Source organism: Streptomyces sp. NPDC045956, assembly GCF_056430705.1.
Genome location: NZ_JBWKKZ010000003.1, coordinates 225050 through 454299 on the forward strand (window position 1 = coordinate 225050; position 229250 = coordinate 454299).

General features: G+C 73.6%; 202 protein-coding genes, 1 pseudogene and 3 riboswitches (1 of these 206 cut by a window edge). Of the genes and pseudogenes, 114 read left to right on the forward strand and 89 right to left on the reverse strand.

Annotated elements, in window-relative coordinates; all coding sequences use genetic code 11:
• Positions 1-206: 206 nt before the first annotated feature.
• The 4 genes from AC07FV_RS10020 (at position 207) to AC07FV_RS10035 (ending at position 5138) form a co-directional block, all read left to right on the forward strand.
• Positions 207-1724, forward strand: a complete 1518-nt coding sequence (locus AC07FV_RS10020; protein ID WP_479086039.1) for a cellulose binding domain-containing protein — start codon at positions 207-209, stop codon at positions 1722-1724.
• Between the two features lie 253 nt (positions 1725-1977).
• On the forward strand, positions 1978-3078 hold the full coding sequence (rsgA, locus tag AC07FV_RS10025) for a ribosome small subunit-dependent GTPase A (protein ID WP_479086041.1): 1101 nt from the start codon (positions 1978-1980) through the stop codon (positions 3076-3078).
• 24 nt (positions 3079-3102) lie between these two features.
• Positions 3103-4599, forward strand: coding sequence for a bifunctional transcriptional activator/DNA repair enzyme AdaA (locus AC07FV_RS10030; protein WP_479086042.1), 1497 nt, complete (start codon positions 3103-3105; stop codon positions 4597-4599).
• Positions 4596-5138, forward strand: a complete 543-nt coding sequence (locus AC07FV_RS10035; RefSeq protein ID WP_479086043.1) for a methylated-DNA--[protein]-cysteine S-methyltransferase — start codon at positions 4596-4598, stop codon at positions 5136-5138. The genes AC07FV_RS10030 and AC07FV_RS10035 overlap by 4 nt, the downstream gene beginning before the upstream one ends.
• Here AC07FV_RS10035 and AC07FV_RS10040 read toward each other — a convergent pair.
• Together AC07FV_RS10040 and AC07FV_RS10045 are read right to left on the reverse strand one after the other, a co-directional pair.
• Positions 5101-5583, reverse strand: a complete 483-nt coding sequence (locus AC07FV_RS10040) for a DUF456 domain-containing protein (RefSeq protein WP_479086045.1) — start codon at positions 5581-5583, stop codon at positions 5101-5103. The genes AC07FV_RS10035 and AC07FV_RS10040 overlap by 38 nt on opposite strands.
• A 61-nt stretch (positions 5584-5644) precedes the next feature.
• Positions 5645-6628, reverse strand: coding sequence for a helix-turn-helix domain-containing protein (locus tag AC07FV_RS10045; protein ID WP_479086047.1), 984 nt, complete (start codon positions 6626-6628; stop codon positions 5645-5647).
• A gap of 290 nt (positions 6629-6918) precedes the next feature.
• Here AC07FV_RS10045 and AC07FV_RS10050 point away from each other — a divergent pair, with 290 nt between their 5' ends.
• The 3 genes from AC07FV_RS10050 to AC07FV_RS10060 all read left to right on the forward strand — a co-directional run bounded on the left by AC07FV_RS10050 (position 6919) and on the right by AC07FV_RS10060 (position 11175).
• Positions 6919-8844, forward strand: a complete 1926-nt coding sequence (locus AC07FV_RS10050; RefSeq protein ID WP_479086048.1) for a protein phosphatase 2C domain-containing protein — start codon at positions 6919-6921, stop codon at positions 8842-8844.
• Between the two features lie 28 nt (positions 8845-8872).
• On the forward strand, positions 8873-10615 hold the full coding sequence (locus AC07FV_RS10055) for a pyruvate dehydrogenase (protein WP_479086049.1): 1743 nt from the start codon (positions 8873-8875) through the stop codon (positions 10613-10615).
• A 152-nt stretch (positions 10616-10767) separates the two neighbouring features.
• On the forward strand, positions 10768-11175 hold the full coding sequence (locus AC07FV_RS10060; RefSeq protein ID WP_479086051.1) for an ATP-binding protein: 408 nt from the start codon (positions 10768-10770) through the stop codon (positions 11173-11175).
• A 36-nt stretch (positions 11176-11211) separates the two neighbouring features.
• On the opposite strand, the gene AC07FV_RS10065 is transcribed toward AC07FV_RS10060, so the two are convergent.
• Positions 11212-12264: a DUF2637 domain-containing protein gene (locus tag AC07FV_RS10065; protein ID WP_479086052.1), complete on the reverse strand. Its 1053-nt coding sequence runs from the start codon at positions 12262-12264 to the stop codon at positions 11212-11214.
• Positions 12265-12544: 280 nt separating this feature from the next.
• Complete coding sequence (locus tag AC07FV_RS10070; protein WP_479086054.1) at positions 12545-13390, reverse strand: (2Fe-2S)-binding protein; 846 nt, start codon at positions 13388-13390, stop codon at positions 12545-12547.
• Between the two features lie 167 nt (positions 13391-13557).
• Between AC07FV_RS10070 and AC07FV_RS10075 the strand changes: the two genes are divergently transcribed.
• Positions 13558-14373, forward strand: coding sequence for a GntR family transcriptional regulator (locus tag AC07FV_RS10075; RefSeq protein ID WP_479086056.1), 816 nt, complete (start codon positions 13558-13560; stop codon positions 14371-14373).
• Here the strand turns inward: AC07FV_RS10075 and secD are convergent.
• From secD to AC07FV_RS10095, 4 genes are all read right to left on the reverse strand, one after another.
• On the reverse strand, positions 14370-16709 hold the full coding sequence (gene secD / locus AC07FV_RS10080) for a protein translocase subunit SecD (RefSeq protein ID WP_479086638.1): 2340 nt from the start codon (positions 16707-16709) through the stop codon (positions 14370-14372). The two genes, AC07FV_RS10075 and secD, sit on opposite strands and share 4 nt — an antisense overlap.
• 110 nt (positions 16710-16819) lie before the next feature.
• Positions 16820-17236, reverse strand: a complete 417-nt coding sequence (locus AC07FV_RS10085) for a hypothetical protein (protein ID WP_479086057.1) — start codon at positions 17234-17236, stop codon at positions 16820-16822.
• Between the two features lie 111 nt (positions 17237-17347).
• A complete protein-coding gene (locus AC07FV_RS10090; protein ID WP_479086059.1) occupies positions 17348-18118 on the reverse strand; it encodes a response regulator in 771 nt (256 codons plus the stop codon).
• Between the two features lie 2 nt (positions 18119-18120).
• A complete protein-coding gene (locus AC07FV_RS10095) occupies positions 18121-19074 on the reverse strand; it encodes a HAMP domain-containing sensor histidine kinase (protein WP_479086639.1) in 954 nt (317 codons plus the stop codon).
• A 343-nt stretch (positions 19075-19417) separates the two neighbouring features.
• Between AC07FV_RS10095 and AC07FV_RS10100 the strand changes: the two genes are divergently transcribed.
• The 4 genes from AC07FV_RS10100 (at position 19418) to AC07FV_RS10115 (ending at position 21903) form a co-directional block, all read left to right on the forward strand.
• Complete coding sequence (locus AC07FV_RS10100) at positions 19418-19744, forward strand: TraR/DksA family transcriptional regulator (RefSeq protein ID WP_383639198.1); 327 nt, start codon at positions 19418-19420, stop codon at positions 19742-19744.
• Between the two features lie 46 nt (positions 19745-19790).
• Entirely contained in the window at positions 19791-20162 is a 372-nt protein-coding gene (locus tag AC07FV_RS10105; protein ID WP_479086061.1) for a TraR/DksA family transcriptional regulator, read from the forward strand.
• The gene (locus tag AC07FV_RS10110) at positions 20159-20977 is read left to right on the forward strand and encodes a rod shape-determining protein (RefSeq protein WP_479086063.1); all 819 of its coding nucleotides are present in this window, start codon (positions 20159-20161) and stop codon (positions 20975-20977) included. Before AC07FV_RS10105 ends, AC07FV_RS10110 begins: the two co-directional genes overlap by 4 nt.
• A gap of 281 nt (positions 20978-21258) precedes the next feature.
• A complete protein-coding gene (locus AC07FV_RS10115; RefSeq protein WP_479086065.1) occupies positions 21259-21903 on the forward strand; it encodes an Rv1733c family protein in 645 nt (214 codons plus the stop codon).
• A 6-nt stretch (positions 21904-21909) separates the two neighbouring features.
• Here the strand turns inward: AC07FV_RS10115 and AC07FV_RS10120 are convergent, their stop codons facing one another.
• Both AC07FV_RS10120 and AC07FV_RS10125 read right to left on the reverse strand, forming a co-directional pair.
• The gene (locus AC07FV_RS10120; RefSeq protein ID WP_479086066.1) at positions 21910-22698 is read right to left on the reverse strand and encodes a hypothetical protein; all 789 of its coding nucleotides are present in this window, start codon (positions 22696-22698) and stop codon (positions 21910-21912) included.
• A gap of 163 nt (positions 22699-22861) precedes the next feature.
• Positions 22862-24556, reverse strand: a complete 1695-nt coding sequence (locus tag AC07FV_RS10125; RefSeq protein ID WP_479086067.1) for a PucR family transcriptional regulator — start codon at positions 24554-24556, stop codon at positions 22862-22864.
• Positions 24557-24845: 289 nt separating this feature from the next.
• Here AC07FV_RS10125 and AC07FV_RS10130 point away from each other — a divergent pair, with 289 nt between their 5' ends.
• From AC07FV_RS10130 to AC07FV_RS10150, 5 genes are all read left to right on the forward strand, one after another.
• Positions 24846-25736: an FAD binding domain-containing protein gene (locus AC07FV_RS10130; RefSeq protein WP_391968542.1), complete on the forward strand. Its 891-nt coding sequence runs from the start codon at positions 24846-24848 to the stop codon at positions 25734-25736.
• Positions 25736-26338: a (2Fe-2S)-binding protein gene (locus AC07FV_RS10135; RefSeq protein WP_383639219.1), complete on the forward strand. Its 603-nt coding sequence runs from the start codon at positions 25736-25738 to the stop codon at positions 26336-26338. The genes AC07FV_RS10130 and AC07FV_RS10135 overlap by 1 nt, the downstream gene beginning before the upstream one ends.
• A gap of 2 nt (positions 26339-26340) precedes the next feature.
• Positions 26341-28725, forward strand: a complete 2385-nt coding sequence (locus tag AC07FV_RS10140) for a xanthine dehydrogenase family protein molybdopterin-binding subunit (RefSeq protein WP_479086069.1) — start codon at positions 26341-26343, stop codon at positions 28723-28725.
• 220 nt (positions 28726-28945) lie between these two features.
• The gene (locus tag AC07FV_RS10145; RefSeq protein ID WP_479086071.1) at positions 28946-30403 is read left to right on the forward strand and encodes an NCS2 family permease; all 1458 of its coding nucleotides are present in this window, start codon (positions 28946-28948) and stop codon (positions 30401-30403) included.
• Positions 30404-30454: 51 nt separating this feature from the next.
• The gene (locus AC07FV_RS10150) at positions 30455-31606 is read left to right on the forward strand and encodes an XdhC family protein (RefSeq protein ID WP_479086072.1); all 1152 of its coding nucleotides are present in this window, start codon (positions 30455-30457) and stop codon (positions 31604-31606) included.
• 30 nt (positions 31607-31636) lie between these two features.
• On the opposite strand, the gene AC07FV_RS10155 is transcribed toward AC07FV_RS10150, so the two are convergent.
• The 4 genes from AC07FV_RS10155 to AC07FV_RS10170 form a co-directional block, all read right to left on the reverse strand.
• A complete protein-coding gene (locus AC07FV_RS10155; protein ID WP_479086074.1) occupies positions 31637-32263 on the reverse strand; it encodes a hypothetical protein in 627 nt (208 codons plus the stop codon).
• 288 nt (positions 32264-32551) lie between these two features.
• Complete coding sequence (locus AC07FV_RS10160; protein WP_479086076.1) at positions 32552-33418, reverse strand: endonuclease/exonuclease/phosphatase family protein; 867 nt, start codon at positions 33416-33418, stop codon at positions 32552-32554.
• Positions 33419-33503: 85 nt separating this feature from the next.
• On the reverse strand, positions 33504-33947 hold the full coding sequence (locus AC07FV_RS10165) for an SRPBCC family protein (RefSeq protein ID WP_383639247.1): 444 nt from the start codon (positions 33945-33947) through the stop codon (positions 33504-33506).
• 46 nt (positions 33948-33993) lie between these two features.
• Entirely contained in the window at positions 33994-34818 is an 825-nt protein-coding gene (locus AC07FV_RS10170; RefSeq protein ID WP_479086077.1) for a polysaccharide deacetylase family protein, read from the reverse strand.
• A 128-nt stretch (positions 34819-34946) separates the two neighbouring features.
• Between AC07FV_RS10170 and AC07FV_RS10175 the strand changes: the two genes are divergently transcribed.
• The 12 genes from AC07FV_RS10175 to AC07FV_RS10230 all read left to right on the forward strand — a co-directional run bounded on the left by AC07FV_RS10175 (position 34947) and on the right by AC07FV_RS10230 (position 47834).
• On the forward strand, positions 34947-35939 hold the full coding sequence (locus AC07FV_RS10175; RefSeq protein ID WP_479086078.1) for a UDP-glucuronic acid decarboxylase family protein: 993 nt from the start codon (positions 34947-34949) through the stop codon (positions 35937-35939).
• A 219-nt stretch (positions 35940-36158) separates the two neighbouring features.
• Entirely contained in the window at positions 36159-37793 is a 1635-nt protein-coding gene (locus tag AC07FV_RS10180; RefSeq protein WP_479086079.1) for a carbamoyltransferase family protein, read from the forward strand.
• A complete protein-coding gene (locus tag AC07FV_RS10185; RefSeq protein WP_479086080.1) occupies positions 37790-38824 on the forward strand; it encodes a glycosyltransferase in 1035 nt (344 codons plus the stop codon). Before AC07FV_RS10180 ends, AC07FV_RS10185 begins: the two co-directional genes overlap by 4 nt.
• Positions 38821-39441 (forward strand): D-glycero-alpha-D-manno-heptose-1,7-bisphosphate 7-phosphatase, encoded by a 621-nt coding sequence (locus tag AC07FV_RS10190; RefSeq protein WP_479086082.1) that lies wholly within the window; start codon positions 38821-38823, stop codon positions 39439-39441. Before AC07FV_RS10185 ends, AC07FV_RS10190 begins: the two co-directional genes overlap by 4 nt.
• Positions 39438-40427, forward strand: a complete 990-nt coding sequence (locus tag AC07FV_RS10195; protein WP_479086083.1) for a glycosyltransferase family 9 protein — start codon at positions 39438-39440, stop codon at positions 40425-40427. The genes AC07FV_RS10190 and AC07FV_RS10195 overlap by 4 nt, the downstream gene beginning before the upstream one ends.
• The gene (locus AC07FV_RS10200) at positions 40424-41374 is read left to right on the forward strand and encodes a glycosyltransferase (RefSeq protein WP_479086084.1); all 951 of its coding nucleotides are present in this window, start codon (positions 40424-40426) and stop codon (positions 41372-41374) included. The genes AC07FV_RS10195 and AC07FV_RS10200 overlap by 4 nt, the downstream gene beginning before the upstream one ends.
• A complete protein-coding gene (locus AC07FV_RS10205) occupies positions 41371-42588 on the forward strand; it encodes a glycosyltransferase family 4 protein (protein WP_479086085.1) in 1218 nt (405 codons plus the stop codon). Before AC07FV_RS10200 ends, AC07FV_RS10205 begins: the two co-directional genes overlap by 4 nt.
• Positions 42588-43208 carry a D-sedoheptulose-7-phosphate isomerase gene (locus tag AC07FV_RS10210; RefSeq protein ID WP_479086087.1) on the forward strand — a complete coding sequence of 207 codons (621 nt, stop codon included), beginning with the start codon at positions 42588-42590 and terminating at the stop codon, positions 43206-43208. The genes AC07FV_RS10205 and AC07FV_RS10210 overlap by 1 nt, the downstream gene beginning before the upstream one ends.
• Positions 43201-44571 (forward strand): D-glycero-beta-D-manno-heptose 1-phosphate adenylyltransferase, encoded by a 1371-nt coding sequence (gene rfaE2, locus AC07FV_RS10215; RefSeq protein ID WP_479086088.1) that lies wholly within the window; start codon positions 43201-43203, stop codon positions 44569-44571. The genes AC07FV_RS10210 and rfaE2 overlap by 8 nt, the downstream gene beginning before the upstream one ends.
• 122 nt (positions 44572-44693) lie before the next feature.
• Positions 44694-45662 (forward strand): glycosyltransferase family 9 protein, encoded by a 969-nt coding sequence (locus AC07FV_RS10220; RefSeq protein WP_479086090.1) that lies wholly within the window; start codon positions 44694-44696, stop codon positions 45660-45662.
• The gene (locus tag AC07FV_RS10225) at positions 45659-46648 is read left to right on the forward strand and encodes a glycosyltransferase family 2 protein (RefSeq protein ID WP_479086091.1); all 990 of its coding nucleotides are present in this window, start codon (positions 45659-45661) and stop codon (positions 46646-46648) included. Before AC07FV_RS10220 ends, AC07FV_RS10225 begins: the two co-directional genes overlap by 4 nt.
• A gap of 67 nt (positions 46649-46715) precedes the next feature.
• The gene (locus tag AC07FV_RS10230; protein ID WP_479086093.1) at positions 46716-47834 is read left to right on the forward strand and encodes a winged helix DNA-binding domain-containing protein; all 1119 of its coding nucleotides are present in this window, start codon (positions 46716-46718) and stop codon (positions 47832-47834) included.
• A 91-nt stretch (positions 47835-47925) separates the two neighbouring features.
• On the opposite strand, the gene AC07FV_RS10235 is transcribed toward AC07FV_RS10230, so the two are convergent.
• From AC07FV_RS10235 to AC07FV_RS10245, 3 genes are all read right to left on the reverse strand, one after another.
• Complete coding sequence (locus tag AC07FV_RS10235) at positions 47926-48714, reverse strand: S1 family peptidase (RefSeq protein WP_479086094.1); 789 nt, start codon at positions 48712-48714, stop codon at positions 47926-47928.
• A gap of 239 nt (positions 48715-48953) precedes the next feature.
• Positions 48954-51845 (reverse strand): ATP-binding protein, encoded by a 2892-nt coding sequence (locus AC07FV_RS10240; RefSeq protein WP_479086095.1) that lies wholly within the window; start codon positions 51843-51845, stop codon positions 48954-48956.
• A gap of 158 nt (positions 51846-52003) precedes the next feature.
• Entirely contained in the window at positions 52004-52843 is an 840-nt protein-coding gene (locus AC07FV_RS10245) for a helix-turn-helix transcriptional regulator (protein ID WP_479086096.1), read from the reverse strand.
• A gap of 124 nt (positions 52844-52967) precedes the next feature.
• Here AC07FV_RS10245 and AC07FV_RS10250 point away from each other — a divergent pair, with 124 nt between their 5' ends.
• Both AC07FV_RS10250 and AC07FV_RS10255 read left to right on the forward strand, forming a co-directional pair.
• Positions 52968-54641, forward strand: a complete 1674-nt coding sequence (locus AC07FV_RS10250) for an AMP-binding protein (RefSeq protein WP_479086098.1) — start codon at positions 52968-52970, stop codon at positions 54639-54641.
• Between the two features lie 246 nt (positions 54642-54887).
• A complete protein-coding gene (locus AC07FV_RS10255) occupies positions 54888-55052 on the forward strand; it encodes a hypothetical protein (protein WP_479086099.1) in 165 nt (54 codons plus the stop codon).
• A gap of 155 nt (positions 55053-55207) precedes the next feature.
• On the opposite strand, the gene AC07FV_RS10260 is transcribed toward AC07FV_RS10255, so the two are convergent.
• The 3 genes from AC07FV_RS10260 to AC07FV_RS10270 form a co-directional block, all read right to left on the reverse strand.
• Complete coding sequence (locus AC07FV_RS10260) at positions 55208-56242, reverse strand: hypothetical protein (protein WP_479086100.1); 1035 nt, start codon at positions 56240-56242, stop codon at positions 55208-55210.
• Between the two features lie 31 nt (positions 56243-56273).
• Positions 56274-58244: a DNA/RNA non-specific endonuclease gene (locus tag AC07FV_RS10265; protein ID WP_479086101.1), complete on the reverse strand. Its 1971-nt coding sequence runs from the start codon at positions 58242-58244 to the stop codon at positions 56274-56276.
• 207 nt (positions 58245-58451) lie between these two features.
• Positions 58452-61814: a hypothetical protein gene (locus AC07FV_RS10270; protein ID WP_479086103.1), complete on the reverse strand. Its 3363-nt coding sequence runs from the start codon at positions 61812-61814 to the stop codon at positions 58452-58454.
• Between the two features lie 432 nt (positions 61815-62246).
• Here AC07FV_RS10270 and AC07FV_RS10275 point away from each other — a divergent pair, with 432 nt between their 5' ends.
• Complete coding sequence (locus AC07FV_RS10275; RefSeq protein WP_384692013.1) at positions 62247-62786, forward strand: hypothetical protein; 540 nt, start codon at positions 62247-62249, stop codon at positions 62784-62786.
• A gap of 50 nt (positions 62787-62836) precedes the next feature.
• Positions 62837-65050, forward strand: a complete 2214-nt coding sequence (locus tag AC07FV_RS10280) for a trypsin-like serine protease (RefSeq protein ID WP_479086105.1) — start codon at positions 62837-62839, stop codon at positions 65048-65050.
• An 18-nt stretch (positions 65051-65068) separates the two neighbouring features.
• Here AC07FV_RS10280 and AC07FV_RS10285 read toward each other — a convergent pair whose 3' ends face one another.
• Positions 65069-65746, reverse strand: a complete 678-nt coding sequence (locus AC07FV_RS10285; RefSeq protein ID WP_479086106.1) for a hypothetical protein — start codon at positions 65744-65746, stop codon at positions 65069-65071.
• A gap of 155 nt (positions 65747-65901) precedes the next feature.
• Between AC07FV_RS10285 and gcl the strand changes: the two genes are divergently transcribed.
• Entirely contained in the window at positions 65902-67686 is a 1785-nt protein-coding gene (gcl, locus tag AC07FV_RS10290; protein ID WP_479086108.1) for a glyoxylate carboligase, read from the forward strand.
• A 76-nt stretch (positions 67687-67762) separates the two neighbouring features.
• Here gcl and AC07FV_RS10295 read toward each other — a convergent pair whose 3' ends face one another.
• From AC07FV_RS10295 to AC07FV_RS10315, 5 genes are all read right to left on the reverse strand, one after another.
• Complete coding sequence (locus AC07FV_RS10295) at positions 67763-68404, reverse strand: TIGR04222 domain-containing membrane protein (protein ID WP_479086109.1); 642 nt, start codon at positions 68402-68404, stop codon at positions 67763-67765.
• Between the two features lie 102 nt (positions 68405-68506).
• On the reverse strand, positions 68507-68761 hold the full coding sequence (locus AC07FV_RS10300) for a hypothetical protein (protein ID WP_479086111.1): 255 nt from the start codon (positions 68759-68761) through the stop codon (positions 68507-68509).
• Between the two features lie 465 nt (positions 68762-69226).
• Positions 69227-70705 (reverse strand): catalase, encoded by a 1479-nt coding sequence (locus AC07FV_RS10305; protein ID WP_479086113.1) that lies wholly within the window; start codon positions 70703-70705, stop codon positions 69227-69229.
• A gap of 176 nt (positions 70706-70881) precedes the next feature.
• A complete protein-coding gene (locus tag AC07FV_RS10310; protein ID WP_383639322.1) occupies positions 70882-71772 on the reverse strand; it encodes a 2-hydroxy-3-oxopropionate reductase in 891 nt (296 codons plus the stop codon).
• A gap of 41 nt (positions 71773-71813) precedes the next feature.
• A complete protein-coding gene (locus tag AC07FV_RS10315) occupies positions 71814-72653 on the reverse strand; it encodes a TIM barrel protein (RefSeq protein WP_479086114.1) in 840 nt (279 codons plus the stop codon).
• A 149-nt stretch (positions 72654-72802) separates the two neighbouring features.
• On the opposite strand from AC07FV_RS10315, the gene AC07FV_RS10320 reads away from it, so the two are divergent.
• The 8 genes from AC07FV_RS10320 to AC07FV_RS10355 all read left to right on the forward strand — a co-directional run bounded on the left by AC07FV_RS10320 (position 72803) and on the right by AC07FV_RS10355 (position 80016).
• Positions 72803-73054, forward strand: a complete 252-nt coding sequence (locus tag AC07FV_RS10320) for a YkoF family thiamine-binding protein (RefSeq protein ID WP_479086116.1) — start codon at positions 72803-72805, stop codon at positions 73052-73054.
• On the forward strand, positions 73051-73419 hold the full coding sequence (locus AC07FV_RS10325) for a helix-turn-helix domain-containing protein (RefSeq protein WP_366766382.1): 369 nt from the start codon (positions 73051-73053) through the stop codon (positions 73417-73419). The genes AC07FV_RS10320 and AC07FV_RS10325 overlap by 4 nt, the downstream gene beginning before the upstream one ends.
• Positions 73420-73587: 168 nt before the next feature.
• On the forward strand, positions 73588-74097 hold the full coding sequence (gene uraD / locus AC07FV_RS10330) for a 2-oxo-4-hydroxy-4-carboxy-5-ureidoimidazoline decarboxylase (protein WP_479086117.1): 510 nt from the start codon (positions 73588-73590) through the stop codon (positions 74095-74097).
• 2 nt (positions 74098-74099) lie between these two features.
• Positions 74100-74501: a hydroxyisourate hydrolase gene (gene uraH / locus AC07FV_RS10335; RefSeq protein ID WP_479086119.1), complete on the forward strand. Its 402-nt coding sequence runs from the start codon at positions 74100-74102 to the stop codon at positions 74499-74501.
• 7 nt (positions 74502-74508) lie between these two features.
• Complete coding sequence (gene pucL / locus AC07FV_RS10340) at positions 74509-75444, forward strand: factor-independent urate hydroxylase (RefSeq protein ID WP_479086120.1); 936 nt, start codon at positions 74509-74511, stop codon at positions 75442-75444.
• Positions 75445-75508: 64 nt separating this feature from the next.
• The gene (locus AC07FV_RS10345) at positions 75509-76921 is read left to right on the forward strand and encodes a nucleobase:cation symporter-2 family protein (protein WP_479086121.1); all 1413 of its coding nucleotides are present in this window, start codon (positions 75509-75511) and stop codon (positions 76919-76921) included.
• A 72-nt stretch (positions 76922-76993) separates the two neighbouring features.
• Positions 76994-78382, forward strand: a complete 1389-nt coding sequence (locus tag AC07FV_RS10350; protein WP_479086123.1) for an 8-oxoguanine deaminase — start codon at positions 76994-76996, stop codon at positions 78380-78382.
• Positions 78383-78624: 242 nt separating this feature from the next.
• A complete protein-coding gene (locus AC07FV_RS10355; RefSeq protein WP_479086125.1) occupies positions 78625-80016 on the forward strand; it encodes a nucleobase:cation symporter-2 family protein in 1392 nt (463 codons plus the stop codon).
• 86 nt (positions 80017-80102) lie between these two features.
• On the opposite strand, the gene AC07FV_RS10360 is transcribed toward AC07FV_RS10355, so the two are convergent.
• Positions 80103-81539: an MFS transporter gene (locus AC07FV_RS10360; RefSeq protein WP_479086127.1), complete on the reverse strand. Its 1437-nt coding sequence runs from the start codon at positions 81537-81539 to the stop codon at positions 80103-80105.
• 97 nt (positions 81540-81636) lie between these two features.
• Here AC07FV_RS10360 and AC07FV_RS10365 point away from each other — a divergent pair, with 97 nt between their 5' ends.
• Positions 81637-82038, forward strand: coding sequence for a winged helix-turn-helix transcriptional regulator (locus AC07FV_RS10365; protein ID WP_479086129.1), 402 nt, complete (start codon positions 81637-81639; stop codon positions 82036-82038).
• Between the two features lie 13 nt (positions 82039-82051).
• Here the strand turns inward: AC07FV_RS10365 and AC07FV_RS10370 are convergent, their stop codons facing one another.
• The 4 genes from AC07FV_RS10370 to AC07FV_RS10385 all read right to left on the reverse strand — a co-directional run bounded on the left by AC07FV_RS10370 (position 82052) and on the right by AC07FV_RS10385 (position 85125).
• Positions 82052-82474: an acyl-CoA thioesterase gene (locus AC07FV_RS10370; protein WP_479086131.1), complete on the reverse strand. Its 423-nt coding sequence runs from the start codon at positions 82472-82474 to the stop codon at positions 82052-82054.
• A 63-nt stretch (positions 82475-82537) separates the two neighbouring features.
• Positions 82538-83182 carry a hypothetical protein gene (locus AC07FV_RS10375; RefSeq protein ID WP_479086640.1) on the reverse strand — a complete coding sequence of 215 codons (645 nt, stop codon included), beginning with the start codon at positions 83180-83182 and terminating at the stop codon, positions 82538-82540.
• An 84-nt stretch (positions 83183-83266) separates the two neighbouring features.
• Positions 83267-83866 carry a histidine phosphatase family protein gene (locus AC07FV_RS10380; RefSeq protein ID WP_479086132.1) on the reverse strand — a complete coding sequence of 200 codons (600 nt, stop codon included), beginning with the start codon at positions 83864-83866 and terminating at the stop codon, positions 83267-83269.
• Positions 83867-83916: 50 nt separating this feature from the next.
• Positions 83917-85125 (reverse strand): pyridoxal phosphate-dependent aminotransferase, encoded by a 1209-nt coding sequence (locus AC07FV_RS10385; RefSeq protein ID WP_479086134.1) that lies wholly within the window; start codon positions 85123-85125, stop codon positions 83917-83919.
• 87 nt (positions 85126-85212) lie between these two features.
• On the opposite strand from AC07FV_RS10385, the gene AC07FV_RS10390 reads away from it, so the two are divergent.
• Positions 85213-85854, forward strand: coding sequence for a winged helix-turn-helix transcriptional regulator (locus AC07FV_RS10390; RefSeq protein WP_479086136.1), 642 nt, complete (start codon positions 85213-85215; stop codon positions 85852-85854).
• A 151-nt stretch (positions 85855-86005) separates the two neighbouring features.
• On the opposite strand, the gene AC07FV_RS10395 is transcribed toward AC07FV_RS10390, so the two are convergent.
• From AC07FV_RS10395 to AC07FV_RS10405, 3 genes are all read right to left on the reverse strand, one after another.
• On the reverse strand, positions 86006-86809 hold the full coding sequence (locus AC07FV_RS10395; RefSeq protein ID WP_479086137.1) for a hypothetical protein: 804 nt from the start codon (positions 86807-86809) through the stop codon (positions 86006-86008).
• Positions 86809-88083, reverse strand: a complete 1275-nt coding sequence (locus tag AC07FV_RS10400) for a VWA domain-containing protein (RefSeq protein ID WP_479086139.1) — start codon at positions 88081-88083, stop codon at positions 86809-86811. The genes AC07FV_RS10395 and AC07FV_RS10400 overlap by 1 nt, the downstream gene beginning before the upstream one ends.
• Before the next feature lie 62 nt (positions 88084-88145).
• Positions 88146-89645 (reverse strand): IucA/IucC family protein, encoded by a 1500-nt coding sequence (locus AC07FV_RS10405; RefSeq protein WP_479086141.1) that lies wholly within the window; start codon positions 89643-89645, stop codon positions 88146-88148.
• Positions 89646-89740: 95 nt separating this feature from the next.
• Here AC07FV_RS10405 and AC07FV_RS10410 point away from each other — a divergent pair, with 95 nt between their 5' ends.
• Positions 89741-91276 (forward strand): IucA/IucC family protein, encoded by a 1536-nt coding sequence (locus tag AC07FV_RS10410; protein WP_479086142.1) that lies wholly within the window; start codon positions 89741-89743, stop codon positions 91274-91276.
• Positions 91277-91412: 136 nt separating this feature from the next.
• Positions 91413-92327 carry a HipA family kinase gene (locus AC07FV_RS10415; protein WP_479086143.1) on the forward strand — a complete coding sequence of 305 codons (915 nt, stop codon included), beginning with the start codon at positions 91413-91415 and terminating at the stop codon, positions 92325-92327.
• Positions 92328-92410: 83 nt separating this feature from the next.
• Here AC07FV_RS10415 and aceB read toward each other — a convergent pair whose 3' ends face one another.
• Positions 92411-94033: a malate synthase A gene (aceB, locus tag AC07FV_RS10420; protein WP_383639383.1), complete on the reverse strand. Its 1623-nt coding sequence runs from the start codon at positions 94031-94033 to the stop codon at positions 92411-92413.
• 183 nt (positions 94034-94216) lie between these two features.
• Entirely contained in the window at positions 94217-94816 is a 600-nt protein-coding gene (locus AC07FV_RS10425) for a nucleotidyltransferase family protein (protein WP_479086145.1), read from the reverse strand.
• A 232-nt stretch (positions 94817-95048) separates the two neighbouring features.
• On the opposite strand from AC07FV_RS10425, the gene AC07FV_RS10430 reads away from it, so the two are divergent.
• Entirely contained in the window at positions 95049-95363 is a 315-nt protein-coding gene (locus tag AC07FV_RS10430; protein WP_383639389.1) for a DUF5955 family protein, read from the forward strand.
• Positions 95364-95405: 42 nt separating this feature from the next.
• Here the strand turns inward: AC07FV_RS10430 and allR are convergent, their stop codons facing one another.
• Entirely contained in the window at positions 95406-96209 is an 804-nt protein-coding gene (gene allR, locus AC07FV_RS10435) for an allantoin degradation transcriptional regulator AllR (RefSeq protein ID WP_479086147.1), read from the reverse strand.
• Between the two features lie 243 nt (positions 96210-96452).
• Here allR and allB point away from each other — a divergent pair, with 243 nt between their 5' ends.
• Both allB and alc read left to right on the forward strand, forming a co-directional pair.
• Positions 96453-97790, forward strand: coding sequence for an allantoinase AllB (gene allB / locus AC07FV_RS10440; protein WP_356607189.1), 1338 nt, complete (start codon positions 96453-96455; stop codon positions 97788-97790).
• Between the two features lie 62 nt (positions 97791-97852).
• Positions 97853-98983: an allantoicase gene (alc, locus tag AC07FV_RS10445; RefSeq protein WP_383639396.1), complete on the forward strand. Its 1131-nt coding sequence runs from the start codon at positions 97853-97855 to the stop codon at positions 98981-98983.
• Positions 98984-99059: 76 nt separating this feature from the next.
• Here alc and AC07FV_RS10450 read toward each other — a convergent pair whose 3' ends face one another.
• Positions 99060-99821 carry a 3-oxoacyl-ACP reductase family protein gene (locus AC07FV_RS10450; protein ID WP_479086149.1) on the reverse strand — a complete coding sequence of 254 codons (762 nt, stop codon included), beginning with the start codon at positions 99819-99821 and terminating at the stop codon, positions 99060-99062.
• Between the two features lie 152 nt (positions 99822-99973).
• Between AC07FV_RS10450 and AC07FV_RS10455 the strand changes: the two genes are divergently transcribed.
• On the forward strand, positions 99974-100369 hold the full coding sequence (locus AC07FV_RS10455) for a guanyl-specific ribonuclease (protein WP_479086151.1): 396 nt from the start codon (positions 99974-99976) through the stop codon (positions 100367-100369).
• A gap of 27 nt (positions 100370-100396) precedes the next feature.
• On the opposite strand, the gene AC07FV_RS10460 is transcribed toward AC07FV_RS10455, so the two are convergent.
• Positions 100397-100594, reverse strand: a complete 198-nt coding sequence (locus AC07FV_RS10460) for a hypothetical protein (RefSeq protein WP_356607181.1) — start codon at positions 100592-100594, stop codon at positions 100397-100399.
• 179 nt (positions 100595-100773) lie between these two features.
• Between AC07FV_RS10460 and AC07FV_RS10465 the strand changes: the two genes are divergently transcribed.
• Entirely contained in the window at positions 100774-102024 is a 1251-nt protein-coding gene (locus AC07FV_RS10465) for a sensor histidine kinase (RefSeq protein WP_479086152.1), read from the forward strand.
• A 76-nt stretch (positions 102025-102100) separates the two neighbouring features.
• Positions 102101-102781: a response regulator transcription factor gene (locus AC07FV_RS10470; protein WP_479086154.1), complete on the forward strand. Its 681-nt coding sequence runs from the start codon at positions 102101-102103 to the stop codon at positions 102779-102781.
• A 114-nt stretch (positions 102782-102895) separates the two neighbouring features.
• On the opposite strand, the gene AC07FV_RS10475 is transcribed toward AC07FV_RS10470, so the two are convergent.
• Complete coding sequence (locus tag AC07FV_RS10475; protein WP_479086156.1) at positions 102896-103927, reverse strand: Gfo/Idh/MocA family protein; 1032 nt, start codon at positions 103925-103927, stop codon at positions 102896-102898.
• A gap of 129 nt (positions 103928-104056) precedes the next feature.
• Between AC07FV_RS10475 and AC07FV_RS10480 the strand changes: the two genes are divergently transcribed.
• The 12 genes from AC07FV_RS10480 to AC07FV_RS10535 all read left to right on the forward strand — a co-directional run bounded on the left by AC07FV_RS10480 (position 104057) and on the right by AC07FV_RS10535 (position 119633).
• Complete coding sequence (locus AC07FV_RS10480) at positions 104057-104794, forward strand: myo-inositol degradation transcriptional regulator (RefSeq protein ID WP_383639904.1); 738 nt, start codon at positions 104057-104059, stop codon at positions 104792-104794.
• A gap of 226 nt (positions 104795-105020) precedes the next feature.
• Positions 105021-106025 carry a sugar ABC transporter substrate-binding protein gene (locus AC07FV_RS10485; RefSeq protein ID WP_479086158.1) on the forward strand — a complete coding sequence of 335 codons (1005 nt, stop codon included), beginning with the start codon at positions 105021-105023 and terminating at the stop codon, positions 106023-106025.
• Positions 106022-107062: an ABC transporter permease gene (locus tag AC07FV_RS10490; RefSeq protein ID WP_479086160.1), complete on the forward strand. Its 1041-nt coding sequence runs from the start codon at positions 106022-106024 to the stop codon at positions 107060-107062. The genes AC07FV_RS10485 and AC07FV_RS10490 overlap by 4 nt, the downstream gene beginning before the upstream one ends.
• A complete protein-coding gene (locus AC07FV_RS10495; protein ID WP_366766366.1) occupies positions 107059-107850 on the forward strand; it encodes an ATP-binding cassette domain-containing protein in 792 nt (263 codons plus the stop codon). The genes AC07FV_RS10490 and AC07FV_RS10495 overlap by 4 nt, the downstream gene beginning before the upstream one ends.
• 143 nt (positions 107851-107993) lie before the next feature.
• On the forward strand, positions 107994-109142 hold the full coding sequence (locus AC07FV_RS10500; protein ID WP_383639423.1) for an ROK family glucokinase: 1149 nt from the start codon (positions 107994-107996) through the stop codon (positions 109140-109142).
• Positions 109139-109720: a sugar kinase gene (locus AC07FV_RS10505; protein ID WP_479086163.1), complete on the forward strand. Its 582-nt coding sequence runs from the start codon at positions 109139-109141 to the stop codon at positions 109718-109720. Before AC07FV_RS10500 ends, AC07FV_RS10505 begins: the two co-directional genes overlap by 4 nt.
• 136 nt (positions 109721-109856) lie before the next feature.
• Complete coding sequence (locus AC07FV_RS10510) at positions 109857-112826, forward strand: DEAD/DEAH box helicase (RefSeq protein WP_479086642.1); 2970 nt, start codon at positions 109857-109859, stop codon at positions 112824-112826.
• Positions 112823-115306, forward strand: coding sequence for an SWIM zinc finger family protein (locus AC07FV_RS10515; RefSeq protein ID WP_479086165.1), 2484 nt, complete (start codon positions 112823-112825; stop codon positions 115304-115306). The genes AC07FV_RS10510 and AC07FV_RS10515 overlap by 4 nt, the downstream gene beginning before the upstream one ends.
• A gap of 341 nt (positions 115307-115647) precedes the next feature.
• A complete protein-coding gene (locus AC07FV_RS10520; RefSeq protein ID WP_479086167.1) occupies positions 115648-117078 on the forward strand; it encodes an extracellular catalytic domain type 1 short-chain-length polyhydroxyalkanoate depolymerase in 1431 nt (476 codons plus the stop codon).
• Positions 117079-117166: 88 nt separating this feature from the next.
• Positions 117167-117508, forward strand: coding sequence for a hypothetical protein (locus AC07FV_RS10525; RefSeq protein ID WP_479086168.1), 342 nt, complete (start codon positions 117167-117169; stop codon positions 117506-117508).
• On the forward strand, positions 117505-118179 hold the full coding sequence (locus AC07FV_RS10530) for a hypothetical protein (protein ID WP_479086170.1): 675 nt from the start codon (positions 117505-117507) through the stop codon (positions 118177-118179). The genes AC07FV_RS10525 and AC07FV_RS10530 overlap by 4 nt, the downstream gene beginning before the upstream one ends.
• 35 nt (positions 118180-118214) lie before the next feature.
• Complete coding sequence (locus tag AC07FV_RS10535; RefSeq protein WP_479086172.1) at positions 118215-119633, forward strand: hypothetical protein; 1419 nt, start codon at positions 118215-118217, stop codon at positions 119631-119633.
• A gap of 58 nt (positions 119634-119691) precedes the next feature.
• On the opposite strand, the gene AC07FV_RS10540 is transcribed toward AC07FV_RS10535, so the two are convergent.
• The 9 genes from AC07FV_RS10540 to AC07FV_RS10580 all read right to left on the reverse strand — a co-directional run bounded on the left by AC07FV_RS10540 (position 119692) and on the right by AC07FV_RS10580 (position 128090).
• A complete protein-coding gene (locus AC07FV_RS10540) occupies positions 119692-120342 on the reverse strand; it encodes a 3-oxoacid CoA-transferase subunit B (protein WP_479086174.1) in 651 nt (216 codons plus the stop codon).
• A complete protein-coding gene (locus AC07FV_RS10545; RefSeq protein WP_479086176.1) occupies positions 120339-121121 on the reverse strand; it encodes a CoA transferase subunit A in 783 nt (260 codons plus the stop codon). Before AC07FV_RS10545 ends, AC07FV_RS10540 begins: the two co-directional genes overlap by 4 nt.
• A 169-nt stretch (positions 121122-121290) precedes the next feature.
• On the reverse strand, positions 121291-122049 hold the full coding sequence (locus AC07FV_RS10550) for an SDR family NAD(P)-dependent oxidoreductase (RefSeq protein WP_479086178.1): 759 nt from the start codon (positions 122047-122049) through the stop codon (positions 121291-121293).
• Complete coding sequence (locus AC07FV_RS10555) at positions 122046-123017, reverse strand: fumarylacetoacetate hydrolase family protein (RefSeq protein ID WP_479086180.1); 972 nt, start codon at positions 123015-123017, stop codon at positions 122046-122048. The genes AC07FV_RS10550 and AC07FV_RS10555 overlap by 4 nt, the downstream gene beginning before the upstream one ends.
• A gap of 20 nt (positions 123018-123037) precedes the next feature.
• The gene (locus tag AC07FV_RS10560; RefSeq protein WP_479086182.1) at positions 123038-123970 is read right to left on the reverse strand and encodes a VOC family protein; all 933 of its coding nucleotides are present in this window, start codon (positions 123968-123970) and stop codon (positions 123038-123040) included.
• A gap of 4 nt (positions 123971-123974) precedes the next feature.
• Positions 123975-124979 (reverse strand): amidohydrolase family protein, encoded by a 1005-nt coding sequence (locus AC07FV_RS10565; protein ID WP_479086184.1) that lies wholly within the window; start codon positions 124977-124979, stop codon positions 123975-123977.
• Positions 124976-126106, reverse strand: a complete 1131-nt coding sequence (locus AC07FV_RS10570) for an FAD-dependent oxidoreductase (RefSeq protein WP_479086186.1) — start codon at positions 126104-126106, stop codon at positions 124976-124978. The genes AC07FV_RS10565 and AC07FV_RS10570 overlap by 4 nt, the downstream gene beginning before the upstream one ends.
• Positions 126107-126129: 23 nt before the next feature.
• Positions 126130-127092 (reverse strand): cyclase family protein, encoded by a 963-nt coding sequence (locus AC07FV_RS10575; RefSeq protein WP_479086188.1) that lies wholly within the window; start codon positions 127090-127092, stop codon positions 126130-126132.
• Positions 127089-128090: a fumarylacetoacetate hydrolase family protein gene (locus AC07FV_RS10580; RefSeq protein WP_479086190.1), complete on the reverse strand. Its 1002-nt coding sequence runs from the start codon at positions 128088-128090 to the stop codon at positions 127089-127091. Before AC07FV_RS10580 ends, AC07FV_RS10575 begins: the two co-directional genes overlap by 4 nt.
• Before the next feature lie 127 nt (positions 128091-128217).
• Between AC07FV_RS10580 and AC07FV_RS10585 the strand changes: the two genes are divergently transcribed.
• On the forward strand, positions 128218-129135 hold the full coding sequence (locus AC07FV_RS10585; RefSeq protein ID WP_479086192.1) for a LysR family transcriptional regulator: 918 nt from the start codon (positions 128218-128220) through the stop codon (positions 129133-129135).
• Positions 129136-129213: 78 nt separating this feature from the next.
• Here the strand turns inward: AC07FV_RS10585 and AC07FV_RS10590 are convergent, their stop codons facing one another.
• The 8 genes from AC07FV_RS10590 to AC07FV_RS10625 form a co-directional block, all read right to left on the reverse strand.
• Complete coding sequence (locus AC07FV_RS10590) at positions 129214-130014, reverse strand: ABC transporter ATP-binding protein (protein ID WP_479086194.1); 801 nt, start codon at positions 130012-130014, stop codon at positions 129214-129216.
• A complete protein-coding gene (locus AC07FV_RS10595; RefSeq protein ID WP_479086196.1) occupies positions 130011-131126 on the reverse strand; it encodes a FecCD family ABC transporter permease in 1116 nt (371 codons plus the stop codon). Before AC07FV_RS10595 ends, AC07FV_RS10590 begins: the two co-directional genes overlap by 4 nt.
• A complete protein-coding gene (locus AC07FV_RS10600; RefSeq protein WP_479086198.1) occupies positions 131123-132148 on the reverse strand; it encodes an ABC transporter substrate-binding protein in 1026 nt (341 codons plus the stop codon). The genes AC07FV_RS10595 and AC07FV_RS10600 overlap by 4 nt, the downstream gene beginning before the upstream one ends.
• 28 nt (positions 132149-132176) lie before the next feature.
• Positions 132177-132354: riboswitch (cobalamin riboswitch) on the reverse strand.
• A 56-nt stretch (positions 132355-132410) separates the two neighbouring features.
• Positions 132411-133160 carry a class I SAM-dependent methyltransferase gene (locus AC07FV_RS10605; protein WP_479086200.1) on the reverse strand — a complete coding sequence of 250 codons (750 nt, stop codon included), beginning with the start codon at positions 133158-133160 and terminating at the stop codon, positions 132411-132413.
• Positions 133129-134397 carry an MFS transporter gene (locus AC07FV_RS10610; RefSeq protein ID WP_479086202.1) on the reverse strand — a complete coding sequence of 423 codons (1269 nt, stop codon included), beginning with the start codon at positions 134395-134397 and terminating at the stop codon, positions 133129-133131. The genes AC07FV_RS10605 and AC07FV_RS10610 overlap by 32 nt, the downstream gene beginning before the upstream one ends.
• On the reverse strand, positions 134390-135640 hold the full coding sequence (locus tag AC07FV_RS10615; protein WP_479086204.1) for an ATP-grasp domain-containing protein: 1251 nt from the start codon (positions 135638-135640) through the stop codon (positions 134390-134392). The genes AC07FV_RS10610 and AC07FV_RS10615 overlap by 8 nt, the downstream gene beginning before the upstream one ends.
• Positions 135637-136659, reverse strand: a complete 1023-nt coding sequence (locus tag AC07FV_RS10620) for a cysteine synthase family protein (RefSeq protein ID WP_479086206.1) — start codon at positions 136657-136659, stop codon at positions 135637-135639. Before AC07FV_RS10620 ends, AC07FV_RS10615 begins: the two co-directional genes overlap by 4 nt.
• On the reverse strand, positions 136656-137642 hold the full coding sequence (locus AC07FV_RS10625) for a GHMP family kinase ATP-binding protein (protein WP_479086208.1): 987 nt from the start codon (positions 137640-137642) through the stop codon (positions 136656-136658). The genes AC07FV_RS10620 and AC07FV_RS10625 overlap by 4 nt, the downstream gene beginning before the upstream one ends.
• Positions 137643-137760: 118 nt before the next feature.
• Positions 137761-137992: riboswitch (cobalamin riboswitch) on the reverse strand.
• A 207-nt stretch (positions 137993-138199) separates the two neighbouring features.
• On the opposite strand from AC07FV_RS10625, the gene AC07FV_RS10630 reads away from it, so the two are divergent.
• The 4 genes from AC07FV_RS10630 to AC07FV_RS10645 all read left to right on the forward strand — a co-directional run bounded on the left by AC07FV_RS10630 (position 138200) and on the right by AC07FV_RS10645 (position 141103).
• Positions 138200-139183, forward strand: a complete 984-nt coding sequence (locus AC07FV_RS10630; protein WP_479086210.1) for a ferric reductase-like transmembrane domain-containing protein — start codon at positions 138200-138202, stop codon at positions 139181-139183.
• A gap of 33 nt (positions 139184-139216) precedes the next feature.
• A riboswitch (cobalamin riboswitch) is annotated at positions 139217-139395 on the forward strand.
• A 46-nt stretch (positions 139396-139441) separates the two neighbouring features.
• Entirely contained in the window at positions 139442-139846 is a 405-nt protein-coding gene (locus AC07FV_RS10635) for a (2Fe-2S) ferredoxin domain-containing protein (protein ID WP_479086212.1), read from the forward strand.
• Between the two features lie 37 nt (positions 139847-139883).
• Positions 139884-140567 carry a (2Fe-2S)-binding protein gene (locus AC07FV_RS10640; RefSeq protein WP_479086214.1) on the forward strand — a complete coding sequence of 228 codons (684 nt, stop codon included), beginning with the start codon at positions 139884-139886 and terminating at the stop codon, positions 140565-140567.
• Positions 140568-140749: 182 nt separating this feature from the next.
• Positions 140750-141103, forward strand: coding sequence for a glyoxalase superfamily protein (locus AC07FV_RS10645; protein ID WP_479086216.1), 354 nt, complete (start codon positions 140750-140752; stop codon positions 141101-141103).
• Here AC07FV_RS10645 and AC07FV_RS10650 read toward each other — a convergent pair.
• Positions 141100-142236 (reverse strand): cobalt-precorrin-5B (C(1))-methyltransferase, encoded by a 1137-nt coding sequence (locus AC07FV_RS10650; RefSeq protein ID WP_479086218.1) that lies wholly within the window; start codon positions 142234-142236, stop codon positions 141100-141102. The two genes, AC07FV_RS10645 and AC07FV_RS10650, sit on opposite strands and share 4 nt — an antisense overlap.
• Before the next feature lie 39 nt (positions 142237-142275).
• On the opposite strand from AC07FV_RS10650, the gene AC07FV_RS10655 reads away from it, so the two are divergent.
• Positions 142276-143064, forward strand: a complete 789-nt coding sequence (locus AC07FV_RS10655) for a cobalt-precorrin-6A reductase (RefSeq protein WP_479086220.1) — start codon at positions 142276-142278, stop codon at positions 143062-143064.
• A gap of 103 nt (positions 143065-143167) precedes the next feature.
• On the opposite strand, the gene AC07FV_RS10660 is transcribed toward AC07FV_RS10655, so the two are convergent.
• From AC07FV_RS10660 to AC07FV_RS10675, 4 genes are all read right to left on the reverse strand, one after another.
• Complete coding sequence (locus AC07FV_RS10660) at positions 143168-143842, reverse strand: precorrin-8X methylmutase (RefSeq protein ID WP_479086222.1); 675 nt, start codon at positions 143840-143842, stop codon at positions 143168-143170.
• Positions 143839-144072: a hypothetical protein gene (locus AC07FV_RS10665; protein WP_479086224.1), complete on the reverse strand. Its 234-nt coding sequence runs from the start codon at positions 144070-144072 to the stop codon at positions 143839-143841. The genes AC07FV_RS10660 and AC07FV_RS10665 overlap by 4 nt, the downstream gene beginning before the upstream one ends.
• Positions 144073-144481: 409 nt before the next feature.
• Positions 144482-145447 (reverse strand): MBL fold metallo-hydrolase, encoded by a 966-nt coding sequence (locus tag AC07FV_RS10670; protein WP_479086644.1) that lies wholly within the window; start codon positions 145445-145447, stop codon positions 144482-144484.
• Between the two features lie 146 nt (positions 145448-145593).
• Positions 145594-146532, reverse strand: a complete 939-nt coding sequence (locus AC07FV_RS10675; protein WP_479086226.1) for a serine hydrolase — start codon at positions 146530-146532, stop codon at positions 145594-145596.
• A gap of 39 nt (positions 146533-146571) precedes the next feature.
• Here AC07FV_RS10675 and AC07FV_RS10680 point away from each other — a divergent pair, with 39 nt between their 5' ends.
• On the forward strand, positions 146572-147549 hold the full coding sequence (locus AC07FV_RS10680) for a LysR family transcriptional regulator (protein ID WP_479086645.1): 978 nt from the start codon (positions 146572-146574) through the stop codon (positions 147547-147549).
• Positions 147550-147959: 410 nt separating this feature from the next.
• Here the strand turns inward: AC07FV_RS10680 and AC07FV_RS10685 are convergent.
• A pseudogene (locus AC07FV_RS10685) lies at positions 147960-148690 on the reverse strand (class I SAM-dependent methyltransferase).
• Positions 148691-149360: 670 nt separating this feature from the next.
• Between AC07FV_RS10685 and pcaDC the strand changes: the two are divergent.
• The 4 genes from pcaDC (at position 149361) to AC07FV_RS10705 (ending at position 152828) form a co-directional block, all read left to right on the forward strand.
• Complete coding sequence (pcaDC, locus tag AC07FV_RS10690) at positions 149361-150749, forward strand: bifunctional 3-oxoadipate enol-lactonase/4-carboxymuconolactone decarboxylase PcaDC (protein ID WP_479086228.1); 1389 nt, start codon at positions 149361-149363, stop codon at positions 150747-150749.
• A gap of 64 nt (positions 150750-150813) precedes the next feature.
• Positions 150814-151449, forward strand: coding sequence for an MBL fold metallo-hydrolase (locus AC07FV_RS10695; protein ID WP_479086230.1), 636 nt, complete (start codon positions 150814-150816; stop codon positions 151447-151449).
• Between the two features lie 63 nt (positions 151450-151512).
• Positions 151513-152292, forward strand: a complete 780-nt coding sequence (locus AC07FV_RS10700) for an exodeoxyribonuclease III (RefSeq protein ID WP_383639517.1) — start codon at positions 151513-151515, stop codon at positions 152290-152292.
• 128 nt (positions 152293-152420) lie between these two features.
• On the forward strand, positions 152421-152828 hold the full coding sequence (locus tag AC07FV_RS10705) for a DUF6278 family protein (protein WP_479086233.1): 408 nt from the start codon (positions 152421-152423) through the stop codon (positions 152826-152828).
• Between the two features lie 244 nt (positions 152829-153072).
• On the opposite strand, the gene AC07FV_RS10710 is transcribed toward AC07FV_RS10705, so the two are convergent.
• Positions 153073-153831 (reverse strand): hypothetical protein, encoded by a 759-nt coding sequence (locus AC07FV_RS10710; protein ID WP_479086235.1) that lies wholly within the window; start codon positions 153829-153831, stop codon positions 153073-153075.
• Positions 153832-153951: 120 nt separating this feature from the next.
• Between AC07FV_RS10710 and ggt the strand changes: the two genes are divergently transcribed.
• Positions 153952-155754 (forward strand): gamma-glutamyltransferase, encoded by a 1803-nt coding sequence (gene ggt, locus AC07FV_RS10715; RefSeq protein WP_479086237.1) that lies wholly within the window; start codon positions 153952-153954, stop codon positions 155752-155754.
• Positions 155755-155791: 37 nt separating this feature from the next.
• On the opposite strand, the gene AC07FV_RS10720 is transcribed toward ggt, so the two are convergent.
• Both AC07FV_RS10720 and map read right to left on the reverse strand, forming a co-directional pair.
• Positions 155792-158320 (reverse strand): ATP-dependent Clp protease ATP-binding subunit, encoded by a 2529-nt coding sequence (locus tag AC07FV_RS10720; protein ID WP_479086239.1) that lies wholly within the window; start codon positions 158318-158320, stop codon positions 155792-155794.
• A gap of 166 nt (positions 158321-158486) precedes the next feature.
• Positions 158487-159263: a type I methionyl aminopeptidase gene (gene map / locus AC07FV_RS10725; protein WP_479086241.1), complete on the reverse strand. Its 777-nt coding sequence runs from the start codon at positions 159261-159263 to the stop codon at positions 158487-158489.
• 101 nt (positions 159264-159364) lie between these two features.
• Between map and AC07FV_RS10730 the strand changes: the two genes are divergently transcribed.
• The 5 genes from AC07FV_RS10730 to AC07FV_RS10750 all read left to right on the forward strand — a co-directional run bounded on the left by AC07FV_RS10730 (position 159365) and on the right by AC07FV_RS10750 (position 164567).
• Positions 159365-159628: a helix-turn-helix domain-containing protein gene (locus tag AC07FV_RS10730; RefSeq protein ID WP_053139317.1), complete on the forward strand. Its 264-nt coding sequence runs from the start codon at positions 159365-159367 to the stop codon at positions 159626-159628.
• A gap of 239 nt (positions 159629-159867) precedes the next feature.
• Complete coding sequence (locus AC07FV_RS10735) at positions 159868-160710, forward strand: nitrilase-related carbon-nitrogen hydrolase (protein WP_356607085.1); 843 nt, start codon at positions 159868-159870, stop codon at positions 160708-160710.
• Positions 160707-161990, forward strand: coding sequence for an aspartate aminotransferase family protein (locus AC07FV_RS10740; RefSeq protein ID WP_479086243.1), 1284 nt, complete (start codon positions 160707-160709; stop codon positions 161988-161990). Before AC07FV_RS10735 ends, AC07FV_RS10740 begins: the two co-directional genes overlap by 4 nt.
• A 140-nt stretch (positions 161991-162130) precedes the next feature.
• On the forward strand, positions 162131-163534 hold the full coding sequence (hydA, locus tag AC07FV_RS10745) for a dihydropyrimidinase (RefSeq protein ID WP_479086245.1): 1404 nt from the start codon (positions 162131-162133) through the stop codon (positions 163532-163534).
• A 10-nt stretch (positions 163535-163544) separates the two neighbouring features.
• A complete protein-coding gene (locus tag AC07FV_RS10750; protein ID WP_479086247.1) occupies positions 163545-164567 on the forward strand; it encodes a TIGR03842 family LLM class F420-dependent oxidoreductase in 1023 nt (340 codons plus the stop codon).
• Positions 164568-164617: 50 nt separating this feature from the next.
• Here AC07FV_RS10750 and AC07FV_RS10755 read toward each other — a convergent pair whose 3' ends face one another.
• The 3 genes from AC07FV_RS10755 to AC07FV_RS10765 form a co-directional block, all read right to left on the reverse strand.
• Positions 164618-165274 (reverse strand): hypothetical protein, encoded by a 657-nt coding sequence (locus tag AC07FV_RS10755; RefSeq protein ID WP_479086249.1) that lies wholly within the window; start codon positions 165272-165274, stop codon positions 164618-164620.
• Between the two features lie 166 nt (positions 165275-165440).
• Positions 165441-166262, reverse strand: a complete 822-nt coding sequence (locus AC07FV_RS10760) for a class I SAM-dependent methyltransferase (RefSeq protein ID WP_479086251.1) — start codon at positions 166260-166262, stop codon at positions 165441-165443.
• Entirely contained in the window at positions 166259-167302 is a 1044-nt protein-coding gene (locus AC07FV_RS10765; RefSeq protein ID WP_479086253.1) for a carboxymuconolactone decarboxylase family protein, read from the reverse strand. The genes AC07FV_RS10760 and AC07FV_RS10765 overlap by 4 nt, the downstream gene beginning before the upstream one ends.
• A gap of 166 nt (positions 167303-167468) precedes the next feature.
• On the opposite strand from AC07FV_RS10765, the gene AC07FV_RS10770 reads away from it, so the two are divergent.
• On the forward strand, positions 167469-168617 hold the full coding sequence (locus tag AC07FV_RS10770; protein ID WP_479086255.1) for a sensor histidine kinase: 1149 nt from the start codon (positions 167469-167471) through the stop codon (positions 168615-168617).
• Complete coding sequence (locus AC07FV_RS10775; RefSeq protein WP_479086257.1) at positions 168614-169294, forward strand: response regulator; 681 nt, start codon at positions 168614-168616, stop codon at positions 169292-169294. Before AC07FV_RS10770 ends, AC07FV_RS10775 begins: the two co-directional genes overlap by 4 nt.
• Positions 169295-169347: 53 nt before the next feature.
• Here AC07FV_RS10775 and AC07FV_RS10780 read toward each other — a convergent pair whose 3' ends face one another.
• Entirely contained in the window at positions 169348-170412 is a 1065-nt protein-coding gene (locus AC07FV_RS10780; RefSeq protein WP_479086259.1) for a lipoate--protein ligase family protein, read from the reverse strand.
• Between the two features lie 415 nt (positions 170413-170827).
• Between AC07FV_RS10780 and AC07FV_RS10785 the strand changes: the two genes are divergently transcribed.
• The 14 genes from AC07FV_RS10785 to AC07FV_RS10850 all read left to right on the forward strand — a co-directional run bounded on the left by AC07FV_RS10785 (position 170828) and on the right by AC07FV_RS10850 (position 190487).
• Entirely contained in the window at positions 170828-172231 is a 1404-nt protein-coding gene (locus AC07FV_RS10785) for a YncE family protein (RefSeq protein ID WP_479086261.1), read from the forward strand.
• Between the two features lie 905 nt (positions 172232-173136).
• Positions 173137-174345, forward strand: a complete 1209-nt coding sequence (locus AC07FV_RS10790) for a PP2C family protein-serine/threonine phosphatase (protein ID WP_479086647.1) — start codon at positions 173137-173139, stop codon at positions 174343-174345.
• Between the two features lie 225 nt (positions 174346-174570).
• Positions 174571-175038: an ATP-binding protein gene (locus tag AC07FV_RS10795; RefSeq protein WP_479086263.1), complete on the forward strand. Its 468-nt coding sequence runs from the start codon at positions 174571-174573 to the stop codon at positions 175036-175038.
• A 327-nt stretch (positions 175039-175365) separates the two neighbouring features.
• Positions 175366-177204 (forward strand): gamma-glutamyltransferase family protein, encoded by a 1839-nt coding sequence (locus AC07FV_RS10800; protein ID WP_479086265.1) that lies wholly within the window; start codon positions 175366-175368, stop codon positions 177202-177204.
• Positions 177205-177287: 83 nt separating this feature from the next.
• Positions 177288-178133 (forward strand): inositol monophosphatase family protein, encoded by an 846-nt coding sequence (locus AC07FV_RS10805; RefSeq protein ID WP_479086267.1) that lies wholly within the window; start codon positions 177288-177290, stop codon positions 178131-178133.
• Positions 178134-178275: 142 nt separating this feature from the next.
• Entirely contained in the window at positions 178276-179685 is a 1410-nt protein-coding gene (locus tag AC07FV_RS10810) for a phytoene desaturase family protein (protein ID WP_479086268.1), read from the forward strand.
• Positions 179682-180191, forward strand: a complete 510-nt coding sequence (locus tag AC07FV_RS10815; RefSeq protein WP_384692287.1) for an O-acetyl-ADP-ribose deacetylase — start codon at positions 179682-179684, stop codon at positions 180189-180191. The genes AC07FV_RS10810 and AC07FV_RS10815 overlap by 4 nt, the downstream gene beginning before the upstream one ends.
• Before the next feature lie 120 nt (positions 180192-180311).
• Positions 180312-181910: an ABC transporter substrate-binding protein gene (locus AC07FV_RS10820; protein ID WP_479086271.1), complete on the forward strand. Its 1599-nt coding sequence runs from the start codon at positions 180312-180314 to the stop codon at positions 181908-181910.
• Positions 181911-181942: 32 nt separating this feature from the next.
• Positions 181943-182911 carry an ABC transporter permease gene (locus tag AC07FV_RS10825; RefSeq protein ID WP_479086272.1) on the forward strand — a complete coding sequence of 323 codons (969 nt, stop codon included), beginning with the start codon at positions 181943-181945 and terminating at the stop codon, positions 182909-182911.
• Between the two features lie 5 nt (positions 182912-182916).
• Positions 182917-183810 carry an ABC transporter permease gene (locus AC07FV_RS10830; RefSeq protein ID WP_479086274.1) on the forward strand — a complete coding sequence of 298 codons (894 nt, stop codon included), beginning with the start codon at positions 182917-182919 and terminating at the stop codon, positions 183808-183810.
• Positions 183807-184793, forward strand: a complete 987-nt coding sequence (locus tag AC07FV_RS10835) for an ABC transporter ATP-binding protein (protein ID WP_479086276.1) — start codon at positions 183807-183809, stop codon at positions 184791-184793. The genes AC07FV_RS10830 and AC07FV_RS10835 overlap by 4 nt, the downstream gene beginning before the upstream one ends.
• Positions 184786-185445, forward strand: a complete 660-nt coding sequence (locus tag AC07FV_RS10840) for an ABC transporter ATP-binding protein (RefSeq protein WP_479086277.1) — start codon at positions 184786-184788, stop codon at positions 185443-185445. Before AC07FV_RS10835 ends, AC07FV_RS10840 begins: the two co-directional genes overlap by 8 nt.
• A 214-nt stretch (positions 185446-185659) precedes the next feature.
• A complete protein-coding gene (locus AC07FV_RS10845) occupies positions 185660-189577 on the forward strand; it encodes a glycoside hydrolase family 2 TIM barrel-domain containing protein (protein WP_479086278.1) in 3918 nt (1305 codons plus the stop codon).
• Positions 189578-189608: 31 nt separating this feature from the next.
• Positions 189609-190487 (forward strand): DUF72 domain-containing protein, encoded by an 879-nt coding sequence (locus AC07FV_RS10850; protein ID WP_479086279.1) that lies wholly within the window; start codon positions 189609-189611, stop codon positions 190485-190487.
• On the opposite strand, the gene AC07FV_RS10855 is transcribed toward AC07FV_RS10850, so the two are convergent.
• Entirely contained in the window at positions 190468-190830 is a 363-nt protein-coding gene (locus AC07FV_RS10855; RefSeq protein WP_479086280.1) for an ArsR/SmtB family transcription factor, read from the reverse strand. The two genes, AC07FV_RS10850 and AC07FV_RS10855, sit on opposite strands and share 20 nt — an antisense overlap.
• A gap of 57 nt (positions 190831-190887) precedes the next feature.
• Between AC07FV_RS10855 and AC07FV_RS10860 the strand changes: the two genes are divergently transcribed.
• The 3 genes from AC07FV_RS10860 to AC07FV_RS10870 are packed head-to-tail and all read left to right on the forward strand — an operon-like array spanning position 190888 to position 194866.
• Entirely contained in the window at positions 190888-192813 is a 1926-nt protein-coding gene (locus AC07FV_RS10860; protein ID WP_479086281.1) for a heavy metal translocating P-type ATPase, read from the forward strand.
• 55 nt (positions 192814-192868) lie between these two features.
• The gene (locus tag AC07FV_RS10865; RefSeq protein WP_479086283.1) at positions 192869-194356 is read left to right on the forward strand and encodes an AlkA N-terminal domain-containing protein; all 1488 of its coding nucleotides are present in this window, start codon (positions 192869-192871) and stop codon (positions 194354-194356) included.
• Positions 194357-194383: 27 nt separating this feature from the next.
• Complete coding sequence (locus AC07FV_RS10870) at positions 194384-194866, forward strand: methylated-DNA--[protein]-cysteine S-methyltransferase (protein ID WP_479086284.1); 483 nt, start codon at positions 194384-194386, stop codon at positions 194864-194866.
• Positions 194867-194898: 32 nt separating this feature from the next.
• Here AC07FV_RS10870 and AC07FV_RS10875 read toward each other — a convergent pair whose 3' ends face one another.
• Both AC07FV_RS10875 and AC07FV_RS10880 read right to left on the reverse strand, forming a co-directional pair.
• A complete protein-coding gene (locus tag AC07FV_RS10875; RefSeq protein ID WP_479086285.1) occupies positions 194899-195648 on the reverse strand; it encodes an SIR2 family NAD-dependent protein deacylase in 750 nt (249 codons plus the stop codon).
• Between the two features lie 40 nt (positions 195649-195688).
• Positions 195689-196183: an NUDIX domain-containing protein gene (locus tag AC07FV_RS10880; protein ID WP_479086286.1), complete on the reverse strand. Its 495-nt coding sequence runs from the start codon at positions 196181-196183 to the stop codon at positions 195689-195691.
• A gap of 178 nt (positions 196184-196361) precedes the next feature.
• On the opposite strand from AC07FV_RS10880, the gene AC07FV_RS10885 reads away from it, so the two are divergent.
• On the forward strand, positions 196362-197486 hold the full coding sequence (locus AC07FV_RS10885) for a glycerate kinase (protein ID WP_479086649.1): 1125 nt from the start codon (positions 196362-196364) through the stop codon (positions 197484-197486).
• A 99-nt stretch (positions 197487-197585) separates the two neighbouring features.
• On the opposite strand, the gene pssA is transcribed toward AC07FV_RS10885, so the two are convergent.
• The 9 genes from pssA to AC07FV_RS10930 all read right to left on the reverse strand — a co-directional run bounded on the left by pssA (position 197586) and on the right by AC07FV_RS10930 (position 208400).
• Positions 197586-198401 carry a CDP-diacylglycerol--serine O-phosphatidyltransferase gene (gene pssA, locus AC07FV_RS10890; protein ID WP_356607565.1) on the reverse strand — a complete coding sequence of 272 codons (816 nt, stop codon included), beginning with the start codon at positions 198399-198401 and terminating at the stop codon, positions 197586-197588.
• A 22-nt stretch (positions 198402-198423) separates the two neighbouring features.
• Positions 198424-199080, reverse strand: coding sequence for a phosphatidylserine decarboxylase (locus tag AC07FV_RS10895; protein ID WP_053139373.1), 657 nt, complete (start codon positions 199078-199080; stop codon positions 198424-198426).
• A gap of 170 nt (positions 199081-199250) precedes the next feature.
• Positions 199251-200456: an acyl-CoA dehydrogenase family protein gene (locus AC07FV_RS10900; protein WP_432878386.1), complete on the reverse strand. Its 1206-nt coding sequence runs from the start codon at positions 200454-200456 to the stop codon at positions 199251-199253.
• Entirely contained in the window at positions 200457-200969 is a 513-nt protein-coding gene (locus tag AC07FV_RS10905) for a MaoC family dehydratase (RefSeq protein ID WP_479086287.1), read from the reverse strand. It lies immediately after the preceding gene.
• A 5-nt stretch (positions 200970-200974) separates the two neighbouring features.
• Complete coding sequence (locus tag AC07FV_RS10910) at positions 200975-201937, reverse strand: HpcH/HpaI aldolase/citrate lyase family protein (protein ID WP_479086288.1); 963 nt, start codon at positions 201935-201937, stop codon at positions 200975-200977.
• Positions 201934-203961: a protein meaA gene (locus AC07FV_RS10915; protein ID WP_479086290.1), complete on the reverse strand. Its 2028-nt coding sequence runs from the start codon at positions 203959-203961 to the stop codon at positions 201934-201936. Before AC07FV_RS10915 ends, AC07FV_RS10910 begins: the two co-directional genes overlap by 4 nt.
• Positions 203962-203971: 10 nt before the next feature.
• A complete protein-coding gene (gene ccrA / locus AC07FV_RS10920; RefSeq protein ID WP_383639624.1) occupies positions 203972-205309 on the reverse strand; it encodes a crotonyl-CoA carboxylase/reductase in 1338 nt (445 codons plus the stop codon).
• 336 nt (positions 205310-205645) lie between these two features.
• Positions 205646-206458 carry a TetR family transcriptional regulator gene (locus AC07FV_RS10925; protein ID WP_479086292.1) on the reverse strand — a complete coding sequence of 271 codons (813 nt, stop codon included), beginning with the start codon at positions 206456-206458 and terminating at the stop codon, positions 205646-205648.
• Between the two features lie 136 nt (positions 206459-206594).
• Positions 206595-208400 carry a 3-hydroxyacyl-CoA dehydrogenase family protein gene (locus AC07FV_RS10930; RefSeq protein ID WP_479086294.1) on the reverse strand — a complete coding sequence of 602 codons (1806 nt, stop codon included), beginning with the start codon at positions 208398-208400 and terminating at the stop codon, positions 206595-206597.
• Between the two features lie 381 nt (positions 208401-208781).
• Here AC07FV_RS10930 and AC07FV_RS10935 point away from each other — a divergent pair, with 381 nt between their 5' ends.
• Positions 208782-209375 (forward strand): adenylosuccinate lyase, encoded by a 594-nt coding sequence (locus AC07FV_RS10935; protein WP_479086295.1) that lies wholly within the window; start codon positions 208782-208784, stop codon positions 209373-209375.
• Between the two features lie 46 nt (positions 209376-209421).
• Here the strand turns inward: AC07FV_RS10935 and AC07FV_RS10940 are convergent, their stop codons facing one another.
• The 4 genes from AC07FV_RS10940 to AC07FV_RS10955 all read right to left on the reverse strand — a co-directional run bounded on the left by AC07FV_RS10940 (position 209422) and on the right by AC07FV_RS10955 (position 213234).
• Positions 209422-209925: an N-acetyltransferase family protein gene (locus AC07FV_RS10940; RefSeq protein WP_479086296.1), complete on the reverse strand. Its 504-nt coding sequence runs from the start codon at positions 209923-209925 to the stop codon at positions 209422-209424.
• A 20-nt stretch (positions 209926-209945) separates the two neighbouring features.
• Positions 209946-210344: a RidA family protein gene (locus tag AC07FV_RS10945; RefSeq protein WP_479086297.1), complete on the reverse strand. Its 399-nt coding sequence runs from the start codon at positions 210342-210344 to the stop codon at positions 209946-209948.
• Between the two features lie 46 nt (positions 210345-210390).
• On the reverse strand, positions 210391-211968 hold the full coding sequence (locus AC07FV_RS10950) for an alpha/beta hydrolase (protein WP_479086299.1): 1578 nt from the start codon (positions 211966-211968) through the stop codon (positions 210391-210393).
• 195 nt (positions 211969-212163) lie between these two features.
• Positions 212164-213234 carry an Rv2578c family radical SAM protein gene (locus tag AC07FV_RS10955; RefSeq protein ID WP_479086301.1) on the reverse strand — a complete coding sequence of 357 codons (1071 nt, stop codon included), beginning with the start codon at positions 213232-213234 and terminating at the stop codon, positions 212164-212166.
• A 159-nt stretch (positions 213235-213393) separates the two neighbouring features.
• Here AC07FV_RS10955 and AC07FV_RS10960 point away from each other — a divergent pair, with 159 nt between their 5' ends.
• The 9 genes from AC07FV_RS10960 to AC07FV_RS11000 all read left to right on the forward strand — a co-directional run bounded on the left by AC07FV_RS10960 (position 213394) and on the right by AC07FV_RS11000 (position 223734).
• A complete protein-coding gene (locus AC07FV_RS10960) occupies positions 213394-213837 on the forward strand; it encodes an SRPBCC family protein (RefSeq protein ID WP_391968370.1) in 444 nt (147 codons plus the stop codon).
• A 150-nt stretch (positions 213838-213987) separates the two neighbouring features.
• Entirely contained in the window at positions 213988-216387 is a 2400-nt protein-coding gene (locus AC07FV_RS10965; protein WP_479086303.1) for an MFS transporter, read from the forward strand.
• A 213-nt stretch (positions 216388-216600) separates the two neighbouring features.
• Positions 216601-217329, forward strand: coding sequence for a class I SAM-dependent methyltransferase (locus AC07FV_RS10970; protein ID WP_479086305.1), 729 nt, complete (start codon positions 216601-216603; stop codon positions 217327-217329).
• A gap of 16 nt (positions 217330-217345) precedes the next feature.
• Positions 217346-218005 (forward strand): Imm52 family immunity protein, encoded by a 660-nt coding sequence (locus AC07FV_RS10975; RefSeq protein ID WP_479086306.1) that lies wholly within the window; start codon positions 217346-217348, stop codon positions 218003-218005.
• Between the two features lie 34 nt (positions 218006-218039).
• Entirely contained in the window at positions 218040-218873 is an 834-nt protein-coding gene (locus tag AC07FV_RS10980) for a M55 family metallopeptidase (RefSeq protein WP_479086307.1), read from the forward strand.
• A complete protein-coding gene (locus AC07FV_RS10985; RefSeq protein WP_479086309.1) occupies positions 218866-220188 on the forward strand; it encodes a M20/M25/M40 family metallo-hydrolase in 1323 nt (440 codons plus the stop codon). Before AC07FV_RS10980 ends, AC07FV_RS10985 begins: the two co-directional genes overlap by 8 nt.
• Before the next feature lie 61 nt (positions 220189-220249).
• Positions 220250-222205: a S9 family peptidase gene (locus AC07FV_RS10990; RefSeq protein WP_479086311.1), complete on the forward strand. Its 1956-nt coding sequence runs from the start codon at positions 220250-220252 to the stop codon at positions 222203-222205.
• Positions 222202-223125: a S66 peptidase family protein gene (locus AC07FV_RS10995; protein WP_479086313.1), complete on the forward strand. Its 924-nt coding sequence runs from the start codon at positions 222202-222204 to the stop codon at positions 223123-223125. Before AC07FV_RS10990 ends, AC07FV_RS10995 begins: the two co-directional genes overlap by 4 nt.
• 42 nt (positions 223126-223167) lie before the next feature.
• Positions 223168-223734 (forward strand): GNAT family N-acetyltransferase, encoded by a 567-nt coding sequence (locus tag AC07FV_RS11000; RefSeq protein ID WP_479086315.1) that lies wholly within the window; start codon positions 223168-223170, stop codon positions 223732-223734.
• Here the strand turns inward: AC07FV_RS11000 and AC07FV_RS11005 are convergent.
• On the reverse strand, positions 223706-224053 hold the full coding sequence (locus tag AC07FV_RS11005; RefSeq protein ID WP_479016860.1) for a DUF6204 family protein: 348 nt from the start codon (positions 224051-224053) through the stop codon (positions 223706-223708). The two genes, AC07FV_RS11000 and AC07FV_RS11005, sit on opposite strands and share 29 nt — an antisense overlap.
• 162 nt (positions 224054-224215) lie before the next feature.
• Here AC07FV_RS11005 and AC07FV_RS11010 point away from each other — a divergent pair, with 162 nt between their 5' ends.
• Complete coding sequence (locus AC07FV_RS11010) at positions 224216-226195, forward strand: DUF5107 domain-containing protein (RefSeq protein ID WP_479086317.1); 1980 nt, start codon at positions 224216-224218, stop codon at positions 226193-226195.
• A 17-nt stretch (positions 226196-226212) separates the two neighbouring features.
• Here AC07FV_RS11010 and AC07FV_RS11015 read toward each other — a convergent pair whose 3' ends face one another.
• Positions 226213-226560, reverse strand: a complete 348-nt coding sequence (locus AC07FV_RS11015; protein ID WP_479086318.1) for a VOC family protein — start codon at positions 226558-226560, stop codon at positions 226213-226215.
• A gap of 82 nt (positions 226561-226642) precedes the next feature.
• On the opposite strand from AC07FV_RS11015, the gene AC07FV_RS11020 reads away from it, so the two are divergent.
• The gene (locus AC07FV_RS11020; RefSeq protein WP_479086319.1) at positions 226643-227080 is read left to right on the forward strand and encodes a phage holin family protein; all 438 of its coding nucleotides are present in this window, start codon (positions 226643-226645) and stop codon (positions 227078-227080) included.
• 68 nt (positions 227081-227148) lie between these two features.
• Here AC07FV_RS11020 and AC07FV_RS11025 read toward each other — a convergent pair whose 3' ends face one another.
• Entirely contained in the window at positions 227149-228111 is a 963-nt protein-coding gene (locus tag AC07FV_RS11025) for an LLM class F420-dependent oxidoreductase (protein ID WP_479086321.1), read from the reverse strand.
• A 163-nt stretch (positions 228112-228274) separates the two neighbouring features.
• On the opposite strand from AC07FV_RS11025, the gene AC07FV_RS11030 reads away from it, so the two are divergent.
• Positions 228275-229250, forward strand: partial view of an NAD(P)/FAD-dependent oxidoreductase gene (locus AC07FV_RS11030; RefSeq protein WP_479086323.1) — the 5' portion only. 731 nt of this gene lie beyond the right edge of the window; only the first 976 of its 1707 coding nucleotides appear in the window; the start codon lies at positions 228275-228277; its stop codon lies off the right edge, out of view.

Here is a 229250-nt window from a genome sequence, read left to right on the forward strand (position 1 = left end):
AGCTGTCCCTTTTTGGGGTCGTCTCTTTTTTCACACTCAAGCCGCCCACCCCCCCCCCCCCCCCCCCCCCCGCTCCGGCTCCTCGTCGCGACCGGCAGCTTGTCAGTCGTGCGGAAGACGTGCGAAGCTCTGCGCTGCCGCGAGACCCGGCCCCAACTCCTCCGACCGTGTGGTGAGTTGGCCTCACCCGTGGACGCAGGAGTCCGATGCCCGACCTGCCGACCCCCAAGGACGCCGCCGAGGCCGCGCTGCTCGCGGAGTGCCGGGACACGGTCCTCTCCTACGCCGCCCTGTGCGCGGCCGGTCCGGAGGCGGCCGCCCGGCTGGCCGCCGAGGCGTTCACCCACGGCCTGCGCGAGGTCCGCGCCGCCGGTCCGGCCACCGCCCGCCCGCCGTCCCGGCTGCCCCGCACCGCGCTGCTCCTGACCGCCGTACGCACCACGGCGGCCGCCTGGGAGGACGGCGGCCAAGGGCACGCGCTCGACCCCGGACTGCGGCAGTGGCTGGCCTCCGCCAGGGCCGCCCGCTACACGGGACCGCCGCCGCGCCGCCCGCTCGCGCTGCGCGGACTCAAGGACATGCAGGAACCGGACGCGGAGCTGCTGTGGCTGGCCGACGTCGAGCTCCTGCCGCCGCCGGTGGTGGCCCGCCGCCTCGGCCTCGACCCCGCCACCGTCTCCGGGGAACTCGCCCAGGTGCGCCGGCTGTTCCGGGACCGCTGCCGACGCGGCCACCTCGACGCGCCACCGGCCCCGCCCTGCGGGGGCTACGCCCGGCTCCTGGACGCGGTCACCAGGTCGCCCGCCGCCGACGTCCCCGACGACCTCTCCCGCCACCTCGCCGACTGCCCCGACTGCGCCGAGGCCGCCGCCTGTCTGAGCCCGCACGACGACCGCCTGCCCGCGGCCCTCGCCGCCGGAGTGCTCGGCTGGGGCGGACTCGCGCACCTGGAACGCCGCCGCCGCGACGCCCGGGCACGACGCGCCGCCGGGAGTCCGGCGCCGGACGACGACCGCGCCGACGCGGCACCGGACGGCGCCCACCGGACCCGGCTCGTCCGCGGCGGCATCCTCGCCACCGCCGGCCTGGTGTCACTGGTGGCGCTCACCGTCACCCTGGTCACCTCCCGCGGCACCGCCGACGACGCCGCGGCGCCCACCGGCACCGCGGAGCGCCGCCCGGCCGCCGTCCCGCAGCCCTCGCCGCCACGGGCGGACGGCCGGCCGACACCGGAGGCGGCGCGGGCCTCCACCGGTACCACCGCACCGGTCGCGGACCGGACCCCGCGGAAGACGGACCCCGACCCGGCACCCCAGGGCACCGCCACCCCCACGGCACCCACCGCGAGCGCCGGGGAGACGACGGCGCCCGACCGCGCCCCGGCCCCGGACCCCGGCACATCCGCCCCCGCCGCCTGCCGCGTCCGCTACGACCTCGTCAACCAGTGGCCCGACGGCTTCCAGGCCACCGTGAGCGTCACCACGACCCGCGCCCTCGACTCCTGGCAGGTCGCCTGGACCTTCCCCGACGGCCAGCGGATCGGCCAGATGTGGGACGCCGGGTACGCCCAGACCGGCTCCCGGGCCACCGCGACGGCCGCCGACCACAACGCCTCCGTCCCCGCGGGCGGCCGCCTCTCCTTCGGCTTCATCGCCTCCTGGCGCGGCCGGAACGCCCCGCCGGACGGCTTCACGCTGGACGGCCGGGAGTGCGAGAGCGGGTGAGCACACGGCGCCCGCCGTCCCGGCCGGAAAACGCGTTGACGGGCCGTGGTGGGGACGGGCTACTGTGGCGGCACGTCACGCGGTGATCGCCGCGCGGTGAGGAACGTACGAGTGAGGAGGTGTCGACCGATGGCTGTCATTGCGACGGGCGCTGCCCGCATCCAGCAACCCATCACGTCCACCTCCGTGGCCGCCGGCCGCCTCCGGGCCTCCTGAGTCCCCGCGCCGGGGCCGCCCCTCGAAGGGCAACCCCTTGTCTTCCACCACCCCGTTCACCGCTCACTCCCCCCTGATTCCCTACGGCTGGGACGAGGACTGGGCCGACGCCTTCGCCCCGTACGCCGCCGAAGGGCTGCTGCCCGGCCGCGTCGTCCGGGTCGACCGCGGGCAGTGCGACGTCGTCACCGGCGACGGGACCCTGCGGGCCGACACCGCGTTCGTCACCCCGCACGACCCCCTGCGCGTCGTCTGCACCGGCGACTGGGTCGCCGTCGAACCCGACGGCACCCCGCGCTACGTCCGGACGTACCTGCCGCGCCGTACGGCCTTCGTCCGCTCCACCTCCTCCAAGCGGTCCGAGGGGCAGATCCTCGCGGCCAACGTCGACCACGCCATCGTCGCCGTGTCCCTCGCGGCCGAACTCGACCTCGCCCGGATCGAGCGGTTCCTCGCCCTCGCCTGGGAGTCCGGGGCGCAGCCCCTGGTCGTGCTCACCAAGGCCGACCTCGTCCCCGACCCGGTGACACTGGCCCACCTGGTGCAGGACGTGGAGACCGCCGCGCCCGGCGTGACGGTGCTGTCCGTCAGCGCCGAGCAGGGGGAGGGGCTCGACGTCCTCGCCGCCGTGGTCTCCGGCGGCACGGCCGTGCTGCTCGGGCAGTCAGGCGCCGGCAAGTCCACCCTCGCCAACGCGCTGCTCGGCGAGGACGTCATGGACGTGCAGGCCATCCGGGACGTCGACGGCAAGGGCCGGCACACCACCACCACCCGCAACCTCCTCGCCATGCCCGGCGGGGGAGTGCTCATCGACACCCCCGGGCTGCGGGGCGTCGGGCTCTGGGACGCGGGCACCGGCGTAGGGCAGGTGTTCGCCGAGATCGAGGAACTGGGCCGCGACTGCCGGTTCCACGACTGCGCCCACGAGAGCGAGCCGGGCTGCGCCGTCCTCGCTGCCATCGACAGCGGCGAGCTGCCCGAACGCCGGCTGGAGAGCTACCGCAAGCTGATGCGGGAGAACCAGCGCATCGTCGCCAAGACCGACGCCCGCCTGCGCGCCGAGATCCGCAAGGAGTGGAAGCGCCGGGGAGCCATCGGCAAGGCGGCGATGGAGGCCAAGCGGGGCCGCGTGCGGTAGCGGCTCCACCCCTCCTCCGACGCGATGTCCGATTTCCGCCAGCCCGGTCCGCCGGTCTGGCGGAGACTGGACAGCGTGACGCAGAACGTGACGGAACGCGCGGAGCCCTCGTGGCCCGCGGACAGCGGGTACGAGGACAGCAGGTACGAGGCGGTCCGCAGCCGGGACGCCCGGTTCGACGGCGCGTTCTTCTTCGCGGTGGAGACCACCGGCATCTACTGCCGGCCCAGCTGCCCGGCGGTCACCCCGAAGCGGCGCAACGTGCGGTTCTTCGCGACGGCCGCCGCCGCCCAGGGCTCGGGCTTCCGGGCCTGCCGGCGGTGCCGCCCGGACGCCGTGCCGGGCTCGGCGGACTGGAACGTCCGCGCCGACGTCGTCGGCCGGGCCATGCGGCTGATCGGCGACGGCGTCGTCGACCGCGAGGGCGTCGCCGGACTCGCCGACCGGCTCGGCTACAGCGCCCGCCAGGTGCAGCGGCAGCTCACCGCCGAGCTGGGCGCCGGGCCCGTGGCCCTGGCCCGCGCCCAGCGGGCGCACACCGCGCGCGTCCTGTTGCAGACCACCGGCCTGCCGGTCACCGAGATCGCGTTCGCCGCCGGATTCGCCAGCGTGCGGCAGTTCAACGACACGATCAGGGCCGTGTACGCGGCCACCCCGAGCGCACTGCGCGCCGCCGCCCCGGCCCGTGACCGGCCCGCCCGCCGCGACGCCACCCCTTCGGCCGGTATCCCCCTGCGGCTCGCCCACCGAGGCCCCTACCAGCACGGCCCCGTCTTCGACCTGCTCCAGCACGAGGCGGTGGCCGGCGTCGAAGAGGTGAGCGGCCCGCCCGGCCGCCGCGTCTACCGGCGCACCCTGCGCCTGCCCTACGGCACCGGGATCGTCGCCGTCGACGAGCGGCCCGGCGGGCCGCGCTCCGGCACCGGCGGCTGGCTGGACGCCCGGCTCCACCTCACCGACCTCCGCGACCTGACCACCTCCGTGCAGCGGCTGCGCCGGCTGTTCGACCTGGACGCCGACCCGTACGCCGTGGACGAGCGGCTCGGCGCCGACCCCCGGCTCGCGCCCCTCGTCGCCGCCCGCCCCGGACTGCGCTCACCCGGCACCGCCGACCCCGGCGAACTCGCCGTCCGGACGGTGGCGGGGCGGGCGGAGGCCGAGCGCCTGGTCCAGCGGTACGGCAAGACGCTGGACGCGCCGTGCGGCGCCCTGACGCACCTCTTCCCCGAACCGGCCGTCCTCGCCGACGCCGAGCCGGGCGGCCTCCCGGGCGCGCTCGCCGCGGCGCTCGCCGACGGCGCCCTGCGCCTGGACCCCGGCGCCGACCGGGACGACGCCGAACGCGCGCTGCTCGCCGTGCCCGGCGTGGACGCCCGCACCGCCGCCGTCGTCCGCACCCGCGCCCTCGGCGACCCCGACGTGGCCCCGCCCGGCACCGCCGTGCCCGACACCTGGCGCCCCTGGCGCTCGTACGCCCTGAACCACCTGCGCGCAGCAGGAGAGTGGGAGCAGCACAGATGACCACCACCACCGGCACCGTCATGACCTACTGGAGCGAGGCCGACAGCCCCGTCGGACCGCTGCTCCTCACCGCGGGCCCGGACGGGGCGCTCAGCTCCTTGTCCGTGCCCGGGCAGAAGGGCGGCCGGAGCGTCCAGGCCGGCTGGCGGCAGGACGCCGGGCCCTTCCGGGCGGCCCGGGAGCAGCTCGCCGCCTACTTCGCCGGGGAGCTGCGGGAGTTCCGGCTGCCGCTGCGCGCCGAGGGCACCGCCTTCCGGGAACGCGTGTGGGCCGCCCTGGACGACGTGCCCTACGGCGCGACCACGACGTACGGCGAGATCGCCGCGCGCATCGGCGCCTCCCGCCCCGCGGTCCGCGCGGTGGGCGGCGCGATCGGCGCCAACCCGCTGCTGATCCTGCGCCCCTGCCACCGCGTGATCGGCGCCGACGGCTCCCTGACCGGATACGCGGGCGGCCTCGAACGCAAGACGCGGCTGCTCACCCTGGAGGGCGTCCGGACGGCTAACCGGCCAGCACCGCGCCCAGCCACGCCCCGGTGATCAGCAGGCAGGCGAAGAACTCCGTCAGCACCGCGGTGCCGCCCGAGCGCATCGCGGTCCGCAGGGCCGCCATCGCCTCCCCGTGCCGGCCGAGCCGGATCCGCTCGGCGAGGTAGATGCCGCCCAGGAAACCGGGGATCGCGCCGAGCACCGGCACCAGCACGAAGCCGAGGAAGGCGCCCGCGCCCGCGTACGCCGTGACCCGGCGGGTGGCGTCGTCCGCGCGCAGCCGCCGGGAGGGCAGCGCCCAGCGCACCGCCTGGCACAGGAGCAGGACGACCGTGGCGCCGACCAGCACGGCCCACGCGAGCGGCCGCGGATCCTTCAGCGCCCACCACAGGACCCCGGCCCACACGAGCCACGACCCGGGCATGCCGGGGAACAGCACGCCGCACAGCCCGAGCAGAATGACCAGGCCGGACAGCAGGAGGTCCCACGCTCCCATCTGTCCAGGGTGCCGGACCCGGGCCCGGCCCGCAGATGTCGTGCGCGGCGGCCGGGCCGGCTCAGCGCTCGCGGGCCACCCAGTCCCGCTCGTAGGCGTGCCAGCCCAGCTGGAGGCGGGTGGTGACCCCGGTCAGCTCCATGAGGCGCTTCACCCGGCGCTGCACGGTCCGCAGACCCAGGTCGAGCTGTTTGGCGACGCTCGCGTCGGTCAGGCCGGCCAGCAGCAGGGAGAGGATCTCCAGGTCGGTGCCGTCGGGCGCCTCCTGACCGTGTTCGGTCACGCCGGACGCGCCCAGCCGCAGCGGGAGGGCGTCCTGCCAGATCGACTCGAAGAGGCCCGAGAGCAGTTCCAGCAGGCCGCTGGCGTGCACGACCAGCGCGGCCGGCTCCGAGGAGTGGGCGGTGAGCGGGACCAGGGCGAGGGCCCGGTCGGCGACCACCAGCTTGGTCGGCACCCGGTCCACCACCCGGACCTGCTCGTCGCGGCCCAGCGCGGCGGTCAGTTCCGTGATGCCGGTGGGCAGGTCGAGCACCGCACGCTCGACCACCACCCGGTAGCGGACCCCGCGTCCGGTGGCCTGCTCCTCCGCGTCGTTCTCCATGCCGGTGACGGCGACCGGGTTGCCGGTGACCAGCGCGCACACCTCCTCGTTCGCTCCCAGCTGGAGCTGGAGGAAGCGCTGGGCGACCGCGGCGGCGCCGGTCACCACCTCCACGAGGTCGTGCACCGCGGGCTCGGACGCCGCCGCCCGGTACTCCTCGGCCAGCAGGGCCGCCGCCAGCTCCGCCTTGTCCAGCTCGTGCCGCTGCTGGGTGAGCAGCGCGCCCAGCGCCACGCCCGGCGGCGCGGCGACCCAGCGGCCGGGCCGGGCCGAGGACTGGGCGGCGAGCCCGGTCTGTTCCAGCCGGCGCAGCGCGCGCTCCGTGTCCTGCTCGCCGAGCGCCAGCCGGCGGGCCAGATCGGGCACGTCGGCCGCCCCGAGGGCCACCAGCGCCCGGTACGCCGACTCGTGCGCGTCCTCGAGCCCCAACACTCCCAGCATCCGGTGCCGCCCCTCCCCGAGAACCTCTCCACCACCACCTGCGCGGAGCCCGTCCGTGGCGGGAAACGGCCACGGCGCAAACCCGCCTCCGGACATCATCGCCGTACGACGGGTCACTCTGCCAAGGTGGCGTCGCCGGGCGGTTCTCCCGTGGGGGGTGGGACCGCCCGGCCGCGTTCGCCCGGAACCCCGTTCGACGCGTCCCCCGAAACGCGTCCGGCGCGTGCGGGTACGCCGGATTTTCCGGATGCCCCGTTCCCCTGCGGCTCCCTCGGTGGACAATCGGGAGCATGAGTCAGCAGGGGGGAAGGCCCACCGGTCATGACGACTGGTGGACGCAGCTGTACGACGACTCCACCGACGACACCGGTCCCACGGTCGCGCCCGATTCCCTGGACGACCGGTTCGCCTCGGCGGCGGGGACGGTGTCCCGCGGACCGGACCAGGACCGGGAGCAGGACCGGGAGCAGGACCAGGAGCACGAGCCGGAGCAGGGTCAGGACCACGGCATACGGGGGCGGGCGGAGCCGCCACCGCCGGCGGACCGCACTCCGCCCCCGGCGCCCGCCCCGCCCGCGACCGGCATCCCCGGTCAGCCGGCGACCGGTGCCCCCTGGCAGGCCGTGACCGGCGTCCCCGGGCCGGCCGAGGACCGGCCCCCCTGGTGGGCCGGTGGTACGTCTCCCGCCGTCCCCGGCCCCCGTACGCCGGTCCCGCCGCGGCCCGACGGCACCCCGCGCGGCGGCGGCACGCCGGGCCGTCCCGGTCCGCCCCCGCTCCGGGCCCCGTGGGAGCCGCCGCCCGCCGCACCCGCCGGTCCCGCGAGCTTCCCGCCCGCCCCCGCACCGACGGCACCCCCCGAGCCTGCCGCACCTCCCGCGCCCCCGGACCCGCCGCCGCCCCCCGTGCCGTCGGAGAGACCCGCACCGCCCGCCCCGCCGTCGCCGCCCGCGTCACCGGCTCCGTCTCCGCCCGAACCGCACGCCCCGTCCGCGCCCCCGGCGCCCGCCGAACCCCCGCGGCAGGCCGGCCCGCGCGGGCGTACGACCTCGGGGAGCGGCGCCGCCGATCTCAGGGAGCCCGCCGCGGACGTGCCGGCCGCCCCGCCCCCCGCCGGCGGGTCCCCGCCTCCGCCTCCGTCCCGGACCACCCCGGACCTCCCCCCGCTCCCGCCGCCGTTCCTCCCCTCGCTGTCCCCGTACGCCGGAGAGGGCGGGCCCGGGTCCTCCGCGCGGGACTACGTCGGCTCCCGGCCGCCCACCTACGACGCCGAACCCACCGCGCTGCCGCCCGCCGAACCCGACGGGCTCGACGGGCTGGTGGCGGACACCGTGCTGGACGGCGCCCGGTACGGGACCTGCACGCTGCGGGCCGTCTCCGTGCGGGGCGACTCCGCGCGCTACCGGGGCGACCCGCGCCGCGACGCGCTGCTCGTCGCCCGTTTCGGCGCGGGGGAGCAGGCGCTGGTCCTGGTGGCGATGGCGACCGGCGCCCGCGCGACGGCCGGGGCGCACCTCGCGGCCGCCGACGCGTGCCGGTGGATCGGCCAAGCGGTGGGCCGCAGTCACGCACGGCTCGCCGAGGACCTGCGGGCCGGCCGGCGCGGCGATCTGAAGTCCGGCCTGCACCGCCTCACCGACCGCAGTCTCGGACGGCTCCGCGCCTCCGCCGCCGAACAGGGCCTGGCCCCCGAGGAGTACGCGGCCACCCTGCGCTGCCTGCTGCTGCCCGCCGACCCCGCGTGCCGGACCAGGGTGTTCTTCGGCGTCGGCCCGGGCGGGCTGCTGCGGCTGCGGGGCGGTGCCTGGCAGGACGTGGAGCCCCAGGGCGGTGACGTCACGGGCGAGCCCGTCCTGGGCTACGGCTCCCCCCGGGACGAAGCGGCGGGCGGGGCGCCGAGCGAGACGCCCGAGGGCGACCGGCTCACCATGGACCTCGGCGTCACGACACCGCCGGGCCCGCCGCCGGAACCGTACGCCGGACCCCGCAGGCCCTTCCGCTTCCGCGCCTCCGTAGCCCGCCCGGGTGATGTGCTCCTGATGAGCACCGCCGGTCTCGCCGAGCCGCTGCTGAGCGAACCGGAGCTGGGCCGGCACCTCGCGCGACGGTGGTCCGGCCGTACCCCGCCCGGCCTCGCGGAGTTCCTCGCCGACGCCGGTGTCCGGGTCAAGGGGTACGCCGACGACCGCACGGCCGCCGCCGTATGGGAGGCGTGAGACCGCTTGCTGTGCCATACGTAGAGCCATGGCCAAACGCAACGTCGCGGAACAGTTCGTCGACATCCTCACCCGCGCCGGCGTCGAACGCCTCTACGGAGTCGTCGGCGACAGCCTCAACCCGGTCGTGGACGCCGTGCGCCGCCACCCCGGCATCGAGTGGGTGCACGTCCGGCACGAGGAGACCGCCGCCTTCGCCGCCGGGGCGGAGGCACAGGTCACCGGGAAGCTGGCCGCGTGCGCCGGCTCCTGCGGCCCCGGCAACCTCCACCTCATCAACGGCCTCTACGACGCCCACCGGTCCATGGCGCCCGTCCTCGCCCTCGCCTCGCAGATCCCGTCCAGCGAGATCGGCCTCGGGTTCTTCCAGGAGACCCACCCCGACCAGCTCTTCCGGGAGTGCAGCCACTACAGCGAGCTGATCTCCAGTCCGAAGCAGATGCCGAGGCTGCTCCAGACCGCCATCCAGCACGCGGTGGGCCAGGGCGGCGTCAGCGTCGTCTCCCTGCCCGGCGACATCGCGGACGAGCCCGCTCCGGAGAAGGCCGCCGAGAGCGCCCTGGTCACCTCCCGGCCCACGGTCCGCCCCGGCGACGAGGAGATCGACCGGCTGGTGCGGATGATCGACGACGCCGACAAGGTCACCCTGTTCTGCGGCGCCGGCACGGCGGGCGCGCACGCCGAGGTGATGGAGTTCGCCGGGAAAATCAAGTCCCCGGTGGGACACGCCCTGCGCGGCAAGGAGTGGATCCAGTACGACAACCCGTTCGACGTGGGGATGAGCGGGCTGCTGGGCTACGGCGCGGCCTACGAGGCCACCCACGAGTGCGACCTGCTGATCCTGCTCGGCACGGACTTCCCGTACAACGCCTTCCTGCCCGACGACGTCCAGATCGCCCAGATCGACGTCCGGCCCGAACACCTGGGCCGGCGTTCCCGGCTGGACCTCGCGGTGTGGGGCGACGCCAAGGAGACCCTGCGCTGTCTGATCCCGAGGGTGAAGGAGAAGAAGAGCCGCCGCTTCCTCGACCGGATGCTGAAGAAGCACGCGGACGCGCTGGAGGGCGTGGTCAAGGCCTACACCCGCAAGGTCGACAAGCACGTGCCGATCCACCCCGAGTACGTGGCCGCCGTGCTGGACGAGGTCGCCGACGACGACGCCGTGTTCACCGTCGACACCGGTATGTGCAACGTCTGGGCCGCCCGCTACATCTCGCCCAACGGCCGCCGCCGCATCATCGGTTCCTTCTCGCACGGCTCGATGGCGAACGCGCTGCCGATGGCGATCGGCGCCCAGTTCACCGACCGGCGGCGCCAGGTCGTCTCGATGTCCGGCGACGGCGGCTTCACCATGCTGATGGGCGACTTCCTCACCCTGGTCCAGCACGACCTGCCGGTGAAGGTGGTCCTCTTCGACAACTCCTCGCTCGGCATGGTCGAGTTGGAGATGCTGGTCGCGGGCCTGCCCTCGCACGGCGTGGCCAACACCAACCCGGACTTCGCCGCGGTCGCCGAGGCGTGCGGGGCCTTCGGGGTGCGGGTGGAGAAGCCGAAGGATCTGGCCGGGGCGCTGAAGGCCGCGTTCAAGCACAAGGGACCGGCCCTCGTCGACGTCGTCACCGACCCCAACGCCCTGTCCATCCCGCCGAAGATCAGCGCGGACATGGTCACCGGCTTCGCCCTGTCCGCGTCGAAGATCGTGCTGGACGGAGGGGTCGGGCGGATGCTCCAGATGGCCCGCTCGAACCTGCGGAACGTGCCCCGGCCCTGACTCCGGTCCCGACCCCGGCCCGTCCCGCGCCTGGCCGGAACGAACGGTCGTTGAAGATTCGACATGACTGGCCGGGGTTCGAACGGGCAAGGCTTCCCCCGTGAGGTTGTTCGAAGAGGAGGGGAAGCGACATCAGTACGCGGACGGGGGACATGGAGAGGGAGACGACGCCACAGCTCAGCCGGCGGCTCGGGCGGGCGGACCTGCGGGCGGTGCCCGAGAGCCGGCGGGCCCTGCGTGAGCTGCTGCGGCACTGGGGCGGACCCGGACGGTCGGAGATAGCGGAGCTGCTCACCACCGAGCTGGTCACCAACGCGCTGGTCCACACCGACGACGGGGCCGTGCTGACCGCCACGGTCGGGCCGCGCGCGCTGCGGGTCGAGGTGCAGGACTTCGTCGCCCGGCCGCCCCGGCCGCGCTCTCCCGACCCGGAGGAGAGCACCAACGGCAGAGGACTGGTCCTGGTGGAGTCCCTGGCCGACGACTGGGGCGTGCGGGCGTGCGGGGCGGGCGAGCCGGGGAAGTCGGTCTGGTTCGAGCTGGACGCCGAGGCCGCCTGAGCCGCCGGAGACCGGGCGCCCCAGGCGGCACGACGGCTAACCGAACTGCTTCTCCAGGTCCTTGAGCTTGCGCTCCAGGGAGTCCAGGCGCGGCAGTGCCTGGGTGTCGTCCTCCGCGGTGAGGTCGACGGTCACCGGGTCAGCCGCGCCGCGGACGGGCTGCAAGGAGGGCCGCTGGCGTACGGGCAGGGAGTCCGGGGTCGCTATGGCAGGCTCCGCGGTGGCCCGTTCGGCACCTCGCTCGACCTGCTGCACCTCGACCTCGACCTGCCGGCCGCCGCGGCCGGGGAAGCCCCGGTGGCCGTGCCCCCGGCTGATCGCCTTGAGCTGTGCCCGCTCCAGGCGCTCCTGCTCGCGCCGCCGCTGCTTGGCCTCGTCCTTGCGGCGCCGGTCGTCGCGCACCTCGTCGACCGCCTCGTCGAGGCTGCGCACGCCCTCCAGGAGCATCAGCGACCAGGCGCGGTACGTCTCCCTGGGGGCCCGCAGCCAGCGGACCATGCGGATCTGCGGCAGCGGACGCGGCACGAGGCCCTGCTCGCGCAGTGCGGCCCGCCGGGTCTGCTTCAGCGCCCGGTCGAAGAGCACCGCCGCCGACAGGGACATGCCCGCGAAGAAGTGCGGGGCACCCGCGTGACCGAGGCCGCGGGGCGCGTGCACCCAGTTGAACCACGCGGCCGCGAAGGCGAAGGTCCACACGAGTATCCGGGAGCCGAGCGCCGCGTCACCGTGGCTGGCCTCGCGCACCGCGAGGACGGAGCAGAACATCGCCGCGCCGTCGAGGCCGAACGGGACCAGGTACTGCCAGCCGCCGGTCAGGCCGAGGTTCTGCTCGCCGAAGCCGACCAGACCGTGGAAGGAGAGCGCCGCGGCGACCGCGGCGCAGCAGAAGAGCAGGACATAGGAGAAGGTGCCGTAGAGGGCCTCCTTGCGCCTGCGGCGCTCCTCCATGCGCTCCCACGAGTCGTCCGTGCCCGTGTCCTTCCCCGAGGAACGCTTGCCGCGCGCGAGCACCGCCACCGCCGCCAGCATGCCCAGGAGCAGCACGGCGCCCGGAAGCAGCCAGTTCAGCGATATGTCGGTCAATCTCATCTGGGGTCCCTTGCATTGGGATAGGGCGTAACGCCCGCCATGGTGGCCCAAACCCGGCGGCCCTCAGGGGGGTTTCGGGGCAAGAGGCCGCCAAGAGGGTGCGAGGGAGTGCCCCGGGCGGCGATCTGCTCGAACTGCCGCATGAGGGGCGAGAGTTGAGTTCGAATAAGATAACCCGTACGAGTGGTTCCGTGGAAACTTCTCGCACTGCGCCCGGGAGTTGTGGAGCGACCTCGATGATCTTAGGGGACCGCCACGGGCGGGTGCGCCGGGCGGCGGCTCAGGCCGCCGCGGCGAGCAGCTTCTCGACGCGGTCCGCGTCGCAGGTGCGCGGGCAGGTGGCGCAGGTGTCCTCGGGGCGCAGCGTGTAGAACATGCAGCAGCTCGCCCGGTCCCGGGTGTGCAGCGACTCGCCGTCCGGCCCCGTCAGTTCCCGGAACGCGGCGTCGCCCACGTACGGCTTGGTCGCGCCCGGCAGCAGCAGCTCCAGCTCGTGCCGTGCCCGCTCCTGCTCGCCGAGCAGGTGGGCGACGTACCAGAGCCCTTCCACGACCTCGTCGGTCGCCATGCCCCACAGGGCGCGTCCGCGCCGCCGCATGCGCGGTCCGAATCCCGCCAGTACCGGCTCCAGGTGCTCCGCCACGGAGGCCCGCACCTCGGCCCGCAGCGCCTCCTCGTCGGGGACCACGCGGGCGCCGGGCAGCGCGGCGGCCGGGTCGCCCGGCAGGCAGGCGAAACCGGCGGAGCGCACGGCCATGCGGCCGAGGGGCAGACCGGTGGCGGAGCGGTCGTAGGCGACCCGGTCCGCGGGGTAGCGGGGCACCCGGCGGTGCAGGAACCACGGCACGGTGATCAGCAGACACGCCGGCCACGCGTACCGGTGCAGGCCGAAGCTCGCCACCACGTCGGGCCGGGCCCGCTGCCCGTAGTCCCGCAGCACCTGGGCGTCGTCCCAGGCGAGGAACGCGTCCAGCTCCACCCCGCCCGCGGCGAGCGAACCGGCCGGGACCCAGCCGTCCCCGCGCGGGACCTCGTCGGCCCCGTCCAGCTCGGTCACGCCCAGTCCCGGGAGGACCTCGGCCAGGCGTGCGTAGGCGTCCGTGGTGGCCGAGCGGGTGACAGGCATGCGGGACCACCGATCCACGTCGGAGAACGGGCTGCTTTGAGGTAAGCCTTACCTTATCGAATATGTGCGGGATTTGAACTGGGGGCCGGGGCGCTTAGGGTGCTTGACGGACCGGCGACAACCCGCCGTAATGACCCCAAGTACCGACACGTCCCTCAGGAGGACCCGTGAAGCCGAGCGCGCAGGGGCTCCCCGGGACGGGGACCGGGCGGGCCCGCGGCGCCGAGCGGGCCGGAGCGACCGGAGCCGCCGGACCGGTCGGCATCCCGGCGCAGCCCGGCGCCGCCACCGGGAACCGGGCCCCCGGGGGCGTGCGCGGCGAGCACACGCACGGCGAACCCCCCGCGCCCCGCCCGCGCGTCCTCGTGCAGCGCTCCTCCGTCCGCGGCCAGGTCCTCGACGCCCTGCGCACCGCGCTGGTGGCCGGCGAGCTGCGCCCCGGCGAGGTCTACTCGGCACCCGCGCTCGGCGAGCGCTTCGGCGTCTCGGCCACGCCCGTGCGGGAGGCCATGCAGCAGCTCGCCCTGGAGGGCGCCGTCGAGGTCGTCCCCAACCGGGGCTTTCGCGTCCTCGAACGCGGCGACCGGGAGCTGGCCGAACTCGCCGAGGTCCGGGCGCTGATAGAGGTCCCCGTGCTGCTGCGCCTGGCCCGCACGGTCCCCGCCGAACGCTGGGCGGAGCTGCGGCCCCTCGCCGAGGCCACCGTGCGGGCCGCGTCGTCCGGCTGCCCGGCGACCTACGCCGAGGCCGACCGCGCCTTCCACCGCGCGGTGCTCGCGCTGGCCGGCAACGACCAGCTCGTCCGGATCGCCGGTGACCTGCACCGCCGCGCCCAGTGGCCGCCGGCCGGCGCCCCCGCGGTACGGGGGCGGGCCGACCTGATCGCCGACGCGCACGAGCACACGGCGCTGCTGGACGCGCTGATCGCCGGCGACCTGGACGTGGTGCGGAGCCTGGTGGGGGAGCACTTCACGGGCGCTTAGGAGACCTCCTGCCGTCGGGTACGGGGGGCTCCCGGTTCCTTCGCGGCGGGGACCGCCCGCCCGGCCCGGCGAGGGGCGCGGGGACCGCCGGCGCGGCCGTGCAGCACGACGGCGAGCGGGGCCGCGGTGAACACCGACGAGTACGTGCCCACCACCACGCCGATCAGCAGGGCCAGGGCGAAGTCGGTGAGCGAGCCCTCGGCGAGCACCGCCAGGGCGGCCAGGATCAGCACCGCGCCCGTGCCCGTGTTGACCGTGCGCGGCAGCGTCTGGAGGATCGCCCGGTCGGTGAGCCGGGCGAAGGGCGTCCCGCGGTCCTTCCCGAGCAGCTCCCGGACGCGGTCGAAGAGCACGACCGAGTCGTTGACCGAGTAGCCGATGACCGTCAGCAGCGCGGCCAGGAACACGCCGTCGACGGGCTTGCCGAGCCAGGCGAACACCCCCACCAGGATGACGACGTCGTGCGCGAGCGCTCCGACCGCGGCCGTGCCGAACAGCAGCCGGAAACGGGCGGCGAGGTAGAGGAGCTGGGCGCCGAGGGCCAGGCCGAGGGCGATGAGGGCGTCCCGGCGCAGTTCCTCGCCGAGGCTGGGGCCGATCAGCTCGTCGCGGACCTTCTCGGTCTCGCCGCCGAGCGCGCCGACGGCCCCGGTGACGGCTGCCGCCTCGTCGTCGGTCAGCTCCTCGGTGCGCACGGTGAGGCCGTGGTCCCCGGAGGACTGGACGACCGCGCGCGGGAAGCCCGCCTCCGCGAGGGCCGTCCGGGCCCGTTCGGGGTCGACCTCGGTGGCGGTGGAGTACTCGATCAGCCGTCCGCCGGTGAACTCGATACCGAAGTCCAGCCCGCGGGCCAGGACGCCCGAACCGGCCAGCACCAGCACGATCCCGGAGGCGGCCAGCCAGCGGCGGGGGCGGCGCATCAGGTTCGGGTCGCGGCGCAGCAGGGCGTCACGGACCGGGCCGGTGCTCGCGATGCCGGTGACGCGGGGGCGGCGGGAGACGGACGGGCGGCTCGCGGCGAACTCGGTGAGCACCCGGGTGATCACCAGGGCGCTGACCATGGAGGCGAGGACGCCGATGCCCAGGGTGACGCCGAAGCCCTTCACCGGTCCGGAGGCCAGGAAGAACAGCAGGGCGGCGGCGATGAGCGTGGTGATGTTGGAGTCGGCGATCGCGCTGAACGCGCTGCGGAACCCGGCCGTCAGCGCGGAGCGCGTACTGGGCCGGCTCCGGGCCGCCTGCTCCTCGCGGGCACGTTCGAACACCAGGACGTTGGCGTCCACCGCCATGCCGATCGCCAGGACGAAACCCGCCAGCCCCGGCAGGGTCAGGGTCGCGCCGATCGCGGCCAGGGCGGCGTAGGAGATCAGGCCGTAGCAGAGCAGGGCGACCGCCGCGAGGGCGCCCATGAGGCGGTAGACGACGACGATGAACAGCGCGGTCAGCGCGGTGCCGATGACGGCGGCCCAGGCACCGGCCGAGATCGCCTCCGCGCCCAGCGTGGCCCCGATGGTGCGCTGCTCCACCGTCTCCACCGGCACGGGCAGGGCGCCGCCCTCGACGAGCAGGGCGAGGTCGCGGGCCTCGGCGGCGTCGAAAGACCCGGTGATCTGGGTCGAGCCGCCGGAGATGCCCGCCCCGCAGGCCACCGACGGGTCGACCTGCGGCGAGGAGATGATCTTGTCGTCGAGCACGATGGCGACCCGGCGCCGGTCGTCACCGGCCGGGTGGCAGGCCGCCTCGCCGGTCACCCGCGCCCACCGGTCGCCGCCCGCGTCCTCGAAGTCCACGGTGACGTGCCATCCCGCGCCGCCCTGCTGGTCGAAGCGGGCGTCGGCGCCCCCGACGTCCTGCCCGGTCAGGGCGGCCGCCTCGAGCCGGAGGGTCCGGCCGGACTCGTCGGGCAGCACGCGCTCGCCGGGCCGGGGCTTCCCGGCCTCCTCGGCCGGGCCGAGGACCGGGTGGACGGTGAGCTGTGCGGTGCGGCCCAGTACGTCTGCCGCCTTCTCCGGGTCCTGGACACCCGGCAGCTCCACGACGACGCGGTGGTCACCGGAGCGGACGATGGTCGGTTCGGCGACGCCGAGCGCGTCGATGCGGCCGCGCAGCACCTCCACCGTGCGGTCGGTGGCCTCGGCGTCCGCGACGACGGTGGGGGTGGAGCGGGTCTCCAGCACGATCTGGGTGCCGCCGCGCAGGTCGAGGCCGAGGCGGACCGGTGTGGTGAGGGCGATGCCGAGGGCCGCGGCCAGCACGGCCAGGGCGATCAGCGCACGGACGCGCAGACCGCGGGACCGGGAGCGGGCCCGCGACCGGCGCGGGGAACGTGGGGACAGGGGGACACGGGAACGCTGCAACGGGAACCTCCGGCGGGCACGCCGCGGCAGCGGCCTGCGCGGCCGCGACGGAAGGGGAAGGTGACGGGAGTACGCGGTGCGTACGGTGCTCAGGTGCCGGAGGGCGCGGGAGGTGCCCGGCCGTGGTCGTGATGCGTGCGGCCGGGGGAGAGGGCCACGGCGCCGGACCCGGCGGGGGTACGCCCGCCGGATGCGGGGACGGCGCCCACGGAGCGCGGCGTGGTGGCGGGGCGGTCGGGGGGTGCCGGGCGCTCGCCGAGGTGGTCGTGGCGTGCCCTGGCCCGGTCGGAGCAGGGCGCGGCGCAGCCGTCGTCGGCGTGCTGGCCGGACTGCGGGTGGGGGAGAGCGGTCGTCGCCGCGTGGGCCGGGACCGCCCCCGTGACCGCGGCGCCCGTGCCGGTCGCGGGCCCGGCCGGGACCAGGGCCAGCAGGAGGGCCAGCAGCGCGGCGAGCGCCGCCGCGAGCCGGGGAGCCGTCGCGGGGGCGGTGCGACCTGCGGGGCGCATGCACCGTCCCCTTTCGTCAGGGCGTTCGGACGGCCGGGCGGCCGGGCGGAGAGAGGCCCGGAACTCCGGCCCCGGGAGTGGGTGGCCGGAGCCCCGGGCGGTCCGGGGACGTCAGGGTTCGATGAGGCCGGCGCGGATGGCGTACCGGGTCAGTTCCAGGCGGTCGCGCAGGCCGAGTTTCTGGAGCAGGTTCGCCCGGTGCCGCTGGACGGTCTTGACGCTGATGAAGAGGATCTCGGCGATCTCCTTCGAGGAGTGGCCCTCGGCGACGAGCTTGAGAACCTCCTCCTCCCGGGGTGTGAGGATGTGGTCGGCGCTCTCCTCGCCGTGCCGGACCCGGTCGAGATAGTTGCGGATCAGGGCGGTCACCGCGCCCGGGTAGAGGAACGGCTCGTCGCGCATCGCGGCCCGGCAGGCGGCGACCAGATCGCGGTCGGCGACGGACTTCAGGACGTATCCGCAGGCCCCCGACTTCAGCGCCTGGAACAGGTACTGCTCGTTGTCGTGCATCGTCAGCATCAGGATGCGCAGCCCCGGTTTCAGCGCGGCCAGCTCGCGGGCGGCCTGGAGACCGGTCAGCCGCGGCATCGCGATGTCCAGGACCGCCAGGTCCACGGTGTTCGCCCGCGCCTTCTCGATGGCCTCCGCGCCGTCCCCGGCCTCCGCCACCACCTCCAGGTCCGGTTCCCGGTCGAGGATGAGCCGGACACCGCGGCGCACCAGGGCGTGGTCGTCGGCGAGAAGGATGCGGATCGGGCCGGACGCGGGCGCCGTGGACCCGGCGGAGGCGGACTCCGTGAATGTGGGGGCCGCGGGGGACGCCGTGGGCCGGGCGGACGGCTCGGGAAGGGCACGGTCGGGCAGGGACGACGGGTCGGACATGGTCAGGGCTGCTTCCTGGGGACGGGTGCGGTGAGCCGGACGCGGGTACCGGCGCCGGGAGCCGAGGTGATGTCGAGGGCGGCCCCGACCAGCAGGGCCCGTTCGCGCATGCCGCGGATACCGGCGCCCTCGCACGGCGCCTCGATGCCGCGGCCGTCGTCGGCGACGGTGAGCGTCACGGCGCCCTCGGCGCGGGCGAGGCCCACCTCCAGGCGCCGGGCGTCCGCGTGGCGGGCGGCGTTGGTCAGGCTCTCCTGCGCCACGCGGTAGAGGACCAGCTCGGTCTCGTGGTCCAGCGCGGGCAGGTCGGCGTCGAACCGGCGGACCACCCGCAGCCCCGTGTGGGTCGCGAAGTCGTGCGTGAGCGAGGACAGTGCGCTGATCAGACCGAGATCGTCCAGGACCCCGGGACGCAGCCGGCGCACCAGGCGGCGGACCTCGTCCAGGCTCTCCCGGGTGATCTCCTGCGCCTGCTGGAGCTCCGAGCGCAGCGGTTCGTCGGCGTCGTCCGCGGAGCGCCCGAGGACCAGCAGGATCGCGGTCATGCTCTGCCCGACCTCGTCGTGCAGCTCCTGCGCGATACGGCGCCGCTCCGCCTCCTGGGCGAGCAGGACGCGGGCACTGCTCGTGGCCCGCTCGTGCTCCAGCCGGTCCAGCATGGCGTTGAAGGTGCGGATCAGCTCGGGGACCTCGCCGCCGCCGGACACCGGGAGCCGCTGGCCCGGGCGGAGCAGGTCGACCGTGGTCATCAGCTTCGTCAGCCGGTCCAGCGGTGACAGGCCCCAGCGCAGCAGGGCGCCGTTGGCGACCAGCATCACGCCGAGACCGCCCACCAGGATGACGGCCTCGGTCAGCAGGACCGGCACGGAGACGGTCACCGGAGCCCACAGCAGCAGGGCCGTGGCGAAGCCCAGCACCACCGCGTTGAGCCCGAAGATCCGCCAGAACAGGGACACCGGGGGGTACGCCTCCTTCTGCGACGCGACGACTGGTACGCCTCCACTGTCGGCCATCGCGCGCCCTCGGCGGCGGCAGCCGCGGCCCAGGTCGCGACCGAGCAAGCGACCAGCGTGCCCCGCCGCACGCCACCGGGTCGATGGGGGCCGACCCCCATTTCCGTGCCGCGGCACACCCATCGGGGCGCCCCCGCGCACCACCGTGTGGATGCCCCGGCCCCGGGCAAATGGGGCCCGCGCCCGATGGGTTTCCCCCGCCGGCCCGGCCAGGCTGGACGGTGACCGGGCCCGATCGGCCCGGCGTCCGCCGTACCCGCAGATCGTTCCGAGAAGAGGACGCACCGTGTCGCTCGACGCCCCCCGCACCGAACCCCGCCCCGAGCGGCTGACCGCTCACGAGGCACGCCGGCGCCTCGAACACGCGCGCAGCACCCGGCTGACCCAGCTCCAGGCCCTCGGCGAGGGCGGCCAGGCGGACGACCAGCTGATGGCGGCGCAGAAGGACGCCATCGAGCGGGTGCTCAAGGAGATCGACGCGGCCTTCGCGCGGATCGACGGCGGCAGCTACGGCACCTGCCTGGGCTGCGGCAAGCCCGTCCCGGGGGAGCGGCTGGAGATCCTCCCCTACACGCGGTACTGCGTCGCCTGCCAGCGCCGCGCCGCCGCCTGACCACCCTCCGTCCGGCTCTCGTCTCCCGCCCTGCCCGAGGGGTGAAGTGGTGAACCATCCGATCATCGACGACCACGAGGCACGTCTGTCGCCCGAAGACCTGGCGGCGCTCCGGGACAGCCTGCGCGAGCAGCGGCTGTTCCGCGAGGAGCAGCTGCGGCAGATCGCGACCGTGCCGGCCCGTGCCGAGGAGGCGCACCGGCGGCGGTCCGCCGCGCAGACCGAGGTGCGCATCGAGCTGGCCGCCTCCGCGCGCATGGTCCTCGCCGACGTGGAAGCGGCGCTCGACCGCATGGCAGGGGGCCGCTACGGCTCCTGCCACCTGTGCCGGCGTCCCATCGACCGCGCGCGCCTGCTGATCGTGCCGCAGGCCCGCTTCTGCGCCCGCTGCCAGCAGGTGCGGGAGGCCGGCCGATGACCGCCGTCCGCCTGCCCGCCGGCTCCCGGCGCCTGCCGTGGCCGCTGTCCCGGCACCGCGGCGGCGTCGCCCTCGACATCGGCAGCGCCCGGACCCGCGCCTGGGTCGCCGGGCGCGGACTGGTCCTCGACGTGCCGACGGTGACGTTCGCGGGCGCCGGGGCGGTGTACCCCGTCCAGCGCGGCCGCATCGTCGATACCGAGGGCGCGGCGCGCATGCTCGGCCGGCTCCTCGCCCACCGGTTGCCGCGCTTCACCCGCCCGCTGGTCGTGGTGACCGCGCCCGTGCTGGACGGGTACGCCTACCGGACGCAGGCCCGCACGGCGGTGCAGGTGCTCCGGCCCCGGGGGGTGCTGACCGTCCCGAGCGCGCGGGCGGTCGCCCTGGCGGCGGGCGCGGACCTGTCCCGGCCGCTGCTCGTGGTGGACATCGGCGCCCGTCTCACCGAGGTGGTGCTGCTGGCCGACGGTGCCGTCTTCGACGCGCGGCGCGCCGCGCTGGGCACGGGGGACCTCGACGACGTCACCGGGCCGGCGGCGATCGGCGAGGCCGTCGCCGGCATGGCGACCTCGATGCTGCGGCAGGACCGCACCTCCCTCACCGTCGAGGCCCTGGGCCGGGGTCCGCTGCTGGCGGGCGGCGGCGCCCTGCGTCCCGAGATCATCTGCCGCCTCGCCGACGTGCTGCACACCCCGCTGAGCCCCGTGCCGGCCCCGCACACGGCCGCCGTCCGCGGTGCCGCCACGCTCCTGGCGGCCACGGACGCCCGCCCACCCGTCCCGGGCGCGGGCCCGCCGCCCGGCCACCCGCACTGACCCGAGCCCACCCGCGCACCCGGCGGCGGGCCGCGACCGCACCCGACCCGAGTCCCCCACGATGCGCACGCCCCGGGACCGGCCCGTCCGGCGCCCGAACACGCGGCCGGTCCGGCGCCGGTGACTCGGCGCGGGTGACTCGGTCGGGCGCGATCCCGTCCCGGTGAACCCCCGCCGTCAAGCGGTCCGTCGCCGAGGCCGGTCCGCGAACGAAACCGTCCGCCGTCGACGCCGGCCCGGCGCCGACGGACCCGCCGCCCGATCCCGGAAGGAGGCGCACCGTGGCCGGTGAGACACCCCGGGCACAGCCACCGCCCCTCGATCCCGCCCCCGCTCCCGTCCGGCACCCGCACCTGGTGCTGTGGCGATGGCGGCGCAACCCCCTGCGGCGCCGTACCGACCGCCTGCACGCCTGGATCGCCCTGGGTCTGCTGCTGGCCGTACTGGCGGCGGCCCCCGCGGCGATGTTCACGGCCGGCGACGCGGCCCACCGCCACTACCGTGCCCTCGCCGAGCACCAGGCCCGGACCCGCGACCACCGCCCCGCCGTCCTCGTCCACGACGCCCCGCGCCATCCGGAACCGGGCTCGGCGGAGGCGAAGAAGACCCGGTACCCGGTCGAGGTGCGCTACACCGGCCCGGACGGGGCCGCCCGGACCGCGGAGACCGACGTCGAACCGGGTCTCCCCGCGGACAGCACCGTCCTGGTCTGGGTCGACGCGGCGGGCGGGCTCACCGAACCGCCGCTGACCGGGGACCAGGTCCGCAGCCGCGCGACGGGCTGGGCGATCCTCGCCTTCCTGGGCGTGGCCCTCACCGGACTCGCCGCCCACGGTGCCACCGGCATGCTCCTGCACCGGATCAACCTCGCCCACTGGGACGCCGCCTGGGCCGTCACCGCACCGCGCTGGAGCAGGGCCCCCTGAGCACGCTCACGCGGTCGCCGCGCCCGCGGCCGGCGGTGCCAGGTGCCGCGCCAGCCAGGTCGGCACCCCGCCGAGCAGCCGGACCAGGCGCCGGGCCTCCTCCCGCAGCCGGGACGCCTCCGGTTCCGACTCGGCGTCCGCGAGGGAGACCAGCGCGGGAGCCGTGCCCACCAGGTAGCCCAGCTCCTCGCGGATGCGCAGCGACTCGGCGAAGCCGTGCCGGGCCTCGGCCATCTCCCCCTCCCGCAGGGCGAGTCCGGCCAGATGCCGCCAGGTGGCGGACTGGAGCAGCGGGTCGCCCTGCGCGGTGGCGCCGGCGTGGGCGCGCCGGTACGCCGCCTTCGCGGCCTGCGGCGACCGGGTCAGGTTCTCCGCGAGCAGCCCCCGCCGGAAGTCCAGCAGCGCCCGCCCCCTGGCGCCCGGCGCGATCAGCGCCGCCGCCCGGCCCAGCGCGGCCCGTGCCTCGTCCGACCGGTCGCGCACCCCGTGCACCGTGGCGGCGTAGGCGAGTTGCCCGCGTTCACAGGCGGCGGCCCCGCGCTCGTCGTCGCTGTCGGCCAGCGCCTCGGCGGTGCGCAGCGCGTCCTCGGCGTCCGCCCAGCCCTGCTCCGTGTACAGGCACCGCTCCACCAGCAGCGCGGTCCGCTGCAACGCGGCGGCCGCGGAGACCGGCTCCAGCAGGGCCGCCGCGTCGGACCAGCAGGCGCGCGAACGCAACCGCCACACGGCGGTCTGGAGCGGATCGCCACCCTCGGTCGTTCCCCAACCAGAACCAGCCATGGCGGAATGCGCCACGTTGCCCTCCCCTTGGCACGCCATCGAGCTCTCGAAGTGGTGGCCGCATCTCAGCACGGATCCGGCGGCCCGGCCAAGAGGATGGGTGAAACTTTTCACAAAGTCGTGGGACTTGACCGCCCGGAGGTTTGGGAGCGTTCCGGGCGGTGTCGTGTCCCGCCGCTCAGCTCATCCGCAGCGCCAGGAAGAAATCGAGCTTGTCCTCCAGGCGCGACAGATCACGTCCCGTCAACTGCTCGATCCGCCCGACGCGGTAGCGCAACGTGTTGACGTGCAGGTGGAGCCGGGTGGCGCAGCGCGTCCAGGAGCCGTCGCTGGCGAGGAAGGCCTCCAGGGTCGGGATCAGCTCGGCGCGGTGGCGGCGGTCGTAGTCGCGCAGCGGGTCCAGCAGCCGGGCGGTGAAGGCCCGGCGCACGTCGTCGGGGACGAAGGGCAGGAGCAGGACGTGCGAGGCCAGCTCCTGGTGGCCGGCCGCGCAGACCCGGCCGGAGCGCGCCGCGGCGACCCGCCGCGCGTGCCGCGCCTCCTCCAGCGCGCCGCGCAGCCCCTCCGCCGAGTGCACGGCCGCGCTGACGCCGAGCGTGACCCGCCCGTCGCCGTCCAGCCCCGCCGACAGCGGTTCCCGGACGGCCTCCAGGAGCACGTCCGCGAGGATGCCGGTCTCGGAGCCGTCGTGCTCGGCGGAGACCGCCGGCAGCGGCACGAGGGCGATGGCCTCGTCGCCGGTGTGGGCGACGGCGATGCGGTCGGAGTGCTCGGGCCCCGTGGCGAGCGGGTCGACGAGGATCTCCTCCAGCAGGGTCTGGGCGACCGGCCCGGTCGCGGAGCCGTCGTTCTCCCACTCGACCCGGGCGACCACCACCTGCCAGTGCGGGGCCGCGCCGAGGCCCGGCAGCAGCACCGGCGCCGCGACCCGCAGCCGGGCCGCGATCTCGGCGGGCGCGGCGCCCGTCTGCACCAGCTCCAGGACCTCCTGCGCGAGCCGCCTGCGGACCGTGCGGGCCGCGTCCCGCCGGTCGCGCTCGACGGCGATGAGCTGGGTGACGCCGTGGAGCAGGTCGAGCCGCTCCTCGGCCCAGTCCCCGGCGTCCGCCTCCACCACCAGCAGCCAGTCGGACAGCACCGTCTCGCGCACGTCCCGCGCGGCCTGCGGTACGCGCGCCGCGCCCGGCGTGCGGTGCCCCGCGGCGCGCACCGGGAAGAGGCTGTACGTCGTCGGGCCCAGGGACACCCGGTGCGGTGCCCGCCGGCCCGCCCGGGTGGCGGCCAGATGCTCCGCCGCGAGCTTCGCGCACACCTCGGCGGGCAGCGCGGGACCCGCGTCCTTGGGACCCGCGACCGGCCGCCCGGTCGGCGAGAGCACCCAGGCCCGCAGGTCCAGGTCCGTGCCGAGCAGGTCGAGGACGACGTCGGGGCCGCCGCCCGCGGGGCCCGAGGTCATCATCCGGCGGTGCCGGTCGACCACGGCCGCGAGGTCCCCGGCCCGCTCTCCGGAGACCTGGCGGACCACGTGCTCGGTGATGGTCGCGAAGGCCACCGACTCGTTCACCGCGAACAGCGGCAGCCGGTGCCGCACGCACGCCGCCACCAGGTCCTCCGGGACGCTGCCCAGCTCCGCCTCGCCGGCGGCGAGGGCGGCCACGCCGGACTGCACGAGGAGGCGGACGAACGGCTCGGAGTCGTCGGCGTCCCGGCGCCAGGCCAGGCCGGTGAGGACCAGCTCGCCGCCGGAGAGATAGCGGCTGGGGTCCCGCAGGTCGGTGGTCATCACGCCCCGGACGGAGCGGTCCAGCTCGTCCTCGCCGCCGAGCAGCTTGAGGCCCAGCGCGTCGGTGTCCAGCAGTGCGCGCAGCCGCATTCTCGTCGCCGCCGTTCTTTGTCTCGAAGTGTTCCAGGTCACGCGCTTGGGTCGTGCGTTTCCGGAGGAAAGCGAGGAGGTTACTGAGGACCTCCTTTCATACGAATCTACAAGATGCCTGGGCTGGCCAGCCAACTCCTTCATGGTTTCTGCGACTGACCCTGGTGGAGCACCGGGCGGTGTACTGAGCCCACTCCACGTGAACAGCACATGAACGAGCCGGGCCCGCCGCACACGGATTGGCTCAATCTGTACGACCACCAGACGAAGACGAAGAAGAGAGCCGGTCATGGACTTCCTTCGCCCCGCCAGCTGGGAGGAGGCGCTCGCCGCGAAGGCCGAGCACCCCACCGCTGTGCCGATTGCGGGTGGCACCGACGTGATGGTCGAGATCAACTTCGACCACCGCAGGCCCGAGTACCTGATGGACCTGAACCGCATCGGCGACCTCTGCGAGTGGGAGGTCGGCGAGGACTCCGTGCGGCTCGGCGCCTCCGTCCCGTACACCCGGATCATGGACGCCCTCCGCACCGAACTCCCCGGACTCGCCCTCGCCTCGCACACGGTCGCCTCCCCGCAGATCCGTAACCGCGGCGGCGTGGGCGGCAACCTCGGCACCGCCTCCCCGGCCGGCGACGCGCACCCCGCGCTGCTCGCCGCCGGGGGGGAGGTCGAGGTCGAGTCGGTGCGCGGCAAGCGCCTCATCCCGATCGACGAGTTCTACAAGGGCGTCAAGCGCAACGCGCTGGAGCCCGACGAGCTGATCCGCGCAGTGCACGTCCGCAAGGCCGACGGCCCGCAGCAGTTCTCCAAGGTCGGCACCCGCAACGCCATGGTCATCGCCGTGTGCGCCTTCGGACTGGCCCTGCACCCCGAGACCCGCACGGTCCGCACCGGCATCGGCTCGGCGGCCCCCACGCCCGTACGGGCGAAGGCCGCGGAGGACTTCCTGAACGCCGCGCTCGACGAGGGCGGCTTCTGGGACAACGGCAAGATCATCACGCCGTCGGTGGCCAAGCAGTTCGCGGACCTGTGCTCGGCCGCCTGCAACCCGATCGACGACGTCCGGGGCACCGCGAGCTACCGCCGCCACGCGGTCGGCGTCATGGCCCGCCGGACGCTCACCTGGACCTGGGAGTCGTACCGCGGCGCCCGCCACACCACGGAGGGAGCCGCGTAATGCGCGTCAACTTCACTGTCAACGGACGCCCGCAGGAAGCCGACGACGTGTGGGAGGGCGAGTCCCTCCTCTACGTCCTGCGCGAGCGGCTCGGCCTGCCCGGCTCCAAGAACGCCTGCGAGCAGGGCGAGTGCGGCTCCTGCACGGTCCGCCTGGACGGTGTCCCGGTCTGTTCCTGCCTGGTCGCGGCCGGTCAGGCGCAGGGCCGCGAGATCGTCACGGTCGAGGGCCTGGCCGACTTCGCCCAGCAGCGCGCCGAGGGCTGCGCGAGCGGCGCCTGCGGCGGCGGTGGTGGCGAGGGCAAGGGCACTTCGCTCGACGAGGCCAAGCGCTGGCAGGCCGCGGGCACCGACTCGCAGACCGGCGAGGGCACCGAACTCGCGCCCATCCAGCAGGCGTTCATCGACGCCGGCGCCGTCCAGTGCGGCTTCTGCACGCCCGGCCTGCTGGTCGCCGCCGACGAGATGCTGGAGCGCAACCCGAACCCGACCGACGCGGACATCCGCGAGGCGCTGTCGGGCAACCTGTGCCGCTGCACGGGCTACGAGAAGATCATGGACGCGGTCCGGCTGGCCGCGGCCCGCCAGTCCGAGGGGGTCTGAGCATGGCTGCCAACGGCGCACCCACCAAAATCACCCAGGGTTCGAAGACCAAGGGCGGTATCGGCGAGTCGACGCTCCGCCCGGACGGCACCCTCAAGGTCACCGGCGAGTTCGCCTACTCGTCCGACATGTGGCACGAGGACATGCTCTGGGGCCAGATCCTGCGCTCCCCGGTCGCCCACGCCGAGATCGTGTCCATCGACACGGGCGAGGCCCTCGCCATGTCCGGCGTCTACGCCGTCATGACCTACGACGACCTGCCCACCGAGATCCGCAACTACGGCCTGGAGATCCAGGACACCCCGGTCCTCGCGCACGGCAAGGTCCGCCACCACGGCGAGCCGGTCGCCATCGTCGCCGCCGACCACCCGGAGACCGCGCGCCGCGCCGCCGCCAAGATCAAGGTGGAGTACCGGGAGCTGCCCGTCATCACCGACGAGGCCTCCGCGACCGCCCCGGACGCGATCCTCGTCCACGAGAACCGCGACGACCACCACATCGGCCACGTCCCGCACCCCAACATCGTGCACCGCCAGCCGATCGTGCGCGGTGACGCCGACGCGGCCGCCGAGCGGGCCGACGTGATCGTCCGGGGCGAGTACTACTTCGGCATGCAGGACCAGGCCTTCCTCGGCCCCGAGTCCGGCCTCGCCGTGCCCTCCGAGGACGGCGGCGTCGAACTGTACGTCGCCACCCAGTGGCTGCACTCCGACCTCAAGCAGATCGCCCCGGTCCTCGGCCTGCCCGAGGACAAGGTGCGCATGACGCTGTCCGGCGTCGGCGGCGCGTTCGGCGGCCGCGAGGACCTGTCGATGCAGATCCACGCCTGTCTGCTGGCGATGCGCACCGGCAAGCCGGTCAAGATCGTCTACAACCGCTTCGAGTCCTTCTTCGGCCACGTGCACCGCCACCCCGCGCGGCTGTACTACGAGCACGGCGCCACCAAGGACGGCAAGCTCACCCACATGAAGTGCCGGATCGTCCTGGACGGCGGCGCCTACGCGTCCGCCTCCCCGGCGGTCGTCGGCAACGCCTCCTCGCTGTCCGTCGGCCCGTACGTGATCGACGACGTGGACATCGAGGCCGTCGCCCTCTACAGCAACAACCCGCCCTGCGGCGCCATGCGCGGCTTCGGCGCGGTCCAGGCGTGCTTCGCCTACGAGGCGCAGATGGACAAGGTGGCCAAGGAACTCGGCATGGACCCGGTGGAGTTCCGCCGGATCAACGCCATGGAGCAGGGCACGATCATGCCGACCGGCCAGCCGGTCGACTCGCCCGCCCCGGTCGCCGAACTCCTGCGCCGCGTCAAGGCGATGCCCCTGCCCCCCGAGCGCCAGTGGGAGTCCAGCGAGGGCTCCGACGTGCGCCAACTGCCCGGCGGCCTGTCCAACACCACGCACGGCGAGGGCGTCGTCCGGGGCGTCGGCTACGCGGTCGGCATCAAGAACGTCGGCTTCTCCGAGGGCTTCGACGACTACTCCACCGCCAAGGTGCGCATGGAGGTCGTGGGCGGTGAGCCCGTCGCCACGGTCCACACCGCCATGGCGGAGGTCGGCCAGGGCGGCGTCACCGTCCACGCGCAGATCGCCCGCACCGAACTCGGCGTGACCCAGGTGACCATCCACCCGGCGGACACGCAGGTCGGCTCGGCCGGTTCGACCTCGGCCTCCCGGCAGACGTACGTCACCGGCGGCGCCGTGAAGAACGCCTGCGAGCTGGTCCGCGAGAAGGTCCTGGAGATCGGCCGGCGCAAGTTCGGCTCCTACCACCCGGCCTGGGCCACCGCCGAACTGCTCCTGGAGGGCGGCAAGGTAGTCACCGACGGCGGCGAGGTCCTCGGCGACCTGGTAGACGTCCTGGAGGGCGAGGCGGTCGAGGTCGAGGAGGAGTGGCGGCACCGGCCCACCGAGGCCTTCGACCTGCGCACCGGCCAGGGCAACGGCCACGTGCAGTACTCCTTCGCCGCACACCGCGCCGTCGTCGAGGTCGACACCGAGCTGGGCCTGGTCAAGGTCGTCGAGCTGGCGTGCGCCCAGGACGTCGGCAAGGCGCTCAACCCGCTCTCCGTGGTCGGCCAGATCCAGGGCGGCACCCTCCAGGGCATGGGCATCGCGGTGATGGAGGAGATCGTCGTCGACCCCAAGACCGCCAAGGTCAGGAACCCGTCCTTCACGGACTACCTGCTGCCCACCATCCTCGACACGCCGACCATCCCCGTCGACGTGCTCGAACTCGCCGACGACCACGCGCCGTACGGGCTGCGCGGCATCGGCGAGGCCCCCACCCTGTCGTCCACCCCGGCGGTCCTCGCGGCCATCCGCAACGCGACCGGGCTGACGCTCGACCGCACGCCCGTACGACCGGAGCACCTCACCGGCAAGGCGTGAGCAGACCTCCGGGCGGCGCACGGAACGTCACACACTCCGCGCCGCCCGGAGCACACCGCGGGTCCCGCTCCGCTCGCGGGCCCCGCAGCACCACCACGCACGCGTACCACCACCCATGCGTTCGTCTCGGGCCGTCCCCCGGGTCGTGCACATCCCAAATCCCCGCGGCCGCCCCAGCGGACTCGCGCGGGTGCCCCTTTGAACCTTGGGAGACGGCCCCATGACCCAGCAGTCCGTGGAGCCCAGGACCACCGCCGAGGAGGCGGGAGCGGGTTCCCGCGTCCCCGCCGGCAGGTCCTGGCTCGACCGGTACTTCCACATATCCCACCGGGGATCGACGGTCGCGCGTGAGGTGCGCGGCGGCATCACCACCTTCATGGCGATGGCCTACATCGTCCTGCTCAACCCCGTGATCCTGTCCGGCAAGGACGCCGCGGGGGACACCCTGGGCCAGAAGGCCCTGATCACCGCGACGGCGTTCGCGGCGGCGCTCACCACGCTCCTGATGGGCTTCGTCGGCAAGGTGCCGCTCGCCCTGGCCGCCGGGCTCTCGGTCTCCGGCGTGATCGCCGGGCAGGTGGTGCCCCAGATGACCTGGCCGCAGGCCATGGGCATGTGCGTGATGTACGGCGTGGTGATCATGCTCCTCGTGGTCACCGGGCTGCGCGAGATGATCATGAACGCGATCCCGCTCGCCCTGAAGCACGGCATCACCATGGGCATCGGCCTGTTCATCGCGATCATCGGCCTGGTGAAGGGCGGCTTCGTCCACGCGGGCGAGGCGACCCCGCTCACCCTCGGCCCCGCCGGTGAACTCGCCGGCTGGCCGGTCCTGCTCTTCGCGGGCACCCTGCTCCTGATCTTCATGCTCCAGGCGCGCAACACCCCCGGCGCGATCCTGATCGGCATCATCGCCGGCACCGTCGTCGCCTCCGTGCTGAACGCGACCGGGGTCATCGACCCCAAGCAGTGGGCCAACGGCGCCCCCGAGCTGCACGGCAGCGCGGTCTCCATGCCGGACTTCTCCCTCTTCGGCGAGCTGGAGTTCGGCGGCTGGGGCGAGGTCGGCGCGATGACGGTCGGCATGATCGTCTTCACGCTGGTGCTGGCCGGGTTCTTCGACGCGATGGCCACCATCATCGGCGTCGGCACCGAGGCCAAGCTCGCCGACGACAAGGGCCGTATGCCGGGCCTGTCCAAGGCGCTGTTCATCGACGGCGCGGGCGGCGCCATCGGCGGCGTGGCGGGCGGCTCCGGCCAGACCGTCTTCGTCGAGTCCGCGACCGGCGTCGGCGAGGGCGCCCGCACCGGGCTCGCCTCTGTCGTCACCGGCCTGTTCTTCGCGGCCTGCCTGTTCTTCACGCCGATCACCGCGATCGTGCCCCAGGAGGTCGCCTCGGCCGCCCTGGTGGTCATCGGCGCGATGATGATGATGAACGCCCGGCACGTGGACTGGGCCGACCGGGCCACCGCGATCCCGGTCTTCCTGACCGTCGTCCTGATGCCGTTCACGTACTCCATCACGGCGGGCGTCGCGGCCGGCGTGATCTCCTACGTCGCCATCAAGGTCGCCCAGGGCAAGGCCCGGGAGATCGGCGTCTTCATGTGGGCCCTGACGGTGATCTTCGTCGTCTACTTCGCCCTCAACCCGATCGAGAACTGGCTGGGCGTGCACTAGCCGCCGCATCGGGAACCCTTCCCCTACCCCCTTGTCCGAGGAGACCGACAGATGCTGGACATTGCCGAAGAGCTGGACCGGTGGGTCGAGCAGGGACGCGACTTCGCCGTGGCCACCGTGGTGGCCGTCGGCGGCAGCGCACCCCGCCAGCCCGGCGCCGCCCTCGCGGTGGACGCCGGCGGCACGGTGATCGGCTCGGTGTCCGGGGGCTGCGTGGAGGGGGCCGTGTACGAGCTGTGCCGGCAGGCGCTGGAGGACGGCGAAACCGTGCTCGAACGCTTCGGCTACAGCGACGAGGACGCCTTCGCCGTGGGTCTGACCTGCGGCGGTGTCATCGACATCCTGGTCACACCGGTACGGGCGGCCGATCCCGCCCGCCCGGTGTACGCCGCCGCGCTCACCGCCGCCGCGCGCGGGGAGGCGGCGGCGGTGGCACGGATCGTGAGCGGTCCGGCGGAACTGACCGGCCGCGCCCTCCTCGTCCATCCCGACGGCTCGCACGAGGGCGGTTTCGGCGCCCATCCCGAGCTGGACCGCACGGTGGCCGCCGAGGCCGGCGCCTTCCTGGACAGCGGGCGCACCGGCACCCTGGAGATCGGAGAGCAGGGCTCGCGGTGCGGAGCACCGCTCACGCTGCTGATCGAGTCCTCGGTCCCGGCACCCCGCATGATCGTCTTCGGTGCGATCGACTTCGCCTCCGCGCTGGTGCGGGCCGGCAAGTTCCTCGGCTACCACGTGACGGTGTGCGACGCGCGCCCCGTCTTCGCCACCGCCGTCCGCTTCCCGGAGGCGGACGAGATCGTCGTCGAGTGGCCGCACGAGTACCTGGCCCGCACCGACGTGGACGCGCGGACGGTGCTGTGCGTGCTGACCCACGACGCCAAGTTCGACGTCCCGCTGCTGCGGCTCGCCCTGCGCCTGCCGGTGGCGTACGTCGGCGCGATGGGCTCCCGCCGCACCCACCTGGAACGCAACGCCCGGCTGCGCGAGGTCGGCGTGAGCGACCTGGAGCTGAACCGCCTCAGGTCACCCATCGGCCTGGACCTGGGCGCCCGCACCCCCGAGGAGACGGCCCTCTCCATCGCCGCCGAGATCATCGCGACCCGCCGCGGAGGCACCGGCACCTCCCTGACCGGCGCCCACACCCCGATCCACCACGACGGCCCGTCGTCCCCGACCCGGCGCATCGGCTCGGTGGCCTGACCGGCGCCGGCTGGTCAGGCCGGAGATCACTCAGCCGCTACGCCTGGCTGTCGCTTCGCATGGTGCGCGTGGCAGATCAGCGGCCGGGGGGAAGCCCAGCCTGTCGAGCAACGTGCTGAAGAGGTCCTCCACGGAGGACTCGTGTGAGCGAAGCAGCTCTTCGACCCTGACAGTAGTGCGGGGCGTCACGGGAAGGCCGGCGGTTGCGGCCCAGGCAACCGCGCCTTCGGCGTCGGCGGGAATCTCCGCCTCGATCTCCGCGCGCTGACGGCCGACCGCATCGTGGAATTCCGGTGTGTCCAGCCAGAGGAGCTGATCCTCGAGATCTTCGGGCTCCTCGGCTCGAAGCCTGGCGGCTACGTCCGGATTCAGCCACGCCTGCCAGCGCCGACCGGTGACGTCGAGCCCGGTCACGAGAGCGACGTCGCTGTCGTTGATCTGGGCGACACAGGCCGGTGCTCCGCTCCACCCGACCAGTCCGGGCAGGGCGCTGTCGTCCCATGTCCCGAAGTCGAACCGGAGCGTCTGCCAGCCGCTCGGCCGTGCCTCCCAGGTGACCACGGTGGCCTTGACGGCGTCATCGAGGCTGTCGAACACCGGAGCCTGCAACAGAGGCCGATCGCTGCGAGCGAAGACGAGGTCACCCGAGAATCCCATGACAGTTCCCCCTTGTGGATGGTGGACGCACCTTATGGGCTGCCGCTGACAACGGAGCACGCCTGGCGACCGCTTGCGGCCGGCCCGGACGCCCACTCTTCAGCCGGCCAGGCATCGGCGACCACGAAATCGCCCGTGGGTGTCGTGCGCGTCCGGGTGTCGCAGCCGTACGCCTGCGGGGAGCCCGGGGTTGTGGTGCCGGACGGAGTCGTCCGCGCGTACGAACGGCTCGTGTCGAGCGGCTTCACGAGTCGCCTCGCGCCCCGGGCGAGCGCAAGAGGCCGACCCTCACCTCGACCTCGTGAGTGACACCTCCGCCACCACCGGCCGGTGGTCCGAGGCTGCTGCCTCCTCGGGTACCGAGGCGCCGCGTACCCGCACGCCCTCGCCCACCGCCACGTAGTCGATCCGCTTCACGGGAGCCGTGGCCGGGTACGTGCCGCCGGTACGGGGGCCGGCGTCGTGCAGGTCGGTCCAGAGGGGCTGGAGTTCGGGTGCCGAGGGCTCCGCGTTGAAGTCGCCGAGCAGGATCTGTCGCGCCCCGGGCCGTGCCGCCCGCTCCCGCGCCATGATGCGCCGGGTGTCGGCCACCTGCGCCTCCCGGACCGCCGGGTCCGGCCGGTAGTCGAGGTGCGTCACGAACACCTGCACCGGCACCCCGCGCACCTTGAGCGTCACCTCCCCGAACCCCGGAGCGGGGGCCGGGACCGGGTTCTCGTCCTGCGTGGACAGGCGCGTGATCTCGTGGTTGGCCTCCGAACGGACCGGGAAGCGCGAGAGGACCGCCACGCCGTACTCGCGCCGCGGGCCCCCGGCCTCCACTGGGTCGAGGCTGTAGATCGGCGCGAACGACACCCGCATCCCGAGCCGCCGCGCCAGCTCCCCGGCGACGTCGAGCCCCTGGCTGCGCGCGCCCCAGTGCACGTCGACCTCCTGGAGGCCGATCACGTCCGCGTCGAGCGCGCGCAGCGCGGCCACCTGCCGGTCCAGGTCGAAGACGCCGTCGGCCCCGGTGCCGGCGTGGATGTTGTACGTGGCGACGCGCAGCGGGATCGAGGAGCCCGGCCCGGCCGAGGCGGGCGGCGCCGCCAGAGCCACCGTCAACAGGGCGCCGGTGAGGGACAGTTGCACGAGGACGCGCGAGCGGGGAGACATGCCGGCACGGTACGCGGGAAACGCCGGTCGCGCGGTGGCCGGCGCGAAGTCGCCCCGAAGCCGTCCCCCGCCCGCCACCGGGGGTTCACGGGTGGCGCAGCAGGTGGTTGACCGCCCGGCCGAAGACGTACCGCCCCGAACGGCCGAGGACCCCGTCGAAGAGGGAGGGCAGCGGGCGCACGCTCAACTCCTCGCGCCACAGGACCCGGGTGCGGCCGCCGGGGCCCGGGCGGACCTCGATCTCGGCCCAGCCCCGGACCAGCCGGCCCCGTTTCTCCAGGCGGCACAGCCCCGGGGTGTCGCCGGCCGAGGGCGGCTCCCAGAGGGTCACCTCCATCGTGTCGTCGAAGGCGAGCGGGCCGGTGCCGGTGCGGGCCACGATCACGGTGCCCCGGCGGGTGGGCCCGGGCGTGGCGACGGTGACCCGGGTGAGCGGCACGACGTCGCCGTGCCGCTGCCAGGCGGTGAGCCGGCGCCATGCCTCGTCCAGCGGGAGCGGGGCGGTACGTTCGAGCGAGAAGGTGACCACGTCACGATCGTAGGGAAATGATCCCGAGGACACCTCGCAACAGGCCCTAGCGGTACACCTTGCCCGGTTCGGCCTTCCCGGGCGCCAGCAGCTGGGGCACCGTCACGAAGACGTAGCCCCGCGCCTTGAGCGCGTCGATGATGCCGGGCACGGCCGGGACGGTGCCGTCGTAGATGTCGTGGAGCAGGATGATGCCGTCCCGGGAGGACTGGTCGAGGACGCGTTCGGTGATCAGGTCGGAGTCGTCGGTCTGGTAGTCCTTGGCTGTCACGCTCCACAGCACCTCCGCCAGCCCCAGCTCCCGGCAGATCTCGTGCACCGTCTCGTCCGTGCGGCCCTGCGGCGGGCGCATCAGGGTCGGGCGCTGCCCGGTCAGGCGCTCTATCTCCCGGTTGGGGCGCTCCAGCTCCTCGCGTATCTCGTCCGGTTCGGCGTCCGTGAGGATCTTGTGCGTCCAGGTGTGGCTGGCCACCTCGTGGCCCTCGTCGGCCATGCGTCGGACCAGCTCGGGATAGGTGTCGATGTGCCGTCTGCCGAGCAGGAAGAAGGTCACCGGGACCTGCTTCTCCTTGAGTATGTCGAGCAGCCGGGCGGAGTTCTCGCTCGGTCCGGCGTCGAAGGTCAGCGCGATGCACTTGACCCGGCCGCAGTCGGCCGTGCCGAACTCGGCCCGTGCCTGGGCGCCTGCCGCGCCCCGGACGGAGCTGGGGGAGGTCGTCTCCAGTTTCGTGCAGCCGCTCAGCGCGAGTGCGGCGGCGGCCGCGAGAGCCCCGAGCGCACGCAACCCGGTCCCTGATTTCGTCATCTTCCCGGTCGGCGTCGTCCCGGTCGGCGTCTTCTCGGCCGGCGTCTTCTTGGTCAGCGAAGGCATGCCGGGAATATACACATCGTGTATAGACGGGGTTCATAGTGCCCCTCGAATGGCAGTTCGGGGTAGTGGGGGCGTGCGCGGGGTTACTCAGCCGACACGGAAGTGACGGTGAGAGCGAGGAGAGACCCGTGAGCGAGACCCCCGTGGGCGGCAGCCCCGTGAGCAGACCTGTCTGGCGCCGGGCCCTGGTGACCGGTGGCGCCGGATTCGTGGGCTCCCACCTGTGCGGCCGGCTGCTCGGCACCGGCACCGACGTCGTGTGCCTCGACAACCTGGCCACCGGTTCGCGGAGCAACGTCGCCGACCTCGAACGGCACCGCGGCTTCCGCTTCGTCCATGCCGACGCCACCGACCCGGCGGCCCTGCGTGGCCTGCCCGGGCGGTTCGACCTGGTCCTGCACTTCGCCTGTCCCGCCTCGCCCGCCGACTACCTCCGGCTGCCCCTGGAGACCCTCGACGTCGGCAGCACCGGCACCCGCAACGCCCTGGAGCGGGCCCGCGCCGACGGCGCCCGCTTCCTGCTCGCCTCCACCTCCGAGGTCTACGGCGACCCGCTGGAGCACCCGCAGCGCGAGACGTACTGGGGCAACGTCAACCCGATCGGCCCGCGCAGCGTCTACGACGAGTCCAAGCGCTTCGCCGAGGCCCTGGTCACCGCCCACCGCCAGGTGCACGGCACCGACGCCGCCATCGTCCGCATCTTCAACACCTACGGCCCCCGCATGCGCACCGGCGACGGCCGCGCCGTCCCCACCTTCATCGCGCAGGCGCTGGACGGCATGCCCCTCACCGTCGCCGGCGACGGCGGCCAGACCCGCTCCCTGTGCTACGTCGACGACACCGTCGAGGGCGTCCTGGCCCTCGCCGCGTCCGGGGAGACCGGGCCGATGAACATCGGCGGCGCGGACGAGATCACCATGCTGGAGCTGGCCCGGCGCGTCGTCGAACTCACCGGCTCCGGCTCCCGCATCCGCTTCGTCGACCGCCCCGTCGACGACCCGGGCCGACGCAGGCCGGACACCACCCTGGCGCGGGAGCGGCTCGGGTGGCGGCCGCGGGTCGGGTGGAGCGAAGGGCTGGAGCGGACCATCGGCTGGTTCGCGCACTCCGTCGCCGCGTAGGCCCACGGGGGCGGCGGGAGCGGCGGAGGCCGCAAGGGTCGGGGGGCTCGGGGGTCGGGGGGCGGGGACGCCGGGGAGAGGGGCACTCCTGCGCTCACGCTCGGTGATTTGTCCGTTCTTTTCCGGAATTAAGCTGACTTCAAGTGTTTGAGGCTGGTGCGTGGCGGCACCCGCGACGCCAGACGAACCCCAGCAGTCCCCCGGGACGGAGCAAGCCCCATGCGCATCCTCGGTATCAACGCCCTGTTCCACGACCCGGCCGCCGCCCTCGTCGTCGACGGCCGTACCGTCGCGGCCGCCGAGGAAGAGCGCTTCAGCCGCCGCAAGCACGGCAAGCGCCCGGTGCCCTTCTCCGCGTGGGAGGTGCCGGAGCTGTCGGCCCGGTGGTGCCTGGAACAGGCCGGGGTCCGGGCCGAGGAGCTGGACGCCGTCGCCTACTCCTTCGACCCGAAACTGGCCCGGCCCGCCCGTGACATGGGCCTGGACGACCCCTGGGACCCGCTCCGCCTGGAGTACGCCCGCCGGGCGCCCGAGTTCCTCGCCGAGGCACTGCCCGGGCTCGACCCCGACCAGGTCGTCTTCGTCCCGCACCACGTGGCGCACGCCGCCTCCGCCGGACCGGCCTCGCCCCACCCCGACAACGACGTCCTCGTCCTCGACGGGCGCGGCGAGTCCGCCTCCCACCTGGCCGGCCGCTACCGCGACGGCAAGCTCGACACCCTCGCCGCCCAGGCCCTCCCGCACTCGCTGGGCCTGGTCTACGAGGAACTGACCGAGCACCTCGGCTTCCTGCGCAGCAGCGACGAGTACAAGGTGATGGCCCTCGCCTCCTACGGCACCCCCCGCCACCTCGACCGCCTGCGCGAGCACGTGCACGCCACCGGCGACGGCGGCTTCCGCGCCCACGGCGTCGACTGGGCGGCCCTCGCCCCGGCCCGCGCCAAGGGCGAGGACTGGACGCGGGACCACGCCGACCTCGCCGCGAGCACCCAGGCCGCGGTGGAGGAACTGCTCCTCGACCTCGTCCACTGGCTGCACCGCGAGGCCCAGGGAGAGGCGCTCACCATGGCGGGCGGCGTCGCCCTGAACTGCGTCGCCAACTCGAAGATCGCCGCCCGCGGCCCGTACCGGCACGTGTGGGTGCAGCCCGCCGCAGGCGACGCGGGCACGGCCCTCGGCGCCGCCCTGCACGTGGCCGCCCAGACGGCCGTCCCCGAGCCCATGCCCGGCGCCGACCTGGGCCGTGGCTGGAGCGACGAGGAACTCCGCGCCTGGCTGGAGACGGCCGCGATCCCGTACGAGGAACCGGACGACATCGCCGAGACGGTCGCCGAGGAACTCGCCCGCGACGGCGTCGTCGCCTGGTTCCAGGGCCGCAGCGAGTTCGGGCCGCGCGCCCTCGGGCACCGCTCCCTGATGGCGCACCCGGGCCGCGCGGAGAACCTGGAGCGGCTCAACCACGTCAAGGGCCGCGAGGAGTTCCGGCCGGTGGCGCCCATGGTGCTGGCCGACCGCGCCGCCGACCTCTTCACAGGACCGCTCCCCAGCCCGTACATGCTCTTCGTGCACGAGGTCGCCCCCGCGTGGCGCGACCGCATCCCGGCCGTCGTCCACGTCGACGGCACCGCCCGAATCCAGACCGTCGAGGAGCGCCGCGAGCCCCTCGTCGCCCGGATGCTCAGCGCCTTCGAACGGCGCACCGGGCTGCCCGTCGTCGTCAACACCAGCCTCAACACCGCCGGCCGGCCCATGGTCGACGACCCGCGCGACGCGCTGGAGTGCTTCGGCTCCGCACCCGTGGACCTACTGGCCATCGGCCCGTTCGCGGTGCGCCGGGGGAAGGCGTTCGCATGACCGGCACACCCGCGACCGGCGCGTCCCTGACCGGCTACGCCGTCGTCGTCCCCACCCTCGTACGCCACACGCTGGCCGACTGCCTGGCCGCGCTGGCCGCCGCGCACGGGCCCGGCCCCGACGAGATCGTCCTCGTCGACGACCGGCCCGGGCCCGACGCCGACCCGGCCGACCTGGAGCACCCGCTGACCGTCCTCGGCGACCTGCGCGAGCGCACGGTGGTGCTGCGCAGCGGGGGCCGGGGGCCCGCCGCCGCCCGCAACACCGGCATCCGCGCGGTCACCGCGCCCTGGACCGCGTTCCTCGACGACGACGTCCAGGTCGGCCCGCACTGGCGCGACCAGCTGATGCAGGACCTCGCCGAGGCCCCGCCCGACACGGGCGCGGTGCAGGGGGTGATCGCCGTTCCGCTGCCCGGCGAGCGCCCGCCCACCGACTGGGAGCGTGGCACCGCCGGCCTCGCGCGGGCCCAGTGGATCACCGCCGACATGGCCTACCGCACCGACGTGCTCAAAGAGGTCCACGGCTTCGACGAACGCTTCACCCGGGCCTTCCGTGAGGACGCCGACCTCGCGCTGCGCGTCCTCGACGCGGGCTGGCGCATCCGGCGGGGCCGCCGCACCACCCGCCACCCCGTGCGCCCCGCCTCCCGCTGGGTCTCCCTCAAGCAGCAGCGGGGCAACGCCGACGACGCCCTGATGCGGCGGCTGCACGGCCCCGAGTGGTGGGCCAAGGCGGTGGCGCCCAGGGGCCGGATCAGGCGCCACGCGGCGATCACCGCGGCCGGGGCCGCCGCCGTCGCCCTCGCCGTCGCCGGCCGCCCCCGGGCCGCCGCCGTCGCCGGCCTGGGCTGGGCCGCGGGCACCGCCGAGTTCGCCCGGGCGCGGATCGCCCCGGGCCCCCGCACCCGCCAGGAGGTCACCACCATGCTGGTCACCAGCGCGCTCATCCCGCCCGCCGCGACCTGGCACCGGCTGAGCGGACTGTGGCGGCACCGCTCCGCCCCCGCCTGGCGGGAGGTGGCCGCATGAGCCCCGTCCGGGCCGTGCTCTTCGACCGCGACGGCACCCTCGTCCACGACGTCCCCTACAACGGCGACCCCGAGCGGGTCCGGCCCGTCGACGGCGCCCGCGAGGCGGTCGCGCTGCTGCGCGCCCACGGCATCCGCGTCGGCGTCGTCACCAACCAGTCCGGCGTCGCCCGCGGTCTGATCAGCGAGACCGACGTCCGCCACGTCAACCGGCGCATCGACGACCTCGTGGGCCCCTTCGACGTCTGGGCGATCTGCCCGCACGGCCCCGACGACGGCTGCCGCTGCCGCAAGCCCCGGCCCGGCCTGGTCCTCCACGCGGCCGACCGCCTCCGCGCCGCCCCCGCCGACTGCGTCGTCATCGGCGACATCGGCGCCGACACCGAGGCCGCCACCCGGGCGGGGGCCCACGGCATCCTCGTCCCCAACGCGCGGACCCGCCCCGAGGAGACCGCCGCCGCGCCCCACGTCGCCCCCGACCTGCTCACCGCCGTACGGGCGCTGCTCGACGCCCCGCTCCCGGTCGGCACCCCGGCGGACGCCGGGAGCGGTGCCCCCGCCGGGACCGCGGCGTCCCGCGGGCGTCCCGTCGCCGACACCCGCCGGAGGACGCGATGAAGGCGCTCGTCACCCGGCTGGACAGTTTCGGCGACGTGCTGCTCGCCGGGCCCGCCGTACGGGCCGTGGCCGCACGGGCCGACCACGTCACCCTGCTGTGCGGCTCGCGCGGCGCACCCGCGGCCCGGCTGCTGCCCGGCGTGGACGAGGTCCTGGTGTGGGACGCCCCCTGGGGCGGGTTCCGGCCGCCCGACGTCAGCCGCGCGGACATCGACGCCCTCGTGGACCGTATCGACGCCGACACCGCGCTGGTCCTCACCTCCTTCCACCAGTCCCCGCTGCCCACCGCCCTGGTGCTGCGCCTCGCCGGCGTCCGGCACATCGCCGCCGACAGCGTCGACTACCCCGGCTCGCTGCTCGACCTGCGCCACCGGCGCGCCCCGCACGCCCACGAGGTGGAGGCGGCGCTCGACCTCGCCGAGGCCGCCGGCTTCCCCCGGCCCGACGACGGGCGGCTGCGGGTGCACGCGCCGCCCCGCACCGAGGACCTCACCGGCCCCGGCCCCTACGTCGTCCTCCACCCGGGCGCCAGCGTCCCCGCCCGCGCCTGGAGCCCGGACCGCGCCGCCGAGGCCGTACGCGAACTGGCCGCCGCCGGGCACCGGGTGCTCGTCACCGGCGGCCCCGACGAGCGCGACCTCACCGCCCACGTCGCGGGAGGGCACGGCACCGACCTCGGCGGCCGCACCGAGGCCCCGGAGCTGTCCGGCGTCCTCGCGGGCGCGGGCGTCGTCGTCACCGGCAACACGGCGCCCGCCCACCTCGCCGCCGCCGTCGGCACCCCGGTGGTGTCCCTGTTCGCGCCCGTCGTACCGGCGGAGCGCTGGCGGCCGTACGGCGTCCCCTACCTCCTGCTCGGCGACCAGGACGCGCCCTGCGCCGACAGCAGGGCCCGGGACTGCCCCGTCCCCGGCCACCCCTGCCTGAACACCGTCACGGCGACCGACGTGGCCGCCGCCGTCGAGAAACTCCTGGGGGAGGCATGAGAATCCTCATCTGGCACGTGCACGGGTCGTGGACCACGGCCTTCGTGCAGGGCCCGCACACCTACCTCGTCCCCGTCACCCCGGACCGCGGACCCGACGGCCTCGGCCGCGCCCGCACCTGGGACTGGCCCGACTCCGTGGTCGAAGTGGAGCCGGAGCGGCTGCGCGACGAGCACGTCGACCTCGTGATCCTCCAGCGGCCGCACGAACTCGCCCTGGTCGACCGGTGGCTCGGCCGCCGTCCCCCGCTGCTCTACCTGGAGCACAACGCCCCCGACGGGAACGTGCCCGACACCCGCCACCCCGCCGCGGACCTCCCCGGCACCACCCTCGTCCACGTCACCCACTTCAACCGGCTGATGTGGGACGCGGGTCCCGCCGAGACGGCCGTCGTCGAACACGGCATCGTCGACCCCGGCCACCGCTGGACCGGCGAACTGGAACGCGCCGCCGTCGTCGTCAACGAGCCGATCAGGCGCGGGCGCACCACCGGCACGGATCTCCTCCCCGAGTTCTCCCGCGCCGCCCCGCTCGACGTGTTCGGCATGCGCACCGAGGGACTCGCCGCCCACCTCGGCCTCGCCCCCGACCGCTGCCGCACCCGGGACGTCCCCCAGGCCGACCTGCACAGCGAGCTGGCCCGCCGCCGCGTCTACGTCCACCCCGTCCGGTGGACCTCGCTCGGCCTGTCCCTGCTGGAGGCCATGCACCTGGGCATGCCCGTGGTCGCCCTCGCCACCACCGAGGTGACCGAGGCCGTGCCGCCGGGCGCCGGGGTCGTCTCCAACCGCATCGACGTACTGACCGACGCCGTACGCGGCTTCCTCGCCGACCGGGCGCACGCGCGGACGGCCGGCGAGGAGGCCCGCGCGGCGGCCCTCGCCCGCTACGGGCTGTCCCGCTTCCTGGACGACTGGGAGCGGCTGCTGAAGGAGGTCACCCGATGAGGATCGCCATGGTGTCCGAGCACGCGAGCCCCCTCGCCGCGCTCGGCGGCGTCGACGCCGGCGGACAGAACGTCTACGTGGCCCGCCTCACCGAGGAGTTGGCCAAGCGCGGCCACGACGTCACGGTCTACACCCGCCGGGACGCCACCGACCTGCCCGACCGGGTGCCCGTGCCCGGTGGCGCGGTCGTCGAGCACGTGCCCGCCGGACCACCCACGGCCGTCCCCAAGGACGAACTCTTCCCGCACATGCCCGCCTTCGGCGCCCACCTGGCCCGCGCCTGGGCGAGGGAGCGGCCCGACGTGGTGCACGCCCACTTCTGGATGTCCGGCATGGCCGCGCAGATCGGCACCCGCCCGCACGGCATCCCGCTCGTGCAGACCTTCCACGCCCTCGGCACCGTCAAGCGGCGCCACCAGGGCCTGCGGGACACCAGCCCGTACGAGCGCGTCGGCATCGAGCGGCAGCTCGGCCGCGCCTGCCAACGGGTCCTGGCCACCTGCACCGACGAGGTCGTCGAACTCGGCGACATGGGCGTACCGCCCCGGCAGATCTCCGTGGTGCCCTGCGGCGTGGACGTCGACCACTTCCACCCCGCCGCCGACACCGGCCGCACCCCCGAGAGACGCCGGCGCCACCGCCTGCTCGCCTGCGGCCGGCTCGTGCCCCGCAAGGGCTACGACCAGGCCGTACGGGCCCTGGCCCACATCCCCGACACCGAACTCCTGATCGCCGGCGGCCCGCCCGCCGGAGCCGTCGACGCCGACCCCGAGGCCCGGCGCCTGACCGCGCTCGCCCACCGCGTCGGCGTCGCCGACCGGGTCCGGCTGCTCGGCGCCGTCGACCCGGACGACATGCCCGCCCTGCTCCGCAGCACCGACCTGGTGCTCTGCACCCCCCGCTACGAGCCGTTCGGCATCGTGCCGCTGGAGGCGATGGCCTGCGGCGTGCCGGTCCTCGCCACCGACGTCGGCGGCCACCGCGACTCCGTCGCCGACGGCATCACGGGCCGCCTGGTCACCCCGCGGGACCCGGACGCCGTCGCGGAAGCCGCCCGGGAACTCCTCGCCGACGAACGGCTGCGCCGCCAGTACGGCAGGAACGGCCGCGAACGCGTCCTGAGGCACTACACCTGGGCGCGCGTCGCCGACGGCGCGGAACAGGTCTACCGCCTGACCCTCGCCGACCACGCACTGTCGAAGGAGGTGGCGTGATGACCGTGCACCCGCCCGTCGTCGGGCACTGCGACGAACTCCAGGAAGCGCTGGGGGCGTTCCGTGCCTCCGCGCACATCACCGAACGCTGGGGCCGGCGGCTCGCCGCCGTGCTCGCCGGCGGCGGCCGGCTGCTGGCCGCGGGCAACGGCGGCAGCGCCGCCCAGGCCCAGCACCTCACCGCCGAGATCGTCGGCCGCTACCGCGACGACCGGCCGCCGTTCTCCGCGATCGCCCTGCACGCCGACACCTCCAGCACCACCGCCATCGCCAACGACTACGGCGTCGACGAGGTGTTCGCCCGCCAGGTCCGCGCCCACGGCCGCGACGGCGACGTCCTGATGCTGCTCTCCACCAGCGGCGCCAGTGCCAACCTGCTCTCCGCCGCGGACGCCGCGCGCGCCGCCGGGGTACGGGTGTGGGCGCTGACCGGCTGCGAACCCAACCCCCTCATGGCGGGCAGCGACGAGTCCCTGTGCGTGGCCGCCCCCTCGACGGCCACCGTCCAGGAGATCCACCTGGTCGCCGTGCACATGATCTGCGCGGCCTTCGATGCCGCCCTGGAACAGGGTGTGCGCGGCACGGCACGGGACGGCGGAGGTGACGGAACGCATGGCTGACCGGACCCCCCTGGTCGTCGTCGGCGACGCCCTCCTCGACCGCGACCTCACCGGCTCGGCCGACCGGCTCGCCCCCGACGCGCCGGTCCCGGTGGTCTCCGAGTGCGCGGAACGCGTACGGCCCGGGGGAGCGGCCCTCGCCGCGTACCTCGCCGCACGCGACGGCCGCGAGGTCACGCTGATCACCGGCCTGGGCGACGACCCGGCCGGCCTCGCCCTGCGCGAACTCCTCGAACCCTGGCTGACGCTGGTCCCCCTCCCGCTCACCGGCACGGTGCCCGAGAAGACCCGCGTGCTGGCGCAGGGCAGCCCCGTCGTCCGCCTCGACCGCGGCGGCGGCCGGGTCCGCGAGGCCACCGAGGAGGCCCGCGCCGCGCTGCGCGACGCCCGTGCGGTCCTCGTCTCCGACTACGGCCGCGGCGCCGCCGACGCCCTGCGCGACGTACTGGCCGCGCGCCCGCCCCTGGTCTGGGACCCGCACCCGCGCGGGGGCCCGCCGGTGCCCGGCACCCGGCTGGTGACCCCGGCCGAGAAGGAGGCGCACGGCTTCGCGCCCCGGGACGGCCGGGCGGGCGGAGGGCTGCGCGCCGCCGCCCTCGACGCCGCCGCGCTGGTGCGCGACTGGCGGGTGGCCGCGGTGACGGTGACCCTGGGCTCCCGCGGCGCCCTCCTCTCGTACGGCGAACACCCGCTGCTGGTCCCCGCCCCCGGCGCCCACCACGGCGACGCGTGCGGCGCGGGCGACCGGTTCGCCGCCACCGCCGCCGGACTGCTCGCCGACGGGGCACTCGTGGGGGAGGCCGTCGAGGGCGCGGTGGGCGCCGCGACGGCGTTCGTCGCCGCCGGCGGGGCCGGCGCCCTGCCCCCGGCCGGCTCCGGCCCGGCGTCCGCCCCGCACGCCGACTCCGACGACCCGCGGGCCCTGACCGCCCGCGTCCGCGCCCAGCACGGCACGGTGGTCGCGGCGGGCGGTTGCTTCGACCTGCTGCACGCCGGCCACGTCGGTCTCCTCCAGGCCGCCCGGCGGCTCGGCGACTGCCTCGTCGTCTGCGTCAACTCCGACGCCTCCGTCCGGCGCCGCAAGGGCGACGGCCGCCCCGTCAACCCCCTCGCCGACCGCGTCCGCGTGCTGCGCGCCCTGGCCTGCGTCGACGCCGTCGCCGTCTTCGACGAGGACACCCCCGAACGCCTCCTCGGCGACCTGCGCCCCGACGTCTGGGTCAAGGGCGGCGACTACGCGGGCGCGGACCTCCCCGAGGCCGCGCTCCTCCAGGAGTGGGGCGGCCAGGCGGTCCTCCTGCCCTACCTGGACGGCCGCTCCTCCACGGCCCTGCTGGCCCGGGCGGCGGAGGGGGTCCGATGACACGGTCCACACCGGAACCCGGGGCGGCTTCCCCGGTTCCGGGCCCGGCGTACACGGCTTCCGGCCCGGCGTACACGGCTTCCGGCCCGGCGCGGGACCGTGCGCCGGAGCGGCCGGACCCGGTGGGCAAGCGTGCCCGGCCCCGGGTGCTCGTCCTGCGTGCCCTCGGGCTGGGGGACCTGCTCGCCGGGGTGCCCGCGCTGCGCGCGCTGCGCCGGGCGTATCCGCGGCACGAACTGGTGCTGGCGGCCCCCGCCGAGCTGGCGCCGCTCGTCGCGGCGACGGGAGCCGTGGACCGGCTGCTGCCCGCCGCCGCACCCGGCCGCGCCGTCCCGCGCACCCTCGACTGGACCGGACCGCCCCCGGACGTCGCCGTCGACCTGCACGGCAACGGACCGCCCAGCCACCGTCTGCTGGCCGGGCTGCGCCCCCTGAAGCTGCTGGCGTTCGCGCACCCGCGGACGCCCGAGGCGGACGGACCGCCCTGGTACGCCGAGGAGCACGAACGCGACCGCTGGTGCCGTCTGCTGCGGGCCTACGGCATCGACGCCGACCCGGCCGACCTGCGCCTGCCCCGCCCCGGGACGCCGGCCCCCGCCCCCGGCGCCGTGGTCCTGCACCCCGGCGCCGGCGCCCCGTCCCGCTGCTGGCCCGTGGAGCGGTACGCGGCCGTAGCCGAGGCGCTGCGCGCGCGGGGACACCGGGTCGTCGTGACCGGGGGAGCGGCGGAGGGCGACCTGGTGGCCAGGCTGGCCAAGCTCGCCCACCTGCCCGACACGGACGTGTTCGGCGGCGGTCTGCCCCTCGACCGGCTCTCCGCCCTGGTGGCCGGAGCAGGCGCCGTCGTCAGCGGCGACACCGGCGTCGCCCACCTCGCCGTCGCCCACGCCACCCCCTCCGTCACCCTCTTCGGCCCGGTTCCGCCCAGCCGCTGGGGCCCGCCCGACCACCCCCGTCACCGCGCCCTGTGGTACCCCGGCCCGGACGGCGACCCGCACGGCCGCACGACCGACCCCGCGCTGCTGCGCATCCGCGCCGAGGACGTCCTGGCCGCACTCGACGCCCCGGGCGTCCTGGACGAGACACCATGAGCCACGGCACGCCGCACCGCGCCCCGGAACAGGCCGTGCCGCACGGACCGCCGGCCACCCGCGAACGGCCCCGCGCCGACCCCGCCGGTCCCTCCGCGGCCGCCCCCGTCGGCATCGTCGTCGCCACCCGCAACCGCCGCGCGAGCCTCGCCGTCACCGTGCGGAACCTGCTCGCCCTGCCCGAGCGGCCCGAGGTCCTCGTCGTCGACAACGCCTCCACCGACGGCACCCGCGCCATGCTGGCCCGCGACTTCCCCCGGGTGCGCGTGGTCTCCCTGCCCTTCAACCGCGGCGCCCTCGCCCGCACCCACGGGGTCCGCGCCCTCGACACCCCGTACGTGGCGTTCAGCGACGACGACTCCTGGTGGGCGCCCGGCGCGCTCGGCACCGCGGCCGGACTGTTGGACGGGCACCCGCGGCTGGGCCTGGTCGCCGCCCGCGTCCTCGTGGGCCCCGCCGAGGACGCGGACCCCCTCAACGACGTGCTCGCCGGGTCCCCCCTCGGCCGCGCCGCCGACCTGCCCGGCACGCAGGTGCTCGGCTTCCTCGCCTGCGCCGCCGTCGCCCGGCGCACCGCCTACCTGGACGCGGGCGGCTACCACCCCCTGCTCTTCTTCGGCGCCGAGGAGACCCTCCTCGCCTACGACCTGGCCTCCCGCGGCTGGGGCGTCACGCACTGCCCCGACGGGACCGCCCACCACCACCCGGACCCCGCCCCCCGCGCCGACCGCCCGGCCGTCCTACGCCGCAACGCCCTGCTCACCGCCTGGCTGCGCCGCCCCCTCCCGCACGCCCTCGCCCGCACCCGCGCCCTCGCCGCCGAGGCCCGCCACGACCCGCACGCCCGGCGCGCCCTGCGGGAGACGCTCACCCGCCTGCCCGCCGCCCTGCGCGCCCGCCGACCCCTGCCCCCGCACGTGGAGCGCGCCGCCCGCCTCCTCGACGGACGCGAGGGCACCGACGGCACGGCCGCAGCGCCGTCATGACCGACGCCCGGACCACCGTCGCGCTCGCGGACGGAACCTGTCCGCGTCCCCCGCTACCGTGCACGGCATGACGACCAAGGCATCCGCGACGGCCCCCGTCCTCGGCACCCGGGCACTCAACCGCGCCACCCTCGCACGCCAGTTGCTGCTGCACCGCGCGTCGATGCCGGCCGAGGCCGCCGTCGCGCACCTCGTCGGGCTCCAGGCGCAGAACGTCAAGCCCCCGTACCACGCCCTCGCCGCCCGCCTCGACGGCTTCACGCCCGACGACCTGTCGGCGGCGATGGCCGACCGCCGGGTCGCCCGCCTGGTCACCCTCCGCTCGACCATCCACACCCACACCGTCGACGACTGCCTCACCCTGCGCCCGCTGGTGCAGGCCGCCCGGGACCGGGAGCTGGGGAACTTCCGCAAGGGCCTCGTGGGCGTCGACCTGGACCGGCTCGCCGACCTCGCCCGTGAGCTGGTCGAGGCCGAGCCGCGCACCATGGGCCGGCTGCGCGAGGCGCTCCACGCCCGGTGGACGGACGCCGACCCGCAGGCCCTGGCCGTCGCCGCCCGCTGCCGGCTCCCGCTCGTGCAGGTGACACCGCGCGGCCTGTGGGGAAGGAGCGGACAGGTCGCGCTCACCACCGCCGAGCACTGGTTCGGCCGACCCGCCCGGCCGGCTCCCGCTCCGGACGAGACGGTGCTCCGCTACCTCGCCGCCTACGGGCCCGCCTCCGTGAAGGACATGCAGACCTGGGCGGGCCTGACCCGGCTGCGGGAGGCCTTCGAGCGGCTCCGTCCCCGGCTGGTCACCTTCCGGGCACCGGACGGCACCGAGCTGTTCGACCTCCCGGACGCGCCCCGCCCCGACCCGGACACGCCCGCCCCGCCCCGCTTCCTGCCCGAGTTCGACAACCTGCTCCTCTCCCACGCCGACCGCACCCGCCTCGTCCCGCCCGCCCACAAGGGCCGCACCTGGTCGAAGAACGTGGCGCACCGCGTCCTGATGGTCGACGGCTTCGTCGCCGGGCTGTGGCGGACGGCCGACGACGTCCTCGTCGTCGAGCCCTTCGAGCGTCTCACCAAGACCCGGTGGGACGAGGTCGCGGCCGAGGGGCAGCGGATGCTGGCGACCCTGCACCCGGGGACGGCGTACGACGTCCGGCAGGGGACCGTACGCGGCGACGTGACCGTCTGACATGGAGAGGGGGCGTTGCGGGCCGCTCGTGGAGGCCCGCAACGCCCCCCGGTCTGTCACCTGAGGGGTACTCAGGCGGTTCCGGATCGGGCTAGGAGGTGACCTGCGCGGTCACCAGGCCCGAGAAGGTGGTCAGCCGGGAGTAGACACCCGGGTAACCCGCCCGGGCACAGCCCTCGCCCCAGGAGGTGATCCCCGCCAGGACGCCCCCTATGACCAGGGGCCCGCCGCTGTCGCCCTGGCAGGTGTCCACGCCACCGGAGGGGAGTCCGGCGCACACCATGTCGCTCGCGACGAAGTCGGAGCCGTAGGAGCCGCGGCAGCTGGTGTCCGACACGACCGGAACGGTCGCGGTCCGCAGCTGGTTGGAGGAGGAGCCGTTCTCCCGGGTGGTGCCCCAGCCGAGGACGCGGGCGGTGGTGCCGGCCGCGTAGACGGACGTGTCCGAGGCGGACACGTACTTCGCCGGCGTGTACGGCATCGACCGCGACAGGGTCAGGACCGCGACGTCGTCACCGTTGGTGGCGTCGGTGTAGTCCGGGTGGATCCAGATCCGGCTGACCTGGGCGACCGTGCCGTTGGTGCCGTTCAGGTAGGTGCGTCCGCCGACCACGCGCACGCTGCGGGTGCTCTCGCCGACCATGCAGTGCGCGGCGGTGACGACCTTGGTGGGGGAGACCAGGGTGCCGCCGCAGAACTGGTTCTGCGAGGCGTCCGTGACCTGCATGACGAAGGGGTACGCGCTCGTCGTGGTCGTCGAACCTCCGACGACGGGCTGCGGCGCGGCGACGGCGGAGGGCGCGGCCAGCATCGCGGTGACCGCGGCGCCGGCGGTGGCCAGGGCGGCGGCGGTCGATCTGGCGCGGGTGAGCCCGGACATGAGTCTCCTCAAGGGGTTGCCGGTGGGGGGTCGCACGGGGTGGGGGGTGGACACGGGGGTCTCGGGACAGACCCCCGTATGCCCGGGCGAGCGGCACGTGCTCACGCTAGGACCGGCGGCGCGGACCCCCCAATGAGGGAAGCCCCTAGGGGAGTCGGGCAGGGAAAACCCTCGGCCACCCCTCGGTGCCGCCCCGCGTCACCGCTCCGTACCCCCGACTCCGCCTCCCCGAGGCCGCGTCACGCGCCGCCTGCCCCCGACTCCGCCTCACCGGCCTCGCGTTCGCTCCGCCCGTCGTCCCGCCGGCCCGCCGCCAGTCGGACGATGTCCACCCGGGAGCGGATACCGAGCTTGCGGTAGACGCGGGTCAGGGTCGCCTCGACCGTCTTGACGCTGACGAACAGACGGCCGGCGATCTCCCGGTTGGTCGCCCCCTCCATCACGAGCGCGGCCACCTGGCGCTCCATCGCGGCGAGCCCCGCCAGACCGTCGGGCACCGCGAGGGCCGGGGCGGGCACGGGCACCGCCGGCCGCGCATCGACCGACGCCTCCAACCGTCGCAGCCAGGGCAGCGCCCGGCAGCGCCGGAACAGGCGTGCCGCCTCGTCGTACGAGGCCGGGACCGGCGCCCGCCCCGGCCGGCCCGCCCGCAGTTCCGCCAGTGCGAAGGCCGCCCGCGCCTCCTCCAGGCCGTAACCCAGCTCGGCCAGCCGCTCCCGCGCCGACGTCAACCCGGCGACCGCCGCCCGGTGTTCACCGCGCGCCGCCCGCACCAGCGCCTCGGCCCGCTCCAGCACGGCGAGCACCCCACCGCGCCCGAGCCGCAGCGCGTGCACCCGCGTGACGTCGATGACCTCCTGCGCCTCGGCCGGCGCCCCGGTACGCACCAGCGCCTCGGCGAGGTCGCCCTGCCACCGGCCGCGCGCCGGGTCGGTGATGCCGGCACCGGCCTCCAACTCCCGTACCCGGCCCAGCGCCTGCACGGCCGCCCCCGCGTCGCCCGCCACCAGACTGGCGTGACCGAGCGCGGCCAGCGCCCGCGACAGGTACACCGCGTCGCCGTCCTCCTCGGCCCGCCGCACCGCCTCCCGCGCCAGGACCAGCGCCCGTTCCACGTCCCCGCCGGCGGCCTCGGCGAGCGCGGCCTGCATCGCACCCGCGCCCTCGCCGATGCCCGCGTCCCGGGCCAGCGTCAGGCTCTCCCGGGACAGCTCCAGGGCCCGGCCGCAGTGCCCGGAGTGCAGCTCGGTCTCGGCGAGGAAACGCAGGTAGTGGACCTCGCTCTCGGCCATCCCGCGCCGGCGCGCCTCGCGCAGCAGCGCCGTCGCGGCGGTCCGCGCCTCCGCCAGCCGGTCGCTCATCACCAGCCAGCGGAACCGGGAGGAACCCGCCCCGTTGTGATGGCACGCCACCCGCTCGTCCTGCGGCTCGTCCAGCGCCCGCCGGATGGTCGCCGGGGCGTCCGGATGCCCCATCAGCGTCTCGGCCTGCGCCTGGAAGGCCAGCGCGAGCAGCTCGGTGCGCCGGTCCCCGGCCCGAGCCGCCAGCCGCGCCGCGTGCGCCGCCTCCTGACGGCCCTGCGCGAAGTCCCCCTGCACCACCAGACCGCGCCAGGCCAGCTGGTAGTGGACCAGGGCGAGCAGCCGGGGGTCGTCCCCCGCGTCGGCCAGGACCTGCGGGAAGACGGCGTCGACCTCGCCGATGGCCTGCCCGGCCGCCTCGATCACCACCATCCAGGCGCGTACCCGCTCCCCGGGAGCGGTGGCCCGGGTCAGCACCTCGCGGGCGATGTCCCGGGCGAGGTCCTGCTCACCCGCGGTGATGGCGTCCTCGGCGGCCTGGAGCCGGCGCTCGTCCGGCCCCGGCGCGCCGCCCCCCGGGGTGTGCCGGGCCGCGAGCAGCCCCAGCGACGCCGCCACCGACGGGGCCCCGCGGTCCCGGGCCAGCGCGGCGGCCTCGGCCAGCCGGGCCGCGACCCGCGGATCGGTGCCCGTGGTGGCGAGGGCCAGGTGCCGCGCCCGCTCGATCGGGTCGGAGGCCGCCGTGGACAGCGCGGCGTGCGCGGCCCGCCGCTCCGGCGCCGGGGCCTCGGCGTACAACGCGGCCGAGATCAGCGGATGCGCGAACCGTACGGTGGGCCCCTCCGGGTCGGTCGCCAGCAGTCCCAGCCGCGCCGCCTGGGCGGTCTCCGCCTCGGCGTCGGTCCGGCCGGCCGCGTGCAGCAGGGCCGGGGTGGGACGGGCGCCGGCGCTGGCCACCAGGAGGGTCCGCCGGGCCTCGTCCGACAGCATCTCCAGCCGGGACAGGACCAGGGCGCGCAGCGAGGTCGGCACCGGCAGCGGCTCGCCGGGCCGCGGCGCGGTGGGGCTCTCGGCGAGCGCCCGGCCCAGCTCCAGCGCGAACAGCGGATTGCCGCCGCTGGTGCGGTGGATGTCGCGGACCGTGGAACGGGGCAGGCCCCCGTAGCCGCGGTCGTCGAGCAGGGCCGAGACCTGGGCGCGGGTCAGCGGTCCGAGACGCACCGCGCGGGTGTCCGGCGGGGACGCGCGCAGATGGCGGTCGTACGCGGCGCCCTCCGTCTCCGGACCCTCGGTCCGCACCGCGCACAGCATCCGTACCGGGGTGTCGCCCAGGCGGCGGGCGGCGAAGCCGAGCAGCTCGGCGCTGGCCGGGTCGAGCCACTGCAGGTCGTCGGCGACGACCAGGACGGGGCCTCTCGCGGCGAGCGCGCGCAGCATGGAGAGCACCGCGAGCCGCAGCGCCAGGCCGTCGCGCTGGAGTGTGGACTCGCCGCGCCCGGTGAGCGCCGACTCCAGCGCCGTGCGCTGCGCGGCGGGCAGAGCGTCCGAGACCTCCTCCAGCACGAGACCGAACAGGTCGGCGAGGGCGAGGAAGGGGAGATGGGATTCGGACTCGGTGGCCGAGCAGCGCAGCACGGTGTGGGCCGTGGGCGCGTACTCGGCGGCCAGGCTCCGCAGGACGGTCGACTTACCGATCCCGGCGGGGCCGTGCAGCAGCACACTCCCCCCGCGGGCGAGTTGCCCGCGCGCCGCGCCGAACGACTCCTCCCGCCCGATGACCAGGTCGGAGCGGCATTCGGCAGCCTTCGCGAAGTCCCGTCGCACGGTCACCGCCCTCTCCGCCCGCCGCGTCCCACCCGCGTGTCGTGTCCCGGCCAATCTTAGGCAACGGCCCCTCGCACCGCCGGGGGACGAGGAGGTGACGGACACAACAGGACGGCGGGGCCACGAGCGGAAGACGGCGCGAAAACACCCGCGACGCCCCCGCCCTACGGCAGCCGTCCCGCCCGGCGCGCCGCCACCACCGCCTCTCCACGGGTCCGGGCGCCGAGCTTGCGCATGGCCGACCGCAGATAGGCCTTGACGGTCTCCGGGCGCAGCCCGAGCCGCTCCGCGGCCGCCGCGTTCGTCTCCCCGGCGGCCACACACGCCAGCACGTCCACCTCCCGGGGAGCGAGCCGGGCGGACGGCGGTGCGGTCCCGCCCCCGGCCGCCAGCAGTCCGCACGCCCGCGCCAGCTCCTCCCGCAGCGCCGGATCCGCGATCCTCGGCGCCAGCGCGCGCAGCGCGGCATGCGCCTCGCGCACCTGTTCCCAACCCGCGGAGTCCGCCCGGCCGCACCCGGGCCGCGGCCGGGCCGTCGTCAGCAGCTCGCCCACCTCGTCCCGCAGCACCAGCGCCTGTTCCACGTCCCGCGCCGCCTCCACGGCCGCGCTCAATGTGCGGTCGCCAAGAGGCTGGGCCGCGCGCAGGGCTCCGTAGAGCACCCCGCGCACCCGGCGCCGCACGACCACCGGCACCGCCACCACCGAGCGCAGCCCCTCGGCGGCGACGGGGAGGTCGTACTCGTGGCTGATCTGCCGCGAGACGGAGTAGTCGCTCACCGCGCACGGCCGCGCGAACGCCACCGCCTTGCCGCCCAGCCCGTTGCCCGAGGTCACCGCGAGGGCGCTGAGCGCGGCCGTCGCGGTCCCGCTCAGCTCGCTGATGCGCACCCGGCGGCGTCCGGACTCCACCAGCCCGCCGAAGGCGACCGGCAGCCCGGTCGTCCGCCGCAGCCGCACCAGCGCCCTGCGGATCTCCACCCCGTCGGCCGTGTCCACCGCCACCCGTTCCACCCTCCTCGCGCCCGTCCCGGGACGCACACCCCCGTTCGGGGGTAGTGAGACCTGCATCACGGATTACACGATGGCAGCCAGCCGCCCGGCAAGGTCCGGCAAAGAAGGAGGACGGATGACGACGGCCACGGAGCTGTTCCGCAGCGCACGGGACTTCCTGCTGGAGCACCGCGAGGACTACGCCGCCGCGTACGAGGGCTTCACCTGGCCCCGCCCCGCGCACTTCAACTGGGCACTGGACTGGTTCGACGTCATCGCCGAGGGCAACGACCGCACGGCGCTGCACATCGTCGAGGAGGACGGCAGCGAGGTCCGGGTCTCCTTCGCCGAGATGTCCGCCCGCTCCGCCCGGGTCGCCAACCGCCTGCGCGCGTGGGGCGTCGGCCCCGAGGACCGCATCCTCGTCATGCTCGGCAACCAGGTCGAGCTGTGGGAGACCGCGCTCGCCGCGATGAAGCTGCGGGCCGTGGTCATCCCGGCCACCCCGCTGCTCGGCCCCGCCGACCTGCGCGACCGCGTCGACCGCGGCCGGGTCGGACACGTGATCGTGCGGGCCGAGGACACCGCCAAGTTCGCCGACGTCCCCGGCGGCTACACCCGCGTCGCGGTCGGCGGCACCACAGCCGCGGGCTGGCTGCCGTACGAGGACGCGTACGACGCCCCCGGCGCCTTCACCCCGGACGGCCCGACCGCCGCCGACGACCCGCTGATGCGGTACTTCACCTCGGGCACCACGGCCCGGCCCAAGCTGGTCGAGCACACCCACGCCTCGTACCCCATCGGGCATCTCGCCACCATGTACTGGATCGGGCTGAAGCCCGGCGACGTCCACCTGAACATCTCCTCGCCCGGCTGGGCCAAGCACGCCTGGTCCAACCTGTTCGCGCCGTGGAACGCCGAGGCGACCGTCTTCCTGCACAACTACACGCGCTTCGACGCCCCCCGCCTGATGGCCGAGATGGACCGGGCCGCGGTGACCACCTTCTGCGCCCCGCCCACGGTCTGGCGGATGCTCATCCAGTCCGACCTCGGCCGGCTCGCCACCCCGCCGCGCGAGGTCGTCGCCGCCGGCGAGCCGCTCAACCCCGAGGTGATCGAACAGGTGCGCCGCGCCTGGGGGGTGACCGTCCGGGACGGCTTCGGGCAGACCGAGACGGCCGTCCAGGTCTCCAACAGCCCCGGCCAGCTCCTGAAGACCGGCTCCATGGGCCGCCCCAGCCCCGGCTACCGCGTCGAACTCCTCGACCCGGTCACCGGCGCCCCCGGCGCCGACGAGGGCGAGATCGCCCTCGACCTCTCCGAGAGCCCCGTCGGCCTGATGACCGGCTACCACGGCGACCCCGACCGCACGGCCGAGGCGATGGCCGGCGGCTACTACCGCACCGGCGACATCGGCGCCCGCGACGCGGACGGGTACCTCACCTACGTCGGCCGCGCCGACGACGTGTTCAAGGCCAGCGACTACAAGATCAGCCCCTTCGAGCTGGAGAGCGCCCTGCTGGAGCACGAGGCGGTCGCCGAGGCGGCCGTCGTACCCGCCCCGGACGAGCTGCGCCTCGCGGTGCCGAAGGCGTACGTGGTCCCGGCGGCGGGCTGGGAGCCGGGCCCGGACACCGCGAAGGTCCTCTTCGAGCACTCCCGCCGCACCCTCGCGCCCTACAAGCGCATCCGCCGTCTGGAGTTCGGCGAGCTGCCCAAGACCGTCTCCGGCAAGATCCGCCGCATCGAGCTGCGCGAGGCCACGGCCGCCGGCTCCGCCGACGAGTACCGCGAGGAGGACTTCCGATGACCCCACCCCCCCACAGCCGCCCGAACGTCGGACGAGTCCCGCCGGGACCGTTGGGCCCTCGGCCGCCCTCCTCTCCAGAAGCCCGGGACAGGGCAGGCGAAGGTCAGTAACCTGAGAGGGCCCGCAAGGACATGTAGCAGTCCCCTGTGAAGGGGGCCGGTGTAGCAGGCCAGTTCCACGTGCTGGACGGGGGGTTGTCGGCACTGGGCTCGCGCCTCCGCCGTCCCCTCTCCAGAAAGGAGCTACATGGAACTGGCAGGCTGGGTGACTGTGGGTACCGCTGCGGTCGTCGGGGGCTTTACCGTCTTGGGCCACCTTTTCGACCAGGTCCCCTCCCTCACTCAAAAGATGATCACTGCGATCCGGTCGATCCGCGCGGTGCGCGATGAACTGAGGTCGGATCGGGAGTGATCGTCGGCCTCGGCCAGTGCCCCCCGCCTGGTCGAGGCCGACCTCCAGTCCCAGCTCTCCCGTAGTCGGCGACGGCCGGGACCGCAGGCCGGCGTCCCCTCCGGTTCGGGGAGGTCGAGGAGTTCAGCTGCGCGCGTACGGGCGCTTGCGGGGGCCTACTGGACCAGCTCCAGGTGGGGGTGGTCCGGGGACACCGGGCAGACGTGGAGTTGCAGGTCGTAGCCCCGGGCGATGTCGATGCGGGTGTGGTTCGCCGGGGGGATGCCGGGAGGAAGCGGGTGGCGGGCACGGTCCCCCTCCGGGGCCCAGCTCCTGGTGCCGCGGTTCCATTCGGTCGTGGCGATGGTCAGCAGCGGCTCCATCCCGGCGCCGCACGTGGAGCAGACCCGGGGCATGGGGTCGGTCAGCCCCCAACGGGACCAGCCACCGGCCTTCCAGCCGGGGGAGACGGACAGCTGATCCATGTAGAGCTCCTGCGGAGCCATGGCGTAGGCGCTGTCCACCGCGGATTCCGCTGCCTGCCACCTGCTCCAGTCCGCCAGCAGCTCCCGCAGTTCCTTGCCCAGCTCCAGGTAGTGCGGGTACTCGACGACCTCCTCCGGCGAGAGCAGGCAGGGCTGGGGCACGTAGCCGGAGAACTGGACCGCAGGCGGCTCGGGGGGTGTGCCGAGCACGTCGGTGACCGCGGCGGCGGACCGCCGGAAGAGCGCGGTCCTCGGGTGCTCCGGGTGGTCGAAGGGGCACCACAGCACCTGGAGCAGATCGGCGTCGGCCTGCCCGTGAAAGCGCAGCGAGGGGATGTCGCGCGCGTACAGCTGGGCCACGGGCAGCATGGCGATCGGCCCCTCGGGCCACGGGCGGCCGGCATTGATCCGCTCGATGACCGCCCGCTCCTGCGGCGTGTACCCGGACGCGCCGTCCGCTCGACTCGCCGCGGCAGCTTGGATGCGCCGTTGCAGACGCACGTCCTCCGGTGAGGTGGGCTCGTTCACCTGGTCCCACTCGTGCGGGCCGTCGCAGTGGGGCCACGGCTCGCCGGCGGGCCACAGCAGCGGCCCGCCGACCGAGCTGTCGTGCGGCGACGGGGACCCGGCGCGTGGATGCAGCCGGGTCGCCGTGCGTGCCATCGGGGCCAGTTGAGGAAAGAGCGCGGCGACGTCGAGCGGCCGCGGTGGGGTGGTACTGCTCATACTGGCTCCCGATGGCGCGAATCGACCGGGCTCAGTTCCCGAGGTTGAGCGTCCCGGTGTTGCCCTTGGTGTTGGGTATGTACTGGTCGGAGAAGAGCGGCTGCGAAGAGCCGTCCGCGCGCTCGACTGTAGCGGTCATCGCCACACCCACGGGAATCGTGCTGCTGGCATCCAGGTACTCGGGCGTGACCTGGTAAAGAACGGCGTCACCGGCCCCGAAGTTGGCGTCCTCCTTCACCAGCTTCTGAATCGCCTGCTCGAAGGTCCGCATGCTGGGAGTACCGGTGTTCATACCGGACTGCCAGCAGGGCACGAGGTTGCGCTGTCCGCCGTCCAGCACGCGGCCCTTCCCGCCGAGGATGTTGGCGATGAGGTGGCACCGGGCGAGCCCCGTCCCGGGGGAGTTGCTGTCGCGGAACAGCTCCGCGTCCTGCCAGCCGGTGATGTCACCCACGGCATCACTGCCCTCATCGGGGTCCTTGCCCACGCAGGCCTGAGCCGTGGTCGCCCGGTCACCGGCCGGTCCGAGCGGGGTCGTGGTCTTGTTGACATGTGCGACCGCTTCGGTGGTGTTCCTGATCCACCCCTTGCCGGCCGGGAGCGAGTCGGTGGGCGCGTTCTTCAGACAGGCGGCCTGCGGCCCGGCGGTCGAGCTGGTGATCTCCACCTTGAACTGCTCGGCCTCCAGCACACGCTGGTTCACGAAGCCCGCGTCGAGCTGCGTCTCGGCGGACTGCTTGTCCGCGAGCGGTATGTGGGCACGCACACAGGGCCTGGCGGCGTCTGCGGTCCCCAACTGGTGGATGTTCCAGCCTCCGCCGTTGTCGTTGGGGATGATCTCGGCGCACTGGGCCCCGTCGGTCCCTCCTTCGTGGGTGGCCGCGAAGGGGAAGGTGCCGCAGCTGTCGTCCGTGACGAGGGTCGTCATGGGCTGGAAGGGCTTCGAGCCCTGGCAGGTGCGAGCGGTGCGGTCGGCCATGCCGCTCTTCGCCCGAGTCAGCGGCGTGTCGCGCCCCCAGCCGTTGGCGAGGTTCTGCTGGGCCCACAAGTATCCGGCCGCCGCGGCGCGCGACGTGCCGTCGATGGTGACGACCGGCATGATGCTGGGCACCACGCAGCCGGGAGCGGGAGTGCCGGTGGAGCCGGTGTCCCGGACATCGTCGTCGCAGCGGATCGGCCTGGGGTTGCTCCAGGTGGCGCTCGGGTCGATGACCTGGGCGCCGGGCGCGGCGACGTACAGCTCGTACGAGGTCGTGAACTCGACCTTGGTGCCGGGGGCCGGGGTGGAGGCGTACGTCACGCGACCGTTGCGGGCATCGCCCTTGACCAGGGTGCCCCCGTACCACGGGGCGTTCTTGGTGGCCTTGCAGCCGACCGAGCACGCGGACCGGAACTTCGCGGTCAGGGACGTGACGGCCCCGGTCGCGCCGGTCATGGTCACGGTGACGTGCTCGTTCCACGTCGTGTCCGCGGGGGGCAGGAGGGCACTGGTCGTGACGTCGAGCGTGCCGGTGCCCAGTTCCTTGCCGTTGCTGTCCTTGAGCACGTACAGCACGGTCAGGCCGCTGACGCAGTAGCCGAAGCGGTTGTAGATCCACTGGCCGGGCGAGGTGATCGAGCAGCTGACCTCGTCGGCGGCGGCGGAGGCCGTCGCCGGCTGTGCGGCGGCGAGGGACCGCCGCTCGGCCGACGTCACCGGCTCGGTGCTGGTGGTGACGCAGGCTTCCACGGCACCCGACCTGCGCTCGCGGGAGCCGGCGCGGGTGGGCTCGCAGTGCTCGCCGGCCACCACCGGGACGGGCACGGTCTCGGTGGGGGCCGGAACGCCGGTCCTGTCGGCCGGGTCCGGGCCGTCCACCGCGCGGGGGGACGCCTGGGAGGCCCGGGACACCTCCGGTGCCTGGGACGCGGGCACCATCGCGGTGGTGGTGCCCAGGACCAGGACGGCCAGCAAGGGAACGGCCGCGCGTCGATATCGCGCGAGGAAAGAGGATGGTCGCATGGTCGTACTTACCTTTCGGGTGTGACGTGCCGCCGGGTGAGCGGAGGCTGAGGGACGTCCTGGGGGCGTGCGGAGAAGGGGGCGTGCGGCCTGCCCGAGACCGTGGGTCCGCGTCGGCGCGGCGGTGGGACGTCGTCAGAGGACCGCCCCGCCGGTCACCGGCGGGGCGGGAGGATCACCCGTCGCGTGACGGGTGGACGGTGCCGGTCACCAGAGGCTCGACAGGCCGCCGGCGATCGAGGACACCAGCTCCTTGCCCTCTTCCGCGACCTTGTTGACCACGGGGGCCGCCTTCTTGAGGCCCGTGGTCACCAGCTTGCCCCGGCCGAAGGTGGCCAGGTTCAGGGCGGTGCCGCCGAGGGCCCCGATGAACTCACCGCTGCCGAAGCCGTGTTCGATGCCGGTGAAGACGGCGCTCAGCGCGCCCGCGCCCACGGAGACCCAGGCGAAGAACGCGGCCCCCGCGGCCAGCGGGGGGAAGACCAGGCTGGCCAGGCCGAGGCCGGCGGCGATGAAGCCCGTGGCCACGCTGACCTTGCCCGCGGCGTCCGCCCACCAGCCGGCGTCCGACCACCAGTCCTCCTGCTCGGAGCCGGAACCGGTGCCGTTGGGGTGAACCTCGTCGTGGGTCTCGCTGTTGGCGGGGTTCCTGCCCTCCTCCCGTTCCCGCTTCGCCTTCTCGGCGGCCTCACGGGCGGCCTCGGCGATCTCGGCCTGGCGCTTCTGGGCGGCGACGTTGCGTGCCGCGCTGGCCGCCGCGGCCGCCGTCGCCTTGTCCTTGCCGGCCTGCAGGGCGGACTGGCGGGCACTGGCGGCCGACGCCTGGGCGCTGTGCGAGGACGCCAGTGCCGAACGGGCCGCGTCCACGGCCTTGTTGGCCGAGTAGTTGGCCGACCTGGACGCGTTGCGCGCGGTCGCGGCCGCCGAGCTGGCCTGGTTCGCCGAGGCCTGTGCGTCCGCCGCGGACCGGTCCGCGGCGTCGGCGTTCTGCTTCGCCTGGTCGGCGTAGCCTTGCGCCTCGAGGGCCGCGTCCACCGCCTTGTCGGCCCATTCCTGGGCCTCGGCGCCGGCCTTGCGGGCGTCCGCCGCCGCCTTCGACGCGAGGGCCGCGTTCTCCTGGGCCTTGTAGGCGATCTTCGCCCCGGCCGCGATGGTCCCGCGGATCGCCGCGACGTGGGTGGCGGAGTCGTGGTCGAGCTGTGCCGCCGTGTGCCGCATCACCTGGACGAAGTTCCGGCGCATCCAGGTCGGGCCCTCCAGGGCGACCTGGCCGTACGACTTGACGTACTCGCCTCCGGTCGCCACCGACGTCGCGGTCTCCACCGCGTCGTCCTCCCGCACGGCCGCCGGGTAGGTCCGCTCGAAGAAGTCCTGCAGCGCCTCGGGGGTGTTCTTGTCCAGCGCGTCGTTGGCGGCCTTCTTGACGGCGCTGCCGGGATCGTCGTTGAGGATGCGGCCGATCTGGACCTTGTTGTCGTCCTGCGAGGCCCGGATCATCCCCGAGGTGAGGAAGTCGCCGATCGCCGCGGAGCTGGAACTCGACAGCGCGGTCTGTGCCGCCTCCGCGATGGCGGGGCTGGATATCTGGGCTATGTACAGGACCGTCTCGCGGTCGTCCTGGTTCTGGGCGATGTCCCGGTCCAGGTCGACCCAGGAGAGCACGTCGTCGTCGGTGCCGGCCAGAGCGTGCTGGGCGGCCTCCCGCGTCCAGGCGCCCTTGGCCTCCAGCAGCCCGGTGGCGGCCTTGCGGCCCAGCGTGGCGGCGAGGGTCAGGTCGCCGGTCTCCCACAGGGCCTTCTCGGCCGCGGCGATCAGGTCCTTGAGGGCCTGTTCGGTCTGGGCCTCCTGAGTGCGCTTGTCCTCGTACTCGGCCCGCTCCTCGGCCTCGATCCCGGCCAGCAGGCGAGCCTCGTCCATGCCCTGGAGCTTGTCCTGCTCCAGCCTGGACATCTCCGCCTCGCGGGCCGCCTGCTCCACCGCCATGGCGTCCTCGACGGCCTTGGTGGCGGTGTTCGCCGCCTTCACGGCCTCGGCCGCGTGCGCGGTGGACCTGTTGGCGTAGTCGACGGCCTGGCCGGCGAACTTCACCGCCTCCTCGGCGGCCTTGGCCGACTTCTCCGCGTGGTCGGCCGCGGAGTAGGCCGCGTCCCGGGCGGTGCGCGCGGCGGAGGCCGCCTGGTTGGCGAGCGCCTGGGCCGTGGAGGCGGCGTTGGTGGCGCGGTTGGCCGCGGTCGTCGCGATGGCCGCCTGGCGCTTGGCCTCGGCGGCCTCGGACCCGGCGACCCCCGCGGCGGTGGCGGCCTGCGCGGCGGCGGTCGCCGCCGCGGCGGAGTTGCGCGCGGCGGAGGCGGCCGAGGACCCGGCGTTCGCGGCCTGCGCGGAGGCGGACGCGGCGTAGTCGGCGGCCTTGGCGGCGGTCCGGGCCTTCGCGGCCGAGTTGTACGCGGCGACGGCCGCGTCCTTGGCCGCCTTGGTCTTGTTGGCGTCCTTGGACGCGGCGATGGCGGCGTTGTAGGCGTGCGAGGCGGCGTTGCCGGCCGTCGCGGCGGCCTGGGAGGCCGCGGCGGCCGCCCAGGAGGCGCGGCGGGAGGCGGTGACGGCGGCGTTGGAGGCGCTGATGGCGTTGCGGGCGGCGTTGGCCGCGCCCTTGGCGGCGCTGGCCGCCTTGCGGGCGGCCGCGGCGGACTTCTTGACGTCCTCCTTGGCGGCCGCGGCCTCCGCGGCGGCCTTCTCGGCCGCTTCCTTGGCCTTCTCGGCGGCGGTCAGGGCACGTGCGGAGGCCTCGACGGCCCGGTCGGTCTCGGCCTGGGCGCGCTTGCCCTCCCGCTCGACCACCGCGACGAGCTCCGCGATGGTCGCCGACTCCTGGTCCCGGGCCCGGGCGATGTGCTGGCCGGTGTCGAGGAACCACTGGACGTCCGTCGCCGTGCCGCTCAGGGCACGGTCCGCGTACTTGCGTACCTCGGGACCGGTGCCGATCAGCATCGCGGACACCTGGACCCTGGCGTCCTCCAGACGGGCGTCGTACTGACCGTCGACGAGGAAGTCCTCGAGCGCCTGCTGGGTGCCGGTGTCCAACGCGGCGGAGGCCGCCCGCTGGACGGCCTTGCCGCCGGTGGACGAGAGGATGGAGGTCGCCACGCTCAGATCCTCGATCAGCGCGGGCTTGTACTGGTCGGCCAGGAAGGCGGCGATGGCCGCGTCGCCGTTGTCGAGGGCGGCGACCGCCTCGCGGCGCAGGCCCTTGCCGGAACGGGCCAGGTACCTGGCGACGGCGACACGGTTGTCCTCGGCGGTGACCTTCGGCAGCGTCTCGGCGAGGAACGTCACGACCTCGGCGTCGGTGCCGTACAGCGCGTAGGCGGCCGCGGCCTTGGTGGCCTTGCCGCCCGTCGTCCACGCCTGGACGACCCTGGCCCGGTCGGTGTCGGGCAGGGCGGGCGGGACGGGCGGCGTGTCCTGTGCGGCGGCGCGCGCCGGGGGCGTCAGCGACAGGGGGGTGGCGGCGGCGGCCGTCACGGCGGCGGCCGCCCCGAGGAGCCGTCTGCGACTCCAGAACATCGTCTGCATAAGGGCGTTGTCCTCGCGGTCTGGTCGATGAAATGGCAGGAGCATGAAAACTTGAGTGACCCTATCAATGGCCGCCGGGAAGGAAATCAGTTGGTGCGCCGACAAATTGATGGAACGACAGGTTTTGACGACGCGTGGCATCTACATGTCTTCACGAGTTCTCCACACAGATGAGTACAACCTTTCCAGGAGGTGGCGAGAGTCACACGGAACCTACAACTCAGGTCCGTTTTGCAGGGGTTCGGAAGTGGACAGGTACCGCCGCCGGGAGGTGGCATGGACAGGCTCAAGCGGGGATACGGGAAAGCAGAGTGCTGTTCTCCCGTATTTCCGACGGGGGTTGGGGGCCCTCATTGAATTGCGGAGCCTTCATGCCTGTCACGGGGTCGGATGGCGGACATCCGGCCGGAGGAAAACGAATTTAGGACTGTGATGAAGGTACGCACCACCACCACGGTGAAGCCGCAGCGGAAGAGACTCGTGGCGCGCGCCTTGGGCGCCGCGCTGGTCGCCGGCGGCCTGGCATGGGCCGCGCTGGGCTCCGGCCTCCCGACGGAGACCGGCGGTCCCGCGGTGGCCGTGGCGGACGAGGCCCCGGGCTACGCGGTCGAGGACTTCGCCTATCCGCAGGCCGACAAGATCCTCGAGGAGCAGGGCATCGTCCTCAAGCGCGGGGACGGTCACATCACCCTGGCCGACTGCGCCGACGGCACCGGACTCCTGCAGGTCATGGCCCGGCGTGAAGCGGAGACGATCTGCTTCAGGACGGTCGGCAACTCGGGGTGGCTGACGCTCGAGATCCCCGCCGTCTACGTCATGCGGGGCAACGACTACGACACCCAGGTGGACATGACCGTCGGGGACGAGGAGAAGTCCTTCGACCTGGAGAAGAACACCTGGACCTCGGTGGGCGAGAGCGCGGACGAACAGGGCCGTGAACACCTGCTCGTGGAGATCCGGACCTCCAAGTAGCGCCCAGCCGACCTCCCTTGCCGAGACCTGCCACCGAGGAACCTGAACTGATGCGACACACCAGACCCGTGCGCCTCGCCGCACTGGCCGCAGCCCTGACCGCGGGACCGGTCGTCATGACCGCCGTTCCCGCCACCGCCGTGACGGGCCCCGCCTCCGCCTCGTCCGACACGACGCACGCCTACACGGCGCAGGTCGTCGTCGGAGACCACGACCGCGGCTGCTCCGGTGTCCTGGTCGACACCGAGTGGCTGCTCACCGCGGCCAGCTGCTTCGCGGACGACCCCGCCGCGAGCCTCGCGGTGCCCGCGGGCAAGCCGCAGCGCAGGACCACCGCGACCGTCGGCCGCGCCGACCTGTCCGGCGCCGCCGGCGCGGTCCGCGAGGTCGTGGAGCTGGTGCCCCGCACCGACCGCGACGTCGTCCTGGCCCGGCTGAACCGCCCGGTCGCGGGCGTCACCCCCCTCGCCCTGGCCACCACCGCACCCGTCGCGGGTGAGGAGCTGACGCTCGCCGGGTACGGCCGTTCCAAGACCGAGTGGGCGCCGCTGAACCTGCACACCGGAACGTTCTCGGTGGACGCCGCCGCCACCACCACGGCGACGGTGACCGGCAAGGACGGCGTCTCCGCGTGCATGGGCGACACCGGCGGACCGCTGGTCCGGGTGGCCGGCGGGGCCCCTCGGCTGGCCGGCCTCAGCAGCCGCTCCTACCAGGGCGGTTGCTTCGGTATCGACGCCGCCGAGACGCGTACCGGCGGCATCGTCACCCGCGTCGACGACCTGGGCTCCTGGGTGGCGTCCAAGGTGGGCGCGGTCCGCCTCACCGACTTCAACTGCGACGGCGTCGAGGACATCGCCGTCGCCGACCCGGAGGCGGCCGTCGGCGGCGACGCCAAGGCGGGCCTGCTCCGTGTCGTGTACGGCGGCGGCAAGGGCAGCGCCGAGATCAACCAGGACCTCGACTGGGTCCCGGGCGGGGCCGAGGCGAACGACCTCTTCGGCCAGGCCATCGCCACCGTCGACTACGACGAGGACGGCTGCACCGACCTGGCCGTGGGCTCGCCCGGCGAGAACATCGGCGACGCCGTGGACGCGGGCATGGCCGACATCCTGCACGGCGCTCCCGGCGGCCTCGGCACCGGCGCCAAGAAGGACACCCACTTCGAGCAGGCCACGGGCAACGGCTCGATCAGCGCCTCGACCCCCGAGACCGGTGACGTGATGGGGCAGGCCATGGCCGCGGGCACCACCGCCGCCGGCGAGCCCTTCGTCGTGATCGGCACGCCCGGCGAGGGCCTCGGCACCGCGGCGAAGGCCGGCGAGGCGTTCTACGTCCGCGGAGGCACCAACGTCGCCGTCCACCAGGACAGGCTGGACGTGCCCGGAGCGGTGGAGGCCAACGACGGCTTCGGCGCCGTGCTGGCCGCCGACGCCAACCACGTGGCCATCGGGGCTCCGGACGAGAACATCGGCGGCGACGACGCGGCCGGCAACCTCGCCGTCTTCTCCCACACCCTGAACAGCGAGAAGAGGCCCACCCCGCTGTTCGGCCTCGACCAGGACCTGGAGACCGTCCCGGGCGGCGCGGAGGCCGGCGACCGGTTCGGCGCGGCCCTGGGCCTGGCGCCCTACCGCGCGTCGGGAGCGGCGACCGCCGCCGAGTCGATCCTCGCGGTGGGCTCGCCGGGCGAGGCCCTGACGGTGGACGGCGTCAGCAAGGCCCAGACCGGTGGCGTGATGACCTTCCGTGTCAACGCCGCGGGCGGCTACACCAAGCTCGAGGGATACGACTCGGGCACCGCCGACGACGACGTCTCCGGCACCTCCGAGGCCGGTGACCACTTCGGTGCCGCCCTGAGCGTCGTGAACACCGCGCCGCGGGCGGTCAGCACCGTCGCCACGATGAAGATGGCCGTCGGTGTCCCGGACGAGGCCATCGGCTCGGAGACGAGCTCCGGCGCCGTCCACGTCTTCTCGCTGCTCGGCGCCCCCGGCGCCAACGACAAGTGGATCGAGTCCGGCGACGGCGACGGCATCCCCGGCGCCCCGAAGGCCAAGCAGTACCTCGGCCGGAGCATCCACTTCACCGGCACCCGCCTGTACGTCGGCATGCCCTACGGCCCGAGCGCGTACGGTGCGCTCTACGCCCTGCCGATGTCCAACGTGACCGTGGGCCAGCCGACCGCTCCGGTCACCGTGCACCAGCCCGGTCAGGGCGGTCTCCCGGCCGCCGGCGTCCGCTTCGGGCACGCCGCTCGGTAGTCCGTACAGCAGCAGTTCTCAGTCGGCCGTGGCGTCCAGCGCCACGGCCGACGCGTTTGCGGGCCGCGGTACGCCCGTCGGATCGAGGACGAAGAGCGCGACGCCCAGCGCGTCGGCGCGTTCGCGGGCCTCCTCGGCGTAGCCGGCGAGGGAGAAGAAGACGCAGCTCGCGGAGTCGGCCATGGCCGTCAGCCAGAGGCACTCCACGTCCCGCGCCGAGGCCGGGCCCGCCGTCGGGTCCACCTGGACCACGATCCCGGGCGCCGCCAGCCCGATGCCGGTCAGCGGCCGCTGGTCCGCCCGGCGGACATCCCGGTGCCCCAGCCCGCGCAGGTACAGCACGGCGGCGGTGACCGCGTCGCGGGCGGTGCGGATCGGCACGGACCGGTGGGCCGGGATACGTGATCCGGGGGTGCACCCCGACCGCCCGCCGGCTCTCCGGTCCACCGGCACGCACAGCACCGTCCCGCACGGGCAGCCCAGCTCCGGCCGCGGCCAGCGGCTCTCGGTCCCGCAGGCCGCGCAGCGCACCCCGATCCACTCCTCGTCCCACGCCCGGTGGGTGACCGCGGTCGCGGTCCCGCGCGGGTCGAGCGCCGGGGTGACGGGCGCCCCGCAGACGCAGGGGTACGACGGTGCCCTGTAGCGGTGCCGGCGCCCGCAGGCGGTGCAGCACACCGGGACGGTCTCGGACATGCCCCCATCGTCCTCTCTTGACGGCCCTCGGCCCTCCACTTACATTACTTCCAGATCGTAGAAACAAAATTCCGCAATATGGAAGTCGCTACGGAAGAAGCTCACCGCGGGGCGCGACGGGAGTGCGAATCCGACAGCCGAAGCAGGAGTACTCGATGGCTCGTATGACCGCTGCCCGAGCGGCAGTTGAGATCCTCAAGCGCGAGGGCGTCACCGACGCGTTCGGTGTGCCGGGCGCGGCGATCAACCCCTTCTACGCGGCGCTCAAGGCCTCCGGCGGCGTCCACCACACCCTCGCCCGCCACGTCGAGGGCGCGTCGCACATGGCCGAGGGCTACACCCGGACCCACCCGGGCAACATCGGTGTCTGCATCGGCACTTCGGGACCGGCCGGCACCGACATGATCACCGGCCTGTACTCGGCGATCGGCGACTCGATCCCGATCCTGTGCATCACCGGCCAGGCGCCGACCGCGGTGATCCACAAGGAGGACTTCCAGGCCGTCGACATCGCCTCGATCGCCAAGCCGGTCACCAAGATGGCGGTCACCGTCCTGGAGGCCGCACAGGTCCCCGGCGTGTTCCAGCAGGCCTTCCACCTCATGCGCTCCGGCCGTCCCGGCCCGGTCCTCATCGACCTGCCGATCGACGTGCAGCTGACGGAGATCGAGTTCGACCCGGAGACCTACGAGCCGCTCCCGGTCTACAAGCCGGCCGCCTCCCGCGCCCAGATCGCGAAGGCCATCGGCATGCTGAACGCGGCCGAGCGCCCCCTGATCGTGGCCGGCGGCGGCATCATCAACGCCGACGCCGCCGACCTCCTGGTGGAGTTCGCCGAGCTGACCGGCACCCCGGTCGTGCCCACCCTGATGGGCTGGGGCCTGCTGCCCGACGACCACGAGCTGAACGCCGGCATGGTCGGTCTCCAGACCTCGCACCGCTACGGCAACGCGACCTTCCTGGAGTCGGACTTCGTCCTCGGCATCGGCAACCGCTGGGCCAACCGCCACACCGGCAAGCTGGACGTGTACACCGCCGGCCGGAAGTTCGTCCACGTCGACGTCGAGCCGACCCAGATCGGGAAGATCTTCGCCCCGGACTACGGCATCGCCTCCGACGCGAAGGCCGCCCTGGAGCTGTTCGTCGAGGTGGCCAAGGAGCTGAAGGCGGCCGGCAAGCTGCCCGACCGCTCCGCATGGGCGGCCTCCGCGCAGGAGCGCAAGGCCACCCTCCAGCGCCGTACGCACTTCGACGACATCCCGATCAAGCCGCAGCGCGTGTACGAGGAGATGAACAAGGCCTTCGGCCCGGAGACCCGGTACGTCTCCACCATCGGCCTCTCCCAGATCGCCGGCGCCCAGATGCTGCACGTCTACCGCCCGCGGCACTGGATCAACTGCGGCCAGGCCGGCCCGCTCGGCTGGACCGTCCCGGCCGCGCTCGGCGTCGCCAAGGCCGACCCCGAGGCCCAGGTCGTGGCGCTCTCCGGCGACTACGACTTCCAGTTCATGATCGAGGAACTGGTGGTCGGCGCGCAGCACAAGATCCCGTACGTCCACGTCCTGGTCAACAACTCCTACCTGGGCCTGATCCGTCAGGCGCAGCGGGCGTTCGAGATCGACTTCCAGGTCAACCTGGAGTTCGAGAACATCAACTCGCCCGAACTGGGCGTCTACGGCGTGGACCACGTCAAGGTCGCCGAGGGTCTCGGCTGCAAGGCGATCCGGGTGACCGACCCGGCCGAGCTGGGCGCGGCCCTGGAGCAGGCCAAGAAGCTCGCCGCCGAGCACCAGGTGCCGGTCGTCGTCGAGGCGATCCTGGAGCGGATCACCAACATCTCCATGTCGGGGACGAACGACATCTCCAACGTGGTGGAGTTCGAGGAGCTGGCCACGGAGCCGGGGCACGCCCCGACCGCGGTCAGGACCCTGAAGGCCTGACCCGCACCACCCGCACGGCCTGAGGGCGAGGGCGGTCCGTCACCTGACGGACCGCCCTCGCGCGCGTCCGGGCCGCTCAGTCCCCGCCGCCCCCGCCCCCGCCGCCCGAGCCGCAGCCGCCCCCGTGGCCCGAGCCCCAGTCGCCCGTGATCGAGTCCTCGTACTCGTCGCGCCACCGGAGGAACCTGCCGCGGCCCAGGGAGAAGCGCACCCCGTCCGTGGAGCCGCCCGGGTCAGTGAGCCCGGTGCGCAGCGCGAAGCGCGGCAGCAGCATGCGCAGGGCCGCGTCGCCGTGCAGGGCGACCGCGAGCAGCGTGTCGTCGTCCGTGAGCCCGTGCCGGACCCTCGGCAGGGGGTTCCGCGCCCGCCAGAACTCGACGCGCCGGCGGGCGCCCCGGGTGGGGCCGAGCCGCGGGTAGCGCAGCAGTCCCTCCTCCGCGAGCGGGATGCGCGCCAGCGCCAGCGCCAGGCGCACGTCCGGATGCCGGACCAGCTCGCGGGCCGTGCGCGGCTCCCGCAGGCAGTCCAGGACGGTGCCCTCGAACGGCCCCAGCCCCTCCGGTTCCGGTCCCGTGGCGCACAGCGTCCTGCGGGGGCCGATCTCCAACGCCCCCCGCAGGTGCAGGTCGACCACCGCCACCGTCACCGCGGCCCGCGGCCCGCCGCCCAGCAGGGCGATCTCGTACGGCTCCCAGCCGATCTCCGTGCCACCGTCCATGACCTCACCCCCGTGTGCCCGGGGTTGTGCCCGGCCCGGGGGGTGGTTCAAGCGCGCGGCAGGCGTTCTCAGAGGAAGATCTGAGCGAGGCGCGCGCCTCGTTCAGCCCTCGTGGTGCTTGTGCTGCTCCTGGTGCTCGTGCAGCCCCGGCCAGTCGTCCGGGCCGCCGCCCTGCCACTCGACGAGGTCGCTGTCCTCCACGTCGGTCACGTACAGGTCGGCCAGCCGCAGCAGCTCGGCGACGTCGTCGGCGTGCGAGGCGACGCCGAGGGTCTCCTCGCCGGAGGTGACCCGGCGGGATCCGTCCAGCCCGGGGGAGTGGACCACGATGTGCGGGTGCTCGGGTGGGTGTGCCATGACTTCAGCCTCCTGCGCGGGCACGCGATCCGCACCCCGGCGGGCGGGAGGGCCGGCAGAGGCCGGCGGGAGCACGCCGAAGAGCGCCGGATGCGGGACCGTCCGCATCCGGCGCTCATCGGCCGGTGAAGGTTCTACGGTTCTTCACGTGGTGTCCGTCCGACAGCGCGAGGCTGGGCGCGACAGGTCGTTCGCGCCGCCGGACGGAGTCATGGGCCTCCGGTGTGCAGAGGCGGGTGGTGGCTGGGACCGCGACGGTGCGACGGGTCCGGAACGCCTCTCCCCTCAGGTCGTAGGAGAAGCTCCGGGCCCTTCACCACCGCACTGGCTCGCAGGCCGTCGCGGTCCTCGCCCTTCCCGCGCCGGCGCCGGGCGGCCACCCCTCATCCGGGTCGCTCCGGTGCCCGCGCGGGCCGCGCACACGGTCCCGGCCTCCCCGCCGGGTCCCGTGCGCGAGCTTTGCGGTCAGTCCTCGCGCAGGGCGCGGACCGCCTCTTCCAGACGCCTGCCGTACTCCGGGTCGGCGGCGTGGAAGTGCGCGAGGTTCTTCTCGACCACGTCGTTGCGGGAGACCTGGGACAGGCCGCCGGCGAGGTTCGCGATCAGGCGCTGCTTCTCGTCCTCGGACATCAGGCGGTACAGCTCACCGGCCTGGTAGAAGTGGTCGTCCTTGGTGTGCAGCGGCGTCTCGTGGGTGCCGGTGTGGCCGGACACCGGCAGCGGCGAGGCCAGCGGGCGGCCGGTCTCGACCGGGCCGTCGTACGAGTTCGGCTCGTAGTTCTTGGCGCCGCGGCCCTGGGAGTTGGACGCCATCAGGCCGTCGCGGCCGTAGTTGTCCGCACCGCCGGGCACCGCCTTGGGGGCGTTCACCGCGAGCTGGGTGTGGTTGACGCCCAGGCGGTAGCGGTGGGCGTCCGCGTAGGCGAACAGCCGGCCCTGGAGCATCTTGTCGGGGGAGGGGCCGATGCCCGGAACGAAGTTGTTCGGGGAGAAGGCGGCCTGCTCGACCTCGGCGAAGACGTTGTCCGGGTTGCGGTCCAGCACGAGCCGGCCCACGCGGCGCAGCGGGTAGTCGGCGTGCGGCCACACCTTGGTCACGTCGAACGGGTTGAAGCGGTAGTTCGCCGCCTCGGCCACCGGCATCAGCTGCACGTGCAGCGTCCAGGACGGGTGCACGCCCCGCTCGATCGCCTGCACCAGGTCCGTCTGGTGCGAGGTCGGGTCCTCGCCCGCGAGCTTGGCGGCCTCGTCGGCGGTCAGGCAGCGGATGCCCTGGTCCGTCTTGAAGTGGTACTTGACGAAGAAGGACTCGCCCCTGCCGTTCGTCCACTGGTAGGTGTGCGAGCCGAAGCCGTCCATGTGACGGTACGAGGCGGGGATGCCGCGGTCGCCCATCAGCCAGGTCACCTGGTGCGTGGCCTCGGGGGAGTGGGCCCAGAAGTCGAAGACGTTGTCCGGCTCCTGGCGGCCCGAGAACGGGTCGCGCTTCTGCGAGTGGATGAAGTCGGGGAACTTGATCGGGTCCTTGATGAAGAACACCGGGGTGTTGTTGCCGACGAGGTCGTAGTTGCCCTCCTCGGTGTAGAACTTCACCGCGAAGCCGCGCGGGTCGCGGACCGCGTCCGCGCCGCCGAGCGAGTCGGCCACGGTGGAGAAGCGCAGGAAGACCTCGGTGCGCTTGCCGACGGTGTTCAGGAAGTCGGCGTGCGTGTAGCCCGTGACGTCGTCGGTCACCTCGAAGTGGCCGTAGGCGCCGGAGCCGCGGGCGTGCACCACGCGCTCCGGGATGCGCTCGCGGTTGAAGCGGGCGAGCTTCTCCAGGAGGTGCTGGTCCTGGATCAGCAGGGGGCCGCCGATGCCGGCGGAGGCGGAATTCTGGTTGTCTGCGACCGGGGCGCCGGACTCCGTGGTGAGAGTCCGCGTCGTGAGCACGCGCTGCGACATCGGGGACCTTCCGTGCGAGGGGTAAGCGGAAAACAACTTCCGCTTCGTGGAGCCTAAGTTCGGGTGAAGAGCACGTCAACAGTTTGTTGAAGTGGTATCCGGGCGGCGTCGCCGCTCGGGCGCGACAGGACAGGTGTCAGCGACGGCGCCGCCCGGAGGTCTCGTGGTCCGGCCGGTCAGACCTGGGAACCGGAGAGGCGCTCCACGGCGCGCAGCAGGGCCGAGTGGTCCAGGCCGCCGTCGCCCTGGGCGCGCAGGGAGGCGACCAGCTGGGCGACCACGGCGCCGACCGGCAGCGCGGCCCCGACGTTGCGGGCGGCGTCGGTGACGATGCCCATGTCCTTGTGGTGCAGGTCGATGCGGAAGCCCGGCTTGAAGTCGCGGGCGAGGAAGTTGTCCTTCTTCCGCGTCAGCACGGTGGAGCCGGCCAGCCCGCCGTTGAGGACGTCGAGGGCGGCCTTCAGGTCCACGCCCGACTTCTCCAGGAAGACCACGGCCTCGGCGCACGCCTGGATGTTCACGGCGACGATCAGCTGGTTGGCGGCCTTCACGGTCTGGCCCGAGCCGTGCGGACCGCACAGCACGATGGTCTTGCCGAGCGCCTCCAGGAGCGGCTTGGCCTCGTCGAAGTCGGCCTGCTCACCGCCGACCATGATGGACAGGACGGCCTCGATGGCGCCGGCCTCGCCGCCGGAGACGGGGGCGTCCAGCACGCGGACGCCCTTGTCCTTGGCGGCCGCGGCCAGGTCGACCGAGGTCTGCGGGGTGATCGAGGACATGTCGACCAGCAGGGCGCCGGACTTCGCGTTCTCCAGGATGCCGTCGGGGCCGTAGGCGATGGCCTCGACCTGCGGCGACGCGGGCACCATGGTGACCACGACGTCGGCGTCGCGCACGGCCTCGGCGATCGAGCCGGCCGCGGTGCCTCCGGCGGCGGCCAGGCGGTCGAGCTTGTCCTGCTCCAGCGTGTAGCCGGTGACCTGGTAACCCGCCTTGATCAGGTTCTCCGCCATGGGGGAGCCCATGATGCCGAGACCGATCCAGGCGACCTTGGGGAGGGTGCTCATGATGGGTGCCTCTCTGAAAAAAGTGTTCTGCGGGGTGGCGCTCAGCGGGCCGCGCGGGCCTCGGCCGGCAGCCAGGAGAAGGACTCGGCGCTGGGGGCGTCGCCCGGCTTGTACTCCAGGCCGACCCAGCCGTCGTAGCCGGCCTTCCGCAGCCGGTCGAGCAGCTCCTCCAGCGGGAGGGTGCCGGTGCCGGGGGCGCCGCGGCCCGGGTTGTCGGCGATCTGCACGTGGCCGGTCTTCGCGGCGTACGCGTCGATCACCTGCGGCAGGTCCTCGCCGTTCATGGACAGGTGGTAGAGGTCCATGAGGAACTTGGCGTTGCCGAGTCCGGAGGCCTCGTTGACCTTGTCGACGACCGCGACGGCGGCCGGGGCCGACACCAGCGGGTAGAGCGGCGACTCGGGCTTGTTGAGCGCCTCGATCAGCAGGACCGCGCCGATCCGGTCGGCCGCGCGGGCGGCGAGGACCAGGTTCTCCAGGGCGAGCCGGTCCTGCTCGGCCGGGTCCGCGCCCTCGACGCGGTTGCCGTACAGGGCGTTGAGGGCCGTGCAGCCCAGCGACTTCGCGAAGTCGGCGGCCACGTCGATGTTGGCGCGGAACCGGTCCGACTCCTCGCCCGGCACCGACAGGGCGCCGCGGTCGGGGCCCGGGAGCTGTCCGGCGTAGAAGTTCAGCCCGGTGAGCCGGACGCCCGCCTCCTCGATCGCCTTCTTCAGGGCGTCGAGCTCGGACTGCTCGGGGGTGGGCGAGTCGATCCAGGGCCACCACAGCTCGACCGCGGTGAAGCCGGCCGCGGCGGCGGCCGCGGGACGCTCCAGGAGCGGGAGTTCCGTGAAGAGGATCGACAGGTTGACGTTGAAGCGCTGGTCTGCGAAGCCCATCGGGTGCCGCGCTCCTTCCGTTTCGATCGTAATCCGCTGTCTTCCGTATTACGGAAGTTCGTTTCTGCTTAATGGAAGATTGCCGGTGGAGCTTCCTCCTTGTCAAGAGGGGGCGGCGGAAAACGGTCACCGCGCGTTAGGTTGACCGCGTGCGATTGAGAGTGGAGTTCACGACCGAGCCCTTCGACCTCGACGAGGCCCCCGCGCACGCGGTGGTCGCCCGGGAGGTCGTCGAGGCCGCGGAGCTGGACGAGGTCGACGTCGGCCCGTTCGGCAACACCGCGGAGGGCGGCGCCGACGCGGTGCTCACCGCCGTGGACGCGCTGCTGCGCCGTTCCCTGGAGGCGGGCGCCACCCGGATCTCCCTCCAGGTCAACGTGGTCGGGGAGGGCAAGCGGTGACCGGGCCGGGGGAGGAGCCGTTCATCGCGGCCGTGAAGCCGCTGGTCGACGCCATCGGCGGCGAGCTGCTCCCGGCCGACGAGGCGGGCCAGGACGACGTGGTGCTCGCCTGGGAGGGTGCCGAGGTGGTCGCCGTACGACTGCCGCAGCTCGCGGACTCCCTGGACCACATCCTCGCCGCGCTGGAACGCCGGCAGGGCAGGCCGCTGTCCGAGCTGGACCGCCGGGCCAAGCAGGAGGTCGTGCGGATGCTGGAGGCCCGGGGGGCCTTCTCCGTGCGCCACGGCGTGGAGACCGTCGCGGGCGCGCTGGGCGTCAGCCGCTTCACCGTCTACAACTACCTCAACCGCGAGAAGGGTGCCTGATCGGACAAGGGGTACCTGACCAGGCACGACCTCGTGAACGTCGAGCCGCCGCCCGGTGACCGGGCGGCGGCTTTCGTCACCCCGAATTTTCAACAAAGTGTTGACGGCTTGTTTCCGAGGGCGTTAGCTATCGGCACGCCCGTTCAGCACAAGGCCACGGAGGCTCCCGTGACGTCCACTTCCGCGTCGGGCCTGGCCCGTCTCAACGACCTCGAGGAGTCCGCGGCGCTCGCCGAACTCCACGAGGCGTGTGCCTCCACGGCGTGGGCCCGGCACCTGCTCGCCGCCCGCCCCTTCACCACCGTCGAGGACCTGTACACCGCCAGTGACGCCGCCATGGCCGAGCTGACGGCCGAGGACCTCGCCGAGGCGATGGCCGGGCACCCGCCGATCGGCCGCCCCAAGCCGGGCGACCCGACCTCCTCCCGCGAGCAGGCCGGGATGGCCGGCGCCTCCGAGGACCTCAAGGCGGAGATGCTCGAACTCAACCTGGCCTACCAGGACAAGTTCCGCCACGTCTTCCTGATCTGCGCCACCGGCCGGACCGGTGAGCAGATGCGGGACGCGGTCAAGGAGCGGATCGGCAACTCGCCCGAGCAGGAGCGGGAGATCGTCCGCACCGAACTGGGGAAGATCAACCGCATCCGCCTGACCCGACTCGTCGAACAGGACGCCTGACCATGAGCACCAGCACCACCGCCTCCGTGTCCACGCACATCCTGGACACCAGCGTCGGCCGCCCCGCCGAGGCCGTCGCCGTCCGCCTCTCCGCCCGCGCCGGGCAGAAGGCGGACTGGCACGAGCTCGGCGGCTCCGCGACCGACGCGGACGGCCGGTGCAAGGACCTCCCGGCCCTGCCGGAGGGCACCACACACGTGCGCCTCGACTTCGACACCGAGACGTACTTCGCCAAGAAACAAGCCGCGGCCCAGCAGGACGCCCCCGCGCTCCGGGACAGCGAGAACGGCCGGCCCGTGTTCTTCCCCGAGGTCACCATCACCTTCGCGGTGGTGCCCGGCGAGCACTACCACGTTCCGCTGCTGCTCAACCCGTTCGGCTACTCCGTTTACCGAGGGAGCTGACCGACACATGACCCGTTTCGTCCTGGGACAGAACCAGTACGGCAAGGCAGAGAACCGCGTCGTCAAGATCACGCGCGACGGCGACACGCACCACATCAAGGACCTGAACGTCTCCGTCGCCCTCTCCGGCGACATGGAGGAGGTCCACCGCAGCGGGTCCAACGCGAACGTCCTGCCGACCGACACCACCAAGAACACGGTGTTCGCCTTCGCCAAGGAGCACGGGATCGAGAGCGCCGAGGACCTCGGCGTCAAGCTCGCCCGCCACTTCGTCGACAACAACGAGCCGATCCATCAGGCCCGTATCCGCATCGAGGAGTACGGCTGGGAGCGGATCGAGACCTCCAAGGGCGGCGCCCGCTTCGTCGGCTCCGAGGAGATCGCCCACTCGTTCGTCCGCACGGGCCAGGAGACGCGCGTCGCGCAGATCACCTACGACGGCCACGGCATCCAGGTGCTCTCCGGCTTCAAGGACCTCACCGTCCTGAACTCGACCAACTCCGAGTTCTTCGGCTACCTGAAGGACAAGTACACCACCCTCAAGGAGGACTACGACCGGATCCTCGCCACCACCGTCTCCACCTGGTGGCGGCACAACTGGGACGGCGTCGACTCGCACGCCCCGGACTGGGACCGGTCGTACAGCGGTGTGCGCAAGCACGCGCTCCAGGCGTTCGCCGAGACCTACTCGTACTCGCTCCAGCAGACCCTCTTCGAGATGGGCGTCCGGGTGCTCAACTCCCGTGACGAGGTGGACGAGATCCGCTTCTCGATGCCCAACAAGCACCACTTCCGCTCGGACCTGTCGCCCTTCGGGATCGACAACGAGGCCAAGGACGGCGCCGTCTACTACGCCGCCGACCGCCCCTACGGCCTGATCGAGGCCACCATCCTGCGCGACGGCGCCGAGCAACTCATCCCGGTCGACATGACCAACCTCTGACGCGGAAAGCGCGCCCCCGGCCCTCCCTGCGGACCCGGGGGCGCGCCACACCGGAGGAAACACCATGGCACTGCCTGCGAAAGGGCCCGCCAAAGGCCTGGATTCCACCCCGCCGGAGCACACCGAGGACGCCGTCACGTCCGTGCACCCGGTGGACGAGAAGCTCCACCCCTCGCGGCTCGTCCCCGCCGCGCTCCAGCACATCGCCGCCATGTACGCGGGTGTTGTCACTCCTCCGCTCATCATCGGCCAGGCCGTCGGCCTCGACGTCGAGGGCCGCACCCGGCTGATCGCCGCGAGCCTGCTCATCGCGGGCGTCGCGACCCTGCTCCAGACCCTCGGCGTCAAGGGCTTCGTCGGCAACCGCCTGCCCTTCGTCAACGCCGCCTCCTCGGCCGGCATCGCGCCCATCCTCGCCATCGCCGAGACGAACAGCGACGGCAGCCAACTGCCCGCCATCTACGGCGCGGTGATGGTCGCGGGCGTCTTCTGCCTCGCCGTCGGCCCGTTCTTCGGCCGGCTGCTCCGCTTCTTCCCGCCGTTGGTCACCGGCGTGGTGATCACCCTCATCGGGGTCACCCTGATGCCGGTCCCGGTGGGCTGGGCGCAGGGCGGCGACGAGACCGCCGCCGACTTCGGCTCCATGGGCAACCTCGCGCTCGCCGCGTTCACCCTCGCCGTCATCCTCGTCATGCAGCGCTTCGGCGCGGGCTTCCTGAAGCAGGTCGCCCTGCTCGTCGGCCTCCTCGTCGGCACCCTGGTCGCCATCCCGGCCGGCATGGCGGACTTCCAGGCCCTGAAGTCGGCGCCGGTCGCGGCCCTGCCCACCCCCTTCGCCTTCGGCGCCCCCGAGTTCCAGCCCGCGGCCATCCTGTCGCTGTGCATCGTGATGCTCGTCCTGATGACCGAGTCCAGCGCCGGCATGCTCGCCCTCGGCGAGATCTGCGACCGCCGCGCCGACGCCAAGGTCATCACCCGCGGCCTGCGCACCGACGGCCTCGCCACCCTGATCGGCCCCGTCTTCGGCGGCTTCCCCACCTCCGCCTTCGCCCAGAACGTCGGCGTCGTCTCCCTCACCCGGGTACGCAGCCGCTACGTCGTCGCCGTCGCGGGCGCCACGCTGCTGGTCCTCGGCGCCTTCCCGGTCCTCGGCGCGGTCGTCTCCCTCGTCCCCATGCCGGTCCTCGGCGGCGCGGGCATCGTGCTCTTCGGCTCCATCGCGGTCAGCGGCATCCGCACGCTGTCCGAGGCGGGCCTCGACGACAGCTCCAACATCATCCTGGTGGCCGTGGCCCTCGGTGCGGGCATCATCCCGCTGGCCGCGCCGACCTTCTACGCCGAGTTCCCCGCCTGGGCGCAGACCGTGCTCGGCTCCGGCATCAGCGCCGGTGCGCTCGTCGCGGTCACGCTCAACCTGTTCTTCCACCATCTCGGCACCCGGAGCCGTCCGACGGCCCCGGCACTCAAATCCTCCTAGGGTCCTGCCGTGCCCTCCCCGTGGGTACTCACCCACCCGCCCACGGGCCCCACTGAAAGACAAGGAAGCAGCATGGCAGCATCATCGGCAGCCGAGCGCGTGGTCATCGAGAACTGCGCGATCGCCACGGTGGACGCGGGGGACACCGAGTACGCCTCGGGCCACGTCGTCCTCGCCGGCAACCGGATCGAGTCCGTCGGCGCGGGAGCGGCGCCCGAGGGCCTGGAGAACGTCGTACGCCGGATCGACGCGACCGGCCACCTGGTCACGCCCGGCCTGGTCAACACCCACCACCACTTCTACCAGTGGATCACCCGGGGCCTGGCCACCGACCACAACCTGTTCAACTGGCTGGTCGCCCTCTACCCGACCTGGGCGCGCATCGACGAGCCGATGGCGTACGCGGCGGCCCAGGGCTCGCTGGCCATGATGGCCCGCGGCGGCGTCACCACCGCCATGGACCACCACTACGTCTTCCCGCGGGGCTCCGGCGACCTGTCCGGCGCGATCATCCGCGCCGCCCAGGAGATGGGCGTCCGCTTCACCCTCGCCCGCGGCTCCATGGACCGCGGCGAGTCCGACGGCGGGCTGCCGCCGGACTTCGCGGTGGAGAGCCTGGACGGTGCGCTGGCCGCCACCGAGGCCACCGTCAAGGAGCACCACGACGCCTCCTTCGACGCGATGACCCAGGTCGCCGTCGCCCCCTGCTCCCCCTTCTCCGTCTCCACCGAACTGATGCGCCAGGGCGCGGAGCTGGCCCGCCGGCTCGGCGTACGGCTGCACACCCACGGTTCGGAGACCGTGGAGGAGGAGAAGTTCTGCCACGAACTGTTCGGCATGGGCCCGACCGACTACTTCGAGTCCACCGGCTGGCTCGGCGAGGACGTGTGGATGGCGCACTGCGTCCACATGAACGACTCCGACATCGCGGCCTTCGCCCGCACGAGGACCGGCGTCGCCCACTGCCCCTCCTCCAACGCCCGCCTGGCCGCCGGGATCGCCCGGGTGCCCGACATGCTCGCCGCCGGCGTCCCGGTCGGCCTCGGCGTGGACGGCACCGCCTCCAACGAGTCCGGTGAACTCCACACCGAGCTGCGCAACGCCCTGCTCGTCAACCGCCTCGGCGCCCACCGCGAGGCCGCGCTGAACGCCCGCAAGGCGCTGCGCCTGGGCACCTACGGCGGCGCGCAGGTCCTCGGCCGTGCCGCCGAGACCGGCTCCCTGGAGGCGGGCAAGCTCGCCGACCTGGTGCTGTGGCGGATGGACACCCTCGCCCACTCCTCCATCGCCGACCCGGTGACCGCCCTGGTCTTCGGCGCGGCCGCCCCGGTCACCGCGTCGTTCGTCAACGGACGCCAGATCGTCGAGGACGGCCGGCTGCTCACCGTCGACGAGGACGCCATCGCCCGCTCCACCCGGGACGAGGCCCGGCGGCTGGCGAGGATCGCCGCACAGGCCTGAACGACGTACAGCCGAACACCACTTGATCTCCGGCCGAGAGGGACGGCTCTCGGCCGGTAGCCGTGGACCCGAGCGGGGTCCATGGCGGCCGTCTCCGGGGGCGTGCGTCCATGCGCACGCCCCGGGAGCGGTCACCGTTTCCCCAGACGGTCCGTCACGGTCCCGCACGACCGTCACCACCAGCACCGCCTCCATGACACCCGCGTCAGAGCCGACGCGTAACCGACCGGAGGGACGCCGCCGTGGCCGACCACCCTGTAGACGAAAAACTCCCGCCCCTGAAGATGGCGACAACCGGCCTGCAGCACGTGGCCGCCATGTACGCCGGAGTAGTCGCACCACCTCTGATAGTCGGCGCGGCCATAGGGCTGTCCGCGACCGAACTCACCTTCCTGACCGGCGCCTGCCTGTTCACCGCCGGCCTCGCCACCTTCCTGCAGACCCTCGGCATCTGGAAGATCGGTGCCCGGCTGCCCTTCGTCAACGGCGTCACCTTCGCGGGTGTCGCCCCGATGACCGCGATCGTGGCCTCCACCGACGACAAGTCCGACGCGTTGCCGATCATCTTCGGCGCCGTCATCGTCGCCGGACTCATAGGCTTCTTCGCCGCCCCCTTCTTCAGCAAGGCGATCCGTTTCTTCCCCCCGGTCGTCACCGGTACGGTCATCACCCTGATCGGCATCTCCCTGCTGCCCGTCGCCTTCGGGTGGGCGCAGGGCTCCAGTCCCGAGGCGGACGACTTCGGTTCCTCGACCAACCTGGGCCTGGCGGCGATCACCCTCGTCATCGTCCTGCTGCTGCGGCGCTTCACCCGCGGCTTCGTGAAGCAGATCGCCGTGCTGCTCGGCCTGGTCGCGGGCACGCTCATCGCGATCCCCTTCGGCGTCACGGACTTCGGACCGGTCGCGGACGCCAGCGTCGTCGGCTTCCCGACCCCGTTCCACTTCGGCGCCCCGCAGTTCCAGCTCGCCGCGATCCTCTCCATGTGCGTGGTGATGGTGGTCTCGATGACCGAGTCCACCGCCGACATGCTCGCCCTGGGCGAGATCGTGGACCGCAAGGCCGACGAGAAGACCATCGCGGCCGGCCTGCGCGCCGACACCCTCGGCTCCGCGATCAGCCCGCTCTTCAACGGCTTCATGTGCAGCGCCTTCGCGCAGAACATCGGCCTGGTCGCGATGACGAAGATCCGCAGCCGCTACGTCGTCGCCGCGGGCGGCGGCTTCCTGGTGCTGATGGGCCTGTGTCCCATGGCGGCCTCGCTCATCGCCGTCGTGCCCCGCCCGGTCCTCGGCGGCGCCGGCGTGGTCCTCTTCGGCTCCGTGGCGGCCAGCGGCATCCAGACCCTGGTGCGGGCGAGCCTCGACAAGGACAACAACGTCCTGATCGTGGCGGTCTCCCTGGCCGTCGGCATCATCCCGATCGCCGCCCCGGAGTTCTACCACTCGTTCCCGGAGAACGCGAAGATCATCCTCGACTCCGGCATCTCCACCGGCTGCCTGGCCGCCGTCCTGCTCAACCTGGTCTTCAACCACCTGGGCAAGGGACAGGACGCGGAGGACGTCACCCATCCCATGGAGGCGGGGGAGGAGATCACCGGCGCGACCGCGACCCGGGCCCCGGCCGGGACGTGAGCCCCGCACCGGATGAGCCCCGGGCGTTAAGCGGGCCGGCGCCTCCGTCGGAGGCCCCGGCCCTCACCTGTCGTGGCTCCCGCGGGTCACCTGCCCCGTCCGGCACGCTCCCGCAGGACCACCGCGGCCAGCACCAGCGCCGCCGCCACGACCGCCACCGCCACCCGGAAGGCCAGCTGGTACCCCTCGGCCGTCGCCACCACCGGTGCCGCGCCCTCGCCCACCAGTCCCTCGGTCCGGGCCGCGGCCAGCGTCGACAGCACCGCCAGCCCCAGCGAACCACCCACCACCTGCGTGGTGTTGAACAAACCGGAGGCCAGCCCCGCGTCCTCCTCGCGGACTCCGGTCATCGCCAGCCCCGTCAGCGCGGGCATCGCGGCGGCGAACCCGACGGCCAGCAGCAGCATCGGCGGCAGTACGTCGGTGACGTACGAGCCGTTGACCGGGGCCCGGCCGAGCAGCGCCAGCCCCGCGACGATCAGCACCAGTCCGGCCATCAGCACCCGGTACGCACCGAACCGGCCGACGGTCCGCGCCGAGAACCCGAGCATCAGCACCCCGATCGCCACGGGGGCCGGCAGGAACGCCGTGCCGGTGGCCAGCTCGCCGTAGCCGAGCACCCGCTGGAGGTACAGCGCGCCGATGAACTGGAAGCCGTACATGGTCGCCACCATCAGCACCTGCACCGCGTTGGCGCCGGTCAGCAGCCGGGAGCGGAACAGCCTCAGCCGCAGCAGCGGGCGGGCGGCGCGTGCCTGCCGGACGGCGAAGGCGGCGAACAGGGCGAGGGAGAGGACGGCCAGGACGGCCGTGGTGGAGGCGCCGAGATCACCGGCGCCGACGATGGTGTACACCGTCAGCATCAGCGCGCCGGTGACCAGCGCCGCGCCCGGGTAGTCGGCGCCCCGTACCGAGCCCGCGGAGGCGTCCGGGGCGAGGACGCGGACGGCCGCCAGCCAGGCGACGACACCGATCGGCAGATTGATCAGGAAGATCCAGTGCCAGTTCAGCGCCTCGGTGAGGGCCCCGCCGAGGAAGGTGCCGAGCGCCCCGCCCGCCGCGCCGACCGCGCTGAAGACGGCGATGGCCCGGGCCCGCTCACGCGGTTCGGGGAAGAGCGCGACCACCATGCCGAGCACCACCGCCATGGTCATCGCCCCCGCGACGCCCTGGAGCGCCCGCGCCGCGATCAGCAGGCCCTGGCCGGTGGCGACGCCGCACAGCACGGACGCCACGGTGAACAGGGCGAGCCCCGTGGTGAACATCCTTTTGCGGCCCACCAGGTCGCCGAGCCGTCCGGCCAGCAGCAGCAGGCCGCCGAACGGGATCAGGTAGGCGTTGACCACCCAGGCGAGTCCCGGGCCGCTGAAGCCGAGGTCGGCCTGGATCGCGGGCATGGCGACGGTGACGATGTTGCCGTCCAGGATCGTCATCAGCGCTCCCGCGCACAGGACGACCAGGGCCCGCCACCGCGTGGCTGCTCCGGACTGCGGCCGGGCCGGGGACTCGATCATGGTCGTCATGGCGACGGGGCCTCCGCTGGTAGTGGTTCCCAGGTGCACTGCTTGTGACGGAGACCATCGTGGGTAACCCTGGGGACCGGCATAAGGAGGCAGTTCGATGTCCCAGAGGAACACCGGTGTTACGTCCCAGGCAGTCAACGCGCACGCGTGCCCGGTGCGCGAGGTTCTTGACAGGGTGGCGGGCAAGTGGAGCGTCCAGATCCTGGTGGCCGCCGCGCCCGGCCCCATCCGCTTCACCGAACTGGAGCGCAGCATCGAGGGCATCAGCCGCCGGATGCTGACGCTGACCCTGCGCAACCTGGAGCGCGACGGGCTCGTCGTCCGCACCGTCCACCCGACCGTACCGCCGAAAGTCGAGTACGAACTGACCGAGGTGGCGCAGGAGTTGTACGCATCCCTGCGGCACCTGACGAACTGGGCCGAGCGCAACCGCGTCTACATCGCCGAGTCGCGTGCGGCCTACGACACCGAGCACCGGCCGGAGCTGGTGGACGCCTGAGCGCGGCGTCGGATCACAGGCCGAACAGGGCCGGGTCCGACGCCAGTTCCCGGAACCGCTGCCGTGGATCGGCCACCAGCTTGCGGGCGGTCAGGTCCATGAGCCCGCCGACGGCCTCGATCTCGGCGGCGACGGTGCCGTCGGCCTTGCGCAGGACCTGCACGATCCGGAAGGTCTTCCCCTCGCCCCACTCGAAGACACAGGACACCTCGACCTCGTCGCCGGCGAGCAGCTCCCGCCGGTAGCGGATGGTCGTCTCCAGCGCGACCGGACCCACGCCCCGGGCGACCAGGTCGGTCTGCCGGATGCCGGCCGCGCGGAGCAGCGACCAGCGGGCGTGCTCGGCGTAGTTCAGGTACACGGCCTGGTTCAGGTGTCCCTGGGTGTCGGTCTCGTACCCGCGGACGGTCACGGGGACGGAGAACGGTTCGCTCACGGGTGTCGCCTCTTCTCGTACCGGTGCGGCGGATGCCGACCCGTCGATCCTGACACGGGTGGCTCAGACCTTCCGCGGGGAGGCCAGCAGGTAGCGCTCGCGGGTCCGCGGCTCGGTGTGCTCCCCGACCTGCCAGCCCGCCTCCTCCAGCGTCGTCGCGCAGTCCCGCAGCGCCGCGCCGTCGGGCTCGTGCACGGCGACCGCCTCGGGCTGCGGTGTCGCCCGCACCCGGTACCCGGCGCCACCGTCCGGCCCCGCCGGCCGACGGCCCGCCGCCTCCAGGGCGAGCGCGGCGGCCTGCACGAGATGCGTACGCTCCCAGGCGCAGGGCCGGTCCCTGCTCCCGTCGGAGTGCGTCATCCGGCGCAGCTCCAGCAGCCCCTGCCAGGCGCCGCGGACCTCGCGCAGCCGCGCCGGCCCGGCCCCGTCCGGCACGGTCTCCTCGCCGCCCGCCCGGGCGGCGAAGACTCCGCCCGCGGCCGGTGCGGCCGGCTCGGGGGCCGGGGCCGCCGCGGACTCGGCCGGCGCCTCGCGTATCCGGTGCCCGGCCGGGGTCAGGAAGTGGTCGTGCGGCGGGCGCGGGTGCCGGAAGGCCAGCCCGCGCCTGACCAGCGCCTCGAGCTGCGTCCGCGTCCCCCGCAGGCGGCCGGTCACGGGGTCGGCGGCGTAGATGACCCGCCGCTGAGCGGCGGTGGGCGAGGGGGCCACGGCGTCTCCTTCCGTCACCAGTTCCGGCATGCGTTCCGTCACCGGCTCCCGCATGGGTTCCATCACCGGTGACGCCCTCGAAGGCTACGACGGAGGTCTGACATTCCAGGCGGCGACCACCGGCCGCCCGTGCTCGGTGCCCAGCCGGCACAGCGTGCCCGTGCCGAGCTGGAACTGCGCCCCGTGGGACGGCTCCAGCCCCAGGTACCGCGCGGTCAGCACCCGCAGGAAGTGCCCGTGCGCCACCAGCACCACACAGCCCTCGGTGTCGGCGAAGGCGGCCTCGACCCGGGCCAGTACCCGGTCGGCCCGCTCACCGACCTGCTCGGGCGTCTCCCCGGGGTGCTCCGGGGGCCCCGGAGCGACGCCGTCCGTGAACAGGAACCAGTCCGGCCGGCTGCGGTGGATCTCGACCGTCGTGATCCCCTCGTACCCGCCGTAGTCCCACTCGTGCAGGTCCGGCTCGATCCGCACCCCGTGCAGGCCGATCAGCTCGGCCGTCTCCCGGGCCCGCTGGAAAGGGCTGACGAACGCGGCCCCGATCCGGTGGGACCGGATCAGCGGCACCAGGCTCCGTGCCTGCTCCCGCCCCTGTTCGGTCAGTGGAACGTCCGTCAGCCCGGTGTGCCGCCCGGAGCGCGACCACTCGGTCTCACCGTGCCGGACGAGAAAGAGATCACCCATGGGCCCAGGCTATGCGTCCGCACCGGGCACCGCGCACCGCGGTACCCGGCTCACTGCCGGTACCCGCCCAGGAACCGGCCGATCCGGCCGATGGCCGCCTCCAGGTCGTCCGCGTGCGGCAGGGTGAGGATGCGGAAGTGGTCGGTGCCCGGCCAGTTGAAGCCGGTCCCCTGGACCACCTGGATCTTCTCGCGCAGCAGCAGGTCCAGGACGAACCGCTCGTCGTCGTGGATCGGGTGCACCTTGGGATCGATGCGCGGGAAGGCGTACAGCGCGCCCTTGGGCTTCACGCACGAGACGCCCGGGATCTCGTTCAGCTTCTCCCAGGCGACGTCGCGCTGTTCGCGCAGCCTGCCGCCGGGCGCGGTCAGCTCGTGGATCGACTGGCGGCCGCCGAGCGCGGCCTGGATGGCGTACTGCGCGGGCGCGTTGGCGCACAGGCGCATGGAGGCCAGCATGGTCAGGCCCTCCAGGTAGTCGCGCGCGTGCTGCCGCGGCCCGGTGACCACCAGCCAGCCGGAGCGGAAGCCCGCCACCCGGTAGGTCTTGGACAGCCCGCAGAAGGTCAGGACCACCAGGTCGGGCGCGAGCGCGGCGGCCGAGTGGTGGACGGCGTCGTCGTACAGGATCTGGTCGTAGATCTCGTCGGCGAAGACCATGAGGCCGTGGCGGCGGGCGAGGTCGAGGATGCCCTCGACGATCTCCTTGGGGTAGACGGCCCCGGTCGGGTTGTTCGGGTTGATGATGACGACCGCCTTGGTGCGGTCGGTGATCTTGGACTCCATGTCCGCGAGGTCCGGGTACCACTCGGCCTGCTCGTCGCAGAGGTAGTGCACCGCCCTGCCGCCCGCGAGGGTGGTCACCGCCGTCCAGAGGGGGAAGTCGGGGGCGGGGATCAGCACCTCGTCGCCGTCCTCCAGCAGCGCCTGGACGGCCATGGACACGAGTTCCGACACGCCGTTGCCGAGGAAGACGTCGTCGACGCCGACCTCCAGGCCGAGACCCTGGTAGCGCTGGGCGACGGCCCGGCGGGCGGAGAGGACGCCGCGCGAGTCGGTGTAGCCGTGCGCCTGCGGCAGCATGCGGATCATGTCCTGGAGGATCTCCTCCGGCGCCTCGAAACCGAAGAGCGCGGGGTTGCCCGTGTTCAGGCGCAGCACGCTGTGCCCCGCCTCCTCCAGCGCGTTGGCCTGCTCGATGACCGGGCCGCGGATCTCGTAACAGACCTCGCTGAGCTTGTTCGACTGCCGGAACTCCATGCGGCGCTTCCCCTCCGGTGACTGGTGTTGCTTGGTTTTACCAAGTAGGAGCTTGGAAAGTCCAACAACTTGTCTACACTGCGTCGCATGCCACCTCGCCGAAGCTACGACCAGTACTGTTCCGCCGCCCGCGCGCTCGACGCCGTCGGCGACCGCTGGACCCTGCTGATCGTCCGGGAGCTGCTCGCCGGTCCGCGGCGCTACACCGACCTGCACGCCGACCTGCCCGGCGTCAGCACGGACGTCCTCGCCTCGCGGCTGAAGGACATGGAGCAGGGCGGCCTGGCGACCCGGCGGCGGCTGCCCCCGCCGGGAGCGGCGTACGTCTACGAACTCACCCCGCGCGGAGCCGCGTTGCTGCCGGTGCTGGAGGCGCTCGGTGTGTGGGGCGCCGGCGAGCTGGGGGAGCGGCGGCCCACGGACGCCGTGCGGGCGCACTGGTTCGCGCTGCCCCTGCGGCGCGCCCTGCGGGAGGCGGGGGCCGGCGAGGAGGTCGTCGAGGTGGGGCTGGACGAGGGGGAGTTCCACCTGCACGCCGGGTCGGACGGTCCGGAGCCGGTGTACGGCGACGGACCCGCCCCCCGAGGCGCCGGCGCCCGGATCGTGCTGGACGCCCCGACCTGCGCGGCCATCGGCCGCGGTGAGCTGAGCCTGCGGGACGCGGTGCGGGACGGCCGCGTCGAGGTGACCGGGGAGGGCACGGCGGCCAAGGCGCTCCGCGAGGGCTGACACGGAGGAAGGCCCGCCGGCGGGCGGGCCTTCCGGAGCCGCGCGGCCCGTGAGCGGGCCCGGTGCGGGGGCAGGCTGTACGAGGGATCAGGCTGTCCGAAGGGGCAGCCTGATCCGAGAGCCTGTTCCGAGGGTCAGGCTGTTCCTGAGGTCAGGCTGCCGGCGGCACCCGGCCGGGCCGCCCCGAGCCGCGGGTCAGCGCGTATCCGCCGACGCCCGCGAGCGCGGCCAGCACGCCCCCGATCCCCGTCCACACCCACCGGTCGGACCACCAGCCGGAGGACCAGCCGTCCTCGGGCTCGATCGCGGACAGCACGGCGCCGCGGCCGGCGTCGTCCTCGTCGGCGTCCGGCCGCACGGCCGCGCCCGGCACCAGCGGCTCGGACAACGAACCGTCCACCGCCGACGCCCCGCCCATGTCCTTGGAGTCCACCTCGACCTCCGCGCCCACCCGGACGCCGAGGTCGGACGTCGGCAGGTCCACGACCGTCAGCCGGACGTAGTACGTCCCGGGCAGCGGGTCGTTCGCCCACGGCTCGGACCAGGCACGCACGGTGCGCAGCACGCAGGCCAGCTCCACGGAGCCGGCGTCCGCCGCCGCCGTGCGGGTCTGCGCGCCGTACTGGCAGGCCTGGCGGCGCCGCAGACCGTCGTAGACGTCGACCCGCCAGGTCTCGGCGGCGTGGGTCTCGGGCAGTCTCACCGTGGCCCGCACGGTGGGGCGCTGTCCGGCGTCGGCGGGGAACGACCAGTACAGGTAGTCGCCGGCGGCGCCGTTTGCGGTGGCCGGCCGTCCCTGCTCGATCTCGGCCGCCGTGCGGAAGGAGGTGCCCGCCGCCGTCGGCGCGCCCCCGTCCCGCGACGGGCTCGCGGAGGGCGACGCGTCCGCCGCCGCGGGCGCCGCGGCGAGGCCCAGCAGCAGCGCCGCGGCCGTCAAGGTGTGTCCGACACGCATCAGTTGGTCCTCCAGACCGCGAGCCGCCAGCGCGACAGCCAGCCCCACAGCAGGCCGGCCAGGAAGCCGGCGAGCACCAGCACGCCGAGCAGCCACCAGCCGCGTCCGAGGCCGAAGGAGGCCACGTCGTCGGCGTCCGACGGCCCGTCCACGACGTCGACGGTCAGCTCCAGCGGCAGCCCGGGTGTGGTCTTCACGCCCGCGGCGACGGAGAAGGAGTGGGTGACCTGGAGGCACACGGTCTCCGCGGCCGGCTTGTCCGTGTCCGCGTCCTCGCGCTCCGCCTCGGGGTAGCGCAGGCCCGTGGAGATCACGTCCGTACGGCCGTCGCCTGCCGCCTCGCCGCGCACGATCTCCCGGCCGTGCACCGTGACCGCCCGCAGCAGCACGCCGTAGGACGGGTTCACCGCCCGGTCGGCGCCCACGCTCACCGAGGCGCGCACCTCCTGTCCGGGCAGCACGTCCACCCGGTACCAGCGCTGCTGCCCGAACTCCGCGCGGTCGGTGTACAGCCCCGACTCCAGCGTCGGCGCCTTCGCGCACGTACCGGCGCCCTCGGTGGCGACCGGGGTCACCACCGGGTCGGCCGCACGCTCCACCAACTGGTTGACCCGGTCGGTGAGTTCGTCGGTGTGCTCGATGGAGGTGTACGTCCCTCCGGTCGCCTCGGCGATGCAGCTGAGCTGCTGCCGCATCTTGGCGTTCGGGACCAGGCCCAGCGTGTCGATGGTGAGCCCGATGCCCTTGGCGGCGATCTCGCGGGCCACCTCGCACGGATCGAGCGGGGCGCAGGTGTCCTCGCCGTCGCTGATCAGCACGATGCGCTTGGAGCCGTCGCCGCCGTCGAGGTCGTCGGCCGCCGCCAGCAGGGCGGGACCGATCGGCGTCCAGCCGGTGGGCGCCAGCGTCGCCACCGCGGTCTTGGCCTCGGTGCGGTCCAGCGGTCCCACCGGGTAGAGCCGCGCGGTGTCCTTGCAGCCGGTCCTGCGGTCGTCGCCCGGATAGTCGGCGCCCAGGGTCCGGATGCCCAGCCGCACCTCCTCGGGCGTCGCGTCGAGCACCTCGTTGAACGCCTGCTTCGCCGCGGCCATCCGCGTACCGCCGTCGATGTCCCGCGTCCGCATCGAACCGCTGACGTCGAGCACCAGGTCGACCTTCGGCGCGTCCTCGCCCGTGGGTTCACCGGCCGACGCCCCGGCCGGGAAGGCGATCCCGGCCGCCAGCGCGGCGACCAGGGCACAAGCGCCCGCCGCCAGCCGTGTTCTTGTGATCATCGGCGGATCTTATGGATCAACGGGGCCGGGCTCCAAAACGAGACCGCGCGGACGTCCCGGCGTCACTTCCAGTCCAGCGGATTGGGCAGCTGTGCCCACCGGTCCCCGCCGCTCCCGGGTGAAGTGCGCATCAGCGTCAGCGCCTTGACCGGCAGCGGCGCCCCGCACAGGGCCACGAGGTCCGGGGAGCGCGGCAGTTCCCGCACGGCCGTCCCCAGGGCGTCCCGCAGCGCCGCGCCCGAGCCCGCGACCGAAGCCAGCGCGCCCCCCACCAGCGACCCGAACACCTTGCGGCGCAGGGCCTCCGGATCGTCCGTGAGCATGCGGGAGGGCAGCTCGGGGACCGGGACACCGTGGCGGGCCAGGCGGGCCGGCGAGACCCGGATGTCGGCGAGGTCGCGGTAGACCAGGCGCAGCGGCTCGCCCGTCGCGGACAGCACCACCAGGAGGTTCTGGCCGTGCGCCTCCAGGGCCACGCCCAGCTCCAGCGCGCGCAGCCCCACGCCGAGCGCGAGACGGGCGAAGCGGGCCGTCCACCGCGGTGAGCGGGGCAGTGCGGTGGTCGCCAGCGCCCCCACCGGCACGACGTGCTCGCCCGCGGCCGCGTACACCCGCGGCGACTCGCGCAGCACGGCGGCGAGGTCGGGGGAGTGGGCGGTGGCCGCGCCCAGGGTGCGGGTCACGTGGAGCAGGCCGTCCGTGCGGGCCGCCAGCTCCTCACCGAACGACGACAGGGTCGCCGAGGCGGCGACGGAGGCGACGGAGATGTCCCGCACCGAGGACGTCAGCCGGGCGCTCAGCGCGGTCTTGACGTGCGGCCCGCCGGGCACCGCGAGGGTGCGCAGGGACATCAGCGGATGCGCGGCGAGCCGTCCCTCGCACGGCCGCCGGAGCACGTGCGCGGCCTGCCACGGATGCACCGGCAGCAGGATCCGCGCACCCTCCCGCAACTCCCCCGGCCACGCCCCCGCCACCAGGCATCCGGTCTCCGCCACCGGCACCAGGCCGAGCCCCACCACCGGCCCGTGCTCGGGCCCGTACGCGAGCTGCTCGGCCACCGAGAAGCCGGGCCGGGAACGGCAGTTGGGGTGGAAGGGATGCCCGTCCACCACCCGCTGCTCCCAGCCCCAGTCGGTCCGCGGCCACTCGTCCGGGTGATCCTCGCGGGCCGCGTGCGACAGGGCCAGCGACGCGGCACTGTGCCCGAGTTCGGCGGCGAACCCCGCGGAACGCGGTACGGCGAGGTCGGTCATCAGCCGCGCCGGATCGTCGTACGCGACCTCGTCAAGCCGCACGACCCGCACGTACGGGTCCGTGCGGTACGGGTCCGCGGCCGGACCGGCCAGCCGTCGGCCGTCCCTCAGGCGCAGGACGAGTTCCCCCGGGGCCGGTTCGCGGCCCGCGATCCACGGCATCGGCTCGTGGGCGAACGCACGCCAGAGCCGGGAGAGCACCGCGGCGCGGGCGCCGGGCAGTTCGGCCGCGAACCGGGCCACGAGAGCGGGGCGCACGGCCGCCAGCTCGTCGGCTACCTCGGCCTCGGTGGCGGGGGAACGGTGCACGGGCGGACTCCTCGGGTAGGGACGGGACGGCACTGCCGGGGAACGACGACAGACATACTGATCGTCTCCACCCTTTGACAGACCGTAGGGAACGAGTGGAACGCGTGGATTTCCTGCCCCCGCCCACCGGCGCCGACGCCGTGCCCCGGGACGATGTCGCCGAACGCGCCGACGCCTACGCCGCGGTACCGCTGCTCAACTGCCTGCTGCGCGAGGTGGCCGAACCGCTGCCGGACCCCGGCGCCCGGCCGGTGTACCGGCTCCCCGGCGGCCGGCTGCTGCGGGTGCGGGCGGGCCGGCGGCCCGCCGAGCCCGAGGTGTACGGGGCGGGTGGGTGGCACCGCGCCGGCCACACCGAACTGGTGAAACTCGTGGCCGAGGAGCTGCGCCGGCACACCGGACTGCCCAACCACGAACTGCCCACCGAGATGACCGACAGCCGCGACGCGGTGGCCGCGCTGCTGACGGCCCGTGCGCGGGCGACCCCGCCGCAGGACCCGTACGTCCGCTCCGAGCAGTCCCTCCTCACCGGTCACACCCACCACCCCGCGCCCAAGGCGCGCGGCGGCGGCCCGCACGCCGACTGGCTGCCGTACGCACCCGAGGCGCACGCCCGCTTCCCGCTGGCCCTGCTGGCCGTGCGTGAGGACACGGTCGTCGACGAGGGCGACACCACCGCGCTGGACGCCCTCGGCGAAGCCCCGCCCGGCTACCGGATGCTGCCCGCCCACCCCTGGCAGCTCCGGCTGGCCTCGGCCGCCCTGGCCCCGGCCTTCGCCGACGGACGGATCCGCCGGCTCGGCACCACGGGCTTCCCCGTGTGGCCGACGGCCGCGGTCCGCACGGTGTACGCCCCCGCTTACCCGCCGGGGCGCGACCTGTTCCTCAAGTTCAGCCTCGACGTCCGCATCACCAACGACATCCGTCGCCTGTGGCGGCACGACCTGCTGAGGCTGCGCCGCACCGACACGGCGGTCAGCGAGGCCTTCGACGCCGTCGGCCCCCCGGCGGCCTGGCTCGCCGACCGCGGGCACCGCACCACGGACTTCGCCTTCGAGGAACTGGCCGTCGTCGTGCGCGACGGACTGCGCGGCCGCGTCCTGCCCGGCGCGACCCCGCTGCTGGCCGCCGCTCTGGTGGAGGGCTTCCCGGGCAGCCCGCTGGAGCGCGCCACGGACCCGGCCGCCTGGTGGGAGGCGTACCTCGCCGTCGTCGTCCCGCCGGTGCTGACCGCCTTCGCCGACGACGGCGTGGTCCTGGAGGCACACCTGCAGAACACCCTGGTCGCGGTGGACGCCGCCGGCATCCCGGTGCAGGCCCTGTTCCGGGACGCCGAGGGCGTGAAGCTGCTGCCGGACACCTCCCGGGCGGCCGGCTGGGAACGGCTGGTCTACTGCCTGGTAGTCAACCACCTCTGCGAGATCGCCGGCGCCCTCGCCGAGCACCATCCGGGCCTCGACCCCTGGCCCGCCGCGCGCCGCGCCCTGGCCCGGCACGACCTGCCCGAGATCCCCGCGCTCCTCGCCTCGCCCAGCCTCCCCGGCAAGACCAACCTCCTGCTCCGCTGGACGGGCGCGGACGGCGCCGACGCCCGCTACCGGCCGCTGCCCAACCCGCTGCGGGAGCCCTGAGGGGCCGTGCCGGGCCGGGGCGTGCCGGGCCGGCCGGCCCTGTCCCCGCCACGCTCCGGGGGACCGCTCGTCGCTCTGTCACGCTTGGTCACTATGCTCGGGCGGTGCCGGAGGGACGGGAAGGGGAGGAGACAGGATGCTGAGGAGCGTCAGCGCGACGCGCTACGTCACGCCCCTGCACTCGGGCGGCTCCGTCCCCGGTGTCGTCGAGGCCGACGACCTCGGGACCTACGTCGTCAAGTTCACCGGCTCCGCGCAGGGCCGCAAGGCGCTGGTCGCCGAGGTGATCGTCGGGGAGCTGGCCCGTGAGCTGGGGCTCCGGGTGCCCGAGCTGGTCCTCGCCCACTTCGACCCCCGGGCCGCCGCCGACGAGCCGCACCAGGAGGTGCGGGACCTGCTGAACGCGAGCGCGGGGCTCAACCTCGGCATGGACTACCTGTCGGGCGGCGCCGACCTCACGCCCGAACTGGCGAAGGACTTCCCCGTCGGCCCCGAGGAGGCCGGCCGCGTCGTCTGGCTGGACGCCCTCACCGTGAACGTCGACCGGACCGTGCACAGCTCCAACCTCATGGTCTGGCCCACCCTCGGCGTGGCGCCGGCCCGCCTGTGGCTCATCGACCACGGCGCGGCCCTGGTCTTCCACCACCGCTGGGACGCCTCCGCGCCGGAGAAGGCCTACGACTTCCGCCACCACGCCCTGGGCCGGTACGCGCCGGACGTCCGGGCGGCCGACGCCGAGTTGGCGCCGAGGGTGACGGAGGAGCTGCTGCGCGAGGTGGTCGCACGGGTGCCGGACGACTGGCTGACCCGCGAGGCCGGCTTCGACACCCCGGACGAGGTCAGGGACGCCTACGTCGGCTGGCTGTCCGCGCGGGTGCGCGCCCCGCGCGACTGGCTGCCCACCGACTTCCCGTCCCGCGAGGAACTGGCCGCCGAGGACGCCGCCCGCGCGGCGCGTACCCGGCGCGGGCGTCCCGACTGGCTCAAGCGGGTCCCCGACCTGCACGGCAAGCCTGCCGCCGCGCCGGACTGGTCCCGGCACCTGTCCTGAAGACGGGCCCGCACCCCCGGTGCTGTGCGGTACCGGGGGCGCGGGCGGGGCCGAGCGGGGTGGGGCCGTGAGCCGGGCGGGCCTCAGCCCTTCAGCTGCTCGTAGGCGGGCAGCGTCAGGAAGTCGGCGTAGTCCTCGTCGAGCGACACCGTGAGCAGCAGGTCGTGGGCCTGCTGCCAGTTGCCGGCCGTGAAGGCCTCGTCGCCGATCTCGGCGCGGATGTTCGCCAGCTCCTCGGCGGCGACCTTGCGGGCCAGTTCGGCGGTGACCTGCTCGCCGTTGTCGAGGACGACCTCCGCGTTGATCCACTGCCAGATCTGCGAGCGGGAGATCTCGGCGGTGGCCGCGTCCTCCATCAGGTTGAAGATGGCGACCGCGCCCAGGCCCCGCAGCCACGCCTCGATGTAGCGGATGCCGACCTGCACGGCGTTGACGAGACCCGCGTAGGTCGGCTTGGCGTCCAGCGAGTCGATCGCGATCAGGTCGGCCGCCCGCACGTCGACGTCCTCACGCAGCCGGTCCTTCTGGTTCGGCCGCTCGCCGAGGACCTTGTCGAAGGACTCCATGGCGATCGGGACCAGGTCGGGGTGGGCGACCCAGGAGCCGTCGAAGCCGTCGTTCGCCTCGCGGTCCTTGTCGGCGCGGACCTTCTCGAAGGCGACCTTGTTGACCTCGGCGTCGCGCCGCGAGGGGATGAACGCGGCCATGCCCCCGATCGCGTGCGCGCCGCGCTTGTGGCAGGTGCGCACGAGGAGTTCGGTGTACGCCCGCATGAACGGGGCGGTCATCGTCACCGCGTTGCGGTCCGGCAGGACGAACTTGGCGCCGCCGTCACGGAAGTTCTTGACGATGGAGAACAGGTAGTCCCAGCGGCCGGCGTTCAGCCCGGCGGCGTGGTCGCGCAGTTCGTAGAGGATCTCCTCCATCTCGTACGCGGCCGTGATCGTCTCGATCAGGACGGTGGCCCGGACGGTGCCCTGCGGGATGCCGACGTAGTCCTGCGCGAAGACGAAGACCTCGTTCCAGAGGCGGGCCTCCAGGTGCGACTCCGTCTTCGGGAGGTAGAAGTACGGGCCCTTGCCGAGGTCCAGCAGGCGCTGGGCGTTGTGGAAGAAGTACAGGCCGAAGTCGACCAGCGCGCCCGGGACCGGACGGCCGTCGACCTGGAGGTGGCGCTCGTCCAGGTGCCAGCCGCGCGGGCGCATGACGACCGTCGCCAGCTCCGCGTCGGGGCGCAGGGCGTACGACTTGCCGGTGCGCTCGTCGGTGAAGTCGATGGTGCGGGTGTAGGCGGCGGTCAGGTTGAGCTGGCCGAGGACCACGTTCTCCCAGGTCGGGGCGGAGGCGTCCTCGAAGTCGGCGAGCCAGACCTTCGCGCCCGAGTTGAGGGCGTTGATGGTCATCTTGCGGTCGGTGGGGCCGGTGATCTCGACGCGGCGGTCGTTCAGCGCGGCCGGGGCCGGGGCCACCTTCCAGGAGTCGTCCGCGCGGATCGCGGCGGTCTCCGGGAGGAAGTCGAGCGTGGAGGTGCGGGCGATCTCGGCGCGGCGCTCCGCACGGCGGGAGAGGAGCTCGTCACGCCGGGGCGTGAACCGCCGGTGCAGCTCGGCCACGAAGGCGAGCGCCGCATCGGTGAGGACCTCCTCCTGCCGGGGCAGGGGCTCGGCGTCGACGATGGCCAGCGTGGACGGCGCTGGTGCGGACATGAGCTGTCACTTCCTTCAGCGGTGGCACCGGGTGCCAACGGGCACGTAACGGGCAATGCGCACTCGCGGTGCGGCGGAGTGCTTCTGGTCAGTGGATAGTAGTTTCCTCATCGTGGAACTTCAAGGAGTGTTGATGTCGAGATTCTCTGAGTCGAGGGAAGGTGGCGCCGGGTGCCACGGCCTTCACTCAAGGTGGCGCAGGTCGGCCGCGGTGTCGATGTCGTAGGGCAGCGCCACCTCCCCGCACTCCACGAGCGCGATCTCCGCCTCGTGTGCCCTCAGGTAGGCGCGTGCCCCCCGGTCCCCGGTCGCAGTCGCCGAGACGCCCGCCCAGTGGGCGGCGCCCAGGAGGACGGGATGCCCGCGCACCCCGGAGTACGCCGCCGAGACGAGCGAGGTCTCGTCCCGGTACCCGGCGCGCACCCGTGCCATCGCCTCCGAGCCGATGCCGGGCTGGTCCACCAGGGAGACCAGCGCGGCCCGCGCTCCGGTGCCGGTCAGCGAGCCGAGCCCGGCGCGCAGCGAGGACCCCATGCCCTCTTCCCAGCCGGGGTTGTCCACCAGGACGCAGCCGTCGAGCGCCGCCCGCGCCCGCACCTCCTCGGCACGCGCTCCCAGGACGACGTGCACGCGGGCGCACCCGGCGGCCCGCAAGGCGGCGACCGCGTGTTCGACGAGCGGGCGTCCACGGTGTTCGAGCAGTGCCTTGGGGCGTCCACCGAGCCGCCGCCCGCCGCCGGCGGCCAGCAGCAACCCCGTCACCTGGTCTTCGTCGTCAGTCATGGGTCCTGCATACCCGACCGGTCGGCGTGCGTTCCGGTGGGTGGGGCCGCGGTGCGGCGAGCGGCGGGCTGCTCATAGGACTGAATTTCGGTCCGCCCGGTGGCGCGGCCCGCTCGGGGTGGCGTTTACTGACCCGCGTCTCCGGCGCCCGACCAGCGCGCGGGGCGCTGGGCACGTTCCCGCGCAGGGGCGCACGACGGCGTGCGGCCGGCGGGGTGCGAGGGGGAGGGCTGTGGTGCGGAGCTTGGGGCAGGCGCAGGTGACGGTCGGCGACGAGGACGTCAGAGTGGCGGAACTGCGGACCGCGGTGTCCCGGTTGCGCCGCCGGCTCGCGGCGCTGCCGGCCGACTTCCCGGACCGGGTGGTGGCCGAGGAGGAACTGGCCGACCTCGCCGCGATGACGGCACACGGAGTGCCCGAGATCTCCCGACTGCACCGCTCCCTGCTGCTGATAGCCGGCGCGATCGGCTCGGTCAGCGCCCTGTCGCCCGGGCTGGCGGAGGTCCGCCGGGCCGTGGAGCTCTTCGGCGACCCGCCCCGCCGCTGAGGAACCGCCCGGGGCGCGGCCGTGACCCCGGGCGGCGCGCGCTCAGGTGGCCGGGGTGCCGTTCGACGCCAGCAGGGCCTCCGACAGTTCCGCCGCGACCTGCTGGAGCAGGGGCACCATGCGGTCGGTCGCGGCCTCCGTGACCCGGCCCGCCGGGCCGGAGATGGAAATGGCGGCCGCGGTGGGGGAGTTCGGCACCGAGACGGCCAGGCAGCGGACGCCGATCTCCTGCTCGTTGTCGTCGATCGCGTAACCCTGGCGCCGCACGTCCGCCAGCGCCGCGATGAAACCGTCCGGCGTGGTGATCGTCTTCTCGGTCGCCGCCGGCATGCCGGTCCGGCCCAGCAGTGCCCGCACCTCGTCCGCAGGGAAGTCCGCCAGCAGCGCCTTGCCCACGCCGGTGGAGTGCGGCAGCACGCGCCGGCCGACCTCCGTGAACATGCGCATCGAGTGCTTGGACGGCACCTGGGCGACGTACACGATCTCGTCCCCGTCGAGCAGGGCCATGTTGGCCGTCTCGCCGGTCTCCTCGACCAGCCGGGCCAGGTGCGGGCGGGCCCAGGTGCCGAGCAACCGGGAGGCGGACTCGCCGAGCCGGATCAGACGGGGACCGAGGGCGTACCGGCGGTTGGGCTGCTGGCGTACGTATCCGCAGGCCACGAGGGTGCGCATCAGGCGGTGGATCGTCGGCAGGGGCAGCCCGCTGCTCGCGGACAGCTCGCTCAGGCCGACCTCGCCGCCCGCGTCCGCCATCCGTTCGAGCAGGTCGAAGGCGCGCTCCAGGGACTGGACGCCGCCTGTGGCGGACCTGGCGGAGTCGGTGGTGCTGGCGCTGGACGTCGGCACGGCACGTTCCTTTCGGGGCTGGCGGGAGGAAAGAAGCGTACCCGGCGGCCGGTTGACTACCGGCTTGTACGTAGCTACGTTCTGCTTGCTGGAATTCTAATTCCGCTTTGTGGAAACGTCCAGGGCTCGGTCGTGGTCACGCCTACACAAAGGGTGCCTCTTGACGAGGTGGAACCGGGAATGAAGACTCCTTCAACAGAACGTTGAAATCGTCGGCGAAGATCGGCGGAGAGAGGGGTTCGGGTGTCCGAGGCTGAACTGGTGCTGCGTTCGACGCGCGTCGTCACTCCCGAGGGGACACGCGCCGCGTCCGTCGCGGTGACCGGGGAGAAGATCACGGCCGTCCTGCCGTACGACGCCCCCGTCCCGGCGGGCGCCCGGCTGGAGGACGTCGGCGACCACGTCGTCCTGCCCGGCCTGGTCGACACCCACGTGCACGTGAACGACCCCGGCCGCACCGAGTGGGAGGGCTTCTGGACCGCCACCCGCGCCGCGGCGGCCGGCGGCATCACCACCCTCGTCGACATGCCGCTCAACTCCATCCCGCCGACCACCACGGTCGACAACCTGCGCACCAAGCGCGAGGTCGCCGCGGACAAGGCCCACATCGACGTCGGCTTCTGGGGCGGCGCCCTGCCCGACAACGTCAAGGACCTGCGCCCGCTGCACGAAGCCGGCGTCTTCGGCTTCAAGGCCTTCCTGTCCCCCTCGGGCGTGGACGAGTTCCCCCACCTCGACCAGGAGCAGCTGGCCCGGTCCCTCGCGGAGATCGCCGCCTTCGACGGCCTGCTGATCGTGCACGCCGAGGACCCGCACCACCTGGCCGCGGCCCCGCAGCAGGGCGGCCCCAAGTACTCCCACTTCCTCGCCAGCCGCCCGCGCGACGCCGAGGACACCGCGATCGCCGGCCTGCTCGCCCAGGCGAAGCGGCTCGGCGCCCGTGTGCACGTGCTCCACCTGTCCTCCAGCGACGCCCTGCCGCTGATCGCCGAGGCCCGCGCCGACGGCGTGCGGGTCACGGTCGAGACCTGCCCGCACTACCTCACCCTGACCGCCGAGGAAGTGCCCGACGGCGCCAGCGAGTTCAAGTGCTGCCCGCCGATCCGCGAGGCCGCCAACCAGGACCTGCTGTGGCAGGCACTGGTCGACGGCACCATCGACTGCGTGGTCACCGACCACTCGCCGTCCACGGCCGACCTCAAGACCGACGACTTCGCCACCGCCTGGGGCGGCATTGCCGGCCTCCAGCTCAGCCTCCCGGCGATGTGGACCAAGGCCCGTGAGCGGGGCCTGGGCCTCGAGGACATCGTGCGCTGGATGTCCGCGAACACCGCCCGCCAGGTGGGACTCGACGGGCGCAAGGGCGCCATCGCCGCCGGCCACGACGCCGACTTCGCCGTCCTCGCCCCCGACGAGACCTTCACCGTCGACCCGGCCGCCCTCCAGCACCGCAACCGCGTCACCGCCTACGCGGGCAAGACCCTGTACGGCGTCGTGAAGTCCACCTGGCTGCGCGGACGGCGCGTCGTGGCGGACGGCGCGTTCACCGAGCCGAAGGGACAGCTCCTCGACCGGGCCTGACGCGTCCGGACCCCCTGGACCACACTCTCCACGAACGACCCCGAAAGGAACACCTGATCACCGTGACGGCCCAGCAGAACCCCTCGTTGGCCAGCTTCACCGGAGACGCGAACCCCTACGGAGGCGGCGACCCGTACGCGGACTACCGCACCGCCGACCTCCCCTTCACCCAGTACGCCAACCTTGCCGACCGGCAGCTCGGCGCGGGTGTCGTCGCCGCCAACGACGAGTTCTTCGCCCAGCGCGAGAACCTGCTGGTGCCGGAGCCCGCCGAGTTCGACCCCGAGCACTTCGGGCACAAGGGCAAGGTCATGGACGGCTGGGAGACCCGCCGACGGCGCGGCGCCTCGGCCGAGCACCCCTGGCCCACCGAGGACGACCACGACTGGGCGCTGATCCGCCTCGGCGCTCCCGGCGTGATCCGCGGCATCGTCGTCGACACGGCCCACTTCCGCGGCAACTACCCGCAGGCCGTCTCCGTCGAGGGCACCTCGGTCGAGGGCTCGCCGTCGCCCGGGGAACTGCTCGCGGACGACGTCAAGTGGACGACCCTGGTCCCGCGCACCGCGGTCGGCGGCCACGCGGCCAACGGCTTCGCCGTCTCCGCCGAGCAGCGCTTCACCCACCTGCGCCTCAAGCAGCACCCGGACGGCGGCATCGCCCGCCTGCGCGTGTACGGCGAGGTGGTCCCCGACCCGGCGTGGCTCACCGCCCTCGGCACCTTCGACGTGGTCGCCCTGGAGAACGGCGGCCAGGCCGAGGACGCCTCGAACCTCTTCTACTCGCCGGCCACCAACACCATCCAGCCGGGCCGCTCCCGCAAGATGGACGACGGCTGGGAGACCCGCCGCCGCCGCGACCAGGGCAACGACTGGATCCGCTACCGGCTGGTGGACCGCTCGCAGATCCGCGCGATCGAGATCGACACCGCCTACCTCAAGGGCAACTCGGCCGGCTGGGCCTCGGTGTCGGTGAAGGACGGCGAGGACGGCGAGTGGCGCGAGATCCTGCCGCGCACCCGGATGCAGCCCGACACCAACCACCGCTTCGTCCTGCCCGAGGCGGCCGTCGGCACCCACGCGCGCGTGGACATCTTCCCCGACGGCGGCATCTCCCGCCTGCGCCTGTTCGGCTCCCTGACCGAGGACGGCGCGGCCCACCTCGCCGCCCGCCACCAGGAACTGGGCGGCTGACCCACCCCGACCCGTGGGGCGCGCCCGGCCTGGACAGCACCGGCGCGCCCCACGCGCATCACCGCCCCGTCCGGCGTCAGGCCGCGTGGCCGCCGTCCACCGAGAACTCCGCCCCGGTGACGTACGCGGCCGACGCCAGGTGGGCGACGGTCGAGGCCACCTCCTCGGCCGTGCCGAAGCGGCCCAGCGCGGTCAGCGCCGCCTGTCCCTCGGCGTACGGTCCGCCGGCCGGGTTCATGTCGGTGTCGATCGGTCCGGGATGGACGATGTTCGCGGTGATGCCCCGTCCGCCCAGTTCGCGGGCGAGCGCCTTGGTCAGCCCGATCAGCGCCGCCTTGCTCATCGCGTAGAGCGTTCCGCCGGGGCCCGGCACCCGCAGGGCCATGCAGCTGCCGACGGTGATGATCCGCCCGCCGTCGCTCATGCGGGCGGCCGCGGCCTGCGCGGTGAGGAAGACGCCCCGGACGTTGACGGCCAGCACCCGGTCCAGATCGCCGACCGAGAAGCCCTCGACGGGGCCGAGCAGCCCGACGCCCGCGTTGTTGACCAGCACGTCGAGGCCGCCCAGGGCCTCCGCGGCCCGCTCCACCGCCCCCGTGGCCTCGTCCGCGTCCCCGGCGTCCGCCCGCAGGGCCACCGCCCGGCGCCCCAGCGCCTCGACGGTCCGTACGACGTCATCGGCCGCCTCCTTGCCGTTCACGTAGGTGAAGGCGACGTCCGCGCCCTCCCGGGCCAGCCGCAGCACGGTCGCCGCGCCGATGCCGCGACTGCCGCCCGTCACGAGGGCCTTCCGGCCGGTCAGGGGGGCGGTGGGATGAGTGAGTGTGTTCGTCTCCATGGCTCCATCCCAGCGGACCAGGACGGCTCGTACCGGCGGTGAACGGACGTCGACCTCGCCCGGCGAACTCGCCGAAACCCCATAGGACTTACCGGTAACCTCCATGCTCTTGTCATTGACATGCCACTGTCTACGCGCGTCATCATGAGGGCATGCGATTCCCCCCACGCGCCGCACGGCTGGGCGCAACAGCCGCAGTCCTGTCCGCCCTCCTCCTGGGCGGCACCGTCTCCGCGACCACCGCCGGCGCGGCCCCCGCCGCGGTGGGCGACATCTGCTCCAGCGACCTGCCCGCGCAGGCGCACGACACCCTCGACCTGATCGAGCGGGGCGGCCCCTACCCCTTCGAACAGGACGGGACCGTCTTCCAGAACCGGGAGGGCATCCTGCCCGACCGGTCCACCGGCTACTACCACGAGTACACGGTGATCACCCCCGGCTCCGACACCCGTGGCGCCCGCCGGATCGTCACCGGTGAGGAGACCCGGGAGGACTACTACACGGCCGACCACTACGCCTCGTTCGACCTCGTGGACCACGGCTGCTGAACACCGCGGTCCGGCCCGTGGCCGTGGTCATCCGCTCCGGCTCTCGGCGGCGGCGAACAGCGCGCCGCCGAGAGCGAGCAGCGCCACGCTCGCGTAGACCTCGTAGCCGTCGAGGAAGCCGATCCGCTGCACCAGGCCCCAGCGCCAGTCGGTGAACTCGTGCACCAGACCGGCCACGCCCTGGATCACGGCCATCAGGCCCAGGAACTCCAGCAACTCCTTCATGGCATCGACTCTCGCCCCGCGGTCCCCCCACACACATCGGCCGCGGGGCGAGCCCTGTCCGACCGAAGGCCCCGGTGTGCGCGGGCCGGGTCGCCGAAAGTCGACACCTTCGCGACTTCGGTCGCTCATCCCGCTCTCCCGGCCGTCGTGGCGGCCGCCCCTGCGTAGATTCGTCGACCGTGAACAGTGACGAGCGGGCCACGACGCCCTCCGCGTTCGCCAGGCGGCGCTGGGTGCTGCCGGCGGCGCTGGTCGAGGACATGTACCCGCAGGCGCGGCGGGCCGACGGACGGTCCCGGCGCACCGGGCGCGACTGGATCGTCGACTTCACCTGCTTCCTGCTCGCCGTCGGCGTCGGGCTGCTGACCGCGGACACCCTCGACCAGGAGCCGCACCTGTCGGACGCCCTGCGGCTGGCCGACCAGGTGATCGGGGCGCTGGCCTGCGCCGCGGTGTGGCTGCGGCGCCGGTGGCCGGTCGGGCTGGCCGTGGCGATGGTGCCCGTCTCCCTGCTCTCGGCCACCTCGGGCGGCGCCGCCCTCGTCGCCCTGTTCACGCTCGCCGTGCACCGTCCGTTCCGGTACGTGGCCTGGGTGGGCGGCGTCGGCATCCTGGTGCAGCCGCTGTTCTACTGGATGCGCCCGGAACCCGGACTGCCCTATCTGGCCTCGCTCCTCATCGGGCTGCTGCTCACCGCCGCGATCGTCGGCTGGGGTCTGCTCGTCCGCTCCAAGCGCCAGTTGCTGCTGAGCCTGCGCGACCGCGCCCGGCGTGCCGAGACCGAGGCACTGCTGCGCGCGGAAGGGGCGCAACGGCTGGCCCGGGAGGCCATCGCACGCGAGATGCACGACGTCCTCGCGCATCGGCTGACGCTGCTCAGCGTGCACGCGGGAGCGCTGGAGTTCCGGCCCGACGCCTCCCGGGAGGAGGTGGCGCGGGCGGCCGGGGTCATCCGCGAGAGCGCGCACGAGGCCCTCCAGGACCTGCGGGAGATCATCGGCGTCCTGCGCGCCGGGGACTCCGACGACCAGGGCCGTCCCCAGCCGACGCTCGCGGCACTCGACGCCCTGGTCACCGAGTGCCGAGAGGCCGGGATGGAGATCACCCTGGCCGACCGGGTCGCCGACCCCGCCGGTGTCTCCGCCTCCGTCGGCCGCACCGCCTACCGCGTCGCCCAGGAGGCACTGACCAACGCGCGCAAGCACGCCCCCGGCACCGAGGTCACCGTCTCGGTCGCCGGCGCCCCGGGCGAGGGCCTCACCCTGTCCGTGCGCAACGCCCCGCCCCTCGGCGAGGTGCCCCCCGTGCCCGGTTCCGGGCAGGGCCTGATCGGGCTGACCGAGCGCGCCACGCTGGCGGGCGGCACCCTGGAGCACGGCCCGACACCCGAGGGCGGGTTCGAGGTGCGGACCCGGCTGCCGTGGGGATGAGACCGCCAACGGCGACCGGACGGCCGCCGTCAGGGGAACCAAGTCGGCCGCCGGCAACCGTGATTACGTAGGGCCCATGACTGCGATCAGACTGCTCCTCGTCGATGACGACCCGCTCGTGCGGGCCGGGCTGTCCTTCATGCTGGGCGGCGCCGGCGACGTCGAGATCGTCGGTGAGGCCGCCGACGGCGGCGAGGTCGGGGCCCTCGTCGACCGCACCCGGCCGGACGTCGTCCTCATGGACATCCGGATGCCGGTGGTGGACGGCCTGACGGCGACCGAGCGGCTGCGCGGCCGCCCCGACGCCCCGCAGGTCGTCGTGCTCACCACCTTCCACGCCGACGAGCAGGTGCTGCGCGCCCTGCGCGCCGGTGCCGCCGGGTTCGTCCTCAAGGACACCCCGCCCGCGGAGATCCTGGACGCGGTGCGCAGGGTCGCGGCCGGCGACCCGGTCCTGTCGCCCGCCGTGACCCGGCGGCTGATGGCCCACGCGGCCGGCGGTACCGCCGACACCAGGCGCTCCCGCGCGCGTGCGCGCGTCGCCGCGCTCAACGACCGTGAGCGCGAGGTGGCCGTCGCGGTCGGCCGCGGCATGGCCAACGCCGCCATCGCCGCGGAGCTCTTCATGAGCGTCGCCACCGTCAAGACCCACGTCTCCCGCATCCTCGCCAGGCTCGGCCTGAACAACCGGGTGCAGATCGCGCTGCTGGCCTACGACGCGGGGCTGCTGGACGAGTACGGCGAGGACGGACTCTGACGCCGGGGCCGGAACGGAGGCTCCGACGCCGGGGCCCGCATCCGAGGCTCGGACGTCGGGGTCCTGCCGCCGAGGCTCGGACGCCGGGCCCCGGCGTCCACCCGGCGGCCCGCCTCACTCCGCCGCGGACGCCCAGGAGGTACCGGCGCCGGGGACCTCCGCCGGCCGCACGGCTCTGCGCTCCCGCCGGGAGATCTCACAGGCCTCGGCGATCAGCAGGGCCCGCAGCGCCTCGCGCCCGTCGCACGGGTTGGCCCGCTCGCCGCGCACGACCTCCACGAAGGTCGCCAGCTCCGCCTCGTAGGCGGGCCCGAACCGCTCCACGAAGCCGGTCCACGGCTTGTCCGCGGCCGGCGGCCCGGTCGGCTCGGTCGAGGCGATCGGCGTACGGTCGTCGAGACCGACGACGATCTGGTCCAGCTCCCCGGCCAGCTCCATGCGCACGTCGTACCCCGCGCCGTTCAGCCGCGTCGCGGTCACCGTGGCCAGCGTGCCGTCGTCCAGCGTGAGCAGCGCCGCGCCCGTGTCCACGTCGTCCGCCGCGCGGAACATCGGCGGCCCGGCGTCGGAACCGGCCGCGTAGACGTCGGTGACCTCCCGCCCGGTCACCCAGCGCAGGATGTCGAAGTCGTGGATGAGGGTGTCCCGGTAGAGCCCGCCGGACTGCGGCAGGTACGCCGGCGGCGGCGGCGCCTGGTCGCTCGTCACCGCCCGGACGGTGTGCAGCCGACCGAGCCGTCCGGACCGCACCGCCTCGCGGGCTCCCGTGTAGCCGGCGTCGAAGCGCCGCTGGAACCCCATCTGGAGGACCGTCCCGGCGGTCTCCACCTCGGCGATCGCCTGGAGCGTGCCGGGTACGTCCAGCGCGATGGGCTTCTCGCAGAACACCGGCAGCCCCGAGCGTGCTGCCCGACCGATCAGTTCGGCGTGGGCCGCGGTGGCCGTCGTGATCACCACGGCGTCCACGCCCCACCGGAAGATCTCGTCCACGCCGGGGGCCGCCGTCTCGCCGAGCCGGTGGGCCAGATCCTGGGCCCGCCCGAGGTCGGCGTCCGTGAGGATCAGGGACCCGACGTCGCGGTGGCGGCTGAGCGTGTTGGCGTGAACGGTGCCGATGCGGCCCGTACCGATGACCCCGATGCGCATGGAATCAAAGTGGGCGCACAGCGTACGCCCTGTCAATGCGTATGTCCGGACAATCGAACTACACAACTTCCCGTCACCAGCGCACGGAGCTACGCTCGGCGCGTGCCGAAACCAGAAGTGGACCCGACCGTGTCGCTGGACCTCAGCGTGGATCGCAGCAGCCCCGTGCCGCTGTACTTCCAGCTGTCGCAGCAGCTGGAGGCCGCGATCGAGCACGGTGCGCTGACCCCCGGCAGCCTGCTGGGCAACGAGATCGAGCTGGCCGCGCGGCTCGGTCTGTCCCGGCCCACCGTCCGCCAGGCCATCCAGTCGCTCGTCGACAAGGGCCTGCTCGTGCGCCGCCGGGGCGTCGGCACCCAGGTCGTGCACAGCAAGGTCAAGCGCCCGCTCGAACTCAGCAGTCTCTACGACGACCTGGAGGCGGCGGGACAGCGCCCGGCGACGAACGTCCTGGTCAACACCGTCGTCCCGGCGACCGCGGAGGTCGCCGCCGCGCTCGGCGTGGCCCAGGAGAGCGACGTGCACCGGGTGGAGCGGCTCCGGCTGGCGCACGGGGAGCCGATGGCGTACCTCTGCAACCACCTGCCGCCCGGCCTCGTCGACCTGGACACCGGACAGCTGGAGGCCACCGGCCTGTACCGGCTGATGCGCGCCGCCGGGATCACCCTGCACAGCGCCCGCCAGTCCATCGGCGCCCGCGCCGCCACCGCCGACGAGGCCGAACGGCTCGGCGAGGACGTCGGCGCCCCCCTGCTGACCATGGAGCGGACGACGTTCGACGACACGGGACGCGCGGTCGAGTTCGGCACGCACACCTACCGCCCGTCCCGCTACTCCTTCGAGTTCCAGCTGCTCGTGCGGCCCTGACGGGGCCGTCCGGCGGCGGTCCCGCCGTGCGGGTTCGTCTCAATGTCCGGACAATGTGACCGTCGTCGCACTCCCCGGAGGCATGTGCTCCGCTTGTGTGTCGGACAATGGGGCGTTTGGGATTTCCGGATCCCGGGCGGGCGTCGGCCGACGCCCGGCACGCACAGCAACGGCACAGCACGGCACAGCACGGCACAGCACGGCACGGCAAGAAGGGCACGGCCTCGTGGCACGGTTTCGGACATGGGTGGGCATCGCGCTGGCAGGGGCACTGTCGGTGTCCCTGGCCGGGTGCAGCAGCACGGGAGGCAAGCGCGCCGAGGACGCCCGCAAGGCCGCCTCCGCCCAGGGGAGGGCCGCGGTGGACACCCCCCGCTGGACCTTCGCGATGATCACTCACTCGGGTGATGGCGACACCTTCTGGGACATCGTCCAGAGCGGTGCCGAGCAGGCCGCCGTCAAGGACAACATCAACTTCCTGTACTCCCACGACGACGAGGCCCAGCAGCAGGCGCAGCTCGTCGACGCGGCGATCGACAAGAAGGTCGACGGGATCATCGTCACGCTCGCCAAGCCCGATGCCATGAAGTCCGCGCTGGACCGCGCGCGGAAGGCCGGCATCCCGGTGGTCACCGTGAACTCGGGCTCCGAGGAGTCCAAGGCGTTCGGCGCCCTCACCCACATCGGCCAGGACGAGACGATCGCCGGCGAGGCCGTCGGCGAGGAGCTGAACGAACGCGGCCGCAAGAAGGCGATCTGCGTCCTCCACGAGCAGGGCAACGTCGGCCACGAGCAGCGCTGCGACGGCGTGGAGAAGACCTTCGACGGGAAGACCGAGCGGCTCTACGTCAACGGCACCAGCATGCCGGACGTGCAGTCCGCCATCGAGGCCAAGCTCCAGACCGACTCGTCCCTGGACGCGGTCGTCACCCTGGGCGCCCCCTACGCGGACACCGCCGTGAAGGCCAAGCAGGGCGCGAACAGCGAGGCCGAGATCGACACCTTCGACCTCAACGCCAAGGTCGCCGCCGGACTGGAGGACGGCAGCCTCGGCTTCGCCGTCGACCAGCAGCCCTACCTCCAGGGCTACGAGGCCGTCGACCTGCTGTGGCTCTACCGGTACAACGCCGACGTCCTCGGCGGTGGCCGGCCGGTGCTCACCGGGCCGCAGATCATCACCAAGGACGACGCCGCCGCGCTGGGCGACTACACGAGGCGGGGCACCCGATGAGCGCGACGCAGACGAAGGATGCTGACGAAAGGATTCTTCAGTCCTCTCCGCTGCGAAAACTGCTGGGCCGCCCCGAGCTGGGCTCCGTCGTCGGCGCGATCGCGGTCTTCCTCTTCTTCGCCTTCTTCGCCGACAGCTTCCTGCACGCCGCCAGCCTCAGCACGGTGCTCTACGCCGCCTCCACGATCGGCATCATGGCCGTCCCGGTGGCGCTGCTGATGATCGGCGGCGAGTTCGACCTCTCGGCGGGCGTCATGGTCACCTCGTCGGCGCTGGTGTCGTCGATGTTCAGCTACCAGATGACCGCCAACGTCTGGGTGGGCGTGGCCGTGTCCCTGCTGGTCACCCTCGCCATCGGCGCCTTCAACGGCTACATGCTCACCCGCACGAAACTGCCCAGCTTCATCATCACGCTCGGCACCTTCCTGATGCTGACCGGCCTGAACCTCGGCTTCACCAAGCTGATCGACGGCACCGTCTCCACCAAGACGATCGCCGACATGGAGGGCTTCCCCTCCGCCCGGGACGTCTTCGCCTCCACGCTCACCGTCGGCGGCGTCGGCTTCAAGGTCACCATCCTGTGGTGGCTCGCCCTGGTCGCCGTCGCCAGCTGGATCCTGCTGCGCACCCGGGCCGGCAACTGGATCTTCGCGGTGGGCGGCAACAAGGACGCGGCGCGCGCGGTCGGCGTCCCGGTCACCAGGACCAAGATCGGGCTGTACATGGGCGTGGCCCTCGGCGCCTGGATCTCGGGCCAGCACCTGCTCTTCTCGTACGACGTCGTCCAGTCCGGCGAGGGCGTCGGCAACGAGCTGATCTACATCATCGCGGCCGTCATCGGCGGCTGCCTGATCACCGGCGGCTACGGCAGCGCCGTCGGCTCGGCGGTCGGCGCGCTCATCTTCGGCATGACCAGCAAGGGCATCGTCTTCGCCGAGTGGAACCCCGACTGGTTCAAGTTCTTCCTCGGAGCGATGCTGCTCCTCGCGACCCTGCTCAACGCCTGGGTCCGCAAGCGCGCGGAGGCCACCAAGTGACGCAGACCGAACGCCGCACCCCCCTCGTGGAGCTGTCCGGCGTCAGCAAGCACTACGGGAACGTCCGCGCCCTGGAGGGCGTGTCCCTCCAGGTGCGGGCGGGCGAGATCACCTGCGTGCTCGGCGACAACGGCGCCGGCAAGTCGACCCTCATCAAGATCATCTCGGGTCTGCACCGGCACGACGGCGGCACCCTGAGCCTGGACGGCGAGGAGACGAGCCTGTCCTCCCCGCGCGAGGCCCTGGACCGCGGCATCGCCACCGTCTACCAAGATCTCGCCGTCGTCCCCCTCATGCCGGTCTGGCGCAACTTCTTCCTGGGCTCCGAGCCGCGCAAGGGCGTCGCCCCCTTCAAGCGCATGGACGTCGACCACATGCGCCGCACCACGCGTGCCGAGCTGCTGCGGATGGGCATCGACCTGCGCGACGTCGACCAGCCCATCGGCACCCTCTCCGGCGGTGAGCGCCAGTGCGTGGCGATCGCCCGCGCGGTGCACTTCGGCGCGAAGGTGCTCGTCCTGGACGAGCCGACCGCCGCCCTCGGCGTGAAGCAGTCCGGCGTCGTCCTGAAGTACGTCGCCGCCGCCCGCGACCAGGGCCTGGGTGTCGTCCTCATCACCCACAACCCGCACCACGCGTACCTGGTGGGCGACAGGTTCGTGCTCCTGAAGAGGGGCACGATGGTGGGCAACCACGAGCGCGAGGACATCACGCTGGACGAGCTGACACGGCAGATGGCGGGCGGCACGGAGCTGGACGATCTGCGGCACGAACTGGAACGCCGCTAGGCGTGCGGGAATCGCCGGAGAGTCCCGCGAGGGGCGCGGGGGGTCCGCGACCAGCCAGGACGGACCCGCCGACGGTGAACACGGTCACCACCCGCCCCCGTCCATTCGGCACCCGGCATGACCGTGCGGCACAATCGCACCCGATGAGCACCTACCGCGACTTCACCGCCCCCATCGGCTCCCGCCGCGCCCCCGTCCTGCGCACCGTGGGCACGAGGGAACGCCGCTCACACCTGACGGCGCCCCGCGTGCCCACGGTCGGCATCGACATCGGCGGCACGAAGGTCATGGCGGGCGTCGTCGACGCCGACGGCAACATCCTGGAGAAGCTCCGCACCGAGACCCCGGACAAGTCCAAGAGCCCCAAGGTCGTCGAGGACACCATCGTCGAACTGGTCCTGGACCTCTCCGACCGGCACGACGTGCACGCCGTCGGCATCGGCGCGGCGGGCTGGGTCGACGCCGACCGCAACCGCGTGCTGTTCGCCCCCCACCTGTCCTGGCGCAACGAGCCGCTGCGCGACCGCATCGCCGGCCGCCTCGCGGTCCCCGTCCTGGTGGACAACGACGCCAACACCGCGGCCTGGGCGGAGTGGCGCTTCGGCGCCGGCCGCGGCGAGGACCACCTCGTCATGATCACGCTCGGCACCGGCATCGGCGGCGCGATCCTGGAGGACGGGCAGGTCAAGCGGGGCAAGTACGGAGTCGCCGGGGAGTTCGGGCACATGCAGGTCGTGCCCGGCGGCCACCGCTGCCCGTGCGGCAACCGCGGGTGCTGGGAGCAGTACAGCTCCGGCAACGCGCTGGTCAGGGAGGCCCGGGAGCTGGCCGCGGCGGACTCGCCGGTGGCGTACGGCATCATCGAGCACGTCAAGGGCAGCATCGGCGACATCACCGGCCCGATGATCACCGAGCTGGCGCGCGACGGTGACGCCATGTGCATCGAGCTGCTCCAGGACATCGGGCAGTGGCTCGGCGTGGGCATCGCGAACCTCGCGGCCGCGCTCGACCCCTCCTGCTTCGTCATCGGCGGCGGCGTCAGCGCCGCCGACGACCTGCTGATCGGCCCCGCGCGGGACGCCTTCAAACGTCAGCTCACCGGCCGGGGCTACCGCCCGGAGGCCCGCATCGTCCGCGCCCAGCTCGGCCCCGAGGCCGGCATGGTGGGCGCCGCCGACCTCGCCCGGCTGGTCGCCCGCCGGTTCCGCCGCGCCAAGCGGCGGCGGGTGGAGCGCTACGAGCGGTACGAGCGCTTCGCGGAGGCCCGCCGCACGCCCCGGGAGTCCCTGTGACGGACTCCGTGCCCCAGCAGGCCGGCCCGCCGGACGAGCCGGAGCGCCCCGTGGAGGACCGCCGGCACATGATCCGCCGCCGGTCGCTCACCCTGCTCATCATCGTGCTGCTCATCGGCGTTCCGGCCGGCTACCTCGTGATCTCCGCCAACCAGAGCCGCGACAGCGGCCGGGAGAAGGAGGCGAAGTACGCGGCGACCGGCATGACGGAGGGCTGGCCGTCCAAGCTCCAGCGCCGCGTCTACGAGGTCCCGGTACCGGTCCCCTCCGAAGAGGTCGCCTACTACGAGACGAACAACTGGAAGACCAGCCGCCTCTACGTCCAGTTCGAGACCACCGGCGCCGGCCTCGACGCCTTCCTCGCGGGACTGGGCGTCGACCGGGACACCCTGAAGCGGGACAACATCGCCATCAGCGACCGCGCCCAGCGGGTCACCGGCTGGGAGTTCGGCGGGTCCGGCTCCTGGTGGGGCCTGGTCAACGAGCAGCGCGACCCGGCGCCCACCCAGGACGTCGTCGTGAACATGGAGAACCCGGACTACCCCATGGTCTACGTGGTCTCCCGCACCGTTCCCTGACCCCGCGCCCGCGACGAGCCGGCCCCGGCAGGCCGCCGGAGCCGATTGTCAGACCCCGCCCGTAGAGTCGAAGACAGTTGATCGGACCCGCGGGCGGGAGGTGACAGGACGTATGAGCGACACGGCTGTGGTGGACATGGTGACCGACGGGCGAGCGCGTGAGCGCGGACGCCCGCGGCAGCCGCAGGAGCCGGTGTCCGTCCCCCTCCGCCTCGCGGCCGTCTTCCTCCCCGCCGGCCTCCCGCGCGACGGACGGATCGCCTTCTGGGACCCGGAGGGCGGCGACGTCACCTCGGGGCTCCACTCCGCCGCGTCCGCCGCGACGGGCCTCACCACCGCCGCCACCGCGCCGCCGGACAGCGGGGGACCCGCCGCCGTTCCCGCCGCCGGCGGCACCGCCCGCCCCACCGAACCCACCGAACTCACCGTCGTACGCCGCCACGGCGCCGGGGTGCGGCGCGGCACGACGCCCGCGCTGTCCCTCCCGGTCGGTGAGGCCCTGCCCCTGCTGGTGCGCGCCCGGCACGACCCGGCCGCCCACCCGGCCACCGCCTGCTGGGGAGCGGCGGCCCTGCACGCCCTGCGGCTCACCGCGCGCGGCCGGCTCCTGCCCGGCCTGACGACGACCGGGCACGACGCCTGGCGGGCCGGCCCCCTGGACCCCGACGACATCGCGCACCTGCGGGCGGTCGCCGCCGCCCTGCCCCCGGAGGGCCACGCGGTCCCGCTGGACGGGCCGGGCCCGATCCGCCTACCGGAGCCGGAAGCGCTGGTCCGCGCCTTCCTGGACGCCGTCGCCGACACCCTGCCCCGCACCCCGGCCGCGCCCCACGCCTCGGGCCGCCCCTTCGCCGCGCGCGGGGCGCAGCACCTGCCCGGCGCCCACGACTGGGCCGCCGAGGTCGCCGCCGGCATGGACGCGGGCGTGCGGATCTCGCTCCGCCTGGACCTGTCGGCCTACGACCTGTTCGACACGGACGGCGACGGCAGCGGCGGCGCGCGTGGCGCCGGAGCCGCGATCGTGCAGGTCCACAGCCTCGCCGACCCCACCCTGGTGGCCGACGCGGCGGACCTGTGGTCGGGAGCGGCCGACGCGGCGTTCGGTCCCCGCACCCGCGTGGACGCCGCCCTCGCGGTGCGGCGCGCGGCGCGCGTCTGGCCGCCGCTCGACCGGCTCGCCGAGCAGGACGTGCCCGACGTCCTCAGCCTCTCCGAGGAGGAGGTCACCGACCTGCTGGGCGTGGCCGCCGGCCGGCTCGCCGCCGCCGGGGTCGCGGTGCACTGGCCCCGCGACCTGGCCCAGGACCTCACCGCGACCGCGGTGGTCCGGCCCGCGCCCGGTTCGGCGACGGACGGTACCGGCTTCTTCGAGAGCGAGGACCTCCTCCAGTTCCGCTGGCAGCTCGCGATCGGCGGCGACCCGCTCACCGAGGCCGAGATGGACACCCTGGCGGAGGCCCACCGCCCCGTCGTCCGGCTCCGCGACCGGTGGGTGCTGGTCGACCCGGGCCTGGTTCGCCGCGCCCGCAAGCGCGACCTCGGCCTGCTCGACCCGGTCGACGCCCTGTCCGTCGCCCTCACCGGCAGCGCGGAGGCGGACGGCGAGACGGTCGAGGTGGTGCCGGTGGGCGCGCTGGCCGCCCTGCGCGACCGGCTCACGGCGGGCGTACGGCCCGCCGAACCGCCGCCCGGCCTGCACGCCACCCTCCGCGACTACCAGCTCCGCGGCCTGTCCTGGCTCGACCTCATGACCTCGCTCGGCCTGGGCGGTTGCCTCGCCGACGACATGGGCCTCGGCAAGACGGTCACGGTCATCGCGCTGCACCTCAAGCGGGCCCGGACGGAACCGACGCTGGTGGTCTGCCCCGCCTCGCTCCTCGGGAACTGGCAGCGGGAGATCACCCGGTTCGCGCCCGGTGTCCCCGTCCGCCGCTTCCACGGCAGCGACCGCACCCTGGACGATGTGGCCGGCGGCTTCGTCCTCACCACCTACGGCACGATGCGCTCCGCCGCGGCCACCCTGGCCGAGCAGCGCTGGGGCATGCTCGTCGCGGACGAGGCGCAGCACGTCAAGAACCCGTACTCGGCGACGGCGAAGGCCCTGCGCACCATCCCGTCCCCCGCACGCGTGGCCCTGACCGGCACCCCGGTGGAGAACAACCTGTCCGAGCTGTGGGCCCTGCTCGACTGGACCACCCCCGGCCTCCTCGGCCCCCTCAAGTCCTTCCGCGCCCGGCACGCCCGAGCGGTGGAGAACGGCGAGGACGAGCAGGCGGTGGAGCGCCTCGCCCGGCTCATCCGCCCCTTCCTGCTGCGCCGCCGGAAGTCCGACCCGGGCATCGTCCCGGAGCTGCCCCCGAAGACCGAGACGGACCACCCCGTCCCGCTCACCCGCGAACAGGCCTCGCTGTACGAGGCCGTGGTGCGGGAGTCGATGCTGGCCATCGAGGCGGCCGAGGGCATGGGCCGCCGGGGCCTCGTCCTCAAACTGCTGACCTCGCTGAAGCAGATCTGCGACCACCCCGCGCTGTTCCTGAAGGAGGAGCATCCGCCGGGCGGCGGCGACCGCCTGAGCGCCCGCTCCGGCAAACTCGCACTGCTGGACGAGCTGCTGGACACGGTCCTCGCCGAGGACGGCTCGGTCCTCGTCTTCACCCAGTACGTCGGCATGGCCCGCCTCATCACCTCCCACCTGGCCCTCCGCGCGGTCCCCGTCGACCTGCTGCACGGCGGCACGCCGGTCCCCGAGCGGGAGCGCATGGTGGACCGCTTCCAGAGCGGGGCGACGCCCGTCCTCGTCCTGTCCCTCAAGGCCGCCGGCACCGGCCTGAACCTCACCCGCGCGGGTCACGTCGTGCACTTCGACCGCTGGTGGAACCCGGCCGTGGAGGAACAGGCCACCGATCGCGCCTACCGCATCGGCCAGACCCAGCCGGTCCAGGTCCACCGCCTCATCACGGAGGGCACGGTCGAGGACCGCATCGCCGAGATGCTCCAGTCCAAGCGGGCCCTGGCCGACGCGGTCCTCGGCTCGGGCGAGTCGGCCCTCACCGAGCTGACCGTCGGCGAGCTGTCCGACCTGGTGTCCCTGCGGCGGCCGTCATGACCCCCCGGCCCGCCGACGAGGCCCGCCGCGCCCTGCGCGCGGCACGCGAACGAGGTGAGGAGGCGGCGCACCCCGCCGCGGCGGCGGACGGCGACGCCGCCCGCTCCGGCCCGCACGCCGCGGCGTCCGAGCCGACGGGTGAGCAGGCGGGTGAGCAGACCGAAAGGGACGACCACTGCGAGAACCTGCACCGCCGCCCGTTCCGGGAGCAGGAGGGCCCCGCCCGGGACCAGGGCCGTGACGGGGAGCGCGGCCAGGACCTCGACCAGGACCGGAGCGGGCACCAGGACCGGAGCGGGCACCAGGACCGGGCCGAGGGGGAGCACACCGGGTCGCGCCCGGGGGACGTCGCGCGCGCCGCGCTGCGTCACGCCCGCACCGCGAAGACGGTCACGGCGACACCGGAAGCCGCACCCGAGGCGCTCCCGTCCAGCGGCCCGCGGCCGGACACACCCGGTGCTGCGGGCGGGGAAGCCGCCCGGCCAGGAGGGACGACCCGGCCCGCTCGGCCCACGGCCACCGGCGCCGGCACACCCCCCGCGTCCGGGGACCCTTCCGCCGACGACGCGGACGGTCGGCCGGTGGATACGGCACGCGAGGCCCGACCGGGCGATGTGGCACGTGAGGCCCTGCGGGCGGCACGTCGGCAGGCGCGGGTGGACTCGGCGCTCAAGGGCGCGGCGAGTTCGCACCGACCGTCCCGACCGTCCCGGGGGCCGCAGGGGGCAGGCGGTTCACCTGCCGCCGCGCGCGCCCGCGCCGTACGGGACTTCGCCGCGGAGGCCTTCCGGCTGCCGCCGGACGTCGACCCCGCCGGGACGGCCGCGCCTGCCGCGGAACCCCTGCCCTCCGCACCGCTGCCCGGTGCGCCCTGGCCCTCCGGTGAGCCCACCGGCGGGCCCGCGGACTCGGCCGAAACGCCACCGCCCGCGCAGCCGACGTCCCCCGAACCGACGCCCCCCGAACCGACGTCTCCTCAGCCGCCCGCCGCCGCTGCCACTCCACCGCACGAGCCGCCGCAGCCGCGGGTCGGCGCGGCGGCGCACCCGGAGCGTGCGCCGAAGGGTTCGCGGCCGGTCCCGTCGCGGCCATCGCCACCTTCCGTACCCCCTGTACGGTCCGCATCCTCCGCGGCAGCCGCGGACCGCCGCGACCCCGGCGCCCCCACCCCTTCCGGCGCCCTCACTCCGCCCGGCACGCCCCGCACCCCGCGCTCCATGGCGGCCCCCGGCCGGGACGGTGAGCTTCGGCGTACCTTCCCCGCTCTGCCGCCCGGGTCGACGCAGGGCGGGGGCTTCGCCGGGACGTGGTGGGGAAACGCGTGGGTGACCGCGTTGGAGGAGGGCGCCCTGGACGCCGCGCGGCTGGCGCGCGGGAGGGGGTACGCCGAGCGGGGGCACGTCGACGCGATCACCGTGACCCCGGGGCTGGTCCTCGCGTACGTACAGGGCAGCCGCCCCCGGCCGTACCGCGTGCAGGTGAGGCTGCGCACGCTGGACGACGCGGGCTGGGAGGGGTTCCTGGACGCCGCCGTCGAGCGGCCCGGGCACATCGCCGCCCTCCTCGACAAGGAGCTGCCCCACTCCCTGGCCGACTGCGGCGTCCCCCTGCTGCCCGGCCCCGGCGACCTCGCCCCGCAGTGCAGCTGCCCGGACTCCGGACACCCCTGCAAGCACGCCGCCGCCCTCTGCTACCAGACGGCACGCCTGCTCGACGCCGACCCCTTCGTCCTGCTCCTGCTGCGCGGCCGGGGCGAACGCGAGCTGCTGGACGCCCTGTCCCGGCGGAACGCGGCCCGGGCCGCCCGCGCCGCCCAGGACCGCGGGCCCGCGCCCCTGCCCGGAGTGCGGGCCGCCGCCGCCCTGGCCGAGCGCGTGCTGCCGCCCCTCCCGGCGCCGCTGCCCGCGCCCCCGCACCCCGAGCAACCGCCGGCCTACCCGGCGGCACCGGGCGGCCCAGACCCGTTCGCGCTGGACCAGCTGGCCACCGACGCCGCCGCCCGCGCCCACGCGCTCCTCATCACGGGCCGCGACCCGATCGGCGGGCTGACGCTGTGGCGGGACGCCGTCCGGCTCGCCGCGGCCCGCCCCGGCTCCGGTCTCACCGCGGGAACCCGCGCGCTCTACGCGTCCCTCGCCCAGGCCGCCGGCCGGGAGACCGCCGAGCTGGCGCGCGCGGTGGCCGCCTGGCGCCAGGGCGGACCGGACGGACTCGACGTCCTGGAGGAGCCCTGGGACCCGCCGGCCGGCCGCTTCGACCGGGCCCGCCCCCTGCTGCTCGCCGCGGACCTCCCCGCCTTCCGCCCCTGGCGGAACCACCTGACCCACCCGCGGGGACACGTACAGCTCCGGCTGGGCCGGACGGGCCTCTGGTACGCCTACGAGTCCGAGCCGGGCCGAGACGACTGGTGGCCGCGCGGCACCCCCGACCTCGACCCGGTCGGCGCGCTGACGGGCCTGGGCGGCGCCGGCGACCCCTGACCGGTCCACCGTCCGGGACGGTCGGCTTCCGACGGCGGGGCCGGCGGGGGACATACACGCCGAGCCACCGGCGAGGCCATGGAGGCCCGTCACACAGCACTCGCCGCCACCCTGTTCGCACGGTCCATGCCGTTCGGGATGCCGTCGCCGGATGATGCGCGGACACCGGCGCCGGAAACCCCTGATGCCGGTTCCGGAGCGTGTCCACAGCGTGTCCATCCCAGGAGGCAGCCGACATGGGACAACCGCACCACCCACTCCCCCCGCACCACCCACTTTCCCCGCGCCCCCCGCGCTGCTCCGCGAAGAGCCGCCCCCGCGCGTCGGGCGTCCGCAGGTGGATGACCGCCGCGGCAGGCGCCCTCGCCCTCACCGCCGGCCTGGTGGCCGCCGGCCCGCAGGCGTCCGCCGCGGGTCTCACCCAGGTCACCGGTTTCGGGACCAACCCGGGCAACCTGTCCATGTACGCGTACGTGCCCGACGCCCTGCGCTCCGACGCGCCGCTCGTGGTCGCCCTGCACGGCTGCACCCAGAGCGCGAACGACTACTACGCCCACTCCGGGTGGCCCGCCGTCGCCGACCGCTACGGCTTCGCGGTGGTCTTCCCCCAGACGAGCAGCGCGAACAACGCCAACAACTGCTTCAACTGGTTCCAGCCGGGGGACAGCGCGCGCGACCGGGGCGAGGCGCTGTCGGTCCGACAGATGGTGGGGGAGGCCGTCGCGCGCTACGGCAGCGACCCCGGACGCGTCTACGTCACCGGCCTGTCGGCCGGCGGCGGCATGACGGCGAACCTGCTCGCCGCCTACCCCGACGTCTTCGCGGGCGGCGCCGTCGCCTCCGGCCTCCCCGCCGCCTGCGCCGACAGTGTGGGCGCGGCCTACACCTGCATGTACAGCCCGCCTGACCGGACGCCCGCCCAGTGGGGCGACCTGGTCCGCTCCGCCGCCCCCGCGGGCACCACCTCCTGGCCGCGCGTGGCGATCTGGCAGGGCACCGCCGACACCACCGTCCGGCCCGCCAACGCCACGGAACTGCGCGACCAGTGGACCGACGTGTGGGGCATCGGCCAGACGCCCTCCCGCACCGACACCCTCACCGGAGGCACCACGCGGACCGTCTACGAAGACCCCTCCGGCCGGCCCGCGGTCGAGGTCTACTCGGTCTCCGGCATGGCCCACGGTCTCGCGGTCGATCCCGGCGGCGGCGCCGAGCAGTGCGGAGCCACCGGTGCCTACTACCTCGACACCATCTGCTCCAGCCACCACACCGCCCGCTTCTGGGGGCTGGACGGCGACGGCGGCGGTGGCGGCGAGGAGCCCGGCCCGCTCCCCGCTCCCACCGGACTGGCCGTCACCGGGACCACCGCCACCTCGGTCACCCTCGGCTGGAACGCCGTCCCCGGGGCGACCTCGTACGCAGTGCTCCGCGGCGGCGCCCGGATCGCGACCACCGCGTCGACCGGCCACACCGACACGGGCCTCGCGTCCGGCAGCACGTACCGCTACACGGTGACCGCCGTCGACGCCGCGGGCGCGGCGGGCCCGCCCTCGTCCGCGGTCGCCGCGACCACCACCGGGTTCACGCCCACGTGCCACACGGCGAGCAACTACGACCACACCGTCGCCGGCCGGGCCTACGCGGAGGGCGGCCGGGCCTACGCCCGTGGCTCGGGCCAACCCATGGGCCTGTGGAACACGTTCACCACCCGCACGCTCCAGCAGACCTCACCCGGCCACTACGTGGTCGCCGACTCGGGCTGCCCGGTCTGAGCACCCCGAGCGGTCCCCGGCCCCCGGGGCATATGCCGGTCGACCAATAGGGGCTGACGGTGCGTCACGCCCATGAGACCATTTTCCGATGATCGCTCTCCGTGTCGCCGTCCTCTCCGGGACCGGCCTCCTGGTCGCCGCGCTGGGTGTCTGGCTGGCGGTGGTCCGCTGGGAGGACGGGGACAGGATCGCGACGTCCGTCTCGGCGTTGGCCTCCGTGGCCGCGGTCGGTGTCTCCGTCTGGGCCGCACTGCACGCCTCGCGACAGCAGCCGACCCTCGTGGCGTCCCGTACGGGCAGCGCGACCACCCGGCGGGGCGACGCGAACACGGGAGTGAAGACCGGACGCGCCGCCGACGGCTCCCAGCGGGCCGAGGACACCGGGGACGCGAGCTCGACCGACGGCGACGCGAACACGGGAATCCAGTGAAACGCCGCCCGGTGGAGGGCAGGGCGAACCGGACGGGGAACGCACAGGCGGACGCCTACGCGAACACCGGCGTCCACATCGGCGACGTGACCATCGACTACCACCCGCCACCGCCACCGTCGGGGGTGCGGTTCGGGCACATCGGCATCCCCCGGCACACGCGACCGCGGTGGGCGGAGTATCCGCACCGGTCCGACGTCCTCACCTGTGAGTTCACCGACCGGTGCGAGAGGCTCTTCAGCCTCACGAGCCTGGTTCACGGCGCCGATCTGTTCTTCGACCTGATCCTCCTGAACGTGGGCGACTCGCCCGCCGTCCTGTCCAAGGTGGGGATCGCGGTCGAGGAAGTGCAGCAGGTGGTCTACATGTACGGGTATCCGGAGGCCAGCGCCATCAAGCCGGCCACGGACGAGTACGAGATCGTCATGCCGCCGATCAGCAAGCAGTACAAGGTGGGTCTGATGGACCACATGGTGCCGGACCGGGTCGACGTACGCCCGACATGCGACCTGCCCGACCCCCTGTACCTCCCGCCGCGCGGTATCTACCGGTACACCCTGCATCTCGCGTCGTACCAGCGGAACATGCCCAACCACGCTCAGGTCCGGCTCATGGCGGAGGCGAGCGGGCAGGAGGTGTTCTCCCCCAAGCTGCACGTCTTCACCAGGTGACAGCGCGCCCGCACGAGAGGGAGTTCGAGGGAATCGTGAACGACGCGGAGAGTTCGGCCGACGCCATGGTCCGCGACCTCGTGGACCGCCTCACCCGTCGGTCCACGCCCGGCTGGCTGAGCCTGGTCGCCGAGTTCGCCCTGGCCGGCGACGCGCAGTACTTCGACATCGCGCTGCGCTACCCGCACAGGACGCTCAGGGTCCGGCCTTCGCCGTCGGAGGTCGAACTCATCCGGAAGCAGCGCGAGGCCACCGCCGCCACGAATGCCGGGCCCTGGTGGAGGATGTCGCTGGTGGCCACCCCCGAGGGCGGGGTGGACGTCACCTACGACCGTGGCGAGGAACCCTTTCCCGAGGATCAGCTCTTCCCGGCGGAGGCCTACCGGGCGGATCTGGAGGACCACCCCCGCGAAGACCTCCCACTGTGGATGAAGGCCTATCTCCGTCACGGCGACCGGCAGTTGCGCAGCCCGCGTCAGGCGGCGGAGGAGGTGCGGGAGAACCGTGCGCGCAGCCGATGGCCACAGCTGACGGTGAACGAGTTCCCCTCCTTCCCCGAGATGTGGGCGCGGTGGGCGGTCGTCTCGGCCGTCTTCGTGGCGGCCGGGTCGGATTGGGGCCCCCGGGTGTCCCCGGGGTTCGCCTGGTTCGAGGGAGCGAGACGCGGGGGGAGCACCCTGTACCGCTTGCCGGGCGACCGCGCGGTGCTGTCCGGCGGCGTGTGGGACGCGCCCTCCCTCGCCTCGGGATATGCGACGGGGAACCTGCCCGACCTGTACAGGGGAGCGCCGGAATGGGTCGCGGACCCCGTCCTGAACCCACGTGGCCGCCGGGGGCTGATGTCGTTCTGCTACTGGTGGGAGGGAGGGTGCTGGTACCGGGGCGACTCACCGGCGGCCGCCGCATGCGACACCGCGGTACCGGGCGTGTGGACCGACCGGACCGTGGCCGATGTCATCGGCCGGGTGGCCGGCGCCGGTTCCGAGGAGATCGCACGGGCCGCCGAGGAACTGGTGTCGAGCGGGCACCAGGGCACCGTGACCAGGGACGCTCTCGTCCGCCTGCTGGGCGACGCCGACGGTCAGGACGTCGACGAGGCCCTGTTCCAGCTGTCCCTGGCGGGTGTCGGCTACTCCGTCGCCCCGGACCGGCTCTCCCAAGGGACCGCCCTGTCCCTGGCGCGGAAGCACATCGAACCGCCCGCGGGCCCCGATCGGGACGCTCCTGCGGCGGCGTTCGCGGCGGAGCGACTCGGGACCGGCTGGAGGCTCTACGTGCCCGCGCCGGGAAGGACCGCGCAGCCGGTGGGGCAGGTCGCCTACGTGGACGACGACGGTGACGGCATCGCGGTGCCGCAATCCGGCGAAGGAGGGCCGGCAGGGGCGATCGCGGCCTTCGAACGCCGCTTCCGCAGCCGCCACTCGCCCGGCGACGTGCCCTCCCCGGGCGCCTGACCCGGGAGCCGGTCCGGGGACGGCCGGCTGCCCGCGGAGCCTTCCGGGGGCGTGCCGGTCAGCAGTCGGCGAAGACGCCGTCCACCCGCAGGGCCGCGTCGGTCCGGCCGGTGATCTCCTCGACGGTGACGCCGGGGGCGGTCTCGACGAGGGCCAGGCCGTCGGCGGTGACGTCGAGGACGCCCAGGTCGGTGATGATCCGGTGGACGCACCGTTCGCCGGTGAGGGGGAGGTCGCACCTGTCGACGATCTTCGGCGCGCCGTCCTTGGCGGTGTGCTCCATGAGGACGATGACGCGGCGGGCGCCGTGCACGAGGTCCATGGCGCCGCCCATGCCCTTGACCATCTTGCCGGGGATCATCCAGTTGGCGAGGTCGCCGCGGGCGGAGACCTGCATGGCGCCGAGGACGGCGGTGTCGATGTGGCCGCCGCGGATCATGCCGAAGGAGAGCGCCGAGTCGAAGAAGGACGCGCCGGGCAGGACGGTGACGGTCTCCTTGCCGGCGTTGATCAGGTCGGGGTCGACCTCGTCCTCGCGCGGGTAGGGGCCGGTGCCCAGGATGCCGTTCTCGGAGTGCAGCACCACGTGCACGCCGGGCGGGAGGTGACCGGGGATCAGGGTGGGCAGGCCGATGCCGAGATTGACGTAGGAGCCGTCGGCGAGTTCGGCGGCGGCGCGGGCGGCCATCTGGCCGCGGGTCCAGCTCATGGGCGTACGGTCCTCTTCTCGATGGGCTTGTCGGCCGCCTGGCCGGCGGTGAGGGCCACGACCCGCTGGACGTAGATGCCGGGGAGGTGGATGTCGTCGGGGCGCAGTGCGCCCGGTTCCACGAGCACCTCCACCTCGGCGACGGTGACGCGGCCGGCCATGGCGGCGAGGGGGTTGAAGTTCCCGGCGGCGTGCCGGAACACGAGGTTGCCGTGCCGGTCGCCGCGCCAGGCCCGTACCAGGGCGAAGTCGGTGGTGATGCCGTGCTCCAGGACGTACGGGCGTCCCGCGAACTCCCGCGTCTCCTTGGGCGGGGAGGCGACGGCCACCGTCCCTCCGCCGGCCTCCGACCGGGAGGTGCCCCCGGGCGCGTACCGCCAGGGCAGGCCGCCCGACGCCACCTGGGTGCCGACGCCCGCCGGGGTGTAGAAGGCGGGGATGCCCGCACCGCCGGCGCGCAGCCGTTCGGCGAGGGTGCCCTGCGGGGTCAGCTCCACCTCCAGCTCGCCGCTCAGGTACTGGCGGGCGAACTCCTTGTTCTCGCCGACGTAGGAGCCGGTGACCCGGGCGATGCGGCCCGCGGCGAGCAGGACGCCGAGACCGCGGCCGTCCACGCCGCAGTTGTTGGACACCACCTCCAGGGCGGTCGTGCCCTGGGCGTGCACGGCGTCGATGAGGGCGGCGGGGACACCGGAGAGGCCGAAGCCGCCGACGGCGAGCGAAGCGCCGTCGGGGATGTCGGCCACCGCCTCGGCGGCGCTGTCGTAAACCTTGTTCACGTGCTGGGTCTCCTTCCGGGAGACGCGCGGGGGTGGGAACGGGGCGGCGGCCACGGGGCGGGCGCCCGTTGGGCGCGTGGCCTCACGGAGGTCGGGACGGCGCCGTCCGGGGCGTCCGCCCGGCCCCGGGCGGGACCGGAGAGCGGGGACACCTCGCTGTCGAGCCGCCTCACGCCCCGGCCTCGGCGGCGAGCAGGGCGTCGGAGACGGACTTGACGCCGCCGTGCGCGGTCAGGCCGCCGTCCACCGGGATCTCCGCACCGGTGATGAACGACGACTCGTCCGACAGCAGGAACACGACCAGCGGCGCCACCTCGTCGACCGTGCCGGTGCGTCCGAGGGGCGTCTCCCGCAGGTTGGCCTCGCGGAACGCGGGAGCCGCGGTCGCCGTCATCCCGGTCTCGATGTAGCCGGGGTGGACGGTGTTGACGCGGATGCCCCGCGGACCGAGTGCGAGCGCGGCGGCCCTCGACAGCCCCCGCAGTCCCCACTTGCTCGCGGTGTACGCCACCGGATAGTGGGCGGTGAGCGCGGCCGAGGACCCGACGTTGACGATCGAGGAGCCCGGCGGCATCAGCGGGCTCAGGTGCTGGATGCCGAGCAGCGGACCGGTCACGTTGACCGAGTGCACCCGCTCGAAGTCCTCCGCCCGCACCTCACCGAGGCGGGCCCGCCAGGTGACGCCCGCGTTGTTCACCAGGCCGTGCACCTGCCCGTACGCCTCCCGCAGCTCGGCGGCCAGCTCCGCCCACTCCTGACCGCTGCTCACGTCGAGGCGGCGGCAGTCGCCGTCCGGTGCCACGTCGGTGGCGATGACCCGAGCGCCCTCGCGGGTGAGGGCCTCGGCCTCGGCGGCGCCCTGGCCGCGGGCGGCGCCCGTGACGACGACGACCCTGCCGAGCAGCCGCTTGGGGTGCAGGTCGCTCACGGCCGCTCCCGCCCGCGCCGCCGGCCGGCCGGCAACGGCACGGGGTCCGGGCCGGGGACGACGGTGTTCGTCAGGGTGCCGATCCCCTCCACGGTCAGGGTGACCGTGTCGCCCGGCGTCAGCGGCGGCGGCGTCCGCTCGCCGCGCCGGCCCCACAGCTCGGCCAGGCAGCCGCCGTTGCCGCAGGTGCCCGAGCCGAGGACGTCGCCCGGGACGACACGGGTACCGCGGGAGGCGTAGGCCGTCATCTCCTCGAAGGTCCAGCTCATGTGGGACAGCAGGTCATCGCCGACCTTCTCGCCGTTGACCTCGGCGGTCAGCGCCAGGCGCAGGAACCCCTCGGTGTCCCGGTACGGCTCCAGCTCGTCCGCGGTGACCAGGTACGGGCCGAGCGTGGTGGCGGTGTCCTTGCCCTTGCAGGGGCCGAGGCCCACCTTCATCTCCGCGCTCTGGAGGTCGCGCGCGGACCAGTCGTTGAACACCGTGTAGCCGACGATGTGGTCGCGGGCCCGCTCGGGGGTGAGGTCGCGGCCCTCCCGCCCGATCACCGCGCCCACCTCCAGCTCGAAGTCCAGCACGGCCGACCCCGGCGGCACCGGGATGTCGTCCCGGTGGCCGAGGACGGCGTGCGGGTTGGTGAAGTAGAACGTCGGCGCCGCGTACCACTCCTCGGGGACGCCGGCGACGCCGTCCACGGAGCGGCGTACGCCCTCGACGTGTTCCTCGAACGTGACGAAGTCCCGTACGGACGCGGGTCGCAGTGGGGCCAGCAGCCGTACCTCGTCGACGTGGGGGCCGGGCGGCACGTCGAGGGCGGCGCGCCCGGCGGCGAGCAGCCCGGGCAGGCCGTCGGCCTCCGCGAGCACGTCGGTGAGGGAGGTGACGCCGGGCAGCGGGAAGAGCGTGCCGTCGTCCTCCACGACGGCCACGCGGTGGCGGTGACGGTGAGCGTAAGCGGCGAAACGCATGGTGCGGCTCCTGGGAGGGATCAGACCGGCGGGGCGACGAACACGCCGCGGTCGGGGTCGTTGAACGACTCCTTGGCGACCAGTTCGTTCATGGCGTTGGCGGTGCCCCACTGGTCGGTGACCTCGGGCCGGGAGAAGTCGTAGACGGACGGGTGCCAGGTGTCCTCGTCCAGGCACTCCAGCTCGGTGGTGTACTCGACGGTGTTCCCGTGCGGGTCGAGGAAGTACGTGAAGGTGTTGTCGCCCGCCATGTGCCGGCCGGGACCCCAGATCTTCTTGAAGCCCGCCCGCATCACCCGGCCCGAGCCGCGCATGTACTCGTCGATGCCGCGCATCTCGAAGGAGACGTGGTGCAGCGAGGTGTGCGGGCCCTTGGCCAGCGCCATGGAGTGGTGCTGGTTGCTGATCCGCATGAAGTGCATGACCTCGCCCATGTGCGGGGAGCTGAGCGTGTCGGAGAGGGCGAAACCGAGGTGGCGCTCGTACCACTCGCGGGTGCGGTTCAGGTCGGGGGAGTTGAGGACGACGTGGGAGAGCTTGACCGGGATGGACTCCTTCTCCTCGATCCTGCGGTGCCGGCGGACCTCGACGTCGGCCGACACCTCGACGGTGCGTCCGTCGACGTCGAAGAAGCGGAAGCCGTAGCCGCCGCCGGGGGTGTCCACCGTGCCCGGCCGGGAGATCAGCCGCACGCCGCCCGCGAGCAGTCGCTCGGCGAGGGTGTCGACGTCGGCCGCGGAGGCGGCGCCGTAGGAGACCAGGTCGAGGCGCTTCTCGTCGGCCCTGCGCAGCCGCACGACGTACTGCTCGGGGGAGCCCTCGGCGGCCAGGAAGGAGATGCCGGAGTCCTCGGCGACCTTGCTCAGGCCCCAGACGCCGGCGTAGAAGTCGAGCTGCTTGTCGTAGTCGGGCACGGCCAGGTCGACGTGCCGCAGGTGGGTGAGCAGACGCATGGTGTCAGTCCTTCCGGAGGAGGTTCGCGGCGTTGCCGCCGCGGACGGCGTGGAAGTCGGCCTCGGGGAGGGCGGCGGCGCGCAGGGCGCCGACCGGGTCCTCGGTGCCCATGTCGAAGGGGAAGTCGGAACCGAGCAGCACCCGGTCCGCCCCGGCGACCCGGACCAGTTCCCGCAGCACGCCCGGGTCGTGGACGAGCGAGTCGAAGTACAGGCGCCTCAGATAGCTGCTGGGCGGGTGGGCGCAGCCGGCGGCGTCGGAGCGGGCCGACCAGGCGTGGTCGGACCGGCCGATGTGGGTCGGCAGGTACCCGCCGCCGTGCGCGGCGATCAACCGCAGGTCCGGGTACCGGTCCAGGACACCCGAGAAGATCAGGTGCGAGAGGGCGACGGCGTTCTCGGTGGGCTGGCCGACGGTGTTGGACAGGTACCACCGGTCCAGGCGCTCGTCGAGGGTGCAGCCGAAGGGGTGCAGGAAGACGAGCGCGCCGGCCTCCTCGGCCCGGGCCCAGAACGGCTCGTAGCACGGGTCGGACAGCTCGCGGCCCGGGGCGTGGCTGGAGATCTCCACCCCGGCCAGGCCCTGCTCCAGGGCGTGGTCCAGGGCGCGGACCGCCTGCTCCGGGTGCTGGAGCGGGGCCAGCCCCAGTCCGCGCAGCCGCTCGGGGGCGGCCGAACAGTGCCCGGCCGTGGCCTCGTTGGCCAGCCGGTACAGCTTCTCGGCCGTGTCCTCGTCGGCCCAGTAGTGGTAGTGCGAGGGCGAGGGGCTGATCAGCTGGACGTCCACGCCCTGGGCGTCCATCGTCGCCAGGCGCACGGCGGGGTCGGTCAGCCTCGGGACGCGCTCGCGCACCATGGGGCCGCCGGCGGCGAGGGCGGCGGGCCCGTTGCGCCGGGCGTCCAGCTCCCTGGCCTCGGCGTGTCCGGGCAGACCGGCGACGAGCGCCTCGACCTCGGGCAGCAGGACGTGGGCGTGCACGTCCACGGTGGGCGGGTTCGACGCGGTCACGGCAGCTCCCGGAGCATGGTCATCGTGCGGCCCATCAGGCCGGGCACGTCGGCGTCGCGGACGCCGTCGATCTGCCACCGGCCGATCTGCACCGACGCCTCCACGACCGGGCGGACCCGGGCGATCCGCCGGTCGTGGTACGCCTGGAACAGCGCGTCGTCCCAGACGTCGGACCCGGTCAGCATCTCGGCGAGGACGGACGCGTCCTCCAGCGACAGGGCGGCGCCCTGGGCGAGGGTGGGCGGGCAGCAGTGGGCGGCGTCGCCGGCCAGGACGACCCGGCCGCGGTGCCAGGAGCCCTCCACCAGCATCCGGTCGAACCAGGTGTAGTTGACCTGTGCCGGGTCGGTGATGTGTGCGCTGATCTCCGGCCAGTGGCCGCCGTAGTGTTGGGTCAGGCGCCGCATCTCCTCGGCGTACGACGCGGGCGGTATGGAGGCGCGGTCGCGGTTGGCCTCGACTGCGTAGGCGTACAGCGTGGTCTCGCTGGTCGGGCAGTAGCCGGCGATGTAGGCCGGACCGCCGTAGGCGAGGTCGGTGCGGGTCACGCCGGCGGGGCGCGGGGCGGCGATACGCCAGATGGCCATGCCGGTCGGTTCGGGCCGGTCGGTGATGCCGATCGCGGCGCGGGTGGCGGAGCCGAGACCGTCGGCGGCGACCACCAGGTCGTAGCGGCCCTCGGCGCCGTCGCTGAGGCGTACGGAGACACCGTCGGCGTCCTGGTCCAGGATCTCGGCGGTGGTGCCCAGCCGGACCGACGCGCCGGAGGCCCGCACCGCGTCGATGAGGATGCGCTGGAGCCGCGGCCGCTGCATGCCGACGGTGGCCGGCAGGTCGTCGCCGCCGGTGCGCAGGTCGTCCCGCACGTGCAGGACGCTGCCGTCGGGTGCGGTGATGCCGACGGATCCGAAGCCGAACCCGGACGCCTCCACCTGCTTCCACACGCCGAGTTCGCGCAGCACGCGCAGGGCGTTGCCCTGGAGGGTGATGCCGGAACCGGCGGTCGCGTTCCAGTCGTCCCTGGCCTCGACCAGGTCCACCGCGTACCCGGCGCGGCGGAGCAGGATCGTCACGGCGTTGCCGGCCGCGCCGCCGCCGACGACGAGCACCTTTCGGGGTCGGTTCATGGGGAACTCCCTTGTTCCTCGGTCTACTTGACGGCGATCGGGTTGACCGGCGAGCCGACCGCACCGGTGATGGGCAGGGGCGCGGCGGTGAGCCAGAACGCGTACACGCCGTCGGCCGCGCAGTCCTCGGCGAGCGCCTCCAGGTCCCACATCTCGCCGATCAGCAGACCGAGGTGGGGGATGGCGACCTGGTGCAGCGGCTGGAAGGCGTGCTCGAACTCGTTGGGCCGCACCTCGAAACCCCAGGTGTCGGTGGCGACCGCGGCGATCTCGCTGCCGTGCAGCCACCCGGCCGTGGTGAACGACAGGCCCGGGGCCGGCCCTCCGGCGTAGTCGCCCCAGCCCTCGCGGCGGACCCGGGCGAGCTGGCCCGTGCGCACCAGCACCAGGTCACCGCGGCCTACCGTGACGCCCTGGGCCTCGGCGGTGGCGGTCAGGTGCTCCTCGGTGATCGCGAAGCCGTCGGGCAGCTCACCGTCGTCGCCGACGGTCCGGCCGACGTCGAGGAGCACCCCGCGTCCCGCGACGTGCGGGGCCATGTGCTCGATGCCGGTGACCTGGTCGCCGTCGGAGGTGACGACCTTCTCGGCCGGGCGGCCGTTCCACGCCCTGCCGTGGTCGAAGATGTGGCCGAGCCCGTCCCACTGGGTGGAGCACTGCAACGGCATGGCGATGACGTCGTCGGCGCCGCCGATGCCGTGCGGCAGACCCTGGTTGCCGAGGGCGGCGTCGGTGCCGGTGTCCAGCATCGTGTGCACCGGGTTGGTGCGGCGGCGCCAGCCCTTCTGCGGGCCGTCGATGTCGAAGCGCTGCGAGAGGGAGAAGCTGACGCCCCGCCGGATCAGCGCGGCGCCCTCGCGGCGCTTGGCCTCGTCGAGGAAGTTGAGCGTGCCGAGCACGTCGTCCTGCCCCCAGCGGCCCCAGTTGGAGTACGCCTTCGCGGCCCGGGCGACCGCGCCCGCGGGGTCCGTGCGGTCCGGGGTCATCGGGCTGCCTCCGCCACGCAGCGGGTGCGCTGGGTGCCGAGCCCGGTGATGGAGGCGTCCATGACGTCGCCGTCGCGCAGCAGCCGGCCCCAGTGCATGCCGTTGCCGGCGGGGGAGCCGGTGAGCACCAGGTCGCCGGGGAGCAGCCGGGCGGTCTGCGAGGCGTAGGAGACCATCCGCGCGACGTCGAAGAGCATGTCCTTGGTGGACTCGTCCTGCATCGTCTCGCCGTTGAGCTTCAGCGTGAGGCGCAGGTCGCCCGGGTCCGCGACCGACGCGGCGGGCACGATCCACGGGCCCAGCGGGGTGAAGCCCGGCGCGTTCTTGCTGCGCAGCCAGTCGGTGCCGATCTGCGGCATGTCCCGGCGGAAGACGGTGGCCCGGTCGGTCAGGTCGTTGGCGATCGTGTACCCGGCGACGCACTCCAGGGCCTGAGCCGGGGACACCCGGTGGGCGGGCCGGCCGATCACCGCGGCCAGCTCCAGCTCCCAGTCGGGCTTCTCGGCCCACGAGGGCAGCACGACGTCGTCGTAGGGGCCGGTGACCGCGCTCGGCAGGCCGATGAACACGTACGGCAGGTCCTCGGCCGCCCGCCGGTCCATGATCTCCGCGGCCTCCGCGCGCCGCTCCGCCTCCGGCCGTTCGTCGCCGGGCGCGCGGTGGGCGACATGCAGGTCGATCACGTGCTGCCGGTAGTTCGCCCCGGACTGGAAGACCTGGCGCGGCTCGACGGGGGCGTGCACGCGGTGGTCGGACAACGGCGCGCGCACGAGGGAGGCGTCGGCGGCGAGCGCGGCCAGCCGCGGCGCCACCGAGTCCCACGCGTCGAGGAGCCCGCGCATGCTCGAACCGGTCTCACCGAGAGCGGGACGCAGGTCGAGCACCTGGGCGTCGGGGGTGACGAGAGCGGGGAAGGCGGGGCCTTCGGGAGCGGAAACGGTGGCCAGGGCGAAGGGTCCGGCGAAGAGGGCGGACGCGGCTTCAGGTTTCACGGACATGTCCTCCTGATTGCGATGGCACTAATCTGGACCCGCCACTCGCGATCAGGGAAATCAATTCCGTGGATGATAATTATCTGTTGAACGAATTCCCGCAGGTCATCGCCGGACAGCTAGGGAAACCGCCGTGAATCTCAGTCGCCTGGACCTCAACCTCGTGGTCGCCCTGCGCGCCCTGCTGGAAGAGCGCAACGTGACCCGTGCCGGGCAGCGCGTCGGCCTGAGCCAGCCGGCGATGAGCGCGGCGCTCTCGCGTCTGCGCCGCCACTTCGACGACGACCTGCTGGCGCGGGTCGGCGGCCACTACGAGCTGACCGCTCTCGGGCAGGTCCTGCTCGACCGCGCGTCCACCGCCTACGATCTGCTGGAACGGCTCTTCGCCAGCCAGGCCCACTTCGACCCGGCCCGGGAGAACCGGGAGTTCAGGCTGGTCGCGTCCGACTACGCGGTCGCCGTCTTCGGTACCGAACTCGCCCGGGTCGTGCACCAGGAGGCGCCCGGCATCCGGCTGCGTTTCGCGCAGACGCCGACCACCGTGGTGGACGCCACCGACACGCTGCTGAGCACCACCGACGGCCTGCTCATGCCCCACGGCGTCATCAGCGACTTCCCCGCCACCGACCTCTACCAGGACCGGTGGGTCTTCCTCGTCGCCGAGGACCACCCGAGCGTCGACGACCGGCTGACCCGGGAGGACCTGGCCCGGCTGCCCTGGGTCACCTACCAGCGCACCTACGACGCCCCGGCCGTCCGCCAGCTCGGCATGCTGGGCATCGAGCCCCGCGTCGAGGTCTCCGTGGACAGCTTCCAGATCATGCCGCTGCTGGTCGGCGGAACCCGGCGCATCGCCCTGCTCCAGGCCCGCCTCGCCCGGCTCCTCGCCCCGCTCGCCGCGGTACGGGTGGTGGAGCCGCCCTACGAGGCGGTGCCGCTGCGGGAGGCGTTGTGGTGGCACCCGGTGCACACCCACGACGCGGCGCACATCTGGCTGCGCGAGACCGCCGCCCGGGTCGGCAAGCGGATGGCCGACCGGCCCGAGGACTGAGCGGGACCCGCCGCGCGCGCACGGCGGGCGTCATCCACGGTACGGATGAGAGGCATCCGCACCGTGGATGACTGACCCTCACGGCCGCTGCGCGGCCCGGGGTGGTTCCCCGGGCAGGAACGTCACCTGCGGGGCGCCCGTGCGCGGGTGGGTGGCGACCTCCGCCTCCACCCCGTAGACCTCGGCCAGGAGCCGCGGGGTGAGGATCTCGGCGGGCGGGCCCGAGGCGGTGACCGCACCGTCGTTCAGCACGTAGAGGCGGTCGCAGTAGTAGGCGGCCAGGTTGAGGTCGTGCAGGGCGAGCAGCACGGTGGCGGGCAGCCGGCGCAGGATGCCGAGCACGGACAACTGGTGCCGGATGTCGAGGTGGTTGGTCGGTTCGTCGAGGACCAGCAGCGTGGGCTGCTGGGCCAGGGCGCGCGCGATGAGGACGCGTTGGCGCTCGCCGCCGGAGAGCCGGTCGAAGGGGCGGTCCGCCAGATGGACGGCGTCCACGGCGAGCAGCGCGGAGTCGACGAGTGCGGCGTCCTCGGGGGTGTCGCCGGCCAGGAGCCGCTTGTGCGGGGTGCGGCCCATGGCGACGACCTCCCGGACGGCGAGGTCGAAGTCGGCGGCCGAGTCCTGGACCACCGCCGCCACCGTGCGGGCCAGGCGCCGCACCGGCAGCGACCAGGCGTCGCCCCCGTCGACCCGGACCTGACCGGCGTCGGGGCGCAGGACGCGGTAGACGGCGCGCAGGAGACTGGACTTCCCGCTGCCGTTGGGGCCGACCAGCCCGACGGTCTCGCCCGGGCGGGCCGTCAGGGAGACGTCGCGCACCAGGTGGCGGGCTCCCGCGGTGAGCGTGACGCCGTCCACGCTCAGGTCGGTCGCCGTCATGCCACTCCTCGGTCGGTGCCGCGCCGGGCGTCCCGGCGCATCAGCCACAGGAAGAACGGCCCGCCGCACAGGGCCGTGAGCACGCCGACGGGTATCTCCGCCGGCGCGGCGACCGTCCGTGCGGCGATGTCGGCCCAGACCAGGAAGACCGCCCCGCCCAGGGCCGCCGTGGGCAGCACCCGGCGGTGGTCGCCGCCGACGAAGAGCCGCACGATGTGGGGCATCATCAGCCCGACGAAGCCGATCGGCCCGGCCGCCGCGACCAGTACGCCCGTGACCAGGGAGAGCACGACGAACAGCCGGGCGCGGAAGCGGGCCACGTCCAGCCCCATCGTGGTGGCCGCCTCCTCGCCGGCCAGCAGCAGGTTCAGGTTGCGGGCCTGCACCATGAGGGCGCCGACACCGAGCAGCAGGGCCGTGCTCGGCAGCCACAGGGTGCCCCACTCGACGCCCCCCAGCCCGCCGAGGGTCCAGGCGAGGACCGCGCGGGCCTCGTTGCCCCGGTCGGTGGTGAGCAGCAGCAGATCGAGGACCGCGGTGAGCACCGCCGCGATCGCCACCCCGGACAGCACCAGCCGCGCCGAGGTGATGCGTCCCCCGGTGCGGGCGGTGGCGTAGACGAGGACGAGCGCGCCCAGGGCGCCGGCGAAGGCGGCGACCGACAGGGAGAGCGGACCGAAGAAGGTGACGCCGAACACGATCACGGAGACCGCGCCGAGGGACGCCCCGGAGGAGACACCCAGCAGGTACGGCTCGGCGAGCGGGTTGCGCACCAGGGCCTGCAGGGCGGTGCCGATCACCGCCAGGCCGGCGCCGGTGACCGCACCGAGCAGCACCCGCGGCGCCCGGACGTCCACCACGATGGTCTCCCGGGCCCGCGACCAGTCCGGATCCTGCCAGTCGGCTCCCAGGGCGTGCGTCACGATGCCCCACACCTGTCCGGGCGGCACCTGGACGGAACCGATCGCGAGGCCCGCCGTGGCGGAGACCAGTAGCAGGACGGTGAGGACGAGCAGGGTGACGGCCAGCCGCGTACCGCCCCCTCCCGGCTCCTCGGTGCCGCGCCGACGGACCGTCCGTCCGGTGGACGTGCCGGTTGCGGCCTGCGTCATCGGAAGCTCTTGGGATGCAGCCCGCGGGCCAGGTCCCCGACCGCGTAGGCCGAGCGGATGCCGACCAGGGTGGCGGTCAGCGGCAGGACGACGAACCGCTTGTTCCTGACGGCGGGCACGTCGGCGAGCGCGGGCCGGGAGAGCAGGTACTTCTTCTTCTCCTCGACGCTGCCGGCGCCGGCGTAGTCGTAGATGGCGATGGCTTCCGGCCTGCGCTCGACGACCTGCTCCCAGGAGACGTCGCCGAAGACGTCGTCGAGGTCGGCGAAGACGTTCTCGCCGCCGGCCAGCCGGATCAGCTCGGTGCCGAGGCTCTTGCCGCCCGCGGTGAAGGCGCTCTTGTCACCGCTGTCGTAGACGAAGACGGGCACCCGGGGCTCGCCCCGTACGCCGGTGGCGGCCTTGCCGACGCGGCCCTCCAGGTCCGCGACCAGCGCGTCGGCCCGGTCCTGGACGCCGAAGATCCTGCCGACGGTGCGGATCTCGTCGTAGGTGTCCTTCATCGTCACCCGCTTCTCGCCGCAGTACTCGCGGTTGAGGTAGGTGTCGATGCCCGCGTCGGCGAACGCCTTGCGAGAACGGCCCTCCTTCTCGTCGAAGGCGCTGCCGTAGCCGCCGTAGACGAAGTCGGGCTCGGCGTCCAGGACCTTCTCGAACGACGGCTCCCGCTCCGCCAGTTCGGGAATCGCCTCGTAGTCCTCCTTCAGCTCCGGCAGGACGGCGGAGTCGGGGAAGGCCGTGCCGACCATGCGGTCCTTCAGACCGAGCGCGAGCATGAGTTCCGCCGGGTGCTGGTGGACGGTGACCACCCGCGACGGCGGCCTGTCGTACGTCGTCCGCACGCCGCAGTTGTCGACGGTGACCGGGAAACCCGCGGGCACGGCGGCGGTGGCCTCGGCGTCGCCGCCGCCCTCGTCGGACGCACCGCAGCCGGTGGTGAGCAGCAGCGACGACAGTGCCACGGCGACGGCCGTGGCACGAAGGAACCCGCGTGTGCGGGCAGGGGTGAACAGCTGGGACACGTGAAGCCTCCTGGAGTCCGCGCTCCTCGGATCGGGCCCGCGACGGACCAGTGTCCTGACTCCCGGATCGACGTTCCCCCCGCCTTCCCGCGCGGTGCGCAGTGGCGTGTCGGAGGGGCGCTCCCCGGTCACAGTGGCGGGACCGTGCCGGATTCGCACCGGCTTCCTGTCTCCCGTCGCGGCGATGACCAGGTGATCCTACGTTTCGCCCGGCCGACGGCGAAAGGGCGTGCGGTTCCCGGCCGCACGCCCTGCCCCTGCCTCACCCTTCGCGGACGGCCCTCAGGACGAGCCGTTCGGCGTCCTCGTCGTAGGGGCGGCCGTCGAACCCGCCGAAGACCTCCACGCGGCCGAACCCCGCCTCCTCGGCCATCCGCCGCAACTCCACGGCGCTGTACACGAACCACGTCAGGGTGGCCCGGGTCACCCGGTCGCCCCGGACCAGCACCCACTCGCTGCGCAGCCGCGCCCACTCGTCCAGCACGGTGTCGGTCTGCACCATCAGGTCGTCGCCCCGCCGCACCACCTTGGGCGGGGTGACCCTGCGGGCCAGGAGTTCCTTCCCCGCGAGGTCGAGGACGAGCGCCCCGCCGGGCGCCAGGCAGGTGTACATGGTGCGCAGCACGCGCGCGTTGTCGGCGGGGTCCTCGAAGTACCCGAAGGAGGTGAACATGTTGAGGACGACGTCGAAGCCGCCCGGCGCCTCGTAGTCGCGTGCGTCGGCCCGCACGTACGTCACGTCGGCACCGGCGTCCGCGGAGCGTTTGCGGGCCCGGTCCAGCATGGCCGGGCTCAGGTCGACTCCGGTCACGCGGTGCCCGCGGCGGGCGAGGGGCACGGTGAAGACACCCGGCCCGCAGCACAGGTCCAGCACGCGTGCTCCGTCGGGGAGGGCGAGCAGGGGAGAGGTGTCGAGCAGCTCCTCGGCCTGCGCGTAGCGCTGCTCGGAGAAGAGGAAGTCGTGGAACTCGGTCCAGAAGTCATCGTCCTGGAATCCGCCCGTCCGTGTCATCGCGGGTCAGTGCTCCTTCGTGGTCGCCGTCGGGGGCAGGGGGCCGCGCCGGGCGACGGCGCAGCGTGAGCAGCAGAGGGGGCAGCAGCAGGCACTGGGCGGCCGCGAGCAGCCAGAACCAGCCGGTGTGCCCGGCCCGTTCGCCGAGGCCGTACAGCTGCCCGCCCAGCGCGCCGCTCGCGCAGGCGCCCAGGCCCGCGGCCAGCCGCTGCTGCCCGAAGACGACGGCGTCGGAGCGGGGGCTGCGGCGCAGCGCCTCCAGGTCGTTCTTGAGGAACAGCACGATGTCGCCCAGGGTGATCAGCGCGCCGCCCGCCAGCAGGGCCGCCCGGGTACCGGCCGCCAGCACGGCCAGGCCCGCCGCCAGACCCGTGAAGCCGACCGCGAGGGCGAGGGCGTACGGCATGCGCCGGATCAGACCCGACGCGAGCGGCTGCACGACGATGACCAGAGCGAAACAGAGCAGCAGCACCACGCTGTAGAACGCGCCGGAGGCGCGCTCGACGGCGTACACCGCCAGGAAGTGCTGGAAGTGGAAGTAGAGGTAGAAGGCCAGCGCGTTGGCGGCGAACGGCAGCGGTGCGAGGCCCGTCAGGAGACCCGTGGCGGCCTTTTCGCCCGGCCCGGTGGTCCGTGCCCCGCCCGTTCCGGGCAGCCGCGCGTGTCCCACGGTGACCGCCAGGAACAGCGCCGTGACGGCCGCGAAGAGCCAGCCGGGCGAGGACAGGACGAACGGTCCGGCGATGAGCGGGCCGACGGCCATCCCGGCGTTGAGTGCCGCGTTGCCCGCCGAGAGGAAGGCCGGACGGCGCTCGTCGTCGACGCCGTGCACCAGGTAGGCCTTGTTGGCGGGCAGGTACAGCGCGGCACCGCAGCACGTCAGGACCAGCGCCCAGACCGCCAGCGGCGGCCAGCGCAGGGCCAGCAGGAACCCGGCGAAACCGGCGGTGCGTACGACGAGGGCCCACAGCATCGTGCGGCGCAGCCCGATACGGTCCGCGAGGGCGCCGCCGACGATGCCGCCGGAGAACTGCACGAGTGAGGCCGCCGCCAGGACGACGCCGACCGTGCCGAGCCCCATCCCCAGCCGTTCGTGCAGGAACACCGACATGAACGGCAGGACCATGAAGCTGCCGAGCGGAATGAGGAACGAGCTGAGCAGCAGGAACCGCAGGGGGCCGGTGAGCGGGAACAGCGTGGCCCGCGGTCCCGGTCCCCGGGTGGTGCGCTCACCCACCGGGCGCCGCCCGGCCGGCCCCGGGGAACGGATCGGTGAGCACCCGCAGGGTGCCCGCGGCGGCCACCGCGCGGTGGGTGGCGAGTTCGGCGGTCTCGGCCTCGGCGTAGACGATGCCCGCGTAGCCGCGGCTGTCGCCCAGGTGCTCGACGGGGTCACCGACCCGCTTGACCGGGTACCAGGCGGGTGTTCCCGGCATGCCGGCGAGCCGGTCGAGTCCGGCGACGCCCGTGAAGACGCCGGGTGCGGCCGGATAGCCGAGGACGAAGGCGACGGCCGGACCGCCGGGCAGGTCCGCGTCCATGAGGCGCGGGCGGTGGCCGAGCGCGGCCTCGATCATCGCCTCGTACACGTTGACGCCGAGCGCCCGGCACATGCCCTCCCCGACCAGCGCGCCCCCGATGCGCGGGTTGACCTCCACCACCTCCGGGCCGTCGGTGGTCAGCACGAACTCCACGTGCGCGAACCGGTCGGTGTAGCCGATGGCGGCCAGCACCCGGTCGAGCCAACCCTCCAGCGATGTCCGCAGCGGGCCCGGGAAGGCGACGGGGAAGGCGGTGATCTCCTCCCTGAAGTGCGGCTCCGGTGACATGAGCCGACTGGAGACGCCCAGCAGCCGGGTGCGGCCGTCCCAGGTGAGCGTCTCGGCGCTGTACACCGGTCCGCTGAAGTACGGCTCGGCGAACAACCGCCCCTTCAGCTCCCGACCGGACGCCTGCGCCAGCACCGCGTCCAGCTCGCCCTCGTCGCGGACCAGCCACACGTTCTGGCTCCCGGTGCCCGCCGTGTCCTTGAGGACGAGCGGCAGGCCCACCTCCTTGAGCAGCGGTCCGCGGGCCTCGCGGTCCGCCTCGGCGCTCTCGTAGGCCCTCGCGCGGGTGAGACCCGCGCCGTACAGCCGGTCGCGTACGGCGGCCTTGTCCCGGGTCAGCCGCAGGACGGCCGGATCGAGACCGGGCAGGCCGAGGCGTTCGGCGAGGGCCGCGCCGGCCAGGGTCCAGGTGTCGGTGGAGCTGATCAGGCCGCGCAGCCCCGGCTCGCGCCCGAGGAGACCCGCGACCCCGTCGACGTCGAAGGTGTCGGTCACGACGACGTCGAGGGCGTCGGCGGGCAGCCGGTCCAGTTCGTGGGCGTAGTAGGCGGGGTCCCGGGTGAGGAGCAGCAGCCGCTCGCCGAGCAGGTCGGCGGCGCGGACCAGGTGGCCGAGGCCGAAGGTCAGCGACTCCAGGCAGGCCACGGTCATACGGCGCTCTCCGTCCGGCCGGCGGGGCAGGGGGTGCGCTGCCACGCCATCCTCGACCAGGGCATGGTCATCTCCTGCGGGGCGCGGACCTCGACGGGTTTCAGCGCGGCCGGGTCCAGCGCTTCGGCGTGCCGGGTGAACACGCGCTCCACGTAGCGGTGTCCGGTGTCGGCCCCGATCACCAGGTGCACGCGGTCGGGGTGGCGGCGGGCCTCGTACGTCGCCGTCAGGTACCCGGCCCCGGTGGACAGCCCGGCGAACACCGCGTGTTCGCGCAGCAGGGCGACGGCGCCCGACATGGCGTGGGTGAAGTCCAGCCAGTGCACGGTGTCGTAGAGGTGGTGGCGGACGTTGTCGAAGACGATCGACGAACCGATGCCGGCGATGATCGCCTCCGGGTCGTGATGGTCCTCGCTGCCGAAGGTGACGCTGCCGAAGGGCTGGACCCCGGCCAGGCGCACGGAGGGGTCCGCGGCGCGCAGGCGCTCCACGATGCCGCCGGTCGAGGCTCCGGAGCCCACCCCGCCGACGACGGTCAGCGGCGCGCCCGGGAAGTCCGCCGCGATCCGGTCGGCGACCTCCTGGTAGCCCAGGTAGTGGACGTCGTCGTGGTACTGGCGCATCCAGTGGTGTCCGGGCCGCTCGGCGAGTATCTCGCGCACCCGCCGCACCCGCAGTTCCTGGTCGAGCTTGAGGTTCCGCGACGGTCTGACCTGCTCCACGGCGGCGCCCAGTATCTCCAGTTGGGCGAGGGTGGTGGCGTCGACGGTGGTGGACGCGACGATGTGGCACCGCATGCCGTACCGGTGACAGGCCAGGGCGAGGGCGTAGGCGTAGATGCCGCTGGAGCTGTCGACCAGGGTCTGGCCCGGACGGACGGTGCCCCGCTCCAGCAGGTGGCGGACGGCGGCCAGCGCCGAGTAGATCTTCATCGACTCGAACCGCAGCAGGACCAGGCCGTCGGTGAGCCGGACGAGGTCGGGGACTTTCAGGGCGTCGGCGATGTGGGGGTGGATCACCCGTAGCCTCCTTGGGCGAAGGTGCACTGGTGGCCGAGCGAGCGGAAGAACGCGGACAGTTCGGACTTGACCTCGGCGCGGGGGCGCGAGGTGAAGAGATAGCCGGCCAGGCAGCCGGTGTGGGCGACGAAGACGCCGTCGGCGCCGAACCGCTCGCGCCGGGCCCGCAGGCTGGGGAAGGTCGCCTTGGGCAGCACCTCCTGGGACAGCGCGGCGCTGACCGTGGCGGCCCGGGCGACGGCGGCCGGGTCGCCCGAGTCGAAGCCCTTCACCAGATCGGTGAGGCACCGCTGGTACTCGTCGCCGCGGCGCCGGTAGTGGTCCAGCAGCAGGGGAGTGACGGCGGCGGTGTCCACGGTGCCGGGCTCCGTGACGAACGCGGTGTGGAATCCGAGGTCCGGACCGAGTCGCCGCACCACCCGGTGCCGGCCGCTGAGATACAGGGCGAACTCGTCGAGGAAGACGCTGTCGGCGCGCTCGATGTCCGCCAGGACGCCGAGGACCACGTCCGCGTCGTACGGCAGGGAGAAGACGCGGAACAGACAGCGCAGGGTCGCCACGATGTCCGCCGTCGAACTGGCCATCCCCACGCCCACCGGCAGTTCGGAGTGGGTGTGCCAGTCACCCGGGGGCAGGGAGAGGCCGTAGTGGTCCAGGAAGAGCCGGGCCGCCGTCGCCGCCTTCTCCCCCAGCGCCGAGGGCCGCGGGGCCCCGGCCGCCGTCCCCGACCCCGTCCGCGGGGTGAAGTACACCCAGGAGTGACGGTCCACCGGGAAGGACACCACCGCGATCTCGGGATCGGCGCCCGCGCGCAACGGGCCCTGGTACAGCTCGCCCAGAGTGCCGTGGCAGACACCGGACACGGTGCCGCCGGACAGGTCCGGGGCGTCCGTCGCGGGGCCGGGGAGGGTGCGCCCGGGTCCGTCGTACGGCGCGTCGGCCCGGGGCCGGTACGGCCGACGCGAGCCGGCTGGATCCCGCACACCGTCCTCCTCCGTACCGGGCCTTGCACACCGACAGGGAGGGAGGCGCGGTCACACGCACGACGTCCGACCGCCCATACCGCCGACCCAGTCCACGAGGTCACGTGCACAGCCCGCGCGGGACGCGGGCACAGTGGCAGGTCTTCGGACTCGCGGGCACGTCCGCCGAAAGGGCGGACACCTACCGGCCGTCTCTTCCCCGGCCCTGACACGGGCCCAGTGACATCGACGGCTCTCGTTCCCACTCACCGCTGCGGGACAGCCCCGGATTCGCACCGGGTTCCCTCTTGCGTCACGCTTCGGGCGTCCGGGCGGACGGGAGGCGCGAACCGACTGCGTGCATCAGCGTAGAGGCGGGCCCACCCCCGCGAAAGTAGGGCTCCGGCGGTTGTCTTGAAAGTGGAGGGGAGGCAGAAACAGGTGGGTCTCCAGGTGCCGTTCTCGTGACGGCTCTGGCCGGATCGCGCCTCTGAGCATCGTCGCCCCATCAGCCAGACTTGTTGCCCCACGACACACGCACACCGTTGCCGCGGTGGCCCGTGCCCGGGAGGCCCCTGATGACGTCAGACACCAGGCCGGACGAGGACGGGGCGGTGGGGGCCCCGCCCGGACCGCCGCGACCTCCCGGGGAACGCGTCGCGCTGCGCGCCGACCTTCGCTCCGCCGTGCCGGACGCCACCGCGGCGGTGGTGGTGACGGCGCTCGTCTTCGTGCTGCTGTGGGCGCGCATGGAGTCGGGTGCTTCGGACACCGTCGCGGTGATGCCGTTCATGGACGATGCCCGTACCTACTGGATGTACCTCCTCAGCCAGGCCTTCGGCTGGTCGGGACTGCTGTGGGCCTGGTGCACGGTGATCTTCGGCCTGTTGCTGTCGGGGCCGCGCCCCGCCCGGCTGCCGGTCTCCCGGCAGGTGCTGGAGCGCTGGCACCGCACCACGAGCCTCACCACGATGGCGCTGATGTTCGCGCACGCGCTGATGTTCGCCGCGGAACTCGTGCGCTACGAGACGGCACTGGACTGGGCCGAGCGGCTGTGGGTGGGCTTCGCCGACAGCTTCGTCCCCCTCTGGTACGACTCCGGCACCGGCCGGATCGCCATCCCGATCGGACAGGGCGCCCTGTATCTGGCGGTCCCGCTCGGGCTGCTGTTCTACGTCCGGCACCGCTTCGGACCGAGGACCTGGCGACGCCTGCACCGCTTCGTGATCGTCGTCTACGTGCTGAGCGTGTGGCACACCCTGCTGTACGGCACCAACGTCTGGTACGGGGAGTGGCCGCGCACCGTCCTGTGGCTGCTGCAACTCCCCATCGCCGCCCTGCTGTTGCTGCGCCTGATGAGACCTGCCCGGCGGGCGGAGCGGCTGGACTCCCTGGGCGAGGGCGCGACCCGGCCGGGGTGGTGGGTGCGGGCGGCGGGACGGGCCGTCGCCGGAGCCGTCGTCATCGGGCTGGTCATCGTGGTGGTGTCGGGCCGTGACGGCGGACGGGACCGCCCGGCCGATCCGCCCGCGACCGCCCCGCACACCCAGGAGACGGACTGACGGCCGGCACCCGGCGGGCGGCACGCCGTCCCGCGATGGGATGATGGCCGTCGACAAGGGCGACGGCGGAACGAGGAAGCCGGTGTGAATCCGGCGCGGTCCCGCCACTGTGATCGGCGAGCGACTCCCGACAGGCCACTGCCCGGTGACGGGTGGGAAGGCCGGGACGAGCATCGACCCGAGAGCCAGGAGACTCACGCGGTCGCCTCCTCGACGGACCACCGGGGCGGATCTCCCCGGAGAGAGGGACGGCACCGCATGCCCGCAACGCCGACCGGACGAACGACGGACGACGCGAGGACCGCCACGGCCACCGGCCGCGCGCCGTGCCGCGTCGTCGTGTGCCGCGACTGCTGCTGCGGCACCCGCAAAGTGCCCGGCGTGGACCACGCGGCCCAGACCGAGCGCCTGCGCGCCGCGGTACCGGTACGCGTCTCCGACTGCCTCGACGTCTGCGAACAGGCCAACGTCATCGTCGTGCAGCCCTCCGCGGCGGGCCGGGCCGCCGGGGCCCGGCCCGTCTGGCTGGGGCTGGTCAACGACCCGGACGCGACCGAGGACATCGCCGCCTGGGCACGCGCCGGCGGACCGGGCGTCGCGCCCAGGCCGGACATCCTCGACCTGTACGCCATCACACCACCGCGCCGCCGCCCGGCCTTCTGACCGTACGGACGCGGAGCCGGAGGAAGGGACAGCAACCGTGCACGCAGCCCGCGCCTCGACGGCGGCCGTCACCGCCGCCCTGCACGACGTGACGGGCCTCGGCGGCTTCTTCGCCCTGCGGGTCGGCGGAGAGGACGACGGCTGGCATCCGGTCGCCCGCTCCTACGCGGCGGGTTTCACCGACCTCGCCGCGGCCGTCGCACGCCGGCACCGCACCCGGGAGCCGCGCGTCGACGTGTCCATCGCCCACCTCGGCCACGCCGCCCGCCTCTGGTCACCGGCACTGGCCTGCGCCGTCCTGCACGGCATCGTCCTCGACCTGGACGGCCTGCACCGGGCCGACGACGGACCGGCCCTCCGGCTGCCCCGCCCGGCCGGCCGGTACGCCGACCGGGTCGAGGGCGATCCCGTCCGCGCGCTGTACGAACAGGTGACGGGTCATCTGTCGGCACTGGCCCACGGCCTGCGCGTCAAGGTCGCCCCGCGTCTGCTGGACGGCAACTCGGCGTCGGCGCTCGCCGGCGCCGCCCAGGCCCTGCTCGCGCTCCGTCCCGCCGTCCGCGGACCGCTCACCGATCTGACGGCCGCGCTGCTGGACACCGGACGCCTGGCGGGCACCGGCGTGCTGACCGGCCCCGGCCTCACGTTCCGCCGCCGGAGCTGCTGCCTCTACTACCGGGCGCCGGCCGGTTCGAAGTGCGGCGACTGCGGGCTGGCGTGAGACGGTCCCCCGGCCTCGTCTCTGGACGGGCCACGTTCGCATGTGCGTTCGCGGGCCCTCGGCGAGGGCCGCAGGTAAGGTCCGGGAGACGGGGGTGTCCGTACTGCGGGATCATGGCCGGACGGCCCCGGGCGCCGAGCGGTTCGGCGCCGGCCACCTGTACTCGTCCGAGCGGGAGCGTCATGTCTGCCGACCACTCCGCGTCCGCCGAGGAGATCGTCCCGATCCTCCGCGTGGGCGACGCCGAGGTGTCCGTGCGGTGGTACGCGAGGCTGGGCTTCGTCCAGCAGTGGGAGCACCGGTTCGAACCGGGCTTCCCGGTGTTCACCGAGGTCGCCCGCGGTCGCCTCCGGCTGTACCTGTCGGAGCACGAGGGGGACGCGCGGCCGGACACCCTGGTGTACATGAGGGTCGCCGACCTGGACGCGGTAGCCCGGGAGTTCGGGGTCCGCCCCGACGAGGCGCCGTGGGGGCGGGAGCTGGAACTCCGCGACCCGGACGGCAACCGCCTGCGCCTGGGCGCGGTCGGCGCCTAGGCGGCGCCCCGCGGTCCCGCGACCGTGCTGCGGCCCACCACCGTGCCCGCGCGGTCGATGCAGATCACGTCCACCCTCACCGGCGCCCCGCGCAGCACCGCGAGGGCCTCGTCGCGGGCCGCCGTCGCGACCAGGTCGCCCAGGGGCACCCCGGCGGCCTGGCAGAGCTGGAGGGCGGCGAGGCCGGTGTTGGCCCCGGCCACCGCGTCGGCCAGGGCCTCGTCCGCGCCGCCGCGCCGGGCCAGTTCGGCGAGGAGGCCCCGGTCGACCTGGGAACGGGCGGAGTGCAGATCGAGGTGGCCGGCCGCGAGCTTGGACAGCTTGGCGAAACCGCCGCAGACGGTGAGCCGGTCCACCGGGTGACGCCGTACGTACTTCAGCACGGCGCCCGCGAAGTCGCCCATGTCCAGCAGCGCGTCCTCGGGCAGCCCGTACTCGGCGACCACCGTCTTCTCCGAGGTGGACCCCGTGCACCCGGCGACGTGCGTGCGTCCGGCCGCCCGTGCCACGTCCACCCCGCGCCGGATCGAGTCGATCCACGCCGAGCAGGAGTACGGGACGACGATGCCGGTGGTGCCGAGGACGGACAGGCCGCCGAGGATGCCCAGCCGGGGGTTCCAGGTGGACCGGGCGATCTCCTCACCGTGGTCGACGGAGAGGGTGATCTCGACGTCGCCGCCGCCGCCGTACCGCTCGGCGACGAGGGCGACGTGCTCCCGCATCATCCGCCGGGGGACCGGGTTGACGGCCGGTTCGCCGACGGGCAGGGGCAGCCCGGGCCGGGTGACGGTGCCGACGCCGGGCCCGGCCCGGAAGACGACGCCGGAGCCCGCGGGCAACCGCCGTACCGTCGCCCGGACCAGCGCGCCGTGGGTGACGTCGGGGTCGTCGCCGGCGTCCTTCACGATCCCCGCCGTCGCGTACGCCTCCGTCAGCTCCTCGGCCGCCAGCGCGAACGCCGGGGTCTGCCCCTTGGGCAGGGTGATCGTCACGGGGTCGGGGAAGTCGCCGGTGAGCAGCGCCGTGTACGCGGCCGTCGTCGCCGCCGTGGCGCAGGCACCGGTGGTCCAGCCGGGGCGCAGCCCGGTGTGCTTCAGTTGGGCGCTGCGACCGCCCTCGGCCTCGCCGCTCATGCCTCACTTCCAGGAAGGGACTCGGATGAAGGACCTGTCGTGCACCTGCTGATCCTCGGTGGTACCACGGAGGCCCGCCGCCTCGCCGAACGGCTCGCGGCCGACCCGCTGCCGGGGCTGCGGGTCACCACCTCCCTGGCGGGACGGGTGTCCGCACCCCGGACGCCGCCCGGCGAGGTGCGCGTCGGCGGCTTCGGCGGTGCCGAGGGGCTCGCCGCCTGGCTGCGTGAGCACCGGGTCGACCTGCTCATCGACGCCACTCATCCCTTCGCCGACACGATCAGCTTCCACGCGGCGCGGGCCGCCGCCACCGCACATGTTCCCCTGCTCGCGCTGCGCCGCCGCGGCTGGGAGCCGGCCGAGGGCGACGTCTGGCACGAGACCGGCTCCCTGGCGGGGGCCGCCGCGCTGCTGCCCTCCCTGGGCCGGCGGGTCTTCCTGACCACCGGACGGACGGGCTTGGCCGCCTTCGCGGACCTGGCCGACCTCTGGTTCCTGGTCCGGTCCGTGGACCCGCCCGAGGCGCCGTACCCGCCGCACACGGAGGTCCTGCTGGACCGCGGCCCGTTCACCCCCGAGGGGGAGCGCGAACTGCTGCGCCGGCACCGGATCGACGTCCTGGTCACCAAGGACAGCGGGGGAGCGGCCACCGCGCCGAAGCTGGCGGCCGCCCGTGAGGCCGGTGTGCCCGTGGTCGTCGTACGCAGACCTCCGGTGCCCCGAGGGGTGCCGGAGGTCACCGAGCCCGAGCAGGCGGTGCGCCGGGTGCGCGAGATCCTCGCACGCCGCCCGTCCCCGGAGCGGCGCGGCCCTCACGTCTGCGGGTAGCGGGGAGGCGTCCGGACGACCTCTTCCCCGGCCATCCCGACAACGTGCACGGACCTCGGGGACGGAGCGCCGGCACCGAGCCCGACTCCGTACAGCCCGCCGCTCACTCCTCCTCGCTCGCGATCGCGTTGACCGCGGCGGCGGCGATGGCGCTGCCCCCGCGACGGCCTCTGACGATCAGGTGCTCCAGGCCGGAGGGGTGAGCGGCCAGGGCGTCCTTGGACTCGGCCGCACCGACGAAGCCGACCGGCACACCGATGACGGCGGCCGGCCGGGGCGCCCCCTCCTCGATCATCTCCAGCAGCCGGAAGAGCGCGGTGGGCGCGTTGCCGACGGCGACCACGGCCCCCTCCAGCCGGTCGCGCCACAACTCCAGCGCGGCGGCGCTCCGCGTGGTGCCGAGCTTCGCCGCCAGGTCGGGGACGGCCGGGTCGGACAGGGTGCACAGCACCTCGTTGTCCGCGGGCAGCCGCCTGCGCGTGATGCCGCTGGCCACCATCCGGACGTCGCAGAGGACGGGCGCACCGGCGTGCAGGGCCTCGCGGGCACGCGCCACCACCGCGGGGGTGTACGAGAGGTCGCGCACGAGGTCGACCATGCCGCAGGCGTGGATCATGCGGACTGCCACATGGCTGACGCCCGCGGGCAACGCCGTCAGGTCCGCCTCCGCGCGGATGGTCGCGAAGGACTGGCGGTAGATGGCCGCGCCGTCCTTCTCGTAGTCGTAGGGGGGCACGATGCTGATCTCGCTGCTCTCGGTCGTCGTCGTACGGATCATGAGGTGATCTCCGCCATGGCGGGGGCGGGGCGGTGGCCGCTCGGCCGGGTGGCGGTCTCCTCCGCGAGGGCGTGCGCCCGCCGGACGGCGGGGGCACGGCCGGGCACGCGGACCCGGGCCGGGGCGCCCTCGTCGGAGGCGTGCGGCCGCGGCGCCCCCGGGCAGGCGTCGTCGCGGTCGAGTGGAGCCGTCGTGGCCTGGGGTGAGAGAGGCGCGGCAGGTGTGGACACGGCGGCGAGCATACCGACCGTCACACCGGGTGTACGCGCTGCCCTGTCGCCGCGACCCTTACCGGGCGGTCGACGCGAGTTCGTCGCGGTGCCGGTGCTCCGGCTTCCTCTGCGGCTGCCGGCCGCCAACTGCCGTGCCGTATCTGGCCGGTCGGCCGGATCGTGCGTGCGGCGCGGTCCGTCGAGGTGAGGAGGACGGCCGCCGGCCGGCAGACGTGCGGCGATCAGCGTCCGGCATCCGGGGTCCCCGGCCTCCGCCGAACGCGGACCCGGGCCGCTGCGTCCTGCGGGCGGCCCGGGTCCGCGTGTGGAGACCGCGGCGTCACCACGGCGTCGCCCTGGAACCGCTTCACGACAGGCGGTGCCTCAGGCGGTCATCACCTCAGGCGGTGATCACCTCAGGCGGTGATCACCGCTGTTCGGTGTGGGGGTGCGGCTTCGGCCGCATGTCTTCGCCGTAGGTGGTGTGGTAGTCCGGGACGACGATCCGGCTCCCCGGGGACTCCCGTCGGACCAGCGCGACGAAGGCGTCCAGGTCCATCGCCGGGTCCCGGCGCGGAGGCTGGCTCAGGGGTGTTTCGAAGTTGTCCCAGTGGACGGGTACGACGACGCCGGGCTGCCCGAGTGCTCGCAGCAGCCGGGACGCGTAGCGGGACGTCGACTTGCTGGACGGCACCGCGATCATTGCGAGGTCGGGGCCGAGTCCTTGGACCGCTTGCTCGGAGAAGTCGCTGGCCCCCATCAGGAAGGCCGAGGGCGCGCCACTGCCGGTCGTCACCTGGAAGGCGAGCGTGTCGCCCTCCGGCAGGTCGGAGATGGTACGGGGAACCGTCCGCGGCGGCGCGTGCAGGGTTCCCGGAGCGAAGTAGGTGTGCTGCTTGTTGCGGCTGTGCAGGCTCGGCACCACCTGGACCGTGATTCCGTCGAAGTCCAGCACCTCGCCACCCTTGACCACCGAGATCTGCCCGGGGTCGACGCCGAAGGCGACCAGCAGGTGAAACGTCGTCTCCGTGCCGACGACCCGGGCGCCGGTGGCCTTGGCGATGTACGGCACGTCGGCGATGTGGTCCCAGTGGGAGTGGCTGACCAGGACGAGTTCGGGGCGGCCGACATGCTCCCGCACCCGTCGAGGATCGGAACTCAGCTTCGTACCCGGCTCGAAACTCCCGTCGAACAGGCCCGTCTTGAACCGGGTGAGGTACGGGTCGAAGAGCACCGTCCGCCCCTCGACGTCTATGCGCCAGCCGGACGTGCCCAGCCAGCGGAAGGAAGTCGAACCAGCCCGCGATGCCGTCGGGGCCGCGGCGGTGGCGGCGGCTTGGGCGGGGGAGGCGAGAAGCGGGGCGGCCGCGCCGAACGCGGCGCCGCGCAGCACCGTGCGCCGGCCGAGACCCCGGATGCGCCGCTTCGGTCGGGGAGTGTCTGTGTCGTCGCTCATGAGGCCAGGAGACCAGGAGATTCCCGCCGCAGTCCAAGATCGAATTCGCCGCGGTCCCATATGCATTCCTGAATAGGGCCAGGTCATCGATGGTGGCGACGGAGAGAGTCGACAGCGATCCGAGCCGCTGTGCCGATCGCCGCGTCGACGGCCGTACGTGATGCGGCGAGTTCCCTCGTGCGGGCGAAGACGGACACCGCGTAGCGGTCGCCGTCGGGATACCGGACGACCCCCGCCTCCATGTGAAGGCCGGGAAGGGTGCCGGTCTTCGCCGCGACCGTCACCTCGTCCGGGAATCCCGACACCAGCCGGTGCCGGAACACCTGGCGGGACATCAGCTGCCGTACCTGAGCGCAGGCCTGCGGCGGGCCCGCCTCGTCACGCCAGATGAGGCGCAGCAGCCGGGTGACCTCGCGGGGTGTGCTGGCGTTGGTCCGCGAGGGATCCAGCACGCTCATCCGTATCCTGCGCTCCTCCGGGAGCGCGGGGTAGCGCAGGGCGAACTCGCTCTCGTCGCGTGCGCCGACCTCGTCGAGCATCGACCGCAGCACATGGCGAGGGCCGCCCACGATCCTGGTCCGGTCGAGGCTGAGCTCCTCGGCCAGGAGCCGTACCGTGTCCAGACCGACGTGCGCCAGCAGCAGGTCCGCCGCCGAGTTGTCGCTCACCGAGATCGCGAAGAGAGCCAGGTCGCGCAAGGACAGCTCGACATCGTCCGCGCAGCCGGCCGTACCCCAGCCCCCGAGCCGGTCCGCCGCGGTGACCCGGACACGGGTACGGGGGTCGAGCTGACCGGCGGCGACCTGGCGCGCGAACTCCAGGACCAGCAACACCTTGAAGAGCGAGGCGATCACGACGGGCTCGTCGGCGCCGACGGCGACCTCGTCGGACGCCGCCCGCTCACCCGCGGCCGCCGTGTCGCCCGCCCGCAGGCGGCCCGGCGCCCCACCGACGGGAACCGCGTGCAACGCCCCCTCGGCTCCCGCCCCCGCGAAGACCTCACGGATCCGATCCTCGACCATCACTCAGCCCCTCACGTACAGTCCCTGACTGTGGATCTCTTGCGCCACCTGCGCATCTTCGTCGCTGTCGCCGAGGAGCTGCATTTCAGCCGGGCCGCCGACCAGCTCGGCATGGCCCAGCCACCCCTCAGCCAGGCGGTGCGCAGGCTGGAGAAGGAGCTCGGCGCCGAGTTGTTCGACCGATCGCGTCGGCAGGTGAAACTGACACCCGCGGGGGCAGGGCTGCTGGACGAAGCCCGTGAACTCCTCCTCGGTGAGCAACGGTTGCGGACGCTGGCCCGCCGCGCCGGGGAGGGCGACGCGGGCACCTTGCGCGCGGGAGTGCCCCCCGGCACGACGGTTGCGACGCTGGCGCTGCTGCTCGGCGCATGTGCGGAACACTATCCGGGCATGTCCGTCGACCTCCAGGAGATCACCACCGACGAGCAGCTGCGACTGATCGCGTCCGGCGAACTCGACGTCGGCCTCGTCCACCACCCCGTGGACGTCACCGGCCTCCGTCTCGGTCCGGAGGTGCGCGTGGAACTCGGCGTCGTCCTGCCCCGTGTCTCACCACTGGCCCGGCTGCCGGAGGTGGCGCTCGCCGAGTTGGCCGGTTGCGACCTCGTGCTCCTTCCCCGTGCGCAGGCCCCTGGCTGGTACGACCGGATTCTGGACACCTGCCGGTCCGGGGGCTTCGTTCCCACCGGGCTGCGGCATGCCGCACGCCCCGAACTCCTGCTGGCCCTCGTCACCGCGGGGCACGGCATCGCCTTCGATCAGGGGCCGGTGGCCGGCAAGGAGCCTCGCGTCGTCTGGCGACCGCTGGCAGGCCGCCCCCTCACCCAGCGGACCAGCGGAGTCTGGTCCACCGCCCGGTCCTCCCACCCGGCAGCCCCGCACTTCGCCGAACTCGCGGCCGACGTACTCGCCCGCGATCGCCCGGCGGTCCCGCACCGCCACGACGACGCGCCCGCGGATTCCGAGCCGCCCCGCCCATGGGCGGTGGTGTACGACGAGGCAGCCTCGCGTGCGTAGGCGGTATCTCGGAGGGGCGCGGGGAAGGCAGCCGCGCCGGCCGGCCTCCGAGCCGACGCCTGCGAGATGCGGCTCCCGGTTTCTGCGCCTCTCCGCGTACACGCACGTCGATGGGGGAGGGGTGACGCCGCAGGGACGGCGGGGAAGGGTCCGGAACTCGATTCCCCGCGGGCGATGAAGCGGTCCCGCGGGTCGAAGTGGTCGCGCCTGCGGATGCCCTGACTGTTGGTCGCTCGGATGAGGCGGGCACGAGCCGTACCGGACCCAGGTCCTGCGCACTGCGTCAGGGTCCCGGCGTACGGCCCAGCGGAGCGGTGATCTCGCGAGCAACGGGCCAGGCTCAGGGCTCTGCGACGCCGTCTTCCTGCCTCGGACTGCTAGTGCCCGGCGACGCCCGAAACGTGCGGTGGTCAGGCCGTGGGGGAGCGGGTGGAGGTGATCACGACGGATGTGTAGGGCATGGTGGCGTGGCCGCCGAGCTTGTCGATCGCTGACCCGGCGCTGTTCAGGACCTCCGCCATTTTGTCTGCGGGGAGTTGAGTGAGGCCGCCGAAGGTGGGGAGCTGGTCGAGCCACTCCTCTCGGGAGTAGGTGCGCTCCCAGGTGAAGCGCCACTGTTCGGGCTCGCTGAAGCTGCCGGTCCGCCGGATGCCGTCGGCGATTCTCGCGAACAGTGGCTGGTAGGCGTCCACGGCCGAGCCTCTCAGCAGGCCGGGATTGAACAGGGAACCGGGGGCGACCCGTTGGCGATCACCTCGGCCGGGAGTTGGGGGACGTGATGGAAGGGAGCGAGTCGGCCGCCGGGCCTGAGTACCTGGGCCGCCTTGGCCGCGCCGGTGACGGGGTCCACCCAGTGCCAGGCGGTGCCGGCGATGACCGCGTCGAACTGTCGTCCGGACGGCTCCCAGTCCTCGAACCTGGCGACCTCGACCTCGATGCGGCTTCGCCGCGCGAGGGCGGCCATCCGTTCGTCGGGTTCGACACCGAGCACGGTGCAGCCGGCCGCCTGGAACTGCCGGGCCTCGATGCCGGTCCCGGCTCCGACGTCGAGGACGTGCCGGCCGGGGCTTGTCGCGACGATCCTGTCCACCAGAGCCTGGGGACAAGGCGGTCGGGCGCGGTCGTAGCGTTCGGCGTCCACTCCGAATGACTGGCTGCCTCCGATCCCGCGTGCACCCGCGTAACACGTTTCGAGCCCCGCAGACGGCATCGGGAGCTACCCTCACGCCACGGTCATGCCCCCGGGCCGCAAGGTGCGGGCATGGGGCGGGGCAAGACGGAAGAGACCAGCGGGCGTCGGCAGCTCACCTGGCCTTGCCCACACCGGTGTGTCGGACCGCATCCTCGCCCGGTGGGCCGGGACACGAACGTGGAGACCACGAAGAAGTGGTACGTGAAGCCCGATGTGGAAGACCTCCCCGAAGCCGTCGGCACATGGGATGGCCTGCACGGTGAGCCGAACGGTCGCGCGTGAGGCCGGCGACGTATCCCAGGGTGTCTCAGGTGCTGATCGGAGTGGCCGAACGGTTTGCCGCCTCGTCCCGGCCTTCGGGACGGTGCCACAAGCTTTGCCGCGGACTGGGAACAGTCAGCAACTGTGCTGACGAAGAAGCAGCGCGTCGATGTGCGGACCGGACGCGAGCGCGGCCAGCAGGACACGCTGCGTCAAGGGCGCCCGTGCACCCTGAGAGGCTCGGATTCGATCGATGAGGCCGTCGGCAGTGCATCGACGGGCCGAGCCGCGGATGCATCGGGTCAGCCGGCTTCCCCCGGCTGTGTGAGATTTCGTGAGACGTGAGAGGGTGCGGGGCGTGAGTGAGACACCGTCGAACACCCTGCAATACCGCTTTGACGGGCCAGAAGAGGCCCCGGTCCTGATCCTCGGTCCCTCACTGGGCACCACCTGGCACATGTGGGACCGGCAGGTGCCCGAGCTGGCGCAGCAGTGGCGGGTCTTCCGGTTCGATCTGCCCGGGCACGGGGGCGCCCCCGCCCACCCGTCGGGCTCCGTCGCCGAGCTCGCCACGCGTCTGCTGGCCACCCTCGACGGGCTCGGCGTGCAGCGCTTCGGTTACGCGGGCTGCGCGTTCGGCGGCGCCCTCGGTATCGAGCTGGCGCTGCGGCACCCCGAGCGCCTCGCCTCGCTCGCGCTGATCGCGGCGTCGCCGAGGTTCGGGACCGCCGACGAGTTCCGCCAGCGCGGTGTGATCGTCCGTACCAACGGGCTCGACCCCATCGCCCGCAGCGCCCCGGAGCGCTGGTTCACCGGAGGGTTCGCCGCCGCCCAGCCGGCGATCACCGAGTGGGCCGTGCAGATGGTGCGGACCACCGACCCCGGCTGCTACATCGCCGCCTGCGAGGCGCTCGCCGCGTTCGACGTGCGCGGTGAGCTGGGGCAGGTCGGCGTGCCGACCCTGGTCCTCGTCGGCTCCGACGACCAGGTCACCGGCCCCGCGGAAGCCCGCACCCTGGTCGCCGGCATCCCGGACGCCCGGCTCGCCGTCGTCCCCGGCGCCTCCCACCTGGTCCCGGTCGAGCAGCCCGCGGCCGTCACCGACCTGCTGGTCCGGCACTTCGACACCGCCTGGCAGAGCGCCCACGACGCCTCCACCGGCCAGATCGCCGTCCCGGCCGCCCGCGCCGCCGCCCAGCCCGTCGGACCCGCCGCCCACCCCGTCGTACCCGGGGCCGTGCCCGGCGCGCCCGGTTTCTCCGCCGCCCCCGTCCAGCCGGCCATGGCCCCGCCGCCGCAGGCCGTCGTGCCCATCGCCGAGATCGCGCCGCCCGTCGTGCCCCCGCAGGCCCCGGCACAGGGGCGGCCCGACCCCTACGACGCGGGGATCAAGGTGCGCCGGGAAGTGCTCGGCGACGCGCACGTCGACCAGGAGCTGGCGCAGGCCGACGCGTTCTCGGGGGACTACCAGGAACTCCTCACCCGGTACGCCTGGGGCGAGATCTGGGACCGCCCGGGCCTGGACCGGCGTACCCGCAGCTGCGTCACCCTGACGGCCCTCGTCGCCGGCGGTCACTGGGAGGAACTGGCGCCGCACCTGCGGGCAGCCCTGCGCAACGGCCTCACCCCGGAGGAGATCAGGGAAGTGCTGCTGCAGACGGCCGTCTACTGCGGCACCCCCGCCGCGAGCAGGGCCTTCCGGGTGGCGCAGCAGGTCGTGCGGGAGGAGACCACCCCGCCCGAGTGAGCCCCGTCCCGCCCGAGCGAGCCCCACCCCGCCGCCGGCCCGGGTTCGGCGGCAGGATGGAGTCATGAAGCTGACCAAGAAGTCGCACGCCTGCGTCCGCCTGGAGAAGGACGGGCGGACGCTCGTCCTGGACCCCGGAGGGTTCAGCGAGGAGGACGCCGCCCTCGGCGCGGACGCCCTGCTCGTCACCCACGAGCACCCGGACCACTTCGACGAGGCGCGTCTGCGGGCCGCGATGGAGCACAACCCGGCCGCCCGGATCTGGACCCTGGCGTCGGTCGCGGAGAAGATCTCGGCGGCGTTCCCCGGACGCGTGCACACCGTCGGGCACGGTGACACCTTCACCGCCGCCGGGTTCGACGTGGAGGTCCACGGCGAGCTGCACGCCGTGATCCACCCGGACCTCCCCCGCGTCACCAACGTCGGCTTCCTCGTCGACGGCGGCAAGGTCTTCCACCCCGGCGACGCCCTCACCGTCCCCGGCCGTCCGGTCGAGACGCTGATGCTCCCCGTCATGGCGCCCTGGAACAAGATCTCCGAGGTCATCGACTACGTCCGCGAGGTGAGGCCGCGGCGCGCCTACGACATCCACGACGCCCTGCTCACCGACCTCGCCCGGCCGATCTACGACCGGCAGATCGGTCAGCTGGGCGGCTCGGAGCACCTGCGGCTGACCCCGGGGGAGTCCGCGCGGGTGTGAGCACGGCGACCGGGGACTCCCGGGCGACCGGGGTTGTCAGTGGCGCCCGGTAGGTTGGGGGACATGCGCATCGCGACCTGGAACGTGAACTCGATCACCGCCCGCCTGCCGAGGCTGCTCGCCTGGCTGGAGAGCAGTGGCACCGACGTGCTCTGCCTCCAGGAGGCCAAGGTCGCCGAGGCGCAGTTCCCCTTCGACGAGCTGCGGGAGAAGGGCTACGAGGCGGCCGTGCACGCCACCGGCCGGTGGAACGGCGTGGCGGTGCTCTCCCGTGTGGGCCTCGAGGACGTGGTCAAGGGCCTGCCGGGCGACCCGGGCTACGAGGGGGTCCAGGAGCCCCGCGCGATCTCCGCCACCTGCGGCCCGGTCCGCGTCTGGTCGGTCTACGTGCCGAACGGGCGCGAGGTGGAGCACCCCCACTACGCCTACAAGCTCCAGTGGTTCGAGGCCCTGCGCGCCGCCGTCGAGGGTGACGCCGCCGGCGACCGCCCCTTCGCGGTGATGGGCGACTACAACGTCGCGCCGACCGACGAGGACGTCCACGACCGCGCCGCCTTCGAGGGCTCCACCCACGTCACCCCCGCCGAGCGCGCCGCCCTCGCCTCCCTGCGCGGCACCGGCCTGACCGACGTGGTCCCGCGCCCCCTGAAGTACGACCACCCCTTCACCTACTGGGACTACCGGCAGCTCTGCTTCCCCAAGAACCGCGGCATGCGCATCGACCTGGTGTACGGGAACGAGCCCTTCGCCAAGGCCGTCACCGACTCCTACGTCGACCGCGAGGAGCGCAAGGGCAAGGGAGCCTCCGACCACGCCCCGGTCGTGGTGGACCTGGACGTGTAGGCGCCGCTCCCCTCCCCGCCCCGCGGTCGCGTGCTCGCCCGCCCCGGCGCCCCGCCCGTCCCTCCCGGCCGACGTCCGTCCTGCGTGCCCTGTGGTGCATACGGCGGTACGAATGACAGTGTGGACGTATGAACATCCCCTTCCTGGGTCGACGGCGCGAAGACCCGCGCGTGCATGACGCCGAGGGCATCGGCGAGCTGCTCGCCGACTGCGACCTGCTGCGCTCGCAGGCCTCACGGGAGGGTGTCCGGCTCGACGACTCGGCGGATTCCCTGGAACAGCTCGACCAGGTGCTGCCCCGCTGGCGCAGCGACGAGGAGATCCTGACCTGGCTCGGCAACGACGCCGGTCTGTACCTCGGCACCGTGATCGTGCGCACCGTGCCCGGCGCCGCCTGGTCCATCCGGTCCGACGGCCAGCCCGTCGTCCGCCTCGCCTCCGGCCGGGAGTTCGACGTGGTGGCGTCGGGCCAGGCATGGGCGGCGGACGGCGTCCCCGAACTCTCGCAGCTGTACGGCGAAGTCGCGGAGACGTGACCCTTCTGCCGTAAAAGCGCCGTAAATAGGGCTAATGCCCGAAAGGTGCGTGTCGTTGGCGCGCCCGTCGTCCGTCTCGATACGTTGCAGTCGTCGGTCCGCGCACGGAGGACGCACGGGACACACGGGACGCACGACGCGCAGGGGGTACGCAGGGTGCAGCCGGAGATCACTGCTCGCGCAGCGGATCGGCCGTCACGACGGGCCGTCCGCGAGCGGGGAGAAGGTCAGCTGCACACCCGTCCTAGGCCCGGTGGGAGTTGCGGGGTGCCGGCACCGGCGTCGGCAGAGGGCTCGTCGCCGCTCGGGTCACGTCCCCGACGAGCTCGACGACATCCGGGCCGTACGCCTGCGAGTTGATCACCTTGAGCAGCAGCACGAAGGAGTTGTTGCCGTGCTTGCGGGCCAGCTTCTCGTGGTGACGGGCGAGGTAGCGGGTGGCGGCCTGGTTGTCGATGGCGCGCTGGCCGCAGAACAGGAACGCGGGGCGGGCCTCGCGCCGGTCCCCGGCGGTGAGACGGGCCAGCAGGACGTACTCCGTGACCCCCGAGTCCATGCGGTAGCGCTCGCCGCCTATCTGGAAGGCCCCGCGGTCCGGGCCCGGTTCCGGGTCGATGTTGATCCGCACCCCGGGCAGCATGGCCGCCATGTGGGCCACCATGCGCCGGTTCGACCCCGGACCGCCCACGCAGAACTCCGTCCGCTCACCGAAGCCCTGATGGACCATGTCCTGGGTGACCAGGTGCATGTGCGCGCCGCAGTCCTTGATCAGCGCGGACAGTTCCAGCAGCGCGAAGACGTCGAAGCGGTGGACGGCCGGTTCGGAGGCGGCCGGGTCCCGGTTGACGACGAGCAGCGACTCGGAACCCTCCGGCAGCCCGAAGAAGGCATGCTTGCGGCGGAGCCTCCGCTTCAGCAGATACGTACGGGCGAGCCAGCCCAGCGCGGCACTGATGCCGGCCGCGACCACGCCCAGGACGATGTTGCGCACGTCGTCAGTCATGGGCGCGCATGCTAGCGGGCATCCGTGAACCCGTGTTCGACGGGCCGTGGCGGAGATGCTCCTGACGCGGCCATGACGATCAACTAAGCTGCCCGAACGGCTTTTTCCCTGGAGGTGCGGATGCGTCGCCCTGTCGCACGGAATCTGACGGTCCTGGCGGTCTCCGCCGCCGTGGTGTCGGTGGGGGCGGCGGCGCCACCCACTGCACAGAGCAGGCCCGTCGCCGCCAAGACCCCCGTCGCCGTCGGGTACGGCGGGGCGGTCGCCAGCGTCGACCCGGACGCCTCGGCCGCCGGCATCGAGATCCTGCGCAAGGGCGGCAACGCGGTCGACGCGGCCGTGGCCACCGCCGCCGCGCTCGGCGTGACCGAGCCCTACTCGGCCGGTATCGGGGGCGGAGGCTACTTCGTCCACTACGACGCCGAGTCCCGCACCGTACGCACCATCGACGGCCGCGAGACGGCGCCGCTGACCGCCGACGAGAAGCTGTTCACGGAGGACGGCAAGCCCATCCCGTTCGCCGAAGCCGTCAGCAGCGGTCTGGCCGTCGGCACCCCGGGCACGCCCGCCACCTGGCAGCGCGCCCTCGACCGGTGGGGCAGCCGGAAGCTCGGTACCGTCCTCGCGCCCGCCGAGCGCCTGGCCCGACGCGGCTTCACCGTCGACGACACCTTCCGCTCCCAGACCGCCGCCAACGAACAGCGCTTCCGCTACTTCCCGGACACCGCGGAGCTGTTCCTGCCGGGCGGTGAACTCCCGGTCGTCGGCTCCACGTTCAAGAACCCCGACCTGGCGCGCACCTACCAGGAGCTGAGCCGCAAGGGCGTCGGCGCCCTGTACCACGGCGAACTCGGCGAGGACGTCGTCGCCACCGTCAACGAGCCGCCCGTGGACCCTGCCTCCGGCTGGGACGCCCGCCCCGGCGACCTGAGCGCGAAGGACCTCGCGGCCTACGAGGCCAAGTTCCAGAAGCCCACCCGGACCTCCTACCGCGGCCTGGGCGTCTACTCCATCGCCCCCTCCTCCTCCGGAGGCACCACGGTCGGCGAGGCCCTCAACATCCTGGAGCGGACCGACCTCTCCAAGGCGAGCAAGGCCCGCTACCTGCACCGCTTCATCGAGGCGAGCCGCATCGCCTTCGCCGACCGCGGGCGCTGGGTCGGTGATCCCGCCTTCGAGGACGTACCGGCCGAGGAGCTGCTGGCGCAGCGGTACGCCGACTCCCGTGCCTGCCTGATCAAGGACGACGCGGTCCTCACCAGCCCCCTTGCGCCCGGAGACCCCCGGCACCCGGCGCCCTGCGCGGGCGGCGGCACGGCGGCGCCGACGACGTACGAGGGTGAGAACACCACGCACCTCACGGTCGCCGACAAGTGGGGGAACGTCGTCGCCTACACCCTCACCATCGAGCAGACCGGCGGCAGCGGCATCACCGTGCCCGGTCGCGGCTTCCTGCTCAACAACGAGCTGACGGACTTCTCCTTCGCCCCCGCCAACCCGGCCGTCCACGACCCGAACCTGCCGGGCCCGGGCAAGCGCCCGCGGTCCTCGATCGCACCGACGATCGTCCTGGACCGGCACCAGCGGCCCGTCGTGGCGGTCGGTTCACCGGGCGGCGCCACCATCATCACCACCGTGCTCCAGACCCTCACCGGCTTCCTCGACCGCGGCCTGCCGCTCGTCGACGCCATCGCCGCGCCGCGCGCCAGCCAGCGCAACGCCGCGCAGACCGAACTCGAACCCGGCCTGTACGACAGCGGCGTGCGGGCGGAGCTGGAGGCGCTCGGGCACTCCTTCAAGGTCAACCCGGAGATCGGCGCGGCGACCGGTGTGCAGCGGCTGCCGGACGGCAGGTGGCTGGCCGCCGCCGAGAAGGAACGGCGCGGCGGCGGCTCGGCCATGGTGGTGCGGCCCGCGCGTTAGGAGCCGGGGACCGGTGGGGGCGGGCCCCAGGGCCCGCTCACAGCTCGGGGACGGGCCGCTCCGGCGTCCGGAACGCCAGCCGCCTGCCCTCGGCGTCCACCGTCACCCGGCCGCCTTCCGCGACCCGGCCGTCGAGCAGCAGCCGGGACAGCTCGTTGTCGACCTCGCGCTGGATGGTGCGGCGCAGGGGACGCGCCCCGTACTCGGGCTGGTAGCCGCGCTCGGCGATCCAGTCCACGGCCGCGTCGGTGAACTCGACGGTGATGCCCTGCGCGTGCACCATGCGGCGGGTCTGCTCCAGCAGCAGGCTGGTGATCTGCCGCAGCTGCTCGCCGCTGAGCTGGCGGAAGACCACGATCTCGTCGATGCGGTTGAGGAACTCGGGCCGGAAGTGCTCGCGCAGCGGACGCAGCACCTGCTCGCGCCGGGCCTCCTCGTCGGCGTCCGAGCCACCGGTGCCGAAGCCGATGCCCGCACCACGCCGGGTGATCACGTCGGAGCCCAGGTTGCTGGTCATGACGACGACGGCGTTGGTGAAGTCCACCGTCCGGCCCTGCGAGTCGGTAAGCCGCCCGTCGTCGAGCACCTGGAGCAGGATGTTGAAGACGTCCGGGTGCGCCTTCTCCACCTCGTCCAGCAGGAGCAGCGAGTAGGGGTGCCGGCGCACCACCTCGGTGAGCTGCCCGGCCTCCTCGTGCCCGACGTAGCCGGGCGGGGCGCCGACCAGCCGGCTGACGGTGTGCCGTTCCTGGTACTCGCTCATGTCCAGGCGGACCATGCGGTCCTCGCTGCCGAACAGGGCCTCGGCCAGCGCCCGGGCCAGCTCGGTCTTGCCGACGCCGGTCGGGCCGAGGAAGAGGAAGCTGCCGATGGGCCGGTCGGGGCTGGCGAGTCCGGCGCGGGAGCGCAGGACGGCGTCGGAGACGACCCGTACGGCCTCCTCCTGGCCGACCACCCGTTCGTGCAGGTGCGACTCCAGGCCCAGCAGCCGGTCCTTCTCCTCCTGGGTGAGGCTGCTGACCGGGATGCCGGTCTGCCGGGAGACCACCTCGGCGATGGACTCGGTGCGGACGACCAGGTTCAGACCCTCGTCGGCCTCGCCGCCGCCGGTCGCCTCGGAGATGCGCTGCTTCAGCCCGGCGATCTCGTCGCGCAACTGCGTGGCCCGCTCGTACTGCTCGTCCGCGACCGCCTGGTCCTTGTCCCGGACGAGCTGGTCGACCTCGCGCTCCATCGCCCGTACGTCCGTGCCCTTGGTGCGGGCCCGCAGCCGCACCCGGGCGCCGGCCTGGTCGATCAGGTCGATGGCCTTGTCCGGCAGCCGGCGGTCGGTGAGGTAGCGGTCGGACATCTCCACGGCCGCCACCAGCGCCTCGTCGGTGTAGCGGACCTGGTGGTGGGCCTCGTAGCGGTCACGCAGACCGCGCAGGATCTCGATCGCGTCGGCGGGGGTGGGCTCGGGCACCAGGATCGGCTGGAAGCGGCGGGCCAGGGCCGCGTCCTTCTCGATCCTGCGGTACTCCTCCAGCGTCGTCGCGCCCACGATGTGCAGCTCACCGCGGGCCAGGGCGGGCTTGAGGATGTTCCCGGCGTCCATCGAGCCGCCCTCGCCGCCACCGCCCGCGCCGACCACGGTGTGCAGCTCGTCGATGAAGATGATCAGCTGGTCGGAGTGGGCGCGGATCTCGCCCACGATGTTGTTCATGCGCTCCTCGAAGTCGCCCCGGTAGCGGGTGCCCGCGACGACGCCCGTCAGGTCCAGCGCGACCACCCGGCGCCCGACCAGCACGTCGGGCACGTCGCCGTCGGTGATGCGCTGGGCGAGCCCCTCCACGACGGCGGTCTTGCCGACGCCCGCGTCACCGATCAGGACCGGGTTGTTCTTGCCGCGCCGGGAGAGCACCTCGACGGTCTGCTCGATCTCCTCCTCGCGCCCGATCACCGGGTCGATCCGGCCCTGCTGGGCCAGGTCGGTGAGGTCGCGGCCGTACTTGTCGAGGGTCGGCGTGTTCGTGGCCCGCGGGCCCTCCGTCCGCCCGCCGGCGGTCTCCGGCGGCTCCGTCGGCAGCCCCGAGGGGGCGAAGCGGGCGGCGTTCAGGATGTGTCCGGCGGCCGAGTCCGGGTTGGCGGCCAGGGCGCTGAGGACGTGCTCCGGGCCGATGTAGCCGGTGCCGGTGGAGCGGGCCAGCTCGTGCGCGTCCAGCAGGGCGCGCTTGACGGCCGGGGTGAGGGACAGCGAGGTCGGCGGCGGCACCTCGCCCGGCGGGTGCTGCACCGGGCCGGTCCGCTCGTCGATCTGCGACGCCAGCGCGTCCGGGTCGGCGCCGGCCCGGCTGAGCAGGCCCCGGGTCGGCTCGGTGGCGAGCGCGGCCCGCAGCAGGTGCTCGGTGTCCAGGTCCCGGCTGCCGTGCTCGGCGGCGTACTGGGCCGCGCCGCGCACCAGCTCCCGGGCCGGCTGGCTGAGCAGCCTGCCGATGTCGATCTGCCGCGGCCTGGGCCCGCCGAAGAAGCGTGCCAGGAATTCCGCGAACGGGTCGCCCTCCGGTCCCATGAAGCCGCTGCTCATCGTGTACGGACCTCCGCTGCCTCGCTGATCGACGTGCCGGGGCCGGGTAACCCGGCTGGGGCGCGGTCATGCCCAACATGACACGATCTGTCCCGGCGGGCACGTCCGGCGGGCCCGGGCGCGGCGGGTCCCGGCCGGTGTCCGGCGAGGCCGGGGCGCCGGTGGTTCAGCAGGCGTCGCGCGAGGTCAGGACGCGGGGGCCGGAGTCCGTGATGGCGACCGTGTGCTCCACGTGCGCCGCCCGGGAGCCGTCGTTGGTGCGCAGCGTCCAGCCGTCGGCGGCGCAGTGGTAGTCGTCCCGGCCGCCGGCGATCAGCATCGGCTCGATGGCGATGACCATGCCGTGACGCAGGGGCAGTCCGCGTCCCGGCCGGCCCTCGTTGGGCACGCCCGGGTCCTCGTGCATGCTGCGGCCGATGCCGTGACCGCCGAAGTCCTCCATGATCCCGTAGCCGCCGGACCGGCACACCGTGCCGATGGCGTGCGCGATGTCGCCGACGCGGTTGCCGACGACGGCGGCGCCGATGCCCGCCGCGAGGGCCCGCTCGGCGGTCTCGATCAGCGTCAGGTCCGCCGGGCGAGGCGTGCCCACGACGAAGCTGACCGCCGAGTCGCCGGCCCAGCCGCCCAGCGTCGCCCCGCAGTCGAGGGAGACCAGGTCGCCGTCGCGCAGCCGGTAGCCGTCCGGGATGCCGTGCACGATCGCGTCGTTCACCGAGGCGCACAGGACGGCCGGGAACGGGACCGGCGCGAAGGAGGGCCGGTACCCGAGGAACGGCGAGCCGGCCCCCGCCTCCCGCAGCACCTCGCGCGCCACCGCGTCCAGCTCCAGCAGGGACACGCCCACGTCCGCGGCCTTCCGTGCGGCAGTGAGGGCGCGGGCGACCACCTGGCCGGCCGCGTACATGGCATCGATCGATGAGTCCGTCTTCAGTTCCACCATGCCAATTACTATACCGGTATTTTAATTGGGTGGATCACCGCGCCGACCGGCCGGCCGCCCGATACGGGCCCGGTACGGGAAGCCGGTATTAGAATGACGCCATGGTGCGCACCCCCCTGACCCCCGAAGAGCGTGAACGCGGCGAGCAGCTCGGCCGGCTGCTGCGCCTGGCCCGCGGCGACCGGAGCATGACGGAGGTCGCGGCGGTGGCGGGCATCTCCGCCGAGACCCTGCGCAAGATCGAGACCGGCCGCGCGCCCACCCCCGCCTTCTTCACGGTGGCGGCGCTGGCCCGCGCGCTCGGGCTCTCCATGGACGACCTGGTGGGACGCTGCGTGCTGACGGCGGTGCCCGGGGCGGCCTGACACCGCGGGACGAGCGCGACCCGAGCACGCTCCGAGCGCCCTGAGCGCCCCTGTGTCCGAGGGGGCGCTACGGACGCCCCACCCGCCCCACCGCTCACCCACAGGAGTGCGAAAGGCGATCGACACCACGGCTTGGTGACGATGGTCTTGGCAAGCCCCTCCGGCCAGGCATACCTTCGTCCCTCTACGGTCCGCTCTACGGGCGTAGAGGCTCTGACGTCGTGTCGAAGGAGCAGCTCATGGCCAACGTCGTACGTGCCGCTCTGGTCCAGGCCACCTGGACCGGCGACACCGAGTCCATGGTGGCGAAACACGAGGAGCACGCCCGCGAGGCGGCCCGCCGGGGAGCCCGGGTCATCGGCTTCCAGGAAGTCTTCAACGCCCCCTACTTCTGCCAGGTCCAGGACCCCGAGCACTACCGCTGGGCCGAACCGGTCCCCGACGGCCCGACCACCCGCCGCATGCAGGCCCTCGCGCGCGAGACCGGCATGGTGATCGTCGTCCCCGTCTTCGAGGTCGAGCAGTCGGGCTTCTACTACAACACCGCGGCCGTCATCGACGCCGACGGCACCGTCCTCGGTACGTACCGCAAGCACCACATCCCGCAGGTCAAGGGCTTCTGGGAGAAGTTCTACTTCCGCCCGGGCAACCTCGGCTGGCCCGTCTTCGACACCGCGGTCGGCAAGGTCGGCGTCTACATCTGCTACGACCGGCACTTCCCCGAGGGCTGGCGGCAACTCGGCCTCGGCGGCGCCCAGCTGGTCTACAACCCCTCCGCCACCCACCGCGGGCTCTCCTCCCACCTGTGGCGCCTGGAGCAGCCCGCCGCGGCCGTCGCCAACGAGTACTTCGTCGCGGCCATCAACCGGGTCGGACAGGAGGAGTACGGGGACAACGACTTCTACGGGACCTCGTACTTCGTCGACCCGCGAGGCCAGTTCGTCGGCGACACCGCCAGCGACACCGAGGAGGAACTCGTCGTCCGCGACCTGGACTTCGGCCTCATCGAGGAGGTCCGGCAGCAATGGGCCTTCTACCGCGACCGCCGTCCCGACGCCTACGAAGGGCTGGTGCGGCCGTGACCGGGGACCTCCTCGGCCGTCACCGGGCCGTCCTGCCCGACTGGCTCGCCCTGTACTACGAGGACCCGCTGGAGATCACCCACGGCGAGGGCCGGCACGTCTGGGACGCCGCCGGCCACAAGTACCTCGACTTCTTCGGCGGCATCCTCACCACGATGACCGCACACGCCCTGCCCGAGGTGACCAAGGCGGTGAGCGAACAGGCCGGCCGGATCAACCACTCCTCGACGCTCTACCTCAACCGGCCGATGGTCGAACTCGCCGAGCGCGTCGCCCACCTCTCCGGCATCCCCGACGCCCGCGTCTTCTTCACCACCTCCGGCACCGAGGCCAACGACACCGCCCTGCTCCTCGCCACCACCCACCGGCGCAGCAACACCGTCCTCGCGATGCGCAACAGCTACCACGGTCGCTCCTTCAGCACCGTCGGCATCACCGGCAACCGCGGCTGGTCCCCGACCTCGCTCACCCCGCTCCAGACGCTCTACGTCCACGGCGGCGTCCGCACCCGCGGCCCCTACGCGCACCTGGACGACCGCGACTTCATCGACGCCTGCGTGGCGGACCTGAAGGACCTGCTGGGACACACCCGCGCCCCCGCGGCGCTGATCGCCGAACCCGTCCAGGGCGTCGGCGGCTTCACCTCGCCGCCCGACGGGCTCTACGCGGCCTTCCGCGAGGTGCTGCACGAGCGGGGCGTCCTGTGGATCGCCGACGAGGTGCAGACCGGCTGGGGCCGCACGGGCGAGCACTTCTGGGGCTGGCAGGCGCACGGACGCGGCGGCCCGCCGGACATCGTGACCTTCGCCAAGGGCATCGGCAACGGCATGTCCATCGGCGGGGTCATCGCTCGCGCCGAGATCATGAACTGCCTGGACGCCAACAGCATCTCCACGTTCGGCGGCACCCAGGTCACCATGGCGGCCGGCCTCGCCAACCTCAACCACCTCCTGGAGCACGACCTCCAGGGCAACGCCCGGCGCGTCGGCGGACTGCTCATCGAGCGGCTGCGGGGCGTCGCCGCCCAGGTGCCGCACGTGCGGGAGGTCCGCGGCCGCGGCCTGATGATCGGCATCGAGCTGACCCGGCCCGGCACCGACGAGGCCGCACCCGAAGCGGCGTCCACCGTGCTGGAGGAGGCCCGCGCGGGCGGACTGCTCATCGGCAAGGGCGGCGGACACAGCACCAGCGTCCTGCGCATCGCACCGCCGATGTCCCTGACCGTCGCGGAGGCCGAGGAGGGCGCCGCGATCCTGGACCGCGCCCTGCGGAGCATCTGACCACCGCGCCGGAGGCGGGCGCCCGCCGGGCAGCCCGAGGCCGTGGCCTACGCGGACCCGGCTCGACCGGCCCGCGCCCGCGGTCCCGGCGACGTGCACTCGGCGCCCGACCGGCCGTGCCCTTCACAGGAGGAGGCAGCATGAGCAGCCGTACCGTCATCCGCGGTGGCCTCGTCATCACCGCGTCCGACGAGATCCACGCCGACGTCCTGATCGAGGACGGCCGCGTCGCCGCCCTCGCCGCGAGCGGCACCCCCGCCGCCGGAGCCTTCTCCGCCGAGCGGGTGATCGACGCGAGCGGCAAGTACGTCGTCCCGGGCGGCGTCGACGGACACACCCACATGGAGATGCCGTTCGGCGGCACCTACGCCGCGGACACCTTCGAGACCGGCACCCGGGCCGCCGCGTGGGGCGGCACCACCACCGTCGTCGACTTCGCCGTGCAGAGCGTCGGCCGCTCCCTGCGCGAGGGCCTGGACGCCTGGCACGCCAAGGCCGAGGGCAACTGCGCCGTCGACTACGGCTTCCACATGATCGTCTCCGACGTGAACCAGGACACGCTCAAGGAGATGGACCTCCTGGTGGAGGAGGGGGTCACGTCGTTCAAGCAGTTCATGGCGTACCCGGGCGTCTTCTACTCCGACGACGGCCAGATCCTCCGCGCCATGCAGCGCGCCGCCGGGAACGGCGGACTGATCATGATGCACGCCGAGAACGGCATCGCGATCGACGTCCTGATCGAGCAGGCCCTCGCCCGCGGCGAGACCGACCCCCGCTACCACGGTGAGGTCCGCAAGGCCCTGCTGGAGGCCGAGGCGACCCACCGCGCCATCCGGCTCGCCCAGGTGGCCGGCGCTCCGCTGTACGTCGTGCACGTGTCGGCGCGGGAGGCGGTGGCCGAGCTGACCCGGGCCCGCGACGAGGGACTGAACGTCTTCGGCGAGACCTGCCCGCAGTACCTCTTCCTGTCCACCGACAACCTCGCGGAGCCCGGCTTCGAGGGCGCCAAGTACGTGTGCAGCACCCCGCTGCGCCCGCGCGAGCACCAGGCGGCCCTGTGGCGGGGCCTGCGGACCAACGACCTCCAGGTCGTCTCCACCGACCACTGCCCCTTCTGCTTCAGCGGCCAGAAGGAGCTGGGACGCGGCGACTTCTCCAAGATCCCCAACGGCATGCCGGGCGTCGAGCACCGCATGGACCTGCTCCACCAGGCCGTGGTCGACGGGCACATCAGCCGCCGCCGCTGGATCGAGATCGCCTGCGCCACCCCGGCCCGCATGTTCGGCCTCTACCCGAAGAAGGGCACCCTCGCGCCCGGCGCCGACGCCGACGTCGTCGTCTACGACCCGCGGGCCGAGCAGGTCATCTCCGCCGGGACCCATCACATGAACGTCGACTACTCGGCGTACGAGGGCCGGCGGATCACCGGCCGGGTGGAGACGGTGCTCTCGCGCGGCGAACCGGTGCTCACCGAGCGGGAGTACACCGGACGCAAGGGCCACGGCGTGTACACCCCGCGCTCCACCTGCCAGTACCTCAGCTAGGAGCCCGCGCATGGACTTCGGACTCGTCCTCCAGACCGACCCGCCCGCCTCCCGTGTCGTCAGCCTGATGCAACGGGCCGAGCGGAACGGCTTCCGCTACGGCTGGACCTTCGACTCCGCCGTGCTGTGGCAGGAGCCGTTCGTGATCTACAGCCAGATCCTGGCGGGCACCACGACGCTCAAGGTCGGCCCGATGGTGACCAACCCCGGCACCCGCACCTGGGAGGTGACCGCCTCCACCTTCGCCACCCTCAACGACATGTTCGGCAACCGCACCGTCTGCGGCATCGGCCGCGGCGACTCCGCGATGCGCGTCGCCGGCCGCAGGCCCAACACCCTCGCCCGCATCAGCGACGCGATGAAGGTCATCCGCGCGCTGGCCCGCGGCGAGGAGGCCGACCTCGGCGGCGGCACCGTGGTCAGGTTCCCCTGGATCCGGCCGGGCGCCGAACTCCCCGTGTGGATGGCCGCGTACGGCCCGAAGGCCCTGAAGATGACCGGCGAACAGGCCGACGGCTTCATCCTCCAGCTCGCCGACCTCTACCTCACCGAGTACATGGTCAAGTCCGTCAAGGACGCGGCCGTCGCCGCCGGGCGCGACCCGTCCGAGGTGACCGTCTGCGTCGCCGCCCCGGCCTACGTCACCGCCGACGACTCGCCCGAGGCGCTCGCCCACGCGCGCGAACAGTGCCGCTGGTTCGGCGGCATGGTCGGCAACCACGTGGCCGACCTGGTGGACAAGTACGGGGCGCACTCCGCCGCCGTACCCGAGGAACTCACCGACTACATCGAGGCGCGGCAGGGCTACGACTACACGCACCACGGGCGCAGCGGCAACCCGGACACCCGGTTCGTGCCCGACGAGATCGTCGACCGGTTCTGCCTGATCGGCCCGGCCGAACGGCACATCGAGAAGCTGACGGCCCTGCGGGCCCTCGGCGTGGACCAGTTCGCCCTCTACGACATGCACGACGCCCAGGAAGCCGTGATCGACGCCTACGGCACGCACGTCATCCCGGCCCTGACCACCTGACCGGCCGCCCCCGTCCCTCCTTCCCCGCCCTCGGAGGCCGGGCCCCGGTCCTAGCCGTCCGTCAGGGCGGCCAGTGCCTCCCTGGCCGCCTTGATGGCGCCCTTGTTGATCTCGTCCGTGCCGGGCGCCTTCTTCGACTCGAAGTCGCTGCCGTTGTAGGTGATCATCACCAGGGCGTTGGACGCCCGCACGAGCACGGTGCCCTCGCGCGTCTGCTGCTTGTCCTCGGTGGTGAGGTCCACCACCGAGTAGGCCGCGTCACCGAGCCCGGGCACCTCACCGCCGCCGTCGCGGTCGGCGACCCGTTCCTCGTACGACTTCCGCGCCGCCTCGTCCGAGGCCATCACCTCGAAGGAGACGTCGAGCCAGCGGTACTCGTAGCCCTTCAGCGCGTTCCAGGAGCAGGTGCGGCGCACCTTGCTGTCGGTCGACGGGATCTCCTTGCCGGCCGCCTTCGCACCCGGCACCAGCGAGCCGACCGACTTGTCGGCCACGCTCTCGCAGGGCGCGGGGGCCGCGGTGTACGTCCTCGTCACCGCCTGCGTCGCGGGGGCGGAGGCGGACCGCTCCGCGGGCGACGGGGTCGCCCGGTCCCGGGCGGCCGGCGTCGTGTCGGGTCCGGACGACAGCGCCCAGCCGGCCGTGGCGAGCACGGCGACCGGCGCCAGACGCGCGGTCAGGGCGAGCGGCAGAGGAAGAGGACGCACGGCGCACTTCTCGTGGGGGACGGTGCGGAGAGGGTCCGCACTGCGGACGGGACGCCAGTCTCACACGAGTCCCCGTGGGGCGGAAGGGCGAACTCGGTCCGTGCCCGCGCGGTGACGCAGACGGGCGGGAGCCCTTTGCCGGGCACGGCAGCGGCGGCGGGTGCGGTCAGGGGCGTACGGCCGTCACCCGCCACACGCCGGCCCGCAACCGCACCCCGGTGTCGGTGGCGAACGGGCGCAAGGCCTCCTCCAGCTCGGGCAGCCCGGAGGCGGGGAGCGCGCCGCCGGGGACGCGCGACAGCAGGAACTCGACCGCGTCCGGCACGTCGCGGCCCCAGACCGCCTCGACGGTGACCGGGGTGACGGCCACCTCCTCGTAACCGGCGAGGACCTCCCGGATGCGGTCCGGGTCCGACAGCGAGGCCATCGCCGTACGCGCGGCGGCCTGCTCCGGACCGGGCTCCGCGTCGACGAGCCGCGCGAACAGGGCGAGCGCCCGGCCCTCCTCCGAGTGCGGGCCCGGCGGCCGCGGGCAGACGAACGCGAGCCGGCCCCCCGGCCGCAGGGCCCGCGCCAGGTTCCGGAAGGCGGCCGCGTGATCGGCGAAGAACATGACACCGACGCGGCTGAGCACCACGTCGTATCCCCCGGCCGGGAAGGGGCGCGTCTGCGCGTCGGCGCACTCGTACGCCGCGTTCGCGATCCCCTCGGCGGCGGTGCACGCGCGGGCCCGCTCCAGCAGCGGTGTCGAGATGTCGACGCCGACCACGTGCCCGGGGGCGGCCAGTCGCGCCGCGCGCCGGGTCGTCGCGCCCGCCCCGCAGCCGACGTCCAGGACCCGGTCACCGGGCGCGACGGCCGCCGCGTCGAACAGGGTGTCGTTCACTCCCGCCAGCATCGCGTCGTAGCGGGCCCGGTGGGCGGCCCAGTGGCGGCCGACGGGGCCGTTCCACGCCTCGGCCTGACGGGGGTCGGCGGCGAGCGTCATGAGGTCTCCTGGGTGGTGTGCGGCGCGGTGTGCGGCGCGGGGGAGGGGGCGGCGGGTGCGGACAGGGAGGTCTCCACGCGGTCCACGGCGGCGAACGCGCCGTACGCCACGAGGTGCACCAGGCAGTGGTCGGTGTGCTCGGGCCGGCGCCAGGCCGCGACGTCCTCGGCCGTGACGCGGTACGGCGCGAGCGCGGCCAGCAGCGCCAGCCGGGCCCCGGGCCGCTCCCGCCGGCCGGGGAACACGTCCGGGGTGAGCGGCGGGTGGGACCCGTCCCAGTCGCGCAGGGTCCGCCGCACCAGCACCCGGTCGTCGGCGTCGAGGAGGCCGGCGCCCGTCATGGCGGCGGTGCGCAGCGCCGCGTAGGCGGGGCCGACCGGTGTGTCCGCGGCCCACCAGGGGACCGGGCCCGGGACGGGGCCGTCGAGTAGCGGCAGCGCGGCGCCCGGCACGGCGGTCCGGCGCACCGCGCGGGACAGCGACCGGCCCGCCAGACTCCGTACCGGACGCAGCCGCTGGGCGTCGCCCGGGAGCACGCTCTCGGTGACCAGCGCGGACACCACGCGGTTGATGAAGTGGAAGGACAGCGCCGTGCCCAGGTAGCCGGGCGTCTCCTCGCGCGGGAACGGGTACGGCTCCCGCACGGACCCCGGGACCCGGGTGCGCCGCGCCCACTCCAGCACGCGCGCGTGCCCCTCGTCCTGCGGCTCCTGCCCCCGGGCGAGGCGTTCGGCGAGGGCGTGGTCGCCGGTGGCGTGCAGCAGCATGGTGTGCGCGTCCACGCAGAAGCGGCACCTGTTGGCCTGCGACACCCCGAAGGCGGCGACCTCCTTGCCGGTCCGGCCGCCGGGGCCGGCGATCAGGGACTCCCGCATCAACGCCCATGCCGGGGCGAGCAGTTCGGGGGCGGAGGAGAGGACCACGAAGGGAGCGGGCTCGGGAATCCCGAAGTCCCGGGTGATCTGCTCGTAGATCTCCGCGACGCGGCCGGTGGCCGCCTTGGGCGGGATCGGTTCGGTGTGACGGAAGGGTGTGGGCATGTACGGCAGACTGCGCCACGCGGGCAGCCGCGGTCGTCGTACCGCCGGATGCGGTCGGCGCTGCGCCACCGGGCCCGCTCCGGTCGGCCACTACGCCACCGGGAGTAGTCCGCACGCCCTCCACAGGGCGGACGCGGCCGTCGGCGCGGCCGTCTAGGGTGCGGGCATGAGTGGGCGTCAGACCGATCGCGAACGGCTCGCCGACGCGGTCCTCGCGGCCGTGGTCGGCGCCCTCGGCACGACCGTCGCCGCGTTCGACGCGGACACGACCGCCGTCGACCACGCGCTGATCGCCGCGGCCTCGGCCTCCCTCGCGTTCCACCGCACCGCACCGCGCGCGGTGCTGGCCGTCGCCACCGTCCTCGGCACGGCGTACGTCGTGCACGCCCACCCCGGGCCGCTCTCCGCGCTGCCCGTCCTCGGCGCCGTGCACACCGCGGCCCGGGTCGGCCACCGGGGCCTCGCCGCGGCCGGCGGCGCGGTGTTCCTGGCCGGGTACGTGGCGACCGGCCCCGGGACCCAGGAGGTGGCCGAACGGGCCGGACTGCTCGCCGGCTGGTTCCTGTGCGCGGTGGTGACCGGGCTCGCCGACCGGAACTGGCAGGCGTACCTGCGGCAGACCGAACAGCGCGCCCTGGAGGCGGAACGCACCCGGGAGGAGGCGGCCCTGCGCCGCGCCGGGGAGGAGCGCCTCAGGATCGCCCGGGAGCTGCACGACTCGCTCACGCACAGCATCTCCATCGTCAAGCTCCAGGCGGGCGTCGCCGTCCACCTGGCCCGCAAGCGCGGCGAGGAGGTGCCGCCCGCGCTGCTGGCCATCCAGGAGGCCAGTGGCGAGGCGATGCGCGAACTGCGCTCCGCCCTCCAGGTGCTGCGCGCCGACGAGCCCACCGGCACCCCCGCCCTGCTCGTCGAACGGGCCCGCACGGCCGGTCTGGCCGTAGGTCTGACGGTCACCGGCGACGAGCGCGCGCTGCCGCAGGCCGTCCACCGGGCCGCCTACCGCATCGTCCAGGAGGCCCTCACCAACGCGGCGCGGCACGCGGGACCGGCGAAGGTGGCGGTCCACCTCGACTACGGCACGTGGCACGAGGGCGAGTTGACGATAGGCGTCGACGACGACGGAGCCGCCGACCCGGCCCACCCGCCGGTCCCGGGCACCGGCCTGACCGGTATGCGGGAACGCGTGACGGCCCTCGGCGGCACCCTCCTCGCCGCCCCCCGCGCGCAGGGCGGCTTCTCGGTGCGGGCCCGGCTGCCGCTGGGGGACGGGACACGTGGGGCCGCACCGGTGGCGCTGGGGGAGACGGGATGAGCGAGGTCGTCCGGGTGGCGCTCGTCGACGACCAGGCGCTGATGCGCGCCGGCTTCCGGGCCCTCCTCGACGCCGAGGAGGGCATCGAGGTGGTCGGGGAGGCGGCGGACGGCGAGCAGGGCGTGGCACTGGTGCGGGCGCGGGTGCCCGACGTGGCCCTGATGGACGTGCAGATGCCGGTGATGTCGGGCATCGAGGCGACCCGGCGCATCGCCGCCGACCCGGCCCTCGCCGCCGTCCGCGTGGTCATCCTGACCAACTACGGGCTGGACGAGTACGTCTTCGAGGCCCTGCGGGCCGGGGCGAGCGGCTTCCTCCTGAAGGACACCGAGCCCGTCGACCTGCTCCAGGCCATCGAGGTGGTGGCGCGCGGCGAGGCCCTGCTCTCGCCGTCGGTCACCCGCACCCTGATCGGCGAGTTCGTCGCCCGGCCCCCGGACCGGGCCACCGCCCCCGGACTGGACCGGCTGACCCGCCGCGAGCGCGAGGTGACCGCGCTGGCCGCCCGGGGCCTGAGCAACGAGGAGATCGCCGCGCACATGGTCATCAGCCCGCTGACCGCCAAGACGCACGTCAGCCGGGCGATGACCAAGCTGGCCGCCCGGGACCGGGCGCAGCTGGTGGTGTTCGCGTACGAGTCGGGCCTGGTGGAGGCACGCCGCCGACCCTCTCCATAGCCGTAGTAGCCGTAGTAGCCGTAGTAGCCGTAGTAGCCGTCATAGCCGAAGGCCTAGGGCACCCGCGCCGTCCACGCGTCGGAGCCGAACTTGCTGACCGCCAGTTCGCGCGCCCGGGTCAGTTCCTCGTCGGTCACCCTGCCCCGGGCGAGTCCGTAGCGGCCGCCGAACGAGCCGATCATCCGCTCGATCACCGCCTCGCGCGCCAGCCCGGTCTGCCGGCGCAGCGGATCGACCCGCTTCCGCGCGCTCCTGGTGCCCTTGTCGGACAGCTTCTCCCGCCCGATGCGCAGCACCTCCAGCATCTTGTCGGCGTCGATGTCGTACGACATGGTCACGTGGTGCAGCACGGCGCCGGGCCCGCCGCCCGGCCCCACGACGCGCTTCTGGGCGGCGCCCGCGATCTTGCCCTGGTCCGTGGCGATGTCGTTCAGCGGCTGGTACCAGGCATTGATCCCCATCTCGCCGAGCGCGCCGAGCACCCAGTCGTCGAGGTAGGCGTAGCTGTCCTGGAACGACAGGCCCTGCACCAGCGCCTCCGGCACGGACAGCGAGTAGGTGATCGTGTTGCCGGGCTCCACGAACATCGCGCCGCCGCCGGAGATCCGGCGCACCACCTCGATGCCGTGGCGGGCGGCGCCTTCCGCGTCCACCTCGTTGCGCAGCGACTGGAAACTGCCGATGATCACCGCCGGCGCACCCCACTCCCACACCCGCAGCGTCGGCGGACGCCGGCCCGCGGCGACCTCGGCGGTGAGCACCTCGTCCAGGGCCATGTGCAGGGCCGGGGACTGCGGGCCCTCGTGGATCAGCTGCCAGTCGTAGTCCGTCCAGTCCGTGGCGTGCGCGAGGGCGCGGCGCACCGCCACACCGACGCCCTCCGAGGTCAGCCCGTACATCACGGTGCCCTCGGGCAGCGCCGCGTCGATCCGCGCGGCCAGTCCCGCCGCGTCGGTGTCCGCCGGGGCGCCCTCCAGGGCGCCGTTCACGGCGTCCAGGGCCTCGTCCGGTTCCAGGAAGAAGTCGCCCGCCACGCGCACCTGCCGCAGCACGCCCTGCTCGGACTCCACGTCCACGACGACCAGCTTGCCGCCGGGGATCTTGTACTCGCCATGCACGGCTTTCGTTCCCTTCCTGGTGCGCGGCGCGGGCGTGAGCCGGTTGCTCCGGCACCGAGGACGCGCACATGGTCCGTATCGCACCTTAACGCCCGCTCGTGACGAGATCGCGGTGTCCTCGGCCGGGACGGGTGAGCGTGGGCTTTCGGCCATGTCGATGGGGCCGCCACTGGCCGGAACTGGAGGCTCCGCGCGCTTCACTGATCAACTCAAGCGCGTTTGGCCTGCTTTGAGCCACTGAACGGGTAGGGCCGATTCCGGCCCGCGTGAGGGCGCGGTTCCGGGGGACGCCGCGCCGGATTGTGCGTTTCTCGTGTCATTTTGTGTGTCACCGGTGAACGTGCGGGGTGGCCGGTCGGGCCACCTCCACTCGATCGCACCTGTTCCCTTCCTGTGTTCCCTTCCTGGAGGCGTGATGCCCGCACGTGGGTCCCACATCAGCAGACGCAGCGCGACGGCGGCCCTCGCGGCCCTGGCCCTGACCCTCGTCGCCCCGCACACGGCCGTCGCCGCGGAACCCGGCGGCCCGCGCCCCGCATGGGGGGTCGTCACCCTGCAGCCGCGCCCGGTCACCCTGCCGATGGAGGACTACGGCGACCTCGTCGTGGACGGGACGCACGGGAAGCTCTTCCTCAGCGATCCCGCGGGCGGCGCGATCGTCGTCACCGACTTCCGGGGGACTGTGCTCCAGCGGATCACGGGCCTGCCCGGCGCCGCGAAGCTCGCCCTGGCGCCGGACTCCGCCACGCTCTACACGGCGCTGCCCGGGGCCGACACCATCGCGGCCATCAGCACAACGACCCACGCCGTCACCGCGCGGTACACGACCGGCGAGGGCACGGGCCCGAGTTCGGTGGTCGTCAGCGGGAAGCGGCTCTGGTTCGGCTACGGCGACCTGGGCGCGGGCGACATCGGCTCGGTCGACCTGACGACGGCACAGCCGACGGTCAGGCTCGGCCAGTCGGTGAGCAACCGCTGGTACTCCGCACCCTCGCTCTACGTCTCCCCGGCCGACCCCGGCATCGTGGTGGCAGGTCAGGAGATCGGCAGTCCGACGCCGATCGCGGTGTACGACGTCCGCACGGGCACGGCGCGGGAGAAGGCCTACCGCTGGAACCCCGGTGGCTACACCGGCACGCTCTCGGACCTCGCCTTCAGTCCGGACGGCAGGAACATCGTGCTCGCCAGCGGCTCCCCGTACCACCACCAGGTGCTCCGTACCGCCGACCTCGCCGACGCTGGGCAGTACCCGGCCTCCGCCTACCCGAACTCGGTCGCCGTCGCGCGCACCGGAGCGGTCGCCGCCGGGGTCAACAGCTCCCACGGCTCCGACGTCTTCATGTACAGGCCGGGCACCCGCGTCTCGCACGGTGTCTTCGAGTTCGCCTCGGGCGACTCGTCCCCGCTGCTCCTGCCCGGCGGTCTCGGCTGGGCGCCGGAGTCCCGGCGCCTCTTCGCCGTCACCCAGGAGTCGTACGACGGCGCCCCCGTCGTCCTGCGCGTGCTGACGAACCCGGGCAGGGCGGCCAGTGACCTGGCCCTGTACATCCCCTCCTGGGGCGAGCCGGGGGTGCTGGAGTTCGGTGGCAGTCTCCGCTCGGACCTGCCGATCGCACCGGGCACGGAGATACGGGTCAGCCGCCGGGACCCCGGAGCGACGGAACCGACCGCGCTGCCCTCGGTGAAGGTCGACGAGGACGGCGACTTCCGCTTCACGGACCGGCCGGTGGGCGAAGGGCTCGCCGTGTACACGGCGACTTTCGGCGGCGACACGCTGCATCTGCCGTCCGTCAGCAGCACGGAGGTGCAGCTCGGCTGAGGCTGAGGCTGAGGCCGGGGCGGGCGGCGGACGGCGCCGGAGGGCGGGGCGCTACACAGGTCCCGCGCCGCCCCGTCGGCCCGGACGCCGTCCGCCGCGAGGGCGTCGTCGCTGCGCGACCCGCTCCGGCCGCCCGGACCGCTCCCGCGCCTCTTCGGTCACCGGCTGCTCCGGGCCGTCCCAGGCCGGTGCCAGGAACAGGTTCTGCCACTGCGGGGCGGGCCCACCGGGCGCCCGGCGCTCCCCCGTCCCGGCGGAACGCCGCGACTGCGGGTCTCGCATCACACTCACCATTTCCCTCATGTGCTTCGCGGCCGGCCGATGTCTCGGCGCGCCGGGAGAACTCTCTGCGACGGTCGCACGGTCCCTTCTCGACCGTGGGGGAGAAAGGGGCCGGGACCAGGGAGGACGAGGACGGTCCGACTCTCCGGCGAGGGGCCGCCCCCGCGGCACGTCCCGTCCGTCCACTGCCCCGGGACGCGGCACCCATGCAGGCAGCGGTGCCGTCGCGTGACCGGTGCGCGGCGAGGACCAGGTGCGACGAGTGAGGACGACCTGGCGTCGCGACCGTCTCCGAGGAGTGCGCACACCCGGTACCGGCCGCTCAGCAGCTCGGCGGAACTCCGGCCGCCGGCCTCCGGGCCGACTCGTGAAGCCGGGTTCCCTCTCCCGCCAAGTCGAGCGAAAACCCTTGGCGAGCCAAGGCCGGTGCGCCTCCGGAGGCGGGTACCGCACCGCGCCGGAGTGCCCGTCGGGCCACGTCCCGAGGGGTGACGGGACGGTGGGGGAGGGACGTCGGCCGGTACGGTCCCCGCACGCAGTTTCGAACCCGCCCCCGACGGGCTGACGCGTGAACCGGCAGGTCGTCGGGCATCCGATGTGAGTGGATCGGGGAGGTAACTGTGCTGAACGGTGAAGGTTTGGGCTTGGATGACGTGCTGAGAGCGGCGGAGGGAGCCGCACCGGTGGAGTCGGTCGACGTGGTGGCCCGGAACCTGGAGAAGCGGTTCTCGGCGAGGGAGGTGTCCTTCCTGTTCCTCGACATGCTCGGCCGGGAGGCCGTACGGCTGCCCAGAGCCGGAACCGCGGAGCAGGAGCGCGGTGAACCGGAGAGACTCGAGCTCGCGGGGAGCGTGTACGACAGGGTGCTGCGCTCCCAGCGCCTGCACCAGGAGGACGACGGCGAGGGCGGCTGCCGGCTGGTGGCGCCGGTCACCAACCGCGGCGACTGCGTCGGCGTGCTGGACCTGGTGGTGCCGTACGCGGACGACACGGTCCGCGACGCGGTGTCCCAGGCCGCGCACGCGCTCGCGTACATCGTGGTCACCGACCGCCGCTTCACCGACCTGTACCACTGCTGCCGCCGCACCACGTCCATGTCCCTGGCCGCGGAGATCCAGCACCAGCTGCTGCCGTCGGCCGCCTGCTGCGAGGCGGAGCAGTTCACCCTGGTCGGCGGGTTGGTCCCGGCCGACGACATCGGCGGCGACACCTACGACTACGCCGTCGACCAGGACGTCCTGCACCTGTCGATCACCGACGCGATGGGGCACGACACCGCCTCCGCGCTGCTCGCCACGCTGACCGTGAACGCGCTGCGCGGAGCGCGCCGCGCCGGGCGAGGGCTCCTCGACCAGGCGTACGCCGCCCATCGGGCGATCACCAGCCATGCGCGGGGCATGACCACCGGCCAGCTGCTGCGGATCCAGCTGGAGACCGGCGAGTGCGAGCTGGTCAACGCCGGCCACCCCTGGCCGCTGCGGTTGCGCGGCGACCGCGTGGAGGAGGTGCCCCTGAAGGTCAACATGCCGTTCGGGGTGCCCGCTCCCATCAGGTACCAGGTGCAGCGGCTGCGTCTGGAGCCGGGGGACCGCCTGGTGCTGATCACCGACGGTATGCACGACCGCGCGGCCGCCGCGGTCGACCTGCCGGCCCTCATCCACACCACCCGCGACGAGCACCCCCGCGAAGTGGTCCGGGCCCTGACCGCGGCGGTCCACGAGGCGTGCGGGGGTTCGCTGCTCGACGACGCGACCACCCTGGTCCTGGACTGGCACGGCAGCCGCCGGAAGGGCCGCCGCGGCAGCGACGCCGACACGCCCGACCCCCGGTGAGGCGCGCCCCGAGCCGGCGGTGCCCGGCCGGCCCGGCATCCCGCCGTCAGACGCCGTCGCCGCGACGGCGTCTACTCTTGCTCCCGGTCAGGGGCGCGCGCGGAACCCGCGGCTCCACCGCCCGGCCGGACGCGGCCGCGCGGCGACCGTACGACACCGCCGTGGCATAGGTGACCGCATCGCGGGTACAGGTGCGCGGGTGAACGGGGAATGAGGGCGATGCCTGTGGGATCCCATGCCGACGGCGGCGGTCGTGCGGGAGCGAACGAGCACCTGATGCGCGCGGGGTTCGCCCTGGGCGGGGACGACGGCTGCATCGCGGACGCGCGGAACCACGCCAGAGCCTTCCTGGACCGGGCCCGAGCCGACCACCACCTGCCGGTCACGGCGCGCGCGCGGGACCTGACCCAGCTGGTCGTCAGTGAGCTCGTCACCAACGCCCGCAAGTACGCCCCGGGCCCCGTCCTGCTGGAGCTGGGCATCACCACCGGCCGCGTGGACATCGTCGTGTGGGACAGCGACCCCACCGTCCCGGCCGCCCGGTCAGCAGATCCCGCCAGGATCGGCCAGCACGGCCTGGAGATCGTCAAGGCCGTCACCGAGGCCCTGTTCATCGAGCAGGAGCCGGCCGGCAAGCGCATCACGGCCCGCATCACCCTGTCCGAGGCACCCGGGGAGCCGATCAGGGCCTGACCTCGCGGAGCCGGCGGGGCTGACGCTCGCGGGGGCGCCGTGGACCAGGCCTGCGGGGCGCCGGGGACGAGGCCTGCGGGGCGGCGGGGCTGACGCCGGCGGGGCGGCGCGGACGGGGCCCGCCGGTACCAGCCCGGGCGTTCAGCCGGCCCGCTCCCGAGGGATAGCGTCGGTCGGGTACGCCCAGCGGCGCCGCGCGCGGACGTGGGGGAGATCCCCCCGGTCCGGGCGGCGGACGCCGAAGGGCCGCGGGGAGGAGCCGGGCCACCCGTCCGTTCCCCGCTGCCGCACTGGCTCACCGACGTATCCCGAACACCGAGGTCAGACATGCGATTCACGACTCGTCCCACCCTGAACGGCACCTTCGGCATGGTGTCCTCCACCCACTGGCTGGCCTCCCAGTCGGCCATGGCGGTGCTGGAGGACGGAGGCAACGCCTACGACGCCGCCGTCGCCGGTGCCTTCGTGCTGCACGTCGTCGAGCCGCACCTCAACGGCCCGGCCGGCGAGGTGCCGATCCTGCTCGCCCCCGCGGGCGGCGAGGTGCGGGTCCTGTGCGGGCAGGGCGTCGCGCCGGCCGGGGCGACGGCCGCGCACTACCGGGGGCTCGGGCTGGACCTCGTCCCCGGCACCGGGCCGCTCGCCGCCGCCGTGCCCGGCGCCTTCGACGCCTGGCTGCTCCTGCTGCGCGACCACGGCACGAAGTCCTTGGCCGACGTGCTTAAGTACGCCATCGGGTACGCCGAGCACGGGCACCCGCCCGTGGAGCGTTTCGCGGAGACCGTCGGGACCGTGCGGGAACTCTTCGAGACGGAGTGGACCTCCTCCGCCGAGGTCTACCTGCCGGACGGGCGTCCGCCCCGCCCCGGTGAGCCGTTCCGCAACCCCGCCCTCGCCGCCACCTGGAAGCGGCTGCTCGCGGAGACGGCCGGCGCGGGGGACAGGGAGGCGCAGATCGACGCGGCACGGGAGGTGTGGCGCACCGGCTTCGTCGCCGAGGCCCTCGTCCGGCAGGCCGGGCGGCCCACCTTGGACACCAGCGGCGAGCGCCACACCGGCACCCTCACCGCCGCCGACCTCGCCGGCTGGTCCGCGGCCTACGAGGCGCCGGCGACGTACGACTGGAACGGCTGGACGGTGTGCAAGGCGGGCCCGTGGAGCCAGGGCCCCGTCCTGCTCCAGCAACTGGCGCTGCTCCCGCCCGAACTGCCCGCCCACGGCTCCTCCGACTACGTCCACCTGCTGGTCGAGGGCTGCAAGCTCGCCATGGCCGACCGGGAGGCCTGGTACGGCGACGCGGACGGCGCCGAGAGGGTGCCGCTCGACGACCTGCTGTCGCCGCGGTACAACGCGGACCGGCGGGCGCTCGTCGGCGAGAAGGCGTCCTTCGAGCTGCGTCCCGGCACCCCGGGCGGGCGGGTACCGCGGCTCAGCGCCCACGCGCGCGTGGCGGCCGTGGAGGGCGAGGGCCTCGACGCCCTGGGGGTCGGGGAGCCGACGGTCGCCAAGGGCCCGGCCTCCCCCGTGCCGGGCGAACCGGACGTGGCCGCCGACGGGGGCACCCGCGGAGACACCTGCCACATCGACGTCGTCGACCGCTGGGGCAACATGATCTCGGCCACGCCCAGCGGCGGCTGGCTCCAGTCCAACCCCGTCGTGCCCGAACTGGGCTTCCCGCTCGGCACCCGGCTCCAGATGACCTGGCTGGACGACGGTCTGCCGAACACGCTCACGCCGGGCCGTCGCCCGCGCACCACGCTCACGCCCTCCATCGCCCTGCGCGACGGGGTGCCCGTCATGGCGTTCGGCACACCCGGAGGCGACCAGCAGGACCAGTGGCAACTGCACTTCCTGCTGGCCGTCGCGCTGCGCGCCCCGGTCCGCGGCGGCCTCGACCTCCAGGGCGCGATAGACGCGCCGAACTGGCACAACGACAGCTTCCCCGGGTCGTTCTTCCCGCGCGGCATGCGCGCCGGGAGCGTCACCGTGGAGGCACGCATGCCCACGGAGGTCGTCGAGGAGCTGAGGCGCCGCGGTCACGACGTGACGGTCGGCGAGGACTGGTCGGAGGGGCGGCTGTGCGCCGTCGCGCGGGACCCGCGGACGGGTGTGCTGTCGGCGGCGGCGAACCCGCGCGGGATGCAGGGGTACGCGGTCGGCCGCTGACCGGAGCCGGGTGTTCGCCCCGATTCCACCTGGAATCCACCACCCGGGCGGGGGCTGTCAGTGGGGCGTGCTCTCATGGAGTCATGATCGAGAGCAACGAAACCATCGACGAGTTTCTCACCCGGCACGCCGACGACGTGGAGGAGGCCGTCCGCAAGGCGGCCGCCCAGGAGATCATGCCGCGCTGGCGCCGGCTGGCGGACCACGAGGTGGACCAGAAGGCCGGCCCGCACGACCTGGTGACGGACGCGGACCGCAAGGCCGAGCTGTATCTCACGGAGGTCCTGGCCGCCCTGCTGCCCGGCTCGGTCGTGGTCGGCGAGGAGGCCGTGCACGCCAACCCCGCCTCCTACGGGGCGATACGCGGCGAGGCGCCGGTGTGGATCGTCGACCCCGTCGACGGCACGCGGCAGTTCGTGCACGGCGACCCCGGATTCTGCACGCTGGTCGCGCTCGCCCACCGCGGGGTGGTGCACGCCTCGTGGACGTACGCCCCCGCCCTGGACCGGCTCGCCACGGCGGTACGGGGCCGGGGTGCCTTCCTGGACGGCGAGCGGCTGTACGCCGGTCCGCCCGAGCCCGGCCGCGACCTGCGGGTCGCCACGTCCCATCCGGACTACACGACGGACGAGCAGAAGCACGCCCTGACCGGCCTGCGCACCCCGGGTGTGGCGCCCCGTGCCTGCGGCTCGGCAGGCCTGGAGTACCTCGCCGTCGCCCGCGGCGAGTCCGACGCCACGGCCTTCTCCTGGGAGGCGGCCTGGGACCACGCCGCGGGCCTGCTCCTGGTCGAGGAGGCGGGCGGCACCCACCTGACCCGCACCGGCGAGCCCTTCCGCATCACGGGCGACAACGAGCTGCCGTTCACCGCGGCCCGCGACGCGGCCACCGCCCGGCGGGTGGTGGCACTGCTGTCGGGCGAGGCCTGATCCGCGCCTGATCCCCTTCGGGCCCCTACGCCCCGCCCCGCCGCGTCCCTCCCGCCCCACCCGCGACCGCAGGCTGCCGGAGCCCGGGCATATCCTGACCCGAGTGGCCATCGGCTGACGAAGGAGTCCGAAGGTGCCGTCGATGCTCGATGCGGTCGTGGTGGGTGCGGGACCGAACGGACTGACCGCTGCCGTGGAGCTGGCCCGCCGCGGTTTCTCGGTGGCCGTGTTCGAGGCGCGGGACACCGTCGGCGGCGGGGCGCGCACCGAGGAGCTGACGCTGCCGGGCTTCATGCACGACCCGTGCTCCGCCGCGCACCCTCTCGGCATCAACTCGCCCGCCTTCCGCGCCCTGCCCCTGGAGCGGTACGGGCTGCGGTGGCTGCACGCCGGGCTGCCCATGGCGCACCCGTTCCCGGACGGCTCGGCCGCCGTGCTCTCCCGTTCGGTCGCGGAGACGGCCGCGTCCTTCGGAGCACGTGACGCGGGCGCCTACCGCCGGCTGGTCGAGCCCTTCCTCCCCCGGTGGGACGCCCTCGCCCGGGACTTCATGTCCCTGCCGCTCACCGCACTGCCCCGCGACCCGGTGACCCTCGCCCGGTTCGGACTGGCCGGCCTGCCCCCGTCGACGTGGCTGATGCGCCGCTTCCGGGACGACCGCGCCAAGACCCTCATCGCCGGCCTCGTCGCGCACGTCATGGCCCCCCTCAGCGGCTTCGCCACCGGCGCCATAGGCCTGGTCTTCGCCCTCGCCGCGCACGCCCGCGGCTGGCCGGTGGCCCGCGGCGGCTCCCAGGCCATCTCCGACGCGCTCGCCGCCTACCTCGAGGACCTCGGCGGCACCGTCCACACCGACTACGAGGTCAAGCGCCTCGACGACCTGCCGCCCGCCCGCGCCTACGTCTTCGACACCTCGCCCACCGCCCTGGCCCGCATCGCCGGCCTCGGGAACCACTACGCCGGCTACCGGTACGGCCCCGGAGTCTTCAAGCTCGACTACGCGCTGGACGGCCCCGTCCCCTGGACCGCCGAGGCACCCCGCACCGCGGGCACCGTGCAGGTCGGCGCGAGCAGCGCGGAGATCGGCGCCGCGCTGAACGCGGCCTCCCGGGAGGGCCGCGCACCCGACCCGCCGTTCCTCATCACCGTGCAGCCCAGCGTCGCCGACCCCACCCGGGCCCCGGAGGGCAAGCACGTCTTCTGGGCGTACGGGCACGTCCCCAACGGCTGGTCCGGCGACCTCACGGACGCCGTCGAACGCCAACTGGAGCGCTTCGCCCCCGGCTTCCGCGACCGCGTCCTCGCCCGCGCCACCGCGGGCCCGCCCGAACTCGCCGCCCGCAACGCCAACTACGTCGGCGGTGACATCGCCTCCGGCGCGATCTCCGGCCTCAAGATCCTGCTGCGGCCCAAGCTGTCCCTCTTCCCGTACGGCACCCCGCACCCGGCGGTCTTCATCTGCTCCTCCGCCACGCCCCCGGGCCCGGGCGTGCACGGCATGTCGGGGCACAATGCGGCGAAGGCCGTCTGGCGCAGGCTGCGGCAGACATGACCACCCTCACCCTCGTCAAGGGCGATCTCACCCGCGAGAGCGCCGACGCCCTCGTCAACGCCGCCAACAGTTCACTGCTCGGCGGCGGCGGCGTCGACGGCGCCATCCACCGGCGCGGCGGCCCCGCGATCCTCGCCGAGTGCCGCAGGCTGCGCGCGGGGCACCTCGGCAAGGGGCTGCCCACCGGCCGGGCGGTCGCCACCACCGCGGGCGACCTGGACGCGCGCTGGGTGATCCACACGGTCGGCCCGGTGCACAGCACGACCGAGGACCGCTCCGCGCTCCTCGCCTCCTGCTACCGCGAGTCCCTGCGCGTCGCCGACGAGCTCGGCGCCCGCACGGTCGCCTTCCCCGCGATCTCCACCGGCGTCTACCGCTGGCCGATCGACGACGCGGCCCGCATCGCCGTCGAGACGGTCCGGACCACCGACACGTCGGTGGCGGAGGCGCGGTTCGTCCTCTTCGACGACCGGGCGTACGAGGCGTTCGCCGCGCTGGTCGGCTGACCGGCCCTCGCACCACCCCCGATTCCCCGTCCGGCCCCCGGATGCTTTCCCACCTGGCTTGACGCTTCTCTTGCAACTGATGTGCAATAACCCCGCACCAACGACAAGCGTGGGGGAGACATGACGACCCGTCGGACCGGTCCGATACGAAGTGCCGCCGTGGTGGCGGCGTTCGCCGCGGGCGCCGGCGCCTGCTCCGCGCCCGGGGGCGGCAGCGGCGACGACGCCGGGGCCGCCGAGTCCGTCGTGATCGGCGTGGCCTCGGAGCCGGACACCCTGAGCCCGCTGCTCGGCTACGGCAAGGACGGAAACTCCAAGATCTTCGACGGGCTGCTGGCCCGCGACACCGACCTCGAGCTGAAGCCGGCCCTGGCGACCGCGCTGCCGAAGATCACCGACGGCGGCCGGACGTACACGTACACCCTGCGCGAGGGCGTCAAGTTCAGCGACGGGGAGCCACTCACGGCCCAGGACGTGGTCTACACGTACCGCACCGTCCTCGACGCGAAGACCAACAACACCGCCCGCAGCGAACTGGACGCCGTCGACGACGTCCGCGCGAGCGGCGACGGCACCGTCGTCTTCACCCTCAAGTACCCCTACGCGGCCTTCGCCGCCCGCACGGTGCTGCCCATCGTCCCCGAGCACGTCGCGGGCGACCAGGACCCCAACACCGGCGCCTTCAACACCAAGCCGGTCGGCACCGGCCCGTACGTGCTGGCGAGCTGGAGCAAGGGCGAGAAGCTCACCTTCAAGGCCAACCCGCACTACTGGGGCGGTGAGCCCGCGGTGAAGACCTTCACCACGGCGATCATCGCCGACGACAACGTGCGCGCCACCCGCCTGCGCTCGGGCGACCTCGACGGCGCCGTCCTGCCGCCCAACCTCGCCGCCACCTTCAAGGGCGACGACGGCCGCCGCACCTACGAGGCGAAGTCCTACGACTTCCGGGCCGTCACCCTGCCCACCACGGGCGAGGTCACCGGTGACCGGGCGGTCCGACGGGCACTGGACCTCGCGGTGGACCGCAGGGCCATGGTCGACAAGATCCTCGACGGCGCGGGCCGTCCCGCGTACGGGCCGCTGCCCGCCGACGACCCCTGGTACGCGCGCGGCATCGAGCGCCCCCAGGACCTCGCCGAGGCCGGGCGCGTCCTGGACGAGGCGGGCTGGAAGGCCGGCTCCGGCGGGGTCCGCGCCAAGGACGGGCGCCGCGCCTCGTTCACCCTGTACTACCCCTCGGGCGACAAGGTCCGCCAGGACCACGCGCTCGCCTACGCCTCCGACGCCAAGAAGGCCGGCATCGAGGTGAAGGTGGAGGGCGCCACCTGGGAGGTCATCGAGCCGCGGATGAAGCACGACGCCGTCCTCGCGGGCTTCGGCAGCGTCGGCGACCCCGACTTCGGCCTCTTCACCCTGCTGCACTCCTCCCTCGCCAACGACGGCTTCAACAACATGGCCGGCTACGACGACAAGACGGTGGACGAGGCACTCGACGCCGGGCGGCGCACCCAGGACCCGAAGAAGCGCGAGGCCGCCTACGACGACATCCAGCAGGCCCTCGTCGAGAACCCCGGCTACACCTTCCTCACCCACATCGACCACCTCTACGTCCTCGCCGACCGCTGGAAGGGCCTGACCACCCAGCTGGAGCCGCACGAGCACGGCTTCGCCAGCGGACCCTGGTGGAACATCGAGGACTGGCAGCCCAAGAAGTGAACCGCTCCGCCCGGCGGCTGCCCTGGGGACCGATGGGACGCCTCGCGGGACGGCGGGCACTGTTCGCCGTCCCCGTCGTCCTCGTCGTCACCTTCGGTGTCTTCGCCATCGCCGCCGCCTCCCCGTTCGACCCCGTCAAGGCGTACGCCGGCACCGCCGCGCTCGGCGCCGACCAGGAGACCCTGGACCGGCTGCGGGACAACCTCGGAGTCGACCGGTCCTTCGTCGCGCGCTGGTGGGACTGGCTGACCTCGGCGCTCACCGGCGACCTCGGCCACTCCGGGGTGATGCGCCAGCCGGTCGCCGAGGTGATCGGTGAACGCCTCGTGTGGTCCGCGCTGCTGTGCGCCGTCGCCTTCGCGGTCGCCGTCCTGGCCGGCACGCTCCTCGGGGTGCTGGCCGCCCGCCGCCCCGGTTCGATGCTGGACCGGGCCGTCACCTCCGTCGCGTACACCCTGGAGGCGGCGCCGGTCTTCTGGATCGCGCTGCTCGCCGTGTGGCTCTTCGCCCTCCAGTGGGACGTCCTGCCGGCCGGCGGGCTGACGGACACCGCCAGCGAGCAGGTCACCCCCGGGCAGGTCGCGAGCCACCTCGTGCTGCCCGCGGGCGTGCTCGCCGTCTCCCAACTGCCCTGGTTCACGCTCTACGTGCGCCAGGGGGTCGGCGACGCCCTGGCCGAGGACCCGGTGCGCGGCGCACGGGCCCGGGGCATCGGGGAGGGCACCGTCCTCTTCGGACACGCACTGCGCTCGGGACTGCTGCCGGTGCTCACCCTGATCGGCTCCCGCGTCCCCGAACTCATCACCGGCGCCCTGCTGGTGGAGACCGTCTTCAGCTGGCCGGGCATCGCCGCGGCCACCGTCGAGGCGGCCACCGCCGTCGACTTCCCGCTGCTGGCCGCCCTCACCACCCTCGCCACCGCCGCCGTACTCGCCGGCAACCTGCTCGCCGACCTGCTCTACGGACTCTTCGACCCGAGGGTGAAGCTCAGTGATATGTGAGTCCCATGGCTGAGATCACAGCCGAGAAGACGGCGCGGCCCACCGTGTGGCGCTCCCACGGCGCCGACCGCCGCTCCACCCGCACCCTGCGCCTGCGCACCTCCGCCGCGCTGCTGGCCGTGACCGTCCTCGCGGTGCTGCTCGTGCCGCCGCTGGTCCAGCTCGACCAGCAGGCCGTCGACCTCGCCGCCAAACTGGAGGCCCCCAGCCGGGCCCACCCGTTCGGCACCGACGACGTCGGCCGCGACCTGCTGCTGCGCTGCGTCTACGGGCTGCGCGTCTCGCTGCTCGTCGGAGTGGCGGCGGCCCTGACGGCGACCGTGGTCGGCACCGCCGTGGGCGCCACCGCCGGAGCGCTGGGCGGCTGGGTCGACCGCGGCGTGATGCGGGTCGTCGACACCATCGCCTCCGTGCCCCACCTGCTGCTGGGCATCTTCATCGTCGCCATGTTCCGGCCGGGGGTCTGGCCGGTGGTGGTCTCCGTCGCGCTCACCCACTGGCTGTCCACCGCGCGCATCGTCCGCGCCGAGGTGCTGTCCCTGCGGTCGCGCCCCTACGTCGACGCGGCCGTCTCCGGCGGCGCCTCCCGGTGGCGGGTGGCCGTACGGCACCTGCTGCCCGGCGTGCTGCCGCAGGCCGCGCTGGCCGCCGTGCTGATGGTGCCGCACGCCATGTGGCACGAGTCCGCGCTGTCCTTCCTGGGACTCGGGCTGCCCACCCACACCGCGAGCCTCGGCAACCTGATCCAGGAGGCGCGGGGATCGCTGCTCGCCGGGCACTGGTGGCCCACCCTCTTCCCGGGCCTGTTCATCATCGTCCCCACCCTCGCCGTCGCCGGTCTCGCGGGTGCCTGGCGGGAGCGGATCAACCCCCGCCGCCGATCGGAGCTGATGCTGTGACCGAGCGAGCCCCCGTGCTGTCGGTACGCGGTCTGTCGGTGCGCTTCCTGATGCCGGGCGGGCGGAGCGTCGCCGCCGTCACCGACGCCCACTTCGACGTGGCGGCCGGCGAGTGCCTGGCCCTGATCGGCGAGAGCGGCTGCGGCAAGTCCGTCCTCGCCTCCGCCCTGCTCGGCCTGCTGCCCGGCAACGCGCGGATCGCGGGCAGCGCGCTCCTCGGCGAACTGGACCTGCTCACCGCCGACGAGCGGACCTTCGCCCGCACCGTACGGGGCCGGCTGATCGGCCTGGTGCCGCAGAGCCCGGCCGCCCACCTCACCCCGGTCCGCACGATCCGCTCCCAGCTGGAGGAGACGGTCGCGCACCTCACCCCGGTCCGCGGCCGAGCGGAGCTGCGCCGGGCCGCGGAGGCCGCCGCCGAACGCGCCGCCTTCCCCCCGGACCACCTCGACCACCACCCGCACGAACTCTCCGGCGGTCTCGCCCAGCGCGCCGCCACCGCCCTCGCCCTGGTCGGCGAGGCCCCGCTGCTGCTCGCCGACGAGCCGACCACCGGACTCGACCGGGACCTGGTGGACCGGACCGTCGACGAGCTGCGACGCCACGTCGACGACGGGACGGGCGACGAGGGGCGGGCGCTGCTGATGATCACCCACGACCTGGCAGCCGCCGAACGCATCGCCGACCGCATCGCCGTCATGTACGCGGGCCGCATCGTCGAACTGGCCGACGCCGACGCCTTCTTGGGCACCCCCGGGCCCCGCCACCCCTACAGCCGCGGCCTGCTGGACGCCCTGCCCGAGCGGGCCTTCACCCCGATCCCCGGACTGCCGCCCGAACTCGGCGCCCTCCCCGACGGCTGTGCCTTCGCGGTCCGCTGTGAGCGGGCCACCGACTCCTGCGCCGCGCTCCCGTCGCTGACCGGCACGGTCGCCTGCCACCACCCGCACGCCGTGCTCACGGAGGCCGCCGACCGTGCTTGAACTGAACGACATCACCGCCGGGTACGACAGGAACACGCCCGTGATCCGGGCGATCTCCCTGTCGGTCGCGCCCGGGGAGGCCGTCGGCCTGCTCGGCCCGAGCGGCTGCGGCAAGTCCACCCTCGCCCGTGTGGCGGCCCTGCTGCACCACCCCGACGCCGGCACCCTCGTGGTCGACGGCACCCCCGTACGGCGCTGGCGCCACCGCGCCCCCCGTGAGCAGCGCACCGCCTTCGGCGTCGTCTTCCAGCAGGCCCGGCTCTCGGCCGACCCCCGGCTGGCGCTCACCGACCTGATCGCCGAGCCCCTGCGCGCCACCGGCCGCCGGACGGGGATCACCGACCGGGTCCGTGAACTGGCCGCCACCGTGGGGCTGACCGGCGACCTGCTGAGCAGGCGTCCGCACGAGGTCAGCGACGGCCAGCTGCAACGCGCCTGCCTCGCCCGCGCGCTGGTGCTGCGCCCGCGCTGGCTGGTGTGCGACGAGATGACGGCGATGCTCGACGCCTCGACCACCGCCGCCCTGGTCCGGGTGGTGGAGGACTACCGCGCCGCCACCGGTGCGGGCCTGCTGGCCGTCGGTCACGACCGTGTCCTCCTCGACCGCTGGTGCGACCGCACCGTCGAATGGGCCACCTTGACGCGCTCCTGACCGCGCTCCCGCCCGCCGGGCGCGCGGAAGCGGCCACCGTCCACCAGGAACCAACAAAGTCCGACGGGGTAATTGATTCGGTTGTGTTCGGGTCCTAGGGTGTGCCTGACCCAGTAGTCGCCGCGTCACCGGCAGTTGTGCAGCACCCCCACGTCAACTGCTGTCACAGCACCGTGCGTTGAGCCGCTCCCGAAGCCCACGGAAGGCCACGGTCATGCCGCACTCGCCCGTGTCACCCGCCGCACTCCCGGCCCCCCACACCCGGCCGCTCGTCAGCCGCCGACGCCTCCTGGAGGGCGGCGCCGCCGTCCTCGGTGCGCTCGCCCTGTCCGCCCCGCCCGTCGCGGCCCACGCGGCCGGCCGCCGGGCGCCGTCCGACGAGCCCCCGCAGTGGCAGGACTTCGGTGTCTTCCGGCTCGGCACCGAACCGCCGCACACCACGCTCATGCCCTACCCGGACGTGAAAGCGGCCCTCACCGGAGACCGCACCCGCTCGCCGTACCGGCTGAGCCTCGACGGCACCTGGAAGTTCGCCTACGCCGACCGACCCGAGGACCGGGACGTCGACTTCCACCGCACCGACACCGACGACCGCGACTGGGAGACCGTCCCGGTGCCGTCCGTGTGGCAGCTGCACGGTCACGACTTCCCGATCTACCTGAACATCACGTACCCGTACTGGGGCCCCAACGGCCGCGGCGAGGACCCGCAGCCGCCCACCGCGCCGACCCGCTACAACCCGGTCGGCCAGTACCGGCGCACCTTCACCGTCCCCCGCGACTGGGACGGCCGCCGCACCTTCCTCCACTTCGAGGGCGTCAAGTCCGCCCACTACGTGTGGATCAACGGCGAACTGGTCGGCTACGACGAGGACTCCTACACGCCCTCCGAGTACGACATCACCGACCACCTGAAGCCCGGCACCAACCAGATCGCCGTCGAGGTCTACCGCTACGCCGACGGCGACTGGCTGGAGGACCAGGACATGATCCGGCTGAGCGGCATCTTCCGCTCGGTCCACCTCTACTCCACGCCCGCCGTGCACCTGCGCGACTTCAAGCTGGAGACCCCGCTGGACGACACGTACACGGCCGCCGAGCTGGCGGTCACCGCGAGCGTGCGGGCGTACGGGGACGGGCCCACCGCCGCCGGCCGGTACACCGTGGAGACCCAGCTCTACGACGCCCGCGGCCACGCCGTCTGGTCCCGCCCGCTCCAGCAGTCCGCCGACCCCGCCGCCGTCGGCGCCGGTCAGGACGTCACCGTACGGGCCGCGAAGGCCGTACGCGAGCCCCGGCTGTGGTCGGCCGAGCACCCGTACCTCTACACCGCCGTGCTGCGCCTGCGGGACCCCGCGGGGAAGGTCGTGGAGACCCTGTCCCACCGGGTGGGGTTCCGCGAGTTCGCGCTCAGGGACGGCCTGATGCGCATCAACGGCCGGCCCGTCTCCTTCCGCGGCACCAACCGGCACGAGATGCACCCGGACCGGGGCACCGCCCTCAGCCGCGACGACCTGGTCGAGGACATCAGGATCATCAAGCGGCTCAACATGAACAGCGTCCGCACCTCGCACTACCCGAACAACCCGCTCTGGTACGAACTCGCCGACGAGTACGGCCTCTACCTCGTCGACGAGACCAACCTGGAGACCCACGGCATCCGGGAGGAGTACCCCGGCGACCACCCCGAGTGGACCGAGGCGTGTGTGGCCCGCGCCCAGAACATGGTGCACCGCGACAAGAACCACCCCTCCGTCGTCATCTGGTCGCTCGGCAACGAGGCCGGCGGCGGCAGCACCTTCACCGCCATGCACGACTGGATCCGCTCCTACGACCCCACCCGCGTCATCCAGTACGAGGGCGACGACCGTCCCGGCATCAGCGACATCCGCTCCGAGATGTACGACACCCCGCAACGCGTCGAGCAGCGGGCGAAGGACACCTCGGACACCCGCCCGTACGTGATGATCGAGTACGCCCACTCGATGGGGAACTCCACCGGCAACTTCAAGAAGTACTGGGACGTCGTCCGCGCCCACGACGTGCTCCAGGGCGGCTGGATCTGGGACTTCGTCGACCAGTCGCTCACCTGGCCGGTCCCGCAGCGCACCCTGCTGACCGAGACCGGGCCCGCCCGGCTGCGCGGCGAGATCCTCGGCGCCTCCGGCACCTTCGAGCCCGGCAAGGGCCTGTCCGGCGGCACCGTCTTCGCCCGCGACGAGGGTCTCGACCTCACCGGCTCGCTCACCCTGGAGGCCTGGGTCACCCCGGGCGTGACCGGCTACCACCAGCCGATCCTCACCAAGGGCGACACCCAGTACGCGCTGAAGCAGAACAACCGGACGCTGGAGTTCTTCATCCACTCCGGCGGTCAGTGGATCACCGCCACCTGGACGGTGCCGGAGGACTGGACCGGCCGCGAGCACCACATCGCGGGCGTCTTCGACGCGGAGGCCGGCTCCCTCACCCTGTACGTGGACGGCGAGCTGCGCGCGACCCGCACCACCGACCGCAGGCCCACCGCCAACACCGCCTCCCTGGCTCTCGCCACCGACGCCGACAACCAGGTCCGCGAGTTCAGCGGCACCATCCACCGCGCCCGCGTCCACGCCCGCGCCCTCACCGCGGCCGAACTGGCCGACGACGGCCGCGGCCCCGAGGACGAGGGGGTGCGCTTCTGGTTCGACGCGCGGACCGTGGGGGTCGAGCGGAAGCGGCCGAAGGAGAAGACCTTCTTCGCCTTCGGCGGCGACTGGGGCGACAACCCCAACGACGGCTGCTTCGTCGCCGACGGCGTCGTCCTCGCCGACCGCGGCCACACCGGCAAGGCCGCCGAGGTCAAACGGGTCTACCAGGCCGTCGGCGTCGAACCGCGGGCCGGGCAGCCGGGCGCGGTCACCCTCGTCAACGAGTACCTGTTCACGAACCTGCGCGAGTTCGACGGCCACTGGGAACTCGTCGCCGACGGCGAGGTGGTGCGGCGCGGGCGGCTCACCCGCAGGCAGCTGGACGTGCGGCCGCTGTCCCGCAAGGACATCACCGTGCCCGTGCGACTGCCGGACGACCCGGCGCCCGGCACCGAGTACTTCCTCCAGTTGTCCTTCACCACCAAGGAGGCCACGCCCTGGGCGAAGGCGGGCTTCGAGGTCGCCCGGGCGCAACTCCCCCTCGACGCCGACGTCCGCGCCGTGCCCCCCGTGCCCCTGGACCGGGTGCCGGCCCTGCGCCACCGGGACGGCGACGAGGAGGTCACGGTCGACGGCCGGGGCTTCTCGGTGACCTTCGACAAACGCTCCGGCACCCTCTCCTCGTACGAGGCGCAGGGCAGGCGGCTGATCAACTCCGGACCCGTACCGAACTTCTGGCGCGCGCCCACCGACAACGACCACGGCAACGGCCAGCACACCCGCAACCAGACCTGGCGCGACGCCGGCACCCGGCGCGCGGTCACGGACGTCACCGTGCGCGCCCTGGGCGAGCGGGCCGTCGTGATCGAGGTCGCCGGTACCCTGCCCACCACCGTCGAGTCGGCGTACACCACCACGTACACGGTGTTCGGCAACGGTGAGATCAAGGTCGACAACACCCTGCACCCGGGCGCCGCGAACCTGCCGTACATCCCGGAGGTCGGCACCCTGCTGTTCCTGCCGCGCGGCCTGGACCGGCTGCACTACTACGGTCGCGGCCCCGAGGAGAACCACTGGGACCGCAACACCGGCACCGACGTGGGCCGGTACTCCGGGACCGTCGCCGAGCAGTGGACGCCGTACATCCGCCCGCAGGAGAACGGCAACAAGACCGACGTCCGCTGGATCGCCCTCACCGACCGCCACGGCTTCGGCCTGCTCGCCTCGGGCGAACCCCTGCTGGAGGCCAACGCGTCCCACTTCACGCCGGAGGACCTGTCGGCGGGGGTGCGGCACGACTACCAGCTCACCCCGCGGGACGCGGTCGTCCTGCGGCTGAATCACCGTCAGATGGGGGTCGGGGGTGACAACAGCTGGGGCGCACACACGCACGACGAGTTCAAGCTGTTCGCCGACCGGGACTACTCCTACACCTACCGGCTGCGGCCGTTGACGGACGTGCGGGAGGCGACGGCCGCCTCGCGTCGGCCCACGGCGACGGATTAGCGGCCCGGGAGCCCGGGGTACCCGGGCTCCCATGGGTGACGTACTGGTGGGAGCGTGTTCCTGGACGGACCGTCAGCTCGTGGCGAGCGGCTGGTATCCGCGCGGGCGACGGGACGCCGAGGGGCGGCTGCGGCACTACGCCGCACGGCTGCCCGTCGTCGAAGTGGACGCCGGGTACTACGCCCTGCCGAGCCGGCGCAACGCCGAGCTGTGGGTGGAGCGCACGCCCGAGGGGTTCCGTTTCGACGTCAAGGCCTTCTCCCTGCTCACGGGCCACCCCACCCGGGTGGAGGCCCTGCCTCCCGACCTCCGGGGACTCGGCCCCGACGCGCTGCGGCGCGGACGGGCGGACGAGGGCCTGCTGGACGAGGTGTGGGGCCGCTTCGCCGAGGCGGTCGAGCCGCTGCGCAAGGCGGGGCGGCTCGGCACGGTGCTGTTCCAGTTCCCGCCGTGGTTCGCGCCCGGTTCCCCGGCCGAGGCGACGCTCGAAGCGTGCGCCCGGCGCACGGAGGGCTGGCCGCTCGCCGTCGAGTTCCGGCACCCGGGGTGGTGGGCGCCGGGGCAGGCGGACACCACCCACGCGCTGCTCGCCGCGCTGGACGCGTCGGCGGTCGGCACCGACATGGCCCAGGACCTGCCCGCCTCCCTGCCGCCCGTCGCGCCGGTCACCCGGCCGGCCCTCGCCGTGGTCCGCTTCCACGGGCGCAGCCGCTCGTGGGGGAGGGGAAGCAAGGAGGACCGCTTCCGGTACGACTACTCCGCCGCCGAACTCGCCGCCTGGGCGCCCCGCCTGCGCCGCGCCGCCCGGCAGGCGGACGAACTGCACGTGCTCTTCAACAACTGCTGCGCGGACGCCGCCGTACGCGCCGCCGAGACCATGCGGGAGCTGCTCACTCCGTCGCGTCGCTGAGCCCCAGCCGCAGGTGCTCCACGTGGAACACGGCCTGGTCGAGGAGTTCGGCGACGTGGTGGTCGTGCAGCGCGTAGACCACCGACCTGCCCCGGCGCTCGCCCACCACGAGCCCCAGGTTGCGCAGCAGCCGCAGCTGGTGCGAGCAGGCCGACTGCTCCATGCCGACCTCCGCCGCCAGTTCGGTGGCGGGCAGCGGGCCTTCGCGCAGGCGGGCCAGGATCAGCAGCCGGGACGGCGTGGACAGGGCCTGGAGCGTCGTGGCGACCTTCGCGACGTTGTCCGCGTCCAGCCGCACGCGTGCGGTGGCGTCCTGCGCGGTGGTGGCGGCTCCGTGACCCATGCGGTTCATCCTACTCACCACACATGAACACATGAATGAGTCTTCATTCGTTCCTGTATGGTGTGCCGCGTGTCCACCACGCTCGCCCCCACCCAGGTCCCCGCGTCCGTCCACCGGGCGCCCCGCCGACGCACCCGGGTCCTCGCCCTGCCCGAGGCCCGCTGGGCGCTCGCCTCGCTCCTCGCCTTCCTCGCCGCACTCCCGCTCGACCTCGGCTCCGCCCCCGCCTGGACCTACGGCCCGCTCTACGCCCTCGCCTACGCCGCCGGCGGCTGGGAGCCCGCGCTGGAGGGACTGCGAGCGCTGCGCGAGAAGACCCTGGACGTCGACCTGCTGATGATCGTCGCGGCGCTCGGCGCGGCGTCCATCGGGCAGGTCCTCGACGGCGCCCTGCTGATCGTCATCTTCGCCACCTCCGGCGCCCTGGAGGCCCTGGCCACCGCCCGCACCGCCGACTCCGTGCGCGGCCTGCTCGACCTCGCGCCCACCACCGCGACCCGCCTGGACGCGGACCGCGAGGAGACCGTCCCGACCGCCGAGCTGGCCGTCGGCGACCTGATCCTGGTCCGCCCGGGGGAGCGGATCGGCGCCGACGGCCCGGTCGTCGACGGCACCGGCGAGGTCGACCAGGCCACCATCACCGGCGAGTCCGTCCCCGTCCTCAAGCGCCCCGGCGACGACGTCTTCGCCGGCACCCTCAACGGCACCGGCGCGCTGCGCGTCCGCGTCGCCCGCGACCCCGCCGACTCGGTGATCGCCCGGATCGTCACCCTGGTCGAGGAGGCGTCCCGGACCAAGGCGCCGACGCAGCTGTTCATCGAGAAGATCGAGCAGCGCTACGCGGTCGGCGTGGTCGTCGCCACCCTCGCGGTCTTCGGCGTCCCGCTCGCCTTCGGCGCCGACCTCACCGACGCCCTGCTGCGCGCCATGACCTTCATGATCGTCGCCTCGCCCTGCGCGGTGGTCCTCGCGACGATGCCGCCCCTGCTGTCCGCCATCGCCAACGCGGGCCGGCACGGCGTCCTGGTGAAGTCCGCGGTCGCCATGGAACGCCTCGGCGAGATCGACACCACCGCCCTCGACAAGACCGGCACCCTCACCGAGGGCACCCCCGAGGTGGCCGCCGTACGCCCGCTGCCCGGCTCCGGGCTCGACGAGGACGCCCTCCTCGCGCTCGCCGCCGCCGCCGAGCACCCCAGCGAGCACCCGCTGGCCCGCGCGATCGTGGCCGCCGCCCGCGCCCGCGGCCTGCACCTCGCGCCCGCGGCGGACTTCACGGCGACCCCGGGCCGGGGCGTGACGGCCGTGGTCGAGGGCCGCACCGTGCACGTCGGCCGGGCCCAGGCCCCCGAGGGCGCCGAGACCACCGTCCTGGTCACCCGCGACGGCACCCCGGTCGGCACCCTCGCCCTCACCGACCGGCTGCGTGCCGACGCCGCCGCGGCCACCGCCGCGCTGACCGCCCTCACCGGCACCGCCCCCACCCTGCTCACCGGCGACAACGCCCCCGCCGCCGCCCGCGTGGCCGCCGCGACCGGCATCACCGACGTCCGCGCGGACCTGCTGCCCGAGGACAAGGTCGAGGCCGTACGGGAACGGGAGCGGGCGGGCCGCAAGGTGCTCTTCGTCGGCGACGGCGTCAACGACGCCCCCGCGCTGGCCGCCGCGCACGCGGGACTCGCCATGGGCCGGGCCGGCTCCGACCTGGCCCTGGAGACCGCCGACGCGGTCGTCGTGCGGGACGAGCTGACGGCGGTACCCGCCGTCGTCCGGCTGTCCCGGCGCGCCCGCGGGCTGGTCGTGCAGAACCTGGTCATCGCGGGCACGTGCATCACCGTCCTCGTCCTGTGGGACCTGATCGGCCATCTCCCGCTGCCCCTGGGCGTCGCCGGACACGAGGGCTCGACCGTGCTGGTCGGTCTCAACGGGCTGCGGCTGCTGCGCGAGTCGGCGTGGCGATCCGGACCGGCCCAGGAAGCGTGACGTCCGTGTCGGATTCCCGCCAGCCCGCACCGGGCCGACGGGCCATCCTGGACCCATGCAGACGGGAATGCACACCGACACCGAGCGCTGCGTGCGCGCCGTACGGTCGAAGGACGCACGCTTCGACGGCTGGTTCTTCACGGCCGTCCTGACGACCCGCATCTACTGCCGGCCCAGCTGCCCGGTGGTGCCGCCCAAGCCCGCGAACATGGTCTTCCACCCGAGCGCGGCGGCCTGCCAGCAGGCCGGGTTCCGGGCGTGCAAGCGCTGCCGCCCGGACACCAGCCCCGGCTCCCCGGAGTGGAACCTCCGCGCCGACCTCACCGCCCGCGCGATGCGGCTGATCGCCGACGGCGTCGTGGACCGCGAGGGCGTTCCCGGTCTCGCCGCCCGGCTCGGCTACAGCACCCGGCAGGTCGAACGCCAGCTGCTGGCCGAGCTGGGCGCCGGACCGCTCGCGCTGGCCCGCGCCCAGCGCGCCCAGACCGCCCGGCTGCTCATCGAGACGACCCCGCTGTCGATGGCGGACGTCGCCTTCGCGGCCGGCTTCTCCTCCGTCCGCACCTTCAACGACACGGTCCGCGAGGTCTTCGCGCTCTCCCCGAGCGAACTGCGCACCCGCGTCCCGAAGAGCCGCCCGGCCCCCGCCACCACCCCCGGGACCCTCTCGCTGCGCCTCCCCTTCCGCACCCCCTTCCACCCCGACAACCTCTTCGGGCACCTCGCCGCCACCGCCGTACCCGGCGTGGAGGAGTGGCGGGACGATGCCTACCGCCGAACCCTGCGCCTCCCGTACGGTCACGGCATCGTCGCCCTCACCCCCCGCCCCGACCACATCGCCTGCCGCCTCACCCTCGGCGACCTGCGCGACCTGACCGTCGCGATCAGCCGCTGCCGCCGCCTGCTCGACCTGGACGCCGACCCCGAGGCCGTCGACGGCCAGCTGCGCGCGGACCCGCTGCTCGCGCCGCTCGTCGACAAGGCGCCCGGCCGGCGCGTGCCGCGCACGGTCGACGAGGCGGAGTTCGCCGTACGGGCCGTGCTCGGCCAGCAGGTCTCCACCGCCGCCGCCCGCACCCACGCCGCCCGCCTGGTCACGGCCCACGGCGACCCGGTCGACGACCCCGAGGGCGGTCTGACCCACCTCTTCCCCACACCGGAGGCACTGGCGGCGGTGGACCCGCAGACCCTGGCCATGCCGCGCACCCGTCGCACGACCCTGACCACGCTCGTCTCCCGCCTGGCCGACGGCTCCCTCGGCCTGGGTGTCGAGACCGACTGGGCCGAGACCCGGGCCCGGCTCCTCGCCCTCCCCGGCTTCGGCCCCTGGACGGCCGACGTCATCGCCATGCGCGCCCTCGGCGACCCCGACGCCTTCCTCCCCACCGACCTCGGCGTCCGCCGCGCCGCCGGGGAGCTGGGCCTGCCCTCCACACCGGCGGCGCTCACCGCCCGCGCGGCGGCCTGGCGGCCCTGGCGGGCGTACGCCGTCCAGTACCTGTGGGCGACCGACAGCCACCCGATCAACTTCCTGCCCGCGTGACCGCGCGAACCCCCTGCGAGGAATCCCGTGAAACAGCACACCGTGATCGACAGCCCCTACGGCGCGCTCACCCTCGTCGCCGAGGACGGCGCCCTGTGCGGCCTCTACATGACCGACCAGCGGCACCGCCCGCCCGAGGAGAGCTTCGGTACGCCCGACGACGGACCGTTCGCCGAGGCGGAGGAGCAGCTGACGGCGTACTTCGCCGGCGAGCTGACGGACTTCACCCTCGACCTGAGGCTGAACGGCACCGCGTTCCAGCGCACGGTCTGGGACCAGCTCCGCCGCATCCCCTACGGCGAGACCCGCACCTACGGCGAACTCGCCGCCGCCCTCGGCAACGCGGCCGCCTCCCGCGCCGTGGGCCTCGCCAACGGCCGCAACCCCATCGGCATCATCGTCCCCTGCCACCGCGTCATCGGCGCGAGCGGCGGCCTCACCGGCTACGGCGGCGGCCTGGAACGCAAGCAGCGCCTGCTCGACTTCGAACGGGGGGCCGCGCTGTTCTAGCGGCCCCCGCTACGGCTGCCTCGTCCCCGCCCTCACCCACCCGCTCCGTCGTTCCCGGACACCAGCCCGCGCAGCAGCTCGGGCAGGGCGGTGCCGATCGGCTCCCGGACGACCTCGTCGGCGAGGTCGTCGTACGGGGTCGGCTCGGCGTTGACGATGACCAGGCGGGCGCCGTGGTCGGCGGCCACGCCGGCCAGCCCGGCGGCGGGCTGCACCTGGAGGCTGCTGCCGACCGCGACGAACACCTGGCACGCCTTGCTGATGGCGGCCGCCTCGCCGAGCACCACCGGGTCGAGCCGCTCGCCGAACATCACGGTCGCCGGTTTCAGGATGCCGCCGCACTCCCGGCACGGCGGGTCGTCCTCACCGGCGTCGACCCGGGCGAGCGCGTCCTCCATCGGCGTGCGGGCGTGGCAGGCCGTGCACACGCAGCCGCGTGCGCTGCCGTGCAGTTCGAGGACCTTGCGGGCGGAGACCCCGGCCAGCTGGTGCAGGCCGTCCACGTTCTGCGTGAGCACCCTCACCGGCACCCCGGAGCGCTCCAGCTCCGCCACCGCGCGGTGCGCGGCGTTCGGCTCGGCGCCCAGCGCCCCGGCCTCCCGCCGCATCCGCCAGGAGCGCCGCCTGATCTCCGGGTCGCCCATGTAGTACTCGTACGTGACGAGCTTCTCGGCCTCCGGATCGCGCCGCCACAGCCCGTTCGGACCGCGGTAGTCGGGGATGCCGGAGTCCGTCGAGATGCCGGCACCGCTCAGCACGGCGACGAGGGGCTTGCTGGTCATGCGGTCGAGGGTAGGACGCGGGGGTGCGGGCGGCGAACGGTTATCGGTCGGCGCGGACGCCGTTCTCCAGCTCGGCGGTACCGGAGCCGTCCGCCAGCACGTCCAGCGCGGCCAGGACCCGGCCGTGCAGGGCGCCGAGCAGGTGCGTACCCAGTTCGTCGCGCGGCACGAGGCGCCAGGACAGCAGCTCCTCCTCCTGCAACCGGATCGCCTTGAGGTCGTCCTCGGTCAGGACCCCGCCGTCGTAGAGGTACGCGACGATCGGCGGGCGGCCCGTCCCGTGCACCCAGTCCACCGCGAGCAGCCGGCCGAGCCGGACGTCCAGCCCGATCTCCTCGACGGTCTCCCGCCACGCGCCCTGCCGCGGCGTCTCCCCGTCCTGCGACTCGATCGTGCCGCCGGGCAGCACCCACCCCTCGCGGTAGTTGGGCTCGACGAGCAGCACCCGGCCCTCGGCGTCGCGGAACAGGGCGGCGGCGCCGGCCAGGACGCGGGGCAGCCCGGCGATGTAGGCGGCGTAGTCAGCAGTGGTCATCCCGAAAGCGTAGCGAGCCGCCGGCCCCCTCTCGGCCGGTCCAGGGTGCGGGCAGGGCATGACGGCGCGGCCGTCCTCCGGTTATGGTCGCAGCGGCGCGACTGCCTTGACGTGCGCAAGGCTCGGAGAGCAAGGGGAGAGCAAGGTGGCTGACGCTGCAGGAGACGGGGCCCGCCGGGTGCTCGTCGCCGCGGACAAGTTCAAGGGCTCGCTGACGGCCGTGGAGGTCGCCGAGCGGGTGACGGCCGGACTGCGCCGTGTCGTGCCGGACCTCGCGGTCGAGGCGCTGCCCGTGGCCGACGGCGGAGACGGCACCGTGGCCGCCGCGGTCGCGGCCGGGTTCGAACGCCGGGAGGTACGGGTCGCCGGGCCCCTCGGTGACGAGGTGACGGCCGCGTTCGCGCTGCGCGGCGACACCGCGGTCGTGGAGATGGCCGAGGCCAGTGGCCTCCAGCGGCTTCCGGAGGATGTCCTCGCGCCCCTGACGGCGTCCACGTTCGGCTCCGGTGAGCTGCTGCGGGCCGCGCTCGACGCGGGGGCGCGGACGATCGTGTTCGGCGTCGGCGGCAGCGCGACCACCGACGGCGGCGCCGGGATGCTGGCGGCGCTGGGCGCGCGGTTCACGGACCGGGACGGTGCGCCGGTCGCGCCGGGCGGGGGCGGCCTCGCCGGTCTGGCCTCGGCCGACCTGTCGGACCTGGACCCGCGGCTGGCCGACGTCGAGCTGGTGCTCGCGAGCGACGTCGACAACCCGCTGACCGGGCCGAAGGGCGCCCCCGCGGTCTACGGCCCGCAGAAGGGCGCCTCACCCGAGGACGTCGAGGCCCTGGACGCGGCCCTCGCGCACTTCGCGAAGGTGCTGGAGCAGACGGAGACCGTGGGCGCGCGGGCCGCCGAGTACGCCGCCTCACCGGGGGCCGGTGCGGCCGGCGGGATCGGCTTCGGCGCGATGCTGCTCGGCGCGCGGTTCCGGCCCGGCATCGAGGTGATGCTGGACGTGCTCGGCTTCGCCCCGGCACTGGAGCGGGCCGACCTGGTGATCACGGGCGAGGGCTCGCTGGACGAGCAGACCCTGCACGGCAAGGCCCCGGCCGGTGTCGCGGCGGCGGCGCGGGCCGCGGACAAGGAGGTCGTCGCGGTCTGCGGGCGCCTCGCGCTGGCGCCCGAGATGCTGGGGCGGGCCGGTATCCGGCGCGCGTACCCGCTGACGGACGTCGAGCCGGACGTGCGGAAGTGCATCGCCGAGGCGGGGCCGATCCTGGAACGGGTGGCCGAGGGCATCGCCCGGGACTTCCTGAGCTGAGTCGGCCTCCGCCGTCCGGGCCCCACCGCACCGGGTACGCACAGACGGAAGGGCCCCTGACCCACCCGGGTCAGGGGCCCTTCCGCGTCAGCGTTGCCGCTACGGCTGTGCCGCGCGCGCCTCCCGCCGGTTGTCACGGAAGTTGTTCACCCTGCGGGCCGTGGCGAAGAGCGGGATCACCGCGCCCATCACCAGTTGCAGCGCACACCCCGTCTGGAGGAGCAGCTGCCCGCTCGGCGCGTCGAAGGCCCACGCGGCCAGCAGCCCCATCGACAGCACGATCCACGACAGCATCGCCACCGCCAGCCGTCCCCGCGGCTTCGGGTACTCGACCCGGCTCACCATCAGCCAGGCGGTACCGATGATCGCGAGCAGCGTCGCCACGAAGGGCAGCTCCAGCAGCACGATCGACACCACCGTCAGCGCCCCGAACGGCGACGGCATGCCCTGGAAGGTGCCGTCCTTCACGGTGACGCAGGAGAACCGGGCGAGTCTCAGCACCACCGCCAGCAGCACCACGATCGCCCCCACCGCCGCCACGCGCTGGTAGGCGTCGTCCGCGACCATGCCGTAGACGAGGACGAAGTACGCCGGGGCCAGCCCGAAGCTGATGAGGTCGGAGAGGTTGTCCAGCTCGGCGCCCATCGGGGAGCTGCGCAGCTTGCGCGCCACCAGGCCGTCGAACAGGTCGAAGATCGCCGCGCACAGCATCAGGATGACCGCCGTGGCCGCGCTGTGCCGGGCCATGCCCGACTCGTCGCTGCCCATGAGGTGCGGGATCAGGATGCCGGTGGTGGTGAAGTACACCGCCATGAAGCCGCACGTGGCGTTGCCGAGGGTGAGGGTGTCCGCTATCGACAGGCGGAGCGAGAGGGGCATCTCCTCCTCGTCGTCCGCCTCGTCGGCCTCGGGCACCCAGCCGGCCTGGGTCTGCGGATCAACCACGGTCAATGCGAGTCACCCCAGCCACCGTCTTCTGCCCCACCTCGACCGCGACCTCCACGCCCTCCGGCAGGTACAGGTCGACGCGGGAGCCGAAGCGGATCAGGCCGACCCGGTCGCCCTGCTCGACCTTGGTGCCCTGCGGCACGTAGGGGACGATGCGGCGGGCCACCGCGCCGGCGATCTGGATCATCTCGATGTCGCCGAGCTCGGTGTCGAAGTGCCACACGACGCGCTCGTTGTTCTCGCTCTCCTTGTTGAAAGCGGGAACGAAGCCGCCCGGCACGTGCTCGACGGACGTCACCGTGCCCGACAGGGGCGCGCGGTTGACGTGGACGTTGAGCGGGCTCATGAAGATCGCGACGCGGGTGCGTCCGTCCTTCCACGGCATGATGCTCTGCACCACACCGTCGGCGGGCGAGATGACCCGGCCCTGGGTGATCTCGCGCTCGGGGTCGCGGAAGAACCACAGCATCCCCGCCGCGAGCGCGGTGGCGGGGACGGCGACGGCCTTGGCGGCGCCGGAACGGCGGGCACGGAGGAGGCTGACGGCTGCGGTGGCGACGGTCGGCAGAAGCCACGGCGATGCTCCGCGCGCGAGGCGTACGCCGGCCAGGCTGTCGCGAGATGCAGAGGTTTGGCTGTGGGGCATGGATGACCTTCGTAGCGGATGATGCCGCACACTGACGGGGGACGGCGGCTTTCCGGCGATCGTAGCGGCTTCCCGCCGCAACTGGGTAAGCCAGGAAGCCGAGTCGGCGGCCGAACGGTGCCTACGGGGTGTGACCTTCTTCTCCAAGAAAACACCCCGTATCCGGACATCTAACCCTGGAATCGATACTCTTCGAGCAGTCGGCGGCCGATGATCATTTTCTGGATCTCGGCGGTGCCTTCACCGATCAGGAGCATCGGGGCCTCGCGGTAGAGGCGCTCGATCTCGTACTCCTTGGAGAAGCCGTATCCGCCGTGGATCCGGAAGGCGTCCTCGACGACCTCCTTGCAGTACTCGGAGGCGAGGTACTTGGCCATCCCCGCTTCCAGGTCGTTTCGTTCGCCCGAATCCTTTTTGCGTGCAGCGTTCACCATCATCGCATGCGCCGCCTCCACCTTGGTAGCCATCTCCGCCAGCTTGAACTGAATGGCCTGGTGCTGGGCGATCTGCTTGCCGAAAGTGTGGCGCTGCTGGGCGTACCGGACACCGAGTTCGAAGGCACGCTGAGCGACGCCGCAGCCACGCGCCGCCACATTGACACGACCCACTTCCACGCCGTCCATCATTTGGTAAAAACCTCGGCCGGTGACCCCGCCGAGCACCCGATCGGCGGGAACGCGCAGGCCGTCCATGATGAGCTCGGTGGTGTCGACCCCCTTGTAGCCCATCTTGTCGATCTTGCCGGGGATGGTCAGCCCGGGCCGGACCTCGCCGAAGCCGGGCTCCTTCTCCACGAGGAAGGTCGTCATCGACTTGTGCGGCGCCGTGCCCTCGGGGTGACCCTCGTCACTTTTCACCAGAACGGCCACCAGCGACGAGGTTCCGCCGTTCGTGAGCCACATCTTCTGGCCGTTCAGGACGTACTCCTCGCCGTCCTTCACCGCCTTCGAGGAGATCGCCGACACGTCTGAGCCCAGCGCCGGCTCCGACATCGAGAAGGCGCCGCGGATGTCGCCCGCGGCCATCCGGGGCAGGAAGTGGTCCTTCTGCTCCGGCGTGCCGTGCTGCTTGAGCATGTACGCCACGATGAAGTGCGTGTTGATGATGCCGGACACCGACATCCAGCCCCGGGCGATCTCCTCAACGCACAGCGCGTAGGTGAGCAGCGACTCGCCCAGGCCCCCGTACTCCTCCGGGATCATCAGGCCGAACAGGCCCAGTTCCTTGAGCCCGTCCACGATGTCCTGCGGGTACTCGTCGCGGTGCTCCAGCTCGGTGGCGACCGGGATGATCTCCTTGTCCACGAAGTCGCGGACGGTGGAGAGGATCTCCCGCTGGACGTCCGTGAGGCCGTGGGTCTGGGCGAGGCGGCTCATCTACTTCCCCTGTTCCTTCAGCTCGGGCCGGCCGGGCTGCTCGCCGCCGCGCTCCTTGATGTACGTCTCGGTGGGCACCATCACCTTGCGGCGGAAGACGCAGACCAGCGTGCCGTCCTGCTTGCAGCCCCTGGTCTCCACGTGCACGATGCCGCGGTCGTTCTTCGACTTCGACGGCCACTTGTCCAGCACGGTCGTCTCGCCGTAGATCGTGTCGCCGTGGAAGGTGGGCGCCACGTGCCTGAGCGACTCGATCTCCAGGTTGGCGATGGCCTTGCCGGAGACGTCCGGGACGGACATGCCGAGCAGGAGCGAGTAGACGTAGTTGCCGACCACCACGTTCTTGCCGAAGTCCGTCGTGCTCTCGGCGTAGTTGCTGTCCAGGTGGAGCGGGTGGTGGTTCATGGTGAGCAGGCAGAACAGGTGGTCGTCGTACTCCGTGACCGTCTTGCCCGGCCAGTGCTTGTAGGTCGCCCCGACCTCGAACTCCTCGTAGGTGCGTCCGAACTGCATGGCTGTCAGGCCTCCGGGATCTCGAACGTGCTGGTGCGCGTCATGCCGGCGGCGCGGCCCTTGCCGGAGACGACCAGGGCCATCTTGCGGCTGGCCTCGTCGATCATCTCGTCGCCGAGCATCGCGGAGCCCTTCTTGCCGCCCGCCTCGGACGTGTAGTAGTCGTACGCGTCCAGGATCAGCTCGGCGTGGTCGTAGTCCTCCTGGGAGGGCGAGAAGATCTCGTTGGACGCCTCGACCTGGCCCGGGTGCAGCACCCACTTGCCGTCGAAGCCGAGGGCGGCGGCGCGCTGCGCGACCTCGCGGTAGCCGTCGACGTTGCGGATCTGGAGGTAGGGGCCGTCGATGGCCTGGAGGTTGTTGGCGCGGGCGGCCATCAGGATCTTCATCAGGATGTAGTGGTAGGCGTCGGCCGGGTAGCCGGGCGGCTGCTCGCCGACGACCAGGGACTTCATGTTGATGGAGGCCATGAAGTCGGCCGGGCCGAAGATGATGGTCTCCACCCGTGGGGAGGCCTGGGCGATCTCGTTGACGTTGTTCAGGCCCTGCGCGTTCTCGATCTGCGCCTCGATGCCGATCCGGCCGACCTCGAAGCCCATCGTCTTCTCGATCTGGGTGAGCAGCAGGTCCAGGGCCACCACCTGCTGGGCGTCCTGGACCTTCGGCAGCATGATGCAGTCCAGGTTCGGGCCCGCGCCCTCCACCACCGTCACGACGTCGCGGTACGTCCACTCGGTGGTCCAGTCGTTGACGCGCACGACGCGGGTCTTGCCGGTCCAGTCGCCCTCGTTGAGGAACTTGACGATGGTGTGCCGCGCCTCCGGCTTGGCGAGCGGCGCGCAGGCGTCCTCCAGGTCGAGGAAGACCTGGTCGGCCGGGAGGCCCTGGGCCTTCTCCAGGAAGCGGGGGTTGCTTCCGGGCACCGCCAGACAGGAACGCCGGGGCCGGAGACGGTTGACCGTGGTCATGCGGGGACCTCCAAGGGGTCGAGCTTGTTCGCGTTCCGGATCTCGTCGACGATCCGGCCGATGATGCCGGTGATGTCGAAGTCCTTCGGGGTGAAGACGGCGGCCACTCCCGCCGCCTTCAGGTCCTCGGCATCTCCGTTCGGGATGATGCCACCGGCGATCACCGGTATATCTGTGGCACCCGCCACATGCAGCCTTTCCAGCACGTCCGGCACCAGTTGCGCGTGCGAACCGGAGAGGATCGACAGGCCCACCGCGTGCACGTCCTCGGCGAGCGCCGCGTCCACGATCTGCTCCGGAGTGAGCCGGATGCCCTGGTAGACCACCTCGAAGCCGGCGTCGCGGGCGCGCACGGCGATCTGCTCGGCGCCGTTGGAGTGGCCGTCCAGGCCCGGCTTGCCGACCAGGAAGCGCAGCTTGCCCACGCCGAGGTCCTTGGCCGTGAGTTCCACCTTCCGGCGCACCAGGGACAGCGCCGACCCCTCCTCGGCGGGCAGGGCGACCGGCGCGGACGACACGCCGGTCGGTGCGCGGAACTCGCCGAACACCTCGCGCAGGGCCCCGGCCCACTCGCCGGTCGTGACGCCGGCGCGGGCGCACTCCAGGGTGGCCTCCATGAGGTTGGCGGTGCCCTTGGCGGCCTCCTTCAGCTTCTCCAGCGCCTTGCAGGGGCGCGGGTGGTTGAAGGGCGGCTGGTAGCGGGTGTCCCGCCAGTGCTGGAGCGAGGCGATGACACGGGCCTCCACCGCCGGGTCGACGGTCTGGATCGCGGTGTCCAGGTCGGCGGTGAGCGGGTTGGGCTCGGTGCCCTCGAAGGCGTTGACACCGATGATCTTCTCCTCGCCCGACTCGATCCGGGCCCGGCGTTCGGCGTGCGAGGAGACCAGCTGGGACTTGAGGTAGCCGGACTCGACGGCGGCCATCGCGCCGCCCATCTCCTGGATGCGTTCGATCTCGGCGAGCGACTCCCGGACCAGCTCGTCCACCTTCGCCTCGACCACCTTCGACCCCTCGAAGAGGTCGCCGTACTCCAGCAGGTCGCTCTCGTAGGCCAGCACCTGCTGGATGCGCAGGGACCACTGCTGGTCCCAGGGGCGGGGCAGCCCCAGTGCCTCGTTCCAGGCGGGCAGCTGGACGGCCCGGGCGCGGGCGTCCTTGGAGAGGGTGACCGCCAGCATCTCCAGCACGATCCGCTGGACGTTGTTCTCCGGCTGGGCCTCGGTCAGACCGAGGGAGTTGACCTGGACGCCGTAGCGGAAGCGGCGGTGCCTGGGGTCCTCGATGCCGTAGCGCTCGCGGGTGATGCGGTCCCAGATGCGGCCGAAGGCGCGCATCTTGCACATCTCCTCGACGAAGCGCACGCCGGCGTTCACGAAGAAGGAGATGCGGCCGACCACGTCCCCCATGCGCTCCTGCGGCACCTGGCCGCTGTCGCGCACGGCGTCCAGCACGGCGATCGCGGTGGACATCGCGTACGCGATCTCCTGCACCGGCGTGGCGCCCGCCTCCTGCAGGTGGTAGCTGCAGATGTTGATCGGGTTCCACTTCGGGATGTGGGAGACGGTGTAGGCGATCATGTCCGTCGTCAGGCGCAGGGACGGCCCCGGCGGGAAGACGTGCGTCCCCCGGGACAGGTACTCCTTGACGATGTCGTTCTGGGTCGTGCCCTGGAGCCGGGTGATGTCGACACCCTGCTCCTCGGCGACGACCTGATAGAGCGCCAGCAGCCACATGGCCGTGGCGTTGATGGTCATCGAGGTGTTCATCTGGTCCAGGGGGATGTCCTGGAACAGCCGGCGCATGTCACCGAGGTGCGCGACCGGCACCCCGACCCGGCCCACCTCGCCGCGGGCGAGGACGTGGTCGGAGTCGTAGCCGGTCTGGGTCGGCAGGTCGAAGGCGACCGACAGACCCGTCTGCCCCTTGGCGAGGTTGCGCCGGTACAGCTCGTTGGACGCCTCGGCCGTGGAGTGACCGGCGTAGGTCCGCATCAGCCACGGCCGGTCCTTCTGACGCTCACTCATGTCACGCTCCTCAGATGTTCCGGAAGCGGTTGATGGCGTCCAGGTGCTCGGCGCGCATCTCCTCGTCGCGCACGCCCAGGCCCTCCTCGGGGGCGAGGCAGAGCACGCCGACCTTGCCCTGGTGGGCGTTGCGGTGGACGTCGTGGGCGGCCTGGCCGGTCTCCTCCAGGGAGTACACCTTGGAGAGCGTGGGGTGGATCTTGCCCTTGGCGATCAGGCGGTTGGCCTCCCAGGCCTCGCGGTAGTTGGCGAAGTGGGAGCCGATGATGCGCTTCAGCGACATCCACAGGTAGCGGTTGTCGTACTCGTGCATGTAGCCCGAGGTCGAGGCGCAGGTGGTGATGGTGCCGCCCTTGCGGGTGACGAAGACGCTCGCGCCGAAGGTCTCGCGGCCCGGGTGTTCGAAGACGATGTCGATGTCCTCGCCGCCGGTGAGTTCGCGGATGCGCTTGCCGAAGCGCTTCCACTCCTTCGGGTCCTGGGTCTGCTCGTCCTTCCAGAACCGGTAGCCCTCGGCGTTGCGGTCGATGATCGCGTCGGCGCCCATCGAGCGGCAGATCTCCGCCTTCTGCGGCGAGGAGACGACGCAGATCGGGTTGGCCCCGCCGGCCAGCGCGAACTGGGTGGCGTAGGAGCCGAGGCCGCCGCTGGCGCCCCAGATGAGCACGTTGTCGCCCTGCTTCATGCCGGCGCCGTTGCGGGAGACCAGCTGACGGTAGGCGGTGGAGTTGACCAGGCCCGGGGCGGCGGCCTCCTCCCAGCTGAGGTGGCCCGGCTTGGGCATCAGCTGGTTGGACTTGACCAGGGCGATCTCCGCGAGGCCGCCGAAGTTGGTCTCGAAGCCCCAGATGCGCTGCTCGGGGTCGAGCATCGTGTCGTTGTGGCCGTCGGACGACTCCAGCTCGACGGAGAGGCAGTGCGCGACGACCTCGTCGCCGGGCTGCCAGGCGTTGACGCCGGGGCCGGTGCGCAGCACGACGCCGGCCAGGTCGGAGCCGATGATGTGGTACGGCAGGTCGTGGCGCTTGGCCAGCTCGTTGGTGCGCCCGTAGCGCTCCAGGAAGCCGAACGTCGACAGCGGCTCGAAGATCGAGGTCCACACCGAGTTGTAGTTGACCGAGGAGGCCATGACGGCCACCAGGGCCTCGCCGGGGCCCAGCTCGGGCAGCGGCACCTCGTCCAGGTGGATCGACTTGCGCGGGTCCTTGTCGCGGGTCTCGAGGCCCGCGAACATCTCGGTCTCGTCCTTGTGCACGGTGATCGCGCGGTACGACTCGGGGAGCGGCAGTGCGGCGATGTCGGCCCGGGTGGAGTCGGGCGACTGGATCGCGTCCAGGATGTCCTTCACGGTGTTGCCTCCGGCGGTGAGCGCCCTGAGGGAGGGGCGCTGAGGGTGACGTCGGTGCTGATGAGGGTGGGTGAGGGTGCCTGTGACGCAGGCGTTCGGACGCGCAGGGGATGAGGTGCGGGGACAGCCCGAACACCCTCAACGTATGACACCGCGTGTCACCCCGCAAGGCACTGAGTGCCAGAAAGTGTTCTCGGATGAATTCTTTACCCGACAGATGAGCGATGATCGATCGAAGGGGGGTCGCGCGGCCCCCGAAAAGGGGCACTGACATGCAAAAACGGCCACCCGGAGGGTGGCCGTCGTCACAGCGGGAGAGCGGGTCGGCGGGTGGTCTCAGTGCTCCTTGAGGGCCTGCTCGATGGTGCGCATGACCTCGTGCAGCGGCGCGTCGGTGCGCGCGACCGTCACCAGCACCTCGCCCTGCACGGAGGCCGAGGAGGAGGCCGGCCGCGCGGCGGCGGTGGAGCGCCCGGCGCCGATGCCCGTGCCGAACGTCCGGCGCACGATCGCGAAGGCGTGGTCGAGCTGGGCCTCCACGTCCCCCTGTCCGCCCGCCCGGAGCCAGCGCCGCAACACGTGGTTGTGGGCGGTGACCACGGCGGAGGCGGCGACCTCCGCCAGCAGCGGGTCGTCGTTGGCGTCGTCGTCGTGCGCGTGCTCGTCGAAGTGGCCCAGCAGGTAGCGGGTGAAGAGACGCTCGTAGCGGGCCACGGACGCGATCTCCGCCTCCCGCAGGGTGGGCACCTCGCGGGTCAGCTTGTAGCGGGCGACCGAGATCTCCGGCCGGGCCGCGTACATCTTCATGACCTCTTTGATGCCGCGGCACACCGTGTCGAGCGGGTGCTCGTGCGCGGGTGCCGCGTTGAGCACCGCCTCGGCGCGGACCAGGGTGTCGTCGTGGTCCGGGAAGATCGCCTCTTCCTTGGAGCGGAAGTGCCGGAAGAAGGTGCGGCGGGCGACCCCGGCCTGCGCCGCGATCTCGTCGACGGTGGTCGCCTCGTACCCCTTGGTCGCGAACAGCTCCATCGCGGCCGCCGCCAGTTCCCGGCGCATTTTCAGCCGCTGGGCGGCGGCTCGGCTGCCGGCCGCGCTCTCCGGAGCGTCGGGCGCGGCTGGTGTACGTGAGGACCTGGCGGGCTGGGACATGACCCGAACGTACTGCATGTGCACGCAATCATGCGCGTGACCGGGGATTCCCCCGCCCACGGGGGGCGGGGGAGACCCGGCGGGATCGAGCAGCCCGCCCCAGTCCTCCTCGGACCGGAACCAGTCGCCCGGCCGCTCAGCGGCGGGCATACTCGCGGAAACCGCGGCCCGTCTTGCGGCCGAGGCAGCCCGCGGCCACCAGGTGCTCCAGGAGGGGCGCCGGAGCCAGTCCCGGGTCGCGGAACTCGCGGTGCAGCACCTTCTCGATGGCCAGCGAGACGTCCAGCCCGACCACGTCGAGCAGTTCGAAGGGCCCCATCGGGTAGCCGCCGCCCAGCTTCATCGCCGCGTCGATGTCGTCCAGCGTGGCGTAGTGCTCCTGGACCATCTTGACGGCGTTGTTCAGGTACGGGAAGAGCAGCGCGTTGACGATGAAACCGGCCCGGTCGCCGCAGTCCACGGCGTGCTTGCGGATCTTCGCGCAGACCTCCCGGACGGTGGCGTGCACGTCGTCGGCCGTCAGCACCGTGCGGACCACCTCGACCAGCTTCATGGCCGGCGCCGGGTTGAAGAAGTGCATGCCGATCACGTCCTGCGGGCGCGAGGTGGCGCGGGCGCAGGCGACGACGGGCAGCGAGGAGGTGGTGGTGGCGAGCACCGCGCCGGGCTTGCAGACCTTGTCCAGCGTGGCGAACAACTGCCGCTTGACCTCCAGGTCCTCCGCGACCGCCTCGACGGCGAGGTCGACGTCGGCGAAGTCGTCGTAGGTGCCCGTGGGCGTGATCCGCTCCAGTGTCTGCGCGGCGGCCTCCGCGGTGAGCCGGCCCTTGTCGACACCGCGGGCCAGGGACTTGCCGATCCGGGCCTTGGCCGTCTGCGCCTTCTCCGCGCTGCGGGCGGCGAGCACGACCTCGTACCCGGCCTTGGCGAACACCTCGGCGATGCCCGACGCCATGGTGCCGGAGCCGGCGACGCCCACCGAGCGCACGGGGCGGCCCGGGACCGGGGTGTCGCCCGCCCTCGGGGTCAGGGCGTCGGGGACGACGGCCGCGCTGCCCGGCGTCTCGTAGGTGTAGAAGCCGCGCCCGGCCTTGCGTCCCGTCAGGCCGGCCTCGCTGAGCTGGCGGAGGATCGGGGCGGGGGCGTGCAGACGGTCGTGGGAGGCGGTGTACATGGCCTCCAGGACCGTGCGCGCGGTGTCCACTCCGATCAGGTCCAGCAGCGCCAGCGGTCCCATGGGCAGTCCGCAGCCGAGCCGCATCGCGGCGTCGATGTCCTCGCGGGAGGCGTAGTTCGCCTCGTACATCGCCGCGGCCTGGTTCAGGTAGCCGAACAGCAGGCCGTCGGCGACGAACCCGGGCCGGTCGCCGACCGCGACGGGCTCCTTGCCGAGGTCCAGGGCGAGGTCGGTGACCGCCGCCACGGCGCCCGGGGAGGTCAGCACGGAGGAGACGACCTCCACCAGCTTCATCGCCGGGGCCGGGTTGAAGAAGTGCAGTCCGAGCACCCGCTCCGGGCGGGACGACTCGGCGGCCAGCCGCGTGACGGACAGGGCGTTGGTACCGGTCGCCAGGATCGTCTCGGGGCGCACGATCCCGTCCAGCTCCCGGAAGACCTGCTGCTTGATCTCGTACGACTCCGGCACCACCTCGATCACCAGGTCGGCGTCGGCGGCCTCGCGCAGGTCGGTCGCGGTGCGCACGCGGGCGAGGGCCTCGGCACGCTCCTGCTCGGTGAGGCGTCCGCGCTCGACGGAACGGGCGGTGGAGGACTCCAGGGCGGCGACGGCCGTCGCGGCCTGCGCCTCGCTGACGTCGATGCCGACGACGTCGCGGCCGGCCCGGGCCAGGACCTCGGCGATGCCGGTGCCCATGGTGCCCAGACCGACGACGGCGATGGTCCGGAGCGGGGACAGGGAGGAGTGGGACAGGGGAGTGGCCATCGCGGGACTCCAGGAATGAGGGTGACGACGGGAACGTCCCGGACGCGCCTTCGGCGCGCACCGGGTCCGTGAGGGAAGGAGTGCGGGTGTTGCCGGGCTGACTGGCGCACACGCCCGGTGCCGGTGCGGAGGGCGTGCACACGCCCGCGCGGCGGCGGTGTCCGACCGGCCCTGTCCCGGGGCTCGGTCGCGCTGCGGTACCTGACCGACCGGTACCGGACCGACTGCTCTCACCGCGGCTGCGTCACCAAACCGCCGTGAGGAGTACCGCGAGTGGGTAACTCGCTCGTCTGAGATTAACTCGCGGGTAACGAGCGCGCCAGCCCCCGGTGTTCGTGATGTACGTCCCACGCGGCCCGAGACGCCCCTAACCTCGGTGTCATGGACGAAGAGTTGCGAACGCTCACGGAGCGCTTACGGGCCGAGGCGGACGCGCCGGGGGCCCCGGACGGCCCTGCGGCCTACGAGCGGCTGGTGGCGACCGGGGACCCGGACGAGCTGGCCGCGGTGCTCACCGAGCCCGGACACCAGCTCTGGGCCCGGGAACTGGCCGCGTTCCGGCTGGGCGTCGCCGGGGACCCGCGGGCCTTCGAGGCCCTCGTGCTGCTGCTGAACCACCGCGACCCGCCGCGCTGCGCCGCCGCCGCCCACGCCCTCGCCCGCCTCGGCGACCCCCGCACCGCCCGCGCCGCCGCCGCCCTCGCCACCAACGAACTCCGGGTCGCCTACGCCCTGCACCCGGTGCGGCTGCTGGTGGAACTGCGCGCTCCCGAGGCCGTGCCCGCCCTGATCACCACGTTGCGACGACGGCTGCGTCCGCACGACCCGTACCGGCGGGTGGCGCTCGCCTGCGTCGACGGGCTCGGCGCGCTCGGCGACCGCCGGGCCGAACCCGTCCTGCAGGAGGCCCTGGCCCACCCGGCGCTGGCGGAGGCGGCGGTGCGGGCGCTGGCGCGGATCCCGGGGCAGCGGTAGGCCGTCGAGACGCGGCCGTGGTCCGGTGAGGACCCGCGGTGGGCCGTCAGCCGCTCAGGCGTCTCGCGTACCGCACCTCGGGCACCACGGCCCCCGCCACCTCGTACGGCTCCTCGGCACCGTCGGCGGTGAATCCCTCCCGTTCGTAGAAGCGCCGGGCGCGGACGTTGCCCTCGACCACCCACAGGAGCACGCGCGCGTGCCCGGCGGCCGCGCACCGGCGCACCGTCTCCCGGAGCAGGGCCCGCCCGACCCCGGTGCCGAACCGCCCCGCGTCCACGTAGAGGGCGTACAACTCGGCTTCCCCGGTCCGTATCTCGCCGTCCCGGTACGGGCCGTGGCAGGCCCAGCCGACGACCTCGCCGCCGTCGTCCTCGGCGACCAGGTTCACCACCCCGTCCGGGGCCCGGGTGAAGAGGTCGCGGCGCCGGCGGGCGTCCCGGGCCGCGTCCAGCTCGTCCAGGTACCGCTGCGGCATGAGGCCCCGGTACGCCGTCCGCCAGCCCTCGACGCGGATCTCGGACACCCGGTCGCAGTCGGCGAGGGTCATCTCCCGAACGCGCGCCCCGCTCACGGGGCGACGACCGCGAACGCCTCGATCTCCATCAGGAACTCCGGCCGGAGCAGGCCCGCGACCCGCACCGCCGAGGAGGCGGGCAACCGGTCGTCGGGCAGGTGCGCGGCGCGGGCCGCGCGGATCGCGGGCATGTACGCCATGTCCGTGACGAAGAAGGTCAGCTTCACCACGTCGTCGAAGGTCGCCCCGGCCGCCGCCAGGCACCTGCGCAGGTTCTCGAAGACCTGGCGGGCCTGGGCCGCGGGGTCGCCGGCGCCGACCACCTCGCCCGCCTCGTCCAGGGCGAGTTGACCGGAGACGGCCACGAACCGCCCGGTACCGAGGACGACATGGCTGTACTGGGCGGCGGGCGCGACGCCCTCGGGCGCGGCGATCCTGGTCAGTCGGCTCATGTGTCCATGGTGGACCACGGGTCGGGCAGCGCCCCCGACGGGCGGCTCACCCCCGATAGCCGAGCAGCCCGTGCAGCGTCGAGCCGCGTGAGGAGGTGGACGCCGCCTTGGACCGCGGCGGCTTCGGCGCGGGCGGTGCCGCGCACACCGCGTCCGCCTCGCCGTCACCGCGCGGCACGGTGCCGTCGGCGAGGTAGGCGGCCAGGTGCTCGTCCAGACAGGAGTTGCCGCTCAGCGTGATGCCGTGGTTCCCGCCGCCTTCCTCGACCACCAGGCCGGAGCCGCGCAGCAACCGGTGCAAGGTGACGCCGCCCTCGTAGGGGGTGGCCGCGTCGCCGGTCGCCTGGAACAGCAGGGCCGGCGGGAGGTCCTCGTTGGTGACGTCCACCGGCCGTCGCGACCTCGTGGGCCAGAAGGCGCACGGCGCGTTGTACCAGGCGTTGTTCCAGGTCATGAAGGGCGCCTTCGCGTACACGTCCTCGTTGTCCTCGCGCCACCGGGCCCAGTCGCGCGGCCAGGCGGCGTCGCGGCACTGCACGGAGGTGTAGACGCTGTAGCCGTTCTCGCCGGAGGGGTCCACGGCGCCGAAGTCCTCGTACGCCTCCACCAGCGGGTCGGTGTCCGCGTCGTTCACGTACGCGGCGAACGCCTCCGCCAGGTAGGGCCAGTACCCGTTGTAGTAGCCGCCGGGGAGGAAGGTGTCCTCCAGTTCCGAGGCGCCGACCTTCCCGCCCGCCGGCTCCTTCGCCAGCGCCGACCGCATGCCGTACCACGCGGCCTCGATCCGCTCCGGGTCGCTCCCCAGCCCGTACGTCCCGTCGTGCTCGGCGATCCAGGCCAGGAAGGCCCGGTGGCGGTCGTCGAAGGCGTGGTCCTGGTTGAGGTTGGCGTCGTACCAGACGTCGGTCGGGTCGACGACGGAGTCCAGGACCAGGCGGCGCACGCGGTCCGGGTGGAGCTTCGCGTAGACGGCGCCCAGATAGGTGCCGTACGAGTAGCCGAAGTAGTTGATCCGCTCCGCGCCGAGCGCCCTGCGGATCGCGTCCACGTCCCGCGCCGCGCTGACCGTGTCGACGTACGGCAGCACCTCCGCGTACTTCGCGCCGCAGGCGTCGGCGAAGGCCTTGGCGCGCGCGAGGTTGGCCCTTTCGGAGGCGGCGGTGGCGGGCAGCGAGTCGGGGCGCACCGGCTCGAAGTGGCCCGGCAGGCAGTTCAGGGCGGGCTCGCTCTTCCCCACCCCCCGCGGGTCGAACCCGATGACGTCGTACTGCGCGGCCACCTCGGGCGGCAGCGAGGACGCCACGAACCCGGCGAGGGTCAGCCCGCTGCCGCCGGGCCCGCCGGGGTTGACCAGCAGGGGTCCCTGGTACGTCGATCCGGTGTGCGGGACGCGGGACAGCGCCAGCGTGATCCGTCTGCCGTCCGGGCGGGCGTGGTCGAGCGGCACCGACAGGGAAGCGCACTGGAGGGTGGGGTAGTCGGCCGTGCCGCACTTGCTCCACCTGGGCTCGGCGGCCTGCGCGGTGCCCGCCCGGTGCGGCGCGCTCGCCTCGGCGGGCAGCGCCGTGACGGTCCCGGCGGCGATGACGGCGGCGCCGCACAGCACGGCTGCGCGTTGTCTCATGGCGTTCTCCCGGGACTCGCGGGGCGGAGCGGCTGCGGCCCGCGCGGGTCGCGGTCCTCGCCGCATCGTCCCGGCGAGCGCCGAGGGAAGAACGCTTTCTGTCCGGACGTGACCCAATTGGGTCGATGGATGCCCTCGAATGCCCGGAGGGGCGCCGGCCGGAGGGCGAGGGGCGGCAGTCGGGGAGAGCGACCGTCACAGGAGCGACAACTGGACCGCTTCGGCCGGCGTCGGCCCGGAGGCCGCGGGTCCGGCCGCCGTGCCGTCCGCGGTCGGCTCCGGTCGCGCGATCCGCCGCGGCGTTCCCCCGCGCGCGGGGCCGATGCCGTACTCCTCGGCCAGGTCGTGCACCTGGCGGGTGATCCGGCGCTGGTACCACTTGGGGGCGTAGGCGCCCTCCGCGTACAGCCGCTCGTAGCGGCGCACCAGGTGCGGGTGGTGCTGCCCGAGCCAGCTCATGAACCACTCCCGGGCGCCCGGCCGCAGGTGCAGCACCAGCGGGGTCACGGAGGTGGCACCGGCGGCGGCGACCGCGCGCACGGTCGCGCGCAGCTGGGCCGGCTCGTCGCCCAGGAACGGGATGACCGGCGCCATCAGCACCCCGCACCCGATGCCGTGCCGCGCGAGGGTCCGGACCACCTCCAGGCGGCGCTCCGGCGCGGGCGTCCCCGGCTCCACGGTGCGCCACAGCTCCGTGTCGGTGAAGCCGACCGAGACCGAGATCCCGACGTCGGTCACGCGCGCGGCCCGCGTCAGCAGGTCGAGGTCGCGCAGGATCAGCGTGCCCTTGGTCAGGATCGAGAAGGGGTTCGCCCGCTCGGTGAGGGCCGAGACGATGCCCGGCATCAGCCGGTAGCGGCCCTCGGCGCGCTGGTAGCAGTCGACGTTGGTGCCCATCGCGACGTGCTCGCCCTGCCAGCGGGGCGAGGCCAGCTGTCGGCGGAGCAGCTCGGGCGCGTTCACCTTCACGACGATCTGGGAGTCGAAGCCGAGTCCGGTGTCGAGGTCCAGGTAGCTGTGCGTCTTGCGGGCGAAGCAGTACACGCACGCGTGCGTGCAGCCCCGGTAGGGGTTCACGGTCCACTCGAACGGCATGCGCGAGGCGCCCGGCACCCGGTTGAGGATCGAGCGGGCCCGCACCTCGTGGAAGGTGATGCCGCGGAATTCGGGCGTGTCGATCGTGCGGGTGGTCACCGCGTCCGCGCCGAACAGCGCGGGGTCGGCGGCCCGGGCGTGGTCGGAGTCCGTGAGGTTCTCCCAGCGCATTGACGCCTCCTCGGTAGCACTGCCCCCACAATAGAACACGTGTTCCCTTGATCGTGCGGACGAGTCGCGCGGGGCCGCTTCGCGCCCCCGGATTTGGTGGCCGGGCGGCGGGGTGGTTGGCTTGCCCGGACCCCGAGAACCAGGCCCTGGAGGAACCCGATGGCGCAGGTCGAGGCGACTACGGAGCGGATCGTCGCAGCGGACGCGGAGACGGTGTTCGACACCCTCGCCGACTACAGCGGCACCCGCGCGAAGCTGCTGCCCGAGCAGTTCAGCGAGTACGAGGTCCGCGAGGGCGGCGACGGCGAGGGCACCCTCGTCCACTGGAAGCTCCAGGCCACCAGCAAGCGCGTGCGCGACTGCCTGCTGGAGGTCACCGAGCCGACCGACGGCGAGCTCGTCGAGAAGGACCGCAACTCCTCCATGGTCACCACCTGGCGGGTCACCCCGGCCGGCGAGGGGAAGTCCCGGGTGGTCGTCGTCACCACCTGGCAGGGCGCAGGCGGTGTCGGCGGCTTCTTCGAGAAGACCTTCGCGCCCAAGGGCCTCGCCCGGATCTACGACGCCCTGCTCGTCAAGCTCGCGGCCGAGGTCGAGAAGTAGTCAAAGCACAAGCCGGGGGCGGCCGTTGGCCGCCTCACCGGTTCGAGTGATCTCCGCCCGAAACCACCGCACTTCCGTAACTCATCGCACTTGTTCGCAGTTGCCGCATCAGGCGGCAATTGTGAGCAGGTGTGACGAGGGGAGCGGAACATGGGCGGGATCACTCTGGTGCAGGACGAACCGGTCACCGCGCCCCCGACGCCCCCCGAACCCCCCGCACCGGGGCCCGGGCCGACAGCGGGGCTGAGTCCGCGCCGGGTGCGGCTCGTGTTCGTCGGACTGATGCTGGCGCTGCTGCTCGCCGCGCTGGAGCAGATGATCGTCGCCACCGCGCTGCCGAAGATCGTCGGCGAGCTGCACGGCCTGGACAAGATGTCCTGGGCGATCACCGCCTACCTGCTCACCTCCACCGTCGGCCTGCCGATCTACGGCAAGCTCGGTGACCTCTTCGGACGCAAGGGCGTCTTCCAGTTCGCCATCCTGGTGTTCGTCGTCGGCTCGGCACTCGCCGGACGGGCGCAGACCATGGACCAGCTGATCGCCTTCCGCGCCGTGCAGGGCGTCGGCGCGGGCGGCCTGATGATCGGTGTCCAGGCGATCATCGCGGACATCGTGCCGCCCCGCGAACGCGGCCGGTTCATGGGCCTGATCGGTGCCGCCTTCGGACTCGCCTCGGTCGCCGGCCCGCTGCTGGGCGGCTACTTCACCGACCACCTCTCCTGGCGCTGGTGCTTCTACGTCAACATCCCCTTCGGCCTGGTCACCATGGCCGTCGTGGCCGTGGTCCTGAAACTGCCCAAGCCGCAGGCCAAGCCGCGCCTGGACATCCTCGGGGCGCTGCTGCTCGCCGCCGCCTCCACCTGTCTGGTGCTGCTCACCAGTTGGGGAGGGACCGAGTACGCGTGGGGATCGAGGGTCATCCTGGGCCTCGCGGCCGGAGCGGTCGCCACCACGGTCCTCTTCCTGGTCGCCGAACACCTCGCGCCCGAACCGCTGATCCCCCTGCGGCTCTTCCGGGACTCCGTCTTCAACATCACCGGCCTGGTGGGCCTCGTCATCGGCGTCGCCCTGTTCGGCGCCGCCAGCTACCTGCCGACCTTCCTCCAGATGGTCGACGGTGCCACCGCCACCGAGTCGGGCCTGCTGATGCTGCCGATGATGGGCGGCATCGTCGGTGCCTCGATCATCTCCGGGCAGCTGATCAGCCGCACCGGGCACTACCGGTCCCACCCGATCCTCGGCAGCGCGCTGTCCGTCGTCGGCATGTGGCTGCTCTCGCGGCTCGACGCCGACACGCCCCGGCTGCACTACAGCATCTGGATGGCCGTCCTCGGCGCCGGTATCGGCATGGTGATGCCGGTCCTCGTCCTCGCCGTGCAGAACTCCGTGCGCCCCGCCGACCTCGGCACCGCCACCAGCGCCAACAACTACTTCCGGCAGATCGGCGGCAGCGTCGGCGCGGCGATCTTCGGCACCCTCTTCGCCGACCGGCTCACCGACGCCCTGGCCGACCGGGTCCCCGCCGAGGCGGGCGCCGCCCTGCCCGACGCCGAGGCCATCACCCCCCAGCTCGTCCACTCCCTGCCCCCGGCGCTGCGCGACGCCTACATCGGGGCGTACGCCGACGCCATGCCGCGGATCTTTCTCTACCTGGTGCCGGTGCTCGTCCTCGGGCTGCTCATCGCCCTCTTCCTCAAGGAGAAACCACTGGTGTCCCACAACGCCCCCGTCACCGACCCGGGGACCGCTCCGCCCGTCGCCCCCGTGCCGTCGGCCCGGTCCCCCCACGCCGCCGGCATCCCGGTCTGCGGCACGGTGCAGCATCCCGACGGCACCGTCGTGCCCCGCGCGGCGCTCACCCTCATCGACGTCGGCGGCCGGCAGATCGGCCGGGGCGCCAGCGGCGAGGACGGACGGTACGCACTGGCCACCCCGGGGCCGGGGGCGTACGTCCTGATCGCCGCGGCCGGCGGCCACCAGCCGCAGGCGGTCTCCGTGACCGTCGGCGAGCGCCCGGTGGACCTGGACGTCGTCCTGGGCGGCGCCGGGCGGCTCGCCGGAAGTGTGCTCACCGCCGACGGCAGCCCGGTGCGCGACGCGATCGTCACCCTCACCAACGTCCACGGAGAGGTCGTCGCCACCACCCGCAGCGGCCGGGAGGGCGGCTACGTCATCACCGAGCTGGTGGCCGGCGAGTACACGCTCGCCGCCAGCGCCCCCGCCTTCCGCCCGGCCGCCCTGCCGGTCAGCGTCCAGGCCGCCCGGGAGACCCGCCAGGACGTCGAGCTGGCGGGCGGCGCCGTGCTGCGCGGCACCGTGCGCGCCAGTGCCGGACGGGCCGTGGAGGACGCCCGCGTGACGCTGCTCGACGCGGCGGGCAACGTGGTGGACACGCTGACCACCGGACCCGACGGCACCTTCCGGTTCGTCGACCTGTCCTCCGGCGAGTACACCGTCATCGCCGCCGGCTACCCGCCCGTCGCCACCGTCCTCCAGGTGGCCGGCGGCGGCCGGACCGAACGCGACCTCCAGCTCGGGCACGAGGACTGAGTCCGAGGCACCGGCGCGCGCGTGCGCGCCGGTGCCTCCGTCCGTGCCCCCGCCGCCCCACCTCCACCCGCTGCCGCATCGCCGGGGCGCGCGCCGTTCGCACGTCCGGTGAAGGAATGCGCCGGGCGCTTGTGGCGGTGCGCCGGGCGCGGTAGACCGTACGGGTCCGTCGCCTCCGGCGGGCCGTACGTCGTCGCACCTGGGGAGACGGGCATGAGCGTGACGAGCCGGTACCGGGACGCCTGGGAGAGCTTCTGGAACGAGGCGCCCGAGGGACAGGGGGCGGTGTTCTGGGACGCGGAGCCGATGCTGACCTCCGGCCGCCACCTGGCCCACTTCGAGCCGCACCTGGTCGACCCCGCCCTGCCGTTGATCGACCTCGGCTGCGGCAACGGCACCCAGACGCGCTTCTTCGCCGACCGCTTCCCGCACGTCGTCGGCGCCGACCTGAGCGCCGCCGCCCTCGGCCACGCCCGCCGCTTCGACCCCGCCGGCCGGGCCGCCTACCGGCAGCTGGACGCCGCCGACAAGGCCGAGGCGCAGACGCTGCACGCGGAGCTGGGCGACGCCAACGTCTATGTGCGGGGCGTCCTGCACCAGTGCGAGCCCGACGATCGGCAGCCGCTGGCCGACGCCCTCGCCGTACTCCTCGGTAGGCGCGGGCGCGCCTTCCTGGTGGAGCCCGCCCAGGCCGCCCGGACGGTCCTCGCGGCGCTGGCCCAGAACCCCGAGGGCCCGCCGGCCAAACTGGCCCCCGTCCTGCGGCACGGGCTGACCCCCGGCGCCGTCCCCGACGAGGCGGTGCCGCAGCACCTGCGCGCGGCCGGTCTGACCGTCCTGGCAAGTGGCGAACTCCCGCTGTACACCACGGAGTACACACCGGACGGCACCAGGATCGAGCTGCCGTCGACGTGGGTGGTGGCGGGCCCGGGCGGGGGGTGACGTAGCCTGCCCGGCGATGACGAACGAGTTCAGCTACCTTCTCGCCCGCTGGGGCGACCGCGAGGAGTCCGCGTACGCGTGTGCCGTGCGCCTCGCGGAGTTCCTGGACCGGCTCGCGGCCCTGCACCCGGGACTGGCGGAGTGGGACGGGCTGGTCGGCGAGGACGAGACGGTGCCGCCCGACTCGTGGCCGCTGCGGGCCGGCGTGGCGGACACGGAACGGTTCGTCCGGCAGTGCCGGCGCGACGACGGGAACACGGCCGACGCGGCCGGTTTCCGGCTGCCCGCGCAGTCCCGTTCACGGGACCGTCCCCTGTCCCTGCACATCCACTGCGGCGGTCACCGGCACGGGCCCGACACCTGGAACACCGTCTGGCTCTCCCTCCCGGAACCGGCCCCCGCCGTGGCGCGGCGCTACGGCCGGGACGTCGTCCGGGGGCTGGTGACGTCCGCCGCGCGGGCGTGGCAGCCGGAGTGGGTCACCTTCGCCGACTCCCTCCTGGAGACGGGCCGCGACGGGACCGCCGAACGGCGTCCTGTCGGCTTCCTGACCTGGACGCCGGACCCCCCGGAGCCCGTGCTGGCCGACCTGCCCGAACTGCGTCGCGAGGAGGACGCGGGCGGTTCCCTGCTGACCCGGCCCGACTGGTGGCGGCCGTTTCCCGCTCCTTCGTAGCCGCCTCCCGCTCCGGCGCGTAACGTGACGCCCCATGAAGATCCTCATCAGCGCCGACATGGAGGGCGCCACCGGTGTCACCTGGCCGGCCGACGTGCTGCCGGGGACGCCGCAGTGGGAGCGGTGCCGGTCGATGTTCACCTCGGACGTGAACGCCGCCGTGCTGGGCTTCCTGGACGGCGGCGCCGACGAGGTGCTCGTCAACGAGGCCCACTGGACCATGCGCAACCTGCTCCTGGAGCAGCTCGACGAGCGGACCCACATGCTCACCGGCCGGCACAAGGCCCTCTCCATGGTGGAGGGCGTGCAGCACGGGGACGTGGACGGCATCGCCTTCGTCGGCTACCACGCGGGCGCCGGCATGGAGGGCGTCCTCGCGCACACCTACCTCGCCAACCAGATCACCGGCGTCTGGCTGAACGACGTACGGGCCAGCGAGGGACTGCTCAACGCGCACGTCGTCGCCGAGTACGGGGTGCCGGTGGTCCTGGTCACCGGGGACGACGTGGCCTGCGAGGACGCGCTCGGCTACGCGCCCGGGGCGCTGAAGGTCGCCGTCAAGGACCATGTGTCGCGTTACGCGGCGGTGTGCCGCACACCGGCCAGGACCGCCGCCGACATCCGGGCGGCGGCGAAGGAGGCGGCGGCCCTCGCGGTGCGCCACGAGCCGGTCGCCGGCGGACCGTTCACGGTCGCCGTGGAGTTCGACGCCGAGCACCTGGCCGCGGCCTCGACGGTGGTGCCGGGCGTGGCCCGGACCGGGGAGCGGAAGGTGGCGTACACCCACGACACCATGTTCGACGCGATCCGTACGTTCAAGGCGGTCACCACGATCGCCTCCGCCGCCGTGGAGGAGCAGTATGGCTGAGCAGGACCGGCACACCGGCGCCGAGGCACTGGACGAGGTCGTCCGGTTCACCTCCGAGCTGATCCGGATCGACACGACCAACCGGGGCGGCGGGGACTGCCGGGAGCGCCCGGCCGCCGAGTACGCCGCCGCGCGGCTCGCCGAGGCCGGCGTCGAGCCCACGCTGCTGGAGCGGACCGAGGGCCGGACCAACGTCGTGGCCCGCATCGAGGGCACCGACCCGTCGGCCGACGCGCTGCTCGTCCACGGCCACCTCGACGTGGTGCCCGCCGAGGCCGCCGACTGGAGCGTGCACCCCTTCTCCGGGGAGGTCCGCGACGGGGTCGTCTGGGGGCGCGGCGCCGTCGACATGAAGAACATGGACGCGATGATCCTGGCCGTCGTCCGCGACTGGGCCCGGCAGGGCGTACGGCCCCGGCGGGACATCGTCATCGCCTTCACCGCCGACGAGGAGGCCAGCGCCGAGGACGGCTCCGGCTTCCTCGCCGACCGCCACGCCGCACTGTTCGAGGGCTGCACCGAGGGCGTCAGCGAGTCCGGGGCGTTCACCTTCCACGACGGCGCAGGCCGCCAGTTCTACCCCATCGCCGCAGGCGAGCGCGGGACGGGCTGGCTGAAGCTCACCGCCCGCGGACGGGCCGGCCACGGCTCCAAGGTGAACCGGGAGAACGCGGTCACGCGCCTCGCCGCGGCCGTCACCCGCATCGGCGAGCACGAGTGGCCGCTGCGCCTGACCCCGACCGTGCGGGCGGCCCTGACCGAAATCGCCGCCGTCTACGGCATCGAGACCGACCTGGGCGACGTCGACGCCCTGCTGGACAAGCTGGGCCCCGCCGCCAAGCTGGTCGAGGCGACCGTCCGCAACAGCAGCAACCCGACGATGATGGACGCCGGTTACAAGGTCAACGTCATCCCCGGCGAGGCCGTCGCCCAGGTCGACGGACGCTTCCTGCACGGTCACGAGGACGAGTTCCGCGGCACCCTCGACCGGCTCACCGGACCGGACGTGGACTGGGAGTTCGTCCACCGCGAGGTCGCCCTCCAGGCACCGGTGGACTCACCCACGTACGCCGGGATGCGTGCCGCCGTCCAGGAGTTCGCCCCCGAGGGGCACGTGGTGCCGTACTGCATGTCGGGCGGCACGGACGCCAAGCAGTTCTCGCGGCTCGGCATCACCGGCTACGGGTTCGCGCCGCTGAAGCTGCCCGAGGGCTTCGACTACCAGGCGCTCTTCCACGGTGTGGACGAACGCGTCCCCGTCGAGGCGCTGCACTTCGGAGTCCGCGTCCTCGACCGGTTCCTGCGCACGGCCTAGGAGCGCGCGCTCCCCGGGCGCACGGCCCGGCAACGAAGCTGGAGGAGAAGTGGGGCAGTCGGTGCAGACACTGGCGTACGGAGCGTGGCCCTCGCCCGTCGACGCGGCCCTGGCCGCCGCGCACGACGGGCGGCCCGACGACGTGGGTTTCGTCGGCGACGAGGTGTGGTGGACCGCGCCCAGGCCCGCCGAGGGCGGCCGGCGCACGCTGGTGCGGCGGCGCCCCGACGGCACCGAGGAGTCGGTGCTGCCCGCGCCGTGGAACGTGCGCAGCCGCGTCATCGAGTACGGCGGCCGGCCCTGGGCCGCGCACCCGGGCGACGCCGGGCCGCTGCTGGTCTTCGTGCACTTCGCCGACCAGCGCCTGTACGTCTGCGAGCCGGGCGGCGGCGAACCCCGCCCCCTGACGCCCGTCTCGGCGGTGGGCGGCGGACTGCGCTGGGCCGAGCCCGAACTGCGGCCCGAGCGCGGCGAGGTGTGGTGCGTGCTGGAGGAGTTCACCGGCGACGGGCCCACCGACGTGCGTCGGGTCCCGGTGGCGGTGCCGCTGGACGGCTCGGCGGCCGACGACCGGAGCGCGGTCCGTGAACTCACCGGCGCCCGGCACCGCTTCGTCACCGGCCCCCGCCTCTCGCCCGACGGGCGGCGCGCGGCCTGGCTCGCCTGGGACCACCCGCGCATGCCCTGGGACGGCACCGAGCTGATCGTCGCCGAGGTCGGCGACGACGGCCTCCTCCGGGACGGCCGGACCGTCGCCGGCGGCCCCGAGGAGTCGATCGCGCAGGCGGACTGGGCGGCCGACGGCACCCTGCTGTACGCCTCCGACCGCACCGGCTGGTGGAACCTCTACCGCGACGGGCAGCCCCTGTGCGCCCGCGAGGAGGAGTTCGGCGGCCCGCTGTGGAAGCTCGGACAGCGCTGGTTCACCCCGCTGGACAGCGGCCTCGTCGCCGTCGTGCACGGACGGGGCGCCACCACGCTCGGCATACTCGACCCCGCGACCGGCGAGGTCGTCGACGCGGCCGGCCCCTGGACCGAGTTCGCGGCCACCCTCGCCGCGCACGGTGAGCGGATCGTCGCCGTCGGCGCGAGCCCGCGCACCTCCTACGAGGTGGTCGAACTGGACACCCGTACCGGCCGCGCCCGGGTGATCGGCGCGCGACACGACGACGCCGTCGACCCGGCCCACTACCCCGAGCCGCGGGCCCGCACCTTCACCGGACCCGGCGGGCGCGAGATCCACGCCCACCTCTACCCGCCCCACCACCCCGGCTGCCGGGCCCCCGACGGCGAGCTGCCGCCGTACGTGGTGTGGGCGCACGGCGGCCCCACCAGCCGTGCGCCCCTGGTGCTCGACCTGGAGATCGCCTACTTCACCTCGCGCGGCATCGGGGTCGCGGAGGTCAACTACGGCGGCTCCACCGGGCACGGCCGTGAGTACCGCGACCGGCTGCGCGAGCAGTGGGGCGTGGTCGACGTCGAGGACTGCGCCGCCGTCGCCCTCGCCCTCGCCGACGAGGGCACCGCCGACCGGGAGCGGCTCGCCGTGCGGGGCGGCAGCGCGGGCGGCTGGACGGCCGCCGCCAGCCTGGCCACGACCGACGTCTACGCCTGCGGCACGGTCATCTACCCCATCCTCGACCTGACCGGCTGGGGGACGGGGGAGACCCACGACTTCGAGTCGCGGTACCTGGAGGGCCTCATCGGCCCCTACGCCGAGGTCCCGGAACGCTACACCGAGCGGTCCCCCGCCGAGCACGCCGACCGCGTCACCGCGCCGTTCCTGCTCCTCCAGGGGCTGGACGACGTGATCTGCCCGCCCGTCCAGTGCGAGCGCTTCCTCGCCCGGATCGCGGGCCGGGGGGTGCCGCACGCCTACCTCGCCTTCGAGGGCGAGGGCCACGGATTCCGCCGGGCGGACACCATGGTGCGCGCCCTGGAGGCCGAGCTGTCCCTCTACGCGCAGGTCTTCGGCCTGACACCGGGGGACGTCCCGAAGCTGGAGCTGACCACGTGAGGGAACTGACCCGTCCGGCCCGGCTCGCCCCCGGCGCCCGGGTGGCCGTCGTCGCGCCCAGCGGGCCCGTGCCCGAGGAACGGCTCCAGGCGGGCCTGGACGTCCTGCGCGGCTGGGACCTCGACCCCGTCGTGGCCCCGCACGTCCTCGACCGGCACGGCACCTTCGACTACCTCGCGGGCACCGACGCCGACCGGGCCGCCGACCTCCAGGCCGCCTGGTGCGACCCGTCCGTGGACGCGGTGCTGTGCGCCCGCGGCGGGTACGGCGTCCAGCGCATGACCGACCTGCTCGACTGGACGGCGATGCGCGCGGCCGGGCCGAAGGTGTTCGTCGGCTTCAGCGACATCACCGCCCTGCACGAGGCGTTCGCCGGCCGGCTGGGCCTGGTCACACTGCACGGGCCGATGGCCGCGGGCATCGACTTCCTGAAGAACGCCCGGGCGCAGGAACACCTGAAGGCCACCCTGTTCGCCCCGGAGACCGTGCGCGTCATCGCCTCCGGCGGCACGCCGCTGGTCCCCGGCCGGGCGCGGGGCGTCACCCTCGGCGGCTGTCTGTGCCTGCTCGCCGCCGAACTGGGCACCCCGCACGCCCGTCCCTCCGCCCGCGGCGGGCTGCTGTGCCTGGAGGACGTGGGGGAGGAGACCTACCGGCTGGACCGCTACCTCACCCAGTTGCTGCGCTCCGGCTGGCTCGACGGCGTCGGCGGGGTGCTGCTCGGGTCCTGGCAGGACTGCGAGCCCTACGCGCGGCTGCGGCCGATGCTGGCCGACCGGCTCGGCGGCCTGGGCGTGCCGGTCGTCGAGGACTTCGGCTTCGGCCACTGCGAGGGGGCGCTGACCGTCCCGTTCGGCACAACGGCGGAACTCGACACCGACGCCGCGACCCTCACACTGGACCGGCCCGCCCTGGTCTGACCGGCCCCGGCGCGGGGCGGCACGGCGTCGTAGTCTGGCGGGATGCCGCACACCGCACCCCGCCACCTCGCCGAGGGCCCTCGCGTGGGCATACGGCACTTCACCTACGAGGACGGCGCCGAGTTCACCGCCCGGGCGCGGGAGAGCAAGGACCTGCACCACCCCTGGCTCTTCCCGCCGGACAGCGCCCAGGCGTACGAGGCCTACGCGTCCCGGCTCATCGAGGACCGGAGCAAAGCGGGGTTCCTGGTGTGCGAGAAGGGCACCGGCCCGGCCGGCGGCGGCTCCATCGCGGGCTTCGTCAACATCAACAACATCGTCCAGGGCGGCTTCCTCAGCGGCGCACTCGGCTACGGCGCCTTCGCGCACGCGGCGGGGCGCGGGCTGATGCGGGAGGGACTGGACCTCGTCGTGCGGTACGCCTTCGGGCCGATGCGGCTGCACCGGCTGGAGATCAACGTCCAGCCGGGCAACGCGGCCTCGATCGCGCTGGCCCGCGCCTGCGGCTTCCACCTGGAGGGCTTCTCGCCGAGGATGCTCTTCATCGACGGGGCCTGGCGGGACCATCAGCGCTGGGCGGTCACCGCCGAGACCGTGACTTCCGGTTGATCTTCATCGTGTCCAGGTCCGTCACCGTCGACCGCAGGTCCCGGAACCCGTAGCCGAGCCCGCGCAGCGTGCCCTCGGCCCGGTCCTCGGCGATGGCGCCCGCCATCTCCTCGCCGTCCGCCGCGTCCGAGACCACCACGTAGCGCATCGAGAAGTGCTTCAGCGGCGCGGGCTCGTACGACAGGGAGCCCTCCTCGGTGAAGCGCATGCTCGCCATGGAGTGGTCCGCGGCCTCGGCGAGCAGCCGGTCACGGGCCTGCTCGGTCAGCCCCTCCCAGGTGCCCCGGACGATCACCCGGTAGGTGTGCTGCTCACTCACGTGCCGCTCCTCGACGTCCCGTTCCCGCGTCACCGCGCCGACCGCCCGACCCTACGCCGCGCCCGGCCCGGCGCCCAGGGAATTAAACGTGAGCGACGTCGCGCCGACGCCCCATGCGAAGCCCCTGTTCACGGCGGCGCCGAGCGGCTTCCATGGGGAAGCGTGACGACGATCCGACGCGAGGTACTGACCCTGCCCGCCGCGCCGCTGGGACCGGACAACCCCCTGCCGCCGCTGCGCCCCCTGGACGAGGCCCACCGCATCGACGAACGCGACCTGGCGGGCCTGCCCCGCGACATGGCCCGCCAGGTCGGCCACGAGCCGCTGCGCAGCCTGCTGCCCCTGCGGGTCCGGGACGGCTACGACCGGCTGCGCCAGGACCGGGAGTTCGACGCCCTCGTCATCGAGAACGACCGGCTGCGGGCCACCGTCCTGCCCGGCCTCGGCGGCCGCGTCGCCTCCCTCCACCACAAGCCGACCGGCCGCGAACTCCTCTACACCAACCCCGTTTTCCAGCCCGCCAACTTCGCGCTCAACGGTGCCTGGTACTCCGGCGGCATCGAATGGAACATCGGCGCCACCGGACACACCGGCCTCTCCTGCTCGCCCGTGCACGCCGCCCGCACACCCGCCCCCGACGGCGGGGAGATGCTGCGCCTGTGGGAGTGGGAGCGGCTGCGCGACCTGCCCTTCCAGGTCGACCTGTGGCTGCCGGAGGGCTCGGACTTCCTGTACGTCGGCGCCCGGATCCGCAACCCGCACGAGCGCCCGGCGGCGACCTACTGGTGGTCCAACATCGCCGTCCCCGAGGACCGGCGCGTCCTCGCCCCGGCCGACGAGGCGTGGCTCTTCGGCTACGAGCGGCGGCTGCGCCGGGTGCCCGTGCCGGTCCACGACGGGGCCGACCGGACGTACCCGCGCAACAGCACCTACCCCGCCGACTGGTTCTACGAGGTGCCACAGGACCGGCGCCGCTGGATCGCCGCGCTCGACGAGGAGGGCCGCGGGCTGGTCCAGACCTCGACCGACGTGCTGCGGGGCCGCAAGCTCTTCGTGTGGGGCACAGGGCCCGGCGGGCGGCGCTGGCAGGAGTGGCTCACCGAACCCGGCACCGGCGGCTACTGCGAGATCCAGGCCGGACTCGCCCGCACCCAGCTGGAGCACGTCCGGCTGGAGGCGGAGAGCGAGGTGTCCTGGCTGGAGGCGTACGGACCGCTCGACGCGCCCGCCGAGGGCGAGTGGCACGCCGTACTGCGCGGCGCCGAGGAGCGGTTGGAGGCCGTCCTGCCGCGCGCCGACGTCGAGGCGGCCTACGCGGCCTGGCAGGAGTACGCCGACGCCGAGCCCGGCGAGTCCCTCGCCGCCGGGTCGGGCTGGGGAGCCCTCGAAGTACTGCGCGCGGGCTGGAAACTGCCCGGCACACCCTTCGCCGAGAGCACCCTGGGAGAGGAGCAGCGGCCCTGGCTTGAGCTGCTGCGCGCGGGGGCGCTGCCCGCACAGGGACGCCATGAACCGCCCGGGGGCACGCTGGTCGCCCGGCCCTGGCGGGACATGCTGGAGACCACGGCCGCCACCCCCGTCGCCGAGTACCACCTCGGTGTCGCCCAGTGGCACGGCGGCGACCGGGCGCAGGCGGTGCGCAGTTGGGAACGCGGCCTGAAGGACGCCGACGCGCGCTGGCCGCTGCTGCGCTGCCTCGCCGTCGCCGACCGGGAGGACGGCCACCACGAGCGGGCCGCCGACCGGTACGCCGCCGCCTACGACGACCTCTGCGCGCAGCCGTGGGACGAGACGGGCACCGGCGGTGCCCCGGGGGGTGACGAGGACCGGGCGGCCGTCACCGCCGCTCTCGGCCGCGAGGCGATCGAGGCCCTGCTCGCCGTCGGCCGCACGGCGGACGCCCGCGCGGTGTGGGAGCGGCTGCGTCCCGCGACCCGGGCCCGGGGCCGGTTCCGGCTGATCGAGGCGGCGCTGCTGGTCGCCGAGGGCCGGCCCGAGGAGGCACGGGCCGTCTTCGACGAGGGCTTCGAGGTCGCCGACCTGAGGGAGGGCGACGAGGTCGTCGGCCGCCTGTGGGCGCGGCTCGGCGACGAACCCCTCCCGGCGCGGCACGACTTCCGGATGCGGCCGGACGGGGAGTGACCCGCCCGGCCCGGACCCTACGCCCGCCGGTCCACGTACTCGTAGATCGCCCCGTCCGGATGCCGGGCGATCAGGTTGCGGCCGGCCGGCGTGGGGACCGGCCCCGCGATGACGTCCGCGCCCAGCGAGGTCAGGACGCGGTGGGTCTCCTCGACGTCCGCCACCGCGATCGTCGCGGCCACCTTGCGCAACACCTCGAGCTGGGACTCGGGTCCGCTCATCAGCAGGAAGCAGCCGACCGCGGCGACTTGGACGCCGCCGCGTTCGGAACGAAGGGCCGGGCTGCCGGCCAGACCCTCGTAGAAGGGGATCGCCTTCTCCAGGTCGTCGACGTAGATGCGCAGGGTGGCTCCCAGAATGTCCATGCGGACGAGCCTAGTTGGGGACGCCGGAGCCGTGCCCGCGGTCCGGCCCATGGAAGCCGCCCGTGCGGGTACCCGCAACGGTATGGACCGCATGGATCACTTGGAACACCTGGACAAGCACCTGGTCGACGAACTGGCGCAGGTGGCACGCGAGACCGTGCGCGACGAACTGCGCGAACAGACGCGCAAGCAGCGCCGCAAGGCCACGCTGTACGCCGCCTCCGGTGCGGCCGCCCTGTACGCGGGGGCCGCCCTCGCCCTCGCCGTGGGCCTGGTCCTCGCCATCGGCCTGCCGGGCTGGGCCGCCGCGCTGATCACGGCCGCGCTGCTGGGCGCCGCGGCCTACCTGCTGCGGAGCGCCGCCCGGCCGCACGCGTCCCGGACCCCGGAGCACGGTCCGGTCGCCGCCGGTGACGCGCCGGCCGGGCCGGGCATGCCGTACCCGCCGAAGCCGCCCGTCGCGCCCGCCGTACCGCGCCAGGACGGCAACGACGCCGACACCCCGCACGTCCGACGCTGACCGGCCGCGGCCGGACAGCACGGCGCCCCCCGGCGACGGACCGGGGGGCGCCTTCGTGCGCCGTGCCGTCAGGTGTCCTGCTGGAGCCGCGGCAGCACCTTCGTACGGTAGAAGTCGAAGAAGCCGCGCAGGTCGGGGCCGATCTGGTTGACGTAGACGCGGTCGAAGCCGGCGTCGGCGAACCCCCTCAGCTCCGCGACGTGCTCGTCCACGTCGTCGCCGCAGACCCGGTTGTCCCGGACCATGTCCTCGGTGACCAGGGTCTGCGCCTGCTCGAAGTGGGCCGGTGAGGGCAGCACCTGGCCCAGCTCGCCCGGCAGCAGCTCGTTGGCCCACAGCCGGTGCACGGTCCGCACCGCCGCGTCCCGGTCTGTGTCGTAGCAGACCTTGGTGCCGCCGCTGACGAGCTTCCCGCCGCCCCCGCCCTTGCGGTACTGCTCCACCATCGAGGCGTCCGGCATCATCGTGATGTACCCGTCGCCCACCCGGGCCGCCAGCTTGGTCGCCGCCGGGCCGAAGCCGGAGATGTCGATCGGGACGGGCTCGTCCGGGACCGTGTACAGACGGGCGTTCTCCACCGTGTAGTGCGTGCCGTGGTGGTTGACCTCCTCGCCGGTGAACAGCCGGCGCATGATCAGGATGGCCTCCTCCAGCATCTCCAGCCGTACGTGCGCGGCGGGCCAGGCGTCCCCGAGGATGTGCTCGTTGAGCGCCTCGCCGGTGCCCACCCCGAGCCGGAAGCGGCCCTCGGACATCACCGCGCTCGTCGCCGCGGCCTGCGCCACCACCGCCGGGTGCATCCGCACGGTCGGGCAGGTCACCGCCGTCTCGACGGGCAGCGACACCGCCTCCGACAGCGCGCCGATCACCGACCACACGAAGGGGCTCTGCCCCTGCTCGCCGTTCCAGGGGTGGTAGTGGTCCGAGATCCACAGTGCCTGGAAACCGGCCTGTTCGGCCATGCGCGCCTGGTCGATCAGTTCCGCGGGACCGTACTGCTCGCAGGAGAGGAAATAGCCGTACTCGGGCATGGGGGGCCGCCTCCGTGACATGCGTCGGGTGGGTCCGGGGCCGGGTACCCGGGCGCTCGGGGGGAAACCGGGCGCCGCGGCCGCCCCTTCCGGCGACGTTTGGGTGCCCCGGCCCAGGGGACGCGGAAGGCTCACGAGGTACGCGACAGCCCGGAGGCGAACCGTGAGCCGACCCCGCATCGTGATCGTCGGCGCCGGCTTCGCCGGGTACCGGACGGCCCGCGCCCTGTCCCGGCTCACCCGGCACCAGGCCGACATCACCCTGCTCAACCCGACCGACTACTTCCTCTACCTGCCGCTGCTGCCGCAGGTCGCCGCCGGGGTCCTGGAACCGCGCCGGGTCACCGTCTCCCTGTCGGGCTCGCTGCCGCGCGTACGGCTGGTGCTCGGGGAGGCCGAGGACATCGACCTCGACGCGCACACCGTGCGCTACACCGGCCCCGAGGGCGGCGAGGGGACGCTGTCCTTCGACCGGCTCGTGCTCGCCGCGGGCAGCGTCAACAAACTGCTGCCGATCCCCGGCGTCGCCGAGCACGCCCACGGCTTCCGCGGGCTGCCGGAGGCGCTGTACCTGCGCGACCACGTGACCCGGCAGGTGGAGCTGGCCGCCGCGGCCGAGGACCGCCGGGAGTGCGCCGCGCGGTGCACCTTCGTCGTGGTCGGCGCCGGCTACACCGGTACCGAGGTGGCCGCGCACGGTCAGATGTACACCGACGCGCAGGTGCGCAGCCATCCCCTGCGCACCGGCATGCGGCCCCGCTGGATGCTGCTGGACGTGGCGCCGCGGGTGCTGCCCGAGATGGACGAGCGGCTGTCCCGGACCGCCGAGCGGGTACTGCGGCAGCGGGGCGTCGACGTGCGGATGGGCCTCTCCGTGAAGGAGGCCACGCACGACGGGGTACTGCTGACCGACGGCACGAGCGTCGACACCCGCACCCTCGTGTGGTGCGTGGGCGTGCGGCCCGACCCCCTGGTGGAGTCGCTCGGGCTGCCCATGGAGCGCGGCCGGCTGCTCGTGGACCCCCACCTCCAGGTGCCGGGGCGTCCCGAGCTGTTCGCCTGCGGTGACGTGGCCGCGGTGCCCGACCTCGACCGGCCGGGTCAGTACACGCCGATGACCGCGCAGCACGCCTGGCGGC

Coding starts and splice junctions, on each gene's coding strand:
- AC07FV_RS10020 (WP_479086039.1), top strand. CDS start 207: ATGCCCGACCTGCCGACCCCCAAGGACGCCGCCGAGGCCGCGCTGCTC.
- AC07FV_RS10030 (WP_479086042.1), top strand. CDS start 3,103: ATGTCCGATTTCCGCCAGCCCGGTCCGCCGGTCTGGCGGAGACTGGAC.
- AC07FV_RS10035 (WP_479086043.1), top strand. CDS start 4,596: ATGACCACCACCACCGGCACCGTCATGACCTACTGGAGCGAGGCCGAC.
- AC07FV_RS10040 (WP_479086045.1), bottom strand. CDS start 5,583: ATGGGAGCGTGGGACCTCCTGCTGTCCGGCCTGGTCATTCTGCTCGGG.
- AC07FV_RS10045 (WP_479086047.1), bottom strand. CDS start 6,628: ATGCTGGGAGTGTTGGGGCTCGAGGACGCGCACGAGTCGGCGTACCGG.
- AC07FV_RS10050 (WP_479086048.1), top strand. CDS start 6,919: ATGAGTCAGCAGGGGGGAAGGCCCACCGGTCATGACGACTGGTGGACG.
- AC07FV_RS10055 (WP_479086049.1), top strand. CDS start 8,873: ATGGCCAAACGCAACGTCGCGGAACAGTTCGTCGACATCCTCACCCGC.
- AC07FV_RS10060 (WP_479086051.1), top strand. CDS start 10,768: ATGGAGAGGGAGACGACGCCACAGCTCAGCCGGCGGCTCGGGCGGGCG.
- AC07FV_RS10065 (WP_479086052.1), bottom strand. CDS start 12,264: ATGAGATTGACCGACATATCGCTGAACTGGCTGCTTCCGGGCGCCGTG.
- AC07FV_RS10070 (WP_479086054.1), bottom strand. CDS start 13,390: ATGCCTGTCACCCGCTCGGCCACCACGGACGCCTACGCACGCCTGGCC.
- AC07FV_RS10085 (WP_479086057.1), bottom strand. CDS start 17,236: ATGCGCCCCGCAGGTCGCACCGCCCCCGCGACGGCTCCCCGGCTCGCG.
- AC07FV_RS10090 (WP_479086059.1), bottom strand. CDS start 18,118: ATGTCCGACCCGTCGTCCCTGCCCGACCGTGCCCTTCCCGAGCCGTCC.
- AC07FV_RS10110 (WP_479086063.1), top strand. CDS start 20,159: ATGACCGCCGTCCGCCTGCCCGCCGGCTCCCGGCGCCTGCCGTGGCCG.
- AC07FV_RS10125 (WP_479086067.1), bottom strand. CDS start 24,556: ATGCGGCTGCGCGCACTGCTGGACACCGACGCGCTGGGCCTCAAGCTG.
- AC07FV_RS10130 (WP_391968542.1), top strand. CDS start 24,846: ATGGACTTCCTTCGCCCCGCCAGCTGGGAGGAGGCGCTCGCCGCGAAG.
- AC07FV_RS10135 (WP_383639219.1), top strand. CDS start 25,736: ATGCGCGTCAACTTCACTGTCAACGGACGCCCGCAGGAAGCCGACGAC.
- AC07FV_RS10140 (WP_479086069.1), top strand. CDS start 26,341: ATGGCTGCCAACGGCGCACCCACCAAAATCACCCAGGGTTCGAAGACC.
- AC07FV_RS10145 (WP_479086071.1), top strand. CDS start 28,946: ATGACCCAGCAGTCCGTGGAGCCCAGGACCACCGCCGAGGAGGCGGGA.
- AC07FV_RS10150 (WP_479086072.1), top strand. CDS start 30,455: ATGCTGGACATTGCCGAAGAGCTGGACCGGTGGGTCGAGCAGGGACGC.
- AC07FV_RS10155 (WP_479086074.1), bottom strand. CDS start 32,263: ATGGGATTCTCGGGTGACCTCGTCTTCGCTCGCAGCGATCGGCCTCTG.
- AC07FV_RS10160 (WP_479086076.1), bottom strand. CDS start 33,418: ATGTCTCCCCGCTCGCGCGTCCTCGTGCAACTGTCCCTCACCGGCGCC.
- AC07FV_RS10170 (WP_479086077.1), bottom strand. CDS start 34,818: ATGCCTTCGCTGACCAAGAAGACGCCGGCCGAGAAGACGCCGACCGGG.
- AC07FV_RS10180 (WP_479086079.1), top strand. CDS start 36,159: ATGCGCATCCTCGGTATCAACGCCCTGTTCCACGACCCGGCCGCCGCC.
- AC07FV_RS10185 (WP_479086080.1), top strand. CDS start 37,790: ATGACCGGCACACCCGCGACCGGCGCGTCCCTGACCGGCTACGCCGTC.
- AC07FV_RS10190 (WP_479086082.1), top strand. CDS start 38,821: ATGAGCCCCGTCCGGGCCGTGCTCTTCGACCGCGACGGCACCCTCGTC.
- AC07FV_RS10195 (WP_479086083.1), top strand. CDS start 39,438: ATGAAGGCGCTCGTCACCCGGCTGGACAGTTTCGGCGACGTGCTGCTC.
- AC07FV_RS10200 (WP_479086084.1), top strand. CDS start 40,424: ATGAGAATCCTCATCTGGCACGTGCACGGGTCGTGGACCACGGCCTTC.
- AC07FV_RS10205 (WP_479086085.1), top strand. CDS start 41,371: ATGAGGATCGCCATGGTGTCCGAGCACGCGAGCCCCCTCGCCGCGCTC.
- AC07FV_RS10210 (WP_479086087.1), top strand. CDS start 42,588: ATGACCGTGCACCCGCCCGTCGTCGGGCACTGCGACGAACTCCAGGAA.
- rfaE2 (WP_479086088.1), top strand. CDS start 43,201: ATGGCTGACCGGACCCCCCTGGTCGTCGTCGGCGACGCCCTCCTCGAC.
- AC07FV_RS10225 (WP_479086091.1), top strand. CDS start 45,659: ATGAGCCACGGCACGCCGCACCGCGCCCCGGAACAGGCCGTGCCGCAC.
- AC07FV_RS10230 (WP_479086093.1), top strand. CDS start 46,716: ATGACGACCAAGGCATCCGCGACGGCCCCCGTCCTCGGCACCCGGGCA.
- AC07FV_RS10235 (WP_479086094.1), bottom strand. CDS start 48,714: ATGTCCGGGCTCACCCGCGCCAGATCGACCGCCGCCGCCCTGGCCACC.
- AC07FV_RS10250 (WP_479086098.1), top strand. CDS start 52,968: ATGACGACGGCCACGGAGCTGTTCCGCAGCGCACGGGACTTCCTGCTG.
- AC07FV_RS10255 (WP_479086099.1), top strand. CDS start 54,888: ATGGAACTGGCAGGCTGGGTGACTGTGGGTACCGCTGCGGTCGTCGGG.
- AC07FV_RS10260 (WP_479086100.1), bottom strand. CDS start 56,242: ATGAGCAGTACCACCCCACCGCGGCCGCTCGACGTCGCCGCGCTCTTT.
- AC07FV_RS10265 (WP_479086101.1), bottom strand. CDS start 58,244: ATGCGACCATCCTCTTTCCTCGCGCGATATCGACGCGCGGCCGTTCCC.
- AC07FV_RS10270 (WP_479086103.1), bottom strand. CDS start 61,814: ATGCAGACGATGTTCTGGAGTCGCAGACGGCTCCTCGGGGCGGCCGCC.
- AC07FV_RS10275 (WP_384692013.1), top strand. CDS start 62,247: ATGAAGGTACGCACCACCACCACGGTGAAGCCGCAGCGGAAGAGACTC.
- AC07FV_RS10280 (WP_479086105.1), top strand. CDS start 62,837: ATGCGACACACCAGACCCGTGCGCCTCGCCGCACTGGCCGCAGCCCTG.
- AC07FV_RS10285 (WP_479086106.1), bottom strand. CDS start 65,746: ATGTCCGAGACCGTCCCGGTGTGCTGCACCGCCTGCGGGCGCCGGCAC.
- gcl (WP_479086108.1), top strand. CDS start 65,902: ATGGCTCGTATGACCGCTGCCCGAGCGGCAGTTGAGATCCTCAAGCGC.
- AC07FV_RS10295 (WP_479086109.1), bottom strand. CDS start 68,404: ATGGACGGTGGCACGGAGATCGGCTGGGAGCCGTACGAGATCGCCCTG.
- AC07FV_RS10300 (WP_479086111.1), bottom strand. CDS start 68,761: ATGGCACACCCACCCGAGCACCCGCACATCGTGGTCCACTCCCCCGGG.
- AC07FV_RS10305 (WP_479086113.1), bottom strand. CDS start 70,705: ATGTCGCAGCGCGTGCTCACGACGCGGACTCTCACCACGGAGTCCGGC.
- AC07FV_RS10310 (WP_383639322.1), bottom strand. CDS start 71,772: ATGAGCACCCTCCCCAAGGTCGCCTGGATCGGTCTCGGCATCATGGGC.
- AC07FV_RS10315 (WP_479086114.1), bottom strand. CDS start 72,653: ATGGGCTTCGCAGACCAGCGCTTCAACGTCAACCTGTCGATCCTCTTC.
- uraH (WP_479086119.1), top strand. CDS start 74,100: ATGAGCACCAGCACCACCGCCTCCGTGTCCACGCACATCCTGGACACC.
- pucL (WP_479086120.1), top strand. CDS start 74,509: ATGACCCGTTTCGTCCTGGGACAGAACCAGTACGGCAAGGCAGAGAAC.
- AC07FV_RS10345 (WP_479086121.1), top strand. CDS start 75,509: ATGGCACTGCCTGCGAAAGGGCCCGCCAAAGGCCTGGATTCCACCCCG.
- AC07FV_RS10350 (WP_479086123.1), top strand. CDS start 76,994: ATGGCAGCATCATCGGCAGCCGAGCGCGTGGTCATCGAGAACTGCGCG.
- AC07FV_RS10360 (WP_479086127.1), bottom strand. CDS start 81,539: ATGACGACCATGATCGAGTCCCCGGCCCGGCCGCAGTCCGGAGCAGCC.
- AC07FV_RS10365 (WP_479086129.1), top strand. CDS start 81,637: ATGTCCCAGAGGAACACCGGTGTTACGTCCCAGGCAGTCAACGCGCAC.
- AC07FV_RS10380 (WP_479086132.1), bottom strand. CDS start 83,866: ATGGGTGATCTCTTTCTCGTCCGGCACGGTGAGACCGAGTGGTCGCGC.
- AC07FV_RS10385 (WP_479086134.1), bottom strand. CDS start 85,125: ATGGAGTTCCGGCAGTCGAACAAGCTCAGCGAGGTCTGTTACGAGATC.
- AC07FV_RS10390 (WP_479086136.1), top strand. CDS start 85,213: ATGCCACCTCGCCGAAGCTACGACCAGTACTGTTCCGCCGCCCGCGCG.
- AC07FV_RS10395 (WP_479086137.1), bottom strand. CDS start 86,809: ATGCGTGTCGGACACACCTTGACGGCCGCGGCGCTGCTGCTGGGCCTC.
- AC07FV_RS10400 (WP_479086139.1), bottom strand. CDS start 88,083: ATGATCACAAGAACACGGCTGGCGGCGGGCGCTTGTGCCCTGGTCGCC.
- AC07FV_RS10415 (WP_479086143.1), top strand. CDS start 91,413: ATGCTGAGGAGCGTCAGCGCGACGCGCTACGTCACGCCCCTGCACTCG.
- aceB (WP_383639383.1), bottom strand. CDS start 94,033: ATGTCCGCACCAGCGCCGTCCACGCTGGCCATCGTCGACGCCGAGCCC.
- AC07FV_RS10425 (WP_479086145.1), bottom strand. CDS start 94,816: ATGACTGACGACGAAGACCAGGTGACGGGGTTGCTGCTGGCCGCCGGC.
- AC07FV_RS10450 (WP_479086149.1), bottom strand. CDS start 99,821: ATGGAGACGAACACACTCACTCATCCCACCGCCCCCCTGACCGGCCGG.
- AC07FV_RS10455 (WP_479086151.1), top strand. CDS start 99,974: ATGCGATTCCCCCCACGCGCCGCACGGCTGGGCGCAACAGCCGCAGTC.
- AC07FV_RS10460 (WP_356607181.1), bottom strand. CDS start 100,594: ATGAAGGAGTTGCTGGAGTTCCTGGGCCTGATGGCCGTGATCCAGGGC.
- AC07FV_RS10470 (WP_479086154.1), top strand. CDS start 102,101: ATGACTGCGATCAGACTGCTCCTCGTCGATGACGACCCGCTCGTGCGG.
- AC07FV_RS10475 (WP_479086156.1), bottom strand. CDS start 103,927: ATGCGCATCGGGGTCATCGGTACGGGCCGCATCGGCACCGTTCACGCC.
- AC07FV_RS10490 (WP_479086160.1), top strand. CDS start 106,022: ATGAGCGCGACGCAGACGAAGGATGCTGACGAAAGGATTCTTCAGTCC.
- AC07FV_RS10500 (WP_383639423.1), top strand. CDS start 107,994: ATGAGCACCTACCGCGACTTCACCGCCCCCATCGGCTCCCGCCGCGCC.
- AC07FV_RS10510 (WP_479086642.1), top strand. CDS start 109,857: ATGGTGACCGACGGGCGAGCGCGTGAGCGCGGACGCCCGCGGCAGCCG.
- AC07FV_RS10515 (WP_479086165.1), top strand. CDS start 112,823: ATGACCCCCCGGCCCGCCGACGAGGCCCGCCGCGCCCTGCGCGCGGCA.
- AC07FV_RS10520 (WP_479086167.1), top strand. CDS start 115,648: ATGACCGCCGCGGCAGGCGCCCTCGCCCTCACCGCCGGCCTGGTGGCC.
- AC07FV_RS10525 (WP_479086168.1), top strand. CDS start 117,167: ATGATCGCTCTCCGTGTCGCCGTCCTCTCCGGGACCGGCCTCCTGGTC.
- AC07FV_RS10540 (WP_479086174.1), bottom strand. CDS start 120,342: ATGAGCTGGACCCGCGGCCAGATGGCCGCCCGCGCCGCCGCCGAACTC.
- AC07FV_RS10555 (WP_479086180.1), bottom strand. CDS start 123,017: ATGCGTTTCGCCGCTTACGCTCACCGTCACCGCCACCGCGTGGCCGTC.
- AC07FV_RS10560 (WP_479086182.1), bottom strand. CDS start 123,970: ATGCGTCTGCTCACCCACCTGCGGCACGTCGACCTGGCCGTGCCCGAC.
- AC07FV_RS10570 (WP_479086186.1), bottom strand. CDS start 126,106: ATGAACCGACCCCGAAAGGTGCTCGTCGTCGGCGGCGGCGCGGCCGGC.
- AC07FV_RS10575 (WP_479086188.1), bottom strand. CDS start 127,092: ATGACCCCGGACCGCACGGACCCCGCGGGCGCGGTCGCCCGGGCCGCG.
- AC07FV_RS10580 (WP_479086190.1), bottom strand. CDS start 128,090: ATGTCCGTGAAACCTGAAGCCGCGTCCGCCCTCTTCGCCGGACCCTTC.
- AC07FV_RS10590 (WP_479086194.1), bottom strand. CDS start 130,014: ATGACGGCGACCGACCTGAGCGTGGACGGCGTCACGCTCACCGCGGGA.
- AC07FV_RS10595 (WP_479086196.1), bottom strand. CDS start 131,126: ATGACGCAGGCCGCAACCGGCACGTCCACCGGACGGACGGTCCGTCGG.
- AC07FV_RS10605 (WP_479086200.1), bottom strand. CDS start 133,160: ATGACACGGACGGGCGGATTCCAGGACGATGACTTCTGGACCGAGTTC.
- AC07FV_RS10615 (WP_479086204.1), bottom strand. CDS start 135,640: ATGACCGTGGCCTGCCTGGAGTCGCTGACCTTCGGCCTCGGCCACCTG.
- AC07FV_RS10630 (WP_479086210.1), top strand. CDS start 138,200: ATGACGTCAGACACCAGGCCGGACGAGGACGGGGCGGTGGGGGCCCCG.
- AC07FV_RS10635 (WP_479086212.1), top strand. CDS start 139,442: ATGCCCGCAACGCCGACCGGACGAACGACGGACGACGCGAGGACCGCC.
- AC07FV_RS10645 (WP_479086216.1), top strand. CDS start 140,750: ATGTCTGCCGACCACTCCGCGTCCGCCGAGGAGATCGTCCCGATCCTC.
- AC07FV_RS10650 (WP_479086218.1), bottom strand. CDS start 142,236: ATGAGCGGCGAGGCCGAGGGCGGTCGCAGCGCCCAACTGAAGCACACC.
- AC07FV_RS10660 (WP_479086222.1), bottom strand. CDS start 143,842: ATGATCCGTACGACGACGACCGAGAGCAGCGAGATCAGCATCGTGCCC.
- AC07FV_RS10675 (WP_479086226.1), bottom strand. CDS start 146,532: ATGGTCGAGGATCGGATCCGTGAGGTCTTCGCGGGGGCGGGAGCCGAG.
- AC07FV_RS10695 (WP_479086230.1), top strand. CDS start 150,814: ATGAAGCTGACCAAGAAGTCGCACGCCTGCGTCCGCCTGGAGAAGGAC.
- AC07FV_RS10700 (WP_383639517.1), top strand. CDS start 151,513: ATGCGCATCGCGACCTGGAACGTGAACTCGATCACCGCCCGCCTGCCG.
- AC07FV_RS10705 (WP_479086233.1), top strand. CDS start 152,421: ATGAACATCCCCTTCCTGGGTCGACGGCGCGAAGACCCGCGCGTGCAT.
- AC07FV_RS10710 (WP_479086235.1), bottom strand. CDS start 153,831: ATGACTGACGACGTGCGCAACATCGTCCTGGGCGTGGTCGCGGCCGGC.
- ggt (WP_479086237.1), top strand. CDS start 153,952: ATGCGTCGCCCTGTCGCACGGAATCTGACGGTCCTGGCGGTCTCCGCC.
- AC07FV_RS10720 (WP_479086239.1), bottom strand. CDS start 158,320: ATGAGCAGCGGCTTCATGGGACCGGAGGGCGACCCGTTCGCGGAATTC.
- map (WP_479086241.1), bottom strand. CDS start 159,263: ATGGTGGAACTGAAGACGGACTCATCGATCGATGCCATGTACGCGGCC.
- AC07FV_RS10730 (WP_053139317.1), top strand. CDS start 159,365: ATGGTGCGCACCCCCCTGACCCCCGAAGAGCGTGAACGCGGCGAGCAG.
- AC07FV_RS10735 (WP_356607085.1), top strand. CDS start 159,868: ATGGCCAACGTCGTACGTGCCGCTCTGGTCCAGGCCACCTGGACCGGC.
- hydA (WP_479086245.1), top strand. CDS start 162,131: ATGAGCAGCCGTACCGTCATCCGCGGTGGCCTCGTCATCACCGCGTCC.
- AC07FV_RS10750 (WP_479086247.1), top strand. CDS start 163,545: ATGGACTTCGGACTCGTCCTCCAGACCGACCCGCCCGCCTCCCGTGTC.
- AC07FV_RS10760 (WP_479086251.1), bottom strand. CDS start 166,262: ATGACGCTCGCCGCCGACCCCCGTCAGGCCGAGGCGTGGAACGGCCCC.
- AC07FV_RS10765 (WP_479086253.1), bottom strand. CDS start 167,302: ATGCCCACACCCTTCCGTCACACCGAACCGATCCCGCCCAAGGCGGCC.
- AC07FV_RS10770 (WP_479086255.1), top strand. CDS start 167,469: ATGAGTGGGCGTCAGACCGATCGCGAACGGCTCGCCGACGCGGTCCTC.
- AC07FV_RS10775 (WP_479086257.1), top strand. CDS start 168,614: ATGAGCGAGGTCGTCCGGGTGGCGCTCGTCGACGACCAGGCGCTGATG.
- AC07FV_RS10785 (WP_479086261.1), top strand. CDS start 170,828: ATGCCCGCACGTGGGTCCCACATCAGCAGACGCAGCGCGACGGCGGCC.
- AC07FV_RS10800 (WP_479086265.1), top strand. CDS start 175,366: ATGCGATTCACGACTCGTCCCACCCTGAACGGCACCTTCGGCATGGTG.
- AC07FV_RS10805 (WP_479086267.1), top strand. CDS start 177,288: ATGATCGAGAGCAACGAAACCATCGACGAGTTTCTCACCCGGCACGCC.
- AC07FV_RS10810 (WP_479086268.1), top strand. CDS start 178,276: ATGCTCGATGCGGTCGTGGTGGGTGCGGGACCGAACGGACTGACCGCT.
- AC07FV_RS10815 (WP_384692287.1), top strand. CDS start 179,682: ATGACCACCCTCACCCTCGTCAAGGGCGATCTCACCCGCGAGAGCGCC.
- AC07FV_RS10820 (WP_479086271.1), top strand. CDS start 180,312: ATGACGACCCGTCGGACCGGTCCGATACGAAGTGCCGCCGTGGTGGCG.
- AC07FV_RS10825 (WP_479086272.1), top strand. CDS start 181,943: ATGGGACGCCTCGCGGGACGGCGGGCACTGTTCGCCGTCCCCGTCGTC.
- AC07FV_RS10830 (WP_479086274.1), top strand. CDS start 182,917: ATGGCTGAGATCACAGCCGAGAAGACGGCGCGGCCCACCGTGTGGCGC.
- AC07FV_RS10845 (WP_479086278.1), top strand. CDS start 185,660: ATGCCGCACTCGCCCGTGTCACCCGCCGCACTCCCGGCCCCCCACACC.
- AC07FV_RS10850 (WP_479086279.1), top strand. CDS start 189,609: ATGGGTGACGTACTGGTGGGAGCGTGTTCCTGGACGGACCGTCAGCTC.
- AC07FV_RS10855 (WP_479086280.1), bottom strand. CDS start 190,830: ATGGGTCACGGAGCCGCCACCACCGCGCAGGACGCCACCGCACGCGTG.
- AC07FV_RS10860 (WP_479086281.1), top strand. CDS start 190,888: ATGGTGTGCCGCGTGTCCACCACGCTCGCCCCCACCCAGGTCCCCGCG.
- AC07FV_RS10865 (WP_479086283.1), top strand. CDS start 192,869: ATGCAGACGGGAATGCACACCGACACCGAGCGCTGCGTGCGCGCCGTA.
- AC07FV_RS10875 (WP_479086285.1), bottom strand. CDS start 195,648: ATGACCAGCAAGCCCCTCGTCGCCGTGCTGAGCGGTGCCGGCATCTCG.
- AC07FV_RS10880 (WP_479086286.1), bottom strand. CDS start 196,183: ATGACCACTGCTGACTACGCCGCCTACATCGCCGGGCTGCCCCGCGTC.
- AC07FV_RS10895 (WP_053139373.1), bottom strand. CDS start 199,080: ATGCCCCACAGCCAAACCTCTGCATCTCGCGACAGCCTGGCCGGCGTA.
- AC07FV_RS10900 (WP_432878386.1), bottom strand. CDS start 200,456: ATGAGCCGCCTCGCCCAGACCCACGGCCTCACGGACGTCCAGCGGGAG.
- AC07FV_RS10905 (WP_479086287.1), bottom strand. CDS start 200,969: ATGCAGTTCGGACGCACCTACGAGGAGTTCGAGGTCGGGGCGACCTAC.
- AC07FV_RS10910 (WP_479086288.1), bottom strand. CDS start 201,937: ATGACCACGGTCAACCGTCTCCGGCCCCGGCGTTCCTGTCTGGCGGTG.
- AC07FV_RS10915 (WP_479086290.1), bottom strand. CDS start 203,961: ATGAGTGAGCGTCAGAAGGACCGGCCGTGGCTGATGCGGACCTACGCC.
- AC07FV_RS10925 (WP_479086292.1), bottom strand. CDS start 206,458: ATGTCCCAGCCCGCCAGGTCCTCACGTACACCAGCCGCGCCCGACGCT.
- AC07FV_RS10930 (WP_479086294.1), bottom strand. CDS start 208,400: ATGGCCACTCCCCTGTCCCACTCCTCCCTGTCCCCGCTCCGGACCATC.
- AC07FV_RS10935 (WP_479086295.1), top strand. CDS start 208,782: ATGGACGAAGAGTTGCGAACGCTCACGGAGCGCTTACGGGCCGAGGCG.
- AC07FV_RS10940 (WP_479086296.1), bottom strand. CDS start 209,925: ATGACCCTCGCCGACTGCGACCGGGTGTCCGAGATCCGCGTCGAGGGC.
- AC07FV_RS10945 (WP_479086297.1), bottom strand. CDS start 210,344: ATGAGCCGACTGACCAGGATCGCCGCGCCCGAGGGCGTCGCGCCCGCC.
- AC07FV_RS10950 (WP_479086299.1), bottom strand. CDS start 211,968: ATGAGACAACGCGCAGCCGTGCTGTGCGGCGCCGCCGTCATCGCCGCC.
- AC07FV_RS10955 (WP_479086301.1), bottom strand. CDS start 213,234: ATGCGCTGGGAGAACCTCACGGACTCCGACCACGCCCGGGCCGCCGAC.
- AC07FV_RS10960 (WP_391968370.1), top strand. CDS start 213,394: ATGGCGCAGGTCGAGGCGACTACGGAGCGGATCGTCGCAGCGGACGCG.
- AC07FV_RS10965 (WP_479086303.1), top strand. CDS start 213,988: ATGGGCGGGATCACTCTGGTGCAGGACGAACCGGTCACCGCGCCCCCG.
- AC07FV_RS10970 (WP_479086305.1), top strand. CDS start 216,601: ATGAGCGTGACGAGCCGGTACCGGGACGCCTGGGAGAGCTTCTGGAAC.
- AC07FV_RS10975 (WP_479086306.1), top strand. CDS start 217,346: ATGACGAACGAGTTCAGCTACCTTCTCGCCCGCTGGGGCGACCGCGAG.
- AC07FV_RS10980 (WP_479086307.1), top strand. CDS start 218,040: ATGAAGATCCTCATCAGCGCCGACATGGAGGGCGCCACCGGTGTCACC.
- AC07FV_RS10985 (WP_479086309.1), top strand. CDS start 218,866: ATGGCTGAGCAGGACCGGCACACCGGCGCCGAGGCACTGGACGAGGTC.
- AC07FV_RS11000 (WP_479086315.1), top strand. CDS start 223,168: ATGCCGCACACCGCACCCCGCCACCTCGCCGAGGGCCCTCGCGTGGGC.
- AC07FV_RS11015 (WP_479086318.1), bottom strand. CDS start 226,560: ATGGACATTCTGGGAGCCACCCTGCGCATCTACGTCGACGACCTGGAG.
- AC07FV_RS11020 (WP_479086319.1), top strand. CDS start 226,643: ATGGACCGCATGGATCACTTGGAACACCTGGACAAGCACCTGGTCGAC.
- AC07FV_RS11025 (WP_479086321.1), bottom strand. CDS start 228,111: ATGCCCGAGTACGGCTATTTCCTCTCCTGCGAGCAGTACGGTCCCGCG.